This is a genomic window from Streptomyces sp. NPDC055287, from assembly GCF_053646035.1.
In genome coordinates this window covers 111,207-337,927 of sequence record NZ_JBSHNE010000005.1, presented here as the reverse complement: position 1 = coordinate 337,927, position 226,721 = coordinate 111,207, and the positions used below count along the sequence as shown (strand labels likewise).

The window sequence follows — 226,721 nt, the reverse complement described above, 5'->3', positions numbered from 1 at the left end:
GGGTGATCGTCGTGCTGTGCGCGGGACTCTTCGGGCTGGTGACCACCCGGTCGTCGGCCTGGTTCGTCGCGGTGATCTGGGAACTGGACCAGGCCCGCGACGTGGCCGCGCGGCTCGCGGTCGCCGAGGAACGGCTGCGCTTCGGACGGGACATGCACGACGTCATGGGGCGGAATCTCGCCGTCATCGCACTCAAGAGTGAGCTGGCGGTGCAGCTCGCGCGGCGCGGCAGGCCGGAGGCCGCCGACCAGATGGCCGAGGTGCAGCGGATCGCGCAGGAGTCGCAGCGCGAGGTGCGTGAGCTCGTACGGGGCTATCGTGCGGCGGATCTGCCCGCCGAACTGGAAGGGGCACGGGGCGTGTTGAGTGCGGCGGGCATCGACTGTCTGATGGACCGGGGGCCCGGCGACGAGCTGCCGGCCGGCGTGCAGTCGGCGCTCGGGTGGGTCGTCCGGGAGGCGACGACCAATGTGCTGCGGCACGGGGACGCGCGCAGTTGCACGGTGCGGCTGAGGGCGGACGGGGGGCGTGCGGTGCTGGTCGTGGAGAACGACGGCGCGGGCGAGGTGTCCGCCACGGGCAGCCCGGGGTCGGGGCTCGCCGGGCTGCGGGAGCGGCTGAGCGCGGTCGGCGGGACGCTGCGGGCGGGGCCGGCCGGGGACGGGCGGTTCCGGCTCACGGCCGAGGTGCCGCTGGCCCGGGAGGCGCTGCGGTGAGTGATTCCGCCGTACGACCGGTGCGGGTGCTGCTCGCCGACGACGAGCATCTGATCCGGGGCGCGCTCGCCGCGCTGCTCGGTCTGGAGGACGACCTCGTCGTCGTCGCCGAGGCGGCCACGGGCCCCGAGGCGCTGGCGATGGCGCGGGCGCACCGGCCGGACGTCGCCGTACTGGATCTGCAGATGCCGGGCGCCGACGGTGTGAGTGTGGCCACATCCCTGCGGGCCGAGCTGCCCGGCTGCCGCTGCATGATCGTGACCAGTCACGGACGGCCCGGGCACCTGAAACGGGCGCTCGCGGCGGGGGTGCGGGCGTTCGTGCCGAAGACCGTCAGCGCGCAGCGGCTGGCCGAACTGATCCGGAGCGTACGAGACGGAAACCGCTACGTGGACCCGGAGTTGGCGGCCGACGCGATCTCCGCCGGGGACTCGCCGCTGACCGTGCGCGAGGCGGAAGTGCTGGAGCTCGCGGCGGACGGCGCGCCCGTCGCGGAGATTGCGGAGCGGGCCGCGCTGTCGCCCGGGACGGTGCGCAACTATCTGTCCTCGGCCGCCTCGAAACTGGGTGCGGAAAATCGTCATGCCGCGGTGCGCCTCGCACGCGAGCGAGGTTGGGTATAGTTGGCATCGCACACAGCGACACAGTGCATGCGGACGTAGCTCAGTTGGTAGAGCGCAACCTTGCCAAGGTTGAGGTCGCCAGTTCGAACCTGGTCGTCCGCTCAGAGTCAGAAGGCCCCGGTCACACGACCGGGGCCTTCTGCGTTGCTCTAGGACCAGGGGGTGCCGGTGAGCAGCTCGTACGCCTCCAGGTACTTCGCCCGGGTCGCGTCGACGATCTCCTGCGGGAGCGCGGGCGGCGGGAGCTCCGCCTTGCGGTCCCAGCCGGAGGCGGGCGAGGTCAGCCAGTCGCGGACGTACTGCTTGTCGTACGACGGCTGGGCGTGGCCCGGCTCCCAGGTGGCGGCGGGCCAGAAGCGCGAGGAGTCGGGGGTCAGTACCTCGTCGGCGAGGACCAGCTGGTCGCCGTCGAAGCCGAACTCGAACTTGGTGTCGGCGAGGATGATGCCCCGGTCGCGGGCGATGTCGCGGGCCCGGTTGTAGATGGCGAGAGTCATCTGGCGCAGCTGGGCGGCCGTCTCGGCGCCGACCTGGCGGGCGACTTCCTCGTAGCTGACGTTCTCGTCGTGCTCGCCCACGGCCGCCTTCGTGGCGGGCGTGAAGATCGGGGCCGGCAGCTCGGAGCCGTCGGTCAGGCCCTCGGGGAGGGCGAGTCCGCAGACGGTGCGCGATTCCCGGTACTCCGTGAGGCCCGATCCCGTGAGGTAGCCGCGGGCCACGCACTCGACCGGAACCATGTTCAGGGACTTGCAGACGAGGGTGCGGCCCGCCCAGTCGGCCGGCGCTCCGGCGGGGAGCTCGGTGGAGATGACGTGGTGCGGGGCGAGATCGGCGAGCTGGTCGAACCACCAGAGCGAGAGCTGGGTCAGGACCCGGCCCTTGTCGGGGATCTCTGTGGGCAACACCCAGTCGTACGCGGACATGCGGTCGCTGGCGACCATCACGAGGTCGCCGGCCTCGTTCTGGTAGAGGTCACGCACCTTGCCCGTGTGGAGGTGGGTCAGGCCCGGCAGCTGCAGCGGCTCGGGCTTTTCTACGAATCCGGACACGGTTCCTCCGCGTAGGTTGATCCAGGAGCACTTCTGATTCTCCCGTATGCGGAGCGCGGGGGTGGGGCCGGGGCGGTGCGTCGGTCAGTCGCGTTTGCAGATGCGGTCCAGGAGGTTCGCCGTCGCGCGCTGGATGCGAGGGTCGACGTGGCCCGGGCGGTCCAGGGCCGGGGACCAGGCGAAGGTGCCCGAGGCAAAGACCAGCGCGCCGCTGGGGGCCCGGTAGAGGGACGTCTCCTGGTGGCGGCGGTGGCCCTCACTGTCCTCGTACGGGGAATGGGCGAGCAGGATCCGGTCCTGGTGTTCGGGGAGCTGTGTGCGGGGGAAGTAGCGGTCCGCCTCGCCCGCCACCAGGCCCTCGATCTCGTCGTTCTCGTGGGCGCCCGTCGAGTCCCAGAGCCAGTGGTCCGCGTTGCGTACGACCAAGGGGCTCGGTTCCGGGACCCTTCCGGCGTACTGGATGCCCAGGAGCTGCTGCTCCGGACGGTCGATCTCGCGCCAGAGGGCGGCCTTGCCGGGGGCCCGGCGCTTGCGGCAGGTGAGGAGGCGGTCGGCGGTCCCGGAGGGGGACGGCGCCAGCTCCACCTGCCAGTACATCGTGTTGGCGGACAGGAAGACGAGGGAGGTGCCCGCCTCGCGCGCCAGCTCTGTGGTGCGGCGCATGGGGGCCGACCAGTACTCGTCGTGGCCCGGGAACACCAGGCCCCGGTAGCGGGTGGGGTCGATGCGGCCCGCGTGCAGGTCGCGGGCGTCGGCGTAGGCCAGGTCGTAGCCGTAGCGCTCGGCCCAGCGGATGAAGTCGTACGCGTGGCCGACGTGCAGGGGCAGACCCGCGCCGGCGTAGGGGCGGTCGAAGGAGACCGTCGTCGCCGCTTCCTCCTCGCCCAGCAGGCGCCCCATGCTGTCCCACGCGTGGTACAGGCTCGCGCCCGTGCGGCCGTTCTCCGGGTAGAGGTTGTACGCCTGCCAAGTGATGTCCGGCAGCAGGAGGAGCAGGTCGGCCGGGTGGCTGTCGCGGACCGTGAACGGGATGTGGGAGCGGTAGCCGTCGGCGGTGGTGAGCACGGCGACGTACGCCCCGATGCTCCAGAAGTCCGGGATCTGGAGGCGCCAGGACAGCCACCAGTGGTGGCACGAGACGGTGCGGTCGGCCGTGAGCGGGGCCGGCTGGACGATGCCGGACAGGCGGGGACTGGTGGTGATCTTGGCCGCGCCGTCGCCGCCGTAGTGGCCGATCCGGTAGATGTCCACGGAGAACTGCTGGGGCGGGTCCACGGTGATGTGGAAGTCGATCGCCTCGCCGGGGGCGGCGGCGCCCGGGGACGCGAAGCCCTTGATCTGCTGGCGTACGTCGTCGGCGGTGCGCGGGCCGCCGGTCGAGGCGGAGCGGGGCTGCGGAAGCCGGGCTCCGGTGACGGGGTCGCGGTGGTCCGCGCCCTCGGTGGGTTCGGCGTACCAGGGGATGACCTGGCCGCTGTCGCCGAAGTAGTGCTCGCTGCCGCGCAGCCAGGGCAGTGGGCCCTGGCCGAACGGGTCCGAGACGGCATGCGCGAGCGCGCCCGATTCCCAGCGCCGGATGAACTCGTCCCCCATGCCGCTTCCCTCCCTCTAGCCCCCGAGACAACTGTGATGCGCCACTTGTCAGCTACTGACCCCCAGCACATCACATAACGCACGCACTCCGTCACCGTTCGTCGCGAATTGACGTTAACGGAACGAGAGTCTCCGGTAAGCGGCGGGTCGTGATAGGGGGCGCGGAGCCGCGTACCGACGGGGCAGGGGCGCGGGGTGGGGGTTTCGGGGTGCCGGGGCGGCGAACACGGGGTCGGTGCCGCCCGTTGACAGCTCCTGCCGGGACCCCAGGCGCGGCCCTTCCCGGCAGCTTGGGTCCTTGGAGCGGGAGTGGGGTGGGGTGGGATGGGCCCTCGGCGTTCAGACCAGGCGGACGGTCTTTTCCGCGCGTACTCCTACCGAGGTCAGCCAGGAGCGGAGTGGGGCGGCGTCGCCGTCTTCGACGAGGGTCAGGACCCGGGCGCCCAGGTCCGCCCGGCGTTCGCCGTCCACCAGGAGGGCCGGGCCGTCCAGCCAGTCCAGGCCGGGGGCGGCGCCGGCCGTGTCCACCGCGGCGCAGCACACCATCGCGGTCACGTGGTCGGCGAGCAGGTCGCGGCCCGTCCTCGGCGGCTGGAGGGGGAAGAGCGGGCCGGTGTCCCAGGGGTCGTCGGTGTCGCCCAGGTCGAGGGGCGCGGGCGGCGGAGCGGCCGCCTCTTCCCGGGCCACCTCCGCGCCGATGGCAGCGGCGAGCGTCTCGGATGCCGGGTTGAGGGCGTCGGCTGTGGGCGCGGCGGCCGACAGGTGGTCCAGAACGCGCGTCAGCGTGGGGGCGGTGGCGCGGCGGGCTCCCAGGGTGTCCAGGACGCGGTGGAGGCGGGCGGCGTCCGCGCGCCACTTCCGGTCGACGACCTCCTCCGGGTACTGCTGCCAGTCCACCGGCGACCAGTCCGGACCCGGCTCGGCGGGGCCGCCGTGGAAAAGCCGGGCGGCGAGGAGCGAGGCGGCCTCGTCGACGGTGCCGGGCTCCTCCAGGAGGTCGCACGCCGGGCGCTCGCCCAGGCGGGAGGTGAAACCTTCGGCCAGGCGGTCGCGGCGCGAGAGTTCGGTCAGCGCGGAGACGACGCCGGCGTCCAGACGCGACGGCCAGCGGCCCATGCGCCAGGCGGGCAACGCGACGCGGGTCAGGAGGCGGTCCCAGCCCGCGTAGGCCAGGCCCACTTGCTCCTGGGCGACGATCCGCAGGCCGTAGTCGACGGTCTGGGCGCGCTCCGAAGCGGCTGTGGCGACGCCACGCTCCATCTCGGCGGCGTGCACCCGGCAGCTGCGCAGGAGGAGCCTGGAGACCCAGCCGACGAAGCGGAGGGGGATCCGGCGCAGTGGTCCCTGGTTCGGATCCGCCGCCACAGCCACCGCCGCGTCCAGACCGCGTACGAAGCGGCGGGCGGCGGCTATGTCGGGGTGCGCGGAGGGTCCCGTACCGGCGACGACCGGGGCGAGCACCGCGCGCAGCTCGGCCACCCGCATCCACCACAGGAACGGGGACCCGATGACCAGCACGGGCGCCGCCGCGGTCCTGCGGCGTCGAGAGCCGGCGCCCGGTATGGAGGCCGGGTGCGTGCGGTCCTCCAGCCAGCTGTCGCAGTCCGGCGTGAGCGCTATCGCGGACGGCGCCGGCACTTCCAGGCGGTCCGCCAGGTCACGCACGAGCCGGTAGAGATCCGGCGCGGAGCGCTCGGCGATCTCGACCGTCGGCGTCGTCGCGGGTCTCGCCCGTACGATCACCGCCCCTACGGCCGCTGCCGCCAGCAGGGCCACGACCGCTGTAGCGGTCATCACCCAGCGCGCGGCGTCCCAGCCCCCGCCGCCCGCGTGACCCGTCGTGCCGCCCACCAGCAGGACGACGGCGACGGCCGCGGGCAGCAGGGCGACGGCCAGCGCCGTGCTGCGGACGCGCAGCACGGCGAGAGCCCTGGAACGCGCGGACTGCGCGCCCTTCTCCACACCCATACCGGTACCGGACACGGCCGGACGTCACCCCCTTCGCCCTGCGACGGCTTTGCTCACTCCCCCACTGTGGCACCCGCCACTGACATCGCAATGTCGGTGGGCCAAGTGCCGGAACGCTTGCGCCGCACCCTAGTTGGGGGTTCGGCGACCGTCAGCCGGATGGCCGAGTGGTCACTCGATGGAATGGCTTTGGGGAAAGCTGCTGACGTCGTCGGGGCGGCAGGGCGGGGCGGGTCAGGCTTCGGACGCTGCCTTTTTCGCGATGTCCGTACGGTGCTGCGAGCCGTCGAGACGGATCCGGGAGACGGCCACGTATGCCCGCTCACGCGCCTCGGTGAGGTTCCGACCGGTTGCCGTCACCGACAGCACGCGGCCGCCCGCGCTCACGACGGCGTCGCCTTCGCTCCTGGTCCCGGCGTGCAGAACGTACGCGTGCGGCTCATCCCGGGCCGCGACCTCGTCGAGGCCCTCGATCGGGTCGCCCGTACGCGGGGTCTCGGGATAGTTGTGCGAGGCGATGACGACCGTCACGGCCGCGTCGTCGCGCCAGGTCAGGGGCGGTTCGACGTCGAGAGTTCCGTTGGCGGAGTTGAGGAGCACGCTCGCCAGCGGGGTCTTGAGGCGCGCCAGGACCACCTGGGTCTCCGGGTCTCCGAAACGGGCGTTGAACTCGATGACCCGTACGCCGCGCGAGGTGATCGCCAGACCCGCGTACAGCAGCCCGGAGAAGGGCGTGCCACGGCGGCGCAGCTCGTCGACGGTCGGCTGGAGCACGGTCGCCATGACCTCGTCGACCAGCTTGGGGTCGGCCCACGGCAGCGGGGAGTACGCGCCCATGCCGCCGGTGTTCGGGCCCTCGTCGCCGTCGAGCGCGCGCTTGAAGTCCTGCGCGGGCTGGAGCGGGAGTACGGTCACGCCGTCGGTGATCGCGAAGAGCGAGACCTCGGGGCCGTCGAGGAACTCCTCGATGACCACGCGGTCGCAGGCCAGCGCGTGCTCACGGGCCGCCTGGAGGTCGTCGGTGACGACGACGCCCTTGCCGGCGGCGAGGCCGTCGTCCTTTACGACGTACGGAGCGCCGAAGGCGTCCAGCGCCGTGTCGATCTCTTCGGGGGTGGTGCAGACATAGCTGCGGGCGGTCGGGACGTTCGCAGCGGCCATCACGTCCTTGGCGAAGGCCTTGGAGCCCTCCAGCTGGGCGGCCTCCCTGGACGGGCCGAAGCAGGGGATACCGGCCGCGCGCACGGCGTCGGCGACGCCCGCGACGAGCGGCGCCTCCGGGCCGACGACGACGAGGCCGGCACCGAGCTCGCCGGCGAGGCGCGCCACGGCGGCGCCGTCGAGGGCGTCGACCGGGTGCAGCTCGGCCACCTCGGCGATCCCGGCGTTGCCGGGGGCGCAGTACAGCGCGGTGACGTCGGGATCGAGGGACAGAGAGCGGCACAGGGCGTGTTCGCGGGCGCCGCCGCCGATGACGAGGACCTTCACGGTGTGCAGCCTAGCCCGCGCGCCGCGCTCCCCCCGCCGGGCTACTCGTTCGTGAACTCCTCGACGACCGTCGCGCCCAGTTCCCGCACGATCAGGTCGTGGCCCGAGAGTGCCGAGTCGACGAGGTCCGGGTCGTCCTCCTGCGGTACGTCGTCCTCGATCGCCATCGGCGGGGGCGGCGGCGCGGGCGGGGGCGTCGGGTCCGTGCCGTAGGACGTGCCGCCCGGGGACGACTCGGGGGCCGGGCGCTGCTGGCCCGACGCCTGGGGCACGGCGGGTGCCGGGGTCGGCTGGGCCTGGGGGGCGGGACGCGGAGCCGCGGCGGGGGGGCGTCCGCCGAAGCCGCCACCGCCCGCGCCGCCGCCACCGCCGAAGCCGCCTCCGCCGCCGGGAGGCTGGGCGCCACCACCACCGCCGCCTGACGGGTCGACGACCGACTCGATCTTCCACTGCACGTTGAAGGACTCGGCCAGCGCCTGCTTCAGCACGTCCTCGCTGCCGCTGCTCGCGAAGTTGTCCCGGGCACCGGCGTTGATGAAGGCGATCTGGAGCGTGGTCCCGTCGAAGCCGCTGACCTGCGCGTTCTGGCTGAGCAGGATCCAGGTGAAGCGCCGCCGGTTCTTGACGGCCTCCAGGATGCCCGGCCACATGTTCTGCACCTGCAGGGCGCCCTGCCCGGCCGGCTGCGGGACGGCGGCCGGAGCCGCCGCCGGCGCGGGGGCCGGAGCCGCGGCGGGCGCGGGCTGCGGCTCCGGCCGGCCCTGACCCGGCGCGGAGGCGGTGGGCCACCCGCCCGGTCGGCGCCCCCCGGCGTCCTGTCCGGCGGCGCCGCCGCCGGCGCCGGGCCACGCACCGGGGCGCTGGGCGCCCTCGGCGGCGGCCGGAACGGTGTCGGGCGCCGCGGCCGGCGCCGGGGCAGGCGGGACAGCCGCGGGCGGCATCACGGGAGCAGGCGCGGGCGCCGCTGCGGGCACGTTCGCAGCCGGCCCTGGAGCCCCATGGGCCTCGGGCCCCGGTACGTACCCCATGGCGGGACCCGGAGCGGCGGCCGCGGCCACGAACGCGCCGCCACCCCCGCTGCGCTCCAGCCGGTCCAGCCGCGCCTGGAAGGAACGCTCGTCGTCGAAGGCGGCGGGCAGCAGTACGCGGGCACAGATCAGCTCGAGCTGGAGGCGCGGCGACGTGGCGCCCCGCATCTCGGTGAGACCGGTGTTGACCAGGTCGGCGGCGCGGCTCAGCTCCGCCGCGCCGAACACCGAGGCCTGGGCCTGCATCCGCTCCACGACGTCCGCGGGCGCGTCGATCAGGCCCTTCTCGCGGGCGTCCGGCACGGCGGCCAGGATCACGAGGTCCCGCAGCCGCTCCAGCAGATCGGCCACGAACCGGCGGGGATCGTTTCCGCCCTCGATGACCTGGTCCACCACCTCGAAAGCGGCCGCGCCGTCACCCGCCGCGAAGGCGTCCACGACCGAGTCGAGCAGCGAGCTCTCGGTGTACCCGAGAAGCGCGGTCGCCATGGCATATGTCACACCGTCGTCGGCCGCGCCGGCGAGCAGCTGGTCCATGACGGACATCGAGTCACGCACGGAGCCGGCCCCGGACCGTACGACGAGAGGCAGCACCCCGTCCTCGACCGGGATGCCCTCCTTGCCGCACACCTCGCCGAGGTAGTCGCGCAGGGTGCCCGGCGGCACCAGCCGGAAGGGGTAGTGGTGCGTACGCGAACGGATCGTGCCGATGACCTTCTCGGGCTCCGTCGTCGCGAAGATGAACTTGAGGTGCTCCGGGGGCTCCTCGACCACCTTCAGCAGGGCGTTGAAGCCCGCCGGGGTGACCATGTGCGCCTCGTCGATGATGTAGATCTTGTAGCGGCTGCTCGCCGGCCCGAAGAACGCCTTTTCCCGCAGGTCACGGGCGTCGTCCACACCACCGTGCGAAGCGGCGTCGATCTCGATGACATCGATCGATCCCCGGCCGTTCCTGGCGAGGTCGACGCAGGACTGGCACTCGCCGCACGGATTGGGGGTGGGGCCCTGCTCGCAGTTCAGACAGCGGGCGAGGATGCGGGCGCTGGTCGTCTTTCCACAGCCCCGCGGCCCGCTGAACAGGTACGCGTGGTTGACCCGGTTGTTACGCAGGGCCTGCTGCAACGGGGCAGTGACATGCTCCTGCCCGATGACCTCGGCGAACGACTCGGGACGGTAGCGGCGGTAGAGCGCAAGGGACGACACGTATACGAGGTTATCGGGACCCACTGACAACCGGCCCCGCCCAACGCAAGCGCCCCCCACGCACCCGCCAGAGCTCACTTACCCTTGCTGCCTTCCGGCCCTGGGGGAGTTCGGTGAGATAGCGCCACGTGAGGGGCTGGACCCCACCCTAGCGGATCGCCCCCCGGGAAAACGAGCCGGACCCCGACCACGCGGAACGCGTTCGCGAGCACTCCTCAACGTCTTGTATTGTTTGCGGCGGAGGATTCGCCTAGTGGCCTAGGGCGCACGCTTGGAAAGCGTGTTGGGGGCAACCCCTCACGAGTTCGAATCTCGTATCCTCCGCACTCGCCCACCAGGGCAGATGAAGGCCCCGACCGGTTCACCGGTCGGGGCCTTCATCGTTCCTGGTCTCATCCCCCGGTCTCGGCAGGGCCCTTCGTCGGCCCTGGCTCCTCCTCGTCCGTGTCTCTTCGGCGGTGTGACGGGCGTCGTGCAACCGTGAGTTCCCTCAGCGGGAACTCACCTTGAGTGTCGATCATGTCGGCTGGGGCGTCGCCGCAAAGTGATGAGGCAGGCGAGCATGCCGAGGCCCCAGGCGATCAGCAGGGCGCCCCACAGCGGCATGGTCACCACGGGGATGAGAAGGCGGATCTCGACGCTCGCGCGGTTTTCGAAGATGAAGACCAGAGCGACAGCGGTGATCAGAACGAACGGTGCGAGGCGGCGGACGCCGGGGCGGGAGAGGAACGACGTGTGTTCCTTGGGGTGGTCTGTGCTGGTCCGAGCCATGGGTGCCTCTCCATCACGTTGCCCCTCATCCATCGTCCCCTTCCAGCACGTGGCGCGCGACCGAAGAGACAGCCGTGCGCGTCGTGGCCTCACGAGTTCGAATCTCGTATCTCCGCAGCCGGAAGGCCCGGACCGCGTAGCGGTCCGGGCCTTCCTTTTTCGGTCTCATCGGCGTGGACGAACCAGGTCCACCGGCCGGGAGTGGCCGTCGCGTCAGCAGTTGGACGGAGCCGGCCGGCCCGCGAAGCGCTCCGCGATCCAGCGCAGGTACTGCTTTTCGGCGACGACGGGGATGGTCTGGTGCGTGGCGCCCTGGTACTTCGTGTACTGGACCGGCTGGCTGAAGTGGCAGGCCCGCCGTACGTACTGGGTGGTCGAGTTCGGGTTGATGACGGTGTCCGCCGTGCCCTGCATCACCAGCACCGGAGCCACCGTCGTGGCATGGCCCGGAGTGTTCTCGCGGAACCGCTTGTGCCAGGCGCGCGGCACGTCCCGCAGCGGCTTGAACAGCGTGTCGAGCCTCCCGTTGTTCCCGACGTTGTTCTGGATCACGTCGGAGAAGTGCTCGATGCACGCAACCCCGTCACCCTTGAGGGCCTTCAGCCCGGCCGGCTTCAGTACGTCCGTGGCCCTCAGCTCGGGGTAGGCCGCCAGGAAGCCCCGGTAGACATTGATCCGCAGCGCCGCGTTGTGGGAGGCCGAGGTGGCGCTGGTCGGCCCGGGCGGGACCAGGCCGGCGAAGTCCGGACCCAGGTTGGCGGCGGGCGCCAGTCCCGCCACGCCGACCAGCTTGGTCTCGGGGGTGTACCTGCGGACGTTCTGGCCGATGAACATCGCCGCGCCGCCGCCCTGCGACCAGCCCAGTACCGCGGTCTTGTTGTTGGCGTGGGTGTCGGTGATCTGCCGGGCCGCCCGGACGGAGTCGAGGACGTTGTTCGCCTCCGTCTCGCCGACGACGTACTGGTGCACGCCGGGCGTGCCCAGCCCCTGGTAGTCGGTGCCGACCACGACGTCACCGGAGCCGAGGAACTGCGTCAGTGCAGGGACGCCGACGTCGATCCCCCAAGGGCTGTCGTACGTGAAGTAGTCCACCAGGTCGACGGCCGGGTCCGGCACGGCGGAGGGCGCGCACATGCGCGGGCCGCCCACTGTTCCGTGCGCCCAGGCCACGACATTGCGGCCGTCGCGCGGGGCGGGCTTGTCCGGCCAGGCCACGATGCCCGAGACGGCGACCGGGGCGCCGCTGTGGAGGGTCGAGAGGTAGAGGATCCGGCAGGCCCTCGCCCCGTGGGGGGCGTTCACCTCACGGGCCCAGATCAGGTCACCGTGCTCGCCCCCGGGCAGCGGCGACGGAGGGTCGTAGAAGTCCTTGCCCTCCGGACCTACCGGGACGCCCGGTGCGCATTGCCCGTTGCCCCTGCCGTCGTCCGGGGTCGCCGACTGCGCGACTGCGGTGCCGCATCCCAGCGCGAGGATCGCGGCCACACCGGCCGCGATGATCGCCGAAAACCTTCGTCTCATCTGATGGTCCATTCACTCGGTGCCGGACCAGAGACTAAGGAGGAGAGTATGAATTGTCACTGATTGTAATGTTATGTCTATTCTGTGTCGCAGTGAGGCGAGACGGCGGGGCGCCCGGCGGCATGCCGGGGATGCGGGGGATCAGGCCTGCGCCGTCGGACGGGGATGCCGGGCGGTGGTCGCCGCTGGATCCGGTGCCAGGCGCTTGAAGTAGAAGCTGCAGTCCTTGGGGGTGCCGGCCGGATCGTCCGCGTAGTCGGGAACGACGCCGTAGCGGGTCCAGCCCGCCGCGCGGTAGAGGTGCTCGGCGGGGCTGCCGGTCTCGGTGTCCAGGAGCAGGAGCGTGGCGCCGGCGCGGGTGGCCGCCTCTTCGGCGGCGGCGAGGAGTGCGCGGCCGAGGCCCTGGCCCCGGGCGGTCCGGTGGACCATCAGCTTGACCAGCTCGGCGCGGTGCCGGCTGTTGGGCTTGGGGCTGCGGGCGAGGCTGAACGTACCGACGACGCCGCCGGGACCGCGGGCGACCCACACGGCGAGGCTTCCGTCGTCGACCGCCGGCTGCTGGGCGGCCCACCAGGCCGCGGCGTCGTCGTGGCCGAAGGGGGCGAGGAAGCCGACGGAGGCGTTGCCGTCGACCGCGTCCGCGAGGAGGCCAGCCAGGTAACCCGCTCCGTCACGGAATTCGTCGGCCGACAGGCGGGCGATGACGTGAGAAGTGGCGGAGTGGTGGGGCGCAACCGTCACGGGAGGCGTGGCTGCGGCGGAGGGCGTGGTGACCGCGGGAGGCGTGGTGGTCACGGCAGGACCACCATCACCGCGTACCGGACCGGACCGGGGCCCGGGCAGTGGAACCGCGAAGGGCCCCAGAGGCGGAAGCGCAGGCAGTCCCCGGCGTGGATCTCGTGGGCGACGCCGCCCACCGTGACTTCCAGTGCGCCTTCCAGGACCCAGATGTGCTGCTCGATCCCCGGCACCGGGGGCCCTTCGTACGCGATGTCCGCGTCCGGCCGCAGGACGCCCTCGACGAGCTCTCCCCGCAGTCCGGGGTGCGGCGGGGACACCGACCGCCGGGTGAAGCCCGATTCGTGGTCCCGCCACACCAACTGGCGGTCGACGCGGACCAGTTGCGGCGGCTCGGACTCCACCTCGGCGAGCAGTCGCGACATCGTCCGCCCGTACACCGCGCACAAGTTGCCCAGCAGCGACGCCGTCGGGCTGATCTCGCCGCGCTCCAGCCGCGAGAGGGTCGACCGGCTGACGTCCGTACGCCGCGCCAGCTCCTCCAGCGACCAGCCTTGCTCGGTGCGCAGCTCGCAGAGCCGGGCCGCGAGCCGGCCCTCAAGGGTTTTCATATTCGGGAAGTTATCCCATTTCTGAGAAATCTCGCAGCGTTTTTGGCTGCCTGAGCGACAGAATGTGCGACTTCCCCGCGAATCCAAGGAGAGCCGTCATGCCCGACGATCCGTCCCGCCATCAGCCGACCGCCGCCGACCACCACAACGTGATCCAGGTCCGCGGCGCCCGCGAGAACAACCTGACCGATGTGTCGGTCGACCTGCCCAAGCGCCGGCTCACCGTCTTCACCGGCGTCTCCGGATCGGGCAAGTCCTCACTCGTCTTCGGCACCATCGCGGCCGAGTCCCAGCGGCTCATCAACGAGACGTACACCGCCTTCATCCAGTCGTTCATGCCGAGCATGGGCCGTCCCGACGTCGACGCCCTGCACAATCTGAGCGCGGCGATCGTCGTCGACCAGGAGCGGATGGGCGCCAACTCCCGATCCACCGTGGGCACGGCGACAGACGCGTACACGATGCTGCGGATCATCTTCAGCCGCCTCGGCACACCCCACATCGGGACGTCGAGCGCCTTCAGCTTCAACAGCGCGGAGGGCATGTGCCCCGACTGCGAGGGCATCGGCCAGGTGTCGAAGATCGACGTCGACCAGCTGGTGGACCGCGAACTGTCCCTGAAGGAGGGCGCGATCACCGTCCCCGGCTTCGCGGTCGACTCCTGGTACTGGCAGGTCATGGCCGCCTCCGGCCTCTACGACCCGGACAAGAAACTGAAGGACTTCACGCCCGCCGAGTGGGAGGACTTCCTCCACAAGCCGTCCACCAAGATCAAGGCCGGCAGCAACAACCTGACGTACGAGGGCCTCGTGGTGAAGGTCCAGCGCGTCTACCTCACCAAGGACCGCGACTCCATGCAGTCCCACATCAGGGCCTTCGTGGACCGGGCCGTCGTCTTCGCCGACTGCCCCGCCTGCGGCGGCACACGGCTCAGCGCCGCCGCGCTGTCCTCGGTCATCGACGGCGTCAACATCGCCCAGTGCTCGGCGATGCAGATCAGCGACCTGGCGGCCTTCATACGGAAAATCACCGACCCGTCGGTCGCTCCGCTCCTCGCAGGCCTGCGCCACACCCTGGACTCGCTGGTCGAGATCGGCCTCGGCTATCTGAGCCTGGACCGTACGTCGTCCACGCTCTCCGGCGGCGAGGCGCAGCGCGTCAAGATGGTCCGCCACCTCGGCTCCAGCCTCACCGACGTCACGTACGTCTTCGACGAGCCCACCATCGGCCTGCACCCGCACGACATCAGCCGCATGAACGACCTCCTCCTGCGCCTGCGCGACAAGGGCAACACGGTCCTGGTCGTCGAGCACAAGCCGGAGGTCATCGCGATCGCGGACCATGTGGTGGATCTCGGTCCGGGGGCCGGTTCGGCGGGCGGGCAGGTCTGTTACAGCGGCGACGTGGCCGGCCTGCGCGCCTCGGGGACGCTCACCGGGCGCCACCTGGAGCACCGGGCGCGGCTGCGCGGGACCGTGCGCGAGCCGCGCGGGAAGATCGCGATCGAGGGTGCCGGTCTGCACAACCTGCGGGACGTATCCGTCGACATCCCGACCGGTGTACTGACCGTGGTGACCGGCGTCGCCGGCTCCGGCAAGAGCTCGCTGATCCACGGCTACCTGTCCACGCGGGACGGCGTGGCGGTCGCGGACCAGTCCCCGATCCGGGGCTCGCGCCGGTCGAATCCGGCGACGTACACCGGCCTGCTGAACCCGATCCGTACCGCCTTCGCCAAGGAGAACGGGGTCAAGGCGGCCCTCTTCAGCGCGAATTCGGAAGGCGCCTGCCCGGGCTGCAACGGCCTCGGCCTCGTCTACACCGACCTCGCCATGATGGCCGGGGTGGCGTCGGTCTGCGAGAAGTGCGAGGGAAGGCGCTTCACGCCGGAGGTACTGACGTACACCCTGCGCGGCAGGAACATCAGCGAGGTCCTGGGCATGTCGATGGCGGAGGCGTACGACTTCTTCCCTTCCGGGCAGGCCCGCGCGATCCTGGGCCGGCTGATCGACGTCGGGCTGAGTTATCTGCGGCTCGGGCAGCCGCTCAACACCCTGTCGGGCGGCGAGCGGCAACGGCTGAAGCTCGCCATTCACATGGCGGAGAAGTCGACGACGTACGTCCTGGACGAGCCGACCACCGGGCTGCACATGGCGGACGTCGACAAGCTCCTGGAGCTCCTCGACCGGCTGGTCGACGCGGGAAACACAGTCGTCGTCATCGAGCACCACCAGGCGGTGATGGCGCGCGCGGACTGGATCGTCGACCTGGGACCGGGCGGCGGCCACGACGGCGGCCGCGTGGTCTTCACCGGGACCCCGGCCCGGCTGATCGCCGACGGTGACACGCTGACGGCGGAGCACCTGCGGCAGTACGTCGGCGGATAGCCGACCGGCGGGCGAAGCCGTCCGGGGCTCAGAAGTCGTCGCACGTCGCGGTCGCGAACCGGCCGGTGGCCGTGGCGGTCCGCGGCGTGTTCTCGTCCACCGTCACGGAGCAGGTGGCGGTGCCGCCGGAGGCGCCGGTGCTGACGATCAGCGAGCCGCCCTTCAACAGGCCGGTGGTGTCGACCTCCTCGCGCCACGGGAGACGGGCGTCGGTCACGGCGTTCGAGGAGGCGTCCCCGTCCCTCCAGGTCGTGTACCTGATCGTGACGTCCCTGGCGTCGCCGGTCACGGCATACTTCACCGTCACCGTCCGGGTCGACTCGTCGTCGACCACCGTGGCGACCGTGGCGATGACGGCGATGCAGCCGCCGGCGAAGAGGAGCACCAGGCCGAGGAGGACCCAGGGCCAGATCCGGCGCCTCTTGGTAGGCGGCGGGTAGCCGGCCCACCCGGGCGGGGGCAGGCCGCCGTCCGGGGGGCGGGGGCCCCATCGCGGGTCGCCGGGGGGCGGGGGTGGCGCATCGGACATGGAGCTGGTCCTTCCGGATACCGGACATCGCCCTTCGATGATTCACCGGGTCGCGCCCGCCCGCCCGCCGGACGGTGACCGGGCGGGCGGCGAGGTGTGCGAAGCCGGCGTCTGTGCGTGATCATCGAGGGATGAGCCCTGAGATCCGCCTCGCCCAGCAACCGGAGGCCGACGAACTGCTCGGCCGCAGCCCGCTCGCCGACCTGATCGGCATGCTGCTCGACCAGCAGATCCCCATGGAGTGGGCTTTCGCGGGTCCGTACACGATCGCCCAGCGGCTGGGCGGGGACGATCTCGACGCGCACGAGATCGCCGCGTACGACCCCGACGCCTTCACGGAGCTCCTGTCGGCCAAGCCCGCCGTGCACCGCTACCCCGGTTCGATGGCCAAGCGGGTGCAGCAGCTCTGCCAGTACCTGGTCGCCGAGTACGACGGTGACGCGACCGCGATCTGGCGCGACGTCGCCACCGGCAAGGAGCTGCTGGCACGTCTGAACGCGCTGCCCGGCTTCGGGAAGCAGAAGTCGCAGATCTTCCTGGCGCTGCTGGGCAAGCAGCTCGGCGTGCGTCCGGAGGGCTGGCGGGAGGCGGCGGGCGCGTACGGCGACGAGGGCTCGTACCGCTCCGCGGCGGACATCACGGGCCCGGAGTCCCTGGTGAAGGTCCGCGCGTTCAAGCAGCGGGCGAAGGCCGAGGCGAAGAAGAAGGCGGCGAAGTAGCCGGCGGAGCGGCCGCCCGGACCGCGACGGCCGTGGGGCCCCCGGAACGGTGATTCCGGGGGTCCCACGGCTCCGGCGGGCGGCGGCCGGAAGCCGGCGGTAGCGGCCAGCCGCTAGCGGGTGAAGGTGAAGTACTTCCAGGCGCCGTGGGTGGTCGAGTTGACCGTGTCCCCCGACGAGCTGTTGATGTACGACGACCGCATGCGCAGGCGGTAGCCCGTATCGTGCGGCCCGGTCAGCCGCACCCGGGACTTGCCGGCGGAGTCGAGCGTGAAGTACTGCGTGCCCGCGGACTGCCACCGGCCCTCGTAGTAGACCTCCAGGGTGAACCTCTGGGAGCGGCCCGGGAACGCCGTCATCGTGGTCGAGAACAGCGGGTCGGTGCTCTTGCGGAAGTAGGAGTACGACGTGGAACCGATCTTCCCCGTCTTGTAGTGGCCGGTGACCGCGGTGGAGATCTTCACCCGGGTGTACGCCGTGGACTTCGCCGTCTTCGGGGCATAGCGCGAGTCGCCCGCGAACACGGCGGTGACCGTGGTGTCGCGGGTCAGGTCCAGGGTGACCGACAGGTTGCCGCTGGAGTTCACCGTTCCCTTCTTCACGAGCTTCTTCGGCTTGTCGGCGCCGTAGGGGTCGGCCCAGATCTCGGCCGTCCGGCTCTTGTACGTGGTGCCGAGGTGCGCGGTGAAGGACACGTCGGCGCCGTAGCCGTACGTGCTGCCGTCGCGGTTCAGGGTGAGGGTGGGCGTGGCCCGGGAGACCTGGACCGAGGCCCAGGCGGAGGCGGCGGTGTGGGTGGCGTCACCGGCGTACGACACCTTGTAGGTGACCTTGCCGCCCGAGGGCGGGGTGTCGGTGAACGAGAACGCGCCGCCGGTGCCGAGCTTCTTCGTCCCGAGGGCCTTTCCGCCCGGCGACTCCATGTCGGTGCGCGTGACGGTCAGCGGGGTCCCGGCCGGGAGCGGCAGGGAACCGGTGAGCTTGCCCTTGACGGTGAGCAACTTGGCGCGCGCCGCGGTGGCGGGGGCCGTGAGCGTCAGCGTCGGTACGGACTTCGCCGGGTCGGTGAGGACGCGGAGCGAGAACACACTCTCGCTGTTGCCGGTCACCGCGAACAGGCGGCCGCCGCCCGGCTCCCAGGCCAGAGCCCCGTCGGCCAGCGTGTCCGCGCCGCTGTGCTGCCCCGTGTTCGGGAAGTCGTACCGCCGGACGGCGGTCGTCGAGCCCGGTGTGAACACGTGGACGTCCGGGTCGTACCAGGAGGAGGAGCCCGCGGCGACGGTTCCGTCCGGTGCGACGGCGACGGCGTTCGCGTAGTGCTCGGTGACGTAGGACCCCGCCGCCGCGAGGTCGGAGGTCCGCCAGACCCACTGCCGGTCGCTCGCGCTCGCCGTGATCAGCCGACTGCCGTCCGGAGTGAGCGCGAGGTCTTCGGTCTGGCTGCCCGAGGCGTTGTCGATGAGGGCGGTACGGGCCGCCGTGCCGGTGGCTACGTCGTACACGCCGAGCAGGTTGGAGGATGTGGTCGGGTCGCCCGCGGCCAGCATGTCCGGGGCGCCCGGCGCCGCGGCGAGCTTCGGGGCGTCCCGCCAGGCGGTGGCGTCGTCCTGGCCGAGGGTCACCACGGGCTCGTCGCCCGACAGGTCCAGCGAGCCGATGTTGCCCCGGTCCTGGGCGCCGTATCCGAACCAGACCTTGCCACCGGCGAGAGCGAGGTGTTCCGGGTCGGTGCCGTCGCCGGTCGCGTACCGGGCGGTCCGCGTGAGCGTCTGCGTCTCGAAGGAGACGATGGAGTCGTCGCCGGGTACGGCGGCGTACAGCTGTCCCGAGTCGGCGGACAGGGCGAGCCCGTCCACGCCGGGCAGGCCGGTCAGGGTCGCCAGCACCGTACCCGCGTAGTCGGTGGCGACGATCTTCCCGCTGTACGGGTCGCTGACGAAGACCTTCTTGTGAACGCCGTCCACCACGATGTCGCCGGCGGACGACACGGGCAGAACCCTGCTGGAGTCGGCGGAGGCCGCTCCCGCTGAACCGGCGACCAGAACGGCGGAGCTGAAGAGGACCGCGAGCGCTGTCGCGGCCGGAAGAGTGCGCGTACGCACGATGAGTTGTCCCCCCACGATGAGACCCGGCCCGTGAACCCGGGCCGGAGTGATCGCAGAGTAAGTCATGCCTCCGTCAAGACGACGCCGGGGAGCGCGTTCCGGGGCGCTGCCCGAAGCGCCGGCCCCTGAGGGTGTCGTCCGCGCCGCGCACGGCGTACCCCGAATGAGGGAAAGTCGCCCCCGTCGCCCCGGGCGCCCGGGCGTCGTCCTCGCCGGAGGCGGAGACGCCCGGACGGTCGCCGTGTCCCGCCGGGGTCACCGCGGCATGGTCACGGGACCGCGCAGATCACCGGAAGGGGTACTTCCGCTCATGAGTTGCTCCCGTTCTGGCGCTGAATACGACCTTTGCACCGCGCCCTCATGGCTGCGCCCGGAGCCGCTTGACCGGTAGGCTTTCCGTGTGATCTTCAAGCGCATCGGAAACGGCCGGCCGTATCCCGACCACGGCCGGGAAAGCACCCGGCAGTGGGCGGATGTCGCGCCGCGCCCGGTCCGCCTCGATCAGCTGGTGACCACCAAGGGCCAGCTGGATCTCGAGACCCTGCTGGCAGAGGACTCGACGTTCTACGGCGACCTCTTCGCCCACGTCGTGAAGTGGCAGGGCGACCTGTACCTCGAGGACGGACTGCACCGCGCGGTCCGCGCCGCGCTCCAGCAGCGCCAGGTGCTGCACGCGCGCGTCCTCGAACTCGACAGCATGTGAGCCACCCGGGCAGCCGTTGCCGCTCGAACGTGCGGCCGAACAGTCGTCCTCGTTGGGCCTTACGGGTTGGCCTGACCCGATGTCATTGATCATTTAGTAGGCATCGTCATCTTGGCGCACTACGCTGCGCCCATGAGCATGCTGACACCCCCCGGCATGGGCGGAAAGTACCGCATCACGGGCGACAAGTTCCCGCGCATGCGACGCCCCCGGAACCGGCGCAGGACCATCCTCGCGGTGGTGGCCTCCCTCGCGGCCCTCGGTCTGGCCGGCTGGGGGACGCTGCAGCTCATCGACGTCTTCTCCGGTGGCGCCAAGAAGACCTCGGCGGCCGGACTCAAACGGGACTGCCCGAAGGCCGCCGCGCCGTCCGCGCCCGCACGGCAGGCCGCCCTGCCCAAGCCGGCCAAGATCAAGGTCAACGTCTACAACGCGACCAAGCGCGGCGGTCTCGCCAAGCAGACCGCCGACGAGCTGAAGAAGCGCGGCTTCACCATCGGCAAGGTCGGCAACGCGCCGCCGGAGTACGACAAGAAGGTCAAGGGCGCCGGGATACTGCTGGGCGCCCCCAATACGGTCTCCGGCGTCCTGCCCGTGCTCGGTACGCAGCTCAAGGGCGCCGTGCAGAAGGCCGACGCCCGCAAGGGCACCGACGTCGACCTGATCATCGGCGGGGCCTTCAAGACCCTGACCACGAAGAAGGACGCGGACAAGGCCCTGGCCGCCCTGGCCAGGCCCGCGCCCGCGCCCTCCGCGAAGTGCTGAGAACGGTGCGTACGGTCCCCGCGAGTCGGGCGGACCGTACGGCAGGCCGCTAGACGGCGGTCCCGTACATCCGGTCGCCCGCGTCGCCGAGCCCCGGCACGATGTAGCCGTGTTCGTTGAGCCGCTCGTCGACCGAGGCGGTGACGACGGTGACCGGCGTGCCGGCCAGCTCGCGCTCCATGACCTCGACGCCCTCGGGCGCCGCGAGCAGCACGACCGCCGTGACATCGTCCGCGCCGCGCTTGATCAGCTCGCGGATCGCCGCGACCAGCGTGCCGCCGGTGGCCAGCATCGGGTCGAGCACGTACACCTGACGGCCGGAGAGGTCCTCCGGCATCCGGGTGGCGTACGTCTCCGCCTGGAGCGTCTCCTCGTTGCGGATCATGCCGAGGAAGCCCACCTCGGCGGTCGGCAGCAGGCGCACCATGCCGTCGAGCATGCCCAGACCGGCCCGCAGGATCGGCACGACAAGAGGGCGCGGGTGGGACAGCTTCACGCCCGTCGTCGCCGTCACCGGGGTCTGGATGTCGACCTGTTCGGTGCGCACGTCCCGGGTGGCCTCGTACGCGAGCAGGGTGACCAGCTCGTCGGCGAGGCGCCGGAAGGTCGGGGAGTCGGTGCGCTTGTCGCGCAGGGTGGTGAGTTTGTGCGCCACCAACGGGTGGTCGACGACGTGGATCCGCATGCCGTCAACAGTAACCGGGCACACGAGCCGCTCGCGCTGGCATCAACACGCCGGCCGGAGGGAAGGTGGGGTGAGGGACAGACGCGGGCTTGGGGTGGTGTGGCCGATGCCGGACGGGGAGCAGGAACAGGAACAGGAACAACAACCGCAGGAAAGCACGGGGGAGACCGACCGCAGGCGGCGGCGCGCCCAGTTCCTCCGCGAGCTCCACGAGGCGAAGGCGCTGCGTGAGCGGGTGCAGCCGCGCCGGGCCCGGGCGGCCCGGATGCGGCAGCAAATGCGGATGCGTACCTTCCGCTGGTAGGGGCTTTCTCGCAGGACTGGTACACGACGCAAGAGCGGAAGACCTCTCGCGGAACGCTTTCTTCTGCCACGATTCCGAGTGGGCGGGGCTCGGAGCTGCGAATCGGTTTCTCCCCCACCTCAGCCACACCCTCCGGCCGGGAACTCCAACCGGCACTTCTCAAGACCAGTGGGAGAGTCACGGTGTACTTCGCCGCACTGCTCGCGCGCACCGAAGACGGGTGGAAAGCGAGCGACACGGAGCTCGACGACGTGGAAACCCTGTCCGACCTGACCGATCTGGCCCGCGAGGCCACGGTCGACGACGACACGGTGATCGTCTTCATCGAGCAGGAAGACGCATGGTTCGGCCTCGTCCGCGTGGACGGCGAGGAGGACCCGCGCATCTATGTCTCCGACGCGGCCGCGGCCGCCCGTTCCTCGTACGGGGAGATCCTGCTCACCGACGAACTGCTCGGCCGGGACCCCGAGGACCCCGACGCCCTGGAGGAACTCGTCGACCTCGACGGCACCGAGGACGGGGAACCGGACGACGAGGACAGCGACGAAAACGAGGAGGAGATCGCGGCGGCCGACGGCAGCGTCGTACCGGCGGGCCCGCTCGGGGAAGCGGGGGTCCTCGCGGACCTCGGCGTCTCCGAGAAGGAACTGCTGGCGCTCGGCACGGACGCGCTCGCGGAGATCGCCGACGCGCTGGGCGCCGCCGACGTACTGGAGACCGTCCAGTAGTGAGCCCTGCGGTGACAGACGAACAAGGACCCGGACCCGGATCCGGGCCGGACCCGGTGCGGGACCGATGGCGGGCGCCCATGCGCCTGGCCCTGGACGAGGCGGCCCGGGCGGCGGAGGCCGGCGATGTGCCGGTCGGCGCCGTCCTGCTCGCTCCCGACGGCTCGCTGCTCGCGGCGGGCCACAACGAGCGTGAGGCGACGGGAGACCCGACGGCGCACGCCGAGGTGCTGGCCATCCGCAGGGCGGCGCGGGAGCTCGGCGAGTGGCGGCTGACGGGCTGCACGCTCGTCGTCACCCTGGAGCCGTGCACGATGTGCGCGGGAGCGATCGTGCAGTCCCGGGTGGAACGGGTGGTCTACGGCGCGCTCGACGAGAAGGCGGGTGCCGCCGGTTCGCTCTGGGACGTCGTACGGGACCGGAGGCTGAACCACCGGCCCGAGGTCATCCAGGGAGTGCTCGAAGGAGAGTGCTCGGCCCAGCTGACGGCCTTCTTCAGGGATCGCTGAAGCGGGCTCCGCACCGGCGCCGGAGAACCGATTTCGGAGCACGGCCCGGTGTGGGCTAAGCTCTCTCTCGGTAGCGTGTCCGAGTGGCCTAAGGAGCACGCCTCGAAAGCGTGTGATGGTGCAAGCTATCCGTGGGTTCAAATCCCACCGCTACCGCTCGGAACGAAAGCCCCGACTCCCTGAGTCGGGGCTTTCGTGTTGTGCGGTTAGACTCACGCGACTCAGGGGACCGGCAGGGGAGGCCGCACAGATGGTGCAAACGAAGAAGATCGCGCTGTACATGGTCGTGGTCTTCGTGCTGTACACGATCATCACTTCCCCTTCCCGGGCGGCCGATCTCGTCCAGGTAGGGTTCGAAGGCGTGTCCAGTGCCGCCCAGGGCGTCGGCGAGTTCATGTCCCAGCTGATCCAGTAGGAGTGCCCCTTGATCCGCCATCTGGTCCTCTTCAAGCTCAACGAGGGTGTCGAGCGGGACGAGCCGCGCGTCCTCGCCGGCGTGAAGGCGTTCGAAGAACTCGACGGGGTCGTTCCCGAGCTGGAGTTCTGGGAGTGCGCCTGGAACATCACCGACCGGCCCATCGCGTACGACTTCGCCATCAACTCGGCGGTCCAGGACCGCGATGCGCTGAAGCGGTACATCGAGCACCCCGCCCACCAGGCGGCCGCCGGACAATGGCGTGAATTCGCCACGTGGGTGATCGCCGACTACGCGTTCTGATTTCCCCGCCACAGCAGGCCCCGCACCGGTCCGGTGCGGGGTTTTCGCATGTTTACAACCCAATTTGGCGTCAACACGGAGTTATGCGGTGCTTGCACACAGTGCACATGTCTTGTGATGCTATGACCGCTTTTGACGGATGAGTTGAACGTGGTTGACCGAGAAAAGGGGTGGCGTGACCGTGCCGGCCAGTACAGCACCTCAAGCTCCGCCCCAGCAGCTCCAGCCGCTCCCGCCCGAGACCGCCCCCGACCCCCCGGCGGGCGGCACCCCCAAAAGCCGTGGCGCGGACACCAGGGCCCTCACGCAGGTGCTGTTCGCGGAGCTGAAGGGGCTGGACCCGGGAACGCCCGAGCACAACCGTGTGCGAGGCGCGCTCATCGAGGCGAACCTGCCGCTGGTGCGGTACGCCGCCGCCCGGTTCCGCAGCCGCAACGAGCCGATGGAGGACGTCGTACAGGTCGGCACGATCGGGCTCATCAACGCGATCGACCGGTTCGACCCGGACCGCGGTGTCCAGTTCCCGACCTTCGCGATGCCGACCGTCGTGGGCGAGATCAAGCGGTACTTCCGCGACAACGTCAGGACCGTGCACGTGCCCCGGCGGCTGCACGAGCTGTGGGTCCAGGTCAGCGGGGCCACCGAGGACCTCACGACGGCCCACGGGCGCTCCCCCACGACCGCCGAGATCGCCGAGCGTCTGCGCATCTCCGAGGACGAGGTACTGGCCTGCATCGAGGCGGGACGGTCGTACCACGCGACCTCCCTGGAGGCGGCCCAGGAGGGTGACGGGCTGCCGGGGCTGCTCGACCGGCTCGGTTACGAGGACCCGGCGCTGGCCGGCGTCGAACACCGCGACCTCGTGCGGCACCTGCTCGTACAACTGCCCGAGCGGGAGCAGCGGATCCTGCTGCTCCGGTACTACAACAACCTGACACAGTCCCAGATCAGTGCCGAGCTCGGCGTCTCGCAGATGCATGTGTCAAGACTTCTGGCGCGAAGCTTCGCCCGCCTCAGATCCGCAAATCGAATCGAGGCGTAACCGGATCGGGTAGCACCCTTCCATGGCCGAAAAGCCGCACACCCCCCTTTTCCTGCGCAGATTTGTCGACTTGGCGCTACAGCGTGTTGCCGACATGTGACATTCTGCTGGAACCGCGTTTGCCGCAGCTCCGCCGCCGGTATTCAGGTGGAGGCTGCTTCCTCCGACGGGAGCGCCCGCCGCTACCGTCAGCGACCTCAAGGGGGTGGCATGTCCGCAGAACAGGGCAGCTCGAAGGTGCTCACGAAAGAAGTGCCCGCCGTGCTCGACCAGGTGACGGCTCCTCCGCCGGCGCTGGTGTCGCAGCCGGAAGCCATCGACACCCGCACTCTGTCCCGCTCGCTCTTCCTGCGGCTTGCCGCCCTCGACAAGGACAGCCCGGACCGTACGTACGTACGCGACACGCTGATCGAGCTGAATCTCCCTCTGGTGCGTTACGCCGCGGCCCGGTTCCGCAGCCGCAACGAACCGATGGAGGACATCGTCCAGGTCGGCACGATCGGCCTGATCAAGGCGATCGACCGGTTCGACTGCGAACGGGGCGTGGAATTCCCGACGTTCGCCATGCCGACCGTGGTCGGGGAGATCAAGCGCTTCTTCCGTGACACCAGTTGGTCGGTACGGGTCCCGCGCCGCCTCCAGGAGCTGCGGCTCGCGCTGACGAAGGCGAGCGACGACCTCGCGCAGAAGCTCGACCGGTCGCCGACCGTCCCCGAACTCGCCGCCGTGCTGGGCGTGTCGGAGGAGGACGTCGTCGACGGACTGGCGGTGGGCAACGCCTACACCGCGAGCTCGCTGGACTCGCCCTCCCCCGAGGACGACGGCGGCGAGGGTTCGCTGGCGGACCGGCTCGGATACGAGGACACGGCGCTGGAAGGCGTCGAGTACCGCGAGTCGCTGAAGCCGCTGCTGGCCAAACTGCCGCCCCGCGAGCGCCAGATCATCATGCTGCGGTTCTTCGCGAACATGACGCAGTCGCAGATCGGTGAAGAGGTCGGCATCTCCCAGATGCACGTCTCACGTCTGCTGACGCGGACGCTCTCGCAGCTGCGGGAGGGCCTCATCGCGGACTGAACCTCGCCAGTGAGGTGTATGGGGTTTTTAATTGACGGTGCGTCAGGCACACTGGCGCGATGCGACGTCATGGTCTGACACACGGCCGCCGAGGTGCCGCTACGGGCGCCGCGGCGGTTGTGCTGTGTCTGGGCGGGGTGCTGGCCGCGTGCGGCGGCGGGAGCGACGACGGCGGCTATGTGGCGGTCGGCGCGGCGGGCCCTGGTCCGGAGCGCGCGCCGGGACGGGCCGTACCCCCGGAGGGCGAGGTCGAGCTGGTGCCGCTCGACGGGGACAGGTCGCGTGGCGGCAGCGGTCGTGACGGCCCCGGCGACGGGCGCCGGTCCGCCGGCGACGGGGGATCCGACGCGGGTGTCTCGGGCGACACCGGTGGTGCGAGCGGTACGGGTGCGCCGGGAGCCGACGCCAGTGGCAGTGGCAGTGGCAGTGGCAGTGACTCCGCGGCCGGGGGGCCGGGCGGCGGGGGCAGCGGCTCGGGCTCCGGCGGCGCGGATGCCCCGGAGGCGCCGGGCACGTCCGGCGGCGGTGGGGACGGCAGTGGCGGCGGTACGTCGGCGAAGCCGCCGGTGACCGGATCGCCCGGGGCGCCGGGGAACGGGACCGGAACAGGGACCGGCTCCGGGGGCGGCTCCCCCGCGCCGCCCGCGGGTCCCGCGGTACTCAAGCTGGGTGACCCGCTGCTCGCACCCGGGGAGAAGCGGTGGTGCGAGCAGGTGACCGTGCCGTTTCGCAACACCGGCGCATCAGCGGTCCGTTCGGGCACCGTGACCTTCGCGACGCACATCATCGGCGCGCTGGGGGTGGACTGGGACACCAGGATGTCGACCCAGCCGCTGCCCGGGCCGATCGCCGCGGGCGCGGCCGTGACGAAGACGTACACCGTGTGTGTGGACGCCTGGCGGGTGCCGCTGGGCATGCGTGTCGAGACCCAGGACGTCACCGCCGACTGGAAATGACCGGTCAGGTGAAGTGATCAGCCGAGCGCGAGCCAGGCGACCGCCGCGAGGACCGCGACGACGGCTACGACGCCGACGATCAGGCCGGTCCTGGGACCACCCGACGCGGCGGCCGCGGCCGGCTGCTGCCGCTGCGGTTCGCCCTCGTCTACGAAGGCGCGGAACATCTGGGTGCTGCCCGCCGGGTCGTGTTGACCCTCGGGGCCCTGAGGGGCGTGGGGGTTGTGTGCCATGGGGCACGACCCTAGCGAAGTGGGCCTGCTCAGCACACCCCCGGACCCTCCCAGCGGCGTGATCTGCTGCTTTACCGGCCACACGCTCGCCCTTGACCCGCCGCGCACGCAGCCTTTTGGGTTCCTTTACTCCAGGAGGCCCGAATTAGTTTGCCTGAAGCAACCAACTACTTCTATGGTTGCCCTAAGCAACAAGATGTTCGGAGGTGCCCATGGCCGCACAGAGTCAGTTCGCGGAACTGGCCCGGCAGCTCAGTGCCATCGGTGCCGTGAAGCGCGATCTCGCACGCGTCCTCCCCGCCCACTGCCCGGCCGGATCGGCCGCCGTGCTCAACCTCCTCGACCGGCACGGCGAGATGCGGATGAGCCGGCTCGCCGAGCTGCTCGCGGTCGACATGTCGGTAACCAGCCGGCACGTGGCACATGTGGCGGAGCGCGGCTGGATCGACCGGGCCCCCGACCCGTGCGACAAGCGTTCACGCATCCTGCGGCTCAACCCGGCGGGCCGGGCGCTCCTGGAGGAACTCTCCGAGCGCTACATCCAGATGCTCGCCGGTGCCCTCGACGACTGGTCCGACGACGAGGTCGGACAGCTCAACAGCATGCTGGCCCGCCTGCGCAGCAGTTTCGACTGCCGGGCCAGGGCCCCGCACCACGTCGAGCACGACACGGCGGTACCAGCGGTACCAGCAATGCCCGTAATACCCGCAGCACCCGCGTAAGCAAAGGAATTCAATGGCTACGACCACACCGGCCGGTGTGCGGGGCGGCCACGCCAAGCAGGGGTCCCACCACCACTCCTCCGACGGCGCGCCGATGACTCACCGGCAGATCATGGAGGCCCTCACCGGCCTTCTGCTCGGCATGTTCGTCGCGATGCTGTCGTCGACGATCGTGTCCAACGCCCTCCCCGAGATCATCAGGGATCTCGACGGCACCCAGAGCGCGTACACCTGGGTCGTCACCGCCGCCCTCCTGTCCATGACCGTGACCACGCCCCTGTGGGGCAAGCTGGCGGACCTCTTCAGCAAGAAGCTGCTGGTCCAGATAGCGCTGGTCATCTTCGTGATCGGCTCGGCGCTCGCCGGCGTCTCGCAGAACACCGGGACGCTCATCGCCTTCCGCGTGCTCCAGGGCATCGGCACCGGCGGCCTGGTGGCGCTCTCGCAGATCGTGATCGCCGCGATGATCCCGCCGCGTGAGCGCGGGCGGTACGCCGGTTACATCGGTGCGACCTTCGCCGTCGCCACGGTCGGCGGTCCGTTGCTCGGCGGTGTCATCACCGACACCGACTGGCTGGGCTGGCGCTGGTGCTTCTACGTCGGTGTGCCGTTCGCGGCCATCGCGCTGGTCCTCCTCCAGAAGACCCTCAAGCTCCCGGTCGTCCGCCGCAAGGTGAAGATCGACTGGCTCGGCGCGTTCTTCCTGGCCGCGTCCGTGTCGTTGCTGATGATCTGGGTGACCCTGGCGGGCGACAACTACGACTGGATCTCGTGGCAGACGTACGCCATGGTCGGCGGCTCGATCGTGCTCGGCCTGATCTTCATCCTGGTCGAGACGAAGGCCGCGGAGCCGCTGATCCCGCTGCGCTTCTTCCGTAACCGCACGATCGCGCTCACGTCCTTCGCGAGCCTCTTCGTCGGCGTCGCGATGTTCGGATCGACCGTCTTCCTCAGCCAGTACTTCCAGCTCGCCCGGGACAAGTCGCCGACGATGTCCGGCGTCATGACGATCCCGATGATCGCGGGCCTGTTCGTCTCGTCCACGGTCTCCGGCCAGATCATCACCAAGACCGGGCGCTGGAAGGGCTTCCTGGTCGGCGGCGGCGTCGGCCTGGTCGCGGGCCTCGGCCTGCTCAGCACCATCACGTACGACACCGAGTACTGGCAGGTCGCCCTCTACATGGCGGTCCTCGGCCTCGGCCTCGGCATGATGATGCAGAACCTCGTCCTGGCCTCCCAGAACCAGGTCGAGCCGCACGAACTCGGCGCGGCCAGCTCCCTGGTCACCTTCACCCGCTCCCTCGGTGGCGCGGTCGGCGTCTCCGCGCTCGGCGCGGTGCTCTCCAGCCGCATCACGCACTACGTCGAGGACGGCCTGGCCGCCCTCCACATCAAGCCGGGCGCAGCCGGTGGCGGGAACACCATCCCGGACATGGACGCGCTGCCCGCGCCGATCAGGACCGTCATGGAGAGCGCGTACGGAAACGGGGTCGCCGACCTCTTCCTGTACGCCGCCCCCATCGCGCTGGTCGGTCTGGTCCTGGTGCTGTTCGTGAAGGAGGTCGCCTTGAAGTCGTCCAACGACGTGCCGCAGGCCCAGCCGGTGGAGTCCGAGCCGGAGGCGGAGCCCAGCGCGGCCGTCACCGAGGCGCTCGCCGCCCCCGCGGTGACGGGCAAGACCCTGCACGGCACGGTCCGTACCGCCGAGGGAGCGGCTGTGCCTCATGCCGCGGTCACGCTGATCTCCCTGGCCGGACGGCAGCTCGGCCGCGCGGTCGCCCAGGACGGCCGTTACGCGCTGGACGCCCCGGCAGCCGGTTCGTACGTCCTGATCGCCTCCGCCGACGGCTTCCAGCCACAGGCGTCCACGGTGGTCGTGGGTGACGAGCCCGTCGCGTACGACATCCTCCTGTCCGGTACGAGCGGCCTCACCGGCACCGTGCGCGCCGCCGACGGCGGCCTGCCGGTCGAGGACGCCATGGTCGTCGTGACCGACGTCCGCGGCGATGTGCTGGCGACGGGCAAGTCCGCCGCGCAGGGCGAGTTCGTCTTCGGCGAGCTGATCCCGGGCACGGTGACCGTGGCGGTGAACGCGGCCGGCTTCCGGCCGATGGCCCTGCCGGTGGACATCGGCGTCCAGGGCGTCACCCGCATCGAGGTCGCGCTCCAGTCCGGTGCCCTGGTCCAGGGAACGGTACGCGGCGGCGCCGACCGGCGTCCGCTGTCCGACGCCCGGGTGACGCTGATGGACGCGGCCGGGAACGTGGTCGCCACCTCCACCACCGGGGACGACGGGGCGTACGCCTTCGCCGACCTCGACGCGGGCGAGTACACGGTCGTCGCGGCCGGCTACCCGCCGGTGGCCGGAGCTCTCACCGTCGCGGGCCGCGGCGTCGACGGCCACGACATCGAACTCGCCCACCCGGGCGAGTAGTCCAAGACCCCCGGCGGCCCGGGGCGCGTCCGTAGCGGAGGCGCGCCCGCAGAGGGCGGCCGGTGTGGAAGCGGGCCCCGGCGTGGGTCCGACAGGCAGGGGACGGCCTGTCGGACCGGCCGGGGCCCTCGTCATTCGTTCAAGGAGAGAAAACGGGATGGGACTTCGCGCACAGGTACGGACCCGGGACGGCTGGGCCGTGCAGCACGCGGTGGTGACCGTGACCGACATGACCGGCACGCAGGTGGTCCGGGCTGCGGCCGACGAGGACGGGGCGGTAGGGACCGATACCCCTCTGCCGGCCGGTCCTTGCACGGTGATCGTGACGGCGGCCGGATACGCCCCCGCCGCGTCCACCGCGTTCGTCACGGCGAGCGGACGGGCGGAGGCCGGAACGGTCGTACTGGCCCGCCAGGGCGGCGTGGAACTGCCGCCGCCCGGCATCTGGACCCTGGACCCGGCGCACTCCTCGGTCGCGGCGGTCGCCCAGCACCTGGGGCTCTCCAGCGTGCACGGCCGGTTCCTCGAATTCGGCGGGCGCATCGAGATCGCCGAGGACCTCGGAAAGTCGCGCGTGGAGGCGGTGATCGCGGCGGCGAGCATCGACACCGGCAACGGGATGCGGGACGGGCACCTCAAGTCGCCCGACTTCCTGGACGTGGAGCGGTACCCGGAGATCACGTACAGCGGTACGGGACTGACTCCGGCGGGGCCCGACCGGTGGACGGTGCACGGCGAGCTGTCGCTGCACGGGGTCGCCCGCGCGGTCGACCTGGACCTCGGCTACCTGGGCACGGGCCCGGACCCGTGGGGCGGCGTACGGGCGGCCTTCCGGGCGACGGCGGAGCTGCGGCGGGACGACTTCGCCATGAACTACAACCAGGTCGTCCAGGCGGGCATCTCGGCGATCGGCGCGACGCTGCGGGTGGAGCTCGACGTACAGGCGGTGCAGGGGGAGCGGCTGCCGCAGGTGTAGCCGCGGATCGCGCCGGCCCCGGTCGCCGCATCAGTCGCGTCAGTCGCGTCTGGTGAAGGAGCCGGCCGGGGGCGGGCCGCCGCCCGCCTCCGACACCAGTTCGTGGCAGAGCTCCCGCAGCTTGATGTTGCGCACCTGCGAGGCGCGGCGCAGCACACCCAGCGCCACCTCGGCGGTGCACCGCCTGCGGGCCATGACGATGCCGATCGCCTGGTCGATGACCGAGCGCGACAGCATGGCGGTCCGCAGATCGTTCACCGCCTCCGTCTCCCGCTCCAGGCGTTCCGCGACAGCGACCGCTCCCGCCGCCTGCGCGGCCAGCCGCCGTGCGGTCTCCAGCTGGGAGTCGAAGGCACCGGGGCGCTCGGAGTAGAGGTTCAGCGCCCCGAGCGAGTGGGAGTTGACGGTGAGGGGCGAGGCGAAGACCGACCGTACGCCGTGGGCGGCGGCCGCGGCCGGGTACGGGTCCCACCGTCGCTCCAGGAGCAGGTCGGGCACGTAGTTCTCCTCGCCGTTCTCCATGCTGCACACGCACGGCCCGGCGTCGGCCTCGTACTGCAGAATGTCCAGCTTGAACGCGCCGGCGCCGCCGGCGGCGGTGACCAGCCGCCCGTCGCGCCGCAGGGTGACGCTGCACGAATCCGCGTCGCGCACGGCCCGCAGAGCACGCTCCGTGACGTCCTGGAGGAAGGCGTCCAGACCGCGCCAGTCGGTGAGCGCCTCGTGGAGCGACCCGAGGTAGAGGTCGTCGCCCCCGGTGCTCCCCCTGCTCTCTGCCGTATCCGTCATATATGTCCCCTTCCCGCAATCGGGGAAGTCACCCGGGTCCTACTCGGCCGCCTTCGCGTCCACGATGCGTGACGCGATGTCGCGGAGCTTCACGTTGCCCTTCTGCGACGCCCGCACCAGACGGTCGAAGGCCTCCATGGCGTCGATGTTCAGCCGCCCCATGAGGATGCCGGTGGCCTGGCCGATCACGTCCCGGGTCTCCATGGCTTCGGCGAGCTGTTCCTGTACGTCGACGTTCTGCAGGGCGATGCCGATGTGGGCGGAGAGAAGGCGTCCGGCGCGTACGGACGCGTCGTCGAAGGCGCGCGGCCGCCCGGAGTAGAGCGTCAGGACACTGAATCTTCGCTGGTGGCCGCGCAGCCGCAGGAACAGTACGGAGCGCAGGCCGCTCCCGGCGAGCGCCGGTCCGTGGCCGGCGCAGGCGGCGGTGTCCTCGACGCGCGTGACGGGGGTGGTCCACAGATCGTTCCAGCCCATGGCGCAGTCGGCTTCACAGCTGGTCACGGCATCGACGGCGCGTACGACCTCGTCGGTGCAGGCGACCGTACGGACACGGCCGGTCCGCTCGACGACGGAGATCCCCGCGTGATCGGCGGCGGGAACGATCTGCGTGGCCAGCCGCACCGCGGTCAGCGCGGTCTCCGCGCGCCCCTCTGCTTCGTGCAGGGCGGTCGCGGCGGCGGCCAGCGACTCGGCGAGCGAGTCAGTTGACCCCAAAAAGGCAGAGTCGTGCAAAATTTCCGGAATGTCGGACGCAGTCACTACGAACCTCTTCGGCGAGCATGGCTGAGCGTGCGGCCATGCGCAGGAGAGCTCCGCAGCACATTCCCGACTGCGAGCAAAGGACGAACAGACTCTATCCGCTTCCGTCCTGCGACGAAGCATTGCTATCGCCGTCTCGACCTCCCGGCCGGGTCTGTGCTGGAATAAACGCCTAGGTCAGGAAGCGGCCTTCCGTCGATTCGCATGCTCTGCGGTCAGGTGACGCCCGTGCCCGTCCTCCTCCAGCCCCTCGATATTCCGCCGTGCACCGTCGTGGTGATGCCGGAAGAGATCGATATCAGCAATTCCTCTCAGCTGTTCGCCGACGCCCGGCAGATCGTCGGTGAGCGGGCCGGGCGGATCGACGCCCTCGTCATGGATTTCACCCCGACGTCGTTCATCGACAGCCAGGCGGCCCGGCTCGTCTCGGCGACCCGGGAGTGCGCGGCGAAGTCGGGGGCCGACCTGCGACTCGCCGTCGACGACGCGTTCGTCGACCGTGTCCTCGCGATGACCAATACGCGGCGGGACGTGCCCGTGTTCGCGAGCCTGGCCGAGGCCCTCATGGGACGGCCGTGGGAAGCGGCCTGCTAGCCGACGGGGTCCTGGCCTGCCCCTGCCGGCGCACACGGGCTAGCGGGAGGCCATCGCCTCGATGCCGGCGATCAGCGTCTCCAGGGCGAAGTCGAAGTCCCGTTCACGCATGTCCGCCACGGTCTCCCCGCCGCGCGCGTCCATCAGGTCCTTCGCACCGCGGAACGCCTCCCGGAGCTCCGGCGCCGTGCTGATCGTCCCCATCGCCTCGGTGAAGTACTCGTCCTGGCTCATGCCCGCCGACGCGCACCGCTGGACGAAGTGGCCCTCGATCGTCCCGAAGCCGTAGACGAACTGGAACACCGCGGCCATGGCGCCCATCTGCCCGTGCGGCGGCAGCCCGGTCGCGCGCATCACGTTCTGCACGGCGCCCGAGAACGCCAGCGAGTGCGGCCCGATGTTCAGGAACGTACCGATCAGCGGCGACACCCACGCATGCCGCACCAGCAACTCCCGGTAGCTGGTCGCCAGTCCGCGCAGCCGGTCGCGCCAGTCGTCCGTCTCGGTCGGCGGCGTGATCTCGCTGAAGACGGAGTCGAGGGCGAGTTCCAGAAGGTCGTCCTTGGTGTCGACGTACCAGTAGACCGACATCGCGGTCACGTTCAGCTCGGCGGCGAGCCGGCGCATGGAAAACTTCGCGAGGCCCTCGGCGTCGAGCAGCCGGACCGACACCGCGGTGATCCGGTCCCGGTCGAGACCGGCCGGCTGTTCGGCCTTGCGGGTGCGTGATGTCTTTTCCTCCAGCCAGACGCTGTTACGGGCTGGATTCTTGACGCGGTCGGCCGCGGACACCATGGCGCACACTCCTCGTTCTCCCGGCGGGGCGGGGGCGGGCCACGGACCGGAATGATCCGGTCCGCTCCCCCGCTCCCGATGCTATGCCGCTGCTGCTGCTCGGGAGGAGTCTGCCCGCTCAGCCCGCCGCAGCAGCACGGCGGCGAGAAGTCCGCCCGCGAGCACCGCGACCGCGCCGACCAGTTGGCTGGTCTCGACCCCGGAGGCGAAGGCGTCCGCGATACGGGCCCGCTCCCCCGCGTCACCGGCCGCCGCCAGGGCCGCCGGCAGCGAGGCCGCGCCGACCGCGGCCGGTACGAGCGCGGCGAAGCGGGAGTTCAGTACCGCGCCCAGGACGGCGACGCCGAGGCCGTTGCCGAACTCGGCCAGCGTGCCGTTCACGCCCGCGCCCACCCCGGCCTTCTCCGGCGGGATGGCGCTCATGATGGCGTTGGCCATGGCGGGCATGGCGAGCGAGATGCCCGCGCCCATGACCACCAGGCCCAGCAGCATTCCGCCGTAGCCGGAGCCGCCGAGGAGCGCGATCGCGGCGAGGCCCGCCGACAGCAGCGCCATGCCGGAGGCGATGGTCCCGGGCGTACCGAACCGGGGGAGCAGGCGCGCGCCGATACCGGTCAGGTTGAGCGCCACGACGGTGAGCGCGAGGGGGGCGGTGCGCAGCCCGGCCTCCAGGGGCCCGTACCCGAGCACGAACTGAAGGTGCTGCGTGAGGAGGAACAGCGACCCGCCCATCCCGAACGCGACGAGGATCGCGCCCGCGACCGCGCCGATGAAGCGCTGGTTGCGGAAGAAGTGCATGTCCAGCATCGGGTACGGGATGCGCAGCTCCCAGACCGCGAACGCGCCGAGCACGACGACGCCGGCCACAGCCGAGAGCAGCACGTGGGTGGAGGTCCAGCCGTGCTCGGGGCCGGAGATGATCGCGTACACGACGGCGGTCATGCCGATGGTCGAGAGCAGCGCTCCGAGGAGGTCGGGGCGGTCGCCCTGCTTGCTCTTGGACTCCGGTACGAGCGAGACGACCGCGACCAGGCCGATCAGCGCGACCGGGATGTTGATCAGGAAGATCGCGCCCCACCAGAAGTGGTCGAGCATCACGCCGCCGATCAGCGGGCCGACCGCGAAGCCGAGCGAGTTGACCGTCGACCAGAGGCCGATGGCCTTCACACGCTCGGTGTCGTCGAAGATCTGCACGACGACGGCGAGGGTGGTCGTGATCAGGAGCGCGCCGCCGACACCCATGCCCGCGCGGGCGGCGATCAACTGCGCGCTGGACTCGGCGAGTCCCGCGACGAGCGAGCCGATGCCGAAGAGCGCGAGGCCCGCGACGAGCATCTTCTTGCGGCCGTAGCGGTCGGCCGCGCTGCCGGCGGTGAGGAGGAGGCCCGACTGGACCAGGGAGTACGCGTTGATCATCCACTGGATGTCGGCAGTGGACGCGTCCAGTTCCGTGGTGAGGGAGGGGATCGCGACGTTGAGGACGGTGTTGTCCAGCAGCACGGTGAGCTGGGCGAGGCAGATGACACCGAGGATCAGCCAGCGCTGCGGGTGACCTTGCGCGGTGGGGCGGTTCTCGGCGGTCGTCGCCGTCATGCGGAATCTCCTTGTACGGGTACGGGGGCAGGCACGCCTGCGCGTGCGGATCGAGTGCGTCCCGTACACCGTACAAGGAAGTCCTGTACGCCGTATAATTATTTCTGGGCGGTCAGGTCGTAGAGGGTCGTCCCGCCGACCGTGACCTTGGTGAAGCTGGCCTCTACCCAGGCCGTGACCGCCGAGTTACCGCCGCCGGGGCCCCCGCCCTCACCGCCACCACCGCCGGTCGCGATGAAGTAGTGGATCTCGCCCTTCTGTACGTACGCCTTGAACTCGGCCAGGGTCGGGGACGGGTCGCTGCCGTTGAACCCGCCGATCGCCATCACCGGCTTCTCGGTGGCGAGTTGGTAGCCGGCGGCGTTCTGGGAGCCGATCGCCGCCGCGGCCCAGGTGTACTTCTCGGCGCGGGCACTGATCCTGGCCCCGGCCTCGGAGCCGACGCTCTGGCCGTTGAGGAGCCCGCCCATGCCGCCCGCGCCGCCCATGCCGCCTTCGCGGGCCGCGGCGCCGGGGGCACCGCCGGGGACCGTACCGCCGGCCGCCGCGCCGCCCGTCATGCCGCCGGGGCCGGCCTGCCGACCGCCGGGCTGGCCGCCGGGCTGGCCGCCCCGGGGCCCCGCACCCGCCTGCCCGCCCGCGCCCCCCGGGGGCTGCCCCATGGCGCCCGCCGGGCGCTCACCCGCGCCGGGACCTCCTCCGGGGCCACCCCCGCCGGGGCCGCCCCGCAGCGAGGCCGGGCCCGCTGTCACGATCGACCCGGTGTGCGCACTGGCGACCGTGGACGCGGCGTAGGCGGCCGGCCCCGCCAGCGCCGCCGCGAGCCCGAGCCCGGCCGCTCCCAGAACGATCCGCCGGTCCACCCGCCCCGCGAGCACCAGTCCGAGCGCGGCCACCAGACCGCAGACGAGCACGGCCCAGCGCAGCCAGGGCAGGTAGTCGGGGGTGCGCCCCAGCAGCACGTACGCCCAGACGGACGTCACCGCGGCCGTCGCGCCCAGCGTCCCCGCCGCGAGCAGCGAGCGCCGCTCCTCCCACAGCACGGTCGTACCCATGCCGATGAGCGCGGCGATGTACGGGGCCAGGGCCACCGTGTAGTACTCGTGGAAGATCCCGGCCATGAAGCTGAAGACGGCCGCCGTCATCAGCAGCGATCCGCCCCACGCGACGAACGCCGCCCGGGCACTGCTCTCAACGGACACGGTCGCCCGCTTCGCCTTCCACGTGACGACCAGACCAGCGACGAGCAGGATCAGCGCGGCGGGCAGCAGCCAGGAGATCTGGCCGCCGATGTTCGTGCTGAACATCCGCCCGATGCCGCTCTCGCCCCAGCCGCCGCCCCCTCGGCCTCCGCCGCCGCCTCCGACGCTTCCGGTCTCCTCGCCGTTGATCCGGCCCAGGCCGTTGTAGCCGAAAGTCAGCTCCAGGAAGCTGTTGGTCTGCGAGCCTCCGACGTACGGGCGGGAAGCCGCCGGCCACAGCTCGACGATCGCGACCCACCAGCCACCCGCGACCACGACCGCGAGCCCGGCGAGGGCGAGCTGGCCGAGGCGGCGGCGTACGGACGTGGGGGCGCACACCGCGTACAGCACGGCGAGCGGCGGCAGGATCAGGAACGCCTGCAGGGTCTTCGTCAGGAACGCGAAGCCGACGGCGACGCCCGCCCAGACCAGCCACTTGGTCCGCGCGTCCTCGAGGGCGCGGAGCACGCAGTACACGGTGACCGTCATCAGCAGCGCGAGCAGCGCGTCCGGGTTGTTGAACCGGAACATCAGCGCGGCGACCGGAGTCAGCGCGAGCACCGCGCCCGCGATCAGACCGGCGGCGGGGGAGAAGCGGCGGCGTACTGCGGCGTACAGGACCGCGACCGTCCCCACTCCCATCAGCACCTCGGGGACGAGGATCTGCCAGCTGCCGAGGCCGAAGAGGCGTACGGACAGGGCCATCGGCCACAGGGCGGCCGGGGGCTTGTCGACGGTGATGGAGCTCGCGGCGTCGGACGAGCCGAAGAAGAAGGCCTTCCAGCTCTCGCTGCCCGCCTGGACGGCGGCGGAGTAGAAGGAGTTGGCGTAACCGGAGGAACTGAGGTTCCAGAGATAGAGCAGTGCGGTGGCGAGCAGCAGCCCGGCCAGTGCGGGACGGACCCAGCGGGGGTCGCCGCTTCGGTGTGCGGTCATCGTGCGGCCTTCTTCGGTTGAGGGAGGTCCGGGTGAGGGGTGTCGGTGCGCCGGTCCGGGAAGACCCAGGCGCGGAAGAGCAGGAAGCGGAGCACGGTCGCGGCGAGGTTGGCCGCGACGAGCACGGCGAGTTCCGTGCCGTGGGAGGGCGCGCCGACGGCCGCGTCGAGGGCGGCGAGCGAGCCGCTGGTGAGGGCGAGCCCGATCGCGAAGACCACGAGTCCCTGGGCCTGGTGGCGTACGGCGCGGTCGCGGCCCCGTACCCCGAAGGTGAGCCTCCGGTTGGCCGCCGTGTTGGCCACCGCCGAGAGGAGCAGGGCCAGCGCGTTGGCGGTCTGGGAGCCCGCTCCGGCCCGGAACACGGAGTAGAGGGCCAGGTAGGCGAGGGTGCTCAGCGCGCCCACGACGCAGAACCCGACGAGCTGGCGGGCCAGGCCGCCGGGGACGCCGCCGATCGCCCGGTCGCGCGGATCGTCCCCGAACGGCCGCGCGAGCCGGTCCAGCGGCAGCGCGCCTACGGCGAGCGCCCGCCCGACGCGCCAGACACCCTTGAGGTCGTCGACGGCCGTGCGCACGATGTGGACCGTGCTGTCGGGGTCGTCGACCCAGTCCACCGGCACCTCGTGGATGCGCAGTCCGGCGCGTTCGGCGAGCACCAGCATCTCGGTGTCGAAGAACCAGCCGGTGTCCTCGACCATCGGCAGCAGCCGCTCGGCCACGTCGGCGCGTATCGCCTTGAACCCGCACTGCGCGTCGGAGAAGCGCGCGGCCAGCGAGGAGCGGAGGATGAGGTTGTACGTACGCGAGATGAACTCGCGCTTCGGTCCGCGCACGACCCTCGAACCGCCCGCCAGCCGGGAGCCGATCGCCAGGTCGGAGTGGCCCGAGATCAGGGGGGCGACCAGAGGCAGCAGCGCCTTGAGGTCGGTGGACAGATCGACGTCCATGTAGGCGAGGACAGGCGCGTCGGATCGCTCCCAGACGGCACGCAGGGCCCGCCCGCGCCCCTTCTGCTCCAGCCGTACGGACGTCACCTCGGGCATCACGTGCCCGAGCCGGGCCGCGATGCCGGGCGTGCGGTCGGTGCTCGCGTTGTCCGCGACGGTGATCCGGAAGGGGTACGGGAAGGTGCGGGCCAGGTGCTCGCGGAGGCGGAGCACGCACGCTTCGAGGTCCTTCTCCTCGTTGTGCACGGGGATGACCACGTCGAGCACGGGTACGGGGGCGCGGCTGCCGGGCGTGCCCGGCTCCCCGGCCGGAAGGTGCGCCCTGGCCGGAAGGGCGCCCGCTGAAGTGTCGGTTCGCATGGTCCGACACTCGCGAACCCCCCTGTCAGGGCGGTGTGATCACCCTGTGCCCCACCTGTGAGCTAGGCCGGCTTTCGGGACGCCCGCGCGCCGCCCCCGGTGGACGCCGGCGCGGCGTCCCGTGCCGCGACCGGGAGGCGTACGGCGAACACCGTGCGACCGGGTGCGCTCTGCACGCCGACCTCGCCGCCGTGCGCGCCCACCACGGCGTGCACAATCGCGAGCCCCAGGCCGGTCGAAGCCGTCTCTCCGGCCGTCCCCGCGCGGCGCGTGCGGGACGCGTCCCCGCGGGCGAACCGCTCGAAGACGTAGGGGAGAAGGGCAGGGGCGATACCGGGGCCGTCGTCCCTGATCTCCGTCAGGACGCGGTCGCCCTCCCGCCGCACGGCCGCCGTGACGGTGGTCCCCGGCGGGGTGTGCGTTCGTGCGTTGGCCAGCAGGTTCACCAGGACCTGCTGGAGGCGGGCCGGATCGCCGTGTACGACGGCGGGGTCGTCCGGGAGCTCCAGCCGCCAGAGGTGCTCCCGCCCGGCCACCCGGGCATCGCTCACCGCGTCCACGACCAGCGGTGAGAGGTCGGTGGCCTCGTACGACTGCGACAGGGGGCGCCCCGCGTCCAGCCGCGCCAGCAGCAGCAGGTCCTCCACCAGGCCCGTCATCCGCGCCGCCTCCGACTCGATCCGCCCGAGTGCGTGCCGGGTGTCGGGCCCGGTCGCCTCGCGCCCGCGCCGGGTGAGCTCGGCGTATCCGCGGATGGAGGCGAGCGGCGTGCGCAGTTCATGGCTCGCGTCGGCGACGAACTGCCGTACCCGCGTCTCGCTCTCCTGCCGCGCCGCGAGCGCCGAACCGACGTGCCCGAGCATCCGGTTCAGGGCGGCGCCGACCTGCCCCACCTCGGTCCGCGGGTCGGCCTCCTGGCCGCGTACCCGCTCGTGGAGTGCCACCTCGCCGCTGTGCAGCGGCAGTTCGGACACCCGCGTCGCGGTCGCGGCGACCCGCCGCAGCGGGCGCAGCGCGACGCCCACGATCGCCGTCCCCGCGAGCCCCGCGGCCACCAGCCCGGCGGCCGTGACGCACACCTCGACGACGATCAGCGTGCTGACCGTGTCCTGCACGCCGCCGAGCGGGAACCCGAGGACCACCGAGCCGTCGGACGTCGAGGTGATCCGGTAGTCACCGAGCCCCGGAACCGCCACGGTGTGCGGCTCCCCGTCCCGCTCGACCGAGCCCAGCGCCCGCGCCTGCGCGCCGGACAGGGCGGCCAGGTGCCCTTCGGGCCGGGCGCCCGGCGCTTCGACGCTCTTCGCGCCCGCCGGCACGGTCCCGTCCGCCGCGACGCGCCCGCCGACGGTGCCCAGCGGCTGGCCGGGCGCCGCCACGAACCTCAGCTCCTGGCCGGTCACCTCGGTGGGGTCGCGCTCGGCCCGCCGTACGGACGACATCAGCTGGCCGTCGAGCTGGTGCTCCAGGTACGAGTGCAGCGCGATCGCCGTGACCGCCCCGATCACCGCCGCGACCACCGCGATCAGCGCGAGGGCCGACACCACCAGGCGGGTGCGCAGGGACACCGCGCGCTCACCCACCCGGCTTGATCAGGTAGCCCGCCCCGCGCCGGGTGTGGATCATCGGCGGGCGGCCGGCGTCGATCTTCCTGCGCAGGTACGAGATGTAGAGCTCGACGACGTTCGCCTGTCCGCCGAAGTCGTAGCTCCACACCCGGTCCAGGATCTGCGCCTTGCTGAGCACGCGGCGCGGGTTGCGCATCAGGAAGCGCAGCAGCTCGAACTCGGTCGCCGTGAGGTGGATCCCCTCGCCCGCCCGCACGACCTCGTGGCTGTCCTCGTCCAGCGTCAGGTCCCCGACCACCAGCAGCGAATCGCCGCGTACGGCCGCGGCCGCCGTCCCCGAGCGCCTGATCAGTCCGCGGAGCCGGGCCACGACCTCCTCCAGGCTGAACGGCTTGGTGACGTAGTCGTCGCCGCCCGCCGTGAGCCCCGCGATCCGGTCCTCGACCGAGTCCTTGGCCGTCAGGAACAGCACCGGGACGTCGGGCAGTTCGCAGCGCAGCCGTCCGAGCACGGCGAGGCCGTCCATGTCCGGCAGCATCACGTCCAGTACGACCGCGTCGGGCCGGAAGTCGCGCGCGGAGCGGACCGCTCCCGCGCCGTCACCGGCGCTGCGGACCTCCCACCCCTCGTAGCGCAGCGCCATCGACAGCAGCTCGGCGAGCGGGGCTTCGTCGTCCACGACAAGCACCCGCACGGGCCCGCCGCCGGGTCTGAGCATTTCGGTACGCATGGGACCAGGCTGGGCGACGCCCCTGAGAGCACTCTTTCCCGTTCCTGTGAATCCCCTGAGAAACCACCGGGGCGCCGCAGAGAACCACCGCCGCGCCGTCCGCACCCGCCCTGCGGACCTACCCGCCCGTCAACGCCCGAACAGCCGCTCCGCGTTCCCGTGACAGACGGCACGCAGCCAGTCGTCCCCCAGCCCGAGCCGCTCCAGGGCCTCCAGCTGGTGGGCGTAGCCGTACGGAATGTTCGGGAAGTCGGTCCCCAGCAGGATCCGGCCGCCCAGGTCCGCCAGCCTCCCGAGCTCGCCCGCCGGGAACGGCGCGAGACGCTCGGAGAAGTCGGTGAAGGCCATGGTCGTGTCCAGCCTGACCTCCGCGTACCGCTCGGCCAGGCCGAGGAAGTCGCTGTACTCGGGCATGCCCATGTGCGCCACCACGAGCCTCAGCCGGGGATGGCGCGCCAGCAGCCGGCCGACCGGCTCGGGACCGGTGTGCTTGCCGGGCGCGGGCCCCGAACCGCAGTGCATCACCACCGGAATCCCGGCCTCGGCCAGCAGCCCCCACACGGGGTCGAGCAGCGCGTCGTTCGCGTCGTACGCCCCGACCTGGAGGTGCGACTTGAAGACCCGCGCCCCGCTCTCCACGGCCTGCCGCACATACGTGGCCACGCCGTCCTCGGGAAAGAGCGTCGCCGTGTGCAGGCACTCGGGCGTGCGGGCCGCGAAACCGGCCGCCCAGCCGTTGAGCCAGGCCGCCATCCCCGCCTTGTGCGGATAGAGCATCGAGGTGAAGCGCAGCACCCCGAACTCCCGCAGCAGGGCGACCCTTTCCTCCTCCTCGTGCCGGTAGGTGATGGGCCACTCCATGCCGGTCAGCGGCCCGGCGGCGTCGAAGTACGCCCACACCTTCCTGAGCACCCGATCCGGCATGAAGTGCGTGTGTACGTCGATGATCCCCGGCAGCCCGAGCCGCTCCCAGAACCGCCGTACGTCCTCAGCCTCGCTCAAAGCCGTAACTCCGCTCCACCTTGCCGACGTGCACCGAGTAACTCGCGTACCACTGGGCCCTGCCCTGCTGCTGCACCGCCCGGTGTTCCTCGTTCCGCTGCCAGACGCCGATCGCCTCCTCGTCCCGGAAGTAGCCCACGGTGATCCCCGGCCCACCGGGCGTCCGGGCGGACTCGTATCCCAGGAAGCCGGGTACCTCCTTCACGAGCTCGGCCATCCGTACGGCCGCCTCGCCGTACTCGTCGGCCCCCTCGTCCGTTCTCACCGACGTGAAAACCACCGCGTAGTAGGGCGGTTCGTGCGCCCCGACAGGCTTGATGTCCATGACGATCACCCTCCGCCGCGGACGTCCCCCCGGTCCAGACTCATTGCCGTACGGGATCCAAAGGGGGATCAGAGCTTTGCCCGGCTTGACCTTCCGGTCAGAAGAGCCCGCCCTGCACGCCCCGCTCCACGGCCTTCACGGGTACGCTCACGCCCGCCGCCCCGCGCTCCGCGCCGGCCAGCTCCCACCCGCGCATCAGCCGGGTGTCGAGGACCACCACGCCGCCGTCCGCCGTCCCCAGATGCAGATCGGGCCCGGCGGCGGCCAGCAGCCGCCCCACGACCGCCCCGCCGGGCGTCAGCCCGGTCACCGCGCCGGTCATCGGCCGCAGCCCGTCGAGCCCGAACGCCCCGGCGTGGTCCACCGCCTCGAACGGAGCCCGCTCCAGCGACTCCGGCCACCCCGTCAGCGCCACGGCCCGCCGGTGCGACTCCTCGATCTCCCGGGCCCGCTCCGCCCGCGCGGGCAACGAGGTCCGCACGGCTCTCTTCTCCTTGTACGCGATCCGGTCCGGCACGCCGAGCGCCGCCCGCAGCAGCTCCTCGGTCCGCCGCGCCGCCATCAGCGGACCGCGCCCCAGCAAGGTGAACGCGACGGCCCCCTGCTCCAGCAGTCGCGCGGACCCGCGCTCCTCCGCCGTGATCCCGACCTTGATCATCCCGGGGCCGAACCAGGCCAGGTAGACGGCGTACGGCCGGGGATCGTCGGCCATCGTGTCCGCCGCCACCGACCGCGACCGGTCCAGCCGCGCGCACTCGGGGCACTGCCCGCCGGTGCTCCGCCGCGCCACCACGGAGCGCAGCGGACACCCGCTCCGGCGCGCCCCGACGCACAGCCGCTCCTCGCCCGACACCCGGAACGCGACGTCGCCCCCGTACGTCAGCCCGCTGACGCGTTCGACGTGCTCCAGGCGTCCCCCGCCCCCGTACCAGGCGAGCGCCGGCCGCCCCGCCGTCCACCGCAGCCCACCGCACAGCCAGCTCATACCCGGAGGCTAACGGCCGGCTCTGACAGCGAGCCGGTCAGCCGCCGTCGGTCCGCGCCTGTTCGGCGATGCGGCGCTTGGCGTCGTCCCAGCCGATCGGCAGCCGGTCGGCGGGGACTTCCCAGAACGTGAACGTCGAGCCCCGCATGGTCGCGCGCAGCCCGGTCATGATGCCGCGGTGCGGTTCGGTCCTCGCGTACGTGTAGAGCGCGTCCCGGCTCTCCCACGCGGACAGCGTGTAGAAGACGCGCTTCGTCGGCTGGGCGATGAGTGAGGCGCCGTACGCTCCGGGCGCGGACCGCACCTGCCGCCACGCGGCGAGCGACTTCCAGAAGAACCGGGGTACGTCCCGCAGGGAACGCACTTCGAAGCGCGAGGCCATGACGAAGGCCTGAGCGTGGGGCGGAGCGGCGTTGGGCGTGACCCAGGGCAGTGTCGGCATCGCACTTCTCACCTTCATGGATAGGCAGTGGCACTATCCATATTAGAGAGTCACACTCTCCAATAGCCAGACGAAAGAGGGAACAGGTGCGAATTTCCGAGCTGAGCCGTCGTAGCGGCGTACCCGTCACGACTGTCAAGCACTACCTCCGGGAGGGGCTGCTGCCCCCCGGACGGCCCACATCTGCCACCCAGGCGGAGTACGGAGAGGCACACGTACGCCGTCTCCGGCTGATCCGCGCCCTCATCGCCGTGCGCGGACTGTCGGTCGGCGCGACGCGGGACGTGCTGAAGGCCGTGTCCGAGCACGCGGGGGACGCGCACCAGGTGCTCGGCCTCGTGCTCGGGGCCAGGCCGGCCGGGGAGGCGGGGAAGTCCGGGGCGGCCGAGAAGGGCGGCGACAGGGGCCCGTCGGCGGGCACGGCGGACGCGGACGCGCTGCTGGCGGAAATGGGCTGGGACGTCTCGGAGCACGCCCCGGCCAAGACCGTCGTCACCGAGACCCTGGAGACCCTGCGCTCACTCGGAGTGGACTACGACTGGCGGTCCCTCGTCCCGTACGCCGCCCTCGCCGAGCGCACCGCCACCCTCGATCTCGACCAACTGGCCGACACTTGCGACCCTCTGGAGCAGGCCGAACGAGCGGTCCTGCTGACCGTGTTGCTGGAACCCGCCCTGCTGGCCCTGCGACGCCTCGCACAGGAGGCGGAGTCGGCCAGGCGCTACGGCGATTGACGGGCAACGGCCAAAAACCGGAGGCCCTGACGATTTCTCGTCAGGGCCTCCGGCCTGCTGTGCACTCGGCAGGATTCGAACCTGCAACCTTCTGATCCGTAGTCAGATGCTCTATCCGTTAAGCTACGAGTGCTTGGCGTCCTGGGCTTTTTTCTGCCCCGTCGGCGTTGCGAGAACAACATTACATGACCTGTGCCGTCACGCGAAATCCATTAGCCGGACCCGTGCTGAGCTGCGAAAACGCCCCTGCGGGCGCCTCTGGGCGCGCCCTTGGGACGGCCACGGAACGACCTGTGGAACGACCTCGTGAACCAAATGACCGAAGCCCCGGTCAGTGGACCGGGGCTTCGGTGATCACGCGCGGAGGCGGAGGGATTTGAACCCTCGATGGGCTTTAAGACCCAAACCGCATTAGCAGTGCGGCGCCATAGACCGGACTAGGCGACGCCTCCAGCACACTCTCTCGCCTGCGCGAGTGGGTGCGTGCAGATGATGACACAGCCTTGCGGGGTGCCACCAATCGCAGCCCACGGTACTAGGCAGGCGGGGGCCAGGGCAAAGTCTTAGCGGTTGCGCAACGGCCGGGGCTGCGGAGCGTTAGAGAGTGCGGGGCGCCCCTGCCCCCTCTTGAACCTCAGGAGCCTCCATGCTGCGCCGTCTCACCCTCACCGCCGCCGCGTCCTTCGCCGTACTGTCCGCAGCCGCCCCCGGCGCGGCCGCAGCGGCCTCGCCGATCCCGCTTCCGCTGCTCCAGGACGTACTCCAGCAGGCCGTGCTCCCCAGCGCGGAGGACAAGCGGGACACACAGGACCGGCTCACCGTGACGACGGCCGAGGCCGGCAACCGGGCCGCCAATGGGACGTACGAACTGAAATGCGGACCCGCCGGCGGCACGCACCGGGAGCCGCAGGCCGCCTGCGACCGGCTGGAGGAGCTGGCCGGGAAGGACGGCGACCCCTTCGCGCCGGTGCCGCAGGACCGGATGTGCACCCACCAGCACGGCGGGCCGGCCACCGCGCGGATCACGGGTACCTGGAACGGGCGAAGCGTCGACGCGAAGTTCAATCAGGGCAATGGCTGCGAAATCTCCCGCTGGCGCGAGATGGAGCCGGTGCTTCCCAGCGTGCGTTGACCGCCCGCCCGCCGTCCGCCCCCGGTCGCGCTGCGGGGCACTCGTTCCAGGTCAGGGCATGCGCCGAGCCGTCCGATGTGCCCCCAAGCGCACACAACCTTGGTGAGAGCTCCCCCTCATCCGCCGTCGCGCGCCCACCGCCTGCCTTTAGACTCCCTCCAGTGACAGCTTGCGGCCCGAGGGGCAAAATGAGGCCGGCTGTCGGCAAGGTGCAGTAGTTCAGGGAGGAACCGTCGTCGTGAGCAGCAGGCCATCCCGAGGCGCTGCTCGCCTCGCAGCGATACTCGACGCACTTCCTGACGGGCTGTTGCTCGTCAACTGCAACGGCACCGTCGTCAATGCCAACACGATCGCCCTGGAGACGTTCGAGTCGCCGGGCACCGGACTCGTCGGGCGCGGACTGCTCGACCTCCTCCCGATGTTCGACTCCAAGCTGATCCCCGGATCGATGCGACGGGCCGACGGCGAGGACGATCAGGGGCGTACGAAGCCGACCCGGATGATCGCGCGGCGCACGGACGGGACCGAGTTCCCGGTCGAGGTGACCAGCGCGAACCTGGAGGACGGCCGGGACGCCTACGCGTCGCACACGGAGCGCCCCAGCTTCACCGGCGACGAGCTGCTGATGCTCGTCGTCCGCGATCTCTCCGGGACCGTCGACACCGAGGCCGAACTGGCCCGGTCCCAGCGCCAGACCGAGATGATCCTGCGGGCCGCGTCCGAGGGCGTCGTCGGGACCGACACCGACGGACGCGTGGTGCTGGTCAACCCGGCCGCCGCGCAGATACTGGGCTACCGCGCGAGCGACCTCGGCGGCAAGGAGCTGCACCCCCTCGCGATCCACTCGAAGGCCGACGGCACAGCGTTCCCGTACGAGGATTCGCCCCTCGCCGACACCCTCAAGTCCGGGCGCAAGCACCGGGTGCGCGGGCAGGTCCTGTGGGCCAAGAACGGCAAGCCGGTCGCCGTCGACCTCACGACCGCTCCGGTACGGGACGGCGACCAGCTGGTCGGCGCCGTGATGACCTTCACCGACCGTCGGCCGTACGACGAACTGGTCGAAAAGCAGGCAGAGGTGCTCGACCGCGAGACCAAGCGGTACGAGGAGATGCTCGACCGCGAAACCAAGCGGTACGAGGAGATGACCGCCCGCGAGACCAAGCGCTACGAGGAGATGGCCGGGCGGCACGCCCAGCTGGCCGCCGTACTGGGCGACTCGCTGCGCGGGCCGCTGGAAGAACTGCGGGCCGAGCTGGGGACGCTGGCCTCCGACCCCGCCGGACAGCTGTGGCCCGAGGCGAACCAGATCCTGCATCACCTGGCGGCCGGGTACGCCCGGATGACCACTCTTGTCGACAATGTCCTGGGCTTCCAGCAGCTGGCGGCGGGCACGGAGCAGCTGGCCAAGCGGAAGGTGCTGCTCGACGGCGTCGTGGCGGCCGGTGTCGAGGGCGCGATCGAGCTGATCGGCCCCGGACGGGCGCAGTTCGCGGTCCACGCGCCGCCCATAGAGGCCGAGGTGGACGCGGGGCGGCTGGCGACGGCGCTGGCGCATCTCGTCGCCGACGTGGCCGGGATCGACTCGACGGGCAAGGCCCCGGCGGCGGCGCCCGGCGGCGGCTACACGGACTCGACGATCGTGGTCGCGGCGGCGCAGCGCGGTGAGGTCGTACGCATCGAGGTGCGCGGCCCGTACGCCGGGGGAGACCCGGTCCACGAGCCGATCGTGCGCGGCATCGTGTCGGCGCACGGCGGTGTACTGCAGACGCATGAAGTACCCGGCATGGGCGGGAACGCCTACGTGCTGGAGGTTCCGCTCGGCGCGGGCGCCGGGGCGGTCGCTCCGGCGCAGGGCAAGGCGGCCGCGCCGGATCCGGCGCCGGTTCCGGCGCAGCAGTCGGCGCCCGCGGACGGGGGCGGCCGGCGGGCACGGCGGTCGTCCACGGACGCCTTCCTGGACCCGGTCGCCGAGCGCCCCACGCAGGGCGAACAGGCCGGGGCCGGCACCCCGGACTCCGACGGCGCGGCGGTGGCGCCCACCGGACGGCGCAGGGCGCGCCGCGCCGGGCCGGGCGAAGCGGAGGCCGCGGGTCTGCAGGAGCGGATTCCGGCGCAGGTGACGGGGGACGGCGCGGGCCCGGCGGGCGGGGCCGCTGCCGGCTCCGGCGGTACGGGGCGCAGGCGCGGGCGGCCCAGTCCCGTCGAGGGCGGCGGCGACGGGCGTACGGGGGGCGGTGGCGGCGTAGAGCTGCGCGCCGCGCTGCCGGCCGCCGCCGCGCCCACCGGGTCTTCGGGCGCCGTCTCGGAAGGCTCCGTGGTGACGGCTTCCGAGGGAGCGCACGGCACCGGGCGCGCGGCGCTCGGGGAGACGGTGCCGCCCCAGGGCGTGCCCGTCGACGTACCGGGTTCCACGGGGCGCCGTGCGCGGCGCGGTGAGCAGGGAGGGCACGAGAACGTACTCGCGCTTCCCGCCCTGCCTTCCGCTCCGTCTGCGGGGAACGAGGCCCAGCAGCGACAGCAGACTTCCGGGCGGCGTGCGCGCCGGGCGCTCGCGCCCGCGCAGGAGCGGTCCGAGGCGCCCCGCAGCCCGTTCGCGCTGCCGCCGGCCGACGCCGACCGGGTACCGCCGGTGCCGCCGGCCGCTGGTGCGGCGGACGCCTCGCTCCCGGGGCGCCACGACGCCGTACGCACCCCACCGGACACGGACCACACTCCGCCGCAGCCGCATCCGGTCCCCGCACCGACGGGGCGGCGCCGGGCGCGCGGCGACGCCCAGCCGGCGCAGCCCGACTGGGCGGCCAACGGCACTTCGGGACACGGCCCGGACGCGCCCGCTCCGGCGGCGACGGGGCCGCAGGCCGCCGCTTCCGTTCCGGACGCCGCCGCCGCGCACGACAGTGGCGCCGTCTCCGTGCCCGCGAACTGGTCGGCAGCCCCCGGTGGGGCGACTGCCACGACGACCGGTACGACGCAGACCTGGCCCGCTCCGGGCTTCGCGGGCCCCGCGGCGAGCGAGGACGAGGCCGAACAGCACGGGGAGGCGGTGGCCGCAGCGGCAGCTCAGGCCGGCGCGAACGGCGTCGCGCCCGCGCCCGCGCCGGTACCCGAGCCCGCCGCCGCACCGCAGCAGCCGCGCGCCGCGCAGCCGTTGCCGCCCGCCCAGCCCCTCCCCGCCGAAGCGCCCGTGGCACCCGCGGCAGCGGCGGCGGCCCAGGCCGCCCCGATGCCCGGTCAGGTGCCGGGTCAGACCCCGCCCCCCGCCTCCGCTCCCCTGCCCGCCGACTCCGCTCCCCTGCCCGCCGACTCCACGCAGGGCCGCGCCTTCAGCGTGCGCACCCTCGGCCAGGGCATGCCTTTCGCCCAGCAGATCGCCCAGCAGCAGAACCAGACGCTGGGTTCCGGACGGCGCCGCAAGCTCGCCGCCGCGCGGCCCGGGTCGGAGCAGTCCACGCCTGCCGAAGGCACCGAGACCCCGGACGGTGCCGAGCCCGGCGCCCGCCCGCAAACCCAGACCCAGGGCCCGCTCCAGCAGCGGCTGCCGGCGCAGGCCGAGGGGCGCGCGTACGCCATAGGGGCGCCCGACGAGGGCTCCGAGGGCCCCGAGCCGCTGGACGGCCCCAACGGCGCCGTGGAGGTGGCCAACCGGCCCCAGCCGCAGCCCGTCGACGACGAGCTGCCCCCCGAGCCGCTCGACAACCCGCGCCGCCTGCTGGTGTGGCCGGCCCCGGACGTCTCGACGCAGCAGGCGCTGAGCGACCGCGGCTACCGCCCGGTGATCGTGCACTCCCGCGAAGAGGTCGACGCGCAGATCGCGGCGTTCCCCGCCGCGCTGTTCGTCGACCCGCTGACCGGGCCCATCACCCGTACGGCGCTCCAGTCCCTGCGCCAGGCCGCCGTGGCCGCCGAGGTCCCCGTCCTGGTGACGGCCGGGCTCGGGCAGGCGACGCGTGAGGCGGCGTACGGCGCGGATCCCGCCGTACTGCTGAAGGCGCTCGCCCCGCGCGACAGCGAGCAGCACCCGTCGCGCGTCCTGCTGATCGAGGAGCACGAGGAGATCGCGCTCGCGCTCACCGCGACGCTGGAGCGGCGCGGCATGCAGGTCGCCCGCGCGGGCACCGACACCGAGGCGGTCACGCTGGCGACGCAGATGCGGCCGAACCTGGTGGTGATGGACCTGATGCAGGTACGCCGCCGTCGCGCCGGAATCGTCGACTGGCTGCGTGCGAACGGACAGTTGAACCGCACACCGCTGGTCGTCTACACCTCGGCCGGACTCGACGAGGGCGAACTGCACCGGCTCGCCTCGGGAGAGACAGTGCTCTTCCTCGCGGAGCGCTCGACGAGCGGTGAGGTGCAGGGCCGGATCGTGGACCTGCTCGCGAAGATCGGCACCAACTGAGCTGTGAGCGCCGCCCGCCGAGGGCCGCCACGCACTGGCGGCGCGCACTGAAGGGGCCCCGCGCCGTTGCGGGGCCCCTTCAGCAGTTCATGGGTGCGTCGGTTTCGTTGCGTACGTCCGTCAGAAGGTCGTGACGTCCAGCTCGCCGTCCGCGTACTGCTTGCGGATCACCTTCTTGTCGAACTTGCCCACGCTCGTCTTGGGCACGGCCGGGATCGTCGCCCACCGCTCCGGCAGCTGCCACTTCGCGATCTTGCCGGCGAGGAACGCCCGCAGCTCGTCGTAGTCCGCGGTCGCGCCCTCCTTCAGCACCACCGTGGCCAGCGGGCGCTCGCTCCACTTGTCGTCCGGTACGGCGACGACGGCCGCCTCCGCGACGTCGGGGTGAGCCATCAGCGCGTTCTCCAGCTCGACGCTCGAAATCCACTCGCCGCCGGACTTGATGACGTCCTTCGCGCGGTCGGTGAGGGTGAGGAAGCCCTCGGGGCTGATGGAGCCGATGTCGCCGGTCTTGAGCCAGCCGTCCTCGCTGAACTTGTCGGCGGGCCTGAAGTTCTCACCGGCCGCGCCCCCGTAGTAGGCCCCGGCGATCCACGTGCCACGCACCTCCAGCTCACCGGCCGACTCGCCGTCCCAGGCCAGGACTTCGCCGCCGGGCCCGATCAGCCGCCCCTCGACACCGGCCGGGAAGCGGCCCTGCGTGATGCGGTACGGCCACTCCTCCTCCGGGGTGAGCCCGGCGGGCGGGTGGGCCATGGTGCCGAGCGGGGAGGTCTCCGTCATGCCCCAGGCGTGGCACAGGCGCACACCGAGCTTGTCGTACGCCTCCATGAGGGCGGGCGGGCACGCCGCGCCGCCGATGGTGACGCTCGCCATGGAGGAGAGGTCGCGCGGGTTGGCGGTGACCTCGGCGAGCAGGCCCTGCCAGATGGTGGGGACGGCGGCGGCGTGCGTCGGCTTCTCCCGCTCTATCATCTCGGCGAGCGGGGCCGGCTGGAGGAAGCGGTCCGGCATGAGCATGTTGATGCCGGTCATGAAGGTGGCGTGCGGCAGGCCCCAGGCCATGACGTGGAACTGGGGGACGACCACCAGGGTGGTGTCCTTGTCGGAAAGCCCCATCGACTCGGCCATGTTGACCTGCATGGAGTGCAGGTAGATGGAGCGGTGCGAGTAGACGACGCCCTTGGGGTCGCCGGTGGTGCCGGAGGTGTAACACATGGCCGCGGCGGCGCGTTCGTCCAGCTCGGGCCAGTCGTACGTGGTGGGGCGGTCCGCGATCAGGTCCTCGTACTCGTGCACCTGCGGCGCGCAGCCGTCGAGGAGCGAGCGGTCGCCCGGCCCCGAGACGACGACGTGCTCGACGGTCTTCAGGTGCGCGAGGAGCGGCGCGAGCAGCGGCAGCAGCGAACCGTTGGCGATCACGACGCGGTCGGCCGCGTGGTTGACGATCCAGATCAGCTGCTCGGGGGGCAGGCGCAGGTTGAGCGGGTGGAGTACGGCGCCCATGGAGGGGATCGCGAGGTACGCCTCCACGTGCTCGGCGTTGTTCCACATGAGGGTGGCGACCCGCTGGTCGCCGTCGACCCCGAGTTCGTCGCGCAGAGCGTTCGCGAGCCGCGTCGCGCGCTCGCCGGTCTCGGCGAAGGTGCGGCGCTGCGGCTCGTCCTCACCGGTCCATGTGGTGACCTGTGAGCGACCGTGGATCGTCATCCCGTGCTTCAGGATGCGGGTCACGGTCAGTGGTACGTCCTGCATGGTGCTCAGCACGGCGTCCTCCCGGTGGGCGCTACGCGGCAGTAATAAGGGTGGGCTGATTCTGCGCACGTACCGAGCGGTATGTCACTACTTCCGGGAATACGAATCGGTAGCGCCGCAGAGAGTGATCAGCGCACCGGCGCCAGTTCCGGGTCCTCGCGGAGCTTGCCGAGGGCGCGCGAGACGGCGCTCTTGACGGTACCGACGGAGACGCCGAGGACCTCGGCCGTCTGGACCTCGCTGAGGTCTTCGTAGTAGCGCAGGACGACCATCGCGCGCTGCCGGTCCGGCAGCTTCATGATCGCGCGCCACATCGCGTCGCGCAGCACCTGCTGCTCGGCGGGGTCGGTCGCCGCGCCGGTGGCGACGGCGGCGGCGGGCTCGGGCAGCTCGTCGGTGGCGTACTCGTCGACCTTGCGCTTGCGCCACTGGGAGGTGCGGGTGTTGAGCAGGGCGCGGCGTACGTAGCCGTCGAGCGCGCGGTGGTCCTCGATGCGGTCCCAGGCGACGTACGTCTTCGTGAGCGCCGTCTGCAGCAGGTCTTCCGCGTCGCACGGATTCGCGGTGAGCGAGCGCGCGGTGCGCAGCAGTACGGGTCCCCGGGCGCGTACGTACGTGGAGAACGACGGGTAGGGCGTCGGCGTCGCCGCCCTTGTCGCCGCCCTGGATGCGCTGGTGCAGACAGGCGTGGTCATGACTCCCACGCTAGGAGCGGGTCGTGCGCCGCGGATCGGCCCCAGGTCCCGAAACCGGGTCCGCCTCAGGTTGTAGGGGTGAGGCCGGCCCCACCTCCTGAGGGTGGAGGAGGCACGGCCCCGCGTAGGGGTCGCGTCTCAGGGGCGGGGTCGGCCCGTCGGGCGTGCGCGGGAACGTACGGGCAGGTCAGCGGCCGATCCGGGCGACCGGGGCGTCGGCCGAGTTGCGGTCGATGGTCAGGCGCCTGCCGCCGTGCCTCTCGGTGACGTTGCCCGCGTACTGGTGGATGCGGCGGTGCGGGGTCCAGGCCCGCTTGGCCAGGACACGCTCCCCGTACAGCGACGGCTTGCCGTCCCAGCGGGCGAACCACATGGCCGACGGGAGGTCCGCGACCCCAGCCCGGCGCGAGCTCTCCATGTGCCGTACGCCGGACTCCGCGCTGCTGTAGAAGCCGGGGAGGTAGGCGTACTTGCGCACTTCACGGCTCCAGCCGCGGACGAAGTCGAGGGTCGTGCGGGCGCAGCTGCGGTTTCCCCTGTTGTACGCCTCCATGTCGAGGTAGAGCGCGCTTCCCGTGAGCATGCCGAGGGCCTTCGCCGCGCGCACCGCCTGCCTCGCCTCCCGCTTGCCCTGGCGCCACGGCGCACGGCCGATCCTGACGTGCCGCTTGTTCCTGGCCTGCACGCACGGGGACTGCGAACCGACGAAGATCGGCAGCACGCGCCAGCCCAGCCGGTCCGCGCCCGCCACCCACTGCCTGCTGAGGTAGGGCTGATGGGGGCATGCCCTGCCCCGGCCGCCGAAGTAGACGCCGACGGCCCGGTACGGGGAGGAGCGCCAGGCCCGCAGCGTGGACACGGGCGGGGCCTTGCAGGTGTCGAACGCCCGGCCGCGGAATCTCACCGTCCGGGGAGCGGCCAACTCGGTCTCGGACAGCTCGGTCGCGGACAGCTCCATTGCGGACAGCTGCGTCGCGGAGAGCGCCGTACGCGCGGCCGGCGCTCTGGACTGCGCCCTCGTCCCGTCCCGTGCCTCCGTCTGCTGCGGCAGGGCCAGCACACCGAGGGTGGCGGCCAGTGCGAGTCCATGTCCGATGATCCTCTTCAGGTACATGAGGGAGAGTGAACGTGCCCTGCGGCGCACCGAGGCTCTTCACACTCCGCAGTCAGCCATCCGCGCCGAGGATCAACCCGGACGTGGGAACACCGGTGCCCGCCGTCACCAGCGACCGTGCCGCGCCGGGTATCTGGTTCACCGAGGTGCCGCGCAGCTGTCTGACCGCCTCCGCGATGCCGTTCATGCCGTGCAGGTACGCCTCGCCGAGCTGACCGCCGTGCGTGTTCAGCGGCAGCGCGTCCTCGGCGACGAAACCGGCGCCCTCGCCGGGCCCGCAGAACCCGAACTCCTCCAGCTGCATCAGCACGAACGGGGTGAAGTGGTCGTAGAGGATGCCCACGTCGATGTCGGCCGGCCGGAGCCCCGAGCTCCGCCACAACTGCCGGGCGACCACGTTCATCTCGGGCAGCCCGGTCAGGCCGTCCCGGTAGAAGCTGGTCATCTGTTCCTGGCCGCGCCCGGCCCCCTGCGCCGCCGCTACGACCACCGCGGGCGGGTGCGGCAGGTCCCTGGCCCGCTCTGCCGTGGTGACGACGACCGCCTGGCCGCCGTCGGTCTCCTGACAGCAGTCGAGGAGCCGCAGCGGCTCGACGATCCAGCGCGAGGCGGCGTGGTCGGCGAGGGTGATGGGCTTGCCGTAGAAGTACGCGGCGGGGTTGCGGGCGGCGTAGCGGCGGTCGGTGACGGCGACGTGGCCGAAGACGTCGGGCGTCAGGCCGTACGTATGGAGGTAGCGCTGGGCGGCCATGGCGACCCAGGAGGCGGGGGTGAGCAGCCCGAACGGCAGGTTCCAGCCGAGGGCCGCACCCTCGGCCGACGGCTCGCGGTGCTGCACGCCCGACCCGAAGCGGCGGCCGGAGCGTTCGTTGAACGCCCGGTAGCAGACGACGACTTCGGCCACCCCGCTCGCGACGGCGAGGGCGGCCTGCTGGACGGTGGCACAGGCCGCGCCGCCGCCGTAGTGCACACGGGAGAAGAACGACAGCTCGCCGAACCCGGCCGCCTGGGCGACCGTGATCTCGGGGCTGGTGTCCATCGTGAAGGTGACCATGCCGTCGACGTCGGCGGGGGTGAGTCCCGCGTCCGCGACGGCCGCCCGTACGGCCTCGACGGCGAGCTTGAGCTCACTGCGCCCGGAGTCCTTGGAGAACTCGGTCGCCCCGATGCCGGCGATCGCGGCCTTCCCGCCGAGCGTGTCGGCGCCACGGACGCTCACGATTCCAGCTCCGGGACCCGGACGGTCACCTTGCCGGTGACGTGGTGACCGAGCCCGTTGGCGCCGACGACCCGCACCTCGGCCGTGCCGTCCGGACCGAGGGCGGTGACGGTGCCGGTCAGCACCATGGTGTCGCCGGGGTAGTTGGGCGCACCCAGGCGGATCTTCACCGCGCGCAGCCTGGCGCGGGGGCCGAAGTGGTCGGTGATGTACCGGCCGACCAGCCCGTTGGTCGTGAGGATGTTCATGAAGATGTCGGGCGAGCCCTTCTCCCGCGCGGCCTCGGCATCGTGGTGGACGTCCTGGTAGTCGCGCGACGCCACGGCGCCCGCGACGATCAGCGTGCGGGTGATCGGAATCTCCAGTGCGGGCAGCTCGTCCCCGACTCTCATACCGCCGCCACCTCCTCTCCTGGCTCTCCGCGAGTCAACAACTGCCCCAGTTGCTCGAGTACTTCGCTGCCGCCGCCCAGATGGGCGTCGAGCTGCCGCCCCCACAGGAAGTGCCGGTGGACGGGGTGGTCGAGGTCGGCGCCCGTACCGCCGTGCAGGTGCTGCCCGGCGTGCACCACGCGCTGGCCGGCCTCGGACGCCCACCACGCGGCGGTGAGGGCGTGGGTGGCGAAGGGCAGGCCTTCGTCGTGGCGCCAGGCGGCCTCGTACGCCGTGACCCGTATCGCCTCGGTGTCCATGTGGGCGTCGGCGGCCCGCAGCAGCACGCCCTGGTTGGCGGAGAGAGGGCGACCGAACTGCTCCCGCTGCGAGGTGTGCGCCACAGCACGGGCCACCGACCCGGCACACACCCCTGCCTGCAGCCCGGCAAAGGCGATACGGCTGACAGCCAGCACGCGGTCGTACGGCGCACACGGCGCGTCGGGCGCATCCGGCGTCCTGGAGCCGGGGTCCGCAGCGGATCCCCCGCCGACCCTCTCCCCGCGTGCCTCCCGCAACGTGAGCCGCCCCGCGGACCAGGGCGCGGTGGTTTCGACCGCCTCGACCGTCACCGCCGCGTCCACGTCCACGTCCGCATCCGCATCCGCCACCGCCACGAGCCACAGCTCCCGGTCCGCGTCCGGAACCAGTACGTGCGTGGCATCGCGCAGCCACGGCACGACCGCCGCCACACCGCTCAACGCCCCGGACGCGTCCGCCCGTACCGTCCCGGTGGCGGGAAACGCTCCGGTCACCACCATCGTGCCGTCACCGACCGCCGGGAGCAGCCGCGCACGCTGCTCCCGCGTACCGTGCGCGGCGAGCGCCAGCATCCCGTACACGCACGTCGCGGCGAACGGCACCTGCGCCGTGGTGCGCCCCTGCTCCTCCAGCAGCAGCACCAGCCCCAGCAGGCCGGTTTCCTCGACCGAGGCGACGAGCCCGGCGCCGCACAGCGCCTTCCACAGCTCACCGTCCGAACCCGTCCTCGCGGCGGCCGGCCGGTCGTGGGCCGACAGGTCACCGAAGATCCGCGCGGCCAGGTCCCGCGCCGCCCGCTGCTCGTCCGTAGGCGTGAAATCCATCAGCCCTCGCCCCCTCCGCCGCCCTCGGCCGGCCGGAAGACCGGCAGCTCCAACTCCCGCTCCACGCTTCGGAACTCCACCTGAACGGGCATCCCGATCCGCACCTTGTCGTACGGCACCCCCACCACGTTGCTGACCATCCGCACGCCTTCCGCCAGCTCGATCAGCCCCACGGCGTACGGAGGGTCGAAGGCGGGGAACGCCGGATGATGCATGACGACGTACGAGAAGACCGTGCCCGCCCCACTCGCCTCGACCGTGTCCCACTCCGGCGACCCGCACCCGCCGCACCCCGGCAGCCAGGGAAACCGCAGCGCCCCGCACTCCCCGCACCGCTGGATCAGCAGCTTGTGACGGGCCACCCCGTCCCAGAACCCCGCGTTGTCCCGGTTGACGACGGGCCGGGGCCGCTCGCTCCGGCCTTCGCGCCTGCGCGCGGCCGGCGCGTACTTGAGGACGCGGAAGCGATGCGTCCCCGCCGGTTCCCCCTCCGCGCGGACGTCCATCCGCGTGGTGACGAAGTACCCCGTGCCGAGCTTGGTGGTCTTGCGCTCCGACACGGACTCGATCACCGCGTCGAAGGTGATCCAGTCCCCGGGACGCAGATCGCGCGCGTACTCCTGCTCGCAGTCGGTGGCGACCACCGAGGTGTACCCCGCACCGTCCAGCAGCGCGAGCAGTCCGTCGTACGCCGCCGACCGGCCCCCGTGGCCGGAGAGCCCGCCCATCGTCCAGGCCTGGAGCATGGTCGGCGGGGCGATCGCGCCGGGGCCGGAGTACGCCGGCCCGGTGTCCCCCATCGCCTCGCACCAGTGCCTGATCATCGGCTCGTTGACGGCGTCCTTGCCGACGCCCGCGACGGCGGCCGCCCGCCCCTCGAACGCTTTCAGCAGCCCGTACAGCTCAGGGCCGGGGCCCCCTCCCGCGTCCGGCTCCGCACTCCGATCCGCGCCCGGATCCTCGCCCGCTCCCGTGCTCCCGCCCGTACTCATCGCCGCCCCCTCGGCATGCCGAGCCGCATCGTCGCCACGATCTCCCGCTGCACCTCGCTCACCCCGCCCCCGAAGGTATTGATCTGCGCCGCCCTGTTCATGCGCTCCAGCTCCCCGTCCCCCCAGACCCCCACGGAGCCGGAGCGCACCATTCCTGCCTCGCCCGCGACTTCCTGACATATCCGGTACACCGCGACGGCCGATTCGGTTCCCACGAATTTCACGCCGCTCGCGTCACCGGGTGCGAGCGCCCCCGTCCCCACGTCGCCCACCAGCCGCCAGTTCAGCAGCCGCACGGCCGCCAGCCGGGCGTGCGCCTCGGCCAGCCGGGCCCGTACCCACGGGCGGTCCGCGGGCCGCTCGCCCGTCGCCGGGGCGGGGATCGCGGCGTACGCGAGGACCTGTTCGTAGCAGTCCTCGGCCTGCATGCCGATCGCGGCGAGCGCCACCCGTTCGTGGTTGAGCTGGTTGGTGACCAGCCCCCAGCCGGCGTTCTCCTCGCCGACCAGGTTCGCGGCGGGCACGCGGACGCCGTCGTAGTAGGTGGCGGTGGTGGTGAGCCCGCCGACCGTCTCGATCGGCGTCCACGAGAAGCCCGGCGCGTCCGTCGGGACCAGCACGATCGAGATGCCCTTGTGCTTGGGGGCGTCCGGGTCCGTACGGCAGGCGAGCCAGATCCAGTCGGCGTTCTGGGCGTTACTGGTGAAGATCTTCTGGCCGTCGACGAGCCACTCGTCGCCCTCGCGCACCGCGCGCGTGCGGAGCGAGGCGAGGTCGGTGCCGGCCGACGGCTCGGTGTAACCGATGGCGAAGACGAGCTCGCCGCGCAGGATGCGGGGGAGGAAGAAGTCCTTCTGTGCGGGCGTCCCGTACTTCATCAGGGTCGGCCCGACCGTATTGAGCGTGACCATGGAGACGGGCGCGCCCGCCCGGTACGCCTCGTCGAAGAAGACGAACTGTTCGTCGGCGCCGCGCCCCTGGCCGCCGTACTCGACGGGCCAGCCGATGCCGAGCATCCCGTCGCCTCCGATACGCCGCAGCAGCGCGCGCTGCCCGGCGGCGTCGTGCGGGTCGGCGCCCTGCACCGTTTCCCGGAAGTACGCGCGGAGTTCGGAGCGCAGCTGCCGCTGGCGCACGGTGGGGGCAAGGTGCACGGCAGCGTCCTCCGACGGCAGGCGGCATCACGTTCCAGTGATTTCTGACTGTCCGTCAGTTACGCCGTCACTGTCAAGGCGACAGCACACCCGGAAACGGGAACGGCCTGCGCAACGGCGACAAGCGCCGTCGCGCAGGCAGTCATTCACCCCGCAACACAGACCCCGGTCCCGCCACGGCTCACCAGAGCTGCGCGAAGTTGACCGCGACGGTCTCGTTGGACTGGTCGATCGCCGTGAAGCCCGAGCCGTTGACGCTCGCCGTGTTGTTCTGGTTGGACGCACCGGAACCCGTCGCCACCTGCTGCGTGGTGGTCGAGTTGCCGCCGTTGTATCCACCGACACCGCTGCCGCCGACCGTGGCCACGGTCGCGTTCGATCCGTCATTCGCGAAGGAACCGTTGTTCGCGACGGCGACACCCGAGAGGAGAGCGGCCGCGAGAGGCAGGGCGGCAACGGCTGCGATGACACGGGCGGTACGGATGCTTGCCATGTGAAGTCCTCCAGGAACTCAAATACGGCTTTTTCCAGGGCAGTTGGCCGACTGCCTCAGCGATGGTCACGACGTCGCGGGATCAGAATTGCCCACCGAATCCCCGGCGAACCAGCCCGGAGCCACTTATTCCCCCTCAAGCGTGAGGACATGTCGATAAACACCCTTCACGCCCCCAAAACCCCGGGCCACCCTCCCGCACCAGCAGACCCGCCCCCCGCAAGGGTCGAAGCGGTCCGGCGCATACTCGGCCAATCCGCCCCCCTTCCCTTCTTCGAACGTACGTACGAAAATAAGTGCATGGCCACCTCCGACCGGCGCGCCGCCACCCTGGCCCTCGCCCACGCTCTCTCCGCCGCCGAGCGCGGGCTCCCCGTCCTCCCCCTGTCCCGCACCAAGCTCCCCGCCGTGCGCTCACCGCACCACGACGCCCCCGAGCCGTTCCTGTGCCGGGGCGAGTGCGGGCGCCCGGGGCACGGCGTCCACGACGCCACCACCGACCCCGCCGCCGTGCGGGCCCTCTTCGCCGCCGCCCCCTGGGCGACCGGCTACGGCATCGCCTGCGGCCGTCCCCCGTACCACCTCATCGGCATCGACCTGGACACGAAGACGGACGCCGCCCCGGAGACCGACTCCACCACGGCCCTCAGGCACCTGGCGCTGCGGCACCTCTTCACGATCCCGGAGACGGTCGTGGTGCTCACCCCCAGCGGCGGCCGCCACATCTGGCTGACCGGCCCGCCCGACGCCGTCGTCCCGAACTCCGCGGGCCGACTGGCCCCCGGCATCGACATCCGCGGCGCCGGCGGCTACCTGGTGGGCCCCGGCTCCCTCGCCGCCCACGGCATCTACCGCACCGCGCCCGGCACCGGCCACCTCGCGCCGGCCCCCTGCCCCAGCGCACTGCTCCGCCTCCTCATGCCCCCCACGCGGCCCACCCGCCCCCATGCCCCCACCGGCCGCCGGACGGACGGGCACGGACGCGGCCACGGCCTGGTCCAGTTCGTACGGGCGGCCCACGAGGGCCAGCGCAACACCCGCCTCTTCTGGGCCGCTTGCCGCGCGTACGAGAACGGCATCGGCGAAGGCCTCGCGAACGCGCTGACCCGAGCGGCGGTGCACGCGGGCCTCCCCGAACGCGAGGCCCGCGCCACCATCGCCTCCGCCGCCCGCCTCTCGGGGCAGAGGGCGGGGTTGCAAAGCGTCGCATTTCAACCAAATAGTGAGAAACTGGACCAATAAGCCACTTCCCGCGACGGCGGAATCGCCGACGCGGGACACCTGCCCAGAAGCGGGACACCTGCCCAGAAGGTGATGGACATGGGCGCAGGCAAGAAGATCAAGCACACGACTGAGACGGCCCGAGGTAAGGCGAAGGAAGCCACCGGCAGGGCGGTCGGCAACGAATCCCTCGAAGCGAAGGGAAGGGGAAAGCAGGCCAAGGGCGACGCGAAGCAGGCAGTGGAAAAGGGCAAGGACGCTCTCAAGCACTGACCTCCGGCGTCGGCGGTCGACCGACAGGCAGCATGCCGGAAGGGGGTGCCTCCGAGCCGGAGACACCCCCTTCCTAAGGCCCGTGGTTTCAGGCCGCCATGCACAAGCATGCGAAGCCGTCCCCATGCGGCGCGATCAACGTTTTCCAGTCACACCTCTGTTGTGATGGCTGGTTCTGATGCAATGTGGTGATCGGAGACGCCCTCGACCTTCCCCCAGGCGGAGGTGCCGCCCGCCGGCCCCGCCTGCTGCTGCGGGCGGGGCCGCGCCGTCCCTCCCGACCTCCCTGCGGGAGGGCCGACGGCTGCCCGCATGCCCCTCCGTCCACGCGTCCACGTGAGCCGACTTCCGAACCCGAACCCGGCCATGAGATGTCCGATCCGGTGCGTGGCATCAGAATGGGCGCTATCTACTGTTTCTGCCGGATCGGAGACAGCCCATGAAGGACCTCAAGTTTGAGCAGAAGCGCTCGCTGTCACGCCTTGATGCGGCTGATCAGCTCATGGCGTTCGCGACCGCGCTGAGGGAAGGCGGGGATGCCGAACTGGAACTCGGCCCGGGGACGCTGAGCCTGCGGATACCCGACGAGCTTCGCAGCGAGATAGAGGTCGAGGTCGGCGACGGAGAGATCGAGCTGGAAATCGAGTTCAAGTGGCCGACCGCACTCAACCGCGCAGCTCCGTCGCAGGCGGTGGCAGGGACAGGAGAGGCCCCGAAGAAGCGGAAGAGCGCGCCCGCCAAGCCCCGGCGGAGCGGCACCGGCAGGAGCACAAGCACAAAGCGGTCCACCACAAAGACGCCCTGAGCCGCGTCAGGACCCTGGGCCGGCGACCACGGCCGCATGCCGCGGGGACGGACCGCCGCGAACAAGCCCGGCCGGAAGCCGCGCGGCGCTCAGCCGCCGGGTCGGCCGCTGAACGCAGAAGGGGCGTCTCCGCGCCGAAGACACCCCTTCTGACCTGTAACTACGTTGAGCTGTGCGGTGGGTGTGGGATTTGAACCCACGGTGACATCGCTGCCACGACGGTTTTCAAGACCGTTCCCTTAGGCCGCTCGGGCAACCCACCCTCGCGCCACCGGAATGCCGTGACGCGACGAACAGCCTAGCCGGTCACCCGTCGTCGCCCTCTCGCTGGCCCAGGGTGACTTCGGCCGTCGCCGTCTTGCCCTCGCGCTCGTACGTGAGGGTGACCTTGTCGCCCGGCTTGTGGGTCCAGATCTCGCTGATCAGGGTCGGGCCGCTGTCGATCACGCGGTCGTCGAGCTTCGTAATGACGTCGCCCGCCTTCAGGCCGGCCTTGCCCGCCGGGCTGTCCGCCGGGACCGCCGGGGTGCCGCCCGTGCCGCGGTCCGCGACGACCGCGCCGCCGTCGCTCTTCGGGTCCATGGAGACCGTGGCGCCGATCACCGGGTAGACCGGCTTGCCGGTCTTGATCAGCTGCTGGGCCACGATCTTCGCCTGGTTGACCGGGATCGCGAAGCCCAGGCCGATGGAGCCCGCCTGGGACTGGCCGAAGCCGCCCGTGCCGGCCGACTGGATGGCCGAGTTGATCCCGATCACGGCGCCGCTCGCATCGAGCAGCGGGCCGCCGGAGTTGCCCGGGTTGATCGACGCGTCGGTCTGCAGGGCGCTCATGTACGAGGCCTTGCTGTTCTGGCCGTCGCCCGAGGCCACCGGACGGTTCTTGGCGCTGATGATGCCGGTGGTGACCGTGTTCGACAGGCCGAAGGGCGCGCCGATGGCGATCGTCGAGTCTCCGACGGCGACCTTGTCGGAGTTGCCCAGGGGCAGCGGCGCAAGGCCGGACGGGGCGCTCTTCAGCTTCAGTACGGCCACGTCGTAGCCCTGCGCGCGGCCGACCACCTCGGCGGCGTACTTCTTGCCGTTGGAGAAGGTGACGGACAGTTCGCCGCCGTCCGCCGCGGACGCCACCACGTGATTGTTCGTGACGATGTGGCCCTGTACGTCGTAGACGAAGCCCGTTCCCGTGCCGCCCTCGCCGTCGCCGCCCTGCGCGTCGATGGTGACGACGCTCGGCAGCGCCTTGCCCGCGACCGCCGCGACGGTGCCGGGGTCGCGCTTGAAGTCCTTGGTGGTGCCGGACGCGGAGACCGTGGTCGAGTCGGTCGGGCTGTCGTTGCGCTCGGCCGCCCAGTACCCGATGCCGCCGCCGACACCGCCCGCGACCAGCGCGGCCGCGAGCACTCCGGCGACCATGCCGCCGGTGCGCTTGCGGCGGGGGGAGGGCGGGACGGGCGCCGGGGGCGCGCCCCACGCGGGGCCGCCGCTGTCGCCGCTGCCAGCGCCGCCGTAGGGGTGCGCGGGGGGAGGCGGCGGCCAGCCGGCACCGGCTCCGGGCGCCGTGGGGCCGGCCGTGGTCCCCGCCGGCTGAGGCTGCGGGACGGGCATGTACCCGGGCTGCGCCTCGGGCGTGGGCGCCTGCCCGCCCTGAGTGGTGGGGTTGTGCACGGGCTGGGCGGGGGTCGGGTTCGCAGCGGGGGGCGTCGGCTCGTGCCCCTGGCCCGGGTTCGTACCGGTGGAGTCGGAGGCGGGCCCGGGAGCGGCCACCGGCACGGGAGGTGCTGAAGGGGCGGCCGGGACCGCAGTGCCCTCGTTCTCGGTGCTCACAGCTCTCTTCTCCTCGGTCCCACGTCAGTCTCGGTCAACGTCACCACGGTGCAAGTGTCCGCTGTCAGCTTTTCCCACCGCACGTCAGAGGACCGTAAGCGGTTCCTGTGCATCTGCGGAACATCCTTTACACCGGACAAAACGGACGCATCCCCGGGAGGGCCGGCCGGCCGCTCCCAGGACGCGTTTTCCCGCCTACCCATCCACGGTGACACCATGACGCGGTGACTCACGCACGGCAGCACACCATTCAGGTCGTCGCTCACCGCGGCGCCTCCGAGGACGCCCCCGAGCACACCCTGGCGGCGTACATAAAAGCCATCGAGGACGGCGCTGACGCCCTCGAGTGCGACGTACGCCTCACCGCCGACGGGCACCTCGTCTGTGTCCACGACCGCCGGGTGAACCGCACCTCCAACGGCCGCGGCGCCGTCTCCGCCCTCGAACTGGCCGACCTCGCCGCCCTCGACTTCGGCTCCTGGCGGGACAGCGCGGAGTCCCCCGACTGGGACCCGGCCCGCGGCCAGGCCCCCGGCGAGTTCACCTCCGTACTCACCCTGGAGCGCCTTCTGGAACTGGTCTCGGACGCCGGGCGCCGCGTCGAGCTGGCCATCGAGACCAAGCACCCCACGCGCTGGGCCGGACAGGTCGAGGAGCGGCTGATCCACCTGCTGAAGCGGTTCGGTCTGGACGCGCCCGCCGCCGACGAGCCCTCGCCCGTACGCATCATGAGTTTCTCGGCGCGCTCGCTGCACCGGGTGGCGGCCGCCGCGCCCACCGTCCCGACCGTGTACCTGATGCAGTTCGTCTCACCGCGCCTGCGCGACGGGCGGCTCCCGGCCGGCGCGCACATCGCGGGCCCCGGCATCCGGATCGTCCGCAACCACCCGGGCTACATCGCGCGGCTGCACCGCGCGGGCCACCGGGTGCACGTCTGGACGGTCAACGAGCCGGAGGACGTCGATCTCTGCGTGCGCCTCGGGGTGGAGGCGATCATCACGAACCGCCCGAAGCAGGTCCTGTCTCAATTGGGACGCCTCTGACAGCCGCCTGACAGCCGTCACAGGGAGTGCTCCGGCGCGTTCGTTGTGTATTCGATCGTTACGAGTGCGTCATTGACCCGCGCTTGGCCGGTTTCCGGTCCAGGCCATTGGGGCATTCACTCCGTGGCGTGGGGCGAAGGAGGTCTCGGGGGTGGCGTTGGTGGTGGCACAGGAAGTGCCCACGTCGTCGAGCATGGCCGTGCCCCATGGCCCTGCGGGCGTGGGGAAAGCAAGACGCCGTATGCGCGATGAACTGCGCGTCAACGGGGTGTCCGATTCGGTCATCGACGATGCCGTACTGATCCTTTCCGAACTGCTCAGCAATTCCTGCCGGCACGGCAGGCCACTGGGCCAGGCGGAAGTGGGTGACGGCGACATCCGCGCCGCGTGGCGCGTCGACTCGACCGGCAGGCTGACCGTCGAAGTGACGGACGGAGGCGGTCCGACCCGACCGGTTCCGGCCACACCTTCGGTCACCGCGCGCGGTGGCCGCGGGCTCAACATCATCACCGCGCTGGCGCAGGACTGGGGCGTACGGGACAGCGCCGCCGGCGAGGTGACGGTGTGGGCCGACGTCACCGGCGGGCACCGGCGCGAGGACTTCGCCACGCGCGTCGCGGTCCCCGGACTGGACTTCGCCGACCCTTTCGACGACCTCGACTGAGCGCGGCCGGTCCTCGCCGGGACCGGTCCAGCGGCTAGGCTCGCGCCCGACACAGCACTGCCGTGAACGGGAGAAGCCAAGCCATGGCCAAGAAGCGCCCCCAGCCCGCAAGGGGAACCAAGCCGCAGGCCCAGGTCGCCGGCGGGGAGGTGCCGGTCGTCGGGGCCCGCGAGCCCTGTCCGTGCGGTTCCGGCCGTCGCTACAAGGCCTGCCACGGCCGCGCGGCCGCGCACGCCGTCACCGAACTGGTCCAGCGCCCCTTCGAGGGCCTGGCCGGCGAGAGCGACTGGGTCGCCCTGCGCGAGCTGGTGCCCGCCGCGACGGCGCCGCTCACACTGAAGGACGGGCTGCCCGACGGCGTCCCCTCGGTCACGCTGGCGACCGTACTTCCGATGGCCTGGCCCGCCCTGCGCCGCGACGACGGTTCCGTCCTGCTCGGCCTGCAGAACGACACCCCCTCCGGTGACCTCAGCCGCGACCTCGCGGACACCCTGCGGCGCGCCCTGACCGCGGAGCCCGGAACGCCGGTCGCGGCCGAGCGCGCCCCGGCGGACGGTCCGCGCCTCCAGGACCTGCTCGACGCGAACGCGCCGTTCGAGCCGCAGGTGCACTCCGGCTTCGAGTTCTGGGTCCCCGACGCCGAGAACGCGACCCCCGAGGTGAGCGCCTCCCTGGAGCGCGCCAACGCCGCCGCGATCCCCACCGTCAGGCTGACCGGCGTCGACGCCGCGTACTGGTGCGAGACTCCCGACAAGAACCACCTGCGCTGGGTCATGCCGTACGCCGAGGACCAGCTCCTCGACGCGCTCGCCCGGCTGCACGCCGCCGGTACGTCGTCGCTCGGCGAAGGCACCCGTCTGGTCGGCTCCTTCCGCGCGCACGGGCTGATGGTTCCGGTCTGGGACCTGCCGAGCGAGACGACGGCCGAGGACGTCGAGAAGCCGGCGGCGGAGCTCGCCGAGCGGCTCGCCGTGGCCCTCGCTTCGGACGCGCCGCTCACCTCGGAGGAGCGCCGCGCGCGGGGCGGTCTCACCAACCGCCAGGTGACGCTCAGCTGAGAGTGACAGTTTCTGTCGGGCGATCGGTGACTCCGGTCACAACCTCCCTATCAACAGGTAAATCCCTGTCTGAATAGGGGAGATCAAATTTGCCAACCGCAGATCTCTTGTTACCGTTCTAAGTGCCCGGTCGCTGGTGCATCCCCCGTCGCCAGCGGCCGGGTCTTTCTGTATCCCCGTTCCGTCACGTGTCGCATCGACCGGTCAACGGGGCGCAGGCGCCGCCGAGTTGCTACCGGAGCGCAGCAGCAGTGGCCCGTCTCCGGCCGCGGCGAACTCCGAGACGGCGGAATATTCAACGGCTTTTCCGCGCGAAGGCTCACGCGGTGTTTCACACACCCCGGGTTCGTCCTCGGCACTCACCGCGCAATGCATCTGAACAGTGCGGCCGACGGGGCCCATGAGGGTGAGTACGGATCGCAGTTCCGCGCCCGTCGCATTGCGGTAGTACGTACGCGCCCACGTACTGCCGCCCTCGGTCAGCACACAGGTCTGGCCTTCGATGCCTTCCGGAGAGCTGAGCTCGGGACCGCACTGCACGGACGTGCCACCCGGGGAGAGCGGCGAAGGGGCGGACGCGTTCCCGTGGACGGCCGCGCGACCGGTCCCGGGACCGGTCCCCCGGCTGCCCGCGGGAGCCGCCTTGGCGTCGTCGGGTTCGTTCACGGGCTCGGGCTCCGCGGACGCGCCGGCCAGCGGCAGCAGCACGGTGAACACCACGACGGCCACGAGCCCGGTCATGCGGAGATTCAAGGCGGGTCCCACCTGTCGACTGCCCGGAAATTCTTGACGGTGCGCCGAAGATATCGACGGATGACCCGTGCCACGGGAGCCGCGCGCGCGGACGCCCGGAACACTGTCCCGCTCACACCCGTACGAGTGAGCCGGCGGAGGCGCATCGTGAAACCGCCGCCGCCGGCCGACCCGTCACAGGTACGCCGCTCCGGGCCCGCGCCCGATACGCGCTCCGAGGTACGCGCTCCGAGTACGCGCTCCGGGCCCGCGCTCAGTACGCGAGCCGGCTCCCGCCGTCCGGTGCGCCGTTGCTCGCCGCGACCAGCGCGTCCACGACCGCCTCGACGTCCGGCAGCCAGGGCGCGGCCGATCCGGCAATGGGCTCTCCCCTGCTCGAGCGAAGCCGAGAGCTTGGGGCAGGTTCCCGCTCCCACCGCACCTGCCCGGTCCCCGTCTCGGAGGGCGGCAGCACCAGATAGCCGCCCTCCCCGTGGAACCGCAGCGAACTGGGGACCCAGTCCTTGGCGTACAGCAGCTCACCGAGCCGCTCCAGGGAGTACGGGGCCACCAGCAGCGACCAGCGGGTCGGAGTCGCGACGACGGGGCCCAGGCGCATGCCCATGCCGTCGAGCGCCTTCAGCGCGACCGCGCCGGCGACCGCCGGCAGACTGATCGCGCACGGAGCGGCCCCACCGGTGGCCAGCATGACCGGCGCCGCCGGACGGTTGGTCCACCACCAGCGGATCATGCGTTCGTCCGTGGTGGCCGCCAGGAGGCCCGGGTCGAAGGGATGCGCGCCGGGAACCACGCATTCCGGGTCGGGACAGGCACAGGCCCGCCCGGGGCCTCCGCCGCCGGCCCGGCCGCCCGGTGGGCTCAGGCCCACGCCGGGAAGCACGGGCCACTGCCAAGCGGTGGCGCAGGTCAGCGCCGCGCCGAGTTGGGCAGTCCCCTCACTTCGCCGGAACCGGAGCCTGCGTCGCCTTCCGAGGATCTCGCGCATGAGCGCTCGTTCCTTTCCGTTGAACGCCGAGGTCCATATCACACCATGTGTGCATATCTTCACTGAGCGTGCACGTCACGTACTGGCTGCGTACTGGTGGTGCATCGCCGCGTTATTCAGCCTGCGGCACAGGCAGCCCGTCGGGGCCGGGCGTGAAACGTAGCGGAGGGTGGCGCACACATGGCGCTGAACTGATCCGTAGTAGATCCAGCAGACATCCGTTGTTGCTGTCCCGCTACTCGGGGATGGGACGCGGCCCACGGCGGTTGAGACGCCCAGGCCCGCCGCCAGGTTCCAGGGCGGTCCCAACTGCCCCTGGCCATCACCGATTAGGTACCCATCACGGTCGATATGACGCGCTGTCGAACACCCTCAGTCGACCGCAAATTATTGCCGTGTGTGGCATTTTTAGGCCAAGTTGGCTATCCCACAGACACCAAGAGTCCCACGTTGACAATGCTGGACATCCCCTTACTTGTGCGTGTACATGTGGATGCATTGATAGCGGCGCAGAATGACATGGGGGTTTGCGATGCTATTGAGCAAAACGCACCAGCAGGAAAGCCCGCGATCATGAGCGCCCCGCACGTGCCGAAAGTGGCTGGAATCGATCCAGTGGTTCCGCCCCCCGCGCACACTGTCGCGCCTCATCCGTCGACCCCTGCCCCACCCGCCGCCGCCGGCGCGGTGCTGCAGGACCGGCTCGCGGGCTGGGTATCCGACCTCACCACCCTCCACGAACTCACCGAACGCCTGGTCCGCACCCGTACGCTCGACAGCGCCCTGCACGAACTGCTGCGCGCCGGAGCCGCACTCGTGGGCGCCCGCCGCGGCCTCGTCGTCCTGGAACCGGCCGACGGCCTCGGCCCGTCCACCACCGTCGGCCTCGGCCTCGCCCACGCCGACCTCGGCCACATCGAGACCGTGCCGCGCAGTGCCACGTCGTACGGACGGCTCCTCGACGGACTCCCCGGCAGCCCCCGCCCCGACGAGATCGCCCACCCCGACCTCCTCGGCGAGAGCGAACTCGACCCGCGCCACCGCGAAGTCGCCGCCCGCCTCGGGTACGCCGCCAGCTACGCCCTGCCCCTGGCCACCGAAGCCGCCGGACGGCTCGGCGCCGCCGTGTGGCTCTACGACGAACCGGCCGAACCCGGCGAGCGGCAACGGCACCTCGCGGGCCTCTACACGCGCTATGCCGCCGAACACCTCGCCCGTCTCCTGGAACTGGAGCAGGCCCGCCAACAGGTGGCCACCGTCGCCGAAGAGCTGCTGCCCAGCAGACTGCCCCGCGTCGCCGGAGTACGGCTCGCCGCCCGGCACCGCACAGGACCGCACGGCGGCGGCGACTGGTACGACGCCCTGCCCCTGCCCGAGGGGGCCCTGGGCCTGGCCGTCGGCTCCGTCTCCGGATCAGGGCCGAGCGCCGTCGCCGCCATGGGCCGCCTGCGGGCCAGCCTCCGCGCGTACGCCGTCATGGAGGGCGAGGACCCCGTCGCCGTCCTGTCCGACCTCGAGCTGCTGCTGCGCCTCACCGAACCGGCCAGATCGGCCACCGCCCTCTTCGCCTACTGCGAGCCGGCCGAGCGCAAGATCGTGCTGTCCGGCGCCGGACACAGCCCCCCGCTGATCGTCGGCGACCGCCGCACCGAGTACGTCGAGACCTCGCTCTCCGCGCCACTGGGCATGCTCTCCTGCTGGGAGGCGCCCAGCGTCGAACTCTCACCCGCACCCGGCGAAACGGTGCTCCTCTACACGGACGGACTGCTCCAGCGCACCGGCGACCCCATGGACCGCGCCTTCGCACGGCTGCACGCCGCCGCCGCGAGTGTCCCCAGGGCGCTCAGGAACGACCCGGAAGCGATCGCCGACCACGTACTGCGCACCATGCTTCCGAACGGCGCCGACACGGCCGACTCGCCGGACGACATCGTGCTGCTCGCCGCGCGTTTCGACTGATTCCTCACAGTTGTCCACAAGGCCCCGGGCCGTCTTCCCGTCGCACATACGATGGAGGGCGGTCCAGTGTCGTATCGAGGAGACAGTCGTGTCCGAAGAGCTCATGCCGGAGACCCCGGAAGAGACCGAAGAGCCGATCAAGCAGCGGAAGAACGGCCTGTACCCGGGCGTTTCCGACGAGCTCGCCGAGAACATGAAGTCCGGCTGGGCCGACACCGAGCTGCGCGGACTCGAGCCCATCGCGCAGGCCGGGCACACCGCCGACCGCCGCGCCGCCCTCTCCGCGCGCTTCCCCGGCGAGCGTCTGGTGATCCCCGCGGGCAACCTCAAGACCCGCTCCAACGACACCGAGTACGCCTTCCGCGCCTCCACCGAATACGCGTACCTCACCGGCGACCAGACGCAGGACGGCGTCCTCGTCCTCGAGCCGAAGGACGGCGGCCACGACGCCACCGTCTACCTCCTGCCCCGCTCCGACCGCGAGAACGGCGAGTTCTGGCTCGACGGCCAGGGCGAACTGTGGGTCGGCCGCCGCCACTCCCTCACCGAGGCCGAGCGGCTCCTCGGCATCCCCGCGAAGGACGTCCGCGAACTGACCGCCGCGCTGGCCGAGGCCACCGGCCCCGTCCGCAACGTCCGCGGCCACGACGCCGGTATCGAGGCCGCGCTGAAGGACAAGGTCACCGCCGAACGCGACGAGGAACTGCGCGTCTACCTCTCCGAGGCCCGCGCCGTGAAGGACGACTTCGAGATCGGCGAGCTCCAGAAGGCCGTCGACTCGACCGTCCGCGGCTTCGAGGACGTCGTCAAGATCCTCGACAAGGCCGAGGCCACCAGCGAGCGCTACATCGAAGGCACCTTCTTCCTGCGCGCCCGCGTCGAGGGCAACGACATCGGTTACGGCTCCATCTGCGCGGCGGGACCGCACGCCACCACCCTCCACTGGGTGCGCAACGACGGCGACGTACGCTCCGGCGACCTGCTGCTGCTCGACGCCGGCGTCGAGACCCACACCCTCTACACCGCCGACATCACGCGCACGCTGCCGGTCAACGGCGCCTTCAGCGATCTCCAGCGCACGATCTACGACGCGGTGTACGAAGCCCAGGAAGCCGGAATCGCCGCCGTGAAGCCCGGCGCGAAGTACCGCGACTTCCACGACGCCTCACAGCGCGTGCTCGCCGAGAAGCTCGTCGAGTGGGGCCTCGTCGAAGGCCCCGTCGAGAAGGTCCTCGAACTCGGCCTCCAGCGCCGCTGGACGCTGCACGGCACCGGCCACATGCTCGGCATGGACGTCCACGACTGCGCCGCCGCCCGGCGGGAGGCGTACGCCGACGGAACGCTCGAGCCCGGCATGTGCCTGACCGTCGAACCCGGCCTGTACTTCCAGGCCGACGACCTGACCGTGCCCGAGGAATACCGCGGCATCGGCGTCCGGATCGAGGACGACATCCTCGTCACCGAGGACGGCAACCGGAACCTGTCGGCAGCGCTGCCGCGCCGCTCCGACGAGGTCGAGGCCTGGATGGCGCAGGTCAAGCAGGGCTGACGCCACGACGACCGACAACAGCCCACGCGAGGGCGCGCCGCTCAGGAAACCTTGAGCAGCGCGCCCTCGCGCCATTTCAGGATCTTGTCGAAACTGACCACGGCCCCGTGCCCCGGCCTGTTCCTGAAATGCACGTGATCGGCAAGCTGCTCGATCAGGCACAGGCCTCTGCCGTTCTCCGCCGAAGAGTGCGCGGGACGCACCGCCGCGCGGTGCCCCCGGCGTGAAGGGGGAAAACCCGGCCCGGAGTCGGCGACCTCAATACGGCATTTCTCGCCGTCCAGATAAGCGGTCACCCGATATTCCGCGGAAGGCGATCCGGAACGCTCGTCACCGCCGTGCTCGACCGCGTTCGCACAGGCCTCGCTGAGCGCGACCGACAGGTCGTAGGAGATGTCCGGATCCACCCCCGCCGTCTCCATGGTGCCGAGCAGAAGGCGGCGGGCGAGCGGGACGCTCGCGGCTTCGCGCCGCAAGTGGAGAGACCACCAGATGCTCATGCTCCAGCCTCCTGGCTGCGGCTCGACATACGGTTACGTATTGCCGCAAGCAACACCTCATAAGCGTGGAGTCAACGTGATTGCGCTCATTCGGCCGACGCGCGCACTCCTTACGCCGGTGTATATGCTCCAGGACCTGCCGTAGGAATGCCGTGGACGCAGTGCGATGATGTCGAGGCCATGTCTACGTCCGTCGCACGCGCCGCAGCCCGTCTGCGGCTGGTGAGGACCGCGGTGTTCACCGCGGTCTGTGTCGTGCTGTCCGCGACCGGACACGTCATGGCGTCCTGCACGACCGTCCCCTGGTGGACGCTGGCACTCGGCTGCACCGCCGTATTCGGCCTGGTCGCCCCCTTCGCCGGGCCCGCCCGCTCGTTGCCCGCCATCACCGCCGCGCTCACCTGCGGACAGCTCGCCCTGCACACCCTCTTCGGCCTCGGCCAGCACAGCCCGGCTCTCGAAAGCGCGGCCACCGACACCTCGCTGCGGGCCTTCGCCGCGAAGCTCGTGTGCGGCGCCGGCGCACTGCCGCTCAGCACCGCCGAGGCGCGCCGCATCGTCACCGAAGCCGGCATCGACCCGGCGTCCCTGCACACGGCGCGGCAGCACCTCGCGCACACCGCGCACCACACGGGCGCCGGCGAACCGGCCACCGGACTGCTGCCCGGCCTCCCCATGCTGCTCGGTCACCTGCTGGCCGCCGTCGCGACCGGATGGCTCCTGCGGCGCGGAGAAATGGCACTGTCCCGGCTGGTCCTGCTGTCGGCCCACGGCGTCGCGGAAGGCGCGCTCCTGCGGTCGCTGCGCGCCGCCCTGGCCCTCGTACGGTCGCTCAGCGTCGGCCCGCTCCCGGGAACGCCCGTCCGCGGCACGCGTACGCCGCACACCCCGTTCCTCACGGCCCTGCGGCCGGCCGGAGAAGCCCTCCAGCACACGGTGGTCCGGCGCGGACCGCCCACCGCGGCGCTCGTACTCGCAGCCTGACGCGGCGCACTCCCCGGCGTAACCCTCGCACACCCACGGGAGCGGCGCCGTGATGCCGGTGCGCATCCGTGCACCGGAGCGTCATTCACCTCTGCTCCGTGGAGTGTTCCAGCATGAACGTCACCCGTATGTCCGTTGTCTCCGTCGCCGGTGCCGCCGCCGCTTCCACTGTCCTGCTGTTCGCGGGAACGGCCTTCGCGCACGTCGGCGTACAGCCCGTCGGGCCCGCCGAGAAGGGCGGCTACGCCACCGTCAACGTCAAGGTGCCCAACGAGCGCGACAACGCCTCGACCGTCAAGCTCGAGGTCTCCTTCCCGACCGGCCACCCGCTGTCGTCCGTCATGCCGCAGCCCGTACCCGGCTGGAAGACCGAGGTCACCAAGACGAAGCTCGACAAGCCGCTGAAGGTCCACGGCAAGGAGATCGACGAAGCCGTCTCCAAGGTCACCTGGACCGGCGGCAAGATCGGGCCCGGCCAGTTCCAGCAGTTCCCGCTCTCCCTCGGCCAGCTGCCCGAGGACGCCGACCAGCTCGTCCTCAAGGCCGTCCAGACCTACGACAACGAGGAAGTCGTCCGCTGGATCGAGGAGCCCAAGGAGGGCGAGGAGGAGCCCCAGTCGCCCGCGCCCGTGCTCAAGTTGACCGAGCCCACCGGTGACGACCACCACGGCGCCTCCGGCGGCGAGGCGAAGAGCGACGAGAAGGAAACCGGCAAGGCCCACAACGCCGGTCACAAGAGCGAGACCGCGGACGCCGGCGACACCGCCGCCAGCGACACGACCGCCCGCGTCCTCGGCATCGTCGGCATCCTCGTGGGTGTCGCGGGAGTGGCCTTCGGTGTCCTCGCCGGCCGCCGCCGCACGTCCTGACGCCTCAATCCCCCACCGAAACACGGGAACCCTCTCCATGCGCAACAAGCACGCGCTGGCCGTGGCGGCCCTCGCCGCCGCAGCCGCACTCACCCTGTCCGCGTGCGGCGGCGACAAGGCTGACAGCGGCACCAAGCCCGTCACCGACGTCTCCGCCGACATGAACGACAAGGCCGCGACCGTACTCGACCGGCCCTTCAAGAAGCCGGACCTCGTCCTCACGGACACCCACGGCAAGAAGTACGACCTGCGAGAGCGGACCAAGGGCAAGCCGACACTCATCTACTTCGGCTACACCAACTGCCCCGACGTCTGCCCCCTGACGATGAGCAACATCGCCATCGCGTACAAGAAGCTCCCCCAGGCCGACCGCGACAAGCTCCAGGTCGTCTTCGTCACCACCGACCCCGAACGCGACACCCCCGAGGCCCTCGGCAAGTGGCTCAGGGGCGCGGGCGACCCGTCCTTCACCGGCCTCACCGGCGACTTCCCGACCATCCAGGCCGGGGCCCGCCAGATGGGAATCGGCATCGACCCGCCCAAGAAGGAGAAGGACGGCACCGTCGTCTCCATGCACGGCGCGCAGGTCATCGCCTTCTCCCCGAAGACCGACGCCGGATACGTCCTCTACAGCGAGGACACCACCGCCGACGACTACACCAAGGACCTCCCCGAGCTCATCAAGGGGGAGAACCCGTGATCCGCCGGCGCAACACCCTCACGACGGCCGCGGCGCTCGCCGCCGGCCTCGTACTGGCCGGCTGCTCCTCCTCCGGGGGCGACGACAAGCCGCGGCTGAAGGTCACCGGGGCATTCATGCCGGAGCCCGTCATGGACGACATGGCCGCGGGCTTCCTCACCGTCACGAACGACAGCGGCACCGCGGACCGGCTCACCTCCGTCACCAGCGACATCGCGGGCGAGGTCCAGATCCACGAGACCAAGAACCAGAAGATGCGCGAGGTCACGTCCTTCGACATCCCCGCGGACGGCGAGCTCGACCTGGAGCGCGGTGGGAACCACATGATGTTCCTCGAGCTCAAGAAGAAGCCCAAGCAGGGCGAGAACGTGTCCGTGGAGCTGCACTTCGAGAAGGCCGGCCCGATCAAGGCCGAACTTCCCGTGAAGGAGTCCACCCACAACCCCAAGAAGCAGTGAGGGACTGACCCACCATGCCGGCAACCGCCCCGCGCTTCGGAGCAGCCGCAGTGATCAGACTGCTGCTCGTCACCACCGCACTCCTCGGCACCCTGCTCGCAGGGGCCGCCCCCGCGTCCGCGCACGCCGCGCTCACGGAAAGCGACCCGAAGGACGGGGCGGTCGTCGCCACCGCGCCCAAGAACATCACTCTCACGTTCTCCGAGAAGATCGCTCTCGGGAACGACTCGATCCGCGTACTGGAACCGAGCGGGAAGCGCTCCGACGCCGGTGAAGTACGCGACATGAGCAGCGGCAGCGTCGTCAAGTACGGCGTCGCCCTGAACCCCGGGCTGCCCGACGGCACGTACACCGTCGCCTGGCAGGCCGTCTCCGCCGACAGCCACCCCATCTCCGGGGCCTTCACCTTCTCCATCGGCGCCCCCTCCAAGACCACCGTCGCCCTGCCCGAACAGACCGCCGGCGGCGGTCTCGTCGGCGCCCTCTACGGCATCGCCCGCTACACCGCGTACGCCGGCTTCATCCTGCTCGTCGGCGGCGGCGCTTTCGTCCTGGCCTGCTGGCAGCGCGGCGCGGGTGAACGGCCCGTGCAGCGCCTCGTCGTACAGGGCTGGATCACCCTGACCGCCTCGACGCTCGCGATGCTGCTGCTGCGCGCCCCCTACACGGGCTCCGGGAAGCTCGCGGACGCCTTCGACCTGAGCGGGCTCAAGGCCGTACTGGAGACCAAGACCGGCGCCTCGCTCGTCTCGCGGCTGCTGCTGCTCGGCGCCGCCGCACTCTTCGTCGCCGTGCTGTTCGGCGCGTACGCCAAGAACGACGCGCCCGGGGACGAGAAGCAGCTCAGCGAGAAGAAGGACCTCACCTTCGGGCTCGCTCTGGGCGGTGGCGTCCTGGCCGCCGGGATCGCGGCCACCTGGGCGCTCTCCGAACACGCGTCGACCGGACTCCAGCCCGGCATCGCGATGCCCGTCGACGTCCTGCACATGCTGGCCGCCTCCACCTGGATCGGCGGCCTCGCCGCGCTGCTCGTCGCGCTCTACAGGGTGCCGGGCATCGAACGCGGCGCCGTACGCAACTTCTCCCGCCTGGCCTTCGCGAGCGTCGCCGTCGTGGCCGCGACCGGGACCTACCAGTCCTGGCGGCAGGTCGGCACCTGGTCGGCTCTGACCGGAACGGCGTACGGGCAGCTCCTGCTCGTCAAGATCGGTCTGGTGGCCGTCCTCGTCGGCATGGCCTGGATCTCGCGGCGCTGGACGGGGCAACTGGCCGGGGCGGCCGCTCCGCAGGCTGAGGAATCCGACGCCGAAGAGCCCGCCGACCCTGCCGACGACGGTGCCGACGACTCTGCCGACGAACCCGAGCGCGAGCCCGTCACCGTGCCCGAGGACCCCGCGCGCGCCGCCCAGCTCGCCCGCCAGAGAGCCGCCGTGGCAACGGCGCGTCAGAAGCGGGTACGGGACGCCGACCCCCAGCGGCTGGGGCTGCGGCGCTCCGTGCTCGCGGAGGCGGCGGTCGCCGTGGTCCTGCTGGCCGTGACGACCCTGCTGACGAGCACCGAGCCCGGCCGCACCGAGGAGAAGGAAGCGGGCCGCAGCGAAACCGCCGCCCCCGCAGGGCCCATCAATGTCCGCATCCCCTTCGACACCGGCGGCGAGGACGGCAAGGGCACCGCGAAGGTCGAACTCGACCCCGCGCGCTCCGGCGCCAACTCCCTGCACGTATGGCTCGAGCGGCCCAACGGGCGCGCCATGGACGCACCCGAGGTGAAGGTCGCCTTCACCAACAACGACAAGGAGATCGGTCCGCTGCCGGCCGCCCCCGACCGCATCGCCACCGGACACTGGAGTGCCAACGGCGTGCAGATACCCATGCCGGGGACCTGGGAGGTCGAAGTGACCGTACGCACCTCCGACATCGACCAAGTGACCGTCAAGAAGAACGTGAAGATCGGCTGACCGGCGTGAACGACAACGACGTGAGCGAGAACGGCATCTCGAGGAGGCGGCTGCTCGGCACCGCGGGCGCGGCCGGCGCCGCAGGCCTCGCCCTCGGCGCCACCGGCGGCGCCACCGTGTACGCCGCGGCCGGCGGCTCCGAGGCCTCCTCCGGCACCACGGCACTGACCTCCGTCGGCTCGACCGCCGTCCCCTTCCACGGCAGGCACCAGGCGGGCATCACCACCCCCCTCCAGGCCCGGGGCCACCTTGTCGCCTTCGACCTCGCCCCCGGCGCCGGACGCAAGGAGGCGGCGGCGCTGCTGCGGCGCTGGTCGGCGGCGGCGCACAGGATGACGGCCGGCGACCCGTTCGGCGACGCCGACACCGGGGTGGCACTGGACGCCGGACCGTCCTCGCTCACCGTCACCTTCGGCTTCGGCCGCACGTTCTTCAGCCGTACGGGACTGAACCGGCGGCGCCCGGCCGCGCTCGACCCGCTGCCCGACTTCTCCTCCGACCACCTCGACGCACGGCGCAGCAACGGCGACCTGTGGGTCCAGATCGGCGCAGACGACGCACTGGTCGCCTTCCACGCCTTGCGCACCATCCAGAAGGAGGCGGGCGAGGCCGCCCGGGTGCGGTGGCAGATGAACGGCTTCAACCGTTCCCCGGGCGCCACCGCGCAGCCCATGACGGCCCGCAACCTGATGGGCCAGATCGACGGCACCGGCAACCCGAAGCCCTCCGAGACCGACTTCGACCGGCGGATCTTCGTCCCGACGGACGGCGGCGCCGAGGGACCCGAGTGGATGGCGGGCGGCTCCTACGCCGTCGTACGCCGCATCCGTATGCTCCTCGACGACTGGGAGAAGCTGCCGCGCGGCGACCAGGAGAAGGTCATCGGGCGGAAGAAGAGCGACGGGGCGCCGCTGACGGGCGGCACCGAGACCACCGAGCTCGACCTCGACCGGACCGGTCCGGACGGCAAGCTCGTCATCCCGTCCAACGCCCACGCCCGTATCTCCGCACCCGAACAGAACGGCGGCGCGGCGATGCTGCGCCGGCCGTTCTCGTACCACGACGGGATCGGCGCGGACGGCACGCCGGACGCCGGACTGCTCTTCGTCTGCTGGCAGGCGGACCCGCTGCGCGGCTTCGTGCCGGTGCAGCGCAAGCTCGACCGGGGGGACGCCCTGTCGCCGTTCATCCGGCACGAGGCGAGCGGGCTGTTCGCCGTGCCGGGCGGGGCGCGGGACGGGGAGTACGTGGGACAGCGGCTCCTGGAGTCCTGAGTCCCGGCCTGCGTTCCGGCCTCTGTGCCGTTCCCCGTCCCGTCGCTCGTTCCGTACAGCCCTCCCGTACGGCGCATTAAGGTGACCGTATGTCGGCAACGCGCTATGCCTATCTCGGCCCCGAAGGCACCTTCACCGAGGTCGCCCTCCGCACGCTCCCTGAAGCCGCCACCCGGGAACTCGCCCCGATGGTGTCCGTACCCGCCGCGCTCGACGCGGTACGCAGCGGTGAGGCGGCGGCGGCGCTCGTACCGATCGAGAACTCCGTCGAGGGCGGCATCACCGCCACGCTCGACGAGCTGGCGTCCGGCGAACCGCTGATGATCTACCGCGAGGTGCTGCTCTCCATCAGCTTCGCGCTGCTGGTGCGCCCCGGCACGAAGCTCTCCGACATCAAGACGGTCACCGCGCACCCCGCCGCCCAGCCGCAGGTACGCAACTGGATGGCGGCCCACCTGCCCGACGCGCTGTGGGAGTCGGCGGCGTCGAACGCGGACGGCGCGCGGCTCGTCCAGGAGGGCCGGTACGACGCGGCCTTCGCGGGTGAGTTCGCCGCGGCGAAATACGGTCTCGAACCGCTGGTCACCGAGATCCACGACGCGGTGAACGCGCAGACGCGCTTCGTGCTGGTGGGGCGGCCCGCGCGGCCCGCGGCACCGACCGGTGCGGACAAGACATCGGTGGTTCTCTGGCTGGGCGACGACCACCCGGGCGCACTGCTGGAACTGCTCCAGGAATTCGCGGTGCGCGGCGTCAACCTGATGCTGATCCAGTCGCGGCCGACGGGCGCGGGCATCGGAAATTACTGCTTCGCCGTGGACGCCGAGGGCCATATCTCGGACCGGCGGGTGGGCGAGGCCCTGATGGGGCTGAAGCGGATCTGCCCGAAGGTGCGGTTCCTCGGGTCGTACCCGCGCGCCGGTGTGGCGGCCGAGGACGTGCGGGCGCTGCGGCCGGGGACCTCGGACGCGGAATTCGTGGCGGCCGCGGACTGGCTGGCGCGGAGCCAGGACGGCCGGGCCTGACCCGTCCGGGCGGCGGCTCCTGCTGCTAGTCCTACCTGCAGATTTGCGTTGTCCACAGAAGTTGTCCACAGGCGCGGTTCTCGACCTGGGGACAAGTCGACAACACATCCCGACATCGTCGACAAATCTGCTCAGAGAGCTCCCTTCCGTCCACAGGGCGCCAGGTCATCACCTGTCACCCCAATTCTATTGATCAACTCTTTAGGGCGAGCAATTCCCACCCGAATGAGTGTGTGAAGGGGGTTTGGGCCGGGAATCCTTGGCCCTTCATGCACCTTTCGGAACGCCCCCTTCCGGCATCCACAGATCTTTCGCACAGCCTGTGGATAAGTCCTGGAGGCCGTCCATTCCTGTGGACAACCGAGACGCCAACTCCCGCTCCGCGCAAGGGAAAAGCGTCAAGGAGTCGAACCGGAAGTGCCCTGTTTCGGGGAATAGTGCCTGTTTTATTGACGCCTGCCACAGGCTCCGGGACGACCGCTGCCCACGATTCCCAATTTGGGCATTACGGGCAAAGTGCCACGCAATGCGATATCAAGTCGAAGGGCGGAAGCGGTCGCAGGTAGCCTGGTGGGGTGATTGACCTTCGCCTGCTCCGTGAGGACCCCGACCGTGTTCGCGCCTCCCAGCGCGCCCGTGGAGAGGACGTCGCCCTTGTCGACGCCCTCCTCTCCGCCGACGAGCGGCGCAGGTCGTCCGGCGTCCGCTTCGACGAACTCCGCTCCGAGCAGAAGTCGCTCGGCAAACTCATCCCCAAGGCCTCCGGCGACGAGAAGGCCGAGCTGCTGAAGAAGGCCGGCGACCTCTCCGCCGCCGTCAAGGCCGCCGACGCCGAGCAGGACGAGGCGGCCGAGGAGTCCAAGCGGCTGCTGCTGCAGCTCGGCAACATCGTGCACCCCGACGTGCCCGTGGGCGGCGAGGAAGACTTCGTCGTACGGGACACGATCGGCACCCCGCGCGACTTCGCGGCCGAGGGCTTCGAGCCCAAGGACCACCTCGAGCTCGGCGAGGCGCTCGGCGCGATCGACGTCGAGCGCGGCGCCAAGGTGTCCGGCTCGCGCTTCTACTACCTGACCGGCATCGGCGCGCTCCTCGAGCTCGCCCTCGTCAACGCGGCGATCGCGCAGGCCACCGAGGCCGGCCTGATCCCGATGCTGACCCCCGCGCTGGTCCGCCCGCGCGCCATGGAGGGCACGGGCTTCCTCGGCCAGGCCGCCGAGAACGTGTACCACCTGGAGAAGGACGACTACTACCTGGTCGGCACCTCCGAGGTCCCCCTCGCGGCGTACCACATGGACGAGATCATCGACGCGGACAAGCTGCCGCTGCGGTACGCCGGCTTCTCGCCCTGCTTCCGCCGTGAGGCCGGTACGTACGGGAAGGACACCCGGGGCATCTTCCGGGTGCACCAGTTCGACAAAGTCGAGATGTTCTCGTACGTCGACCCGGCGGACGCCGAGGCGGAGCTGGACCGGCTGCTGGCGTGGGAGAAGCAGTGGCTGTCGTCGCTGGAGCTGCCGTTCCAGGTGATCGACGTGGCCAGTGGTGACCTGGGTGCCTCGGCCTCGCGGAAGTACGACTGCGAGGCGTGGATTCCGACGCAGGGCAAGTACCGCGAGCTGACGTCCGCGTCGAACTGCCTGGAGTTCCAGTCGCGCCGGCTGTCGATCCGCATGCGCGAGGGCAAGAAGGTGCAGCCGCTCGCGACGCTGAACGGCACGCTGTGCGCCGTCCCGCGCACGATCGTGGCGATCCTGGAGAACCACCAGCAGGCCGACGGTTCGGTGCGCGTGCCCGAGGTGCTGCGTCCGTACCTCGGAGGACGAGCCACTCTTGAGCCCAAGTAGATGCCGTCCGGAGCCCCTCTCCAAGTGAGCACCACCTCCCGGCCGTTCCCGTACAAACTGGTCGCGACCGACCTCGACGGGACGCTGCTGCGCTCCGACGACACGGTCTCGGTCCGTACGCGCGAAGCGCTCGCCGCCGCCACGGCGGCGGGCGCGGCCCACATCGTCGTCACCGGCCGCTCGGTTCCGTGGACGCGGCACATCCTGGACGATCTCGGCTACCAGGGCCTCGCGGTCTGCGGCCAGGGCGCACAGGTCTACCACGCGGGTGAACACCGGCTGCTGACATCGGTGACGCTGGACCGGCAGCTGGCCGGGCTGGCGCTGTCGAAGATCGAGGCGGAGACCGGCCCGCTGGCGCTCGCCGCGAGTCGTGACGGCCTGCAGGGTGAGGTGCTGGTCGGGGCGGGCTACCGGGTGCAGGAAGGTCCGCTTCCGTACGTGGACCTCAAGGACCCGTCCGAGCTGTGGTCGGCGCCGCTGAACAAGGTCTACATCCAGCACCCGGACCTGGACGACGACGAGCTGGCGCGGGTCGCGCGCCAGACTGTCGGCAGCCTGGTCGACGTGGTCATGGCGGGTCCGGGCGTGGTGGAGCTTCTCCCGCTGGGCCTCAGCAAGGCGACGGGCCTGTCGCTGGCGGCGCGGCGGCTGAAACTCAAGGCCGCGGACACGATCGCCTTCGGCGACATGCCGAACGACATCCCGATGTTCGGCTGGGCGGCGCACGGCGTGGCGATGGCCAACGCGCACGACGAACTGAAGGCCGTGGCGCACGAGATCACGGCGTCCAACGACCACGACGGCATCGCGGTCGTCCTGGAACAGCTGCTGAGCGGCTGAGTCCCCTCGTCGGTGGCGAGTGTTGGCCGGGTGCGCATGTCACCGGCCAACACCCCTCCCCCGTGAGTGGTGCGTGACCCAGTGTGCCCGGTCCTGCGGGGCGGCGTCATCCTATTTTCCCAGTTGTAGGATGACTGGGCAACCGGATGGATCAGCCCCGGCTGCAAGGCACCGGAGAGGTTCACGGCGCCGGACATCACAGTCGAGGCAAGGCGGAGGCGGACATGGCGCTGCGGGCGGCGGGACGGCAGTCCCTGGTCGACACCGTCGTCGATCAGCTGCGGGCGCAGCTTGCCGAGGGCGAGTGGGCCGTCGGCGACCGCATCCCGACCGAGCACGAACTGGCCGAGCAGCTCGGCGTCGGCCGCAACACGGTGCGCGAGGCGGTGCGCGTGCTCGTGCACGGCGGGCTCCTCGAATCGCGCCAGGGCAACGGCACGTTCGTACGCTCGGCCGCCGACCCGGCGGCGGTGCTGCGCGGAATGCGGCACGCGAACGTACTGGACGTCCTGGAGCTGCGGGTCGCGCTGGAGGCCGAGGCGGCGCGACTGGCCGCCGTACGGCGCGACGAGGCGGACCTGCGCGCGCTGCGCCACGTCCTCGCCGAGCTGCACGAACAGGGCGACCGGGCCGCCGACGCCGACCTCGCGTTCCACCTCGGCGTCGTCGAGGCGACGCACAACGCCGCGTTCACCGAGGTGTACCGCTTCTTCTCCACCCAGGTGCACGAAACGCTGGTCACCGCGCTCGGCGACCACGACATGCCGCCGATCGACCTGGCCGCGCACGCGGCGCTGATCGACGCGATCGAGGCCGGCGACCCGGCGGCGGCCGAGCTGGCCGCGCGGGCTGTGCTCCAGGTGCCGATCGATGTGGTGACGGCCCTGATCACCCGCTGATCGGCCGCTGATCACCCTGATCATTCACTGATCACCCACTGATCGCGCCCCCAACCCCCTCCCTCGAAAGGCGCATGCCTTGTCACGCCCGGACTCTGATCAACTCTTCCTGGACACCGAGGCCGGCGTACGGCTGTCGCCTCAACGAGCCGCCGCGCGACGCGCGTTGCTCGCCCGTCCGGCGGTGCTGCTGATCGGGATCGTGCTGGCGTCCGTCAACATGCGGGCGGCGCTGGCGAGTGCGTCGCCGCTGGTGAGCGAGATCAGCGGGACCTACGGGCTGTCGTCGACGGCGACGAGCCTGGTGACGTCTGTGCCGGTGCTCTTCCTCGGCGTGGGCGCGATGGTGGCGCCTTGGCTGGGGCGGCGGTTCGGCACCGAAGTGGTGCTGTTCTGCGCCCTGTTGCTGCTCGGCTTGGGGATTGTGGTGCGGGTCGCGCCCGCCGCGCCGGCGCTGTACGGCGGCAGCCTGCTGATCGGGCTGGCGATCGCTCTGCTCAACGTCCTGATGCCGGGCCTGATCAAGCGCGACTTCCCGGGCCGGGCCGCCTCGATGACATCGGTCTACACCGGCGCGATGATCGCGGGCGCGACGGTCGCCGCGGCCGCTTCGGTGCCGCTGGAGAAGGCGTTCGGCGGCAGCTGGGAGGCATCGCTGGCGTTCTGGTCACTGCTGGCCGTGGTCGCCGCCGTGGCGTGGCTGCCGCAGGTGCTGATCGCCCGGAACCGTACGGGCCACGAGGTACGGGTCGGCGCGGTGCGCGGCGACCCGACCCGCAATGTGTGGCGGTCGGCGCTGGCGTGGCAGGTGACGCTCTTCATGGGGCTGCAGTCGCTCTGGTCGTACGTACTGATCGCGTGGATGCCCACGATCTTCACGGACCACGGAATGAGCCGCTCCACCGCGGGTGTGGTCTTCGCCTTCAACAACCTCATCCAGATCGCGGGCGCGTTCGGCGTCCCGCTGCTGGCCGGTCGTATGCGCAGTCAGCGCCCGCTGATCGTGCTGGTCACGACCATGGTGGGGGCCGGTTACGCCGGCCTGATGACCGCCCCGGTCGCCGGCGCCTGGCTGTGGTCCGCGGTGCTCGGCGTCGGCCAGGGCGGCGCCGTCGGCCTCGCACTGACGCTGATCGTGCTGCGCTCGGGTGACGCGGTGACGGCGGCCCGGCTGTCCGGGATGGCGCAGACGGTGGGCTACCTGCTGGCCGCGGCGGGTCCGCTGGCCGCGGGCGCGGTGTACGAGGCGACCGGGAGCTGGACGGTGCCGATCGCGCTGATGCTTGGGGTGTGCGCGGCGGCCCTGGTGGTGGGTCTGTTCGCGGCGCGCGACCGGAAGGTGTAGCAGGCTGGTCCTCGTGACCGAACCCGATGTGAGAGTGCGCAGAGTGTACGAGCCGCCGTCCGCCGACGACGGGACGCGCGTCCTGGTCGACCGGCTGTGGCCGCGCGGCCTGAGCAAGGAGACGGCGGAGGTCGACGAGTGGCCCAAGGCCCTCACCCCGTCGACGGAACTGCGCCGCTGGTACCACGGCGCTTCCGGCGAGTTCGAGGAGTTCGCCCGCCGTTACGAGTCCGAGCTCGCGGCGCCGGAAGCGGCAGCGGCCCTGGGCGACGTGCGTGAGCTCGCGGCGGGCGGCGGCCGGATTACGCTGCTCACCGCCGCCAAGGACCCGGACCGCAGCCACACCGCCGTACTGCGGCGCCTGCTGCTGGCCTGAGGTCCTCGACGGCGGTGAGCCGGGGGGCCGTCTGTGGACAACCTGTCCACCGGGCGGGGATTGACCGATGACAGCGTTCCGCTTACGCCCCTTACTCCTCGCCCGCGAGCTTGAGCGTGCGGAGCTTCTGGCCCGCGTACCAGGTCGCCGCCACCGTCACCGACGCCAGCAGGACCACCGCCGTCGGCAGGGCGACGTCCGAGGTGATCGTGCCGTTCGCGCCGATCCGTTCCGCCAGGGACAGCGCCCACTGCTGCACGCTGAGCGTGCGCGCGCCCGGGACGAGGCTGCCGAAGAGCGTCTCCCAGACGAGGGCGTAGACGAGGCCGAAGACCACCGCGTGGCGGGTGACCGTACCGAGCAGCAGGAAGATCGCGCTGTACGCGACCGACGCGACCAGCGCCGCGACCGTGTAGGCGATCGCGATCTGTCCGCCGTTGCCGTTGAGGATCAGGCCCGCGATGAACGTGGGGATCGCCGAGAACGCCATCGTCACGGCGATCGCGACGATGAGCTTGGTGAAGATGATCGTGGGCCGCTTCACCGGCTTGGCGAGCAGATAGACGATCGAGCCGTCGTCGATCTCCGGGCCGATCGCGCCGGTGCCCGCGATCACGCCGATCAGCGGGATCATCGTGGCGATCGCGAAGCCGCCGAGGACGTCCGACGCGATCTGGTCGTCGGCGCCCGTCAGCAGCCGTACCGCGACCGCGATCGCGATCAGCAGGGCCGGCAGGACGAAGAGGACGGCGGCCCTGCGGCGGCCGAGGAGGGCCCGGTAGGTGAGCCGGGCGACTGTGGGTTCGTAGATCATCGCTGCAAGCTCCTTTCAGGCCGCTACGAGGTAGGAGAAGACCGATTCGAGCGACTCGTCGGAGGGCGAGACCGTCAGCAGCCGGATGCCGTGCGCGCGGGCGACCTGCGGAAGCAGCGCCGTGAACCGGCCGAAGTCGACGGCCTGGATGCGCAGCGCCCCTTCCGCCAGGTCTACTTCGATGCCTGCCGTGGACGGGTCGGCGATCAGTGCCGCGGCGAGCGCGCGGTCGTCGCTGGACCGTACGAGATAGCGGTGCGGGCGGTCCGTCATCAGGCGGCGGATCTTGCGGAAGTCGCCGGATGCGGCGTGCCGTCCGGCCACGATCACCTCGATGTGCGAGGCGAGCTGTTCTACCTCCTCCAGGATGTGGGAAGAGAAGAGGACCGTACGGCCCTCCGCGCCCATCCGCCGCAGCAGTTCCATCAGCTGCATGCGCTGGCGCGGGTCCATGCCGTTGAACGGTTCGTCCAGGAGCAGCACCGACGGGTTGTGGACGAGAGCGGACGCCATCTTCACGCGCTGGCGCATGCCCTTGCTGTACGTCGCGATCCTGCGGTCCTGCGCGTACTCCATCTCGACGGTCGCGAGCGCCTGCTGCGCCGCCCCGGCGGTCAGGCCGTGCAGCTCGGCGTTGGCGACGACGAATTCGCGGCCCGTGAGGAAGTCGTACATCGCCTCCCGCTCGGGCACGATGCCGATCTGCTGGTAGACCGACTCGTTGCGCCAGATCGGCTTCCCGTCGAGGGTGACGGTGCCGGTCGAGGGGGCGAGGAAGCCGCCCATCATGTTGATCAGGGTGGACTTGCCCGCGCCGTTGGGGCCGAGCAGTCCGGTCACGCCGGGGCCGACGCGCATGGTGATGTCGTTGACGGCCACCACGTTGCCGAACCAGCGCGAGGTGTGGTCGATGTCGATGGTGGTCACAGCCCGACCTTTCGGTAGCGGCGCATCAGCACGGCGTACGAGCCGAAGATGAGCGCGAGGACGGCGAGCAGGTAGACCACACCGCTGCCGGCCGAGGGGCCTTCCCCTCCGGGGAAGGCTGAAGTGGCGCCGAGGAAGGCGGTCTGTACGCCGTCGATGAGCGTCAGGGGCGAGAACAGGCCGAGCCACTCGACCGCCCCGGTCGCACCCTGGTCCCAGGCGATCACCTGGACCGTGGACACCGCGCCGTACGAGATGGTCAGCACGGCGATGACGGCCGCCACGCCGAAGCCGCGGCGCGGGGTGAGCGCGGCCATGACCAGGCCGAGCCCGGCAAAGAGAACGGACAGCAGTGCCACTGACACCAGCCCCTGTGCGAACGCCTTGGTCTGGTCCGCGAAGTCGAATTCGGCGAGCAGCGCACCGGCGTACAGGATCACCAGCGGGGTCGCCGTGAGGATGAAGAGGGCCGACGCCATCGCCGCGAACTTGGCGAGGACGTAGTCGACGTATTCGATCGGGCGGGAGAAGTACAGCGGCACGGTCTTGAAGCGCAGGTCACGCGATACGGACTGCGGTGCTTGGGAGGCCAGGTAGAGGCCGATGACCGCCTGCATGACGATCGCGAACCGCGTGTACTTCAGCGGCAGGTCCGTCATGCCGGGCGTGGCCACGGCGACCGCGACGATGATGGACGCGACGAGGCACATCACCGCGAAGAGGATCATCGGCAGCACCTTGGACTTGGCACTGCGGCCCAGTCCGTACGCGCCGCGCAGGGACTGTGAGAAGAGCGAGCGGCGTGCGTACGCCCGGCCGAGGCGCGGGCCGTCGTACGACCGGTAGCCGATGTTGTGAATACGGGTCGGGTCGGTGCCCGGCGGTGTCGTGAGGTCAGCTGCCATCGCGGCCGTCTCCCTTCTGCTGTACGGCGGCGACGGGCTCACGGGCGGCCTCGGCGTCTGCTGCCGCGTGATCGTTCGTGCGGAAGACCTCCGCGATGTGGTGCCGGCGCTGTTCCATCCGTACGAGCCCCACGCCCAGGTCGGCGACGGCGTCACGCACCAGGTCGTACGTCTCCTCGCCGGTCGCTTCGACGAGCAGGATGTGGCCCGCGCCGGGCAGACCGTCCTCCACGCGCGCGTGGAGCGTCAGTCCGGCCGCGGTCAGTGCCTCGCGCAGGGCGCGCGTACCGTCCGGGTGGGTGTCGGTGTCGGTCACCTCGACGGCGAGGGTGGCCGTGGTCTGGGTGAAGTCGCTGGTGGAGCTGGAGCGGAGCAGTTTGCCGCCGTCGATGACGACGACGTGGTCGCAGGTGCGCTCGAGCTCACCGAGGAGGTGCGAGGTGACCAGGACCGAGATGCCGAAGTCGGTGTGGATGCGGCGGATGAGGCCGAGCATCTCGTCGCGGCCGACCGGGTCGAGGCCGTTGGTCGGCTCGTCGAGCAGGACCAGCCTCGGGTCGTGGACGAGGGCCTGCGCCAGCTTCACGCGCTGCTTCATGCCGGTCGAGTAGCCGCCGATGGGGCGGTAGCGCTCCTCGTACAGGCCGACGTGGCGCAGCGTGTCGGCGGTGCGCTCGCGGGCGGCGGTCGGCGGGAGCCCCGACATGCGCGCCATGTGGACGACGAACTCGGTGGCCGAGACGTCGGGTGGCAGCGCGTCGTGCTCGGGCATGTAGCCGACCTGCTCGCGGATGGCCCCGCCGCTGGTGGCGACGTCGAGGCCGAGCACGGCAGCCGTGCCCTCCGTGGCGGGGGACAGACCCAGCAGGATCTTGATCAAGGTGGACTTGCCGGCTCCGTTGGCGCCCACCAGGCCGGTCACACCGGGTCCGATGTCCAACGAGAGCCGGTCAAGAGCGGTCACCCTCGGGAACCGCTTGCTCAGGCTTTCGGTCGCGATCACAGTCACGTTCTCGAAGGTAGTGGCGCAGACCACAGCGGGCGTCAGACCAGACGGCTGGATCGGTGTCCGACTCAAGGCGTACGGGCCCGTAGGGGCCGGCGGTTCCGGCGTCGAGTTTCCACAGGTAACACCGGAACCCTTGACGTCGCCGCCGGGCATTGTCACATTCATCAGTGTCAAGTTACGAACGCGTACCGCAACACGGGACGGACAGGTGGCATGGCCTCAGCAGCAGTCTCAGCAGTCTCTGCGTCGCAGCGCGAACTCACCGCCGAATTGCGGGGGTTCAGGGAGGTGCAGCGCCTCGCCTACGCCTGCGCGGAAGCCGTCGCGGCCCAGCTCAAGCCGGGGGTGACGGAGCGCGAGGCGGCGCGGATGCAGCGCGACTGGCTGCGCGAGCGCGGGGTGAACGACTGGTTCCATCTGCCGTTCGCCTGGTTCGGTGACCGTACGGCCTTCGTGAACTTCCGGGTGCCGCTGCAGTTCTTCCCGACGAACCGGCGGCTGGAGCCGGGGATGCCCTTCATCCTCGACATGGCCCCGGTCCACAAGGGCTTCACGTCCGACATCGGCTACTCGGGATGCCTGGGCCTCCATCCCGTGCACGACAAGCTCCTCGCCGATCTGGAACCGCACCGTGAGCTGATCCTGCGCGAGGTGCGCGAGCGACGGCCGCTGCGGGAGATCTACGAGGACGTCGAGCGGCTCATGACCCGCCAGGGATACGCCAACCGGCACCGCGCGTACCCCTTCGGCGTCATCGCCCACAAGGTCGACCGGGTCAAGGAGCGCCGCTGGTCGCCGCATCTCTTCGGGTTCGGCACCCAGTCGCTGAAAGGGCTGGCGAGCGACGCGCTGCACGGCCACCGCGACGGCTGGTCGCCGCTGTGGAGCCCGTACACCTTCTCCGACCACCCGCCCCAGCCGGGCCTGTGGGCGGTCGAACCGCACCTCGGATTCCGGGGGACGGGCGCCAAGTTCGAGGAGATTCTGGTCGTGACGGACTCCAAGGACGCCGAAGAGAGCGCGTTCTGGCTCGACGACGATCTGCCGCACGTGCGGCGCTGGGCAGAGGAGAAGTCGGCGTGAGTATCGAGCAGGCCACCGAGCGGTGGGTGCGTACGGGCGGAGTGGAGCTGTGCGTCGCCGAACTGGGCGACAGGGCGCGGCCGACCGTGCTGCTGGTGCACGGCTACCCGGACAGCAAGGAGGTGTGGGCCGAGGTCGCGTCCCGGCTCGCCGGGCAGTTCCACGTCGTGCTCTACGACGTACGCGGGCACGGCAGGTCGACCGCCCCCAAGCCGCTGCGCGGCGGCTTCACGCTGGAGAAGCTGACGGACGACTTCCTCGCCGTCGCGGACGCCGTCAGCCCGGACGAGCCGGTGCACCTGGTCGGGCACGACTGGGGGTCCGTCCAGGCCTGGGAGTTCGCCACGGTCAAGCGCACCGAGGGCAGGATCGCCTCCTTCACGTCGATGTCCGGACCCTCCCTGGACCACTTCGGGCACTGGATCAAGAAGCGCATGGCCCGGCCGACCCCCCGTAGGGCCGCCCAGCTGCTCGGCCAGGGCGCCAAGTCCTGGTACGTGTACATGCTGCACACCCCCGTGCTGCCGGAGCTGGCCTGGCGCGGACCACTCGGCAAGCAGTGGCCAAGGATCCTCCAGCGGGTGGAGAAGGTACCGGCCGGCGACTACCCGACGGCGTCACTCCCCCAGGACGCGGCCCACGGCGCCTGGCTCTACCGCGACAACGTCCGCGCCCGGCTGCGCAGGCCGCGCGCCGACGCGTACGCCCACGCACCCGTGCAGCTGATCACGCCCACCGGCGACATCTTCCTCTCGGAGCGGCTCTACGACGACCTGGAGCAGTGGGCGCCTCAGCTGGTGCGGCGCTCGCTGCCCGCCAAGCACTGGGTGCCGCGCACCAGGCCCGACCAGTTGGCGGCGTGGATCGGCGAGTTCGTCACGGCGAACGAGGACACTGCGGCCGGGGTGGCGCCCCGCGAGGCGGTGGCGAGCGGCCCGTACGCCGACCGGTTCGGCGGCCAGCTCGTCCTGGTGACGGGCGCGGCCAGCGGCATCGGCCGCGCCACGGCCTACGCGTTCGCCGAGGCCGGGGCGCGGATCGTGGCCGTGGACCGGGACGCGGAGGGGGCGGCCCGTACGGCGGAGATGGCGCGGCTGATCGGGGCTCCGAAGGCCTGGGCCGAGGTGGTCGACGTCGGGGACGAGCAGGCGATGGAGAAGCTCGCCGAGAAGGTCGCCGCCGAGTACGGAATCGTCGACGTCCTGGTGAACAACGCCGGGATCGGTCTGTCCGGCTCCTTCCTGGACACCACGTCCGAGGACTGGAAGAAGGTCCTCGACGTGAACCTGTGGGGCGTCATCCACGGCTGCCGCCTCTTCGGCAGGCAGATGGCCGACCGCGGCCAGGGCGGCCACATCGTCAACACCGCGTCGGCGGCGGCGTACCAGCCGTCGAAGGCATTGCCCGCCTACAGCACCTCGAAGGCGGCGGTGCTGATGCTGAGCGAGTGCCTGCGCGCGGAATTCGCCGGCCAGGGCATCGGGGTCAGCGCGATCTGCCCGGGACTCGTGAACACGAACATCACCTCGACCGCACGGTTCGCCGGGGTCCCGGCGGACGAGGAGAAGCGCAGGCAGCAGAAGTCCTCGCGCCTGTACGGGCTGCGCAACTACCCGCCGGAGAAGGTCGCCGACGCGGTCCTGAAGGCCGTCGTACGCAACCAGGCCCTCGTGCCGGTCACACCCGAGGCGCGCGGCGCCCACTTCCTGTCGCGCTTCGCGCCGAGGACCCTGCGCGCGATCGCCCGCCTGGATCCGCCGCTGTGAGCACCGACGAGCAGTACGCCATCGTCCCCCGCCGGGTCTCGTTCGACTGGCGCGATACGCCGCTGCACTGGATACCGGACGAGCCCACCGCCACGCACGTGATCAACGTCCTGCACCTGCTGCTGCCGGCGGGGGAGCGGTGGTTCGTCAGGGTCTTCAAGGAGGCGCTGCCGCTGGTCGGCGACCCCGAACTGCTCAAGGACGTCAAGGGCTTCATGGGGCAGGAGGCCACGCACAGCGTGCAGCACGCGTACGTGCTGAACCACCTGGCCGAGCAGAACCTGGACACCGGCCCGTACACCAAGCACGTGGACTTCCTCTTCGAGAAGCTCCTCGGTGAGGTTCCTCCCTTCGGGGCGCCGATACCGGCCCAGGAGTGGCTGCGCTTCCGGCTGTCGCTCATCGCCGCGATCGAGCAGTTCACCGCCGTCCTGGGCAACTGGGTGCTGCACGCGGAGGGCCTCGACCACGCCGACCCGGACGCGGTGATGCTCGACCTGCTGCGCTGGCACGGCGCCGAGGAGGTCGAGCACCGGGCCGTCGCCTTCGACATGTACCAGCACTGCGGGGGCACGGGGCTGCCCCGGTACGCCCGCCGCGTCGAGGGCATGGTGGTCGTCGCCCCGGTGCTGCTGTGGCTGTGGGCCTGGGGTGCGGCGTACCTGATACGCCACGACCCGCAGCTCGCCGGCCGGCTGCGGTACTCGCTGCGCGAGCACAACAGGGCGGTCGCCCAGGGGCTGCTTCCGACCTGGCGCGAGCTGGGCTCCGCGATACCGCGCTACTTCCGGCGGTCGTACCATCCCTCGCAGGAAGGCTCGCTGCGCAAGGCCGTCGAGTACCTCGCGACCTCGCCCGCGGCCCGCGCCGCGGCGGGGGCGGTGGGGCGGGCGGCGCTGTCATAGGTGAGACGGGCGAGGCGTGAGGGAGTGAGGGCGTGAGTGTGTCCGGGCAGCGGGCATCCGAGTACCGGATCGAGGACCTCGCGCACCTGAGCGGCGCCACGGTCCGTACGATCCGCGCCTACCAGGACCGCGGGCTGCTGCCCCGGCCGGAGCGGCGCGGGCGGTCCAATGTGTACGGGGACACGCACCTGGCCCGTCTCCACCAGATCGCCGGTCTCCTCGACCGCGGCTACACGCTGGCCAGCATCAAGGAACTTCTGGAGGCGTGGGACGCGGGGAAGGGGCTCGGAGGGGTGCTCGGGCTCGTCACCGAGGTCAGCGGTCCGTGGACCGACGAGGAGGCGGCCCGGATCTCACGGGCCGAGCTGGACGAGCGGTTCGGCGGACAGCCCGACGACGCGGCCGTCGACGAGGCGGTGGAGCTCGGGGTACTGGAGCGCGTTCGGGGCCGGGAGGACCAATTCCTGGTGCCCTCGCCGCAAGAACTGGCGGTGGCGGCCGAGTTGCACGCGGCGGGTGTGCCGCTGTCCGCAATCTCCGGTCATCTGCGGGAACTTCGGGGACATGTGGAGCACATTGCCGCGCGTTTCCTGGAGTTCACCACCGAGCACGTGTTCGCCCGCTACCTCGGCCACCGGCCGCCCACGGACGCGGACGCGGCGGAGGCGGCCACGCTGGTACGGCGCCTGCGGCCGCTCGCCCAGCAGACGGTCGACGCCGAACTGGCCCGCGCCATGCGGCTGTTCGCCACCCGCCACCTCCAGCAGCACCTCGGTGCGGCCACGCCGCCCGTAACACAGCCCGAGCAGACGACGGTGACGATCCCGGCGGAGACAATGCGCGCTGTTCACGCGCTGGTTGGACCGTCCAATGCGGCGGCGTTCATCGCCGCGGCGGCCGAACGAGAGGTGCACGCAAGAGCATTGGACAATCTTGCCGCAAATTATCAGATTTCAGGAGAGGTTGGTTAATCAGGCCGAATTCTCATGGAGGTTGTCCACAGAGCCGCCAAATCCCTTGTGGAAAAGTCGAGTTGGCTGTGGATCAAACCTGGTCGCCCAAATGAGTGGCGTGACGCTCGTCTCGCCGGGCACTCTGACGCGATGGACGAAAGACGCACCACAAAGGTGTCGAAGTACCTCGCGAAGCATCTGCGTCATCAGCCCGAGCGCATCGGGATCACGCTCGACGAGAACGGCTGGGTGGAGATCGACACCCTCCTGCGCGCCGCGGCCGCGCACGGCTTCCCGATCACCCGCGCCGAACTCGACCACGTCGTCGCCGCCAACGACAAACAGCGGTTCGCGGTCGACGGCCCCCTGATCCGCGCCAGCCAGGGGCACACCGTCCAGGTCGACCTCGGTCTCCCGGAGGCCGAGCCGCCGGCGTACCTCTACCACGGCACCGTCGCCCGCAGCCTCGACGCGATCCGGGCCGGAGGTCTGCGCGCCATGGCCCGCCACGACGTCCACCTGTCACCCGACCGCGAGACCGCCACCCGCGTCGGCGCCCGGCGCGGCCGACCTGTCGTCATCGCCGTGGATGCCGGGGCCATGCGTCGCGCGGGCCATGTGTTCCGGGTCAGCGCGAACGGCGTCTGGCTCACCGATTCCGTACCGCCTGCGTTCCTGCGCTTCCCCGAGTAAAGCGCCCGCCGGGTCCCGCGCCGATCGGCCCAGCCTCCCGCCGGCCGGCTCAGCACCTCGCCGAACGGCTCAGCCCAGCGTGAGCCGGCGCAGCCCGTGGCGCTCCGCCGCAGTGCGTTCGATCTCGGTCATCGGCAGCCGGCCGGTCGCCTTGCGCAGGAACGTCGTACGGTCCCAGCCCGCGCCCGACACCGTGACCGGCTTGTCGTACGGCCGCCCGTCGAGCAGCAGCCGCGCCACCACGTCCGCCGCCTCGCCGGTCGGCCACGGCGGGTGGCCGAGACCGGCGGCCACGTCGAAGCCGTGCACGCACACCTCGACGACGCGGGTGACGAGGAAGTCGGACAGCAGCATCGGATCACCGTGCCGGGTGCGGATCTGGCGCTCCACCGGCTCCTCGGCGCAGGCGGCGGCCACAGCCCGCCAGACGGCGTCGAAGTCCTCGGCGAGGGCCCGGCCGTCGTCGTACGCGGCCGCGGAGTCCTGAGCGGCCGCGACCCGCACGTCGTTGGTGCCCGGCGAGAAGCGGGCGTCCGGCGCGTAGTAACCGGCGGCCGTCACCAGCACACCCGAGGGCTCCGGCTCGGGTTGCGCCAGCATGTCGACCACCCGCCGGACGGCGGTCGTCAGGTGGGCGAACACCTCGCGCACGGTCCAGGGGTCGCACGGGCTCGGCCGGTCCCATTCCGCTTCCGGGATCGCGCCGGCCTTCTCGTACAGGCGCTGCGACTCGGCCCTGAAGGCCGCCAAGACCGTTTCCCCGTCCATACCGGCCAGCCTAGGCATGACGGATGATCTCCGGCCCGCAGAACCCGCGCTCCCGGCCGCGATCGTGGAACCGGGACGTCGGAGATCCATACCGCGCGGAACGAGAGCCGCCGCACCGAGGCTCAGGAATTGAGCTGAGCCAGCCCCTCCGTCGCGATCTGCTCGAAGACCTTCTCGTCAGCCGCGAAGTCCGAGTCGGCGATCGGCGCGTGCAGCACGATCTCGGTGAAACCGAGGGCGAAGTGCCGGCCGGCGAAGTCGACGAAGGCGTCGAGGGACTCCAGCGGGCCGCTCCGCTCCGGGGTGAAGCCGGTGAGCAGGATCTTGTCGAGCTCGCCGACATCTCTGCCGATCTCGGCGCAGGCGGCGCCCAGCTTGGCGATCTGGCCGCGGATGGCCTCCAGCGACTCATCGGGCGTACCCGACTCGAAGAGCTTCGGGTCGCCCGTGGTCACCCAGGCCTGGCCGTACCGGGCGGCGAGCTTCAGCCCGCGCGGGCCGGTCGCTGCGACGGCGAAGGGCAGCCGGGGCCCCTGGACGCAGCCGGGGATGTTGCGGGCCTCGTCGGCGGAGTAGTGGGTGCCCGTGTGGGTCACGGCGGGCTCGGTGAGCAGCCGGTCGAGGAGCGGCACGAACTCGCCGAACCGGTCGGCGCGCTCGCGCGGGGGCCAGGGCTCCTGGCCGAGCGCGGTGGCGTCCCACCCGTTGCCGCCGGCGCCGATGCCGAGCGTGACGCGCCCGCCGGACACGTCGTCCAGGGTGATGAGGTCCTTGGCGAGGGTCACGGGGTGCCGGAAGTTCGGCGAGGTGACGAGGGTGCCCAGCCGCATGCGCGAGGTCGCGCCGGCAGCGGCGGTCAGGGTCGGCACGGCGCCGAACCACGGGCCGTCGCGGAAGGTCCGCCAGGACAGGTGGTCGTAGGTGTACGCGGTGTGGAAGCCGAGCTGCTCGGCCCGCTGCCAGGCGTCACGGCCGCCCTGCGACCAACGGCGGATGGGAAGTATCACGGTACTCAAGCGCATCCCACGACCCTACGCCGGACGCGGCCGGGACCGGCGGGGACCCGGGGCGGCCGGAGCGGGCACCGGAGCGCGTACCGCAACGGGTATCTGAGCACGGACCGGGAGTACGCTCCGGGCCCCGCTGCGTGCGGATCTCAGATGTGCGCCCCTTCGCACGCCCGTGCATTCCATACGGGAAGATGGATCCGTGACCTCAGCGACCGACCCTCAGCAGGCTCGGCCGGCCCCGGCCGGCACCATCACCCCGCGGCTGATCGCGACCGACCTGGACGGCACGCTGTTGCGTGACGACAAGTCCGTGTCGGACCGTACGATCGCCGCGCTCGCCGCCGCCGAACGGGCCGGCATCGAGGTCTTCTTCGTCACCGGCCGCCCGGCCCGCTGGATGGACGTCGTCAGCGACCACGTCCACGGCCACGGCCTGGCGATCTGCGCCAACGGCGCCGCCGTGGTCGACCTGCACGCGGGCGGCAAGCTGATCCAGGTCCGCCCCCTGGCCCGCGAGGACGCCCTCGCCGTCGTCCTGGCGCTGCGCGCCGCCGCGCCCGGCACGTCCTTCGCGGTCGAGCTCGCCACCGGCATCCACTACGAGCCGGACTACCCGCCCTTCCACCTCGACCCGGGCGCGACCGTGGCCACGGCCGAGAAGCTCCTGTCGGAGCCGACCCCCGGCTCGGGGGCCCCGGTCGTCAAACTGCTCGCCCACCACGCCGAGCTGATGCCCGACGACTTCCTCACCCTGGCCCGCGCGACCACGGGCGACCGCGCGTCCGTCACCCGGTCCAGCCCGACCGCCCTGCTGGAGATCAGCGGCTACGGCGTGTCCAAGGCCAGCACGCTGGCGCAGTGCTGTGCGGAGCGCGGCATCGCACCCGCCGAGGTCGTGGCCTTCGGGGACATGCCGAACGACGTGGAGATGCTGGCCTGGGCGGGCACCTCGTACGCGATGGGCAACGCGCACCCGGACGTGGTGGCCGCGGCGTCCGGCCGTACGGTCGCGAACAACGACGACGGCGTCGCAGTGGTCATCGAGCGAATCCTGGCCGCCCTGTAGCCGACACCGGGGGCGGGACCTGCCTCGGGGCGGGACGGGCTTCGAGCGGCGGGACCGGCCTCCGGAGGGCGGGACCGGCCCCGGAGCCCTCAGAAACCCGCCCCCCGCTCGCGCATCCAGGGCGCCGGATCGATCCCCGACCCCAGGTGGGGAGTGAGCCGTACCTCGAAGTGCAGATGCGGCCCCGAGGAGTTGCCGGTGGTGCCGGCCTGCCCGATCCACTGGCCGGTACGCACCCGCTCCCCCTGGTCGACCATGACACCGGCCAGGTGGGCGTACTGCGAGTAGTAGCCGTCCGGGTGCCCGACGACCACCTCGATGCCGAAACCGCCGCCGCAGGACACCGAGACGACACGCCCCTCACCGATGGCCCGTACCGGTGCGCCGATGTCCACGGCGAAGTCCTGGCCGGTGTGCCGGCTCGTCCAGCGCGTGCCCTCACCGCCGAAGCCCGCGGACAGCTCGTACTCCTCGACAGGCGTCACCCACGGGCGCGTCGTGGGCGGTGTCTCCTCTTCCAGGCGTACGGCGCCCGCGCAGCGCCCCGCCGCGACGCTGCGGTCGGCCTCGCCCTGGAGTTTCCACCGGGCGTCCTCGAGCTTTGCCGTGATGGCCTGCTTGATCGACGCGAGCTGCTCCGTGCGGGCGTCGAGGTCGAGCCAGGCAGCGCTCGCCAGCCGTCCGTCCTGGGCGAGCCTGCGCTCGGCGCGCTCCGCCCGGTCCAGCATCCGGGACACGGCCAGCTCGGCCTGCCAGGCGAGGCGGTGTCCGTCCAGCAGCTCCTGCGGGTCGTCCGCGAGCAGCAGCTTCGCGGTGTACGCGATCCCTCCGCCGCCGGCCCGGTACTGGGCGCGCGCCACCCGGCCCACGTCCCCGCGCAGCGTCTCGATCTCGTTCCGCTCCTGCGTGAGCAGCCGCTCCAGGCGCAGAGCCTTCGCCAGCTGCTTCTGCGCCTCGCGCCTGCCCTGCTCGTACGTCTCGGACGCCTCGGCGGCCTCTTCGTGCAGCCGCGCCACCTCGCCGCCGATGGCGGGCCCGTCGGGCGAGACGTCACCGGCGGGAACGGCCGACGCGGTGAACGGTGCGGGAGCTGCGGCGGAGACGGAGGCGGGAGCGGCGAGTACGGCTGCGGCGGAAGCTGCTGCGGCAGGCGCGGGGAGGCACAGCAGCACGCACAGAACCGGCACGAGGAGCCGCGGGCAGGGTCCGAGGTGCATCCACGGATCGTGTCCCGCTCACCCCCCGATCGCGTGCACCCAGGTCGCACCACCGGGGTGTCGACCCGCCATCCGGCCTACCCGGGCGCCCGCGGAGGTGCTTCGGCCACGCCCCCGGTGCTTCCTACAGCGGTGCCTCCCACACCACCGTCGTGCCCCCGCCGTCGTCACCGAGCCCCGGCCCGCAACGGCTCGTACCGCCCAGCGACTCGGCCCGCCGCTTGAGGTTGCGCAGCCCGCTGCGCCGGCCGCCCGCCGGAATGCCCGTCCCGTCGTCGGCGACCGAGAGCCGCACCCCACGGCTCCCGTCGGGCATCTCGGCGGTGGCGTCGACGACGACTTCGATACGGGAGGCCCGCGCGTGCCGGAAGGCGTTGGACAGCGCCTCGCGCAGCGCGGCGATCAGGTTCTTGCCGGTGAGCTCGCCGACGAGTGAGTCCACCGGGCCGACGAATTGGTGCCCGGGCTTGAATCCCAGGGGCACGGCCGCCATGTTGATCTCCCGCAGTACGCGCGTACGCAGCCCCGAAGGCGCCTCGGCCGGGCCCTGCTGGAGCGCGAAGATGGCCGTACGGATCTCCTGGATCGTCACGTCCAGCTCGTCGACCGCCCTGCCCACCCCCGTCCGCACCTCGGGGACGACGGTCCTGCGCCGGGCGCTCTCCAGCATCAGACCGGTGGCGAACAGCCGCTGGATGACGAGGTCGTGGAGGTCGCGGGCGATACGGTCGCGGTCCTCGTACACCGCGAGCCGCTCCCGGTCGCGCTGGGTCTCCGCCATGATCAGCGCCAGCGCGGCCTGCGAGGCGAACTGCGTGGCCAGCGTCCGTTCCGTCTCGGTGAACGGTTTCGCGTCCCGAGCGCGGGGAGTGGCGAGGGCGCCCAGCACCCGGCCACCGCTGCGCAGCGGCAGCAGCATCATCGGCCCGTACAGCCGCGCCAGCCGTGTGACCATGCGCGGGTCGCTCGCCGAGTCGCCGATGAACACCGCTTCGCCGGCGAGGAGCCGGGCGGCCACCGGGCTGTCCGGCGGGATGACCACGCCGAGCGAATCGGACGGGTCGTCGGCCGAGACGGCGACGATCTCCAGGCCGCCTTCCTCGGCGGGCAGGAGCACTATCCCGGCGGCCGATCCGGCGAGGCGGCGGGCCTGTTCCGCGACGACGGTGAGCGCCTCGTCCGCGTCGCCGCCCGACAGGAGCGCGGTGGTGACGGCGACGGACCCGTCGATCCACCGCTCGCGCTGCCGCGCCGCCTCGTACAGCCGGGCGTTGCCGATGGCGATCCCGGCCTCGGTGGCGAGCACCCGGACCATGTGCAGGTCGTAGGTGTTGAACGAGCCCCCTCCGTGCTTCTCCGCGAGGTAGAGGTTGCCGAAGATCTCGCCCTGGACGCGGATGGGGACACCCAGGAAAGACCGCATCGTGGGGTGGTGGTCGGGAAATCCGGCGAAGCGCGGATCGGCGGTCAGATCGCCGAGCCGCACAGGCCCGGGGTCCGTGACGAGTGCGCCCAGCAGCCCGTGGTGGCCGTCGGGCACCCGCCCGATCCGCGCGGTCTGCTCCTCGGTCATGCCGTACGTCACGAAGTCGGAGAGGCCGTCGCGCTCTTCGTCGACGACGCCGATCGCCGCGTACCTGGCGTCGGCGAGCTCCGCGGCGGTTTCGCAGATCCGGTCCAGGGTGGAGTGCAGCTCGAGACCGGTCCCGACGGACCGCATGGCCTCCAGCAGCTGGGGTACGCGCGCCGTGAGTTCGGTGGACAGGCCCCGCAGGCTGCGGGCGGCCTGCGTGGCGGCTTCGAGGTGGTCACTCGGGTCCGGCACGTCCTGCACTGGCATGCCCCGAGCCTAATAAGCCCCATTTCAAGGCGAAAGTCGGGCATCGGATCTTTCGGCCCCTCGGGGCATTGCGCTTCGGCCCTTCAGGGCGGCGCGCGTTTCGGCCCTTCAGGGCGTTGCGAGCGGTTCGGCCTCCAGCTCCCGCTCCCGCATCCGCCGCAGCGGGCCCTCGGCCACCACGAGCTCCGCGTACGGGCCACGCTGTACGGCGCGCCCGTCGTCCAGCACGATCACCTCGTCCACGGCGTCCAGGCCCTGGAGCCGGTGTGTGATGATCAGCGTCGTACGGCCCTCCGTAGCCTTCAGCAGGTCGGCCGTCAGAGCGTCCGCCGTGGCGAGGTCGAGGTGCTCGGCCGGCTCGTCGAGTACGAGCACGGGGAAGTCCGCCAGGAGGGCGCGGGCCAGCGCGAGGCGCTGGCGCTGGCCTCCGGAGAGGCGGGCGCCGTGTTCGCCGACCATCGTGTCGAGCCCGTTGGGCAGCGCGTCGACCCAGGTCAGCAGCCGGGCGGCGGCAAGGGCCTCCCTCAGCTCCGCCTCGGTCGCGGCGGTCCTGGCCAGCCTCAGGTTCTCCCGTACGGAGCTGTCGAAGATGTGCGCGTCCTGCGCGCACAGGCCGACAAGGCTTCGTACGTCGTCGCCGTCGAGTTCGGCGGCGGCCGTACCGCCGAGCGTGTACGTCCCCGCTCGCGCGTCCAGGAAGCGCAGCAGCACCTGGGCGAGCGTTGTCTTCCCGGCGCCGGACGAGCCCACGACGGCGACGCGCCGCCCGGCCTCCAGGGTCAGGTCGAAGCCGGCCACGGCGTCCCTCACCTGCCCCGCGTACCGGGCGCTCAGCCCGCGTACCTCCAGCGGGAACGGCGACGCCGGGCGGGCGGCGGGCGTCCTCGGCTCACGCACCGGTACCGGCGCGTCCAGCACCTCGTACACGCGCTCCGCGCTGCGCTTGACGCGCTGGCGGTACTGCACGGCGAGCGGAAGTCCGGTGACGGCTTCGAAGGCGGCCAGCGGGGTCAGTACGACCACGGCCAGCGTCACCCCCGACAGCCGCCCCTCGTGCGCGGCCTGCACCCCGGCGAGCGCGGCGAGGACGACGGTCAGCCCGCAGGCCAGGGAGGAGAGCCCGCCGCCGAGGGCGGTGGCGGTCGCGCCCCGCGAGGCGATCCGCGTCAGCACCCCGTCGGCCTCCCGGACGCCTTCCGTACGACGCTTCAGCGCGCCGGTGACGGTGAGTTCGGCCGTACCGCCGAGCAGGTCGGCGATCCGCGTGGCCAGCACCCCGCGCGCGGGCGCCAGCTGCCGTTCGGCCCGCCGGGCACACGCCCCGCTCAGCCACGGCACGCCGATGCCGGCGACGAGCAGGCCGGCGGCCAGTACGGCCCCGGCCTCGGGCAGCAGCCAAGCGGTGAACCCGACGGAGCCGGCGCCCACGAGTACGGCGCTGCCGACGGGCAGCAGCCACCGCAGCCAGTAGTCCTGCAACGCGTCCACATCGGCGACGAGCCGGGACAGCAGATCCCCGCGCCGGGCCTCGCGCAGCCCGGCGGGCGTGATCCGCTCCAGCCGCCGGTACACGGCGACGCGCATCTCGGCGAGCATCCGCAGCACGGCGTCGTGCGCCACGAGCCGCTCGGCGTACCGGAAGACGGCGCGCCCGATGCCGAACGCACGGGTCGCGGTGACGGCGACCATCAGATAGAGCACCGGAGGCTGCTCCGAGGCACGCGAGATCAGCCATCCGGACACGGCCATGAGCCCCACGGCCGAACCGAGCGCGAGGCTCCCGAGCACCCACGCAAGCCCCAGCCGCCCCCGCAGCTCTCCGGCGGCTTCCCGGACCCGGCCCAGCACCCCACGCCCACCGTGACCGCTCGCGCCCCCGGCCGCCCCCACCGGCCCGGCCGGGGCAGCGGAGTCCACAGCCGTCGCCGCGCCGCCCCGGACCACAGAGTCCGCACGCGCCACCAGACCGGCGCCGGCCACCGAGTCAACGGGGGTCCCCGCGGCGCCGGCCGGCCCGCCTCCCACGGGCGCGTCGGTGGGAGACGCAGTCGCCCCGAAGGGCCGCACGTCCTCCACGCCACTGTCCGCACCGGTCACGCGCCCCGCAGCGGCCACAGGACGCCCGTCGACCAGCGCCGGAGCAACGAGCGAGCGGGCGGGTGCCCCTGCCGCCCCTGACGGACGCACCGCCCCCGCAATCGCTCCGCCCGGCCGGCGCACCAGCTCCACCACCCGGTCCGCCACGGCCAGCAGCGCCGGCCGGTGCACGACCAGGACCACCGTGCGCCCCGCCGCCAGCCTCCGAACCGCGTCGACGATCCCCGCTTCCGTCTCGCCGTCCAGGTTCGCCGTCGGCTCGTCCAGCAGCAGCAGCGGCCGGTCGGCGAGGAACGCCCGGGCCAGGGCGAGCCGTTGCCGCTGCCCGGCCGACAGCCCCGCGCCGTCCTCACCCAGCCGTGTCTCGGCCCCCTGGGGGAGCGCGGCGACGAAGTCGTGCGCCCCGGCGTCCCGCAAAGCCGCCGCCACCGCCGCCGCGTCCGCGTCCGGCCGCGCCAGCCGTACGTTCTCCGCGACCGTCCCCGCGAACAGATACGGCCGCTGCGGGACCCACGCGATCCGCTCCCGCCACCGCTCCATCGACACGGTCGCGAGGTCCACCGCGCCCGGCCCGTCGCCGACGAGCACGCGCCCCTCGTCCACCGGGGCGAACCCGAGCAGGACGTTCAGCAGCGTGCTCTTCCCGACCCCGCTCGGCCCGACGACAGCGACCGTCTCGCCTTCGCCGACGACCAGCGACGCCGAGTCCAGCGACGCCTCGGTCCGCCCCGCGTGGCGGACCGTCACCTCCTCGACCCGCAGCGGCCCTGCGGGCGCGTCCGCGCGACCCGCGGGCCTCAGCGGCTCCGTCTCCAGTACGTCGAAGATCTCCTGCGCGGCGGCCAGCCCCTCCGCCGCCGCGTGGTACTGCGCCCCGACCTGCCGCAGCGGCAGATACGCCTCGGGCGCCAGTACGAGAATCACCAGCCCCGTGTACAGATCCAGGTCACCGTGCACGAGCCGCATGCCAATGCCCACCGCGACCAGCGCCACCGACAGCGTCGCCAGCAGCTCCAGCGCGAACGACGACAGGAACGCGATGCGCAGCGTGCGCAGGGTGGCCTGCCGGTACTCGGCCGTGATCGACCGGATGGACTCGGCCTGCGCCTTGGCCCGCCCGAACACCTTGAGGGTCGGCAGTCCGGCTACGACGTCCAGGAAGTGCCCGGACAGCCGCGACAGCAACTTCCACTGCCGGTCCATCCGCGCCTGGGTGGCCCACCCGATCAGGATCATGAAGAGCGGAATGAGCGGCAGCGTCCCCACGATGACCGCCGCCGAGACCCAGTCCTCGGTCACGATCCGCGCGAGCACGGCCACCGGCACGACGATCGCGAGGCCCAGCTGCGGCAAGTACCGCGAGAAGTAGTCGTCCAGTGCGTCGACGCCCCGCGTCGCCAGCGCCACCAGCGAGCCCGCCCGCTGCCCGGTCAGCCACCCGGGCCCGAGCGCGACGGCCCGCTCGAGCAGCCGCCCCCGCAGCTCCGACTTCACCGCCGCGCTCGCGCGGTGCGCGGCGAGCTCGGTGAGCCAGGCCACCAGCGCGCGGCCCAGCGCGACCGCGGCCAGAAGCGCCAGCGGGGTACGCAACTCCGAGCCGTCCAGCCCCCGCTGGAACGCCCCCACCACCACCTCGGCGATGAGCATGGCCTGGGCGACGACCAGGCCCGCCCCGGCCAGCCCGAGGAGCACCACCGCCCCCAGGAAGAGGCGGGTGGCGCGGGCGTACCGGAGCAGGCGCGGGTCGATCGGTTTCACGTGAAACATCCCCCACTAGTGCGCATCGGCGATGTGCTGCGTGCCGATCCGCTTACGGAACACCCAGTACGTCCAGCCCTGGTACAGCAGCACCACCGGCATCGCGATCCCCGCGCACCAGGTCATGATCTTCAAGGTGTACGGCGTGGACGAAGCGTTGGTGACCGTGAGGCTCCACGCGTCGTTCAGCGAGGACGGCATGACGTTCGGGAACAGCGTCAGGAAGAGCATCGCAACCGCCGCCACGATGGTCACCCCCGAAAGCCCGAACGCCCACCCTTCGCGCCCGGCCACCGTGAACCCGATCGCGGCGACCAGCGCGGCCACGGCCACGGCCATCGCGACGAGGCTCGCCGTGTCGCCGTTCTCTGCCTGGGTCCAGCCCAGGAAGGCAACGGCCAGCACCCCGGTGACGACCCCGAGCTTGAGCGCCAGCTTCCGCGCCCGCTCCCGGATGTCGCCGAGCGTCTTCAGCCCCGCGAACACGGCGCCGTGGAAGGTGAAGAGCGTCAGGGTGACGAGTCCGCCCAGCAGCGCGTATGGGTTGAGCAGGTCGCCCAGCGTGCCGACGTACTCCATCCCCGCGTCGATCTTCACGCCGCGCACGATGTTGCCGAAGGCGACGCCCCACAGGAACGCGGGCAGCAGCGAGGTCCAGAAGATCGCGTGCTCCCAGTTGGTCTGCCAGCGCTCCCCGGTCCGCTTGACCCGGTACTCGAACGCGACTCCGCGCACGATCAGGCAGAGCAGGATCAGCAGCAGCGGCAGGTAGAACCCGGAGAAGAGCGTGGCGTACCACTCGGGGAAGGCGGCGAAGGTCGCGCCGCCGGCGCTCAGCAGCCACACCTCGTTCCCGTCCCAGACGGGTCCGATGGTGTTGATGAGGACCCGCTTCTCCTTGCGGTCACGGGCCAGCACCTTCGTCAGGACACCGATTCCGAAGTCGAAGCCCTCCAGGAAGAAGTAGCCGGTCCACAGAACGGCGATGAGTACGAACCAGACGTCGTGGAGTTCCATACCTCAGCTCCTCAGTCCTCAGTACGAGAAGGCCATCGGCCGGTCGGCGTCCGTGTGGTCGCCGCCGATCTTGGTGGGCGGGTTGAGGTCGGCCTCCGTGAGTTCGGGCGGTCCGGCCTTGACGTACTTCACGAGGAGCTTGACCTCGATGACGGCGAGGATCGCGTAGAGCAGCGTGAAGGCGGTCATCGAGGCGATGACCTCGCCCTGCGAGACGCCGGGGGAGACCGCGTCGCTGGTGCGCAGCACGCCGTACACGACCCAGGGCTGGCGGCCCATCTCGGTGAAGATCCAGCCCCACGAGCTGGCGATCAGCGGGAAGCCCATGGTCCAGAGCGAGACGATCCAATACCACTTGGTGAACTTCGCGCTGAGCGGCTTGCTCTTGAAGAGCACCAGATTCGGCACTTCGTCGTCGCCGGTCCGCAGCGCCGCAGGCAGCATGAACTTCTTGCGCGTCAGCCACAGGCCGAGCATGCCGAGCGAGAAGGACGCCATGCCGAAGCCGATCATCCAGCGGAAGCCCCAGTACGCGACGGGGATGTTCGGCCGGTAGTCGCCGGGCCCGAACTTCTCCTGCTCGGACTTGTTGACGTCGTTGATGCCGGGGACGTACGAGGAGAAGTCGTCGTTGGCGAGGAAGGACAGCAGGCCCGGGATCTCGACGGCGACCGTGTTGTGCCCCTTGTCGACGTCTCCGTACGCGAAGATCGAGAACGGCGCCGGCGCCTCGCCGTCCCACAGCGCCTCGGCGGCGGCCATCTTCATCGGCTGCTGCTTGAACATGACCTTGCCGAGCAGGTCACCGCTCACGGCGGTGAGCATGCCGGCGATCACGACGGTGATCAGCCCGAGCCGCAGCGACGTGCGCATCACCGGGACATGCTTCTTGCGCGCCAGGTGGAAGGCGGCGATGCCGACCATGAAGGCGCCGCCGACGAGGAACGCGGCCGTGATGGTGTGGAAGAACTGGGTGAGCGCGGTGTCCTGAGTGAGGACGCGCCAGAAGTCGGTGAGCTCGGCCCGGCCGCGCTCCTCGTTGATGCGGTAGCCGACCGGGTGCTGCATCCAGGAGTTGGCCGCCAGGATGAAGTACGCGGACAGGACCGTGCCGATCGAGACCATCCACATGCAGGCCAGGTGGATCTTCTTCGGCAGCTTGTCCCAGCCGAAGATCCACAGCCCGATGAAGGTGGACTCGAAGAAGAAGGCGATCAGCGCCTCGAAGGCCAGCGGCGCCCCGAAAACGTCCCCCACGAAGCGCGAGTAGTCGGACCAGTTCATGCCGAACTGGAACTCCTGGACGATGCCGGTGACGACACCCATCGCGATGTTGATCAAGAACAGCTTGCCCCAGAACTTCGTGGCCCTGAGGTAGTTCTCCTTCTGCGTTCGCACCCAGGCGGTCTCCAGCCCCGCGGTGAGCGCGGCCAGCGAGATCGTCAGGGGGACGAAAAGGAAGTGATAGACGGTGGTGATGCCGAACTGCCATCGCGCGAGAGTCTCCGGCGCCAGCGCTAGGTCCACGTCGCCTTCTCCTTCGTATCGCATCGGAGCTTGGTGAGCTTGTGAACGCGTTCACATTCACAAGCACCAGTATGGCGCACACGGTTTTCGCGACATCCAGCCGGGGGGTACAACTGCGCCCTCGGACACCTCCGTAAAGGCGCACGAGGGCACAGGAAAGCAAGGAAGAGCGGCGACGCGGCCACCACAACCAAGGCGGAGCGCGCAGGCCGGGCAGAGGCGTGTGACTTACAGCTCCTTGAAGAACGCCGCCGCGGTGTGCAGGAAGATGTCGTTGGCCTCGTCCTCACCGATCGTGACGCGCAGCCCCTCACCCGCGAAGGGCCGCACGACGACGCCGGCCTTCTCGCAGGCCGCCGCGAAGTCGGCCGTACGCTCCCCGAGCCGCATCCAGACGAAGTTCGCCTGCGTGTCCGGCACGTTCCAGCCCTGCTCGACCAGCGCGTCGTACACCCGCTTGCGCTCACAGACCAGCGAGCCGACCCGGCCGAGCAGCTCGTCCTCGGCCCGCAGCGAGGCGACCGCCGCGTCCTGCGCCAGCTGGCTCACGCCGAACGGCACCGCCGTCTTGCGCAGCGCCGCCGCCACCGGCTCGTGCGCCACGGCGAACCCGACCCGCAGCCCGGCCAGCCCGTACGCCTTGGAGAAGGTACGCAGCACCGCCACGTTCGGGCGGCTGCGGTAGAGCTCGATGCCGTCCGGCACGTCCTCATCGCGCACGAACTCCCGGTACGCCTCGTCCAGCACCACCAGAACGTCGGCGGGCACCCGGTCCAGGAAGCGCTCAAGCTCGGCCCTGCGCACCGCCGTGCCGGTCGGGTTGTTCGGGTTGCAGACGAAGATCAGCCGGGTCCGCTCGGTGATCGCGTCGGCCATCGCGTCCAGATCGTGCACGTCCCCGTCGGTCAGCGGAACCTCCACCGCCGTGGCGCCACTGATCCGCGTGATGATCGGGTACGCCTCGAAGGACCGCCAGGCGTAGATCACCTCGTCGCCTGGCCCCGAGGTCGCCTGGAGCAGCGACTGCGCCACTCCGACGGATCCCGTACCGGTCGCGATGTGCGACACGGGCACCCCGAACCGGTTCGCGAGCTCGTTCATCAGCCCGGTGCAGGCCATGTCCGGGTAACGGTTGAAGTTCCCGGCCGCGGAGATCACGCCCTCCAGCACACCGGGCAGCGGCGGATAGGGGTTCTCGTTGGAGGACAGCTTGTACGCCACCGGTCCCCCGGCGGCGGCGGGCTTCCCCGGCTTGTAAGTGGGAATGCCTTCCAGCACCGCGCGCAGTTTGGGGCTCGTCTCGCTCACTTCGGGTCCTCCTCGACCGTACGTACCGCCAATGCTGCTCACCTTATGAGGATTGCGCACCCGTGCGAATGGCGGGCGCACGGAATGGGGGGAGCGCTCCCCGGCCGGGCGCGCGCCGGTGGCTCACTCCGTGGCGCGCGTCCCTCGTGAAGGTGAGTTGAGACCTCTTCGAGACATAGACCACTGGGCAGGACTGTGCCGGTCGACAAGCGTGACTGACCGACCGAATTCCCCAACTGCCTTATATTCCAAGGCCATTGGGGTGATTTAGCCTTGCAGAAACGTGCCTGTCAACGAGTGCATATGCATCCGCCCTAACCACCCGCCCGAGCCCTACTATCGGCTCGCCATGACAGCAGCAGGGAAGCATCAGGTGAGCCGGACGGAAACCCCCCGGCGGAGCACCCGGCCAGGACGAGCGGGCATTCGGGACGTCGCCGCCGCAGCCGGTGTCTCCATCACGACGGTCTCGGACGCGCTCAACGGCAAGGGCCGGCTCCCGGACGCCACCCGAAGCCACGTTCGCGAGGTCGCCGAGAGACTGGGTTACCGCCCGTCCGCGGCCGCCAGAACCCTCCGTACCGGCAAGTCGGGCCTCATCGGCCTGACCGTGACCACGTACGGGGATGAACCTTTCACCTTCACCGAATTCGCGTACTTCGCCGAGATGGCGAGAGCGGCGACCTCCGCAGCCCTCGCCCGGGGGTACGCCCTAGTCATCCTTCCCGCCACCTCCCGGCACGACGTCTGGTCGAACGTCGCCCTCGACGGCACCGTCGTCATCGACCCGTCCGACCAGGACGCGGTCGTCACCGAGCTCGTACGCCAGGGCCTTCCCGTCGTCTCCGACGGCCGGCCTGCCGGCACCCTGCCCGTGACCGCCTGGGTCGACAACGACCACGAAGCCGCGGTCCTCGACCTGCTCGACCACCTCGCCGACGCCGGAGCCCGCCGCATCGGGCTGCTCACCGGCAACACCACCGACACGTACACCCGCCTGTCCACCGACGCGTACCTGCGCTGGTGCGAGCGCGTCGGCCAGGACCCGGTCTACGAGTCCTATCCCGCGCACGACCCGTGCGCCGGCGCCGTCGCAGCCGACCGGCTGCTCGCCCGCCCCGACCGGCCCGACGCCGTGTACGGACTCTTCGACCCCAACGGCACCGACCTGCTCGCCGCCGCCCGCCGCTACGGCCTGCGCGTACCCGAGGACCTGCTGCTCGTCTGCTGCAGCGAATCGACCGTGTACGCCGCCACCGAACCGCCCATCACCACGCTCTCGCTGAAGCCGCGCCGCATCGGCACAGCCGTGGTCCAGCTCCTCATCGACGCCATCGAGGGCATCAATACCGACAGTCCCGTCGAACAGGTGATACCGACCGAACTCATCGTCCGGACGTCTTCCCAGCGCCGGCCGCCACGCACCACGGTGAGCCCGCCGCGCTCACCTGCCGGGGACTGACCTCCCCAATTGGGACGAAACAACCGGCGAACCTCCAGCGCACACGGATTCACCACCCCTGGTGCGTCACAGAGCACGAGCCTCATTCCTATGATGGGCGCACGACACCGCGGACCAACCACGACCAGGTGGGACCCAAAGGTGTACGGCGGCGCGCGACGGTGGTGGAGGGGTCGATGACTCAGGGGGCCGGTCAGGGACCCGCGGTGCGGACGGCGACATTGCGGGACTTCCGCGTACCTCCGTACGCCCAGGCCCCCGATCCCGCACACACGAACGCCTTCGGCAACGAGTACGGGAGCACCTACGGGAGCGCCTACGCCGTGGACGAGCAGCCCGAGGGGTACACCCCCACCCAGCGGGACCTCCCGGTGATCACCCGTGGCGGTCCCGGCGACACGCTCCAGGTGAGCGTGCAGCCGGGCACCGAGCCGCGGCCCGCCGTCGGCGAGGGCCTCGGCCCGCTCTTCGTCGTCGGTGATGTCCACGGCTACCTCGACGAGTTGCACGCCGCCCTCGCCGAGCAGGGGCTCATCGACTCCGAGGGCCATTGGGCGGCGGGCAACGCCCGGCTGTGGTTCCTCGGCGACTTCACCGACCGCGGGCCCGACGGCATCGGCGTGATTGACCTCGTGATGCGGCTGTCCGCCGAGGCAGCCGCCGCCGGCGGCTACTGCAAAGCCCTCATGGGCAACCACGAGCTGCTGCTCATCGGCGCCAAACGGTTCGGCGACACGCCGGTCAACTCCGGTGCGGGCACGGCCACTTTCCAGGCCGCCTGGCTGCTCAACGGCGGCCAGAAGGCCGACATGGACCGGCTCCAGGACGTACACCTCCAGTGGATGTCCCGCCTCGACGCGGTCGCGCTGGAAGACGGGCATCTGCTGACGCACTCCGACACGACGGCCTACCTGGACTACGGCAGCACCATCGAGGACGTGAACGACACAGTCCACGCCATTCTCACGCGCAACGACGCCGACGAATGCTGGGACGTCTTCCGCAAACTCACCAAGCGCTTCGCCTTCCGCGACGAGGGTGGCGCCCAGGCGGTGCGCGAACTCCTCGACGCGTACGGCGGCGAGCGCATCGTCCATGGTCACAGCCCCATTCCCTACCTGCTGGGCGAAGTGGGCAATGAGAGCGCGGACGGCGACGACGAGAATTCCGGGCCGGTCGTGGAGGGTCCTCATGTGTACGCCGACGGGCTCGCCATCGCCATGGACGGCGGCGTGACCATGGCCGGAAAGCTGCTGGTGGTCCAACTCCCCCTGCATGGTTGAACTCCGCGGGGGAAGGCGCGGCCATATACATACCGCACTTACCACTGGGCCTATTTCCGGAAACCCCCTGTCACCCCGTGCCGTAGGCGCTCTACCATCGGCTTATCCGTAGCAGGCTCTCCTCCGTTTCCGCCCAATTACCCGCTCGTCGCGGGTTGTCCGGCCCTACGGAGCATCGGGGGATGCACATGAACAGCAGCGCTCCGCACCTGCTGGCCGAGGACCGCCCGGAATTCGAACGCGTCCTCGACGAGGCATTGCGCACCGCTCACGACCGCCCTGAACTGGCCTCCGTCGGACTGCGGCTCAACACGGCACAACTGCGCACCGCGGCCATGAACGCCAGTGCGCTGATCGCGACGGCCGCCGCCGCCGAGTACGACCACTACGTGAAGGTCCGCGAGGACGTACGCACGCCTCCCGCGACAGCCGCCCGCACCGGCTCGGTCCTCAGCATGGGCGAGGCCACCGAGACGGTGGGCGCGGGCGTCGTCGCCGTCGTCGCCGTTCTGACACCCGTACTGGCAGGCACCGCCGCCGCGATCTTCCTGGTCATCGGGTACCTGCTGACCATGCTCACGCCCGAACCCGCCTTCGCCCGGACCCTGATGACCGCCGGCTGGCTCTTCGCCGCGCTCGCGGCGGCCGGCATCCTGGTCGCCGCCGTCGGCCTGCTGCTGACGGCTCTGCGCAACGGTTCGTCCGGATTCCCCGACGGACGGGGCGGTGAGCGGACGCAAGAAGTGGAGAGGGCCGCGGAGGCCTGGCGTCACGCCCTGCTGGAGCGGGGCGTCGTACCGTTCCTGCGGGACGCCCTGGCCGAACCGGATCCGGGCCCGGCCGCCCCGGCGCCGCGCCGGCCCTCCGGACGCATCCCCGACCTGGGGTACTCACGCCCGGACTACAGCAGCCCGGGCCCGGACGGCGGCACCACACCGGGTCCCCGCCCCAGCTTCTCCAGCCCGGACTTCTCCAGCCCCGACTTCGGCGGCCCCGACCACAAACCCGAGTAGTCCCCGGCACACCGGGCGACTACAGCCGCCGCACCACCTGCGCCTCCGCGCGTTCCACCGAGGCGCGGCCGTGGACGTGCACCAGCGCCAGGTGGAACAGTGCGGGGGCCAGCGGCGCCCACCGGTGGATCCGGTCCGCACGCAGCAGGTACCTGGCCACGTCCGCCGGGCGGAACGGCACGAACTCCGTCGTCTGGTGCTCCCACCGGTCGGCGACGCCTCTGCTCATCCGTGCCTCGACACCCTCACGGGTCATGGTCTTGAGCCTGGCGTAGAAGTGGGCGCTCCAGTGGCGCTTGTCGACGTCCAGCACGAAGGCCAGGAGAGCGAGGGAGTACTCGGGCGGCTCCAGGGAGAGTTCCTCCCGCATCCCGCGCCGGGCGACGGCGTACAGGTCGGGGGCGTTGCGGCCGGACGAGTCGATGTGCCGGGACAGCCCCTCGTTGACCGAGGAGTTCCACACGCCGGGCGCCATCCGTACCCGTTCACTGCGCCTGCTGACCACCAGCATGTCGTCGGCGGTCACCACGGCGACATTGACGGCGAAACTGCACTGGAGGAAGGCCGGCGCCTGCAGCGGGTCGTCCGGGTCGAGGTAACGGGAGCGCGGGGTGCCTCCGCTGGGCAGCCGGCGGTCGAGCTGCTGGGCCGCCAGAAACGTGTAGTAGTCGGTGGGTCGCAGCCGCAGGTGGACCTCCGGCCGCTCGTCGAGAGCGGTCCGGGAGATGTCGAACGCCTCGACCGCGTAGCGCGGTCCGTTCCACACCGGTGTACGGCCCTCGGCCCCCAGCTGAGCGCTCTCGGCGTCGATCTCCGCGCGCCAGCCCGCCATGTCTGCGGGGAGGGATATCTCCTCGTCCAGGACCTGGATGTGAACGGCCTCGTTGGTGATCACCGCATCGCCGTCGCCCTCCACGATCAGGGCGGAGGTGTGCAGCGGTCCAAGGGCGAACGTCGTCCAGGCGCGGCTCGGCTCCCCGTGGACGCGCATGCTGCGCAGCGCGCTCGCCGAGCGTCTGCGGACCCTGAACCAGGCATCCTGCAAGGGCTGCTGAAACAGCGTGGCGAACACCATGCCCAGTAAGGCGCCCACCACTCCATTGGCCACGTCGATTCCGCCCATGGTGGGGAGCGTAGACGCCAACGATCAAGGAGCGGGCGGCTCTTGGCTCTTCCGTTACCGCCCTGCGAGGGGCCCCCGCCCCGGGAGGCAGGGGCCCTCCGGCGCTCAGTCGGCGATCGGCAGGTACACCCGGTTGCCGGCGGCGGCGAACTCCTTGGACTTCTCAGCCATGCCCGCCTCGATCTCGTCCTGCGTACCGCCGTGCTCACGACGGATGTCCTGGCTGATCTTCATCGAGCAGAACTTCGGCCCGCACATGGAGCAGAAGTGCGCGGTCTTCGCCGGCTCCGCGGGCAGCGTCTCGTCGTGGAACGACCGCGCCGTGTCCGGGTCCAGGGCCAGGTTGAACTGGTCCTCCCAGCGGAACTCGAAGCGGGCGTCCGACAGCGCGTCGTCCCACTCCTGCGCCCCCGGGTGCCCCTTGGCGAGATCCGCGGCATGGGCCGCGATCTTGTAGGTGATGACGCCGGTCTTCACGTCGTCACGGTTGGGCAGACCCAGGTGCTCCTTGGGCGTCACGTAGCAGAGCATCGCCGTGCCCCACCACGCGATCATCGCCGCCCCGATGCCGGAGGTGATGTGGTCGTACGCCGGGGCCACGTCCGTGGTGAGCGGGCCGAGCGTGTAGAAGGGGGCCTCCTCGCAGATTTCCTGCTGGAGGTCGATGTTCTCCTTGATCTTGTGCATCGGGACGTGACCCGGACCCTCGATCATCGTCTGTACGTTGTGACGCTTGGCGATCGTGTTGAGTTCCCCGAGCGTCCTCAGCTCGGCGAACTGCGCCTCGTCGTTGGCGTCCGCGATCGAACCCGGCCGCAGGCCGTCGCCGAGCGAGTACGTCACGTCGTACGCCGCGAGGATGTCGCAGAGCTCCTCGAAGTTCTCGTACAGGAACGACTCCTTGTGGTGCGCCAGGCACCACGCGGCCATGATCGAGCCGCCGCGCGAGACGATGCCGGTCTTGCGGCGGGCGGTGAGCGGGACGTACGGCAGGCGTACACCGGCGTGGACCGTCATGTAGTCGACGCCCTGCTCGGCCTGCTCGATGACCGTGTCCTTGTAGATCTCCCAGGTCAGCTCCTCCGCCCGGCCGTCGACCTTCTCGAGGGCCTGGTAGAGCGGGACGGTGCCGATCGGGACGGGGGAGTTGCGCAGCACCCACTCGCGCGTGGTGTGGATGTTGCGGCCGGTCGACAGGTCCATGACCGTGTCGGCGCCCCACTTGGTGGCCCACGTCATCTTGTCCACCTCCTCCTCGATGGAGGAGGTGACAGCGGAGTTGCCGATGTTGGCGTTGACCTTCACCAGGAACCGCTTGCCGATGATCATCGGCTCGATCTCCGGGTGGTTGACGTTCGCGGGCAGGACCGCGCGGCCCGCCGCGATCTCCTCCCGTACGACCTCGGGCGCCACGTTCTCGCGGATCGCCACGTATTCCATCTCGGGCGTGATGTCGCCGCGACGGGCGTACGCGAGCTGCGTGACCGCCTGGCCGTCACGGCCACGGCGGGGCTGGCGCGGACGGCCGGGGAACACCGCGTCGAGGTTGCGCAGGCCCCCGCGCGGCGACGTGTGCTTGATCCCGTCGTCCTCGGGGCGGACCGGACGGCCCGCGTACTCCTCGGTGTCACCGCGGCCGATGATCCAGTTCTCGCGCAGCGGCGCGAGTCCCCGGCGTACGTCCGTCTCGATGGTCGGGTCGGTGTACGGGCCGGACGTGTCGTACAGCGTCACGTCCTTCCCGTTGGTGAGGTGCACCTGACGGACCGGCACGCGGAGATCCGAACGCGAGCCCTCGGGCCCCGTGGCGTATCCCTTGTGCCAGCCCGGCTTGCGGCCGTCCTGGCTGGTGGCAGGCGTGTGTGCATCCGCTGTGGTCATGAGACCTACTCCCTACGCCGGCATTACCCGGTAACAGGTTCGGCGGTCGACGCAGCGGCTTCCGTACGGATTCACGTACGAAGGTCAGCGCCCTCTCAGCCCGGTGCTCCGAGCTCCCGCGTGTGCAAAGGTGCCCCCACGCTAGCGTCATGTCTGGCGCGCTGAACAGAGGGCCCCCTCCGTTCTTGCGATGATCGGTCGGTGACGTCCCCACAGCCAACGCCCGAAACCCACGGCCACACCCACAGCCACGGGCCCGCCGCGCCCGTCTCCAAGCACCTGCGCAAGGTCATCGCGGCGGTGCTGATCCCGTTCGCCACGGCGGTCCTTGTCGGTCTCGTCGTACTGTGGCCGGGCGGCGCGCCCGGCCACGAGCGCACCGGCGTCGGCTTCGACCGGCAGACGGTGGACGGCAAGGTCACGTCGGTGCAGCAGGTCGACTGCAAGGACGTGAACGCCGCCCAGGTGCCCCCGACCGGCGACACGTCCACACCGTCCGGCCGAGAGGCTCAGCAGGCCCAGCAGGGCACCTGCGAGAAGGCGACGGTCGAGGTCACCTCCGGCAAGGACAAGGGCCGCACCTTCACCGAGATCGTCCAGCCCGACGCGCCGCGACAGCTCGACGAGGGACAGGGCGTGGTGGTGGCGTACGCCCCCGACGCGCCCCGCGATCTCCAGTACTCGGTGACAGACGTGGACCGCGGCGTCCCGATGGCGCTGCTGGCCGGGCTCTTCGCGCTCGCCGTGGTCGGCGTCGGCCGGATGAAGGGAGTAATGGCGCTGGTCGCGCTCGCCGTGTCGTTCGCGATCCTGACCCTGTTCATCCTTCCCGCGATCCTCCAGGGCTCGAATCCGCTGCTGGTCGCGGTGGTCGGGTCCAGTGCCATCATGCTGATCGCGCTCTACGCCTGCCACGGCCTGTCGGCCCGTACGTCCGTCGCCGTCGTCGGCACGCTCATCTCACTGCTGCTGATCGGGCTGCTCGGCTCGCTCTTCATCGACTGGGCGTTCCTGAGCGGCAACACGGACGACAACACCGGGCTCATCCACGGCCTTTACCCGGACATCGACATGAGCGGCCTGCTGCTCGCGGGCATCATCATCGGCTCGCTCGGTGTGCTCGACGACGTGACGGTCACCCAGACGTCGGCGGTCTGGGAACTCCACCAGGCGGACCCGTCGATGGGCCCGCGCGCCCTCTACCGGGCCGGTATCCGCATCGGGCGCGACCACATCGCGTCCGTCGTCAACACGCTCGTCCTGGCGTACGCGGGCGCCGCCCTTCCCCTGCTGCTGCTCTTCTCGATCGCGCAGAGCAGTGTCGGTACCGTCGCCAACAGCGAGCTGGTCGCGGAGGAGATCGTACGCACGCTGGTCGGCTCGATCGGTCTGGTCGCCTCCGTGCCGGTGACGACCGCGCTCGCGGCGCTGGTCGTCTCGGCCGACCGGCCGGCCTCGGACGGGCCCGCTGCGGCTTCCTCCGCACGCGGCGGCGGTGTCGGTGGCGCCGTTGGTGGCGGCTTCGGTGGCGGCTTCGGTGGCGGCGGCAAGGGCCGGCGCCGCAAGCGCTGAACTGCCACCCCCCATGGGCTCAGCCGGCGTTCTGCTCCTCGGCGAGGATCCGGCCGAGCGCTTCCTCCAAGTCCCCCTCGAAGTCCCCGAGAGCGCACTCCTGTCCCAGCGGCACCAGCCTGTCCGTACGGTCGAGGAACGCCACCAGCGGAGCCGCGCTCGCCCGGAACAGCGCACGGTCCCCGGCGACCTGAAGGCGGATGTGGACGTCCACGAGCTCGTTGGGATCGGTCGGCCCGATGCGCACATCACCCTCGCCGCACGGCTCGCTGAGACCGTCGAGCAGCAACTCCCGCCCGAACGCCCAGGTGACAGGTTCGTCGCCGGGGAGGTGGAACGTCATCCGGACCGCGTACGGATCCCTGGTCGTGTACCGGAGTTCCACCGGAATCCGGAAAGACAGCTCCTCCGAGACCAGGAAGTTCATCATTACTTCTGCCTGAACCGACTCGCGCATCGCTTACCCCGCAAATAGTGAAACTGGCGGCAATAGTGAAACTGGCCAGGAATCGTCCCCCTTGGCCCTCTTGCGCCATCGTGATGGAAGCGCTACCGGATCACAAGGAGTGATTTTTCAGATACTGATAGAGAACGCGAACGAGCCGAGCAATCCTCCCACTGCGCTGTGTAGTTGATTCACCGCGGGCAGCAACCGCTGTTCCTGTTCGGCGGGGAGGGAAATGGCCATCGTCGCGGCGGTCGTTCCGATCCTCAGGGGAATGGCCGCACAGACCGATCCGACCGCGTATTCCTGGCGTTCGACGACCGGCCGCATCCGCTCCACGGCCGCCAGGCGCTCCAGCAGGACCCGCCGGTCACGGACCGAATACGGGGTGAGCGGCTCCACCGGATGACGGTCCAGATGGTCCCGGCGGGACTCCTCGTCGAGCTGGCTCAGCAGGCACTGGCCCACGGCGTGGGCATGACCGGTGTCGCGGAAGTCGGCCCACTCCTCCACAGCGGGGGACGACGGACCCTCCGCGACCGCGACCAGCTCGATCTCGCCCTCGCGATAGAGCGCGAAGTAGACGGGCACGCCGATCGCGTCCCGCCAGTACTCCAGTGAATCGGTGATCATGCCGCGGCGATTCTGCCGCTCGCCCGCGGCGGCCAGCCGCACGGCGGCCTCACCGAGTACGAACACACCGTGCTCGCGCCGCAGATAGCCCTCGTGCGCCAGCGTGCGCAGCAGGTGGTAGGCGGTGGGGAGGGGGAGGCCGGCCTCCCTCGCGAGCTGCTTGGCCGGGGCCCCGTCGGCATGGGCTCCCACCGCCTCCAGCAGGCGCAGGGCGCGCTGCACCGAACCGATCAGGGTCGGAGCACTCGCACTCGGACCCGGGATCGCACGCGGGATCGGGATCGGGCTCGGGATCGGGCTCGCACTCGGGATCGGGCTCGGAGTTGGAGCGGCGGCCGTTTGTGCCATGGCCACGGGACGCACCCCCAGGCGTACTGACGGGCCGCATGCCCGCCTGAGGCATCAGAGAGCCGTCACTCTAACCGCCGCGTCCCGACACGCAGTGTGCTTCCCGGGCCCGGATCCCCCGGGTGGGCTAACGGCCGTACGGGCTACCAGTCGCTGCCCGAAGACGAGGACGATGCCATGAACTTCCGTACGACGTAGATCAGTCCGCCGACCAGGGCGACGAAGAGCAGCACCTTGAAGAGGAGGCCGATCAGCAGGCCGATGGCGCTCAGGATGGCGCCGCCGAACACCACCAGCGCGATGACGGGCACCGCGACCCACTTCACCCACCACGGCATCCCCGCGAATATCTCCCGCACAGCCATCGCTTGCCTCTTCTCCCTCGCAGCTGTTCTTCCTGACCTCGATGCTAGGGGCGAAGGGGTGGCGCACGGGGGTCCGGAGCCCTTGAAGACCCCTGATCGGCCCCCTAGGGAACCCCGAGTTCCGGCCCGGGGACGGCTGGGCGCCCGGCCCGGTGGGGGCGTGCGTGCGGCGGGCTCTCGGGCGTGAGCTCTCCCGCGTCAGCTCACGGGCGTCAGCTCTCGGGCGGCGAGAAGACGACCATCACCCGCAGGTCCTCGGTGATGTGGTGGAACTTGTGCGGCACCCCGGCCTGTACGTACACCACACTGCCCCGCCCGACCTGCGTCGTCTCCATGCCGACGGTGATCGACGCGCGCCCGCTGACGACGAAGTACACCTCGTCCTCTCGGTGCGGCTGCTGCGAGTCGGTCTCGCCCGCGTTCAGCGCGTACAGGCCGACCGACATGTTCCTTTCCCTCAGGAACTGCAGATACGCGCCGTCGTTGGCCGCACGCTCCGCCTCCAGCTCGTCCAGTCGGAATGCCTTCATCGTCCGTCCGCCCCTCGGCCTGCCGCGCACCGGTGTCCAGCGCGGATCGTGTCTGCCACGATCAGACACATGATGAATTTCCTAGTCAAGACGCTCGCCAACGCCGGGGCCCTGCTGGTGGCCATCTGGCTCGTCCACGACATCACGCTGACCGGCGACAGCACCGGCAACAAGGCACTGACACTGGTCGTCGTCGCGCTCCTCTTCGGCCTGGTGAACGTCTTCGTCAAGCCCGTAGTGAAGCTGCTGACGCTGCCGCTCTTCATCCTGACGCTCGGCCTTATAACCTTGGTGATCAACGCACTGATGCTGCTGCTGACCTCCTGGCTGGCCGACGTGATCGACCTCAGCTTCCACGTCGACGGGTTCTGGACAGCCGTGCTCGGCGGCCTGATCATCAGCGTCGTCTCGTGGGCGCTCAACGTCATCCTGCCGGAAAAGGACTGACGCATGGACCCCGAGAATCCCACCACCGTCGGAGACGGCACCCGGGCCGTGCGCGCGGGCCTTCCCGAGCCCGTCGCGTACGAACCGACGCTCCCGGGACCGGTCTTCGCCGCGCACTACCACCTGCCCGGCGACCCGACCGGCCCGTACACCTACGGCCGCGACGAGAACCCCACCTGGACCCACCTGGAGCGGGCCATCGGCGAGCTGGAGGCGCCGGGGCAGGACGGCGTCGAGACCGTCGTCTTCGCCTCCGGCATGGCCGCCGTCTCCGCCGTACTGCTCTCGCAGACGCAGGCCGGCGACACGGTCGCGCTGCCCGACGACGGCTACCAGGCCCTCGCCCTCGTCCGCGAACAGCTGGCGGCGTACGACGTGAAGGTGCGCACCGCGCCGACCGGCGGCGACGCCCAGCTCGGCACAGTCGACGGCGCGCGTCTGCTGTGGATCGAGACGCCGTCCAACCCGGGCCTCGACGTCTGCGACATCCGCCGGCTCGCGGACGCCGCCCATGCCGCCGGAGCGTTGGTCGCGGTCGACAACACGCTCGCCACCCCGCTCGGGCAGCGCCCCCTGGAACTCGGCGCGGACTTCTCCGTGGCCAGCGGCACCAAGGGCCTCACCGGTCACGGCGATGTCCTGCTCGGCTACGTGGCGTGCCGCGACGCCCGGCTGGCCGCGCGCGTACGGCGCTGGCGCAAGGTCGTCGGGGCCATCCCCGGCCCGATGGAGGCCTGGCTGGCGCACCGCTCGCTGGCCACCCTCCAGCTGCGCGCCGACAAGCAGGGCGCGAACGCCCTGGCCCTCGCCGGGGCACTGCGCGGGCACCCGGCCGTGAGCGGGCTGCGCCACCCCGGGCTGCCCGGCGATCCGTCGCACGCCGTCGCGTCGCGCCAGATGCGCCGCTTCGGCTGCGTCGTCTCGTTCACGCTGCCCGACCGCGGGTACGCCGAGCGGTTCCTGGCGGGGCTGCGGCTGGCCGACGACGCGACCAGCTTCGGCGGCGTACGGTCCACCGCCGAGCGGCGCGGGCGCTGGGGCGGCGACGCCGTACCGGAGGGTTTCGTCCGCTTCTCCGTCGGGGCCGAGGACCCCGAGGACCTGGTGGCCGACGTGCTGCGCGCGCTCGACGAGGCGGCGCCGACGGCCTAGCGCTGGCCTGCGCCCACGTACGACGGACGGTCCGAGCCTCCCCCCTCATGGCTCGGACCGTCCCGGTTCCACGCGCGAAGAACCGCGCAACAAAGGCTAGTTGACTCTGCGTCAGTGTCCAATCACGGTAGCGACAGAGACCTATCGACATATTTATAGTTGTGACCGTCGGCGACCCCGCCGGGACGGGAGACCGCGCCATGGACCTGGCTCTGCTCCGCACGTTCGTCACGGTGCACCGGGCCGGCTCCTTCACCCGCGCCGCCGCCCTCCTCGGCCTGTCGCAGCCCGCTGTGACCAGCCAGATACGCACCCTGGAACGGCAACTGGGCCGCCCACTGTTCCTGCGCCAGGCCCGCGGCGTAACCCCCACCACCGTCGGCGACGAACTCGCGCACCGCGCGGCGCCGCACCTCGACGCGCTCGTCGAGATCACCGAGACGGGCCTCGACGAGGAATCCGGCGTACGGACCCTGCACCTCGCGGGGCCGCCGGAGTTCACGTCCGTACGCGTCCTGCCCACGCTGTCCCCGCTCATCGCCGAGGGCCTGGCGCTGCGCACCTCCTTCGGCAACGCCCAGGAGACCCTGGAAGGCCTCGCCGCAGGACACCACGACCTGGCCATCTCCACCGACCGGCCACGCGGCGCCATGCTCATCGGGGCCGCCCTGTGCGACGAGGAGCACGTCCTGGTCGCCGCACCGCGCTGGGCCGCGAGAATCGGCCCCGGGCTGTTGCGCCGCAAGGGACCGCAGGTACTGGAGCACCTGCCGGTGGTGGAGGTGCACGAGTCGCTGCCCCTGGTCACCCGCTACTGGACCACCGTCTTCGACACCCGCCCGGTCGCGGCGGGCACCGTCGTCGCACCGGACCTGCGGGCAGTACTGCACGCCACGGCCGCGGGGGCGGGACTCGCCGTACTGCCCCGATATCTGTGCGAAGAGGCACTGGAGCGAGGAGAGGTCGTCGCGCTCCTCGACCCTCCCGTGCCGCCCCTGCGGACCTATTTCCTCGCCGTACGCACGGGCACACTGGCCCTCCCGCACATCGCCCGGGCCCACGAGTGGCTGCTGCGTGCGGCGACCGACTGGTCCTGAACCGGCGCACAACAGCGGTGCGGGAGTTTCAGACCGGGTGAGGCGGGCCACTGTATTGCCATGACCGGCACCTCATTTCCCGAGGGGACCACCCCCGCACCTCAGAGGCCCGTGGTCAAGCGCACCGCCCGCGCCATCCTGCTCGACGGTGACGACCTGATCCTCATCAAGCGCACCAAGCCGGGCGTCGATCCGTACTGGCTCACGCCCGGCGGCGGCGTCGAACCCACGGACGCCACCGTCGTCGACGCCCTGCACCGCGAGGTCGACGAGGAACTCGGCGCGAAGATCACCGATGTGGTGCCCTGCTTCGTCGACACCGTCGAGCACATCGCGGGCGGCGGAGTGACAGGCGTCAAAGTGCAGCACTTCTTCGTCTGCCGGCTGGAGTCGATGGACCCCGCCCTGCGGCACGGCCCCGAAATCGACGAGCCGTGCGGGGAATACGAGATCGTACGGGTGCCCTTCAGCCGGATCGGGATCGCGGCGGTGCACCTCGTACCGCTGTCACTGCGGCACTACCTGGACGGCAACATCGAGGGCGTCCGGGCCATGCACGCCCACGACCTGGGCTGACGGCCGGCCGGTGGCTACTCGCCCGCCGCCACCAGCTCTTCGATGGAGTCGTGGCGGATGCGCTCGCCCGGTATGCCCAGATTCCTGAGGGCGTCGACGCCGCTGCGGATCATCCCGGGCGGGCCGGAGAGATAGGCGTCGTGGGAGTTCCACGGGCCGTACTCCAGCACGGCGTCCGGGAACTGCGTCCTGCCGTCGACCAACGGGTGCACCGACAGCCAGGAGTGGGACTGCTGGAGGCGCAGCATGGTGTCGATGTCGTACAGGTCGTAGTCGGTGCGGGCGCCGTAGAAGACGTCGACTGGGCGGCGCTCACCGTGCTTGGCCACGTCCTCGACGAGCGCCTTGATGGGCGCGATGCCGGTACCGCCGCCGAGACAGAGCAGCCCGTTGTCGGTGGTGTGGTCCACGGTCATCGAACCGGCGGGCGGCCCCAGACGCACGGTGTCGCCGGGGCGGGCCCGGTGGACCAGAGCGTTGGAGACCCACCCGGCCGGGACCGCCTTGACGTGGAAGGACAGCAGGCCGTCGGGGCGGGGGGCCGCGGCGAAGGAGTAGTGCCGCCAGACCCGCGGCCACCAGGGCGTTTCCAGGCTCGTGTACTGGCCGGCCAGGAACGGGTACGGCTGGTCGGGGCGCAGCGTGACAACCGCTATGTCGGGGGTGCGCAGGTCGTGCGAGACGACCTCGGCCTGCCACCAGGCGGGCGCGCGCAGCTCGTTCTCGGCGGCCGCGTCGATCATGATCTGGGAGATCGCGGTGTACGTACGGATCCAGGCGGCCTCGGCCTCGTCGTCCCAGGTGGCCGTGGCATAACGGGCCAGGGCCCCGAGCAGCGCCTCGCCGACGGCCGGGTAGTGCGAGGCCTGGGTGCCGTACTTGCGATGTCCGCGCCCCAGATTGCGGAGGTACTCGGTGAGCACCGGCTTGTTGTCGATGTGCTCGGCGGCGGTCAGCAGCGCCTTGAGAAGCCGGTCGCGCTGGGTGTCCATGGCGGCGGGGAAGAGCGCGCGCAGCTCGGGGTGGCGGGTGAAGAGCAGCGCGTAGAAGTACGACGTGACCTTGCCGGCGTCGTCGCCGACATCGGCAAGGGTGCGGCGAATGAGGGCCGCGTCGGGAGACTCGGGAGCGGCGGGCGCGGCGGGGGTGACCTCGGGCGTGGGGGCGGCCGGAGCCGAGGGCGCGGCGGAGGTGAGCGGGGGCGCCGGCGCGGCGGGCGCTTCGGCCACGGGAGGCGTGTGGGGGGCTCTCGGCGCATCGGAAGCCGTCGGCGCATCGGGGGCCGTGGGCGCATCGGGCCGGGCTTCAGCGGCCGGGCGGGGCCAGGGGGCGGCCGGGGGCTGTGCCGTCGGCTGTGGCCGCGCCGTCGGCTGCGACTGGGACTGGGGCTGTGACTGGGGCCGGGCGGTGGGCTGGGGGCGCGAGGCGCCGGTGCCCACCGGGCGTATCGCGGACACGGGGCGGCTGGGACGGCCCGTACCCGGACCGGGTATCCATTCCTGACCCGGTTCCGCATCCTGGCCGGGCGGCTGCTGGGGCCCCGTGCCCGACTTTCTGCGCGGCTTGAACCAGCCGCCGCCGCTCTCGTCGGAAGTGCCGTTGTCGGCCGACGTGGTGGTCGGAGCGTCCATTGATGTGCCTCGCCTCGAACAGCTTTCGGTCGGTCTGTGCACTTCCGGGACCGGAACGTGCTCGCAAATTCCCCGTTCTGCTTCAGGTCTGTGCTGGCTGTGCGGCTGTGATGCCTGCGCTAGCCGTCGTTCAGGTCTGTCAACGGCCCACACTAGGCACGCCACTACCCCCAATTGGGGTGAGGCGGACAGAAGTGTGACATTGCCCGCAGTTCCCGTCGTCGCAGCATGCCAGGCCCCGCTTCCGCATCGGACAAAGACCAGGAAGTCCGGGCATCCGAACCCGTTTTCTGGTTAGGCTGCTTTGCCCCATGCCCTATGCGGTAAGGACACCGGGAGCAAACCGGAGTCGACCCTACCGGCGGTAGCGCGGCGCACAAGCCCCCTGCCGAGGCCGTCCCCTCCCACGGGCCCGCGCCCGCTCTGCGGCTAATTCAGAATTACCGGCGGGACTGCACCAGTTCGTACGCCTCACACAGATCACCACCCCGATAAGCAAGCACGGCAAGGTCCGACACGTGGTGATCCGCATTGACGGCCACCGAAAGCGGCACCGCCGCAAAGATCTCCGCGTCCGACATCGAATCCCCGTAAGCCACGCAGTCACTCCGAAGCAGCCCGAATTCTTCACAGAGCCGATCTGCGATCTTCACTTTCGCGGCCGCATTCAGGATTCCCGCCCGCTCCACCGGCTCCAGAAAAGGCACCGCCGGCCAGCGCGAACCATGCGCGGCATGCGCGCCCCACGCCAGCAGCCGCTGCACGAAAAAGTCCGGAGACAGGGAGATGACGGCGCAGTACTCCCCGCGCGAGCGGATGTCCGCCCATACCTCCTCGATACCCGACAGCCAGGGCGCCCCCTCGAAGGCCGCCGCCACCTGGGCCTCGGTGAGGTCGGCCCACAGCTCCCTGGCCCGCACGGCGAACTCGTCGGGCGCCATGCCTCGCAGAAGGAAATCCCGCTCCAGCTCGGCGATCTCGGCGCTCACTCCCAGCTGACGGGAGATCTCCACCGCCGCCGCCGAGCCGCGCATCAGCGTGCCGTCGAGATCGAAGAGATGAAGTCGCGTCATGTACGCCGAGGCTAGTACGCGCGGTTACTCCCCCCGTCAGACGCCGGAACCACCTGTCGCCAGGCAGCGTGTTTCATGTGAAACCACTCCCTCGCCCCGCACGCCGGGCGCTCCTCGTCACCCATGTCGCCGCCTCCGTGGGCTGGCTCGGCCTCACCATCGGGCTCCTCGCCCTCGGCATCACCGCCTACACCACCGGCTCCCCGACCACGACCCGGGCCGCCTACACCTCCATGAAGGTCTTCGGCGACTGGCTGGTCGCGCCCGTCGCGCTGCTGTCGCTGGCCACCGGGCTGGTCCTGTCCCTCGGAACACCATGGGGCCTGGCCAGGCACCGCTGGGTCTGGGTGAAGTTCTGGCTGACACTCATCACCGGCGCGGCGACCGTCTTCGCCCTGCGGCCCGCGATCAGCGCGGCCGCGGCCCTGGGGACCCCCGACAGCAGCCTGGTCGCCGCACCGGTCGTCGCCTCCAGCGCCTACTTCTTCATGACCGCGATCTCGGTCCTCAAGCCCTGGGGACTCACCCGGCGAGGCCGGCGTTTCCGAGCCGTCGCCTCCTCTTCACGTAAAGCGGTGGACGGGCGATCCGTCCGTCCGTCAGCCTGATCCAATGCCGACTCCGCACGCCGATCTGCCCATCCGCCGCCTGACCCTGGCTGACCTCACCGCCTGCGCCGACCTGTCCGAAGACAGGGGCTGGCCCCGCGAAGAGCACAAATGGAGCCTGCTGCTGGCAGCCGGCACCGGTTACGGCATCGACGCACCGGAAGGAAAGGGCCTCGCCGCGGCGAGCGTTGTCACGTCGTACGGACCCCAGAACGCCTACGAAGCCGGAAGCTCGAACGCACCCGGACTCGCCGCCATCGGCATGGTGCTCGTCGCCGGACGCCACGCACGGCAGGGCATCGGACGCCGCCTGATGCGGCACGTCATCGGGGAAGCCGGGGACACCCCGCTCACCCTGCACGCCACCCCCAACGGCCGCCCGCTCTACGAGGAGCTCGGCTTCGCGGTGACCGGCAGGGCCGAGATGGTCAGCGGTCGCTTCCGCCCGACCGGCCCCCCGGCCGGACTGCCGACCCGTCCCGCCACCGCAGAGGACCTGCCCGCGATCCTGCGTCTGGACGCCGAGGTCTTCGGCCAGGACCGCACCCACATGCTCACGCGGCTTCCCGCCTTCGCCGACCAGATCCGGATCGCCGAGGACCCGAGCGGCATCACGGGATACGCCGCCGCCTGGCCCAACATGCAGACCCATGTCGTGGGCCCGCTGATCGCCAAGGACACCGAGACCGCCAAGGCACTGATCGCCTCGCTGGCCGCCGGCACGGACCGCCCGCTGCGCACCGACATCGACGTACGCCACGAGGAGCTCCTGGAATGGGTGAAGGCGCACGGCCTGGAGCCGGTCGCCTTCAACGCCGTGATGACCTACGGGATCCCCGCCCTGCCCGGAGACTGGAGCCGCCGCTTCGCCCCCCTGACGGTCGCGGCGGGCTGACAGCAGCCGGCAGGGCCGTCCTCCGGGGCCGGGCCAACCTCCGGCCTATCGGCCGAGGGCGTCGACCGCGGCGGTCGCGAACCCGTGGTCCTGGTCGGGCGCTCCGCCGCCCACACCGATCGCCCCGATCAGACGGCCGTCACGCTGCACCGGTACGCCGCCCGCGATGAACAGCAGCGGTCGGTCGAGGGCAGTAGGCAGGGTGTGGAAGAGCCCGCCGGGCTGAACCAGATCCACCAGGTCGACGGTCGGGGCGTTCAGCTGGAGCGCGGTGTACGCCTTGCGGGTGCTCGTCTCGCCGGCGATCAGTACGGCCCGGTCGTCGCGCCGGAACGCGAGCAGGTGCCCGCCCGCGTCGAGCACGGTGACAGCGACCGTGACTCCGGCCTCCTCGGCCGCGCGGCGGGCCGCGTCGACGAGCGCTTCGGCGTCCTGGATGGTCAGCGGGACGACGGCAGTGGTGACGGTGGTGCTCATGAGGTAACTCCTTGGATCTTCAGGGGTGTTTCAGCAGAGCTGTTCAGCTGGGTCGGTCCGGGGCTGTTCAGCGATGTGCGGCAGCAGCGGAGACGGCGGCCGGCTCGGGGACCGACCCCGCGACGACCCGGCCGCGTGCGTCCGAGCGGCGCTCCAGGGCGCTGGACAGGAACGCGAGGCCGAGGGCCGACGCGGCGAGTGCCGCACCGACCCAGTTGGGCGCGGTGTAGCCGAGGCCCGCCGCGATGACGAGGCCACCGAGCCAGGCAGCGAGCGCGTTGCCGAGGTTGAAAGCGCCGATGTTGACCGCGGAGGCCAGAGTGGGGGCGCCCGCTGCCTGGTCCAGTACGCGCTTCTGGAGCGGCGGTACGGTCGCGAAGCCCAGCCCGCCGATCAGCACGATCGTGACGGCCGCGGCGATCTGGTGGTGGGCGGTGACCGTGAAGAGGGCCAGGACCACGGCGAGGGCGCCCAGGGACACGTACAGCAGCGGCATCAGCGCACAGTCCGCCAACCTGCCGCCGATCAGGTTGCCGCCGACCATGCCGAGACCGAAGAGGACCAGCAGCCACGTGACGGACCCGGCGGAGTAGCCGGCAACGCCGGTCATCATCGGCGCGAGGTAGGTGATCGCGGCGAACACACCGCCGAAGCCGAGCACGGTCATCGCCATGGCGAGCAGCACCTGCACATTGCGGAAGGCGGCGAACTCGTGGCGCAGCCGTACGCCCTCGGGCTTGGGCATCTCCGGTACGAGCCGGGCGACACCCACGAGACCGAGCACCCCGAGCACAGCCACCGCGGCGAAGGTCACGCGCCAGCCGTAGCTCTGGCCGATGAACGTGCCGAGCGGGACGCCGACGACATTGGCGACGGTCAGACCGGTGAACATCATGGCGATGGCTCCGGCCTTCTTCTGGGGGGCGACCAGATCGGCCGCGACGATCGACCCGATGCCGAAGAACGCGCCATGCGCGAGGGAGGCGACCACGCGGCCCGTGAGCATCACCCCGAACGAGGGGGCGAGCGCCGAGAGCACATTGCCCGCGATGAACAGCCCCATCAGCAGCATCAGCATGCGCTTGCGGGAGATCCGGGTGCCGAGGACCGACATCAGCGGAGCACCCAGCACGACACCGAGGGCGTAGCCGCTGACCAGATAGCCGGCGGTGGGGATCGAGACACCGAAGTCGGCGGCGACCTCGGGCAGCAGGCCCATGATCACGAACTCCGTGGTGCCGATACCGAACGCCCCGATGGCCAGGGCGAGGAGGGCGAGTGGCATGGCCAGACCTTCCGAAATAGATTGCACATGCGCCTTACGAGCGTTCACATTAATTGCAGACGCGGGTTAATTGCAAGCGCGGGCTATTGCGGTGGTCGTCTATCCTGAGTTCAAGCCGCTCCGGACAAGGAGAGATCCATGACAGCGACAGACCCCGCACTGACCGCCCTCTCCCAGGGCTGGTGCGCCCTCTCCCTGCTCCACGGCAGGATCGACACCCACATCGAGAAGGCCCTCCAGAGCCGGCACGGCCTGAGCGTCCGCGAGTACTCACTCCTCGACGTCCTCAGCCGCCAGCACAGCGGCCCCGGCGGACACCTGCGCATGCAGCAGGTCGCCGACGCCGTCGTACTGAGCCAGAGCGCCACCACCCGCCTGGTCACCCGCCTCGAGGACCGCGGCCTGCTCACCCGCTACCTCTGCGACACCGACCGGCGCGGCATCTACACCGACGTCACCGAGACCGGCCAGGCCCTGCTCGCCGAAGCCCGTCCCACCAACGACGCCGCACTGCGCGAGGCGCTCGACGAAGCCGCCAAGAACACCGAACTCGCACCCCTGGTCAGGGCAGTGGAGGAGCTACGGGTCCCCGCGTAACCTGCGCCCCATGAACGATCTTGAGATACGCCCCGCCACCCTCCGCGACCTCCCGGCCATCGTCGCCATGCTCGCCGACGACCCCCTGGGCGCCCAGCGCGAGTCCCCCGACGACCTCACCCCGTACACCGCCGCGCTCGCCCGCCTCATCGCCGACCCGAACCAGCACGTCGTCGTCGCCGCACGCGACGACCGGGTCGTCGGCACCCTCCAGCTCACAGTGATCCCCGGGCTGTCCCGCAGGGGCTCCACCCGCTCGGTCATCGAAGGCGTACGCATCCACGCCGACGAACGCGGCAGCGGCCTCGGAACCCAGCTGATCGAGTGGGCGATCGACGAATCCCGCCGCCAGAACTGCCAGTTGGTCCAACTGACCTCCGACGCCACCCGCACCGACGCCCACCGCTTCTACGAGCGACTCGGCTTCGAGGCCTCCCATGTCGGATTCAAGCTGAGTATCTGACAACCGTTTCTTTATCCGATTTGGCTCGTTGCCCCAGGCAAGTGGGGCGCCTGTATGTCCGGATCTCGTCCCCACACTCGAACTGGCCCCAACACCCCAGGAGGAGCGAGCCGGATGGTCAACGAAGTGACCCTGCTGGAATCCAGGTCGCTGCGCGACAGCGTCGCGGAACGCACGGAAACGCTCGACAAAGCCAAAGCGCTCTCACTGCTCCCGGACGGGACGCATGTGACGACACAGATGGTCGCCACCTACTTCGAGGTGCTCGAGGGTGCCGTGTACAGGTGACCGACCACCGTGAGGAGCTTGAGTCGAACGGCTACGCCCTGGCGACCAGCGAGGAGGTTACTGCCTTCAAGGCAGGAGCCTCCGTGGACCGCTATACAAGCAAGGTCGGGTTGTTCACAAGAACAACCGTGCTCAACGTCGCCATGCTGCTCCGTGACAGCGTCGTCGCACGTCAGGTGCGTACTCACCTTGCTCGACATCGAGGAAATCCAGCGCCCGCAGCCTGTGGATAACTTTGTCCACAGGCTCGCCGCACTGATCGACGAGCACATCACCGAATTCCTCGACCAACGCCCGGTCACGTGCACCGGCGCGAAGGTCGCCGAGATCGCGGAGGACGTCTGCCGCACCACTATCGGCCGCGCCGTCGTCCCCCTGCTCAACGCCGCAGTCCACAGCAACGGCGAACACCGGGGTCGCATCCAGGCACTCGAGGACGAAGTGACCCACCTCCGGCGCGTACTGCGCGAGCGCGAGGCAGCCGGCTCGATGGGCGCACTCGACGCCATGAACCCCCGCCAGTTCGAGCAGCACATCGCCTGGCTCTGCCGACGCGACGGCTGCGACCGCGTGACGGTCACCGGAGGCCACGGCGACACAGGCGCGGACATCGTCGCCTACACCCCCGACGGCCGCCGCATCGTCGTCCAGTGCAAGTCCCGCAACCGCGGATCGACCATCGCAAGCGGTGACGTCCAGCAATTCATCGGCATGGCCAAGCTCGGGTACAACGCCGACATCGCACTACTCGTCGCCACCTGCCCGTTCACCCGGGACGCCCTGCTGCTGGCCGCGCGCCACGACGTGACAGCGGTCCACCGGGCCTGCTGGAGGCGTGGAACAACGGAGCCCAGCTGCAGGTCCTCAACCTCGTGCCGTACAGGCACAAGGGCGCAATCGGTCCACAGAAAGGGCCCGAAGTCGCAATCGGAACGTGCGGCTTCGGGCCCGCCCGCACTCTACCGGCATCCCGCCCGGATGCCCGGTTCCACGTGAAACGTCACAGCCCCCGCCAACCGCCCTCGTCCACGCCTCCAGGAATCGCGTCCGCCGGCTCGTACGGCTCGCGCGTGAAGACGAACGAGCCCAGGTCCAGGTGGCTCACCGAGCCGTCCCCCCGCCGCACCACCCGGAGCGTCTCCCCCAGGTAGTAACCGTCGAGGCCGACCCAGGTGCCGTCCGGCCACGCCGCGAAGCGCGAGCCCCGACCGCTGCCCCGCAGCGGCTGAAGCTCCACACCACGGTCCACACCGAGAGTCAGGGCGTACGACGACGTGCCCCAGAACCAGGGCCCCGTCAGCGCCAGCAGCTCTTGGTCCACCTCCGGCAACGGCCGCCAGGGCACCGGAATACGGGGCTCAGACTCCACGACGATACGGATCAGATCCGCGGCCACCGCAGGAGCGGACAGTCCCGACGTGGCGTTGACCAGCGCCACCGCGGCCACACCGTCCTCCACACTCACCCACAGCCCGGCCACAAAACCCGGCAGCGACCCGGTGTGCCCCACCAGCGTCCGTGTACCGTTCCGCACGATCTGCAACCCCAGCCCGTACCCACCGAACGGGTCCCCGGGGTCCGCCGGAGCAGCGGGCGTACGCATTTCCCGTACGGACTCCGGACGCAGCACCTTCTCGTCCCCCGCCGCGAGGAACGCCGCGAAGCGACACAGATCAGCAGTCGTCGACCAGAGCTGGCCGGCCGGAGCCATCAGACCGAGGTCCACGGACGGTTCCGGCAGCATCACATCCGCCCACGGATGCACCGCCCAGCCGCCCGCATGCGGGGCCACGGCCTGCGGGCCCGTACGCCGCATCCCCAACGGCTCAAGAACCTCGCGACGCAGCACCTCCGCCCAGGACTCCCCCCGCACCGCCTCAACGAGCTGACCGAGCAGCGTGTAACCGGGGTTGGAGTAATGGTGCGTACGCCCGGCCGGATGCATCCGAACCCCGTCACCCAGCACATCGGCGAGTTCAGGACGCACACTGCCCGGCGTCCGCTCCCACCACGGCGCGGGCGTCTCTGCCGACAACCCCGCAGTGTGGCTCAGAAGTTGACCGACAGTCACCTCGCCCACCCCTGTACCCGGCAAATGCTTCTCCAACGGATCACCCAGGCCGAGCAGGCCCTCGTCACGCAGCCTCAGCACCAGCACAGCGGTGAACGTCTTGGTGATCGAACCGATCCGGTACTGCGTGTCCGCATCCGGCCCATGCCCGTCGACACAGGTACGGGACCCGGTCCACACCGTCCGCCCATCACGCTGCACCGCCGCGACGAACGAGGGCGCCCTGCCCTCGGCCTGTGCGGTGGCAATGCGATGCAGGAGGGCGCGTTGCGTACTCGGAAGCAAATCTTCGAACGGTGAAGTCATGGTCAACACCTACCGGCACCGACCCGCCCCGTCGACCTCATTTCTGTAGGTTCTCAGCTTCGCTGTCAGGCGGCAGCTCTGTGACCTGCGATTCGGCGGGGATACTGCGGCGGGCGAGGTCGATGGCGAGGGCCGCGGCCTGCTCGCGGGTGAGCGGGGTGGTGTCACCGGTGAGGAGTTCGCCGGGTTGGGCGGTGCCAGGGCCGACGACTCAGACGTGCTGGAGGACGTTCTCCAGATCGGCCCTGGTCAGACGGACGTAGTGCTCGGCCGTCCCGTCCGAGGCCGGAATCAGAGAACCTACAATTTCAGCTGCAGCGGGCATCTCAGTGCCCGCCTACCGACCAGCGGTTTACTCCGACTTCAGCACGGCTCAGTACCGCCGCCCGCGGGATGGTCCAGCGCTCCTGAGCAGCCGAGACTGAAAGCACCGTAGCTGCAGGGGCACAACTCACTCCGGCGTGACGCTCATCCCGCTCGCCGGCCTCGCCTGGCGCCGAGGACCGGTTCATAGACGATGTGCTGACCGTCGAGTTCGTCGGCATGACCAGCTGGCCAGTCGCTGTGAGAGCGCCGACAAGCCCGCTGCCGGACGAGATCAAGCCAGGCCGCGGAGTCGGGTGACGCGGCCGGGCCCAGGACTCCGGTGTGCCCAGCGGCTCAACAAGCCACCGCTCCCAGTGAGCCGGCGTATTCGGGAACAGGGGGCGTGACGAGCTTCCGTTCCAGGCCGGCCAGGATCTGGAGCGTGGACCGGACCGCGCCGAACCGCGCGAGCAGGGTCGAGGCGTAGGGGCATCGGGCCGTTGCAGCTGGTGGAGGGCGATGAAGTCGGCAAGCGCGCTCTCCCAGCGGCGGGTGAAGACCACTTCGTAGCCGATCCAGACCTCCGGTGCGTTGTCCATGAGCCGGTAGCCGCGTCGGCGGTCCCAGACCAGCGGCGGCAGGGAGCGGGCCGCCACCTTGCCCAGGAGCGAAGGCCTCTCGCGCCGGACAGCGAACTCCGGAAGGCCGCACGTAATCCTCTTGCTGAATGGTCAAGACTCATTGACCATTCAGCACATGTCCTCCGATGATCTTCCCCAGACACTTCATGTCACCACTGACGCGCAGCTACGCGCCGTCTCCAGTCTCACGCGTCACCGGATCATGGCCGTGCTCCGCTTCGAGCCGGCGACGATTACGCAGATCGCCGAGCGGGTGGGCCTCGCGAAGGGAAGTTCCAGCTATCACGTGCGGCTGCTCGAGCGGGCCGGCCTCGTGAAGGTGGTGCGGACACGGAAGGTGCGGGGGGTCACCGAGCGGTACTACGCGATGGCCGCGCGGGCGATCGTGCTGCCGGATCCGGGGGCGGGGCAGCCGGATGCGCTGATGCGGCATGCGGTGGCGGACTTGGAGGCGGCGCCTGTGGATGGCGAGCGGCATGTGCGAATGGCGCATCTGCGACTCACCGAGGAGCAGTTCGCGGAGCTGGGGGCGCGGCTGCAGGCACTGGCGGACGAGTACCGGGAACTGTCCGATCCGTCGCTGCCGGACGCGTCGCTCGCCTTCGCGCTGTTTCGGCCGGCGCCACGCGAGCAGGCCGAGGGTGATGCCAAGTGATCTCAGATGTAAGAGAGTTGCCAGCCGGGTTCGGACGGCTGTGGACCGCGCAGACGGTGTCCTCACTCGGTGACGGGGTGACGCATGCCGCGCTGCCGCTGCTCGCGTTGACGTTGACGCGGAATCCCCTGGCCCTCGCCGCCGTCACGGCCGCCGGGACGCTGCCGTGGCTGCTCTTCGGGGTGCTCGGCGGTGCGCTGGTGGACCGCTGGGACCGCCGGCGCACGATGTGGGTCGCCGACGCGGCGCGTGCGGTGTTGCTCGCGATACCGGCGGCGGCTGCCGCGCTCGACGTGCTGAGCATTCCGCTGCTCGCGGCCGTCGCCTTCCTGCTCGGCCTCGGCGGACTCTTCTTCGACACGGCCGCCACGGCCTATCTGCCGCATCTGCTCGGCCGCGACCCCGCACTCCTGGAGCGCGCCAACTCCCGACTGCGCGGCACCCAGACCGCCCCGTCCGGTTTCGCGGGGCCGCCTGCGGGCAGTGCGCTGCTCGCGCTCGGGCGGGCGGTTCCGCTGCTCGCCGACGCGGTGTCGTTCGCCCTCTCCGCACTGCTCGTACGGTCGCTGCCTGCCGCACCCCGGCCCGTACCGCAGGCGCGTGAGTCGCTGTTTCGACAGGCGCGGGCCGGCGCCTCGTACGTATTCCGGGATCAGTTGCTGCTCGGGCTCGCGCTCCGTCCGGCGGTCGGGAACATCGCCTTCCTCGCCGTGGGGACCGTACTCGCCCTCTTCGCGCACGACCGTCTCGGCATCGACACCTTCGGCTTCGGCCTGCTCCTCACGGCGGAGGCCACCGGCGGCCTGCTCGGCGCGGGCATCGCCTCCTTCCTCGGCCGACGACTCGGCACCGGCACCGCGCTGACCTGCACCGCCGCAGCCGAGGGACTCGCCATCCTGGGCCTTGCCGCCGCCCCGAACCCGTACATCGCCGGCCTCGCGCTCGCCGTCTGCGGAGCGGGCATGGGCGCCACGATGGTGCTCGGCCCCTCCCTCCGACAGGCGATCGTCCCCGCCCACCTGCTGGGCCGGGTCGCCTCCACCTCCCGCATGCTCGCCATGTGCGCCGCCCCGTTCGGCGCCTTCCTCGGCGGCTGGCTGGCCACCACCTACGACATACGCGCCCCGCTCTACGCCGCCGCCGGCCTCCTCCTCACCATGACCGCCGTCACAGCGACCATGACCGGCAACCGCCGGGTCGAGGCGGCACTGCGTGGCGCCGCCCCGGTCGACGGTCCAGGTCACCCGGAATCCGCGGATCCCATTCGGGAGAGCACGCCCGAACAGTTGTGACGCTTTCGCGGAAAGTGTCACGAAAGTTTCGGGGTGGGGCTCGACCGGCGGGTCGTCGTCAGTGCCAGCGCCACTGCTCCGGCCGCTGCCGGGAGGCCCGCGGGGGCGACGCACAGATGGTTGGTCAGCCCTACTCGACAGGGGGCTCGGTCACGCGGGCGACTTTGGCGGGGGCCTGCCACCGGCACTGGTGGGCTTTCCAGGAGGGCAAGCGCATCGAGAGCCTCCCCAAGGAACTTGCGCCCGTCTTCTGTGAGTTGGAGGACCCTGCGTCCATGTTCACGTTGAAGGAGCTGCTTGCCGGTCGCTTCCTCAACGCCCGCAGCGATACCAGCGCACCCCCAGCACCATGTGAAACAGCCGCTGTGCGAGTCGGAGCGCAGCCCAACTCCGCCACGTTCATGCGACGGTTGATCTCGGTCCATCAGGTCGGGTGACAACAGCCCGCCGAGGTTTCGGAGTGCTGAACTATCCAACGTTGCTGATGTACAGCTGAGAAACGAGCTCGATTGCTGAACTAAACCGGCCCCCTACATCAGCGATCAGATCTGCGCCATGTCCACGAAGCGCGAGTAGTGACCCTGGAACGCCACCGTGATCGTCGCCGTGGGGCCGTTACGGTGCTTGGCCACCATCAGGTCCGCCTCACCCGCACGCGGCGACTCCTTCTCGTACGCGTCCTCACGGTGCAGCAGGATGACCATGTCCGCGTCCTGCTCGATGGAACCCGATTCACGAAGGTCGGAGACCATCGGCTTCTTGTCCGTACGCTGCTCCGGACCACGGTTCAGCTGCGACAGCGCGATCACCGGAAGCTCCAGCTCCTTCGCCAGCAGCTTCAGGTTTCGGGACATGTCCGAGACCTCCTGCTGACGGCTCTCCGCCCGCTTCGAACCACCGGACTGCATCAGCTGCAGATAGTCGATGATCACCAGCTTCAGATCATTGCGCTGTTTCAGCCGACGACACTTCGCACGGATCTCCATCATCGACAGGTTCGGCGAATCGTCGATGTACAGCGGCGCCTGCGAGACGTCCGGCATCCGGCGCGCCAGCCGCGTCCAGTCCTCGTCCGTCAGCGTGCCCGAACGCATGTGGTGCAGCGCCACCCTGGCCTCCGCCGAAAGCAGACGCATCGCGATCTCATTGCGCCCCATTTCCAGGGAGAAGATCACGCTCGGCAGGTTGTTCTTGATCGAGCAGGCCCGCGCGAAGTCCAGCGCGAGCGTCGACTTACCCATGGCGGGACGAGCCGCGATGACGATCATCTGGCCGGGGTGCAGGCCATTGGTCAGCGAGTCGAAGTCCGTGAAACCGGTGGGAACACCGGTCATCTCGCCCGTACGGGACCCGATCGCCTCGATCTCGTCGAGCGCGCCCTCCATGATGTCGCCGAGCGGCAGGTAGTCCTCGCTGGTCCGCTGTTCGGTGACCGCGTAGATCTCGGCCTGAGCGGCGTTGACGATGTCGTCGACGTCGCCGTCGGCCGCGTATCCCATCTGCGTGATCTTCGTGCCCGCCTCGACCAGCCGGCGCAACACCGCGCGCTCATGGACGATCTCGGCGTAGTACTCCGCGTTGGCCGCCGTCGGCACCGTCTGCACCAGGGTGTGCAGATACGACGCTCCGCCGACCTTCGTGATCTCCCCGCGCTTGGTCAGCTCGGCGCCCACGGTGATGGGGTCCGCCGGCTCGCCCTTGGCGTAGAGGTCGAGAATCGCCGTGTAGACGGTCTCGTGGGCCGGGCGGTAGAAGTCGTGCCCCTTGAGGATCTCCACCACGTCGGCGATGGCGTCCTTCGAGAGCAGCATGCCGCCGAGAACGGACTGCTCGGCGTCGAGGTCCTGCGGGGGCACCCGCTCGAAAGCGGGAGAACCGCCCTCCCAGCCGCCGCCCTCGCCGCCGCGGTCGTGCTGCTCCTCGCGGCCCCGACCTTCGCCACGACGCCGGCGGGAGGGCAGACGGTCACCCGGACCGCTGTCGGCCCAGGGGTCGTCCAATGGCTCGGAAATGCTCACCCGGGCCACCTCCTCCCGTCCGCTGCGCGGACCTCGCTGTGCCACTCTTTCTTACGGCACGGCTCTGACAAATGAGACGCCCGACTCCGGTTCCGGCGCATCGAGTTCGACGAGCTTCCGGGGCCGGAACGGAAGGCGGGCGCCGCACCACGGTAGGCCCGCGGGCACCGTCAGCCAATCTGGTTATCCACAGGCCATGTGGACGAAAGACGAGTTGCTGTGGAGAACCCCACAGAACCTGTGCATGGACCGGGGGACAGCACTGTGGACAAACTCATAGCGCCCTCACCATCAAGCCGCTGACCTGCACTTTTTCCGTCCACCGGCTGTGGGGAAGAAAAACTTTGCCCACCGGTTCAAGATCAGAAAAAACGGCGCACAGCCGAACCCCGAAAGCACCCACCCGTAAGGATCGCAAGGCCATTGCATCTCTTACCTGTGGAAGATTAGATTGACCTCATGACTCAGGCCCCCACGGCAGCGAAGACCAGCCGACGCCGGCACGACCGCGAGATCGTCGCGCTCGCCCTTCCGGCCTTCGGCGCCCTGGTCGCGGAGCCCCTTTTCGTGATGGTCGACAGCGCGGTCATCGGCCACCTCGGTACCCCGCAGCTCGCGGGTCTCGGCATCGCAGCCACGCTCCTGATGACGGCGGTGAGCGTCTTCGTCTTCCTCGCCTACGCCACCACCGCCGCGGTCGCCCGCCGCGTCGGCGCCGGCGACCTCCCGTCCGCCATCCGGCAGGGCATGGACGGCATCTGGCTCGCGCTGCTCCTCGGCGCCGCGGTGATCGTGTTCGTCCTGCCCGGTGCGCCCTGGCTGGTCGATCTCTTCGGCGCGTCCGACACGGCGGCTCCGCACGCCGTCACGTATCTGCGGATCTCCAGCCTGGGCATCCCCGCCATGCTCGTCGTACTCGCGGCCACGGGTGTCCTGCGGGGCCTCCAGGACACGAAGACCCCGCTGTATGTCGCCGTCGGCGGGTTCACCGCCAACGCGGCTCTGAACGTAGGGCTCGTGTACGGCGCCGGGCTGGGCATCGCCGGTTCCGCGTGGGGGACCGTGATCGCCCAATGCGGGATGGCCGCCGCCTATCTCGTGGTGGTGGTCCGGGGCGCCAGGAAGTACGGCGCGTCTCTGCGCCCGGATGCAGCGGGGATACGTGCCTGCGCGCAGGCAGGCGCACCGCTGCTGGTCCGCACGTTGTCGCTACGCGCCGTGCTGATGATCGCGACGGCGGTGGCGGCCCGGCTCGGTGACGCGGATGTCGCGGCGCACCAGATCATTTTGTCGCTGTGGAGTCTGCTGGCGTTCGCCCTGGACGCAATCGCCATCGCGGGTCAGGCGATCATCGGGCGCTATCTGGGCGCCGAGGACGCCAAGGGTGCGCAGGAGGCGTGCCGGCGGATGGTGCAGTGGGGCATTGTGTCGGGAGTGGTGCTCGGTGTGCTGGTCGCGGTGTCGCGGCCGTTGTTCATTCCGCTGTTCACGAGCGACGACGTCGTGCGGGACGCGCTGCTGCCGGCCTTGCTGGTGGTGGCTGTGTCCCAGCCGATTTCGGGGGTCGTGTTCGTGCTGGACGGTGTGCTGATGGGCGCGGGGGACGGGCCTTATCTGGCCTGGGCCATGCTGGCGACGCTCGCGGTCTTCACGCCGGTAGCTCTGCTGGTGCCGGTGCTGGGCGGCGGGCTGACCGCTTTGTGGTGGGCGATGACGTTGATGATGGTGGTGCGGATGCTGACGCTGTGGCTGCGTGCGCGTTCGGGCCGTTGGATCGTCACGGGCGCCACGCGCTGAGGCCACATGCCATGTGCAGAGGCCAGGCGCTGCGCGTAAGGGTTGGGCCCGCTGCGCGGCGTCGGCCGCGCGGCACACACGGGCTCGGACGGTGTTTCACGTGAAACGACGAAGGGCCGCACCCCGTGGGGTGCGGCCCTTCTGGCTGTTCTGCGGTGCGCAGCGCTTAGGCGGCGACGACCTCGACGCCCAGCTTCGCGGCGACCTCGGCGTGCAGACGCACGGAGACCTGGTGCGAACCAAGGGTCTTGATCGGGGCGCCCAGCTCGACGCGACGCTTGTCGACCTCGGGGCCACCGGCAGCCTTGATCGCCGAAGCGACGTCGGCCGGGGTGACGGAGCCGAAGAGACGGCCGGCGTCGCCGGAGCGAACGGCCAGACGCACGTTCACGCCTTCGAGCTTGGCCTTGATCTCGTTGGCCTGCTCGATGGTCGCGATCTCGTGGATCTTGCGGGCGCGGCGGATCTGCGCCACGTCCTTCTCGCCACCCTTGGTCCAGCGGATCGCGAAACCACGCGGGACCAGGTAGTTGCGAGCGTAGCCGTCCTTGACGTCAACGACGTCGCCGGCAGTGCCGAGGCCAGAGACCTCGTGGGTGAGGATGATCTTCATTTTTCGGTCACCCTTCCCTTATCGCGCGGTGGACGTGTAGGGCAGCAGCGCCATCTCACGGCTGTTCTTGACTGCCGTGGCGACGTCACGCTGGTGCTGCGTGCAGTTGCCGGTCACGCGGCGGGCACGGATCTTGCCGCGGTCGGAAATGAACTTCCGCAGCATGTTCGTGTCCTTGTAGTCCACGTACGTGACCTTGTCCTTGCAGAATGCGCAGACCTTCTTCTTAGGCTTGCGCACAGGCGGCTTCGCCATGGTGTTTCTCCTGTGTGATCAAGAAGTGGTGTACGGGCCCGCCCTAGAAGGGGGGCTCGTCCGAGTAGCCGCCGCCGGAGGACCCGCCGGAGCTTCCGCCCCAGCTGCCGCCGCCCTGCTGCTGGCCGCCGCCGGCCGGTGCACTGCTGGCCCAGGGGTCGTCGGCGGGAGCGCCGCCGCCCTGCTGGCCGCCGCCGCCGGGGGCTCCGCCCCAGTTGCCGCCGCCCTGCTGACCGCCCTGCTGACCGCCGCCGTACCCGCCCTGACCACCTCGGCCGGTGGTCTTGGTGACCTTGGCCGTGGCCGTCTTGAGGCTGGGGCCGACTTCTTCGACGTCCAGCTCGTAGACCGTGCGCTTGACGCCCTCGCGGTCTTCGTAGGACCGCTGCTTGAGCCGGCCCTGAACGACGACGCGCATGCCTCGCGTAAGCGACTCTGCGACGTTCTCCGCCGCCTGACGCCAGACCGAGCAGGTGAGGAACAGGCCTTCGCCGTCCTTCCACTCATTGGTCTGCTTGTCGAAGATGCGGGGAGTGGACGCGACACGGAACTTCGCGACCGCCGCACCGGACGGGGTGAAGCGCAGCTCGGGGTCGTCGACGAGATTGCCGACGACCGTGATGACGGTCTCGCCTGCCATGGGTGAACCTCTCGGCGGGGATTGCTGCTGGCTGCTTGTTGCTACTCGGACCCGATTACCGCTGAGCTACTGAGCTCAGTGGGTTTCGGGGCGGAGGACCTTGGTCCGGAGGACCGACTCGTTCAGGTTCATCTGTCGGTCGAGCTCCTTGACGACCGCAGGCTCGGCCTGCAGGTCGATGACCGAGTAGATGCCCTCAGGCTTCTTCTTGATCTCGTAGGACAGACGACGACGGCCCCAGGTGTCGACCTTCTCGACCTTTCCGTTGCCCTCACGGACGACGGAGAGGAAGTTCTCGATCAACGGGGAGACAGCGCGCTCCTCGAGATCGGGGTCGAGGATGACCATCACTTCGTAGTGACGCATGTGGAACCCACCTCCTTTGGACTCAGCGGCCACGGTCGTTCCGTGGCAGGAGGGTCGTGATGCGTACGCAACGGTATCGGCCGCCACTGACAAGCCGCCTCCTTCGTGGGAAGAGGCCTGTTTTCTGGCGTGGGCAGACACCGGTGCAGACCGTACAGACTACCTGCTCACCGCCTTCCGGTTGAAATCCGGCCAGGAAGGGTCACAATCTGTACACATCGGGCATGTGCGGCGACGGTTCGCCGCTTCCAGCAGGAGGTGCCTCATGGCGCAGGCAATGCGACGACACTCCTCGAGCTCTCTCTTCGAGACCGACGGCAAGCCTCATCCGCTTCAGGACACGCTGCTGGCGGTGACGCTCGCGCTGGGCGCGATCGCCTTTGTCTCGGCGATGTTCCACAACCTGCATCTGCTCAGCTCGTGGACCGGGCTGATGGGCATCATCACGGGTGCTTACGGCCAGTTCATCTCGGCCACGACGCGCGAGCGGTTCCCGATGATCGTCGGTCTGGGAGCGTCCGCGGTGGGCTTCTTCCTCGGCATGGCCCACGGCGGGCTGTTCGGCGGGGTGCTGGGATAGGCCCGGCTGGGCCAGAGGGCCAGTCGGGGCGCTCCCCGGGCGCAGTAGGCTTCGGCGCGAGAGCCGGAGCCCCTGATCCCATGGGGACAGACCTGCCGAGGAGCGCCCCGCATGAGCCTGACCCTGAGGACCATCAGCCGAGAGCAGCATCTGGCATACATCCAGAGCCTGCCCGCGGCGAGCCACTGCCAGGTTCCCGCATGGGCTGATGTGAAGACGGAGTGGCGTTCGGAGAGCCTGGGCTGGTTCGACAAGGGCGGTGTGCTGGTCGGCGCCGGTCTGGTGCTGTACCGGCAGCTGCCGAAGATCAAGCGGTATCTCGCGTATCTGCCCGAGGGCCCGGTCATCAACTGGTACGCGCCGAATCTGGACGACTGGCTGCAGCCGATGCTGGCGCATTTGAAGCAGCAGGGTGCCTTCTCCGTGAAGATGGGTCCGCCGGTGGTCATCCGCCGCTGGGACGCGCCCGCCATCAAGGCCGGTATCCAGGATCCGGATGTGAAGCGTCTGCGGGACATCGAGGCGACGCACATCGAGCCGCGTGCCTTCGAAGTGGCGGACCGTCTGCGGAAGATGGGCTGGCAGCAGGGCGAGGACGGCGGCGCCGGTTTCGGTGACGTGCAGCCGCGTTACGTCTACCAGGTGCCGTTGGCCAACCGGTCGCTCGACGATGTCCTCAAGGGCTTCAACCAGCTGTGGCGGCGCAACATCAAGAAGGCCGAGAAGGCCGGCGTCGAGGTCGTCCAGGGCGGATACGAGGACCTCGCCGAGTGGCAGCGGCTGTACGAGATCACCGCTGTGCGCGACAAGTTCCGGCCGCGCCCGCTGTCGTACTTCCAGCGCATGTGGTCCGTCCTGAACGCCGAGGACCCCAACCGCATGCGGCTGTACTTCGCGCGGCACAACGGCGTGAACCTGTCCGCCGCGACGATGCTGGTCGTCGGTGGGCACGTCTGGTACTCGTACGGCGCCTCCGACAACATCGGCCGCGAGGTCCGGCCCTCGAACGCGATGCAGTGGCGGATGCTGCGTGACGCGTACGCGATGGGCGCGACCGTCTACGACCTGCGAGGCATTTCCGACTCTCTCGACGAGACCGACCACCTGTTCGGCCTGATCCAGTTCAAGGTGGGTACGGGTGGGGAGGCTGTGGAGTACGTCGGCGAGTGGGACTTCCCGCTCAACAAGATGCTGCACAAGGCACTCGACATGTACATGTCGCGCCGCTGATCCCTGCTCGAATCTGAATTCGCTCCCCTTCATACCTCTGATACACCGCAGCCACGAGAAAGGTTCCGGACCGGCCATGGCGCTCACCCTCTACGTCGACACCGCGCGCTGGCGGGCGCACCAGAAGTCCGTGCTCGATCAGTTCCCGGGAATCGTGCCGGTCTGCAAGGGCAACGGCTACGGCTTCGGCCATGAGCGGCTCGCGGACGAAGCGACCCGCTTCGGCTCGGACATCCTCGCCGTCGGCACCACCTACGAAGCGGCCCGCATCAAGGACTGGTTCGGCGGTGACCTGCTCGTCCTGACGCCGTTCCGGCGCGGTGAGGAACCGGTTCCGCTGCCGGACCGGGTGGTGCGCTCGGTGTCGTCGGTGGACGGGGTGCACGCGCTGGTCGGCGCCCGTGTCGTCATCGAGTGCATGAGTTCGATGAAGCGTCACGGCGTGAAGGAGGAGGAGCTCGGGCAGCTCCACGCGGCCATCGAGGACGTACGCCTGGAGGGCTTCGCCCTGCACCTCCCGCTGGACCGTACGGACGGTTCCGACGCGGTCGAGGAAGTCATCGGGTGGATGGACCGGCTGCGGGCGGCCCGGCTGCCGCTGCACACGATGTTCGTCAGCCACCTGAAGGCCGACGAACTGGCGCGGCTGCAGCAGCAGTTCCCCCAGACCCGCTTCCGTGCGCGGATCGGCACGCGGCTGTGGCTGGGCGACCACGAGGCGACGGAGTACCGCGGCTCGGTGCTGGACGTGACCCCGGTGGCCAAGGGCGACCGGTTCGGTTACCGCCAGCAGAAGGCGGCGTCGGACGGCTGGCTCGTGGTGGTGGCGGGCGGCACGTCGCACGGCGTCGGCCTGGAGGCGCCCAAGGCGCTGCACGGTGTGATGCCGCGCGCGAAGGGCGTGGCGCGGGCCGGTCTCGCCACGGTGAACCGCAATCTCGCGCCGTTCGTGTGGGCGGGCAAGCAGCGCTGGTTCGCTGAGCCTCCGCACATGCAGGTGTCGATCCTGTTCGTCCCCTCGGACGCGCAGGAGCCGAAGGTGGGCGAGGAGCTCGTGGCCCATCTGCGCCACACGACGACGCAGTTCGACCGCATCGTCGACCGCTGAGCCCGCGCCGGCGTCAGCCGGCAGCAGGGTCAGCCGGCAACGGAACCGACCGACCGCGGCGTCAGCCGCCCGACGTGGGTGCGCCCCATTCCACCCGTGGCCCCTCGAAGTGGTGCGCCGCATGCCGCGGCGGGTGGGCGGCCTTCCCCAGGACGAAGGTGTCCTCCGCTCCGTCGAGGACACCCCCCGAGGGGTCGTCCGAGCCGTCGCGCCGTACGGCGTCCCGCTCCGGCATCAGGATGTCGCGTACGACGACGGCGCACAGGTAGAGCGTGGCCAGCAGATGCAGCGCGATGGCGAGCTGATAGCCCTCGGGGGGCAGACCCCGCTGTTTGTCGCCGCTGGTGGTGTACGCGAGGTACATCCAGATCCCGAGGTAGTACATGACCTCGCAGCCCTGCCAGATCAGGAAGTCGCGCCAGCGCGGCCGGGCCAGGGCGGCGAGGGGGATGAGCCACAGGACGTACTGCGGTGAGTAGACCTTGTTGGTGAGGACGAACGCGGCGACGACCAGGAATGCGAGCTGGGCGAAGCGCGGCCGGCGGGGGGCCGTCAGCGTCAGCGCGGCGATACCGGCGCACAGCACGATCATCAGCAGCGTGGCGTAGGTGTTGACGGCTTCGACGTCGAGCGGCTTTCCGGTGCGCTGCGTGATGATCAGCCAGAAGGAGCCGAAGTCGACGGACCGCTCCTGGCTGAAGGTGTAGAACTTCTTCCACCCCTCGGGGGCGAAGATCATGACTGGCAGGTTCACCAGCAGCCAGGCCCCGGCGGCACCGAGCAGCGCGGCGCCGTACTCCCGGTACTTGCCCGCTCTCCAGCACAGCACGAGGAGCGGTCCCAGAAGGAGTACGGGGTAGAGCTTCGCGGCGGTGGCGAGCCCGATGAGGATGCCGAAGGCCAGCGAGCGTCCCCGGGACCACATGAGCATCGCGGCGGCCGTCAGGGCGACGGCCAGCAGGTCCCAGTTGATGGTGGCGGTGAGGGCCAGGGCCGGCGCGAGGGCGACGAGCAGGGCGTCCCAGGGGCGCCGCCGGTGCGTACGGGCGACACAGACGGCGGTGACGGCGGCGCAGATCATCAACATGAGCGCGTTGACCATCCAGTAGGCCTGTTCGCGCTCTTGTACGGAGCCGTCGAAAGGCGTGGTCAACCAGGCCGCGACCTGCATGAAGAGCCCTGTCAGGACGGGGTACTCGAGGAACTCCATGTCGCCGGCCAGGCGGTCGAAGTACGGCACGAGGCCGTCGGCGAAGCCGCGCCCCAGGTACAGGTGCGGGATGTCGGAGTAGCAGGCATGCGTGTACTGCGAACTGGTGCCGCGGAACCAGGCCCACTCGTAGCACGGGATCTTCTGCACCATGCCGAGCGCGAACATGCCGATCGCTACCAGGGCGACGACGCGGACCGGTGAGAGCCGGCCCTCGCCCAGCGCGGCCCACCGGCCGACGGGTCCGCCGATCAGCTCGCTGCCTGCCGCGGCGACCTCGTCCTGATGCGTGGGCCGTACTACGGGCCGGTCCTCGTGCACGCTCGTCATGGGGTCATCCTGCCGTACGGGTCTGTGCATGCGGCGAGGGCCGCCGCACCGGGGTGCGACGGCCCTCGTCAGGGGTGGGGTGGGGCGTGGCGTCAGCCACCGCCTCCGAAGAGGCCACCGCTGCTGCCGTTGCCGGGCTTGCCGTCGGTCCCGCCGTCGGTGGTGGTGCCGTCGGTCGTGCCGCCGTCGGTGGTGGTGCCGTCGGTGGTCCCGCCGGTGTCGGTGCCGCCGGTGTCCGTACCACCGGTGTCGGTTCCGCCGGCGTCCGTGCCGGCGTTGTCTCCGCCGCCGCTGTTCTTGCCGTCGTCACAGCGCCAGTCGAGCGGGTTGCAGGTCTCGGTCGGGCTCGGGGTCTCGGACGGTGACGGGGTTTCCGAGGGGCTCTCGGACGGGCTGGCGGACGGCGTCTCGGACGGCTCCTCGGACGGCGACGGGGTCGGCGTCGGTGACGGCGCCCCGACTCCATCGGCCTTCTCGCCGATCGGGGTGGCCTCGGGGAAGTCCTCTACGTCCTCGCCCTTGAGCGCGTCGCGCATGTAGTTCGTCCACACCTCGGCCGGAATGTCACCACCGTGGATGGAGGGGACGCCGCCGGTGCCGTTCATGGAGAGCAGCTTGCGGGACTCGGGGTCCGTACGGAACAGGGTGACCGCGGTCGACAGCTGCGGGGTGTAGCCGACGAACCAGGCCGACTTGTTCTTGTCGGTGGTACCGGTCTTGCCCGCGGCCGGGCGCCCCAGCTTCTGCGCCTTGGTGCCGGTGCCCTCGGGGCTCTCGACCACGTTCTTGAGGACGTCGGTGACGTTGTCCGCGACTTCCGGGTCCATGGCCCGCTGGGACTTGGGCTTCTCGAAGCCGGACTTCTCCACGCCGTCCAGGAGCACCTTCTTCACCGAGTACGGCTCGTGGTGCTCGCCGGACGCGGCGAATGTCGCATACGAGTCCGCCATGCGGATGGCGCTCGGAGTGGAGGTACCCAGGAAGAAGGACGCGTTGAAACTGTCCATGGTGTCCCTGAGGATTCCGGTGTCCGCTGCCATGTCGGCGACACGCTTGTGGCCGACATCGAAGCCGAGCTGCACGAAGGGGGTGTTGATGGACTTCTCCATCGCTTCCCTGAGTGTGACGTAGCCGTAGGCCTTGTCACTCTCGTTCTTCTGCCGGAACGGCTGACCGTTCTTGCCCGGAACAGGGGTGCCGTTCGGGTACTTGATCTCGATCAGGTCATTGGCGTTGTACTTGCTCATCGGCGAAAGGCCAGTAGGGGTGGTCTGCTGGGTGCCGTGTTCCATGGCCGCTGCGAGGACGTACGGCTTCCAGGTCGAGCCGACGGGGACACCCGACGTGTCGGCGTTGTTGGTGAAGTGCTTCTTGTCCCAGCCATCGCCGCCGTACAGGGCGACGATCGCGCCGGTTTTCACGTCTACCGAAGCCGAGCCGAACTGGACGAGCTTGTCCGTGTCAGGGCGTTCCTTGGCGTTGAGGAACTCCTTCTTGGTCTTGTTGACCGCCTTCTCCATCGCCTTGACCTTCTCCTTGTTGAAGGTCGTGTAGACGCGATAGCCGCCCCGCTCGAGCTTCTCCGGCGTGATGTTGGTCTGCTTCATCACGTACTTCTTGGCGGTCTCGACCAGGTAGCCCTTCTGGCCCTTGAGGCCACTGGCCTGCCCGGAGTCCTTGAGCTTCGGGAACGTCGTGTACTTGGCCCGATCCTGCTGCGTCATGCGGTTCACCTCGACCTGGCGGTCCAGAATCCACTTCCAGCGCTCCTCTGCACGCGCCCTGTTCTTATCAGAGGTAGCGGCAGTACCGATGCCACCGTCAGGGTTGTAGAGGTTCGGTCCCTTCAGGAGGCTTGCCAGGAACGCACTCTGGTCCGGATTGAGCTCGTCACTGTTCTTATCGAAGTACGCCTGGGACGCAGCCTGGATTCCGTACGCGTCACGGCCGAAGTAGGCGGTATTGAGATAACCGGCCATGATGGTCGACTTCTTGTCCGTGGCACCGACCTTGATCGAAATGATCAGCTCGGTGAACTTGCGCTTCAGCGTCTGGTCCTGGTCCAGGAAGTTGTTCTTGACGTACTGCTGGGTGATGGTCGAGCCACCCTGGGTCTCGCCGCCCAAGGCCATGTTGAAAACAGCCCGGCCGATGCCCATGGGGTCGACACCCCAGTCGTCCTCGAACGACTCGTTCTCGGCGGCGATCACCGCGTCCTGCATGTGCTGCGGGATCTTGTCGATGGTGACGATCTGACGGTTGCGCTGGCCGCCGGTCGCCGCCAGCTGGGTGCCGTCGTCCCAATAGAAGACGTTGTTCTCTGCCTCAGCCATCAGCTGAGGGTCGGGCTTGTCCACCCACGCGAACGCCACCCCCATGCCCGCGACCATGATCGCGAAGAAGCCCAGGCAGGTGCCGCTGACCAACTTCCAGGACGGCACGAACCGTCGCCATCCGTATCTGTCCGAGCGCGGGTAGTTGATGAACCGGTCATCGTCCTGCCGGCCCCCGCGTCCCCGGCCGGCGCCGCGGCCCGCGGGCTCGGCGGCGCGGCGGCGTGAGCCGCCGGACGCGCCGCGCTGGGCGGCGCGGCGGGCTTCCGCTCTGCCGCCGGGGGGGCGTTCCTCTCCGTACGAGCCGGAGAGCATCTCAGTGGTGCTGCTGGTGTCCCGCGTGGGGGCCGCGCGGCGGCCTGATGGCTGCTGGGCGGCTCGCCGGGCCGCGGCACGTCCTCCGTCCTGCGGCTGCGACGGTTTGCGACGGTGCTCGCTCATCGAACGACTACTCCTCGGGCAGGCGAGATCGCCTGGAAGCGGCAGGTGAGTTCCGGTCCCCCCGAAGTACGGACCAGCCCGGGGCCGGGCTCGTCCGTACGGCCTCATGTGCATCCAGGACGAGGACGCTCCCTGGCGTCACTTGGTTCCCGGTGGTCTGCATGCCGCACAGACTACGCACCGTCAAAACCCACCCAGTGCCGATGTTCACCCCAAATCAGGCAAGTCGCATGCACCGAATCGGTGATGTGACGCCGTTCACGATGGCCCCCCTTGTCCCATCGGCACTCCCGTTCTATCGTCTGGATGTATCGAGTCGATACATCAGCTCGGCATAAGGACCGTCGGCGACTGAGGAGGCGAAGGATGAGCAGGCGCTCAGGCATCCTCGAATTCGCCGTGCTCGGCCTGCTGCGCGAGTCCCCGATGCACGGTTACGAGCTGCGCAAGCGGCTCAACACCTCGCTGGGGGTCTTCCGCGCCTTCAGCTACGGGACGCTCTACCCCTGCCTCAAGACGCTCGTCGCGAACGGTTGGTTGATCGAAGAGCCCGGCAGCGCTCCCGAGGACGCGCTCGCCGCTTCGCTCGCGGGTCGCCGGGCGAAGATCGTCTACCGGCTGACGGCCGAGGGCAAGGAGCACTTCGAGGAGCTGCTCTCCCACACCGGCCCCGATTCGTGGGAGGACGAGCACTTCGCTGCTCGTTTCGCCTTCTTCGGACAGACGGAGCGCGAGGTGCGGATGCGGGTGCTCGAGGGCCGCAGGAGCCGGCTGGAGGAGCGTCTCGAGAAGATGCGCGCCTCCCTGGCCCGTACCCGCGAGCGCCTGGACGACTACACGCTTGAGCTGCAGCGGCACGGCATGGAGTCCGTGGAGCGCGAAGTGCGCTGGCTGAACGAGCTCATCGAGAGCGAGCGGGCGGGGAGGGATCAGCGACGATCCGACCCCGAGAACCCGGCTCGCCACGACAGCACATCTGCAGAGACGGACGGCCTGCCCCGGCACCGGGACGACACCGGTCCGGATCCGTCCGACGACACCGTCAAGTGAGGCCCTGCACTTCCGCAGGCCTCGTCGAGAACACAGGGAGCAACCGCCAATGGGTTCGGTTCGCGTAGCCATCGTCGGCGTGGGCAACTGCGCCGCCTCGCTGGTGCAGGGCGTCGAGTACTACAAGGACGCCGACCCGGCGGGCAAGGTGCCGGGTCTCATGCACGTGCAGTTCGGCGACTACCACGTGAGTGACATCGAGTTTGTCGCCGCGTTCGACGTCGACGCCAAGAAGGTCGGCCTCGACCTCGCGGACGCCATCGGCGCCAGCGAGAACAACACCATCAAGATCTGCGACGTACCGAACTCCGGCATCACGGTGCAGCGCGGTCACACCCTGGACGGCCTGGGCAAGTACTACCGCCAGACCATCGAGGAGTCCGACGAGGCCCCGGTCGACGTCGTCCAGGTCCTCAAGGACACGCAGGCCGACGTCCTCGTCTGCTACCTGCCCGTCGGTTCCGAGGCCGCTGCGAAGTTCTACGCGCAGTGCGCCATCGACGCCAAGGTCGCCTTCGTCAACGCTCTTCCGGTCTTCATCGCCGGTACCAAGGAGTGGGCGGACAAGTTCACCGAGGCCGGTGTCCCGATCGTCGGCGACGACATCAAGTCGCAGGTCGGCGCGACCATCACGCACCGCGTCATGGCGAAGCTGTTCGAGGACCGGGGTGTCATCCTGGACCGCACGATGCAGCTGAACGTCGGCGGCAACATGGACTTCAAGAACATGCTCGAGCGTGAGCGCCTGGAGTCCAAGAAGATCTCGAAGACGCAGGCCGTCACCTCGCAGATCCCCGACCGCGACATGGGCGCCGACAACGTCCACATCGGCCCGTCGGACTACGTCGCGTGGCTCGACGACCGCAAGTGGGCGTACGTACGCCTCGAGGGCCGTGCCTTCGGTGACGTTCCGCTGAACCTGGAGTACAAGCTCGAGGTGTGGGACTCCCCGAACTCCGCGGGTGTCATCATCGACGCCGTGCGCGCCGCGAAGATCGCCAAGGACCGCGGTATCGGTGGCCCGATCCTCTCCGCGTCCTCGTACTTCATGAAGTCCCCGCCGGTGCAGTACTTCGACGACGCGGCCCACCGCGCCGTCGAGAGCTTCATCAAGGGCGAGGTCGAGCGCTAAAGCTCATCCTGCTGCGCCAGCTCCGCCTGCTTCGATTGAAGCTCCACGCAGGCAGATCGTCGAGGGTCCCCGGGCTAATCCGCCCGGGGACCCTCGACGTGTGTGACGCTTGCTCGCATGCCCGTCGTACGTGATCTGCGCGTACTCCTGCGCCTGACCGACTTCCGCCGCCTGCTGACGGTCCGGCTGCTCTCGCAGTCCGCGGACGGCGTCTACCAGGTCGCGCTCGCCGCGTACGTCGTCTTCTCCCCCGAGAAGCAGACGTCGCCCGGCGCGATCGCCTCGGCGATGGCCGTACTGCTGCTCCCCTATTCGGTGGTCGGTCCCTTCGCGGGCGTACTGCTCGACCGCTGGCAGCGCCGGCAGGTCTTCCTGTACGGGAACCTGCTGCGGGCGGTCCTCGCCTGCGGCACCGCGCTTTTGATCCTCGCGTCGGTGCCCGACTGGCTCTTCTACGCCTCGGCCCTCTCCGTCACCGCCGTCAACCGCTTCGTCCTGGCCGGGCTTTCGGCCGCGTTGCCGCGCGTGGTCGACGCCGACCGGCTCGTCATGGCCAACTCGCTGTCCCCGACCGCCGGTACGCTCGCTGCCACCGCGGGCGGCGGCCTCGCCTTCGCCGTACGGCTGGTGGCATCGGACTCCGACGCCGTGGTCGTGCTGCTGGGGGCGGCGCTCTATCTCTGCGCCGCGCTGTCGTCGCTGCGCATGAGCCGTGAGCTGCTCGGCCCCAGCCCTGATCAGGTACAGCCCCGGCTGGGGGCCGCTCTGGCCTCCACGGCGCGGGGCCTCACCGACGGCATGCGGCACCTGGCCCAGCGCCCGGCCACGGCACGCGCGTTGACCGCTATGACGTTGATGCGCTTTTGCTACGGCGCCCTGACGGTCATGGTGCTGATGCTCGTCCGGTACGCGTGGTCCGAAGGGCAGGGGGACGGGTCCGAGGGACTGGCGCTGCTCGGGGTCGCCGCCGCATTTTCGGGGGCGGGATTCTTCGCGGCCGCGGTACTGACGCCGTGGGCGGTGGGGCGGCTCGGACCGTACGGGTGGATGGTCACGTGCGCGGGGTCGGCCGCCGTGCTCGAACCGGCTCTGGCGCTGCCCTTCGAGCCCGTGCCGATGATGGTCGCCGCCTTCGTGCTCGGGCTGACGACGCAAGCGGCGAAGATCACCACGGACACGGTGGTGCAGTCGTCGGTCGACGACGCGTATCGCGGGCGAATCTTCTCGATCTACGACGTGCTGTTCAACGTCGCCTTCGTGGGCGCTGCGGCGACGGCGGCGGTGATGCTGCCCGACGACGGCCGCTCGGCTGCCCTGGTAGTCACGGTCGCGATGATCTACGCGGCGGTCGCCGCAACCTTGTTCCACTGGAACCGAGTTGGCAGCGCATAGCCGCGTCAAACGACCATGCCCTGATGCGGTGAGGGGCGGTGTTTCACGTGAAACACCGCCCCTCACCGCATACGCCCGTCGTCATGTTTCACGTGAAACGTGACTTCAGCCCTGCGTCGCCCACCACTCCTTGAGCGCCGCGACCGCCGCGTCATGCTCCATCGGACCGTTCTCCAGGCGCAGCTCCAGCAAGAACTTGTACGCCTTGCCGATCTCCGGGCCGGGCCTGATGCCGAGGATCTCCATGATCTGGTTTCCGTCCAGATCCGGCCGGATGGCGTCCAGCTCCTCCTGCTCCTGGAGCTGCGCGATGCGCTCCTCCAGCCCGTCGTACGCCCGCGAGAGCGCGCCGGCCTTGCGCTTGTTGCGCGTCGTGCAGTCCGAGCGGGTCAGCTTGTGCAGCCGCTCCAGTTGCGGGCCCGCGTCACGGACGTACCGCCGTACGGCAGAGTCGGTCCACTCACCGGTCCCGTAGCCGTGGAAGCGCAGGTGCAGCTCCACCAGCAGCGACACGTCCTTGATCATGTCGTTCGAGTACTTGAGGGCGGTCATGCGCTTCTTCGTCATCTTCGCGCCGACCACCTCGTGGTGGTGGAAGGAGACCCGGCCGTCCTCCTCGAAGCGCCGCGTCCTCGGTTTCCCGATGTCGTGCAGCAGCGCCGCGAGCCGCAGCACCAGGTCCGGCCCAGCCTCTTCCAGGTCCATGGCCTGCTCCAGGACCGTCAGCGAGTGCTCGTAGACGTCCTTGTGCTTGTGATGCTCATCACTTTCCAGGCGCAGTGCCGGCAGTTCGGGGAGCACGGATCCGGCGATCCCACTGTCGACAAGCAGCCGCAGACCCTTGCGGGGGTTGGCGGAGAGAATCAGCTTGTTGAACTCGTCACGCACCCGCTCGGCCGAGACGATCTCAATGCGTTCCGCCATGGCCGTCATCGCCTGGACGACCTCGGGCGCCACTTCGAAGCCCAGCTGTGCGGCGAACCGCGCGGCGCGCATCATCCGCAGCGGGTCGTCGGAGAACGACTCCTCGGGGGTGCCGGGCGTACGCAGGACCCGGGCCGCGAGGTCTTCGAGACCCCCGTGCGGATCGACGAATTCCTTCTCCGGGAGGGCGACGGCCATCGCGTTCACGGTGAAGTCGCGGCGTACGAGGTCTTGCTCGATGGAGTCGCCGTAGGACACCTCAGGCTTGCGCGAGGTCCTGTCGTACGCCTCGGAGCGGTACGTCGTGACCTCGATCTGGTAGCCGGCCTTCTGGCACCCCACCGTGCCGAAGGCGATCCCGACCTCCCACACCGAGTCCGCCCATGGACGGACGATCTTCAGTACGTCGTCGGGCCGGGCGTCGGTCGTGAAGTCCAGGTCGTTGCCGAGGCGGCCGAGCAACGCGTCCCTGACCGATCCGCCGACGAGCGCGAGACTGAAGCCCGCCTCCTGGAAACGGCGCGCGAGATCGTCGGCGACAGGGGAGACCCGCAGCAGTTCACTGACCGCGCGGCGCTGCACCTGATTCAGGGCACTGGGATTGTCTTCGTTGGCGTTCGGCACAACAGAAAAGGGTACGTGCCCCGGCCGTCCTGAGCTTCACCGTTTATTGCCGCCCGACAAGACTCTTCCGATCATGTGGAGCAGTGGGCAGCACTTCGCCACAGCGCACCTCGTTACCATGCGTGGACGCAAGAACCGACAACCAACACCAGCAGCAGACGAAGACTAGGGACGGGCGTGGGCGTGGCCGAGGCGGCAGACTTTCAGGGGATGGTTCCCTCACCTGCCCGCCGGTGGCTGCGGCGCACGGCGGGGCTGCTCGCGGGCGCCCCCCTGGTGGCGGGCCTCCTGTGCCTCCCGGCGGCCGCGCCGGCGCACGCCGCCGACGACGCCACGGGCTCGCGCACGGTTGATGTGTCCCTGGACGCACTGACCCCAGGAGCCCCGGTGGAGGGTGACAAGGTCACCGTCTCCGGCACGGTCACCAACAGGGGCAAGGAAGCCGTCACCGACGCGCACGTCGGGCTCAGCGTGGGACCGCGTCTGGCCGGCAGAACGGCGATCGACGCGGCGGACGAGCGCAGCCAGGACACGGACGGGCTGGATCCCGCGGAGCTCGGCGGAAAGTTCACGAAGAAGTTCGCGAAGCTCCCGTCCGGCATCAGCGAGGACTTCAGCATCACGGTGCCCGTCGACAGGCTGGACCTCGAGGACCAGGGCGTCTACCAGCTCGGAGTATCCCTTTCGGGCCAGACCCCGAGCCATCCGTACGAGCAGACACTGGGCATCCAGAAGACGTTCCTGCCCTGGCAGCCCGACGCCACGGAGAAGAAGACCCAGCTCACCTACCTCTGGCCGCTGATCTCCTCGACGCATCTGACCGCGGAAACGGGTTCGGACGAGCAGCAGACCCCGGTCTTCGAGAACGACAACCTGGGCGCGGAGCTGGCCCCGGGCGGGCGCCTCAATCAGCTGGTGTCGCTCGGCAATGAGCTGCCGGTGACATGGGTCGTCGACCCGGACCTGCTGGCCACCGTCAACGCCATGACGCAGAGCTATCGGATCAGGTCCGAAGACGGCGAATCGACCGTCGCGGGCAAGTACCAGGCCGTGGCCAACCAGTGGCTGAGCGATCTCGAGAAAGCGGTGGAGGGCCGGAAGGTCGTGGCGCTGCCGTTCGCCGACCCCGACCTTGCCTCCCTGGCACACCGCGGCAAGGAGATTCCGGGCTCCCTCAGTCACCTGCGGCGCGCGACCGACGTCGCCGCGACGGCCGTGAAGTCGATCCTCCAGACGGAACCCTCCACCGACTTCGCCTGGCCGGTGAACGGAGCCGTCGACCCGTCGGTCGTCGATGTCGCCACCTCGGCCGGCGCCCACAACGTGATCGCCCGCAGCGACAGCCTCACCGAGACGCGCGGCCTGCCGTACACGCCCACCGCGACCCGGCCGATCGGCGGCGGCACCAATGCGGTGGTCGCCGATTCCCGGCTCTCCACCGCCTTCGAGGGCGACATGTCCAAGGCCGGGAACTCCACCCTGGCCGTGCAGAAATTCCTCGCCCAGACCCTGGCCGTAACCCTTCAGGACGAGGAGAAGCAGCGCAGCGTCGTCGTCGCCCCGCAGCGCCTGCCGTCCGCCAGCCAGGCGCAGTCGATGGCGAGCGCCCTGCACAGCCTCGACGCGCAGCGCTGGTCGCAGCCGCTGGACCTGGTGGCCGCCGCGAAGGCCAAGCCCGATGCCAGTGCCACGACCGACGTGCCGGGCCAGGCCTCGTACCCCCGGTCGCTGAGCAAGCACGAGCTTCCGGTCAGGGCGTTCCGGAACATCAAGACCACGCAGGACAAGCTCGACAACTTCAAGGTGATCCTCACCTCCCCCGACCGGGTGATCACTCCCTTCGGCAACGCGATCAACCGCGCCATGTCGACGTCGTGGCGCGGCAGTGAGCCGAAGGCCCAGAAGTACCGCGACGGGGTGCAGAGCTATCTGGTGAGCCTCACCGACGAGGTGCAGCTCATCCAGAAGTCCGACGCGACCCTGTCGGGGCGCAGCGCGACGGTGCCCGTGACCGTGCAGAACCAGTTGGTGCAGGGCGTCGAGAACCTGGTGCTGCGGCTCAGGTCCACCAAGCCCACCCGTCTCAAGCTGGACGGGGACCAGAGCGTCGCCGAGCAACGGGTGAAGGTGGCGGGCGGCCACAGCCAGTCGGTGAAGTTCACGGCCACCGCCAACGCCAACGGCCCGGTCCCCGTGATCGCGCAGCTCTACACCGAGGACGGCACGCCGTACGGCCGCCAGATGGAGTTCACGGTCGACGTGAACGAATTCACTCCGACCGTGATGCTCGTCATCGCCGGCGGTGTGCTGCTGCTCGTCCTCGCCGGCGTCCGGATGTACACCCAGCGCAAGCGCGCGGCGGCCCGCGAGGCCGCCGACGGGGACGACAACGGCGGCGGCAGCGAGGGTGACGACTCCGAGCAGCCGAGTGACCCGGCGCCGGACACCGGTCCCGAAAGCGGCAACCCGTCGGGCACGGGTGAGAAAGTGGACCGTTGAGCTACGCCGTGGCCGGTCGGCCGGGGACGATGAGGTGGGGTTGCAATGCAGCGTCTTCCCGGGAGAGAGTCCCCGGATCCCCGGCCGTACACCCAGCGGGGCACAGCTCGCCGGAACAGGAAGCTCGAGGGGAGCACCAGTGAACGCGCCGTACGACGGTGACCGTGGACAGGGCGCGAGTGGCACCGCGCCTTTCCGGGGCGTGCCCCCGGAGCCCCCGGAGGCAGGCCATGTGCCGGCGCCGCAGCATCCCGAGTCCGCCGAGGAGCCGAACGCCGCTCCGGACCCGTATGTCCAGGACGCCTACAGTCACGATCCGTACCGCTCCCAGGACCCCTCCGCGCAGGATCCGGTGACGGAGGCGCTCTACGACCGCGCCTCGCACCCTCCGCCGCCGCCCGGCACCTATCAGGAGCCGCAGCCGCTGTACCAGCAGCCGGCCGCGCCGCAGTATGGCCCGGACCCGCATGTATGGGCGCAGACCCCGCCGCCCGAACCGGACGGACCTTCGCGCCGTCTGCCGTACGGCGACAACGCGGTGACCACCGAGTTCGTGGGCGTGGACGACCTGGTCTCCAAGGCGGGCGAGGAGATCCCGGAGCAGGCGGACGCGTTCGCCCATCTCTACCGCGACCAGCAGGCACCCGGGCAGCCCGCCCCCACGGCTGCTCCCGAGCCGGTCCCGGCCCCCGTGCCGCCCAAAAAGCCGGCGGGGCGCGCGGCCAGTGTGCTGAAGTCGAGCGCGCTGATGGCCGCGGGCACGCTGGTCTCCCGCCTCACCGGTTTCGTGCGCAGCCTCGTGATCACCGCGGCGCTGGGCGCGGCCCTGCTCGGTGACACCTTCACCGTGGCGTACACCCTGCCGACGATGATCTACATCCTCACCGTAGGCGGCGGTCTCAACTCGGTGTTCGTGCCCCAGCTTGTGCGGGCGATGAAAAACGACGAGGACGGCGGCGAGGCCTTCGCCAACCGCCTGCTGACCCTCGTCATGGTGGCGCTGGGTGCGATCGTGGCCCTCGCGGTGTTCGCGGCCCCGCTGCTGGTCCGCCTGATGTCCGTGTCGATCGCGGACAACGAAGCGGCCAACAGCGTCGCCGTCACGTTCGCCCGCTACTGCCTGCCCACGATCTTCTTCATGGGTGTGCACGTCGTCATGGGACAGATCCTCAACGCCCGCGGCAAGTTCGGCGCGATGATGTGGACCCCGGTCCTCAACAACATCGTCATGATCGCCACGTTCGGCTTGTTCATCTGGGTGTACGGAGCCTCCTCCGAATCGCAGATGGGCGTGCGGACCATCCCGGACGAGGGCATCAGGCTCCTGGGGATCGGCACCCTGCTCGGCCTCGCCGTCCAGGCCCTCGCGATGATCCCGTACCTGCGCGAAACCGGGTTCCGCTACCGCCCCCGCTTCGACTGGAAGGGCCACGGGCTCGGCAAGACAGTCAAGCTCGCCAAGTGGACCGTCCTGTTCGTTCTCGCCAACCAGGCCGGCGTCCTCGTCGTCACCCAGCTCGCCACCGCGGCGGGCAAGGCGTCGGGCAAGGACGGCGCGGGCATCCTCGCCTACTCGAACGCCCAGCTGATCTGGGGCATGCCGCAGGCCATCATCACGGTCTCCGTCATGGCCGCCCTGCTGCCCCGCATCTCCCGCGCCGCACATGACAACGACCCGGGCGCCGTCCGTGACGACATCTCGCAGGGACTGCGCAACTCGGCCGTCGCCATCGTCCCGGTCGCCTTCGCCTTCCTGGCGCTCGGCGTTCCCATGTGCACCCTGCTGTTCGCGTCCACCGGCCACCAGGGCGCCCAGGCCATGGGCTTCACCCTGATGGCCTTCGGCCTCGGCCTCATCCCGTACTCCGTGCAGTACGTCGTTCTGCGCGGCTTCTACGCGTACGAGGACACCCGCACCCCCTTCTACAACACCGTCATCGTCGCCGCGGTCAACGCCGCTGCCTCGGCCGTCTGCTACGTCGTCCTGCCCGCTCAGTGGGCCGTGGTCGGCATGGCGGGCTCGTACGGCCTGGCCTACGCCATCGGCGTCGGCGTGGCCTGGCGGCGCCTGCGCAACCGGCTGGGCGGCGACCTGGACGGCACTCACGTCCTGCGTACGTACGCCAGGCTCTCCGGCGCCTCCGTACCGGCGGCGATCCTCGGCGGCGGCGCCGCCTACGGCATCATGCGCGTCCTGGGCAGTGACGCCCTCGGATCGCTCGCCGCACTGGTCGCGGGCGGCATCGTCCTGCTGGGGGTGTTCTTCCTCGCCGCGAAGAGGATGCGGATCGTGGAGCTCAACGCCATGGTCGGCATGGTGCGCGGACGCCTCGGGCGCTAAACGGCCGGGCGGCCCCGCACAACCATCACCGGCCGCCGCGTGTCGTGCATAGCGCCGGACTGTGGGCACAATTGGCATGGCTGTTCAACAGCGCGCAACGGATGGGGAGGCAGGAACGACGGTGGCGGAACGTAGCACGGCTGCCGTCGACGTGGCAGACAACAGCGGTGATGAACCGCTGGCCGCCAAGGCGGACAAGGCCACGGCCGACGGGGTGGAAGAAGCCCAGGAGCCAGCGGACGAGAGCAAGAGCGACGCGGACGGCGAGCGCCAAGGCGCCGAACCCCCCATCGCGACACCTGAGCTCCACAGCGGGCACAAGCTCGCGAGACGCTACCGGCTCGAAGAATGCGTCACCCGTCTGGACGGATTCAGCAGCTGGCGGGCGGTCGACGAGAAACTGCGCCGCGCCGTCGGCGTACACCTGCTGCCCGCGGACCACCCGCGGGCCAGGTCTGTGCTCGCCGCGGCCCGCTCGTCGGCCCTGCTCGGCGATCCCAGGTTCGTGCAGGTCCTGGACGCGGTGGAAGAGAACGATCTTGTCTACGTCGTCCACGAGTGGCTGCCCGACGCCACCGAACTGACGGCGCTCCTCGCCTCCGGACCGCTGGAGGCCCACGAGGCGTACCAGCTCGTCAGCCAGATCTCCCAGGCCATGGCCGCCGCACACCGCGAGGGCCTCGCCCACCTCAGGCTCACGCCGGGCGCCATCCTGCGGACCTCCTCCGGCCAGTACCGCATCCGCGGTCTCGCGGTGAACGCCGCCCTGCGCGGAATCTCCTCCGACCGCCCGCAGCGCAGCGACACCGAGGCCATCGGCGCGCTGCTGTACGCCGCCCTGACCCAGCGCTGGCCGTACGAGAGGGACGCATACGGACTCTCAGGGCTGCCCAAGGGCGTCGGGCTGATCGCCCCCGACCAGGTACGGGCCGGCATCCACCGGGGCCTCTCGGAGCTCGCCATGCGAGCCCTGGTCAACGACGGCGCTACCGCCTCGCGCCAGGAACCGCCCTGCACGACCCCCGACGAGCTGGCGAAGGCCGTTGCCGCGATGCCCCGCATCCGCCCGCCGGAGCCCACCTTCACCGCCCCGCCGGAGTACCAGCGCACCACCTACCAGCAGGGCACCTACGGAAGGCCGGGGCCACACCCCGGCATGCCCGTCACCCAGGCCGTCACGGCCGTGCCCCCGGGCCCTCTCCAGAGCCGCACCGGGAAAGTCCTCAAGTGGGGCGTGGCCGCACTGCTCATCGCCGCGCTCGGCCTCGGCAGCTGGCAGCTCGCGGACACGCTCCTGGACCGCGACAACGACTCCGGTGAGACGAAGACCTCGCAGCCGAGCGACGACGAGGCGCCCAAGAGGCCTGACCCGAAGCCGCTGCGCATCGCCGACGCGTCGGTGTTCGCCCCGAACGGCTCGGGGATAGAGCCGGAAGAGGTAGCGAACAGCATCGACGGTGACACCGGCACCGCCTGGGTCACCGGGCAGTACCGCGGATTCGCGAACTTCGGCAATCTCCCGCACCGCAAGGACGGCAGCGGGATCATCGTCGATCTCGGAAGCGTCAAGGACGTGTCCGGCATCGATATCGACATGTACCGGAGCGGGCAGACCGTAGAAGTACTCGCCGCCGCAGAAGACGCCTCGAATCCGGCCGCCGTTTCCGATTTCTCGCAGCAGATGACCGAACGCGGGCCGGTAGAAGGCAAGCTCCAAGCCACTCTCGACAAGCCGGTCCGCACCCGGTACATCCTGATCCACATCACGTCTCTGCCGACCGACGGCTCCGCCGACCGCTTCCGTGGCGGAATCTCGGAGATCAGGGTCACGGGCTGACCGGTACACAGGGGGAGGGGGCTCACCGTTGGACGACGCCGCGCTCAACGCCACAAGCGACCAGGACCTCCTGGCCGCCCACGTCAAAGGCGACCCCGACGCGTTCGGCGAACTCGTACGGCGCCACCGCGACCGGCTGTGGGCCGTGGCCCTGCGCACGCTCGGCGACCGCGAGGAGGCCGCTGACGCGGTCCAGGACGCCCTGGTGTCCGCCTACCGCGCCGCCCACACCTTCCGCGGCCAGTCCGCCGTCACCACCTGGCTGCACCGCATCACCGTCAATGCCTGCCTCGACCGGGCACGCAAGGCGGCGTCCCGCAAGACCGCTCCCGTCGACGACGCCGACCGCCTGGACCAGCTCCTGGAACCACACGAGTCCGCCGAGGCGCCGGCGGAGCGCCAGGACCTCCACAGAGAGCTCATCGCGGCCCTGGCCACCCTGCCCCCCGAGCAACGGGCCGCACTGGTTCTCGTGGACATGCAGGGTTACCCGGTGGCGGAGGCCGCCCGCGTCCTCGATGTGCCGACAGGAACGGTGAAAAGCCGCTGTGCGCGCGGCCGCGCCCGGCTGCTGCCACTCCTCACCCATCTGCGCGCCGATGCCAGGGGTAGCGAGGGCCACGCCGGGGGAAGGAACCGGACGCCCGGGGCATCCGTCCCACCGGCGTCGGGACCAAAGGATGCAGGACCAAAGGATGCGGGACCAAGCGATCCTGCTGCGGTGAAGGGCGGAGGTGGGCGCGCATGACATCGACGGCCGGCACGACTCAGCACCCGGACGTCTCAGAGATCTCCGACCTCGCCGAGGGCCTCCTCATGCCCTCCCGCACGGCGGACGTACGCCGGCATCTCGAGGGGTGCGCGCTGTGCGCCGACGTGCAGTCCTCCCTGGAAGAGATCCGCGGACTGCTCGGCACCCTGCCCGGCACGCACCGGATGCCCGCCGACGTCGCAGGCCGCATCGACGCGGCGCTGGCCGCCGAAGCGCTCCTGGACTCCACGTCGCCCGCCGAGACCGCGCGTGTTTCACGTGAAACAGCGCCCGCCCCGCATCTTGCCGAACCCGCCCCCTCAGACCGCCCCGCCGGACGCCCGCGCGCGACCACCGGCCCCGGCCGGGACAGCAGGGCAAAGCGCCGTAGGCGCAGTGCCGTGATCGGCGCCGTGTTCGGAACGGCTGCCCTCGGCATGGGCGTGCTCCTGCTGCAGTCTTTCCAGTCACCGGACGGCAAGGACGCATCCGCCGACAGGAGCGCCACAGCCAAGCGGTCGTCCGGGCCCACGTTCTCCGCCACTGTCCTGGAGAACCGGGTGCAGGGCCTGATCTCCCAGCAGCCCATGTCGAAAGAGAAGACCGAGAACGCCCCCTCTACGGACGTCGAGTCCCACACCCCTCTTCGGGGAACCGACGTGCTGGTGCCCCCCTGCGTCCAGGAAGGAACCGGCCGCAACACCGCGCCGCTAGCCGCGGAGGAAGGGACGTACGACGGCAAGAAGGCCTTCCTCCTCGTACTTCCGCATCCCACCGACGCGACGCGGGTGCAGGCCTACGTCGTCGATGCCGCGTGTGACGGTGCTGCTCCACCCGTCAAGGGTGAGATTCTGCTGACACAGGCCTACCCCCGCCGTTGACATCGGGCCCGAATGGGCCCGGACACCTCGGGAATGCATGCCCCGTAGGATCCGTTGGGTGGGGTGAGAGTCCTAGACAGGCCCCCGTAGGCAGCAGGCAGTCCGCAGAGACGAGGAAAAAACCCGTGAGCGACGTCCGAAACGTGATCATCATTGGCTCCGGGCCCGCCGGCTACACCGCCGCGCTGTACACCGCGCGTGCGTCGTTGAAGCCGCTGGTGTTCGAGGGCGCGGTGACCGCAGGCGGTGCTCTGATGAACACCACCGACGTGGAGAACTTCCCCGGGTTCCGCGACGGCATCATGGGCCCCGACCTGATGGACAACATGCGCGCTCAGGCCGAGCGCTTCGGCGCCGAGCTCGTTCCGGACGACATCGTCTCCGTCGACCTCAGCGGTGACATCAAGACCGTCACCGACACCTCCGGTACGGTCCACCGCGCCAAGGCAGTCATCGTCTCGACAGGCTCCCAGCACCGCAAGCTCGGCCTGCCCAAGGAGGACGCGCTTTCCGGCCGCGGTGTCTCCTGGTGCGCCACCTGCGACGGATTCTTCTTCAAGGACCAGGACATCGCCGTCGTCGGGGGCGGCGACACCGCGATGGAGGAGGCGACCTTCCTCTCGCGCTTCGCCAAGTCCGTCACCATCGTCCACCGCCGGGACACCCTGCGCGCCTCCAAGGCCATGCAGGACCGCGCCTTCGCCGACCCGAAGATCAAGTTCGCCTGGGACAGCTCGGTCGCCGAGCTCGAGGGCGACCAGAAGCTCTCGGGCCTGACCCTGCGGGACACCAAGACCGGCGAGATCACCCCGCTGCCCGTCACCGGACTGTTCATCGCCGTGGGCCACGACCCGCGCACTGAGCTGTTCAAGGGCCAGCTGGAGCTCGATGAAGAGGGCTACGTGAAGGTCGACGCACCGTCGACGCGCACCAACCTCACCGGTGTCTTCGCCGCCGGTGACGTCGTCGACCACACCTACCGGCAGGCCATCACGGCCGCCGGCACCGGCTGCTCTGCCGCACTCGACGCCGAGCGCTTCCTGGCCGCTCTGGCCGACACCGACAAGGTGGCCGAGCCCGAGAAGACCGCCGCCGCCTGACCTTCCCGCCCCACCCCACACCCCACCCGAAGTTAAGGAGGCTGCCGTGGCCGGCACCTTGAAGAACGTGACCGACGCATCCTTTGAGCAGGACGTCCTCAAGAGCGACAAGCCCGTACTGGTGGACTTCTGGGCCGCCTGGTGCGGTCCCTGCCGCCAGATCGCCCCGTCGCTCGAAGCGATCGCGGCTGAGCACGGCGACCAGATCGAGATCGTCAAGCTCAACATCGACGAGAACCCGGCCACCGCAGCCAAGTACGGCGTCATGTCCATCCCGACGCTGAACGTCTACCAGGGCGGCGAGGTCGCCAAGACCATCGTCGGCGCCAAGCCGAAGGCAGCCCTCCTGCGCGACCTCGACGAGTTCATCGGCGAAGAGGTCACCAAGGCCTGACCGCCGAACCTTGTTTCACGTGAAACGGGTGGGGGCTCATCCCTGTCAGGGATGAGCCCCCACCCGTTTTCAGGACCTCACAGCGGACGGAGCACCGGCTCCTTCTGGACCGCCCCCAGCAGCCTGTCGAGAGCGAGCTCGACGTCTTCCCTCCAGGAAAGCGTGGTTCGCAGCTCCAGCCTCAGCCGCGGATGCAGCGGATGCGGCCGTACGGTCTTGAAACCGACCGACAGTAGATGCTCCGCCGGCAGCAGACACGCGGGCTCCGTCCAGCGGGCGTTACCGAAGGCCTCGATGGCCTTGAATCCCCGCCGCAGCAAATCCTTTGCGACGGTCTGCACCATCACGCGCCCCAGCCCCTGACCCTGATAGCTGGGCATGATCCAGGCTGTCATCAGCTGCACAGCGTCCGGCGACACCGGACTCGTCGGGAAAGCCGTCGACCGCGGTACGTAGGCCGGCGGGGCGTACAGCACGAAGCCCGCCGGGACCTCGTCGACGTAGACGACCCGCCCGCACGACCCCCACTCCAGCAGGACAGCCGAGATCCAGGCTTCCTTCTCCAGTTCCGGAGTGCCCGCCTTTACCGCTGCTTCTCCACTGACCGGATCAAGTTCCCAGAAGACGCAGGACCGGCAGCGCTTCGGGAGGTCCGGAAGATTGTCCAGCGTGAGCGGTACGAGCCGACGTCCCATGAAGGATGATCCTCGCTTCCTTCCCCTGCCGCGTCACGGGCGGCTGCGAGCACGCCCCGTTCCCGGAGCAGACTGCCGACGAACCCTCCGACGGCGCCGACACTCAGGCCCGCTGTCACCAGTTGGCTGCGACTCACCGATCGCATGGCCCCCGCCCTCCCTCTCAAAGTGAACCAAGGTGGATGCGCCATACCAGAACGCATCGTATCCACCCCGCGTTCGGACGGATACCGAGGGAGAGCAAAGGGCGGGTCGTGTTCCAGATTGCTCCGGACACGGCCCGCCCTGCAACAACGCTCGGTCGGCGGCTCAGCTCTCGCCGTCCTCCGCCTTCTCCTCGGACAGCCCCTGCTCCAGGACCCGTCCCTCTCCGGGGGCCATCGTCCCGAGAATCCGCTCCAGGTCGTCCATCGACGCGAACTCGACGACGATCTTTCCCTTCTTCTGCCCCAGGTCGACCTTCACTCGGGTCTCGAACCGGTCGGAGAGCCGGGAAGCGAGACCAGTCAGCGCGGGCGACAACCTGGCACCCGCACGCGGCCCCTTCGCCTTCGGAGAGCCCTGCGGGCGCGAGCCCATCAGGGTCACGATCTCCTCGACCGCACGCACCGACAGCCCCTCGGCCACAATGCGGTGCGCCAGACGGTCCTGCTCCTCGGAGTCCTCCACAGCGAGCAGCGCCCGCGCATGCCCGGCAGACAGAACGCCCGCCGCGACCCTGCGCTGCACCGAAGGCGACAGCCGCAGCAGACGCAGCGTGTTGGAGACCTGCGGGCGCGAGCGCCCGATCCGGTCCGCCAGCTGGTCGTGCGTGCAGTTGAAGTCCTTCAGCAGCTGGTCGTACGCCGCAGCCTCTTCCAGCGGGTTCAGCTGCGCCCTGTGCAGGTTCTCCAGCAGTGCGTCGAGGAGAAGCTTCTCGTCCTCCGTGGCCCTGACGATCGCCGGGATCCGCTCCAGACCGGCCTCCCGGCAGGCGCGCCAGCGGCGCTCGCCCATGATGAGCTCATAGCGCTCAGGGCCCAGCTGCCGCACGACGACGGGCTGGAGGAGCCCCACCTCCTTGATCGAGGTGACCAACTCCATGAGCGCGTCCTCGTCGAACACCTCACGCGGCTGGCGCGAATTCGGCTTGATGGAGTCCAGCGGAAGCTCGGCGAAGTGAACTCCGGCGACCTCCCCCGGCCCCGCCGGCTCCCCCTGAGGAGCAATTGCGGAAGCTTCCGTTTCACGTGGAACAGCGCTCGCGGGAAGCGAAGTCACCTTGGCGGCCGCCACCCCCCGCTCGGCGGTCAGCACCGGCACGGCTCCGGGGGACGTCGAGGCCGCCCCCACGGGCGGACTCGTCTGCTCCTGGGAAGCGGCTGGGATCAGCGCACCGAGCCCACGCCCCAATCCTCTACGTCGCTCACTCACTGGATCCCCTCCGACATGCTCTGCTGGCTGTTCTGGTTGCCCAGGTGGGCATGCTGCGGGTCATAGTGCACCCCGACGCCCCGCAGCGCGATCTCACGGGCCGCTTCCAGGTACGAAAGCGATCCACTGGATCCCGGGTCATAGGTGAGCACCGTCTGCCCATAGCTCGGTGCTTCCGAGATACGTACGGACCGCGGGATGCTCGTCCTGAGCACCTCCTTGGCGAAGTGGGTACGCACCTCGTCGGCCACCTGAGAGGCAAGCCGGGTCCTTCCGTCGTACATGGTCAGGAGGATCGTCGACACATGCAGGTCCGGGTTGAGGTGTCCCCGCACCAGATCGACGTTCCGAAGAAGCTGCCCCAGCCCTTCGAGCGCGTAGTACTCGCACTGAATGGGGATCAGCACCTCCGCGCCGGCGACCATCGCATTGACGGTCAGCAGGCCCAGTGAGGGCGGGCAGTCGATGAGGATGTAGTCCAGCGGCTGCTCGTACGCCTGGATCGCCCGCTGCAAACGGCTCTCCCGAGCCACCAGCGACACCAGCTCGATCTCCGCACCGGCGAGATCAATGGTCGCCGGGGCACAGAAGAGGCCTTCGACGTCCGGGACCGGCTGGACCACTTCGGAGAGCGGCCTGCTGTCGACCAGGACGTCATAGATCGAGGGAACTTCGGCGTGATGATCGATGCCCAGTGCCGTGGAAGCGTTGCCCTGCGGGTCAAGGTCGACCACCAGGACGCGGGCGCCGTGCAGCGCGAGCGAAGCGGCAAGGTTGACCGTCGACGTGGTCTTCCCGACGCCGCCCTTCTGGTTGGCCACCACCATGACGCGGGTCTGCTCAGGGCGGGGCAGACCCTCGCCGGCCCGGCCGAGAGCTTCTACCGCCAGCTGGGCAGCACGACCAATAGGGGTGTCGTCCATCGGGGGCGGTGTTTCACGTGAAACATCCTCCCCCAAGGTTTCGGTTCGGGGACCGGGGACCGGGTCGGTCATCGGTCCCGCGATGTTGGCGTCGGACCGCAAGGATTCACTCTCCTCGACATCAGGCTCGCAATGCACAGAGCGTGCCATGCTTTCGGGGTCATGAACCAGCGAGGCCCGTTCTTCTGTGGAGAAATCCACCTCTGTGGACAACTCTGTGCCTCTTCCGGGCCTGCGGTCGCGCGGTGCGGCAGCCGCACGACCGCGGCTGATGATTCCTTGCAGCAGAGAGCGACGTTTCACGTGAAACACGATGCACCGGCGGTGCATCTACACCCTCACGACACTCCGCAATGCGTAGGTATGGCAGCTTGTATGGAGCATCGTTGATAAACAGGGCAGATCAACGCCGCCGACGTGTACGCGACGGCCGCGCAGCCTTCGCCCGCTTGGCCGCGAAGCGAACTCCTCCGGGGCTCTCCCCGACCTCCACGCGCACGACCGTGGACAGCGGGTTCACCACACCCTCACCCACCTGAAGTACTTCCGTCTTCACCACACCGAGCTTGCTCAGCGCGGAACGGGTGCTCTTCAGCTCCTCCTCGGCGGTGTCTCCCTTGAGGGCGAGCATCTCCCCGTACGGCCGGAGCAGGGGAACCCCCCACCCGGCCAGCCGGTCAAGCGGAGCGACAGCCCGTGCCGTCACCACATGAACCGGCGGCAGCTTCCCGAGGACTTCCTCCGCACGGCCACGCACCACCGTCACGTGCTCCAGACCCAGCAGCTCGACGACCTCCTGAAGGAAGTTCGTACGCCGCAACAGCGGCTCCAGCAGCGTGATCTTCAGGTCCGGGCGCACCAGAGCCAGCGGAATGCCCGGAAGCCCGGCCCCCGAACCCACGTCGCAGACCGTGACCCCTTCCGGGACCACCTCGGAGAGCACCGCACAGTTCAGCAAGTGGCGCTCCCACAGCCGCGGCACCTCACGAGGGCCGATCAGCCCTCGCTTGACACCTGCGTCCGCAAGGAGCTCCGCGTACCGGACGGCCGCTGGAAAGAACTCACCGAATACCGCCCGTGCCTCTTCAGGCGCCTGGGGAAGCTCTGCTTCCTCCGTCACGGGGACCGTCCTTCCGTACCGCGCTACCGAAACTGATGGCTGACTAACAGGCTGACAAAGATCGGCCCCGCCTGCGAACAGACGGGGCCGACAGACAAACAGGCCGATCAGGCCGGGAGCACGACGACGAAGCGCTCCGGCTCTTCGCCCTCGGACTCACTGCGCAGCCCCGCGGCCGCGATCGCGTCGTGCACGACCTTGCGCTCGAACGGCGTCATCGGGTCCAGCTTCACCGGCGCACCGGAGCCCTTCACCTCGTCCGCGGCCTTGGCGCCGAGCTCCGCGAGCTCCTCACGCCGCTTGGCCCGGAAGCCCGCGATGTCCAGCATCAGCCGACTGCGGTCCCCGGTCTCGCGGTGCACAGCTAGACGCGTCAGCTCCTGAAGCGCCTCCAGCACCTCACCGTCGCGGCCCACGAGCTTCTGCAGATCACGGCTGCCCGCGTCGCTGATGATCGAAACCGCGGCTCGGTCGGCCTCGACATCCATGTCGATGTCGCCGTCGAGGTCGGTGATGTCGAGCAGGCCCTCGAGGTAATCGGCCGCGATTTCCCCTTCCTGCTCGAGGCGGGTCAGGGTGTCGCCAGCCTCGGCGGGCGCGGAGGTGGTGCCTTCCGTCACGGGATGGACTCCTTATTACTTCTTGGACGGGTGCTTGGGCCGCTGCTGGCCCTTGCGCTGCCCGGACTTGGCTTGGCGTGCTGAACCGGAAGAAGGCTTGCCGGCTGTCTTGGGCTTGTCGTCCTGCGGCTCTTCCTTCTGCAGCGAGGTCTTCGCCACAGGCTCCGCGCCGGCCTGACGCTGCGACTTGGTCAGACGCTTGGGCTGCTGCCGCTTCGGGCCGGAGTCCGGCGTCGCGCCGCCCTCGGCCTCGACCTCGGGCTCGCCCTTCGCCACCGTGCCATCAGGCTGCACGGCCAGCCGCGCCAGACCAAGACCCTTCACGAACTTGCGCTCGGCCTCGTTGCGCTCACGGCCCTTGGCGGCGATCTGCTTGATCACGTTGCGCTCGCGTCGGCCACGCACCTTGCCGTGCTTGACGATCGACTTCTGCATCCGCTCCAGCAGCTGAGCCTGCGCCTTGCTGCCCGGAGTCGGGTTCCCGTGGATCACGTACATCTGCTGGCCCATGGTCCACACGTTGGTGGTCAGCCAGTAGACGAGGACACCGACGGGGAAGTTGATGCCCATGACGGCGAACATGACCGGGAAGATGTACATCAGCATCTTCTGCTGCTGCATGAACGGCGTCTTCACCGACAGGTCGACGTTCTTCGTCATCAGCTGGCGCTGCGTGTAGAACTGCGACGCGGACATCAGGATGATCATGATTGCGGTGACGACGCGGACGTCGACCAGAGAGGCGTCGAACTTCACCATGTCCGCCGCACTGTCCGTGAACTTCGCGGCCAGCGGAGCGCCGAAGATGTGCGCCTCACGCGCGCTCGCCAGCAGCGAGTCGTTGATAACACCGACGGTCTTGCCCGAGGCGATGCTGGAGAGCACGTGGTACAGGGCGAAGAAGAACGGCGACTGCGCCAGGATGGGAAGGCACGAGGACAACGGGTTGGTACCCGTCTCCTTGTACAGCTTCATCATCTCTTCGGACTGACGCTGCTTGTCGTTCTTGTAGCGCTCCTGGATCTTCTTCATCTCAGGCTGGAGCGCCTGCATGCCACGCGTCGACTTGATCTGCTTGACGAACAGCGGGATAAGACAGATCCGGATCAGCACGACCAGGGACACGATGGACAGACCCCAGGCCCAGCCCGTGTCAGGTCCGAAGACCGCCCCGTACATCGTGTGGAACTGGACGATGACCCAGGAAACTGGGGTGGTGATAAAGCTGAACAGACTGGCAATCGTGTCCACTAATCAGGCTCCTTGAGCATTGGGCGAGGTCTCTGCGGCCGGGTTGATCTCAGCGGCGGAGTGCTGCCCGCCCTTGCTGCCGCGGTCGCCGCTCCACGCATTGCGCAGCGCTTCGTGCCAACGCGGACGTCTGCGCGGCGGGACGTGGTCCACACCACCCGGCGACCACGGATTGCACCGCAGAATGCGCCAGGCGGTCAGGGCCGTGCCCTTGACCGCACCGTGCCGGTCGATGGCCGTAAACCCGTAGTGGGAACACGACGGGTAGTACCGGCAGACCGGCCCGAGCAACGGACTGATCGTCCACTGGTACAGCTTGATCAGAGCCAGCAGCGGGTACTTCATCGCGCGCCCCCTCCCAGCAGCCGCTCAAGCGCGGCATCCAGGTCTCGGGCCAGCTGTGCATGGTCGGCATCGCCTGATCCGGGCAATGCCCGTACGACAACCAGGCTACCGGGGGGCAGCTCCGCCAGACGGGCGCGGACCAGGTGGCGAAGCCTGCGCTTCACCACGTTCCGTACGACAGCATTGCCAACGGCTTTGCTGACGACGAAACCCGCACGCGGCTGGGGAACGCTCTCCCCAGGCGCGTGCGGGTCCGTTGCACCGCTACTTCGCAGGTGTACGACGAGGAGCGGGCGTCCGGCCCGGCGTCCTCGGCGTACCGCGGTCGCGAAGTCCTCGCGCCGCCTCAGCCGATTCTCGGTAGGCAGCACGTCATGACCTGTAGGTGATCAGGCGGAAAGGCGCGTGCGGCCCTTGGCACGGCGAGTCGCCAGGATGGCGCGACCGGCACGCGTCCGCATACGGAGACGGAAACCGTGGGTCTTGGCGCGACGACGGTTGTTCGGCTGGAAGGTGCGCTTGCTCACTCGGGGGCTCCAGAAGTGGTGTGGTGGCGGGGCATCGCCTGGCTGTCACCGTGCGCCCACGAGGAAGCTCGCAACGCCCGTGTGCACCGCTTCACGATCACAGACCGTGATCATTGCCCATCGGAGGCAGGCGGCAGCAGCCATCGACAACTCGACCTGGTCACGGTACGCGCGGCTACGCCATCCGGTCAAACCGACCCGTCACCAGGGTCCACTATGCACAGGCTGTGGACAACAACTTGATGCACGTGAGGACCCGCGACTACCGTGCATGAACTTGGATTCTTATCCGTTGTGTCCTTGCCTGTCCTTCCCATCCCGTCCCAAGAACCACACATTCGTGGGACCTGTGAGAGAGCGTGCCCTGTGGCTGACGTACCTGCCGATCTTGCCGCAGTGTGGCCACGAGTGCTGGAGCATCTCCTCGGAGAGGGCCAGCAGGGCATCGAACCCAAGGACAAGCAGTGGATCGAACGCTGCCAGCCGCTCGCCCTGGTCGCCGACACGGCGCTGCTCGCCGTACCCAATGAATGGGGCAAGCGCGTCCTCGAGGGCCGGCTCGCGCCGCTCATCAGCGAGACGCTGAGCCGCGAGTGCGGTCGCCCGATCCGGATCGCGATCACCGTCGACGACTCCGCCGCCGAGCCCGCCCCCCAGCAGCAGCCCCAGCACGAGCCGTACGACACGTACGGACACCGCCCGCCGGCCGACGACCTGCCGACGGCCAGGCCCACCTACCCCGACTACCGCCAGCCCCGCCACGACCAGGGTTCCTGGCCGCGCCCGCAGGAGGACCACGGCTGGCAGCAGCCCCGGCTCGGCGGCTTCCAGGAACGCGACCCGTACGCCGGCCGCCCGCAGCAGCACGACTACCGGCAGCAGGCACCCGAGCACCAGCAGTACGAGCAGCCGCACTACGACCAGCCGCCGCGTCACGAGCGCCCCGAGCGCCGCGACCACCAGGACCAGTCCGGACCGCACCGCGGCGGCCCCGGCTCCTCGATGCAGTCCGGCGGCGCGCCCGGGCCCCTGGCCGCGCAGGCATCCACCCCGGGCCCGGGCGAGCCGCACGCCCGCCTCAACCCGAAGTACCTCTTCGACACCTTCGTGATCGGATCGTCCAACCGCTTCGCCCACGCGGCCGCCGTCGCCGTGGCCGAGGCGCCGGCCAAGGCGTACAACCCGCTCTTCATCTACGGGGAGTCGGGCCTCGGCAAGACGCACCTGCTGCACGCGATCGGGCACTACGCGCGGAGCCTCTACCCCGGCACGCGCGTGCGCTACGTGAGCTCCGAGGAGTTCACCAACGAGTTCATCAACTCGATCCGCGACGGCAAGGGCGACGCCTTCCGCAAGCGCTACCGCGACGTGGACATCCTGCTCGTCGACGACATCCAGTTCCTGGCGAGCAAGGAATCGACGCAGGAGGAGTTCTTCCACACCTTCAATACGCTCCACAACGCCAACAAGCAGATCGTGCTGTCCTCCGACCGGCCGCCCAAGCAGCTGGTCACCCTGGAGGACCGGCTGCGCAACCGCTTCGAGTGGGGTCTGACGACCGACGTACAGCCGCCGGAGCTGGAGACGCGCATCGCGATCCTCCGCAAGAAGGCGGTGCAGGAGCAGCTGAACGCCCCGCCGGAGGTACTGGAGTTCATCGCGTCCCGCATCTCGCGCAACATCCGCGAGCTGGAGGGCGCGCTCATCCGGGTGACGGCGTTCGCGTCGCTCAACCGGCAGCCGGTGGATCTCGGCCTCACCGAGATCGTCCTCAAGGACCTGATCCCCGGCGGTGAGGACGCGTCTCCGGAGATCACGGCAGGCGCCATCATGGCGGCCACCGCGGACTACTTCGGGCTCACGGTGGAGGACCTCTGCGGATCGTCCCGCAGCCGCGTGCTGGTGACGGCCCGGCAGATCGCGATGTACCTGTGCCGGGAGCTCACGGACCTCTCGCTGCCCAAGATCGGCGCGCAGTTCGGCGGCCGTGACCACACGACGGTCATGCACGCCGACCGCAAGATCCGCGCGCTGATGGCGGAACGACGCTCCATCTACAACCAGGTCACCGAGCTCACGAACCGCATCAAGAACGGCTGATACGGCGCCGGAAACACGGCCGAAGGGCGCCCGGGGGATGAACTCCCCGGGCGCCCTTCGTCGTTCCGCCCGTCCGCGGTGTTCGAATACGTGCCCGCGGGACCCCGTTCTCCACAGAAGAGGGCAGGATGTTCCGTCCACACCCTGGGGACCCAGAAGTTGTCCAGAATGGGTCCACAGGTGCGGTTCCTGAGACTTGATCACCCCAGGTCAGATGGTTGTGGATTTGTGGTCAACCTTCATCCACAGGGTGTGGACAGAAAAACTGTCCACAGGGGGAGATCTTGGTTGTCCACCGGCCGCCCACAGGCTGGGCCGTCTTGTGCACAGCTAATCCACACCTCTGTCCACTGTTCGGCAACGAAACACGCGCCCTCACCGGCCCGAGTGAAAGCGGTCACACCAAGGAGGTCGGTTGGGCTGTGGGGAACATGGGTAAAGCTGGGGACAGCGCTGGGGAGAAGTCACCCCTGCCTGTGCACCGCGTGTGTGTAACTTTTGCGCGTCCACAGAAACACCGAGTTGTCCACCGGCTCCGCCCACAGGCGCGGTGGACAAAAAAGTGCGGCTGACCTGCGCAAACGGGGTTATCCACCGTTTCCACAGGCCCTACTACTACTCCCACTTAGAGTTAGCTCGGAATTCGCTTGGAAGAGGGGCCTGTGCACAACTTGGTCCCGGAGCCGGCGACGCCTCTCGCCACGACTTGACCCCGAGCCGCACCGACTGTCGGTGCCGTGCGTCAGACTGGTCCCCGGCAACACAGCCAGACGACCCCAGACCACGACGGCCAGCAGGGCGAGCCAGCAACAAGCAGGAGGCGGTTCCGGTGAAGATCCGGGTTGAGCGCGATGTACTCGCGGAGGCGGTGGCCTGGACGGCTCGCAGCCTTCCGGCCCGTCCGCCGGTGCCTGTCCTTGCGGGCCTTCTTCTCAAGGCCGAGGAGGGCGCACTGAGCCTCTCCGGCTTCGACTACGAGGTGTCGGCGCGGGTCTCGGTCGAGGCGGACGTGGAGGAGGACGGCACCGTTCTCGTCTCCGGCCGGCTCCTCGCCGACATCTGCCGCGCCCTTCCGAACAGGCCGGTGGAGATTTCCACAGACGGTGTACGGGCCACCGTGGTCTGCGGCTCTTCGCGATTCACACTCCACACGCTTCCTGTGGAGGAGTACCCGGCGCTGCCGCAGATGCCGACGGCGACGGGCACCGTTCCCGGTGAGGTCTTCGCCTCCGCCGCCGCCCAGGTGGCCATCGCCGCCGGCCGTGACGACACGCTGCCCGTGCTCACCGGCGTACGCATCGAGATCGAGGGCGACCGGGTCACGCTGGCCTCCACCGACCGCTACCGCTTCGCGGTCCGCGAGTTCATGTGGAAGCCGGAGGACCCGGAGGCATCGGCCGTCGCCCTGGTGCCCGCCAAGACGTTGCTTGACACCGCCAAGTCACTGACCAGCGGTGACACGGTCACCATCGCACTGTCCAGCTCCGGTGCGGGCGAGGGCCTGATCGGTTTCGAGGGCGCGGGCCGGCGTACGACCACGCGGCTGCTCGAGGGTGACCTGCCGAAGTACCGGACGCTGTTCCCGACCGAGTTCAACTCGATCGCCGTCATCGAGACCGCGCCGTTCGTCGAGGCCGTCAAGCGTGTGGCTCTGGTCGCCGAGCGGAACACGCCGGTGCGCCTCAGCTTCGAGCAGGGTGTGCTCATCCTCGAAGCGGGTTCCAGTGACGACGCACAGGCTGTGGAGCGGGTCGACGCGAACCTCGAGGGTGACGACATTTCGATCGCCTTCAACCCGACCTTCCTGCTGGACGGTCTGAGCGCGATCGACTCGCCGGTCGCCCAGCTGTCCTTCACGACGTCGACGAAGCCGGCGCTGCTGAGCGGCAGGCCCGCGGTGGATGCCGAGGCGGACGAGGCGTACAAGTACCTGATCATGCCGGTGCGGCTCTCGGGCTGAGGCCTCCGGGGGCCGGGCGTAGGCTCGGCTCCGGGTACGAATCGCCACAACGCTTAAGGAATCTCTGATGGAGCTCGGTCTCGTCGGCCTCGGCAAAATGGGCGGCAACATGCGTGAGCGCATCCGCCGCGCAGGCCACACCGTCATCGGTTACGACCGCAACCCGGACGTCGCCGATGTCCACAGCCTCGAGGAGCTTGTGGCCAAGCTCAAGGGCCCGAGGGTCGTGTGGGTGATGGTCCCGGCCGGTGCCGCGACCCAGTCCACGGTGGACGAGCTGGCCGAGCTGCTGGAGCCGGGCGATGTGGTCGTGGACGGCGGGAACTCCCGTTGGACGGACGACGAGAAGCACGCGGTGGAGCTGGGCCTCAAGGGCATCGGTTTCGTCGACTGCGGTGTCTCCGGTGGTGTCTGGGGCCTGGAGAACGGCTACGCGCTGATGTACGGCGGCGACGCCGAGAACGTGGCGAAGGTCCAGCCGGTCTTCGATGCCCTGAAGCCCGAGGGTGATTTCGGTTCGGTGCACGCGGGCAGGGTCGGTGCCGGCCACTTCGCGAAGATGGTTCACAACGGCATCGAGTACGCCATGATGCAGGCGTACGCCGAGGGCTGGGAGCTGCTGGAGAAGGTCGACTCGGTCACGGACGTGCGTGAGGTCTTCCGGTCGTGGCAGGAGGGGACGGTCATCCGTTCCTGGCTGCTGGACCTGGCGGTCAACGCGCTGGACGACGACGAGCACCTGGAGAACCTGCGCGGGTTCGCCGCGGACTCCGGTGAGGGCCGCTGGACGGTCGAGGCGGCGATCGACAACGCGGTGCCGCTGCCCGCGATCACGGCGTCGCTGTTCGCGCGTTTCGCGTCGCGGCAGGACGACTCCCCGCAGATGAAGATGATCGCCGCTCTGCGCAACCAGTTCGGTGGTCACGCGGTCGAGTCGAAGAAGTAAGCAGTTCAGAGCTGGGAGAAGGTCGGCGCACGTCATGCACGTCACGCATCTGTCGTTGGCCGACTTCCGCTCGTACGCCCGGGTCGAGGTCCCTCTCGATCCGGGCGTTTCCGTTTTCGTGGGGCAGAACGGGCAGGGCAAGACGAATCTTGTCGAGGCGGTCGGGTATCTGGCGACGCTCGGCAGTCACCGGGTGGCTTCGGACGCGCCGCTGGTGCGGATGGGTGCGGAGCGGGCGGTGATCCGGGCCGCTGTGACGCAGGGCGAGCGGCAGCAGCTGGTGGAGCTGGAGCTGAATCCGGGCCGGGCGAATCGGGCTCGTATCAACAGGTCGTCGCAGGTCAGGCCCCGGGATGTGCTGGGGATCGTACGGACGGTGCTGTTCGCGCCGGAGGATCTGGCTCTGGTGAAGGGTGATCCGGGTGAGCGGCGGCGTTTTCTTGACGAGCTGATCACGGCGCGGTCGCCGCGGATGGCGGGGGTGCGGTCGGACTACGAGCGGGTGCTGAAGCAGCGGAACACGTTGTTGAAGTCGGCGGCGATGGCGCGTCGGCACGGTGGCCGGTCGATGGACATGTCGACGCTGGATGTGTGGGATCAGCATCTGGCTCAGGTGGGCGCGGAGCTGTTGGCGCAGCGGTTGGATCTGATCGCGACGTTGCAGCCGTTGACGGACAAGGCGTACGAGCAGCTGGCGCCGGGCGGGGGTCCGGTGTTGTTGGAGTACCGGAGTTCGGTCGGTGAAGGTGCGGGGGCGGTGCGGTCGCGTGAGGAGTTGTACGGGCTGCTGGTGGCGGCGTTGTCGGAAGCGCGGAAGCAGGAGATCGAGCGGGGCGTGACGCTGGTCGGTCCGCATCGGGATGATCTTGTGCTGAAGCTGGGGCAGCTGCCGGCGAAGGGCTACGCCAGTCATGGCGAGTCGTGGTCGTACGCGTTGTCGTTGCGGCTGGCTTCGTACGATTTGCTGCGCGCCGAGGGCAATGAGCCGGTGCTGGTGCTCGATGACGTTTTCGCGGAGCTGGACGCGCGGCGGCGGGAGCGGCTGGCGGAGTTGGTGGCGCCGGGTGAGCAGGTGCTGGTGACGGCCGCGGTGGATGACGATGTACCGGGGGTGTTGTCGGGGGCGCGGTATGTGGTGTCCGGCGGCGAGGTGGCGCGGGTATGAGTGGTGTGAGCGGGGCGGGCGGGGAGTTGCCGCAGGAGCCGCCGAGGGTGCCGGAGCCGTTGAGGGCGCCGGAGTCGTCGGGGGTCGACCTGGCGCGGGTGGCGTTGCGTGCGGCGAAGGAGCAGGCGCGGGCGCGGGGTGCGGCGGCGCAGCAGAAGAGGCAGGCCGGGCGTGGTGGGGGTTTGCGGTCGGGTTCGGGGGCGGACGGGCGTGATCCGCTGGCGTTGGGTGCGGCGCTGGACCGGTTGAAGACGGAGCGCGGCTGGGAGATGCCGATGGCGGTCGGCGGTGTGATGGGCCGGTGGCCGGAGATCGTGGGCGGGGATCTGGCGAAGCACTGTGTGCCGCAGCGTTATGACGAGGACGAGCGGGTTCTCACGGTGCAGTGTGATTCGACGGCGTGGGCGACGCAGTTGCGGCTGATGCAGCGGGAGCTGCTGACGCGGCTGAACGGTGATCTGGGCCGGGACACGGTGCGGATGATCAAGATCTGGGGGCCGGGTGGTCCGCCGCGTCGTTTCGGTGCGCTGCGGGCTCCGGGGAGTACGGGTCCTGGGGATACGTACGGCTGAGAAGCGGGTGCGGCGCGGGTGTGGGCGTGAGGTGTCGCTCACGGTGGCGGGTGCTTGACAGCCGGAAGCGCTGGATGCCCGCGTGAGCCTCTTGGAGCCCCTTCCCGGATATGGGGAGTCGGACGGCGCCGGTTCAGGACGGCACATGGGTACTCAGGTACCGGCAAACCCCCATGAGTGTCCGCGCTACCGGTAGACTGGTGCACAATCCCGCCCGCTTGCGGGACACGTCGACTTATACAGAACGACGCGGCCGGTCCCGTTTGTCGGGGTTTCGGTTCGTGCTGTGCCAGAAAGGGCGCTTCGTGGCCGATTCCGGCGACCCCAACGAGAACATTCCTTCCACTGTCGTCGCGGGCGGCGAGGGTGCCGTCTCGGCGGCCTACGACGCCAGCGCGATCACCGTGCTCGAGGGCCTGGACGCGGTCCGCAAGCGGCCCGGCATGTACATCGGCTCGACCGGTGAGCGTGGTCTTCATCACCTTGTCCAAGAGGTCGTGGACAACTCCGTCGACGAGGCCATGGCTGGTCACGCGGACACGATCGACGTGACGATCCTGGCTGACGGCGGCGTGCGCGTCGTCGACAACGGCCGTGGTATCCCGGTCGACATCGTCCCGTCGGAGGGGAAGCCGGCCGTCGAGGTCGTGCTGACCGTTCTGCACGCGGGCGGCAAGTTCGGCGGCGGCGGCTACTCCGTCTCCGGCGGTCTGCACGGCGTGGGTGTGTCCGTGGTCAACGCCCTGTCGTCGAGGGTGGCTGTCGAGGTCAGGCGCGACGGCCACCGCTGGACGCAGGACTACAAGCTCGGTGTGCCGACGGCGCCGCTCACCCGTAACGAGGCCACGGACGAGTCCGGTACTTCTGTCACCTTCTGGGCCGACCCGGACGTCTTCGAGACGACCGACTACTCCTTCGAGACGCTGTCGCGGCGTTTCCAGGAGATGGCGTTCCTCAACAAGGGTCTGACGCTCAAGCTGACGGACGAGCGGGACTCCGCGAAGGCCGTGGCGGGTGCGGACACGGCGGACGGTACGGAGGACGACCAGGTCCGTACGGTCACGTACCACTACGAGGGCGGCATCGTCGACTTCGTGAAGTACCTGAACTCGCGCAAGGGTGAGCTGATCCACCCGACCGTCATCGACGTCGAGGCCGAGGACAAGGAGCGCATGCTCTCGGTCGAGATCGCGATGCAGTGGAATTCGCAGTACACGGAGGGTGTGTACTCCTTCGCGAACACGATCCACACGCATGAGGGCGGTACGCACGAGGAGGGCTTCCGTGCGGCGATGACGGGTCTGGTGAACCGTTACGCGCGCGAGAAGAAGTTCCTGCGCGAGAAGGACGACAACCTCGCGGGTGAGGACATCCGCGAGGGTCTGACGGCGATCATCTCGGTGAAGCTGGGCGAGCCGCAGTTCGAGGGCCAGACGAAGACCAAGCTGGGCAACACGGAGGCGAAGACCTTCGTGCAGAAGGTCGTGCACGAGCACCTCAACGACTGGTTCGACCGTAATCCGAACGAGGCCGCGGACATCATCCGCAAGGCGATCCAGGCGGCCACGGCGCGCGTCGCGGCCCGTAAGGCGCGTGATCTGACGCGTCGTAAGGGCCTGCTGGAGTCGGCGTCGCTGCCGGGCAAGCTGAGCGACTGCCAGTCGAACGACCCGACGAAGTGCGAGATCTTCATCGTCGAGGGTGACTCCGCCGGTGGTTCGGCGAAGTCGGGCCGTAACCCGATGTACCAGGCCATCCTGCCGATCCGCGGCAAGATCCTGAACGTCGAGAAGGCGCGGATCGACAAGATCCTCCAGAACACCGAGGTGCAGGCGCTGATCTCGGCGTTCGGTACGGGTGTGCACGAGGACTTCGACATCGAGAAGCTCCGCTATCACAAGATCATTCTGATGGCGGACGCCGACGTCGACGGTCAGCACATCAACACGCTGCTGCTGACGTTCCTGTTCCGCTTCATGCGGCCGCTGGTCGAGGCGGGGCACGTGTACCTGTCGCGCCCGCCGCTCTTCAAGATCAAGTGGGGCCGGGACGACTTCGAGTACGCCTACTCGGACCGTGAGCGCGACGCGCTCGTCGAGCTCGGCAAGCAGGCCGGCAAGCGGGTACGGGACGACTCGATCCAGCGCTTCAAGGGTCTCGGTGAGATGAACGCCGAGGAGCTGCGCATCACCACGATGGACGTGGACCACCGTGTCCTCGGCCAGGTGACCCTGGACGACGCGGCGCAGGCCGACGACCTGTTCTCGGTGCTGATGGGTGAGGACGTCGAGGCGCGGCGCTCGTTCATCCAGCGCAACGCCAAGGACGTCCGCTTCCTCGACATCTGAGTCGGCCGTGCAAGCCACCAGCCGCAGCTCGAAAGGACTTTGACCAGCAATGGCCGACGAGAACACCCCTGTCCCCGTGACGCCCGAAGAGGTGCCGCCCGTCGAGGGTGTGGGCATGCGTGTCGAGCCCGTGGGGCTCGAGACGGAGATGCAGCGCTCGTATCTCGACTACGCGATGTCCGTCATCGTGTCGCGTGCGCTGCCCGACGTGCGGGACGGTCTGAAGCCCGTGCACCGCCGTGTGCTGTACGCGATGTACGACGGCGGGTACCGGCCCGAGAAGGGCTTCTACAAGTGCGCCCGTGTCGTCGGTGACGTCATGGGTACCTACCACCCGCACGGCGACTCCTCGATCTACGACGCCCTGGTGCGTCTGGCGCAGCACTGGTCGATGCGTATGCCGCTGGTGGACTCCAACGGCAACTTCGGTTCTCCGGGCAACGACCCGGCCGCGGCGATGCGGTACACCGAGTGCAAGATGATGCCGCTGGCCATGGAGATGGTCCGGGACATCGACGAGGGGACCGTCGATTTCCAGGACAACTACGACGGCCGCAACCAGGAGCCGACGGTTCTGCCGGCGCGCTTCCCGAACCTGCTGATCAACGGTTCGGCGGGTATCGCGGTCGGTATGGCCACCAACATCCCGCCGCACAACCTGCGGGAGGTGGCGGCCGGCGCGCAGTGGTTCCTGGAGAACCCGGAGGCGGGTCACGAGGAGCTCCTGGACGCGCTGATGGAGCGCATCAAGGGCCCCGACTTCCCGACCGGCGCGCTGGTGGTGGGCCGTAAGGGCATCGAGGAGGCGTACCGGACGGGCCGCGGCTCGATCACGATGCGCGCGGTGGTGGCGGTCGAGGAGATCCAGAACCGTCAGTGCCTGGTGGTCACGGAGCTTCCGTACCAGACCAACCCGGACAACCTGGCGCAGAAGATCGCCGACCTGGTGAAGGACGGCAAGGTCGGCGGCATCGCGGACGTCCGTGACGAGACGTCCTCGCGGACGGGCCAGCGCCTGGTCATCGTGCTGAAGCGGGACGCGGTCGCGAAGGTCGTCCTGAACAACCTGTACAAGCACACCGACCTGCAGACGAACTTCGGCGCGAACATGCTGGCGCTGGTGGACGGTGTGCCGCGCACGCTGTCGCTGGACGCGTTCATCCGGCACTGGGTGACGCACCAGATCGAGGTCATCGTCCGGCGTACGCGCTTCCGACTGCGCAAGGCGGAGGAGCGGGCGCACATTCTGCGCGGTCTGCTCAAGGCGCTGGACGCGATCGACGAGGTCATCGCGCTGATCCGGCGCAGCCAGACGGTCGATGTGGCGCGTGAGGGCCTGATGGGCCTGCTGGAGATCGACGAGATCCAGGCGAACGCGATCCTGGAGATGCAGCTGCGCCGGCTGGCGGCTCTGGAGCGGCAGAAGATCGTCGCCGAGCACGACGAGCTCCAGGCGAAGATCAACGAGTACAACGCGATCCTCGCCTCGCCCGAGCGTCAGCGGCAGATCATCAGCGAGGAACTGGCCGCGATCGTCGACAAGTTCGGTGACGACCGCCGGTCCAAGCTGGTGCCCTTCGACGGTGACATGTCCATCGAGGACCTGATCGCCGAGGAGGACATCGTCGTCACGATCACGCGTGGCGGCTATGTGAAGCGTACGAAGACGGACGACTACCGGTCGCAGAAGCGCGGCGGCAAGGGCGTGCGCGGTACGAAGCTGAAGGAAGACGACATCGTCGACCACTTCTTCGTGTCGACGACGCATCACTGGCTGCTGTTCTTCACGAACAAGGGCCGGGTCTACCGGGTCAAGGCGTACGAGCTGCCGGACGCCGGCCGGGACGCGCGCGGGCAGCACGTCGCGAACCTGCTCGCTTTCCAGCCGGACGAGCAGATCGCGCAGATCCTGGCGATCCGTGACTACGACGCGGCGCCGTACCTGATCCTGGCCACCAAGGGCGGCCTGGTGAAGAAGACGTCGCTGAAGGACTACGACTCGCCGCGTTCGGGTGGTGTCATCGCGATCAATCTGCGGGAGACCGCGGACGGCAGCGACGACGAGCTGATCGGCGCGGAGCTGGTGTCGGCGGAGGACGATCTTCTGCTGGTCAGCAAGAAGGCGCAGTCGATCCGCTTCACGGCGACGGACGATGCGCTGCGGCCGATGGGCCGTGCGACTTCGGGTGTGAAGGGCATGAGTTTCCGTGAGGGAGACGAGCTGCTCTCGATGAATGTCGTCCGGGCCGGTACGTTCGTGTTCACCGCCACCGATGGCGGGTACGCGAAGCGGACCCCCGTCGACGAGTACCGGGTCCAGGGTCGCGGTGGTCTGGGTATCAAGGCCGCCAAGATCGTGGAGGACCGTGGCTCGCTGGTGGGCGCGCTGGTGGTGGAGGAGACGGACGAGATCCTCGCCATCACGCTCGGCGGTGGTGTGATTCGTACGCGAGTCAACGAAGTCAGGGAGACGGGCCGTGACACCATGGGCGTCCAACTGATCAACCTGGGCAAGCGCGATGCCGTCGTCGGTATCGCTCGTAATGCCGAGGCCGGTCGTGAGGCCGAAGAGGTGGAAGGTTCCGAAGGGGCCGACACCGAGCCGGTCGAGGGCGACGTGGTCGAGGTTGCCGAATCCGTCGAGGGCGCAGCGCCTTCGGCCGGGGAGCACGAGGAGTAAAGCGTGAGTGGAGCCACGGGCGCCGGAGCGGCCGCTTCCGAATCTGGAGCACCCGGTGCCCGTGGCTCTGCCGCGGACTCCCAGGGGGGAACTGTGACCGATACGCGGGGGTCTCAGCCGCAGAGTTACGACGGGTACGCGAACGGGCCGCTGCCCGGTGAGCGGGATCCGCAGGGGCAGGGCCAGTCGGCGCAGCCTTATCACCCGCCGCAGGCGTATCCCTCGCCCCAGGGCGGTGCGTCGGGCACGCAGAGCGGGCAGCAACGGGCCGGGCAGCAGCCGGGTGTCGCCGCGGTGCGTCTGCCGCGGACCGGGGCGCGTACGACGCCGCGCACGCGCAAGGCGCGGCTGCGGGTGGCCAAGGCCGACCCGTGGTCGGTGATGAAGGTGAGCTTCCTGCTCTCCATCGCGCTGGGCATCTGCACGATCGTGGCGGCGGCCGTCCTGTGGATGGTCATGGACGCGATGGGCGTCTTCTCCACGGTGGGCGGGACGATCAGCGAGGCGACGGGCTCCAACGAGAGCAACGGCTTCGACCTGCAGTCCTTCCTCTCGCTGCCGCGGGTGCTGATCTTCACGTCGGTCATCGCGATGATCGACGTGGTGCTCGCCACGGCGCTCGCGACGCTGGGCGCTTTCATCTACAACCTGTCGGCAGGCTTCGTCGGCGGCGTCGAGCTGACGCTCGCCGAGGACGAGTAGGAAGCCGGCGGAACCGATTTTGGTACTGCCCCCGAGGTGCGCTAATCTTCAGGGGCAGCGCGGGGCTATAGCTCAGTTGGTTAGAGCGCATCCCTGATAAGGATGAGGCCACAGGTTCAAATCCTGTTAGCCCCACCGCGGACCTGAAAAGGTCGAAGGCCCGGCAGATCGTAAAGATCTGCCGGGCCTTCTGCTGTGCGGAGCGCGTCAGTTGGGTGGCTGTCTAGGTCACCGATCGGTATCGGTCGGTGTGTATAGTCGGGCGCCAGAAGTCTCCTACGTCAAGGAAAGACGAGGTCGCGCGGTGAAGAAGCTTCTCCTGGTCGCACTGGCCGCCATCGGCGGGCTCCTCGTGTACCGCCAGATCCAGGCGGATCGCGCCGAGCAGGATCTGTGGACGGAGGCGACTGACTCCGTGCCCGCAGGTTCGGGTGTGTGAGACCCAGTAGTCCGAAACACTGGCCCCGGTCGCTCAGCGGCCGGGGCTTTGTGCTGTCCGGGGGACGGCCGGACGGGTCGCGGTCCGTTGTTGCGGGACTGTGACGGCATCCTGCTTGAATTCACCGAAGCAAATCACTAGCTTGCATAAGCAAAGCAGGGTTGGCGCGTGCGGGGAGCGCGACGCGTCCGTCCTCGTGAAGCCGGACAACAAGGGTGATACGGCGGCCCGCGCAGACAGCGCCGGGGCAGGCGGGGCAGGATGGACCGGCACCGCGCCCGCCGCCGCCGCGGCGGCGGGCGGCGCTGTCGTCCTGGCCGCTCCGGGCTCGTGCTCGTGGCGATGCGGCGCAGGGCGGCCAAGAAGACGACGAGGGGTGGCGCGTGATGAGGCAGCGCAGCAGGGGCAGGGTGGTGCCGGCCGTGGTGGCGGCGCTGTGCGCGGTGGCGGCGCTGCCGGCGCAGGCACGGGCGGCGGGCGGGCCCAGCCCGTACACCTTCGATCCGCAGGCGAAGCCGGTCAGGGGCGCGGTGACCAACACCGACTCCGAGCAGCTGACGCCGGGCAGGACGTACCGGGACTCGATCAAGCCGGGCGGCAAGCTTTTCTACCGCCTGGAGCTCGACGACAAGTCCAACGCCTATGTGTCGGCGACCGCCGTGCCCAAGCCGGGCACGAAGGTGTCGTACGCCGACGAGCTCAAGGTGACGCTCCAGGACCGCGGCGGGAACTCGTGCAGCTACAACACAGCGCAGTTCAGCTCCGCGGAGTTCGCACGGCCGATCGGGACCTATGCGCACCGGACCATCGAGGAGGACGCCTCCTGCCAGCAGCAGGACACGTACTACGTTCTGATCGAGCGGACCAGTGAGGCCACCTCGTCGCGCGAGCCGTGGGACCTGGAGATCCGGCATGCGACGGAGCCCGGGGTGAAGGCGGGCGGGGCGACCGCGGCGCCTGAGAGCTGGCCCAGCGTCTCACCGGCGCCTCCGGGTGGCGGGGCTCAGGACCGCAGGGGCGGCACGAGCTTCTACGGTGCGACCGGGCTGAAGCAGGGCGAGTGGCGCGACAGGATCAAGCCCGGCGAGACGCTGTTCTACAAGGTGCCGGTCGACTGGGGCCAGCAACTGTTCGCCAGCGCCGACCTCGGCAGCGCTGCGGGCGACGGCTATGTGTCCAACGCGCTGACCATGGCGCTCTACAACCCGGCGCGGGGGCTCGTCGACAGCGCGACCGACGTGGCGTACGACGGCAAGCAGAAGTCGTCGGCGTTCGACCCGCTGCCGCCCGTCGCGTACGAGAACCGCTTCGACTCGTCCGAGGCGGTCAACGGGATGCGGTTCGCGGGCTGGTACTACCTGAGGGTCAGTCTGAGCCCGGAGGTGGAGAAGGAGTTCGGGTCCAAGCCCTTCGGGCTTTCGCTGCGGCTGAACGTCAGGGGCGATGCGAAGAACGCGCCCGCGTACACCGGGACCGCCGGTGACTTCCAGGTCACCGACAAGGACCGGAACGCGGCGGAGGACGGGCTGAGCACGTCCGCGGCGGCGAAGAGCGACACGATGCGGCTCGTCGCGGCGGCCGGGATCGGTGCCGGGAGTGTGCTGGTGCTCGGGCTCGGGGCGTGGACGCTCGTCGCCAGGCGGCGCGCGGCGGCGGGTCCGCCGCCCGCCGGGCCGGGAGCCGCGACCGGCGCCGGGCCCGGCCATGACAGCGGGGCGCCCACACAGTACGGGCCGCCGGCGGCCTGGTAGGCCGGCCGCCGGTCCCCCTCCGGGGGCGAACGGCCGGGGGCGACCGGGACTCAGCTCTGGGTCAGTGCCCAGATGCCCACCGCGAAAAAGACCAGGGCCAGCAGCAGCACCGGGACCGCCACCTTCGGGGGCGGTCCCGGCCGCTTGTGCGGGGCCTGTACGGGGGCGTGCGCGCCCCGCGGGACCGGCGCCTCCCGCGGAGTGGGAACCTCCGGGCCCTGACCGGTGTATGGACGAGTGAGGGCTTGTTCGTAGTGCGCCGCGGCCCGGGGGCCCTGGGAGGGATGCGGCGCCGCGCCGGAATGGGGGGAGGCCGCGTGGGCGGGCAGGGGTGCGGTGCCGGGTATGGACGGGTTGCCCGGGTTCGAGGGGTGCGCCGGGTTCGATGGGTGCGGCAGTGGGGGCTGCTGCGGGGGCGGGGCCAGGTGGAAGCTGCCCGTCTCCGACATGGACGACGGCTGCTCGGCGGACTGCGCCTGCCGGCCGCCGCTGGGTACGTCGCCCTGTACGTGGCCCTGTACGCGGCCCTGGCCTTGACTCTCTGCGTGTCCCTGTACGTGGCCCTGTACGTGGCTCTGGGGGCCGGGTGGGGGCGGTGTGGCGGGCCCGTCCGGGCCGAAGCCGGGCGGAAGCGGACCGATCTGGTCGAAGATCTCCACCGGCTCCTCACCGGGGCCGGGCTCGGGCAGCATCTCGACGGCGGCGGTCAGCGCCTTGCGGGCGCCCGTGGCCGTTCGGAACCTGGCCTGCGGGTCGGGCTGCAGCATCCCGGCGATGACCTGCCACAGCGGCTCCGGGATGCCCTGCGGGGCGCTCGGAGTGCCGTACGTCGCGAAGTGCTCCACCAGGGCCTGGGAGTCGGGCTTCTGACCCTGGACCAGGTAGAGGGCGACCAGGCCGACCGCGAACAGGTCGGCCGGGAAGTCCGGCTCGGCGCCCATCAGCTGCTCGGGTGCGAAATAACCGGGCGTGCCCACCACATAGTTGGTCTCGGTGAGACGGGGTTCGCCCTTGCGCATCGAGATGCCGAAGTCGGACAGCCGCAGATGCGGGCGCCCGGTACCGGTCGCTTCCAGCAGGATGTTGGCCGGCTTGATGTCGCGGTGCACGACACCTTCCGCGTGGACCGCCGTGAGCCCGGCGAGGAGCTGGTCGAGAAGGGTGCAGACGAAGCGGGGCGGCAGCGGGCCGTAATCGCCTATCACGTGCGCCAGCGAGCCGCCGCTCACCAGATCCATGGTGAACAGCACCTTGTCGTCGTCCGCGGCCCAGCTGGCCGGGGCGAGCACGTGTGGGTGGTCGATCCGCAGCGCCTGCTCGCGTACGAAGCGCAGCAACGTGTGCGCGTCGCTCTGCTGGAGCACCTTGGCCGCCACGTACCGGCGGCGCCGGTGGTCCCACGACCGCCAGACCGCGCCCACTCCACCGCGTCCGATCGGGTCGATCAGCTCGTACCGACCAGCGAAGATCTCACCCATTGCGCTGTGCCCGCTCCCCGGTCCGCCTGCCTCAGCTCTGGTGCGCCTCGTAGTGGGCGACCGCCTCCGCGGTGCGCCCTGCGCCGTACACCCTGAGGAACTCTGCCAGTTCGGGGTGGGACGCGGCGAGCGTGTCCGCCGCATCTATGATGTCGCCGGCCGCCGCCACGGAGCGCAGCAGTGACTGGATCTCGCGCACCACGCGCCGCACGGTCGGCGCACCGGAACTGGCTGTCGTCTGGCTGGTGTTGCTGAGCACGGAGCCACCCTGGGACTTCTTGATCTCTTCCATCCGGTCCGTCGCCTCAGCGGCGCTGACGCTGCCGTCGGCGACCTGGCCGGCCAGGTCCTGCAGAGCCTGCACGCGCTGCACCACGGCCGGATTTCCGATCTTGGCGCGCTGGCCGCTCATCAGCTGGGACAGCATGGGCGCGGACAGGCCCAGCACGGCGGCGAGTCTGGCCTGATTCAGGCCCAGATCGTCGATCAGCCGACGGAAGAGCGCCCCCAGAGGCTCCCCGTACCAACTGCGCTGAAGCTCTCTGGCTCTGGCCGTCGACTCTTGCTGCGCTGCGTCCATTGCGTCTCCCCTTCGCTGCTGCGAACCTCGCCGAGCATCTTACGGAGCGTGGTCGCCGACCGGGAGTCCCAATCTTTTTGCAGGATCGGGGGGGACACCCGGTACTCTGTTCTGCGGCGGTGGCCACGGTGCGGTTGTGACCGGTCGCCTCCACCCGTTCCCGGGGCCTTAGCTCAGTTGGTAGAGCGCTGCCTTTGCAAGGCAGATGTCAGGAGTTCGAATCTCCTAGGCTCCACAGAGAAGCTGCCCCTCTGGCCTGTTTCACCAGGTCAGAGGGGCATTTTTCTGTCTCAGAGCGCGGCGTCCCGGGCGAGCAGCGCGGCCTGTACGCGGTTCTCGCAGCCCAGCTTCGCCAAAATCCGGCTGACGTACGTCTTCACCGTGGCCTCGCTCATGTGCAGGCGCTTGCCCGCGTCCGCGTTGGACAGGCCCTCGCCGAGCAGCGCGAGGACGTCGCGTTCCCGCCCGCTCAGTGACGTGACCAGCCGCCGTGCTTCCTCGGTACGGGCCGGCGCCCGCCCGGAAGCGAGCTGCTCCACGACGTGCCGCGTCGCCCCCGGCGAGAGATAGGCGTCCCCGGCCGCGGCCGCCCGTACCGCCCGGATCAGCTCGGCCGGCGCCGAGTCCTTCAGCAGGAAACCGGCGCCGCCGCTCTCCAGGGCCCGCAGGACGTTCTCCCGCTCGCCGAACGTCGTCAGCACGATCACCCGCGCCGCGGGTACCGCCCTGCCCAGTTCGGCGAGTGCGGTGAGCCCGTCCATCACCGGCATCTGCAGGTCGAGCAGCACCACGTCCGGGGCGTGGACGCGCGCCAGCTCGACGGCCTCGCGGCCGTTCGCCGCCTCCGCCACGACCTCGATGGCCCGGTCCGAGGTGAGGATCATCCGGATCCCCGCCCGGATGAGGGGCTCGTCGTCCGCGATCACAACCCTGATGTGCGGAACCGTCACGCTTACTCCTACAGCTGCCGCTCATCTACTGCACGACGTCGTACGACTTCTTCTCGATCAGCTTGCCGTCCCGGAAGCAGAAGCGGAACACCGGCTCCGCCGCCAGACTGTCGCCGATCTCCGACGACGCGAGGACCAGGCACTCCGATCCCTCGGGCTTCGCGGGCCCCTTGCCGTCGAGGCCGGAGGTCATGAAGGAATCACCGTCGGGCAGGCTGTCGCGGACTTCGCTCTCCGACGTGCCGACCTTCACCGCCTCGTACTCGTTCGGCTCGATCATGCCCCGGTCCATCGATCCCGCGAGAAAGAAGAGACCGAACCCTCCCGCCACCACCAGCAGCAACAGTGCCCCCGCCGCGATCCCGCAGCCCAGTGCGACCCCGCCGGCCCTGCTCCCACGCCTGCCACTCATCGCCAGCTCCCTCTGCACAGCGGTCCAGTCCATGACAGGACCACCGTTGCCGAGAGGGACCGCAGACGACTGCTGCCGGAAGTCGTCCTCCGCATCGACCAAAGGCGCTGCGAACGGCGCCGGAACCTTGGCGGGCGGGAGGCCGTCGGCGCCGTACGGCAGGACGCCGGCGACACGGAAGCCGCCGCCGTCGGTACGCCCCGCGTGGACCATGCCACCGACCAGCCGGGCCCGCTCCCGCAGCCCGGTGAGGCCCTGCCCGCCGCTGACCACGTCACCCGGGTCGGCCGGAGCGGGGCCGTTCGCGATCTCGACGACCAGTGAGTCCGGTTCGTAGCGCAGCTCGACGGTGATCGCGGCGCCCGGCGCGTGCTTGTACGCGTTGGTCAGCGCCTCCTGCACGATCCTGTACGCCGCGTGATCGGCGGCCGCGGCCAGCGGCCGCCGACTGCCCGCGCACCGCAGCTCGACACCGTTGCCGGCCGCCCGCGCCGCCGCCACCAGGGCCTCGATGCCCGCGGCGCCCCGGGCCGCCGGGTGCGGGTCCTCGGCGGGCGGCGGGCCCGGGGCGGCGGCCGCGTCGTCGCGCTCCACCCCGTCCCGCAGGATGCCGACGACCTCGCGCAGCTCGTGCATGGCGGCGACCGAGGCGTTGCGCAGTACGCCGACACCTTCGCGCTGGCGGTCCGTCAGGGCGGGGTCGACCTCCAGGGCGCCCGTGTGCACGGAGATCAGCGCGAGCTGGTGGCCCAGGCTGTCGTGCATGTCCTGGGCGATCCGCTGCCGCTCACGCAGCCGCGCCTGCCCTGCCACCATGGCGCGCTCGCGCAGCAGTTGGGCGTTGTGCTCCTGGAGGGCGTGCAGCAGGGTGCGGCGCTGGGTCCAGTAACGGCTGGCCAGGCCGGGCACGACCGTCGTCGCGAGGAAGTACAGGGTGCTGAACAAGATCAGCGCCAGCGGGGAGAACCGCGGCAGCTCGGCGGCGACCCCGATGCCGACGGTCAGGACGTACGAGGTGGTGAAAGCCGCCAGCGCTCGCCCGGCACCCGGAATCCGGCGCCCCGCCGACCACCCCGCCACGATCAGCAGCGGCCCGAAGCCGGGCAGCACGCCCGACGCCCCGCCCGAGAGCACCAGCACACTCGCAGGCAGCCGGCTGCGCAGCAGCGACAGCACGGCGACGCCGAGGGCGGTACCGAGCTGCACGAGCCCCGTGCTGCCCATCAGCTCCTGGGTCCCGGCCGCCAGCAGCGCCAGCACCACGGCGAGGACCGTCTCGCCCGCGATCCGGCGCCCGGACCAGGGCTCGGGCCCCGCCAGCCACAGCCGTCCGGCCCTGATCTTCGATGACACGTCCACGGCCGCACTCTAAGCAGCGGGCCAGGGCGGCCGCCGCACACTTTCGTCGCCCCCCGCCCCTACGAAAGAGAACACGCGGGACAAGCGGAACGAGTGGACCAACGGGGGGACACCGCACGGTCCTGCGCACACAGCACGGGTGCCGGGAGACCCGGAGGTCTCCCGGCACCCGTCCGTGCCGTCGTACCGCGACGCCGGTTGTCAGCTGTTCTCAGTCGTCCTTCTTGTCGCGCTCCGCCGCCTCGGCCTCTGCCTCGGCCTGCTTGGCCTGGACCTCCGGGTCCAGCACCTGACCGCTGCCGTCGACCGACGTCAGTGGCGCACGGTCGGAGACCTCCGTCGCGGCGGGGGGCTCGACCAGCCAGTCCGGGTTGGCCTGCTTGTCCCACCACTTCCAGGCCGCGAAGGCACCCGCCGCCAGCACACCGGCGACCGCGAAGCCCTTGGCCACCCGGCCGGCCTTGGCCCTCCGCTCGTGTTTCTTGACGAGCTTGCGGATCTCCTTCGCCGTGACCTGTCCGCGCAGGGCTGCCACGGCTGCCGCGCTGCGCGCGGCGGCCTGCTCACGTACGGGCGCCGCGACCGCAATCGCGTGCTCCACGCGCGGGACGGTGTAGTCGGCGGCCTGCCGGGCCGCGTGCCGGGTCCGTACCGCGGCTCGCTGGGCGGCCACGTCGACCTTCGGGGGCACGTGGGTACGGGCCTGCTCTATGCGCGGCGCCACATGCGCCCCGTACTGGACACGCGCCTGCTGAGCGGCCTTGGACACCTTCGGCGCAAGCCGTACGCGGGCGTCGTGCGCGTACTGCGTGGCGTGGTCCTTGGCCGTACCGGCGTAGGGCGCCACCACTTCCGCGGCGTGCAGCACGCTCTCCTTCGCCGATTCGGATGCGGCGCGCACGCTGTCGATGCGGGTCACTGGATCCTCCTCCTTGGTGGCGGTTCGTTGTATCGCCTGTCCACCCATTTCGAAATCATGCCCGCCGAAGGCCATCACGGCACGTGCGAGCGGGCATCCGGGTCATGGGCGGCGACTCGGGGCAATCCCAGGGCCCTGCGGGCATTGCGGTGCAAGGAGCCCAGCGCACGACAATGCCACCTTTCGCCGACGCCCGCGGCGGTTCGGCGGGTACTCGTCGTAAACCGTCCGTGCGAGGATCGGCGGACGCGTCAGTGAAGACTTATGGAAGGCAGAACGTGGCCGAGCAGCTTTACGCCACCCTCAAGACCAGCCTGGGCGCCATCCAGATGCGGCTCCTGCCGAATCACGCGCCGAAGACGGTCAAGAATTTTGTGGAACTCGCACAGGGTGAGCGGGAGTGGACGAACCCCGAAACGGGGCAGAAGACCACGGACCGGCTGTACGACGGCACTGTTTTCCACCGCGTGATGCGCGACTTCATGATCCAGGGCGGCGATCCCCTGGGCAACGGCACCGGCGGCCCCGGCTACGAGTTCAAGGACGAGTTCCACCCCGACCTCGCCTTCGACCGGCCCTACCTGCTGGCGATGGCCAACGCGGGCCCGGGCACGAACGGCTCGCAGTTCTTCATCACCGTGTCGCCGACGATGTGGCTGACGGGCAAGCACACCATCTTCGGCGAGGTCACGGACGCCAGGAGCCAGAAGGTCGTGGACGCCATCGCGGCCACACAGACCAATCCGCGCACCGCCCGCCCGCTCACCGACGTCATCATCGAGTCGGTCGTCGTCGAGACCCGCTGAGACCGTCGCGTACGGTGCGCCGCCCGCCGGGGAACCAAACCGCACCGCCCGTCCGTACTGGAGAGGCGGGGCGGTGTGGTGAGCCGTACCGCCAAGAGGCACACCAGGGACCTAGGGGACGGACCGATGGACCACTGCTACCGGCATCCGGGCCGTGAGACGGGCATCCGCTGTACGCGCTGCGAACGCCCGATCTGCCCGGAGTGCATGATCAGCGCGTCCGTCGGCTTCCAGTGCCCGGACTGTGTCCGCGAGGGCTCGGGCACGGGCCACGCCCCGGACGCCGCCCGGCCGCGCACGCTCGCGGGCGGCACGATCGCGGGCGACCCGCGGCTGGTCACCAAGATCCTGCTGGCGATCAATGTGGCGCTGTTCGTCGCGGTGCTGGCACGCGAGTCCCTGGTCAACGACCTCGCGCTGGTCGGTGAGTGGCAGCCCGGCCCGTTCGGGCCCGTCGAAGGCGTCGCGACCGGCGAGTACTACCGGCTCGTCTCATCGATGTTCCTGCACCAGGAGGTCTGGCACATCGCCTTCAACATGCTGGGCCTGTGGTGGCTCGGTGCGCCGCTGGAGACGGCGCTCGGGCGGGTCCGGTACCTGGCGCTCTACTTGGTCTCCGGCCTGGCGGGCAGCGCGCTCACCTATCTCCTCGACGATCCCGCGCAGGGGTCGCTCGGCGCCTCCGGCGCCATCTTCGGGCTGCTCGGCGCCACCGTCGTCCTCATGCGCCGCATGAACTACGACCTGAGGCCGGTCCTGCTGCTCCTCGCGCTGAATCTGCTCTTCACGTTCACCTGGAGCGGCATCGCCTGGGAGGCCCATGTCGGCGGTCTCGTGGCCGGCACCCTCGTCGCGATCGCCCTCGTGCACGCCCCGCGCCGCCGTCGGGCACTGGTGCAGTTCGGCGCCTGCGGGCTGGTCCTGCTCGCGACCGCCGGGATGGTCGCGGCGCGGACAGCGATGCTCACCTGAGCGTCCGGGGCGTCGATTGCGCGCCCAGTTGTCCACAGCGGGCGACGGACCTTGTGCATTCAGGTGGAACGGATGGGTACAGCTGTGCCCCTCGTCGCTGAACTGGCTTTTTCCAGTCCGGACAAGGGGCACGCTGTACGTCTCAGAAGTCCCCGGCAGTCACACCGGCGTCAACACGCTGTGAGTTATCCACAGATCGTCTGACCTTTCCCCACCGTGTGGACAACGCTGTGGATAACCTCTGGTCAGAGCTTGCGCGGCCCAGGCGGGGCAGGGCCTACTTGGCCTCTGCTCCGTCTACTTCCACTGCGTGGAGACGCCGAAGCCGGCGGCGATGAAGCCGAATCCGACCACGATGTTCCAGTTGTCGAAGCTCTGGATCGGCAGATCGCCCTCGGTGACGTAGAAGACCACGATCCAGGCGAGCCCGATGAGGAAGAGTGCCAGCATCACCGGAGCCACCCAGCTCCGGTTCGTCAGCCTGATGGCCGTCGCCTGCTTCGAAGGCGCCGGCGGCGGCGTGAAGTCTGACTTCTTGCGGATACGTGACTTCGGCACGAGGGACTCTCCTGTCGATGCGCTGCGTTACCGCGCAGGGAACTGTGACTGGCGCCCGGTGCGGGAGCAACGGGGAACACTGCCTCCCCCGGGCGTCCGTTAGCGTAGTGCTTCCGCGGCGTCGAAGGAGATAAGGGTACGTTGAGCAATTCTGCCGACTCTCCCAGCGAACCCGCCCGGCGCCCCGCCCTGCGGCCGGTCAGACTACTGACGGCCGGGGTCTTCGCGCTCGCCGGGCTGATCTTCGTCACGAGTTTCAATACGGCCAAGGGCACCAATATCCGTACCGATGCCTCCCTGCTGAAGCTCTCCGACCTCATCGATCAGCGCAGCCACAAGAACAAGGAGCTGGGCGAGTCGACGGCGGCCGTGCGCGACGACGTCGACGCGCTCGCGGAGCGCGGCGACAGCAGTACGCGGGCCGAGGACGCGAAGCTCAAGGCGCTGGAGGCGTCCGCCGGGACCAAGAAGCTCACCGGCGCCGGCCTCACCGTCACCCTCGACGACGCCCCGCCGAACGCCACGGCCAACCCCGGCTACCCCGAGCCGCAGCCCAACGACCTGGTCATCCACCAGCAGGACCTCCAGGCGGTCGTCAACGCCCTGTGGCAGGGCGGCGCCAAGGGCATCAGGGTCATGGACCAGCGGCTGATCTCCACCAGCGCGGTGCGCTGCGTCGGCAACACCCTGATCCTTCAGGGCCGCGTCTACTCGCCGCCGTACAAGGTCACGGCGGTCGGCGACCGGGACCGGCTCCAGAGCGCGCTCACCGCCTCCACGGCGCTCCAGAACTACCAGCTGTACGTGAAGGCGTACGGGCTCGGCTGGAAAGTCGACGAACTCGAGGCGGTGACTCTTCCCGGCTACTCGGGCACAGTGGATCTCCACTACGCGAAGCCCGTCGAGCAGGCCGGTCAGGCCGAGTAGGCGGCTGAACGGGGGAGCCCATGCGGGGGCGCGTCTCGGTGCGGCTGGTCGTCAGGTCCTTCAGTGAACTGTGCGTCACCGTCGGCGCCTTGATCGTGCTGTTCGTCGTGTACGTGATGTTCTGGACCGGCGTCAGGGCCGCCGAATCGAGCGACGGGCAGATCGACAGGCTCCAGGACACCTGGGCGCGCAGCCCGCTCCCGGGGCCCGCCCCGGCCCCGTCCGCCGGGGTCGCGCCGCCCGCCCCCGAGGCGTACGAGCCGGGCAGACCCTTCGCCGTGATGTACGTGCCGCGCCTGGGCAGCGACTGGGACTGGCCGGTGCTCGAGGGCACCCGGACCAGGACGCTCCAGAAGGGCCTCGGCCACTACACGGGCACCGCGCGGCTCGGTGAGACGGGCAACTTCTCCGTCGCGGGCCACCGCCGTACGTACGGCGATCCCTTCAAGGACTTCCCGAAGCTGCGGCCCGGCGACGCGGTGGTGCTGACGGACGGCACGACCTGGTTCACGTACCGCGTCGGCAACAAGCCGTACCGGACCGTTCCCGACGACATCGGTGTCATCGCCGACGTTCCCCGGAAGGCCCCTTTCGAGGGGCCCGGGCGCTATCTGACGCTGACGACGTGCGATCCGGAGTGGGGCAGCAGCCACCGGCTGATCGTGTGGGCGCACCTCGACGCCACCCAGCCCGTGGAGGACGGCGAGCCGCCCGCTTTGCGCGGCTGACCCACAAGCCTTCGCCGTCGCCCTTTACTCTGGGTTTCGACCGAACGGAAGGGACAGCATGTACGGCTGGATCTGGCGGCATCTGCCGGGCAACGCATGGGTGCGGGCGTTCATCTCGCTCGTACTGATCCTGGCGGTCGTCTACGCACTGTTCCAGTACGTCTTCCCGTGGGCGGAGCCCCTGCTTCCGTTCAACGATGTGACGGTGGACGGGGGGTCGGGCCAGTGAGCGCGCGGATCCTGGTGGTCGACAACTACGACAGCTTCGTCTTCAACCTCGTCCAGTACCTCTATCAGCTCGGCGCCGAGTGCGAGGTGCTGCGCAACGACGAGGTGGAGCTGAGCCACGCCCAGGACGGCTTCGACGGCGTGCTGCTATCGCCGGGCCCCGGCGCCCCCGAACAGGCGGGCGTGTGCGTCGACATGGTGCGTCACTGCGCCGAGACGGGTGTGCCGGTCTTCGGTGTCTGCCTGGGCATGCAGTCGATGGCGGTGGCGTACGGCGGTGTGGTGGGCCGGGCCCCCGAGCTGCTGCACGGCAAGACCTCCCCGGTGACACACACGGGCGTCGGCGTCTTCGCGGGACTGCCTTCGCCCTTCACGGCGACGCGCTACCACTCGCTGGCGGCCGAACCCGAGGCGCTGCCCGCCGAGCTGGAGGTCACGGCGCGGACGGCCGACGGGATCATCATGGGGCTGCGCCACCGGGATCTGCCGGTCGAGGGTGTGCAGTTCCACCCCGAGTCGGTACTGACCGAATACGGGCACCTGATGCTGGCCAACTGGCTTGCCCGGTGCGGCTTTCCGGGAGCGGTGGAGCGGGCGGCCGGGCTCGCGCCGGTGGTGGGCAAGGCCGCCGCGTGACGGCGCTCCGCCCCGAACACGACGCCGGCCGGGAAGCCTCGTACGAGCAGGGTGCGTACGAGGCGGCAGGCGCGTTCGAGGCGGCGGTGGACCAGCTGGCGGATCCGCTGAACGATCCGTTGCCGGGGCAGGAGCGGCGGCCGGCGGACCAGGGACCGGTTCCAGGCCCTGTCCCTGACCCCGGGCCGGCTCCGGGAGAGACCTCGCCGTGGTTCCGGTCGGCGACCGTGCCGCAGGCGCAGGCGCAGGCGCAGGCGCAGGGGCACACCCAGGCCCCGGATGCGGGGTACGGGGAGCCTCAGTATCCGCAGCAGCAGTACGAGCCGTACCGGCCGCCCGTACAAGAACCCGCACAACAGGCCGCGCAAGAGCCTCAGCGGCCCCTCCAGCGGCCTCAGGAGCCGTACGACTCCCCGGAGTACTCCCAGGGCTGGTACGGCGGTCAGGAGCCCGCACCGGCCTCCGCACCGGCCCCCGCACCGGTTCCCTCCCCCACGGCCGTGTTCGACGACGAGACGGTGGCCCTGCGGACCGACGACACCCGGCGAAGAGCCGGGGCCGAACCGGAATCTGTCACCCGTCCCGGCCCGCCGCCGGTCACCGGTGGCCGCGCGGAGCGCCGCAGGGCCGCCAAGGGCAAGGGAAGCCGCGCCAGGGTTCCCGAGGAGAAGGCCGGCACGAGCACCGAGCCGCCGCGCTCCCGGCTGGAGGCCAGGCGCGCCGCCCGCGCGGCGAAGGACAGCCCGGCAGTCGTCGCCAGCCGGTTCTTCGGGGAGATGTTCATCTCGCTCGGCGTGCTGATGCTGCTGTTCGTCACGTACCAGCTGTGGTGGACCAATGTCCGGGCCGATCTGTTCGCCGGAAACGAGACGGACAAGATCCAGGAGGGCTGGGCGAAGGGGCGCAAACCCGGGGCGTTCGAGCCCGGCCAGGGCTTCGCCATCATGCACATCCCCAAGCTGGACGTCGTGGTCCCGATCGCCGAGGGCATCAACAAGGGGCGGGTCCTCGACAACGGCATGGTGGGGCATTACGCGGAGGGCAAGCTGAAGACGGCGATGCCGTCGGACAAGCGGGGCAACTTCGCGGTCGCGGGGCACCGCAACACGCACGGCGAGCCCTTCCGGTACATCAACCACCTGAAGCCGGGCGACCCGATCGTCGTCGAGACGCAGGACACGTACTACACGTACGAGATGGCGAGCATCCTGCCGCAGACTTCTCCTTCGAACGTGAGCGTGATCGGGCCGGTGCCGCCGGGTTCCGGTTTCACCAGGCCCGGCAGGTACATCACGCTGACGACCTGCACGCCGGAATTCACGAGTACGTACCGAATGATCGTGTGGGGCAAGATGGTCGACGAACGGCCGCGCAGTAAGGGGCAACCCGACGCGCTCGTCGGCTGAGACCGGGCCGGCCGGACGCGACGTAAGAGACTCAGGACGGGGACGGGTGCGGTGGCAGCCAGGACGACCGAGCAGGACGAGCAGACCGGCACGCCCGTGCCCGCGTCGGCACCCGCGGCGGCGCGGAGGAAGCGTGGACGTGTCGCGGGCACGGTGAGCTTCTTCGGCGAGCTGCTGATCACGGCGGGCCTGATCCTCGGCCTTTTCGTCGTCTACTCGCTGTGGTGGACGAACGTGCTCGCCGACCGCGACGCGGACAAGCAGGGCAATGAGGTGCGCGACCGGTGGGCGGGCGGCCCCGGGGCGCTCGACACCAAGGACGGCATCGGCTTCCTGCACGTGCCGGCGATGAAGAACGGCGAGGTGCTGGTCAGGAAGGGCACCGACGCCAAGGGCCTCAACCGCGGTGTCGCCGGTTACTACACGGACCCGGTCGAGTCGGCCCTTCCGGCGGACAAGCAGGGCAACTTCTCGCTGGCGGCGCACCGCGACGGGCACGGCGCGAAGTTCCACAACATCGACAAGCTCAAGGACGGCGACGCGATCGTCTTCGAGACGAAGGACACCTGGTACGTCTACAAGGTGTACGCGCAGCTTCCCGAGACCTCGAAATTCAACGTGGACGTGCTGAAGCCGGTTCCGAAGGAGTCGGGCAAGAAGAAGCCGGGCCGCTACATCACGCTGACGACGTGCACGCCGGTCTACACGTCGAAGCACCGGTACGTGGTGTGGGGCGAGCTGGAGCGTACGGAAAAGGTCGACAGACACCGCACGCCGCCGGCGGAGCTGAGCTAGCGGCTGCCGCACACGAGACGGGCCCGAAGCCGCAACTTGGACTTGCGACTTCGGGCCCTTTCGCGGAACTCCCGCCGGTTCATGCCGTCGGGGGAAGCCGTCACCCTGGGTTCGGGGCACGCAAGAAAGCCCGTGGACTGCACGCAAGAGGGCCGTGGACCTGCACGCCAGAAGGCCCGTGGACTGTACGCAAGAAGGGCCGTGGACTCCGGTTGAAGTCCACGGCCCTTCCGGGTACTGCGCGGGGCTAGTCGCTCTCGGCGTTGCGGCCGAACGCGCCGCCGAAGAGGCCGCCGGCGTCGTTGCCGCCGTTGTTGCCCCCGTTGTCGCCTCCGCCGTCACCGCCGCCGGCCGCGGTGGTCAGGTTGACCGCCGTGCCCTTGGGGACCTGCTGGCCCACCGCGGGCTGGGGGAGGATGACGATGGCTTCGTCGTCCTGCGAGCCGTTGATCGTGCCGACGGTGAGCTCGGCGTCCTCGATCGCCTTGCGGGCGTCCTTGAGCTTCTGGCCGGTCACGGGCGGTACCGCGACCTGTTCCGGGGCGGCGGCCTTGGCGACGGTCAGGGTGATGGTGCCGCCCTCGTCCGTCTGGCTGTTGCCCACGGGGTCCTGCTTGATGACCGAGTTCGGAGTCTCGGTCGACTCCTCGTCGATGCGTGCGACCTGGAAGCCGAGGTCGGTGAGCTGCTTCTTGGCCGCTTCGAAGTCCTGGCCGACGACGGGTGGGACATCGGCCTTGGTGGACTTGGCGATGGAGAGGGTGACCGTCTCGCCCTTCTCCGCCTTCGTGCCGCCCTCGGGGTCCTGGTCGACGACCGTGCCGACCGTCTTCTCGGACTCGACCGACTTGGTCTCGACCTCGAAGCCCTTGGCCTCAAGATTCTTCGTCGCCCTGCGCTCGGACTGTTCACTGACGTCCGGGACCTCGATCTTCGGAGCGCCGGTGGAGACGACGACCGTGATCGTCGAGCCCTTTTCGACCTCCTGGCCGCTCTCCGGGGACTGGCTGCAGACCTTGCCCCTGGGCTGGCTCTCGCACTCCTTGCGTTCCCCGACCTCGACCGTGAGGTCGGAGTTCGTGCCGAGATCCTTCGCCTTGGCGAGGCTCTCGCCGACGAGGACCGGCACGTCACGTTTGTCCTTGTCGCCGCCGCCGGGGAAGATCGACTTGCCGATCAGGATCGCGCCGACGAGGACGAGGACGCCCGCGAGGACGAGCAGGATCGTCGAGGTGTTGCTCTTCTTCTGCTGCCTGCGGCGGTCCGGGCGGTCGTCGTAGCCGTAGCCGCCGTCGTCCGGGTTGACCGGCGGGAGCATCGACGTCGGGGCGCCGCCCCCGTCGGCCGGGCGCAGCGCCGTGGTGGGCTGGTCGTCGCCGTGGCCGCCGTAGCCGCCGTAGCCGACCGAGCCGAGGGCCGAGGTGGCCGCGACCGGCTGGCCGTCGAGGCAGGCCTCGATGTCGGCGCGCATCTCGTCGGCGGACTGGTAGCGGTAGTCGGGGTCCTTGACCAGCGCCTTCAGGACAATGGCGTCCATCTCGGGCGTGATCTCGGGGTCGAAGTTGCTGGGCGGCTGGGGCTCTTCCCGTACGTGCTGATAGGCGACCGCGACCGGGGAGTCCCCGATGAAGGGCGGTCGTACGGTCAGCAGCTCGTAGAGCAGGCAGCCGGTGGAGTAGAGGTCGGAGCGCGCGTCGACCTGCTCGCCCTTGGCCTGCTCCGGGGAGAGGTACTGGGCGGTGCCGATGACCGCGGCGGTCTGCGTCATGGTCATGCCGGAGTCGCCCATGGCGCGGGCGATGCCGAAGTCCATGACCTTGACCTGGCCGGTGCGCGTCAGCATGACGTTCGCCGGCTTGATGTCGCGGTGGACGATCTGGGCGCGGTGCGAGTACTCGAGCGCCTGGAGGATGCCCACGGTCATTTCCAGGGTGCGCTCGGGCAGCAGCTTGCGGCCGGAGTGCAGCAGCTCACGCAGGGTCGACCCGTCGACGTACTCCATCACGATGTACGGGATGGAGACGTTGTCGACGTAGTCCTCGCCGGTGTCGTAGACCGCGACGATCGCCGGGTGGTTCAGCGAGGCCGCCGACTGGGCCTCGCGGCGGAACCGGGCCTGGAAGGACGGGTCGCGGGCGAGATCCACCCGCAGCGTCTTCACGGCGACGGTGCGGCCGAGCCGGGTGTCGTGCGCGATGTAGACCTCGGCCATGCCACCACGGCCGAGCACCGAGCCCAGCTCGTACCGGCCGCCGAGGCGACGCGGCTCTTCCATAGCTAATCCAGCCCTCTCCGTCTGTCCCGACCGCACCTGTGTGTGGTCCGGCGGTGTGCTGTCCGCGCATACGGTACCGGGCGGGCCGTATCTGGTCCGCCCGCGACTGCCGGCCGAGACTCGGCCGGCAGTCGCGACATGGGCGTACGCGGCCTTGGCGTGACCGGCGTCACTTCCTGCCGTCGATGACCGCCTGCATCACGTCCTTCGCGATGGGGGCCGCGAGACCGCCGCCGGAGATGTCCTCGCGGTTCGCGTTGTCGTCCTCGACGACGACGGCGACCGCGACCGGGGAGCCCTGGTCTGTCTTGGCGTACGAGATGAACCAGGCGTAGGGCTTCTCGCTGTTGTCGACGCCGTGCTGGGCGGTGCCGGTCTTGCCGCCGACGGTGGCGTTGGGGAGCTGGGCCTTGGTGCCGGTGCCCTCCTTGACGACCGTCTCCATCATTTCCTGGAGCTTCTGGGCGTTCTCCGGGGAGAGCGGGGTGCTCATCTCCTCGGGGCTCGTCTTCTCGAGGACGTCCAGGTTCGGGTCGGTGAGCCGGTCGATCATGTAGGGCTTCATCAGCCGGCCGTCATTGGCGATGGCGGCGGTCACCATGGCCATCTGGAGCGGGGTGGCGGCGGTGTTGAACTGGCCGATGGACGAGAGGGCCGTCTGGGCCTTGTCCATGTCCTTGGAGAAGACGCTCGCGTTGGACCGGACGGGCACGAACTGCTGCTCGTTGAAGCCGAACTTCTCCGCGGTCTCCAGCATCTTGTCGTTGCCGATGTCGGCGCCGACCTTGCCGAAGACGGTGTTGCAGGACCACTGGAGAGCGACGCGGAGCGTGGCGTTCTCGCAGGGGTGGTCGCCGTCGTTGTCCAGGTTCTTGGTGGAGAGCGGCAGCCTCCACGGCAGCGGCGACTTCGTCTTCGCGTCGACGTCGTCGTACAGGCCGTGCTCCAGGGCGGCGGCCGCCGTCACGACCTTGAAGGTGGAGCCGGGCGGGTACGTCTCGCGCAGGGCGCGGTTCGTCGTCGGCTTGTCCGGGTCCTTCTCGTACTTCTGCCAGTTCTTCACGTCCTCGTCGGTGTTGCCGGCGACGCGTGAGGGGTCGTACGAGGGGGTGCTGGCGAGGGCGAGGATCGCGCCCGTCTTCGGGTCGATCGCCGCGACGGCGCCCTTGCGGCTGCCCAGGCCGTTGTAGGCGGCTCGCTGGGCGGCGCCGTTGAGGGTGGTGACGACGTGGCCGCCCTGCTTCTTGTCGCCGGTGAACATCGACAGGGTGCGGTCGAAGAACAGGCGGTCGTCGGTGCCGGTGAGGATGTCGTCCTCGATGGACTCGATCTGGTTGGAGCCCATCCGCTGCGACGTGAAGCCGGTCACGGGCGCCCACATCGGGCCGTCCTTGTACGTCCGCTGGAACTTGAAGTCGCCGCTCTTGGACTCCTTGGACCCCGTGATCGCCTTGCCCTCGACGATGATGTCGCCGCGCTTGTGGGCGTAGCGGTCGATCAGGACGCGACGGTTGTGCGGGTCCTTGGAGAGCTCGTCGGCTTTGACGTACTGGACCCAGTTGACGCGTACGAGCAGGGCGAGGACGAGCAGGCCGCAGAAGATCGCGACCCGGCGCAGGGGCTTGTTCACGGGCGGACCACCTGGGTCATCTCGGCGTCGGAGGTAGGTGCGGGGGCGGGCGCGGGCCTGCGGGCGGTGTCGCTGATGCGCAGCAGGATGGCGATGAGCGCCCAGTTGGCGATGACGGAGGAGCCGCCCTGCGCGAGGAACGGCATCGTCATGCCGGTCAGCGGGATGACGCCGGTCACGCCGCCCGCGACGACGAAGACCTGGAGCGCGAAGGCGCCGGAGAGGCCGATCGCGAGGAGCTTGCCGAAGGGGTCGCGGGCGGCGAGTGCGGTGCGTACGCCGCGCTCGATGAGGAGGCCGTACACGAGGATGATCGCCATGAGGCCGGTGAGGCCCATTTCCTCGCCGACGGTGGCGAGGATGTAGTCGCTCTTGGGGGCGATGCCGCCGATGAGGCGGGAGTAGCCCTGGCCGAGTCCGGAGCCGAAGAGGCCGCCGGAGCCGAAGGCGTACACGGCCTGGGCGGTCTCGGTGACGCCGCCGTCCTGGAGGGCGAGCGGGTTGAGCCAGTTGTCGACGCGGGTCTGTACGTGGCTGGCGAAGGAGGCGACGCCGACCGCTCCGGCGGCGCTCAGGGTGAGGCCGAAGACGACCCAGCTGGTGCGCTCGGTGGCGACGTACAGCATGATCACGAAGAGGCCGAAGAAGAGCAGCGAGGTGCCCAGGTCGGTCTCGAAGATCAGGATCATCAGGCTGATCGCCCAGATCGCGAGGATCGGTCCCAGGTCGCGGCCTCGGGGCAGGTACATGCCCATGAAGCGGCGGCTGGCCAGGGCGAGCGCGTCGCGCTTCACCATGAGGTAGCCGGCGAAGAAGACCGCGATGATGATCTTCGCGAACTCTCCGGGCTGGAGCGATCCGAGGCCGGGGATGGTGATCCAGATCTTCGCGCCGTTCACGCCGGGGAAGAACATGGGCAGGATCAGCAGCACCAGGGCCACGACCATCGAGATGTACGTGTAGCGCTGGAGTACGCGGTGGTCCTTGAGGAACAGCAGGACGGCGAGGAACAGCGCCACGCCGACCGCGGACCACATCATCTGCTTGGGCGCCATCGCGCCGCCGACCGCGGCCGTGGTGATGGACGGTTCCATGTCGAGCCGCCAGATCAGCACCAGCCCCAGCCCGTTGAGCAGGGTGGCCAGGGGCAGCATCAACGGGTCGGCGTACGGCGCGAACTTGCGCACCATCAGGTGCGCGACGCCCGCCAAAAGGCTGAGCCCCAGGCCGTAACCGAGCATGCCGGCGGGCAGGCTGCCGTCCTTGGCGAGGCCGACATTGGCGTACGCGAAGACCGGGATGATGACGGCGAACGCGAGCATGGCGAGCTCGGTGTTGCGCCTGCTCGGCGCTTCGATCGCGCCGATGGTGGTCGTGTTGGTGACAACGCTCATGGTGGTAAGGCCCCCTACGGCTTTACGGCTTACCGCACTGCGAGACCAGCTTCTGCTCGTCCTCGGAGAGGCTGGGGCCAGGAGTGGGCGAAGCTGTAGCCGTCGGAATCTTCTCGGTCTTGGTGGTCTGGGTCGTGGCGCCGGAACCGGTCGTGCCGCCCGCCTCGCCCTCGCCCGTACGCGCTGCGTCCTCGCGTGCTTCGCGCTCTGCCTTCCGGCGCTCCTCGTCCTTCTTGCAGGCGGAGGCCTGGGTGCCGAGTTCGGCGACCTTCTCGCGTGCGTCGGCGAGGCTGCCCTCGGTGATGGTCGCCTCTACCTGCTTCTGCTGGTAGGGCGGGAGGTACTTGAGTTCGATCTCGGGGTGGTCCTTCTCGACCTTCGAGAGCGAGACCCAGGCGAGGTCCTGGCTGATGCCCCGGTAGAGCGCGACGTGCTCGTCGTTGGCGCCGACGTAGTACTGGGTCTGCGTCCAGCGGTAGCCGCCGTACAGACCGCCGCCGACGACGGCGAGCGCGAGCACCAGGTAGAAGGATCTCTTGAGCCACTTGCGGCCGGCCCGCGGCTTGACGAAGTCCTCGTCGCTGTACGCGCCGAAGGCGCCGTCGGGGGCATTTCCGTAACCGCCGTTGTCACCACTGCCGGGAGGGCCGAACGCGCCGCCCGGTGCGGACTGCGGGGGGACGGGCCGGCCGAGGCCCGCCGCGCGGCCCGCGGGGGTCTGCATGGCGCCGCCGTCGTTCGCCTGGAGCTGGTTCTCGGCGACCGCGCCGACGACGACCGGGGTGTCGTTGAGCTGCCCGGCCAGGGTGTCGTTGCCGTCGACGTCGAGGACGTCGGCGACGATGCAGGTGATGTTGTCGGGGCCACCGCCGCGCAGGGCGAGCTGGATGAGCTCCTGCACGGTCTCCTGCGGGCCGTGGTAGCTGGCGAGCGTCTCCTCCATCGTCTGGTGGGAGACGACGCCGGACAGGCCGTCGGAGCAGATCAGGTAGCGGTCGCCGGCCCGGACCTCACGGATGGAGAGGTCGGGTTCGACGTGGTCGCCACTGCCCAGCGCGCGCATCAGCAGGGAGCGCTGCGGGTGGGTGGTGGCCTCCTCCTCGGTGATCCGGCCCTCGTCGACGAGGCGCTGCACCCAGGTGTGGTCCTGCGTGATCTGCGTCAGTACGCCGTCACGCAGGAGGTACGCCCGCGAGTCGCCGACGTGCACGAGGCCGAGGCGCTGACCGGTCCACAGGAGGGCGGTGAGCGTGGTGCCCATGCCCTCGAGCTGGGGGTCCTCCTCGACCATCATGCGCAGCTGGTCGTTGGCCCGCTGCACGGCGGTGCCGAGCGAGGTGAGGATGTCCGAGCCGGGTACGTCGTCGTCGAGGGTGACCAGGGTCGAGATGACCTCGGAGCTCGCCACCTCACCGGCGGCCTGTCCCCCCATGCCGTCGGCGATGGCGAGAAGGCGGGGGCCGGCGTAACCGGAGTCCTCGTTGCCTTCCCGGATCATGCCTTTGTGCGATCCGGCGGCGAAGCGCAGAGACAGACTCATGCGCACCTCGCCCGTCGGCTCCGGGTACATCCGCACGGTGCCCACCCTCCGGTCGGGAGCCTGCGGAGATCCGTTGTGGGGACCGCCGCGGCTCGCTCGCTCCGCTCGCTCATTGTCGTACTACTTCCGCAGCTCGATGACGGTCTTGCCGATGCGGATCGGCGCGCCCAGCGGAATGGGGGTCGGGGTGGTGAGTCGGGTCCGGTCGAGATACGTGCCGTTGGTGGACCCGAGATCCTCGACGATCCACTGGCCGTCACGGTCCGGGTAGATCCTGGCATGACGGCTGGACGCGTAGTCGTCGTCCAGCACGATCGTCGAATCGTGCGCCCGCCCCAGCGTGACGGTCTGCCCCTGGAGGGCCACCGTCGTGCCGGTGAGTGTGCCTTCGGACACCACCAGCTTTGTGGGGGCGCCTCGGCGCTGGCGCTGCTGCGGCGGCGCCGCAGCCTGTTGCTGGCGTCCGGTCTGCTGCGGCCTGGCGTCGGCGGACGCGGAGCGGCGTGAGCCGCGCTGCGTGACCCGCGTACCGAACAGATCGCTGCGGATGACCTGGACGGCCACAATCACAAACAGCCACAGAACAGCCAGGAAACCTAGCCGCATGACCGTCAGGGTCAGCTCTGACATTGCCCCCGCTTCACCCTTCGGCTTGCCGATAAACGATGGTCGTGCTGCCCACGACGATCCGCGAGCCGTCGCGGAGCGTAGCGCGGGTGGTGTGCTGTCCGTCTACCACGATGCCGTTGGTAGACCCGAGATCCTGGATCGTCGGGGGCGTTCCGGTCCGGATCTCACAGTGCCGGCGCGATACGCCGGGGTCGTCGATCCGCACGTCTGCTTCGGTGCTGCGGCCCAGCACCAGCGTCGGGCGGGACATCTGATGGCGTGTGCCATTGATCTCGATCCAGCGCCGCGTCTGCGCGCCCGGCATCGGGCCGGGGCCCGCGCCGGCCGGTCGGCCGGATACGGCTGCCGGTCCTCCCTGCCGCGCTCCGTGCGGCGACGGCGGCGGGGCGGCAGGCATGGGGGGCGCTCCCGGGGCGGCCGACGGCGGGTAGCCGTAGCCGCCGCCGCGGGGCGCGGCGGGTGCGGGACTGTGCCGACCGGGGCCCGGGCTCTGCGGCGCGGAGGCCTGCGACGTACTCGACGCGAGGGTGCGGCTGCGTACGCGGTAGAGACCGGTGTCCAGGTCTTCGGCCTTCTCCAGGTGGACCTTGATGGGGCCCATGAAGGTGTAGCGCTGCTGCTTCGCGTAGTCGCGGACCAGGCCGGAGAGCTCGTCGCCGAGCTGGCCGGAGTACGGGCTGAGGCGCTCGTAGTCCGGCGTGGAAAGCTCCACGATGAAGTCGTTGGGTACGACGGTCCGCTCGCGGTTCCAGATCGTGGCGTTGTTGTCGCACTCGCGCTGGAGGGCGCCGGCGATCTCGACGGGCTGGACCTCGGACTTGAAGACCTTGGCGAAGGTGCCGTTGACCAGACCTTCGAGACGCTGCTCGAAACGCTTCATGACTCCCATGGGGCACCTCCTCCGTCGTTGCCGTCCTGGTACTGCTTACTGATCGTATCCACGCGTCGGGAAATCGGCTGGTTCCCCTTGTCTGCACTGTGGATGAGTGTCACCTCTCACAGGGATCGTAGAGGTGGCCTGATGACAGTGTCCCGCACCCGGTGAGCACTCTGGAGGAGTGGGTGACGGGGGGCGGGGTTCCCACCGCCGCCGCCCTCCTCGTCGGCCGCTCGTTCCCCACCGTGTTCCCCGTCCTGCTCCCGACCTGGGCGCCGCTCTGTTTCCCACCGGTGAGCCGTCCTGTTCCCCACCTGTGACCCGGCCTGTTCCCCACCTCGTTCCCCTCCTCGGGTCCCCTCGAACAACGGGTGTGAATCCACCCTGGCCACCGTGCTAATCTTCTGCATGTCGTCAGGCGCTCGCACAAACCAGTGAGAGATTCGAACGGCACCACTCATGCGCGAGTGGCGGAACGGCAGACGCGCTGGCTTCAGGTGCCAGTGTCCTTAGGGACGTGGGGGTTCAAATCCCCCCTCGCGCACTCAGTTTGACCCATGTTGCGGGCCCCATCGTTGACCACGGTGGGGTCCGTTTCTGTTTTTCGGTCTGATTTTGCGGGGCTGTGGGGGCGGGGGATTCGTGGTGGCCCGAATAAGGGCCGCGGCCGGCGTGGCCGTGGTGTTCACAGTGCTGGCCGGTGCGCAGCAGGTGCTGCTGGTGGCCGGGTTCGGGGAGTGGTTGCCGGGGTGGCAGCCGTGGCCGTATCTCCTCGTCGCCGGGCCCGCCTGGCTGCTCTCGCGGCCCGGGTGGGGCGAGCGGGTGCCCGCGTGGTGGCCGCGGGGGGCGGACGCGCTGCGGCGGGTGCCTTCCTGGGCGTACCTCGTGGGGGTGCTGGCGGTGGCCGCCGGGGTGTGGGCGGTGCTGCAGGACTTCGAGCCGTACCTCGGTCATGAGGAAGCGGTGTACGCGAACAAGGCGCGCTCCTGGGTGGAGGGGACACCGGACGCGGGGTGGGGCGTCTACCGGCCTGTGGGGCTTCCGGCGCTGGGGGCGCTCGCCCTGTGGCTGTGCGGCGACGCTTTCGCTGCGGGCGCGCTGCGGGCGGTGGCGCTGCTGCTGGCGCTGGGGACGCTGACGGTGACGTATCTCGTCGCGGCAGCCTGGACCTCGCGGCGGCGTGCTGTGGTGGTCGTGCTGGTGCTGCTGAGCGGGCTGGGGTTTCTGCGCAGGGTGCCGGAGTACCTCAATGACATAGGGGCGACCGGGCTGCTGCTGGTCGTTGTCCTCCTGCTGGTGCGGGCGCAGGAGAAGGAGGGGTCGCGGGCGCTGTGGGGGGTGCCGTTCGTGGTGCTGGCCGCCTTCTATCTGCGGTACGGCGTGCTGGGGAACCTGCTGGCTGTGGGCCTCGCGGCGGTCCTGGCGTACGGCCCGCGCGCGTGGGCGGCCCAGGGACGGCGGCTCGTGGGAGCGGCCGTGGTGCTGGCGCTCGGGCTCGTACCGCACCTGGTGCATGCCGTACGCGAGACGGGGTCGCCGCTCGGGATGGTGCTGTCGGCGACCTCGCAGGCCAATCGGGAGTACGTGGGCGACGGGCTCGTCTACTACCTGGCGATCTTTCCCTACCGGCTGGCCGGGGATCTCGGTGCGGTGGTGATGGTCGCGGGGCTGTGGGCGGCCGGGGCGGCGCTGAGGCGGGTCCTGCGGGTGAGGGCGGACGGTTGTGCCGGGGGGCGTGCGGACGGTCGGTCCGGGGTGAGGGCGGACGGTTGTGCCGGGGGGCGTGCGGATGGTCGGTCCGGGGTGCGGGGGGACGGTTGTGCCGGGGCGCCTGTGGGTGACGGTTCCTCGGTGCGGGTGGACGACCGGCGGCGGGTGTTCCTGGGGACGGCCGCTGTACTCGTCTTCGTGATTCTCGGGGTGGCGACGGACGGGGAGCCGCGGTTCGTCTACCTCGCTGTTGTTCTTCTCACGGTGCTCGGTGTGGAGGCGGTGGCCGAACTGGCGGGGGCGCGCTGGACCGCGCCGGTGCTGGCCGCCGTGGCCGCGCTGGCGGGTCTGACGGTGCTCGGCACGACGCAGGTCGTGGCGCACGGCGCGATGCCGGGGCCGACTCTGCTGGCCCGGTCGACGGTGCCGGTGGCGCGGGAGATCGGGGCGGCGGCCCAGGGGCGGCCGTGCCTGGTGGTCACGGGGTACGAGCCGGAGTTCGGCTGGTACTCCGGGTGCGACGCGGTGACGTACGCCCAGTACCGGGGGATGCGGGTGCCCGAGGAGACGCTGGTGACCCTGGTGGTCTTCGAGCGCGGACGGCTCCAGCCCTCCGAGGCGGGGCTGGGGCGGCTGACCGGGGGGCGGGAGGCCGACGTACGCACGATCGGGACGGACGGGCCCGTGGGGACGGCGACGCTCGTGACGCTGCGGTAGGGGGAAGGCCGCGGCCGTGATGCCGCAGTGGTCGGGGCCACCTCGGTCGACTCGATTGCCTCGGCTGCCTCGGCTGCCTCGGTCGACTCGGCTACCTCGGGTACCTCGGGCGCCTCCACCTTGGCCGGCTCTGTTGCCACGGCCGTCTCGGTTGTCCACAGGGGGAGACGGGTGTCGGCGGGCGGGGGTACGGTCGTGAGCAGTTGATGTTGGCGGCTGATAGCCGCCGGCCGGTGCTGTGCGAGGGCGGGGAGGCGGCGCACATGGCCAGGAACGAGACGGCGCGGTCCGGGGAGCGTATTCCGGTGGTGCCCGGCTTCGCGCGGTGCGAGGTGGAGGGTGCGCCCAGGAAATCACCCAAGGAAGAAGGCAAGGCGCTGCGGTCGCGGGTGCCCAGGGCGTCGCACGATTCGCTCGTGCTCCATGTGCAGCGGCCCGACGCGGTGCGGGCGGTCGAGGAGTCGAGTCGAGGCCGGGTGCCGGAGCTGGCCCCGATACGGGTCGGACGTATGGCCGCCTCCCCCTTCGCCTTCCTGCGCGGCGCGGCGGGACTGATGGCGCACGACCTGGTCGGTACGCCGGTCACCGGGGCCCGCGCGCAGATCTGCGGCGACGCGCACGCCGCGAACTTCGGGCTGTACGGCGACGCGCGCGGTCGTCTGGTCATCGATCTGAACGACTTCGACGAGACCGTCACCGGCCCGTGGGAGTGGGACGTCAAGCGGCTGGCCGCGTCGCTGGTGCTGGCCGGGCGCCAGACGGGGGCCGACGAGGACATCTGCCGACAGGCGGCTTTCGACACGGTCGGGGCCTACCGGCGGACCATGCGGCTGCTGGCCAGAATGCCGGTGCTGGACGCGTGGAACGCGATCGCCGACGAGGAGCTCGTCTCGCACGCCGACGCCCGTGATCTGCTCGGCACACTGGAGCGGGTCGCTGAGAAGGCCCGTAACAACACCAGCGCGAAGTTCGCCGCCAGGGCGACGGCCGAGGGGCCGGGCGGGGTACGGCGCTTCGTGGACGCGCCGCCGGTGCTGCGGCGGGTGCCGGACGGGGAGGCTGCCGCGGTCGCCTCGGCGCTGGGCGGGTACCTCAAGACGCTTCCCGAGGACCGGCTGCCGCTGCTCGCGCGCTACGCGATCCACGATGTGGCGTTCCGGGTGGTCGGCACCGGCAGCGTCGGTACACGGTCGTACGTGGTGCTGCTGCTCGACCACCGGGGCGAGCCGCTGGTGCTCCAGGTGAAGGAGGCCAGGGCCTCCGCGCTGACGCCCTACCTGCCTCTCGCCGGGTTCGATGTGCCGCCGGCCGGGCACGAGGGGCGCCGTGTGGTGCTCGGGCAGAAGCGGATGCAGGTGGTCAGCGACAACCTGCTGGGCTGGACCGAGGTGGACGGGCGGCCGTTCCAGGTGCGCCAGTTCAGGAACCGCAAGGGCAGCGTGGACCCGGCGGCGCTCGAACCCGCCCAGCTGGACGACTACGGGCGGATGACCGGGGCGCTCCTGGCGCGGGCCCACGCACACAGCGTCGACCCGCGGCTGGTCGCCGGTTACTGCGGGAAGAACGAGGAGTTCGACGAGGCGGTGGCACGTTTCGCCGTGGCGTACGCGGACCGTACGGAGGCGGATCACGCCGATCTGCTGACAGCGGTCAAGGACGGGCGAATAGCCGCGGAGCCCGGGGTGTGACCAGGGGGTGGCCGGGGGTGTGAGCGCGGGCACCCCGGGCGCCCGTACGCTGGTCGGGTGACTCAGGAAGCTCCCGGGGAGCCGACGACCCGGAACGACGACGCGCAGGACCCGCACGCGGCCGGGCACGAGGCTGCCGGCCGGCCTACCGCCGGTGGTGATCAGGGCGCCGGTCAGAGCGCGGATCACGGCCGGGACCAGGCTGCGGACGACGGCCCGGTCCGGGCTGCGTCCGAAGCCCCGGACGAGGCCCCGGACGCGACTCAGGGGCGGGCGGCGGGCCACGCCCAGGCTCCGGCTCCTGAGGCGGCTCCGGCTCCCGAGCGGCCGGAGGCGCGGCTGGAGAGGGCTGTGCGCGCCGCCGAGCAGGCGCTGATCGAGTTCGAGATCGCGGTGGAGACCTTCCGGGTCGAGGTGGAGAACTTCTCCCGGCTCCACCACCAGAAACTCGGCCCGATGTATGCGCGACTCGACGAGCTGGACGCCCAGATCGCGGAGGCCAAGGCCGCCCGTAGCGGCGATCCGGAGGACCTCCGCAAGGCGGACGAGGCACGGGCGAACGTCATGCCCATGCCCGGCGTCGAGGAGTTGTTCCACGACTGGATGGACTCGGACGGCCTTTCGCCCGAGGCGTCGGCCATGCTCACCGAGCAGAGCGTGCAGCCGCCGAAGCGGGTCAGGCCGACCGAGGAGGCGCGCAAGCTCTACCGCGAGCTGGCCCGCAAGGCGCACCCGGACCTGGCGCAGGACGAGACCGAACGGAGCCGCCGGGACGAGTTCATCACGCGGGTCAACGCCGCGTACGGACGTGGTGACGTGGATCAGCTGCGCGCGCTCGCGGAGGAGTGGGCCGCGGGGCCGGCGCCCAAGGAGCAGCAGCCCGAGCGTGACGAGCTGTACGCCCGGCTGGAGTGGCTCTCGCAGCGCAAGGAACTCCTGGCCGTGATCGCGCAGGAGCTGGAGGACAGTGCCATCGGCTCGATGCTGCGGATGGCACCCGAGGACCCGGACCGGCTGCTGGAGGAGATCGCCGAGCAGCTGCTCGCGCAGGTCTCCGAGCGTGAGACGGATCTGGCGAAACTGGTGCAGTAGGTTGCGGGATCAGCCACGCTGCGACGAGACCCGCTGCGACGTGAACCGCTGCCGCATGACCCGTTGTGACGCGCACACTGTGTATGTACGAGAGAAGGCATGACCCATGAACTTCGCCCCGCTCCCTTCCGTCGACGCCGCCGCGGTCCCGGCCGACGGCTTCGTGCTGGATGTACGGGAGAACGACGAGTGGGCAGCCGGTCACGTAGAGGGCGCGCTGCACATCCCGATGAGCGACTTCGTCGGCCGCTTCGGTGAACTCACCGAAGCGGCGGAGGACGGCCGGCGCGTACACGTGATGTGCCGGGTCGGCGGCCGTTCCGCGCAGGTCACGCAGTACCTGGTGCAGCAGGGTGTGGACGCCGTGAACGTCGACGGCGGGATGCTCGCCTGGGACGGCGCCGGACGCCCGATGATCACCGACAGCGGAAAGCCCGCCTTCGTCCTCTGAGGCCCGTCGGCCGGACCCGGCCGGTTCAGCCGAGGAGGTGGGCGGCCAGCAGGTCGCCCAGCGCCTCCTCATGGGCGGCGGCCGGGCCGAGCGACAGCTCGATCTGCTTGGCCCATGCGTGGTAGCGGTGCAGGGGGTAGTCGGTGTCCGCGCCGAAGCCGCCGTGCAGGTGCTGCGCGGTCTGGACGACGCGGCGTACCCCCTCGGACGCCCAGATCTTCGCCACCGCCACATCGCCGGCCACGGGAAGTGCGCCGTGCGATCCCGTGGCCAGTCGCCAGGCGGCCTGCCAGAGAGTGACTTCCATCGCGCGCAGATCGATGTAGCGGTCGGCCGCCTGGACGGCCACGGCCTGGAAGGTGGCGACGGGGAAGCCGAACTGCTCGCGCTTGCCCGTGTATTCGCTCGTCATGGCCAGCACACGCTCACCGAGCCCCAGCGCGAGGGCGCAGGTGCCGGTCGTGAGGAGATCGCGCAGCCACTCCCACACCCCCTCGGCATCGATCACGTCGTGGGCGGTGAGCCGTACGGCGTCGAGGTGGACCTCGGCGAAACGTTCGCCGCTGGTGGATACCTGGTCGGCGAGGGTGACGCCCGCCCGGTCGCGGGGGACCAGGGCCAGCACGGCGCGGCCCGTTCCGGTGTGCGCGGGTACGGCGATACGGTCCGCGTTCTGCGCCCAGGGCACGCCCGTCTGGACCCCGTCGAGCACCCAGTGCTCGCCGTCCCGCTGTGCGGTTACGGCGAGCTCCGCCGGGTCGTGACCGGTACGGCCGTTGGCGCCGGCCGTCAGCACCAGCTCGCCGCGGCCGACGCGGGGAAGGATCTCAGCGGCCAACTCCGGGCTGCCGTAGGTCTGTACGGCCATCGCGACCGCGCTGGTCTCCAGCAGCGGTACGCGGGCGAGCACCTTCGCCGATTCGCGCAGCACGAGGCAGAGCGCGACGGGGCCGAGGCCCGCCCCGCCGTGTTCGGCGGCCAGGACCAGGCTCAGCAGGTCGGATCCGGCGAGCCTGGCCCACAGCGGCCGGTCGAAGTCCTCGGCCACCGCGCCCGGGGTGAGCGCGGGGCTCTGCACCTGGTCGGGCGCGACGCCCGAGAAGACGGCCTTGGCCGCCTCGACGGCCGCCTGCTGCTCCTCGGTGAAGGTGAAGTCCACGTCTTTGCCCTCCCGTGCCCGGATGCGTGCCCGCATCTGACGTCTGACGGAGCGTCAAGATAGAACACGTTCCTGAAAATGAACACAGGCGGGAAGGACACGGCCGGGGCGGGGACTCAGCCGGGGCAGGGACTCAGCGGTCGAAGTCCAGCTCCACTTCCGTCGTCGCCGGATGCGACTGGCAGGCCAAGACGTAACCCGCTTCGGTCTCCTCCGGCTCCAGCGCGTAGTTGCGGTCCATCCGCACCTCACCGGAGACCAGGAAGGCCCGGCATGTCCCGCAGACCCCGCCCTTGCAGGCGTACGGAGCGTCGGCGCGGCTGCGCAGCACCGTCTCCAGTAGCGATTCACCGTCCAGCACAGGCCAGTTGCCCGACCGGCCGTCGAGCGTGGCCGTGAGCGTGCTGCTCGTCGGCGCGGTCAGCGGACTGCTCGTGACCGTTCCCGTTCCGTCGTCGACGTGGAAGATCTCCTCGTGGATACGGTTCCTGGCCACCCCGAGGCCGCGCAGGGCCCGCTCGGCGCCCTGGACGAGACCGAAGGGCCCGCACAGGAACCAGCCGTCCACATCCGCCACCGGCAGCAGCGCGGGGAGCAGCCCGGTCAGCCGCTCCTCGTCGAGCCGGCCCGACGGCAGACCGGCCTGCTGCTCTTCGCGGGACAGTGCGGTGACCAGCTGGAATCGGTCCGGGTAGCGGTCCTTGAGGTCGGCCACCTCCTCCAGGAACATCGTGGAAGCCGCGGTGCGGTCGCTGCGTACGAGACAGAAGTTGGCGTCCGGCTCCCGTGCCAGAAGTGTCGCCGCCATCGACAGCACCGGCGTGACGCCGCTGCCGCCCACGATCGCCGCGAAGCGGCCCGGGCGCGGCTCCAGCACGAAGCGGCCCGTGGGCGCCATCGCCTCGACCGTGTCACCGACGGCCAGTTCTTTGAGGGCGTACGTCGAGAAGTCGCCGCCGTCGACCAGCCGGATGCCCACCTGCAGCACCGGCTCCTGCGGTGCTTCGGTGGCCGCGGCGCAGATCGAGTACGTACGGCGGATTTCCACGCCGGCCACGACGCGGCGCAGCGCGATGTGCTGGCCGGGGGTGTGCCGGAAGATCTCGCGGAGCTCGGGCGGCACGGCGAGGGTGACGGCCACGGAGTCGTCGGTGAGCCGCTCGACCTCGCGGACATGGAGCGGATGGAACATCTACAACTCCTTGAAGTGGTCGAACGGTTCGCGGCAGGAGACGCAACGGCGCAGCGCCTTGCACGCGGTGGAGGAGAACCGGCTGAGCAGCTCGGTGTCCGTGGAGCCGCAGTGCGGGCAGCGCACCGACAGCGTCAGGGGCACGGGCCCGCCGTCGGCGGGCTGCGGGCGCGGCGGGGCTATACCGAACTCCGCGAGCTTGCGGCGGCCCTCCGCGCTGATGTCGTCCGTCGACCACGCGGGGGACAGGACCGTGCGGACCGAGACCTCCGGTATGCCGTGGTCGTGCAGGACCCGCTCGATGTCCGCGGACATCGCCTCGATCGCCGGGCAGCCGGTGTACGTAGGCGTCAGCTCGACCTCGACCCTGCCGGGTCCGAAGACGTTGACGGCCCGCAGGACGCCGAGCTCCTCCAGGGTGAGCACCGGCAGCTCGGGGTCGGGGACCGAGCCCGCGACCTTGCGCAGCTCGGCCTCCAGGAGCGTCTCGGTCACCATGTCGCCCCCGGGTGGCTGCGGTGCAGGTGCTGCATCTCGGCGATCATCCGGCCGAACGGCTCGGTGTGCAGGCCCTCGCGGCCGGCTCCGGCCGCCCAGGCGCCGCTCTGCGGCCCCTCAGGCACGGTCAGCGTCGCCCGCTCCAGCACGGCGCCGACGGACTCCCGCCAGCCGGCCTCCAGCTGCTGCCAGTCGACGTCGAGGCCCTCGACGGGCCGGAACATCTCGCCGGTGAACCGCCACAGCGCGTCGCATCCGCGCTGCATGCGCTCGTGGCTCTCCTCGGTGCCGTCGCCCAGACGCAGCGTCCAGTGCTCGGCGTGGTCCTGGTGGTAGGCGACCTCCTTGACCGCCTTCGCCGCCAGCGGCGCGAACTCGCCGCCCCCGGCCGCGAGCTGCGCGTACAGGAGCCATTGGTAGGTGGAGAAGTACAGCTGGCGGGCGATGGTCTGCGCGAAGTCGCCGTTCGGCTGCTCGACGAGCTGGAGGTTGCGGAAGGCACGCTCCTCGCGGAGGTACGCCAGCTCGTCCTCGTCACCGACGAGGGAGAGCAGGATGCGTGCCTGCCCCAGCAGGTCCAGCGCGATGTTCGCGAGTGCCACTTCCTCCTCGAGCACGGGCGCGTGTCCCGCCCACTCCCCCAGCCGGTGCGAGAGCACCAGTGCGTCGTCGCCCAGGGCGAGAGCCGCGGGGGCGAGTACGGCGGTCTCAGGTACTCGGTTCACAGATGCCGCACTCCCTCGGGGATCTCGTAGAACGTGGGGTGCCGGTAGGGCTTGTCGGCGGCCGGTTCGAAGAACGGGTCCTTCTCGTCGGGCGAGGAAGCGGTGATCGCCGACGACGGCACCACCCACAGCGAGACGCCCTCGGACCTGCGGGTGTAGAGATCGCGGGCATTGCGCAGGGCCATTTCCGCGTCCGGTGCGTGCAGGCTGCCGGCGTGGGTGTGGGACAGTCCGCGGCGCGAGCGCACGAACACTTCCCACAGCGGCCAGTCGGGGTTCGTCATGCTGCTGCCTTCCCATGCTTCGCGGCGTAGGCGCTCGCCGCGTCCCGGACCCAGGCGCCCTCTTCGTGCGCCGTGCGCCGCTGTGAGATCCGCTGCTCGTTGCAGGGACCGTTGCCCTTCAGGACGTTCCAGAACTCGACCCAGTCGATCGCCCCGAAGTCGTGCTGCCCGCGCTCCTCGTTCCACCGCAGGTCCGGGTCGGGCAGGGTGAGCCCGAGGGCCTCGGCCTGCGGGACGGCGATGTCGACGAACCGCTGGCGCAGCTCGTCGTTGGAGTGCCGCTTGATCTTCCACGTCATGGACTGCGCCGAATGGGCCGACTCGTCGTCGGGCGGGCCGAACATCATCAGCGACGGCCACCACCAGCGGTCCACGGCGTCCTGCGCCATCGCGTGCTGCTCCGGGGTCCCCTTGCTGAGGTGGAGGAGCAGCTCGTACCCCTGGCGCTGGTGGAAGGACTCCTCCTTGCAGATGCGGACCATCGCGCGGGCGTACGGGCCGTAGGAGCAGCGGCACAGCGGCACCTGGTTGGTGATCGCGGCGCCGTCCACCAGCCAGCCGATCGCGCCGACGTCGGCCCAGGTCAGCGTGGGGTAGTTGAAGATCGACGAGTACTTCTGGCGGCCGGAGTGGAGCTTGTCGAGGAGCTCCTCGCGGCCGGTGCCCAGCGTCTCGGCGGCGCTGTAGAGGTAGAGCCCGTGGCCCGCCTCGTCCTGCACCTTGGCCATCAGGATCGCCTTGCGGCGCAGCGAGGGCGCGCGCGTGATCCAGTTGGCCTCCGGCTGCATGCCGATGATTTCCGAGTGGGCGTGCTGAGCCATCTGGCGGACGAGCGAGGCCCGGTAGGCGTCGGGCATCCAGTCCCGGGGCTCGATGCGCTCGTCCGCCGCCACGGCGGCGTCGAACGCCGCCTCGTACGCGGCCGCCCGCTCCGCCTGTCCGGCCTGCGCCTCAGCCGTCGTACGGTGCGCAGCTGCTGTAGCCATCCGAGCCCCCTGCCGTCCCTGCCGGCTGCTTCCCTGCCGACGTCCCGACCGACCGATCGTTCGGTTCGATGACTTCAATGGTGAGTCGGCGGCCCGTAGGGTGTCAACCCTGTGGATAACTGTGGGGGCCGACGGTGATCGGGGCGGGATGGATTCGTACGACGACAGGGGCGTGAGCGCCGGGCGGGACGCGAGTTCCGTCCCGGGCGCCACGGACGCCCCGGAGGCTCCTCGGGGCCCCGGTGCCCCGGGTATACCGGGCGGCGGCATCGCGGCCCTGTCCCTCCCGTACCAGGCGGTGGCAGCGCTCGCGCTGGCCGTCGTCGGGGTCATCGCCTGCGTGCATCTCGGGATGGTCTTCCTGCACGTCGCACCGTCCAACACCCTCACCAAGCAGCACGGTGAGGCCGTCGACGACTGGGTCTACCCCGAATTCGAGCAGAACTGGAAGCTCTTCGCCCCCAATCCGCTCCAGCAGAACATCGCCGTACAGGTGCGCGCGCAGGTCCGTACGGCGGACGGGCAGTGGAAGACCACCGACTGGATCGACCTCTCCGCCCAGGACGGTGAAGCGATCCGCGGCAATCTCCTGCCGAGCCACACCGTGCAGAACGCCCTGCGGCGCGCCTGGGACTTCTACACCGCCTCCCACGACAACGCGAACAAGCCGAACGGCATGCGCGGCGCGCTCTCCGAGCGTTACGTCCGCCGCACCGTGATGCTGCGCCTCGCCCAGCAGGACCTCGGCGGCACGGTCGAGCGGATACAGGTCAGGTCGGAGACGAGGTGGGTGAAGGCGCCGTCGTGGAGCGAGGAGAAGACCGACGACAAGCCGGCCCATCGGGTGCTTCCCTGGTGGCAGGTGACCGACGCGGACCTGCCGGAGGGGGCGCGGCGCGCATCGGGGGCGGCCCGGTGAACCCGTCCGTCCGTCCTGCCGCTACGAAGGCGGCTCCCGCCCGCAAACTCGCGGGAGCCGTTCAGTGCGTCACCGCCACCGCCCTGGGGCCGTACCAGAGCGCCGTCGTCCGCATCGGGTTCTCGCTGACCTGGCTGCTCTTCCTGCTCTGCGAGTACCCGCACCGCCGTGAGCTGTACGGGCCGGGCGGGCCGTGGGGCTGGGACATGGCCCAGCAGCTGATAGCGAACAATCACGCCTTCACCGCGCTGATGTGGTCGGAGAGCCCGGTCTGGTTCGAGATCGTCTACGGGCTGGCGGTCGTGTCGGCGGCCCTGCTCGTGCTGGGCTGGCGTACGCGGACCATGTCGGTCCTCTTCATGATCGGCGTGCTGTCGCTGCAGAACCGCAGCATCTTCATGGGCGACGGCGGCGACAACGTCATCCATCTCATGGCGATCTACCTGGTTCTGACTCGGTGCGGGCAGGTGTGGTCGCTGGACGCGCGGCGCGACCACGGCCGCGCCGACCGGGTGGGGCCGGTCCTGTGGGTCGCGCTCGGCGCCTGCCTCGCCGCGCTCACGTTCACCGGCGAGCTCGGCGGGGGCTGGCTGATGATCTTCTGGGGCCTGCTGGCCGTACACGCACTGTGGTGGGCCGCCGGGCGCTACGCACCCGGGAATCCGCGCGTGCTGCTGGACGTCATCGCGAACCTCGTGCACAACGCCGGACTCGTCGTGATCATGGCGGAGGTCTGCCTCGTCTACGCCACCGCCGGCTGGTACAAGATCCAGGGATCGCGCTGGCAGGACGGCACCGCGCTCTACTACCCGCTGCACCTGGACTACTTCTCGCCCTGGCCCGGGCTTTCCGGCCTCCTGGCCTCCAGCGGCGTGATCGTGATGCTGCTGACGTACGGGACGGTGGCCGTGCAGGTCGCCTTCCCCTTCACGCTCTTCAACCGCCGGGTCAAGAACATCCTGCTCGCGGTCATGATCACCGAGCACGCGGCGATCGCCGTACTGCTCGGGCTGCCCTTCTTCTCGCTCGCGATGATCGCCGCCGACGCGGTCTTCCTGCCGACCGGTTTCCTGCGGCGCGTCGGCTGCTGGGCGGCGCGGGGGCGGGCCCGGGTGCTCAGGCGCCCGCAGGCGCCGGTGGCGTCCGGGGAGCGGCAGCGGGACGAGGAGCCGGAGCAGGTCCGTACGCTCGTCGAGTGACGGGCCCGCCGCGGGCCACCCGTAGGCTGAGGCCATGACTGAGGACGTGGCCGAGGCCGTGATGCGGCAGTGGCGTGAGGCCGCGCCGAACGCCGTTCTGCTCGACGGGTTCCACGCCCTGAAGCACGCGCTTCGCTTCGGCGCGGACGTGCGGCTGACAGTCGCCGGGGACCGGCAGGCCGTGCTGGCGCTCGCGCGGGAGCTGGCCGACGACCTGACGGACGTGCTCGCCGGGTCTGTCGTCGAAATCCCGGCAGCCGCCCTGCGCGAGCTGGTGCCCAGGGTTCACACGACGGCGGTGGCCGCCCTGGCCGTCCGGCGGGACGCTCGCGCGAATGCAGAGACGCTGTCCCGGCTGCCCCGGCTGTCTCCCATCGTCGTACTGGACAACCCCCGCAATCTCGGCAACGTCGGAGCGGTCGTCCGGCTGGCTGCCGGATTCGGCGCCACGGGCGTCGTCACTACCGGCGACATGGACCCCTGGCACCCCAACGTCGTGCGGGCCGGCGCGGGGCTCCACTACGCCACCGCCGTCGAGCACAGGAGCCTCGACGAGCTGCCTCCGGGCCCGCTGTACGTACTGGACCCAGAGGGCGAGGACATCAGGTCGGTCAAGGTCCCCGACGACGCGCTCCTGGCGTTCGGCTCGGAGCGGCACGGGATCTCACCGGAGCTGCGCGGCCGGGCGACCAGGCTGGTGGCCCTTCCCATGAGGCCGCAGGTGTCCAGCTACAACCTGGCGACCAGTGTGGCCATGACGCTGTTCCACTGGGGCGGCCCGCCCGCCACCACCCCGGCGTAAGCGGGGCGATGGCGGGTCGGGGGCCGGCCGGGGGCCGTGGTCGAGGGACTACGCCTGGCGGCGCACCTCGACCACCCGGAAGCGGTTGGCCACGAAGGCCGCGTCGCACAGGGCGGCGTTCGCCGCCGGGTTTCCGCCCGAGCCGTGGAAGTCGGAGAACGCCGCGGTCTGGTTGACGTAGACCCCGCCCGTCAGGTTCAGCGAGAGCTGCGCCGACTCCTCCAGGCAGACCTCCTCGATGGCGGCCTCCGTGATCTGCGAGGTCGTGTAGGCGCCGACCGTCATCGCGCCCTTCTCCCGCACCGTGCGGCGCAGCAGCTCCAGCCCGTCCTGTGTGGAGCCGACGGCGACCGCGAAGGAGACGGGGCCGAAGCACTCCGACATGTAGGCCGCCTCCGCGTCCGGCTTGGCGCCGTCGAGCTTGACCATGACCGGTGTACGGACCACCGCGTCCGGGAAGTCCGGGTTCGTGATCTCCCGTGAGGGCAGGGCCACTTCGCCCAGGCCCGAGGCCGCGTCGAGGCGGGCCTTCACGTCGGGGTTGACCAGGGCGCCCAGCAGCGCGTTCGCGCGGGCGTCGTCGCCCAGCAGGCCGGAAACCGAGGCCGCGAGGTCGGCGACCACCTCTTCGTAGGTCTTCGCGCCCGCGTCCGTCATGATCCCGTCCCTCGGAATCAGGAGGTTCTGCGGAGTGGTGCACATCTGACCGCTGTAGAGCGACAGGGAGAACGCCAGGTTGGACAGCATCCCCTTGTAGTCGTCCGTGGAGTCGATGACGACCGTGTTGACGCCGGCCTTCTCCGTGTAGACCTGCGCCTGGCGGGCGTTGGCCTCCAGCCAGTCCCCGAAGGAGGTCGACCCGGTGTAGTCGATGATCCGGATCTCCGGGCGGGTCGCGAGGGTCTTCGCGATGCCCTCGCCGGGCTGCTCGGCGGCCAGCGCCACCAGGTTCGGGTCGAAGCCGGCCTCGCCGAGGACCTCACGGGCGACCCGGACCGTGAGCGCGAGCGGCAGGACCGCGCGGGGGTGCGGCTTGACCAGGACCGGGTTGCCGGTGGCCAGGGAGGCGAAGAGGCCCGGGTAGCCGTTCCAGGTCGGGAAGGTGTTGCAGCCGATGAGCAGCGCGATGCCGCGCGGGACCGCGGTGAAGGACTTGCTCAGGTTGAGCGGGTCGCGCTTGCCCTGCGGCTTGGACCACTCGGCCACGCCGGGCGTACGGACCTGCTCGGCGTACGCGTACGTCACGGCTTCCAGGCCGCGGTCCTGCGCGTGCGGGCCGCCCGCCTGGAACGCCATCATGAAGGCCTGGCCGCTGGTGTGCATGACCGCGTGCGCGAATTCGTGCGTACGGGCGCTGATGCGCGACAGAATCTCGAGGCAGACCAGGGCGCGGGCCTCGGGGCCCGCCTCCCGCCAGGCGCCCATGCCCGCGCGCATCGCGGGCAGCAGCACGTCGATGTCGGCGTGCGGGTATTCGATGCCCAGCTCCGGGCCGTACGGCGAGACCTCTCCGCCCGTCCAGCCGTCGGTGCCCGGCTGGTCGAGTTCGAAGCGGCTGCCCTGCAGGGCCTGGAAGGCCGCGAGGCCGTCGGCGGCGCTGAGGCTGCCGTTCTCGCCGTAGGCCTTGGGGTGCTCGGGGTGCGGGGACCAGTACGCCCGCGTGCGGATCACGTCGAGCGCCTGATCGAGCGTGGTCCGGTGCTTCTCGGACAGCTGGGAAGTGGTGAGTTCGGCGGCCACGGCGGACCAACTCCTCGTCGAGCTGGGCAGGGACAGGCGGACACGAGATACAGTAACCGAACGATCGGTCGGGACAAGAGGGCCCGGTAAAACCTGTGGACAACTCGTACGGGAGGATCGGGGTCATGACAGCTATCGATCGAGCCCGCACTGTCGCCGTCGTCGGCACCGGCACCATGGGGCAGGGCATCGCCCAGGTCGCCCTCCTGGCCGGTCACCCGGTGCGCTTGTACGACGCGGGGCCCGGACGTGCCCGGGAGGCCGCCGAGGCCGTCGGCGCCCGCCTGGACCGGCTCGTCGAGAAGGGCAGGCTCGGCCGCGGGGCCGCGGACGGCGCCCGCGCCCGGCTGCACACCGCCGACGATCTGGCCGACCTCGCCGACGCCGCGATGGTCGTCGAGGCGATCGTCGAGCACCTGCCGGTCAAGCAGCAGCTCTTCACTGCGCTCGAAGCGATCGTCGCCGACGACTGTCTGCTCGCCACCAACACCTCCTCCCTCTCCGTCACGGCCATCGCGGGTCCCCTGAAGAACCCCGGCCGCTTCGTCGGGCTGCACTTCTTCAACCCCGCGCCGCTGCTGCCCCTCGTCGAGGTCGTCAGCGGATTCGCGACCGACGAAGCGAGCGCCACGCGCGCGTGGGCGACGGCGGCCGCCTGGGGCAAGACGCCGGTCCGCTGCGCGGACACCCCCGGGTTCATCGTCAACCGCATCGCCCGGCCCTTCTACGCCGAGGCCTTCGCGGTGTACGAGGAGCAGGGCGCGGACCCGGCCACCATCGACGCCGTCCTGCGCGAGTCCGGCGGCTTCAGGATGGGCCCCTTCGAGCTGACCGACCTGATCGGACAGGACGTCAACGAAGCCGTCAGCCGGTCCGTCTGGGACTCGTTCTTCCAGAGCCCGAAATTCGTTCCCTCACTCGCCCAGCGCCGTCTCGTGGAGTCGGGCCGCCTCGGCCGCAAGTCGGGCCAGGGCTGGTTCCCGTACGGGGACGAAGGGGCGTCGAAGCCGGCTCCCCGGACCGCCGGTCCCGAGGAGGCCCCCGCAGCCGTCACCGTCGTCGGGGACCTCGGCCACGCCGGTGCCCTCGTCGCGATGATGGAGGAGGCGGGCATCGCCGTGGAGCGGGTCGAGGCGGGCGGCCCGTACATCGAGCTGCCGGGCGAAGGGCAGCTCGTACCGGCCGACGGACGGACCTCCGTCGAGTACGCGGACGTCGTCTATTTCGACCTCGCCGCCGACTACCGCGGCGCCACCCGCATCGCCCTGTCCGCCTCCGAGGACACGTCCGCGCGGGCGGTCGCCGAAGCCACCGGGCTCTTCCAGAAGCTCGGCAAGGACGTCAGCGTCATCGGCGACGTCCCCGGCATGATCGTCGCCCGTACGGTCGCCATGCTGATCGACCTGGCCGCGGACGCGGTCGCGCGGGGCGTCGCCTCGCGCGAGGACATCGACACGGCGATGCGCCTCGGCGTGAACTATCCGCTGGGGCCCGGCGAATGGAGCGGCGCGCTCGGCCAGGACTGGGCGTACGACCTGCTGAAGAACCTGCACGAGTGCTGCCCGACCGGGCGCTACGCCCCGTCCCTGGCGCTCCACAGGCAGGCGTTCGCCGCCAAGGAGGAGGGCGCCTGATGACCACCGCCAAGCGCGACACGTACACCCCCGAGACGCTCCTGACAGTGGCCGTCCGGGTCTTCAACGAGCGCGGCTACGACGGCACGTCCATGGAGCACCTCTCCAGGGCCGCCGGCATCTCGAAGTCCTCGATCTACCACCACGTGGCGGGCAAGGAGGAGCTGCTGCGCCGCGCCGTCAGCCGCGCCCTCGACGGGCTGTTCGGGATCCTCGACGAGCCGGGGGCGTCGCGCGGGCGGGCGATCGAGCGGGTCGAGTACGTCACGCGCCGCACCGTGGAGGTGCTGATGGCCGAGCTGCCGTACGTCACGCTGCTCCTTCGCGTACGCGGCAACACGAAGGCCGAGCGATGGGCCCTGGAGCGGCGCCGCGAGTTCGACCAGCGGGTGGCCGATCTGATGAAGGCGGCGGCCGCCGACGGTGATCTGCGCGCCGATGTGGACATACGCATGGCGACGCGGCTGCTCTTCGGAATGATCAATTCGCTGGTGGAGTGGTACCGGCCGCAGACGGCCGAAGGCGGTGGCGGCGTGGACGGGGAGCAGCTCGCCGAGACCGTCGTCAGGCTGGCGTTCGACGGGCTGCGGACCAGCCGCTGAGCCGCTCAGCCGCTCACAGCTCCCCGGGGGACTGGGGTGACTGGGGTGGCTGAAGGGCCTGTGGGGAGCCTGCCGAGTCGAGGTCGGTCTCCTCGAAGACCAGCAGGGTGCGCGTGCTGAGCACCTCGGGGATCGACTGGATCTTCGTCAGGACAAGCTCGCGCAGCGCCCTGTTGTCCGCCGTGTGCACGAGCAGCAGTACATCGAAATCCCCGCTGACCAGCGCGATGTGCGCGGCGCCGGGAAGCTCCTGAAGCCGTTCGCGGACCGTGCGCCAGGAGTTCTGCACGATCTTGAGCGTGATGTACGCCGATGCTCCCTGCCCCGCGCGTTCGTGGTCCACGCGTGCGCTGAAGCCGCGGATCACGCCGTCGTCGATGAGGCGGTTGATGCGCGCGTAGGCGTTGGCGCGCGACACGTGCACCCGCTCGGCCACGGACCGTATCGACGCGCGGCCGTCCGTTTGGAGCATCCGGAGGATGTCGCGGTCGATGGCGTCCAGCGGGCGCGCCGGAGGGCCCGCTCCCGCGTCGGCCATTTGTTCAGCTGCCATGTCCCCCCGCCTCCCTCTCATGGACGACCTGCCTCTATCCCAGGCTGTGGAGAACCGTTTGTCCACAGGCTGGAGGCGCCTGTAGCCAAATTGCGTCCACGACCGAACAATCGGTAGGTGAGGCACACCACATTGCTGTGCCCTCCCACCGCTCCCACGAGGAGGTGCACGCGATGAAGAAGAGCACCATGACGGTCCGGCCGGTCCAGGACCTGCCCGGTACCGACGCCTACAGGCCCACTCCTCCCCCGGCCTGGAAGCCCCGCACGGACCCCGCACCGCTGCTCCCGGACAACGAGCCGTACCGCGTGCTCGGCACCGACGCCGCCGGCCGGCTGAATGCCGGGCTGATGCGGCGGCTGTACGCGGAGCTGGTCCGCGGCCGCAGGTACAACGCGCAGGCCACCGCCCTCACCAAGCAGGGCCGCCTCGCCGTCTACCCGTCCAGCACCGGCCAGGAGGCCTGCGAGGTCGCGGCCGCGCTCGTCCTGGAGGAGCGGGACTGGCTCTTCCCGAGCTACCGGGACACCCTCGCCGCCGTGGCGCGCGGGCTGGACCCGGTTCAGGCGCTGACGCTGCTGCGGGGCGACTGGCACACCGGTTACGACCCGCGCGAGCACCGCATCGCGCCGCTGTGCACCCCGCTGGCGACCCAGCTGCCGCACGCGGTGGGCCTGGCGCACGCCGCGCGCCTCAAGGGCGACGACGTGGTCGCGCTCGCCATGGTCGGCGACGGCGGCACCAGCGAGGGCGACTTCCACGAGGCGCTGAACTTCGCCGCCGTCTGGCAGGCGCCGGTCGTCTTCCTCGTGCAGAACAACGGCTTCGCGATCTCCGTGCCGCTCGCCAAGCAGACCGCCGCCCCGTCCCTGGCCCACAAGGCCGTCGGGTACGGGATGCCGGGCCGGCTCGTCGACGGCAATGACGCCGCCGCCATGCACGAGGTGCTCACCGAGGCGGTGGAGCGTGCCCGGCGGGGCGGCGGTCCGACGCTGGTCGAGGCGGTCACGTACCGCATCGAGGCCCACACGAACGCCGACGACGCGACCCGCTACCGGGGCGACGCCGAGGTCGAGACCTGGCGCGCCCACGACCCCATCCAGCTCCTCGAGCGGGAACTCACGGAGCGCGGAATGCTGGACGAGGACGCCATACAAGAGGCACGTGAGGCCGCCGAGACGATGGCCGCGCGACTGCGCGAGCGGATGAACGCGGACCCGGTGCTCGACCCCATGGACCTCTTCGCGCACGTCTACGCCGAGAAGACGGCGCAACTGCGGGAGCAGGAAGCCCTGCTGCGGGCCGAGCTCGATGCGGAGGACGCACGATGACGACGGCAGCGACGGCAGCGGCCGACGCGAAGCCCGCCAAGCCCGCGACGATGGCGCAAGCCCTCGGACGGGCCCTGCGCGACGCGATGGCCGAGGACCCGACCGTCCATGTGATGGGCGAGGACGTCGGCGCGCTCGGCGGGGTCTTCCGGGTCACCGACGGGCTCGTGAAGGAGTTCGGCGAGGACCGGGTCACGGACACGCCGCTCGCCGAGGCGGGGATCCTGGGAACGGCCGTGGGCATGGCGATGTACGGGCTGCGGCCCGTCGTCGAGATGCAGTTCGACGCGTTCGCCTATCCGGCGTTCGAGCAGCTCATCAGCCATGTGGCACGGATGCGCAACCGCACGCGCGGCGCGATGCCGATGCCGATGGTGATCCGGGTGCCGTACGGCGGCGGGATCGGCGGGGTCGAGCACCACAGCGACTCGTCCGAGGCGTACTACATGGCGACTCCGGGGCTCCATGTCGTCACGCCGGCGACGGTCGAGGACGCGTACGGGCTGATGCGGGCCGCGATCGCGTCTGACGACCCCGTGGTCTTCCTCGAGCCCAAGCGGCTCTACTGGTCGAAGGCGGCGTGGTCGCCGGACGCGCCCACGGCCGTCGAGCCGATCGGGCGTGCGGTCGTACGGCGCTCCGGGCGCAGCGCGACTCTCATCACGTACGGACCGTCTCTGCCGGTGTGCATGGAGGCGGCGGAGGCGGCCGAGGCGGAGGGCTGGGACCTCGAAGTCGTCGACCTGCGCTCGCTCGTGCCCTTCGACGACGAGACGGTGGCGGCTTCGGTACGGCGTACCGGCCGTGCGGTCGTCGTCCATGAGTCGACGGGATTCGGCGGGCCCGGTGGCGAGATCGCCGCCCGCGTGACGGAGCGGTGCTTCCACCACCTGGAGGCGCCGGTGCTTCGGGTCGCCGGATTCGACATCCCGTATCCGCCGCCGATGCTGGAGCGGCACCATCTGCCGGGCGTGGACCGGGTGCTCGACGCGGTCGCGCGGCTCCAGTGGGAGGCGGGCATCTGATGCCGCACGCTTTTGAGATGGCGAGCCTGGAATTCAAGCTGCCCGACCTCGGTGAGGGGCTCACCGAGGCGGAAATCGTGCGCTGGCTGGTGGAGGTGGGCGACGTGGTCGCCGTCGACCAGCCGGTGGTCGAGGTCGAGACGGCCAAGGCGATGGTCGAGGTGCCGTGCCCGTACGGGGGCGTGGTGACCGCCCGCTTCGGCGAGGAGGGGACCGAACTGCCCGTCGGCTCGCCGCTGCTGACGGTCGCGGTGGGGGCGGCGGAGCCCGCTGCGCCTCCGGCTCAGGCGTCGGTTTCGGCGTCCGGCTCGGCTCCTGCTGCCGCCTCTGGTGAAGCGGAGTCGTCGGGGAACGTGCTGGTGGGATACGGCACGGGCGCGGCGGTGGCGCGGCGGCGGCGCATCAGGCCGGTGTCGGCCGGTGGGCCGGTGGCGGCGCAGGTGCGGGCGCCGGTGGCTGAGGCGACAGGGGTGGCGGAGGCCGGGCCCGTGCCGGTGATCTCGCCGCTGGTACGGCGGCTGGCGCGCGAGAACGGGCTGGATCTGCGGGCGCTGAAGGGCTCCGGGCCCGACGGCCTGATCCTGCGGTGCGACGTGGAGGGCGCGATCCGTGGGGCGGAACAGGTGCCCGCGGCCGCACCCGCACCGGCGCCGGTGTCCGCGGCTTCCGCTGCCGTCGGTGAACGTGTTCCGCTGCGCGGGATGCGCGGCGCTGTCGCCGACAAGCTGTCGCGCAGCCGACGTGAGATCCCGGACGCCACGTGCTGGGTGGACGCGGACGCGACCGAGCTCATGGCGGCCCGTACGTCGATGAACCAGGCGGGCGGGCCACCGGTCTCGGTGATCGCGCTCCTCGCCCGGATCTGTACGGCTGCCCTGGCCCGCTACCCGGAGCTCAACTCCACGGTGGACATGGCCTCCCGCGAGATCGTGCGCCTCCCCGGCGTGCACCTCGGGTTCGCGGCGCAGACGGAGCGCGGGCTCGTCGTCCCCGTCGTACGGGACGCCCATGCCCGTAACGTGGACGAACTGAGCGCGGAGTTCGCCCGCTTGACGGAGTCGGCCAGGAAGGGGTCGCTGACACCGGCGGAGCTGACCGGCGGCACGTTCACGCTGAACAACTACGGGGTGTTCGGGGTCGACGGATCGACGCCGATCATCAACCACCCGGAGGCGGCGATGCTCGGGGTCGGGCGGATCGTCCCCAAGCCGTGGGTGCACGAGGGCGAGCTGGCGGTGCGCAAGGTGGTGCAGTTGTCGCTGACGTTCGACCACCGCGTCTGTGACGGAGGGACGGCGGGCGGCTTCCTGCGGTACGTGGCGGACTGCGTGGAGCGGCCGACACTGCTGTTGCGCACGCTCTGACCGGATGTGCGGGGCCTCCGTTCCGGGCCCCGCTCCGCAGACGCCGGAGGGGCTGGACTTTCCAGCCCCTCCGGCGTTCAGCGGAACACCGCCCCGCATACTCGGGGCATGACCGCGACCGCGTACGACGCCATCGTGTTGGCCGGAGGGGCCGCCAAGCGGCTGGGTGGGGTGGACAAACCCGGTGTGCGCGTGGGCGGGCGGACCCTGCTCGACCGGGTGCTGGGCGTGTGCCGCGGGGCCGGCACGACCGTTGTCGTCGGCGGGCGGCGGGCCACCGTGCGGGCCGTCGAATGGGCCCGGGAGGAACCGGCCGGGGGCGGGCCGCTGGCCGCGCTCGACGCCGGAGTGCGGCGTACCGCAGCCGGGAGCCTGCTCGTACTCTCCGCCGACCTGCCCTTCATCCACCCGGGCACCGTCCAGCGGCTGCTGGACGCCCTGGACAGCCCTGGGGCCGAGGCGGCTCTGCTCGTGGACCCGGGCGGACGCGACCAGCCGCTCGTCGCCGCCTACCGCGCCGAACCACTGCGCCGCGAACTGGCCCTTCTCGCCACCGAGCACGGTGGCCTCGCCGGACTGCCGCTCCGGCTTCTCACGCACGAACTCGCCCTGACGCGCGTCGCCGCCGGGCCGCTCGACTCCTTCGACTGCGACACCTGGGAAGACATTGCCGCAGCCCGGTCCAGGATCAGGGAGCATGGTCACGTGCTGGATGAATGGATGACCGCAGTCAAGGACGAACTCGGCATCGAGCTGGATGTCGACGTCAACGTCCTGCTCGACCTCGCCCGCGACGCCGCGCACGGCGTCGCCAGGCCCGCCGCCCCGCTCACCACCTTCCTGGTGGGCTACGCGGCGGCGAAGGCGGGCGGGAACGGGCCGGACGCCGTCGCCGAAGCGGCTCGCAAGGCCGCCGCGCTCGCCGCCCGTTGGGCTGCCGAGGCAGAGGAAGAGGCCAAGGGCGAGGCCTCGGGCCACGGCACGGAAGAC

Annotated in this window: 207 protein-coding genes, 9 tRNA genes and 1 other RNA gene (2 of these 217 cut by a window edge); 115 read left to right on the top strand and 102 right to left on the bottom strand. The window is 70.3% G+C overall.

The genetic code is table 11. The features are described from left to right. From ACWIHY_RS11555 to ACWIHY_RS11545, 3 genes are all read left to right on the top strand, one after another. Positions 1-716: the 3' portion of a sensor histidine kinase gene (locus ACWIHY_RS11555; RefSeq protein ID WP_454375422.1), read on the top strand. It extends 508 nt beyond the left edge of the window; 716 of the gene's 1,224 nt are visible here — the last part of the coding sequence; the start codon falls outside the window, past its left edge; its stop codon occupies positions 714-716. Further along, a complete protein-coding gene (locus ACWIHY_RS11550; protein ID WP_454375421.1) occupies positions 713-1,339 on the top strand; it encodes a response regulator in 627 nt (208 codons plus the stop codon). The genes ACWIHY_RS11555 and ACWIHY_RS11550 overlap by 4 nt, the downstream gene beginning before the upstream one ends. 29 nt (positions 1,340-1,368) lie before the next feature. Continuing rightward, positions 1,369-1,441: transfer RNA gene (locus ACWIHY_RS11545), tRNA-Gly, on the top strand. Positions 1,442-1,488: 47 nt separating this feature from the next. On the opposite strand, the gene ACWIHY_RS11540 is transcribed toward ACWIHY_RS11545, so the two are convergent. The 6 genes from ACWIHY_RS11540 to ffs form a co-directional block, all read right to left on the bottom strand. Next, a complete protein-coding gene (locus ACWIHY_RS11540) occupies positions 1,489-2,388 on the bottom strand; it encodes a phosphoribosylaminoimidazolesuccinocarboxamide synthase (RefSeq protein WP_454375420.1) in 900 nt (299 codons plus the stop codon). A gap of 84 nt (positions 2,389-2,472) precedes the next feature. Then, positions 2,473-3,981: a N,N-dimethylformamidase beta subunit family domain-containing protein gene (locus ACWIHY_RS11535; RefSeq protein WP_454375419.1), complete on the bottom strand. Its 1,509-nt coding sequence runs from the start codon at positions 3,979-3,981 to the stop codon at positions 2,473-2,475. Positions 3,982-4,320: 339 nt separating this feature from the next. Beyond that, entirely contained in the window at positions 4,321-5,949 is a 1,629-nt protein-coding gene (locus ACWIHY_RS11530) for a hypothetical protein (RefSeq protein ID WP_454375483.1), read from the bottom strand. A 234-nt stretch (positions 5,950-6,183) separates the two neighbouring features. Beyond that, the gene (gene purD / locus ACWIHY_RS11525; protein WP_454375418.1) at positions 6,184-7,437 is read right to left on the bottom strand and encodes a phosphoribosylamine--glycine ligase; all 1,254 of its coding nucleotides are present in this window, start codon (positions 7,435-7,437) and stop codon (positions 6,184-6,186) included. Between the two features lie 41 nt (positions 7,438-7,478). Then, positions 7,479-9,668: a DNA polymerase III subunit gamma and tau gene (locus ACWIHY_RS11520; protein ID WP_454375417.1), complete on the bottom strand. Its 2,190-nt coding sequence runs from the start codon at positions 9,666-9,668 to the stop codon at positions 7,479-7,481. A gap of 42 nt (positions 9,669-9,710) precedes the next feature. Further along, positions 9,711-9,809: signal recognition particle sRNA small type (gene ffs, locus ACWIHY_RS11515), an RNA gene on the bottom strand. A gap of 98 nt (positions 9,810-9,907) precedes the next feature. Here ffs and ACWIHY_RS11510 point away from each other — a divergent pair. Continuing rightward, a tRNA-Ser gene (locus tag ACWIHY_RS11510) sits at positions 9,908-9,992 on the top strand. Between the two features lie 177 nt (positions 9,993-10,169). On the opposite strand, the gene ACWIHY_RS11505 is transcribed toward ACWIHY_RS11510, so the two are convergent. From ACWIHY_RS11505 to ACWIHY_RS11490, 4 genes are all read right to left on the bottom strand, one after another. Beyond that, positions 10,170-10,439: a hypothetical protein gene (locus tag ACWIHY_RS11505; RefSeq protein ID WP_454375416.1), complete on the bottom strand. Its 270-nt coding sequence runs from the start codon at positions 10,437-10,439 to the stop codon at positions 10,170-10,172. Positions 10,440-10,652: 213 nt separating this feature from the next. Then, positions 10,653-11,960 carry a lipase family protein gene (locus ACWIHY_RS11500; RefSeq protein WP_454375415.1) on the bottom strand — a complete coding sequence of 436 codons (1,308 nt, stop codon included), beginning with the start codon at positions 11,958-11,960 and terminating at the stop codon, positions 10,653-10,655. Positions 11,961-12,101: 141 nt separating this feature from the next. Beyond that, positions 12,102-12,662: a GNAT family N-acetyltransferase gene (locus ACWIHY_RS11495; protein WP_454375482.1), complete on the bottom strand. Its 561-nt coding sequence runs from the start codon at positions 12,660-12,662 to the stop codon at positions 12,102-12,104. An 89-nt stretch (positions 12,663-12,751) separates the two neighbouring features. After that, positions 12,752-13,309, bottom strand: coding sequence for a helix-turn-helix domain-containing protein (locus ACWIHY_RS11490; protein WP_454375414.1), 558 nt, complete (start codon positions 13,307-13,309; stop codon positions 12,752-12,754). A 98-nt stretch (positions 13,310-13,407) separates the two neighbouring features. On the opposite strand from ACWIHY_RS11490, the gene ACWIHY_RS11485 reads away from it, so the two are divergent. After that, on the top strand, positions 13,408-15,693 hold the full coding sequence (locus ACWIHY_RS11485; protein WP_454375413.1) for an ATP-binding cassette domain-containing protein: 2,286 nt from the start codon (positions 13,408-13,410) through the stop codon (positions 15,691-15,693). Between the two features lie 28 nt (positions 15,694-15,721). Here ACWIHY_RS11485 and ACWIHY_RS11480 read toward each other — a convergent pair whose 3' ends face one another. Then, positions 15,722-16,222 carry an MmpS family transport accessory protein gene (locus ACWIHY_RS11480; RefSeq protein ID WP_454375412.1) on the bottom strand — a complete coding sequence of 167 codons (501 nt, stop codon included), beginning with the start codon at positions 16,220-16,222 and terminating at the stop codon, positions 15,722-15,724. A 131-nt stretch (positions 16,223-16,353) separates the two neighbouring features. Here ACWIHY_RS11480 and ACWIHY_RS11475 point away from each other — a divergent pair, with 131 nt between their 5' ends. Beyond that, the gene (locus ACWIHY_RS11475; protein ID WP_454375411.1) at positions 16,354-16,941 is read left to right on the top strand and encodes an HhH-GPD-type base excision DNA repair protein; all 588 of its coding nucleotides are present in this window, start codon (positions 16,354-16,356) and stop codon (positions 16,939-16,941) included. A gap of 113 nt (positions 16,942-17,054) precedes the next feature. Here ACWIHY_RS11475 and ACWIHY_RS11470 read toward each other — a convergent pair whose 3' ends face one another. Next, on the bottom strand, positions 17,055-19,043 hold the full coding sequence (locus ACWIHY_RS11470) for an Ig-like domain repeat protein (protein ID WP_454375481.1): 1,989 nt from the start codon (positions 19,041-19,043) through the stop codon (positions 17,055-17,057). Positions 19,044-19,446: 403 nt separating this feature from the next. Here ACWIHY_RS11470 and ACWIHY_RS11465 point away from each other — a divergent pair, with 403 nt between their 5' ends. Further along, complete coding sequence (locus tag ACWIHY_RS11465; protein WP_138895407.1) at positions 19,447-19,749, top strand: type II toxin-antitoxin system VapB family antitoxin; 303 nt, start codon at positions 19,447-19,449, stop codon at positions 19,747-19,749. A 132-nt stretch (positions 19,750-19,881) separates the two neighbouring features. Next, positions 19,882-20,514, top strand: a complete 633-nt coding sequence (locus ACWIHY_RS11460) for a LytR C-terminal domain-containing protein (RefSeq protein ID WP_454375410.1) — start codon at positions 19,882-19,884, stop codon at positions 20,512-20,514. Between the two features lie 49 nt (positions 20,515-20,563). Here ACWIHY_RS11460 and upp read toward each other — a convergent pair whose 3' ends face one another. Beyond that, on the bottom strand, positions 20,564-21,199 hold the full coding sequence (upp, locus tag ACWIHY_RS11455) for a uracil phosphoribosyltransferase (RefSeq protein ID WP_454375409.1): 636 nt from the start codon (positions 21,197-21,199) through the stop codon (positions 20,564-20,566). A gap of 106 nt (positions 21,200-21,305) precedes the next feature. On the opposite strand from upp, the gene ACWIHY_RS11450 reads away from it, so the two are divergent. From ACWIHY_RS11450 to ACWIHY_RS11410, 9 genes are all read left to right on the top strand, one after another. Continuing rightward, a complete protein-coding gene (locus tag ACWIHY_RS11450) occupies positions 21,306-21,503 on the top strand; it encodes a hypothetical protein (protein WP_454375408.1) in 198 nt (65 codons plus the stop codon). A 182-nt stretch (positions 21,504-21,685) separates the two neighbouring features. After that, on the top strand, positions 21,686-22,231 hold the full coding sequence (locus tag ACWIHY_RS11445) for a tRNA adenosine deaminase-associated protein (protein WP_454375407.1): 546 nt from the start codon (positions 21,686-21,688) through the stop codon (positions 22,229-22,231). Positions 22,232-22,311: 80 nt separating this feature from the next. Then, positions 22,312-22,740, top strand: a complete 429-nt coding sequence (gene tadA / locus ACWIHY_RS11440) for a tRNA adenosine(34) deaminase TadA (protein ID WP_454375406.1) — start codon at positions 22,312-22,314, stop codon at positions 22,738-22,740. A gap of 69 nt (positions 22,741-22,809) precedes the next feature. After that, positions 22,810-22,896, top strand: a tRNA-Ser gene (locus tag ACWIHY_RS11435). A gap of 94 nt (positions 22,897-22,990) precedes the next feature. Beyond that, the gene (locus tag ACWIHY_RS11430; RefSeq protein ID WP_454375405.1) at positions 22,991-23,155 is read left to right on the top strand and encodes a hypothetical protein; all 165 of its coding nucleotides are present in this window, start codon (positions 22,991-22,993) and stop codon (positions 23,153-23,155) included. A 9-nt stretch (positions 23,156-23,164) separates the two neighbouring features. Continuing rightward, entirely contained in the window at positions 23,165-23,458 is a 294-nt protein-coding gene (locus tag ACWIHY_RS11425) for a Dabb family protein (RefSeq protein WP_454375404.1), read from the top strand. 181 nt (positions 23,459-23,639) lie between these two features. Beyond that, on the top strand, positions 23,640-24,500 hold the full coding sequence (locus ACWIHY_RS11420) for an RNA polymerase sigma factor SigF (RefSeq protein ID WP_454375403.1): 861 nt from the start codon (positions 23,640-23,642) through the stop codon (positions 24,498-24,500). 210 nt (positions 24,501-24,710) lie between these two features. Next, positions 24,711-25,574: an RNA polymerase sigma factor SigF gene (locus ACWIHY_RS11415; protein ID WP_454375402.1), complete on the top strand. Its 864-nt coding sequence runs from the start codon at positions 24,711-24,713 to the stop codon at positions 25,572-25,574. 59 nt (positions 25,575-25,633) lie between these two features. After that, entirely contained in the window at positions 25,634-26,530 is an 897-nt protein-coding gene (locus ACWIHY_RS11410) for a hypothetical protein (protein WP_454375401.1), read from the top strand. 17 nt (positions 26,531-26,547) lie between these two features. Here the strand turns inward: ACWIHY_RS11410 and ACWIHY_RS11405 are convergent, their stop codons facing one another. Beyond that, positions 26,548-26,763 carry a hypothetical protein gene (locus tag ACWIHY_RS11405; protein WP_454375400.1) on the bottom strand — a complete coding sequence of 72 codons (216 nt, stop codon included), beginning with the start codon at positions 26,761-26,763 and terminating at the stop codon, positions 26,548-26,550. Positions 26,764-26,975: 212 nt separating this feature from the next. Here ACWIHY_RS11405 and ACWIHY_RS11400 point away from each other — a divergent pair, with 212 nt between their 5' ends. The 3 genes from ACWIHY_RS11400 to ACWIHY_RS11390 all read left to right on the top strand — a co-directional run bounded on the left by ACWIHY_RS11400 (position 26,976) and on the right by ACWIHY_RS11390 (position 30,895). Then, the gene (locus ACWIHY_RS11400) at positions 26,976-27,485 is read left to right on the top strand and encodes a MarR family winged helix-turn-helix transcriptional regulator (protein ID WP_454375399.1); all 510 of its coding nucleotides are present in this window, start codon (positions 26,976-26,978) and stop codon (positions 27,483-27,485) included. Between the two features lie 13 nt (positions 27,486-27,498). Then, positions 27,499-29,919, top strand: coding sequence for an MFS transporter (locus ACWIHY_RS11395; RefSeq protein ID WP_454375398.1), 2,421 nt, complete (start codon positions 27,499-27,501; stop codon positions 29,917-29,919). Between the two features lie 157 nt (positions 29,920-30,076). Beyond that, on the top strand, positions 30,077-30,895 hold the full coding sequence (locus ACWIHY_RS11390) for a YceI family protein (RefSeq protein WP_454375397.1): 819 nt from the start codon (positions 30,077-30,079) through the stop codon (positions 30,893-30,895). A gap of 39 nt (positions 30,896-30,934) precedes the next feature. Here ACWIHY_RS11390 and ACWIHY_RS11385 read toward each other — a convergent pair whose 3' ends face one another. Next, positions 30,935-31,684: a GAF and ANTAR domain-containing protein gene (locus ACWIHY_RS11385; protein WP_454375396.1), complete on the bottom strand. Its 750-nt coding sequence runs from the start codon at positions 31,682-31,684 to the stop codon at positions 30,935-30,937. Between the two features lie 39 nt (positions 31,685-31,723). After that, the gene (locus tag ACWIHY_RS11380) at positions 31,724-32,401 is read right to left on the bottom strand and encodes a GAF and ANTAR domain-containing protein (RefSeq protein WP_454375395.1); all 678 of its coding nucleotides are present in this window, start codon (positions 32,399-32,401) and stop codon (positions 31,724-31,726) included. A gap of 273 nt (positions 32,402-32,674) precedes the next feature. On the opposite strand from ACWIHY_RS11380, the gene ACWIHY_RS11375 reads away from it, so the two are divergent. Further along, entirely contained in the window at positions 32,675-33,040 is a 366-nt protein-coding gene (locus tag ACWIHY_RS11375; protein WP_454375394.1) for an STAS domain-containing protein, read from the top strand. Positions 33,041-33,079: 39 nt separating this feature from the next. On the opposite strand, the gene ACWIHY_RS11370 is transcribed toward ACWIHY_RS11375, so the two are convergent. The 10 genes from ACWIHY_RS11370 to ACWIHY_RS11325 all read right to left on the bottom strand — a co-directional run bounded on the left by ACWIHY_RS11370 (position 33,080) and on the right by ACWIHY_RS11325 (position 43,964). Beyond that, complete coding sequence (locus ACWIHY_RS11370; protein ID WP_454375393.1) at positions 33,080-33,835, bottom strand: TetR/AcrR family transcriptional regulator; 756 nt, start codon at positions 33,833-33,835, stop codon at positions 33,080-33,082. 81 nt (positions 33,836-33,916) lie between these two features. Then, on the bottom strand, positions 33,917-35,428 hold the full coding sequence (locus ACWIHY_RS11365) for an MFS transporter (protein ID WP_454375392.1): 1,512 nt from the start codon (positions 35,426-35,428) through the stop codon (positions 33,917-33,919). Between the two features lie 98 nt (positions 35,429-35,526). Continuing rightward, positions 35,527-37,605, bottom strand: a complete 2,079-nt coding sequence (locus tag ACWIHY_RS11360) for an ArnT family glycosyltransferase (RefSeq protein ID WP_454375391.1) — start codon at positions 37,603-37,605, stop codon at positions 35,527-35,529. Beyond that, positions 37,602-38,912 (bottom strand): glycosyltransferase, encoded by a 1,311-nt coding sequence (locus ACWIHY_RS11355; RefSeq protein ID WP_454375390.1) that lies wholly within the window; start codon positions 38,910-38,912, stop codon positions 37,602-37,604. Before ACWIHY_RS11355 ends, ACWIHY_RS11360 begins: the two co-directional genes overlap by 4 nt. 62 nt (positions 38,913-38,974) lie before the next feature. After that, positions 38,975-40,480, bottom strand: a complete 1,506-nt coding sequence (locus ACWIHY_RS11350) for a sensor histidine kinase (RefSeq protein ID WP_454375389.1) — start codon at positions 40,478-40,480, stop codon at positions 38,975-38,977. Positions 40,481-40,487: 7 nt separating this feature from the next. Next, on the bottom strand, positions 40,488-41,210 hold the full coding sequence (locus tag ACWIHY_RS11345) for a response regulator transcription factor (protein ID WP_454375388.1): 723 nt from the start codon (positions 41,208-41,210) through the stop codon (positions 40,488-40,490). 129 nt (positions 41,211-41,339) lie between these two features. Next, positions 41,340-42,212: an amidohydrolase family protein gene (locus tag ACWIHY_RS11340; RefSeq protein WP_454375387.1), complete on the bottom strand. Its 873-nt coding sequence runs from the start codon at positions 42,210-42,212 to the stop codon at positions 41,340-41,342. Continuing rightward, complete coding sequence (locus ACWIHY_RS11335) at positions 42,199-42,537, bottom strand: antibiotic biosynthesis monooxygenase family protein (protein WP_454375386.1); 339 nt, start codon at positions 42,535-42,537, stop codon at positions 42,199-42,201. Before ACWIHY_RS11335 ends, ACWIHY_RS11340 begins: the two co-directional genes overlap by 14 nt. 97 nt (positions 42,538-42,634) lie before the next feature. Next, positions 42,635-43,522, bottom strand: coding sequence for a DUF2797 domain-containing protein (locus tag ACWIHY_RS11330; protein WP_454375385.1), 888 nt, complete (start codon positions 43,520-43,522; stop codon positions 42,635-42,637). 37 nt (positions 43,523-43,559) lie between these two features. After that, positions 43,560-43,964: a DUF3291 domain-containing protein gene (locus ACWIHY_RS11325; protein WP_454375384.1), complete on the bottom strand. Its 405-nt coding sequence runs from the start codon at positions 43,962-43,964 to the stop codon at positions 43,560-43,562. 86 nt (positions 43,965-44,050) lie between these two features. Between ACWIHY_RS11325 and ACWIHY_RS11320 the strand changes: the two genes are divergently transcribed. Next, the gene (locus tag ACWIHY_RS11320; RefSeq protein WP_454375383.1) at positions 44,051-44,698 is read left to right on the top strand and encodes a MerR family transcriptional regulator; all 648 of its coding nucleotides are present in this window, start codon (positions 44,051-44,053) and stop codon (positions 44,696-44,698) included. Positions 44,699-44,758: 60 nt separating this feature from the next. Here the strand turns inward: ACWIHY_RS11320 and ACWIHY_RS11315 are convergent. Both ACWIHY_RS11315 and ACWIHY_RS11310 read right to left on the bottom strand, forming a co-directional pair. Next, a tRNA-Arg gene (locus tag ACWIHY_RS11315) sits at positions 44,759-44,831 on the bottom strand. A gap of 228 nt (positions 44,832-45,059) precedes the next feature. Further along, positions 45,060-45,150, bottom strand: a tRNA-Ser gene (locus tag ACWIHY_RS11310). Between the two features lie 194 nt (positions 45,151-45,344). On the opposite strand from ACWIHY_RS11310, the gene ACWIHY_RS11305 reads away from it, so the two are divergent. Both ACWIHY_RS11305 and ACWIHY_RS11300 read left to right on the top strand, forming a co-directional pair. Continuing rightward, positions 45,345-45,830 carry an SSI family serine proteinase inhibitor gene (locus tag ACWIHY_RS11305; protein WP_454375382.1) on the top strand — a complete coding sequence of 162 codons (486 nt, stop codon included), beginning with the start codon at positions 45,345-45,347 and terminating at the stop codon, positions 45,828-45,830. A gap of 238 nt (positions 45,831-46,068) precedes the next feature. Then, complete coding sequence (locus ACWIHY_RS11300; RefSeq protein WP_454375381.1) at positions 46,069-50,229, top strand: PAS domain-containing protein; 4,161 nt, start codon at positions 46,069-46,071, stop codon at positions 50,227-50,229. Between the two features lie 120 nt (positions 50,230-50,349). Here the strand turns inward: ACWIHY_RS11300 and ACWIHY_RS11295 are convergent, their stop codons facing one another. The 9 genes from ACWIHY_RS11295 to ACWIHY_RS11255 all read right to left on the bottom strand — a co-directional run bounded on the left by ACWIHY_RS11295 (position 50,350) and on the right by ACWIHY_RS11255 (position 59,167). After that, a complete protein-coding gene (locus tag ACWIHY_RS11295; RefSeq protein WP_454375380.1) occupies positions 50,350-51,996 on the bottom strand; it encodes a long-chain fatty acid--CoA ligase in 1,647 nt (548 codons plus the stop codon). 116 nt (positions 51,997-52,112) lie between these two features. Continuing rightward, complete coding sequence (locus tag ACWIHY_RS11290; protein WP_454375379.1) at positions 52,113-52,679, bottom strand: SigE family RNA polymerase sigma factor; 567 nt, start codon at positions 52,677-52,679, stop codon at positions 52,113-52,115. Between the two features lie 187 nt (positions 52,680-52,866). Then, positions 52,867-53,793, bottom strand: coding sequence for a DUF1906 domain-containing protein (locus tag ACWIHY_RS11285; protein ID WP_454375378.1), 927 nt, complete (start codon positions 53,791-53,793; stop codon positions 52,867-52,869). Between the two features lie 52 nt (positions 53,794-53,845). After that, entirely contained in the window at positions 53,846-55,012 is a 1,167-nt protein-coding gene (locus ACWIHY_RS11280; RefSeq protein WP_454375377.1) for a lipid-transfer protein, read from the bottom strand. After that, positions 55,009-55,404: a MaoC family dehydratase gene (locus ACWIHY_RS11275; RefSeq protein ID WP_454375376.1), complete on the bottom strand. Its 396-nt coding sequence runs from the start codon at positions 55,402-55,404 to the stop codon at positions 55,009-55,011. The genes ACWIHY_RS11280 and ACWIHY_RS11275 overlap by 4 nt, the downstream gene beginning before the upstream one ends. Continuing rightward, on the bottom strand, positions 55,401-56,528 hold the full coding sequence (locus ACWIHY_RS11270; protein WP_454375375.1) for an acyl-CoA dehydrogenase family protein: 1,128 nt from the start codon (positions 56,526-56,528) through the stop codon (positions 55,401-55,403). The genes ACWIHY_RS11275 and ACWIHY_RS11270 overlap by 4 nt, the downstream gene beginning before the upstream one ends. Further along, positions 56,528-57,520 carry a bifunctional MaoC family dehydratase N-terminal/OB-fold nucleic acid binding domain-containing protein gene (locus ACWIHY_RS11265; protein WP_454375374.1) on the bottom strand — a complete coding sequence of 331 codons (993 nt, stop codon included), beginning with the start codon at positions 57,518-57,520 and terminating at the stop codon, positions 56,528-56,530. Before ACWIHY_RS11265 ends, ACWIHY_RS11270 begins: the two co-directional genes overlap by 1 nt. Next, positions 57,517-58,674 carry an acyl-CoA dehydrogenase family protein gene (locus tag ACWIHY_RS11260; RefSeq protein WP_454375373.1) on the bottom strand — a complete coding sequence of 386 codons (1,158 nt, stop codon included), beginning with the start codon at positions 58,672-58,674 and terminating at the stop codon, positions 57,517-57,519. The genes ACWIHY_RS11265 and ACWIHY_RS11260 overlap by 4 nt, the downstream gene beginning before the upstream one ends. Before the next feature lie 181 nt (positions 58,675-58,855). After that, positions 58,856-59,167, bottom strand: coding sequence for a hypothetical protein (locus ACWIHY_RS11255; RefSeq protein ID WP_454375372.1), 312 nt, complete (start codon positions 59,165-59,167; stop codon positions 58,856-58,858). Between the two features lie 300 nt (positions 59,168-59,467). Between ACWIHY_RS11255 and ACWIHY_RS11250 the strand changes: the two genes are divergently transcribed. The 3 genes from ACWIHY_RS11250 (at position 59,468) to ACWIHY_RS11240 (ending at position 61,466) form a co-directional block, all read left to right on the top strand. Then, positions 59,468-60,409, top strand: a complete 942-nt coding sequence (locus ACWIHY_RS11250; protein ID WP_454375371.1) for a bifunctional DNA primase/polymerase — start codon at positions 59,468-59,470, stop codon at positions 60,407-60,409. A gap of 78 nt (positions 60,410-60,487) precedes the next feature. Then, positions 60,488-60,661: a CsbD family protein gene (locus ACWIHY_RS11245; RefSeq protein ID WP_454375370.1), complete on the top strand. Its 174-nt coding sequence runs from the start codon at positions 60,488-60,490 to the stop codon at positions 60,659-60,661. A 439-nt stretch (positions 60,662-61,100) separates the two neighbouring features. Next, positions 61,101-61,466 carry an amphi-Trp domain-containing protein gene (locus ACWIHY_RS11240; protein WP_454375369.1) on the top strand — a complete coding sequence of 122 codons (366 nt, stop codon included), beginning with the start codon at positions 61,101-61,103 and terminating at the stop codon, positions 61,464-61,466. A 175-nt stretch (positions 61,467-61,641) separates the two neighbouring features. Here the strand turns inward: ACWIHY_RS11240 and ACWIHY_RS11235 are convergent. Both ACWIHY_RS11235 and ACWIHY_RS11230 read right to left on the bottom strand, forming a co-directional pair. Further along, positions 61,642-61,728 (bottom strand) — tRNA-Ser (locus ACWIHY_RS11235). 44 nt (positions 61,729-61,772) lie between these two features. Continuing rightward, a complete protein-coding gene (locus ACWIHY_RS11230; RefSeq protein ID WP_454375368.1) occupies positions 61,773-63,290 on the bottom strand; it encodes a S1C family serine protease in 1,518 nt (505 codons plus the stop codon). A 224-nt stretch (positions 63,291-63,514) separates the two neighbouring features. Here ACWIHY_RS11230 and ACWIHY_RS11225 point away from each other — a divergent pair, with 224 nt between their 5' ends. The 3 genes from ACWIHY_RS11225 to ACWIHY_RS11215 all read left to right on the top strand — a co-directional run bounded on the left by ACWIHY_RS11225 (position 63,515) and on the right by ACWIHY_RS11215 (position 66,055). Beyond that, complete coding sequence (locus ACWIHY_RS11225) at positions 63,515-64,333, top strand: glycerophosphodiester phosphodiesterase (protein WP_454375367.1); 819 nt, start codon at positions 63,515-63,517, stop codon at positions 64,331-64,333. Between the two features lie 106 nt (positions 64,334-64,439). Then, entirely contained in the window at positions 64,440-64,997 is a 558-nt protein-coding gene (locus tag ACWIHY_RS11220) for an ATP-binding protein (protein ID WP_454375480.1), read from the top strand. A gap of 83 nt (positions 64,998-65,080) precedes the next feature. Continuing rightward, complete coding sequence (locus tag ACWIHY_RS11215) at positions 65,081-66,055, top strand: DUF5926 family protein (protein WP_454375366.1); 975 nt, start codon at positions 65,081-65,083, stop codon at positions 66,053-66,055. A gap of 204 nt (positions 66,056-66,259) precedes the next feature. Here ACWIHY_RS11215 and ACWIHY_RS11210 read toward each other — a convergent pair whose 3' ends face one another. After that, positions 66,260-66,796, bottom strand: coding sequence for a hypothetical protein (locus tag ACWIHY_RS11210; RefSeq protein ID WP_454375364.1), 537 nt, complete (start codon positions 66,794-66,796; stop codon positions 66,260-66,262). A gap of 265 nt (positions 66,797-67,061) precedes the next feature. Then, positions 67,062-67,793: a bifunctional DNA primase/polymerase gene (locus ACWIHY_RS11205; protein WP_454375363.1), complete on the bottom strand. Its 732-nt coding sequence runs from the start codon at positions 67,791-67,793 to the stop codon at positions 67,062-67,064. 456 nt (positions 67,794-68,249) lie between these two features. On the opposite strand from ACWIHY_RS11205, the gene ACWIHY_RS11200 reads away from it, so the two are divergent. After that, on the top strand, positions 68,250-69,752 hold the full coding sequence (locus ACWIHY_RS11200; protein WP_454375479.1) for a PP2C family protein-serine/threonine phosphatase: 1,503 nt from the start codon (positions 68,250-68,252) through the stop codon (positions 69,750-69,752). Positions 69,753-69,855: 103 nt separating this feature from the next. Next, a complete protein-coding gene (locus ACWIHY_RS11195) occupies positions 69,856-71,301 on the top strand; it encodes an aminopeptidase P family protein (RefSeq protein ID WP_454375478.1) in 1,446 nt (481 codons plus the stop codon). Between the two features lie 41 nt (positions 71,302-71,342). Here the strand turns inward: ACWIHY_RS11195 and ACWIHY_RS11190 are convergent, their stop codons facing one another. Then, positions 71,343-71,801: an ATP-binding protein gene (locus tag ACWIHY_RS11190; protein ID WP_454375362.1), complete on the bottom strand. Its 459-nt coding sequence runs from the start codon at positions 71,799-71,801 to the stop codon at positions 71,343-71,345. 180 nt (positions 71,802-71,981) lie between these two features. Here ACWIHY_RS11190 and ACWIHY_RS11185 point away from each other — a divergent pair, with 180 nt between their 5' ends. The 12 genes from ACWIHY_RS11185 to ACWIHY_RS11130 all read left to right on the top strand — a co-directional run bounded on the left by ACWIHY_RS11185 (position 71,982) and on the right by ACWIHY_RS11130 (position 84,379). Continuing rightward, positions 71,982-72,785, top strand: a complete 804-nt coding sequence (locus tag ACWIHY_RS11185; protein WP_454375361.1) for a hypothetical protein — start codon at positions 71,982-71,984, stop codon at positions 72,783-72,785. A gap of 113 nt (positions 72,786-72,898) precedes the next feature. Next, positions 72,899-73,654, top strand: coding sequence for a YcnI family copper-binding membrane protein (locus ACWIHY_RS11180; protein WP_454375360.1), 756 nt, complete (start codon positions 72,899-72,901; stop codon positions 73,652-73,654). 37 nt (positions 73,655-73,691) lie between these two features. Next, positions 73,692-74,354 (top strand): SCO family protein, encoded by a 663-nt coding sequence (locus ACWIHY_RS11175; RefSeq protein WP_454375359.1) that lies wholly within the window; start codon positions 73,692-73,694, stop codon positions 74,352-74,354. After that, entirely contained in the window at positions 74,354-74,812 is a 459-nt protein-coding gene (locus ACWIHY_RS11170; protein ID WP_454375477.1) for a copper chaperone PCu(A)C, read from the top strand. The genes ACWIHY_RS11175 and ACWIHY_RS11170 overlap by 1 nt, the downstream gene beginning before the upstream one ends. 14 nt (positions 74,813-74,826) lie before the next feature. Beyond that, the gene (locus ACWIHY_RS11165; protein WP_454375358.1) at positions 74,827-76,770 is read left to right on the top strand and encodes a copper resistance CopC/CopD family protein; all 1,944 of its coding nucleotides are present in this window, start codon (positions 74,827-74,829) and stop codon (positions 76,768-76,770) included. Between the two features lie 5 nt (positions 76,771-76,775). After that, a complete protein-coding gene (gene efeB, locus ACWIHY_RS11160; protein WP_454375357.1) occupies positions 76,776-78,044 on the top strand; it encodes an iron uptake transporter deferrochelatase/peroxidase subunit in 1,269 nt (422 codons plus the stop codon). A gap of 89 nt (positions 78,045-78,133) precedes the next feature. Beyond that, on the top strand, positions 78,134-79,069 hold the full coding sequence (pheA, locus tag ACWIHY_RS11155) for a prephenate dehydratase (RefSeq protein ID WP_454375356.1): 936 nt from the start codon (positions 78,134-78,136) through the stop codon (positions 79,067-79,069). Positions 79,070-79,644: 575 nt separating this feature from the next. Beyond that, the gene (serS, locus tag ACWIHY_RS11150; protein WP_454375355.1) at positions 79,645-80,916 is read left to right on the top strand and encodes a serine--tRNA ligase; all 1,272 of its coding nucleotides are present in this window, start codon (positions 79,645-79,647) and stop codon (positions 80,914-80,916) included. Between the two features lie 24 nt (positions 80,917-80,940). Further along, a complete protein-coding gene (locus ACWIHY_RS11145) occupies positions 80,941-81,759 on the top strand; it encodes an HAD family hydrolase (protein ID WP_454375354.1) in 819 nt (272 codons plus the stop codon). Between the two features lie 224 nt (positions 81,760-81,983). Then, positions 81,984-82,658: a FadR/GntR family transcriptional regulator gene (locus ACWIHY_RS11140; protein ID WP_454375353.1), complete on the top strand. Its 675-nt coding sequence runs from the start codon at positions 81,984-81,986 to the stop codon at positions 82,656-82,658. 79 nt (positions 82,659-82,737) lie between these two features. Further along, the gene (locus ACWIHY_RS11135) at positions 82,738-84,003 is read left to right on the top strand and encodes a CynX/NimT family MFS transporter (RefSeq protein WP_454375352.1); all 1,266 of its coding nucleotides are present in this window, start codon (positions 82,738-82,740) and stop codon (positions 84,001-84,003) included. A 13-nt stretch (positions 84,004-84,016) separates the two neighbouring features. Then, positions 84,017-84,379, top strand: coding sequence for a DUF488 domain-containing protein (locus ACWIHY_RS11130; protein ID WP_454375351.1), 363 nt, complete (start codon positions 84,017-84,019; stop codon positions 84,377-84,379). A gap of 91 nt (positions 84,380-84,470) precedes the next feature. On the opposite strand, the gene ACWIHY_RS11125 is transcribed toward ACWIHY_RS11130, so the two are convergent. The 4 genes from ACWIHY_RS11125 to ACWIHY_RS11110 are packed head-to-tail and all read right to left on the bottom strand — an operon-like array spanning position 84,471 to position 88,034. Beyond that, on the bottom strand, positions 84,471-85,190 hold the full coding sequence (locus ACWIHY_RS11125) for an ABC transporter permease (RefSeq protein WP_454375476.1): 720 nt from the start codon (positions 85,188-85,190) through the stop codon (positions 84,471-84,473). An 18-nt stretch (positions 85,191-85,208) separates the two neighbouring features. Further along, positions 85,209-86,120 carry an ABC transporter ATP-binding protein gene (locus tag ACWIHY_RS11120; RefSeq protein WP_454375350.1) on the bottom strand — a complete coding sequence of 304 codons (912 nt, stop codon included), beginning with the start codon at positions 86,118-86,120 and terminating at the stop codon, positions 85,209-85,211. Next, positions 86,117-87,025, bottom strand: a complete 909-nt coding sequence (locus ACWIHY_RS11115) for an ABC transporter permease (protein WP_454375349.1) — start codon at positions 87,023-87,025, stop codon at positions 86,117-86,119. Before ACWIHY_RS11115 ends, ACWIHY_RS11120 begins: the two co-directional genes overlap by 4 nt. Beyond that, positions 87,015-88,034, bottom strand: coding sequence for an ABC transporter ATP-binding protein (locus tag ACWIHY_RS11110; protein ID WP_454375348.1), 1,020 nt, complete (start codon positions 88,032-88,034; stop codon positions 87,015-87,017). Before ACWIHY_RS11110 ends, ACWIHY_RS11115 begins: the two co-directional genes overlap by 11 nt. Before the next feature lie 213 nt (positions 88,035-88,247). Between ACWIHY_RS11110 and ACWIHY_RS11105 the strand changes: the two genes are divergently transcribed. The 5 genes from ACWIHY_RS11105 (at position 88,248) to ACWIHY_RS11085 (ending at position 93,434) form a co-directional block, all read left to right on the top strand. After that, positions 88,248-89,117, top strand: coding sequence for a M24 family metallopeptidase (locus ACWIHY_RS11105; RefSeq protein ID WP_454375347.1), 870 nt, complete (start codon positions 88,248-88,250; stop codon positions 89,115-89,117). Continuing rightward, positions 89,114-90,883: an SDR family oxidoreductase gene (locus tag ACWIHY_RS11100; RefSeq protein WP_454375346.1), complete on the top strand. Its 1,770-nt coding sequence runs from the start codon at positions 89,114-89,116 to the stop codon at positions 90,881-90,883. The genes ACWIHY_RS11105 and ACWIHY_RS11100 overlap by 4 nt, the downstream gene beginning before the upstream one ends. Then, a complete protein-coding gene (locus tag ACWIHY_RS11095) occupies positions 90,880-91,788 on the top strand; it encodes a metal-dependent hydrolase (RefSeq protein ID WP_454375345.1) in 909 nt (302 codons plus the stop codon). Before ACWIHY_RS11100 ends, ACWIHY_RS11095 begins: the two co-directional genes overlap by 4 nt. Before the next feature lie 38 nt (positions 91,789-91,826). Next, positions 91,827-92,759, top strand: coding sequence for a MerR family transcriptional regulator (locus ACWIHY_RS11090; protein WP_454375475.1), 933 nt, complete (start codon positions 91,827-91,829; stop codon positions 92,757-92,759). A 132-nt stretch (positions 92,760-92,891) separates the two neighbouring features. Continuing rightward, a complete protein-coding gene (locus ACWIHY_RS11085; protein ID WP_454375344.1) occupies positions 92,892-93,434 on the top strand; it encodes an RNA 2'-phosphotransferase in 543 nt (180 codons plus the stop codon). Between the two features lie 69 nt (positions 93,435-93,503). Here ACWIHY_RS11085 and ACWIHY_RS11080 read toward each other — a convergent pair whose 3' ends face one another. Together ACWIHY_RS11080 and ACWIHY_RS11075 are read right to left on the bottom strand one after the other, a co-directional pair. Further along, positions 93,504-94,202, bottom strand: a complete 699-nt coding sequence (locus ACWIHY_RS11080; RefSeq protein WP_454375343.1) for a maleylpyruvate isomerase N-terminal domain-containing protein — start codon at positions 94,200-94,202, stop codon at positions 93,504-93,506. A gap of 122 nt (positions 94,203-94,324) precedes the next feature. After that, entirely contained in the window at positions 94,325-95,224 is a 900-nt protein-coding gene (locus tag ACWIHY_RS11075) for an LLM class flavin-dependent oxidoreductase (RefSeq protein ID WP_454375342.1), read from the bottom strand. 187 nt (positions 95,225-95,411) lie between these two features. Here ACWIHY_RS11075 and ACWIHY_RS11070 point away from each other — a divergent pair, with 187 nt between their 5' ends. Further along, positions 95,412-96,278: an HAD family hydrolase gene (locus ACWIHY_RS11070; RefSeq protein WP_454375341.1), complete on the top strand. Its 867-nt coding sequence runs from the start codon at positions 95,412-95,414 to the stop codon at positions 96,276-96,278. A gap of 89 nt (positions 96,279-96,367) precedes the next feature. Here the strand turns inward: ACWIHY_RS11070 and ACWIHY_RS11065 are convergent, their stop codons facing one another. The 6 genes from ACWIHY_RS11065 to hisC form a co-directional block, all read right to left on the bottom strand. After that, positions 96,368-97,495: a peptidoglycan DD-metalloendopeptidase family protein gene (locus ACWIHY_RS11065; RefSeq protein ID WP_454375340.1), complete on the bottom strand. Its 1,128-nt coding sequence runs from the start codon at positions 97,493-97,495 to the stop codon at positions 96,368-96,370. Between the two features lie 124 nt (positions 97,496-97,619). Next, on the bottom strand, positions 97,620-99,335 hold the full coding sequence (locus ACWIHY_RS11060; RefSeq protein WP_454375339.1) for a sensor histidine kinase: 1,716 nt from the start codon (positions 99,333-99,335) through the stop codon (positions 97,620-97,622). Positions 99,336-99,443: 108 nt separating this feature from the next. Then, positions 99,444-103,190 (bottom strand): thiol reductant ABC exporter subunit CydD, encoded by a 3,747-nt coding sequence (cydD, locus tag ACWIHY_RS11055; RefSeq protein WP_454375338.1) that lies wholly within the window; start codon positions 103,188-103,190, stop codon positions 99,444-99,446. Between the two features lie 15 nt (positions 103,191-103,205). Next, positions 103,206-104,207: a cytochrome d ubiquinol oxidase subunit II gene (gene cydB / locus ACWIHY_RS11050; protein ID WP_454375337.1), complete on the bottom strand. Its 1,002-nt coding sequence runs from the start codon at positions 104,205-104,207 to the stop codon at positions 103,206-103,208. 18 nt (positions 104,208-104,225) lie between these two features. Continuing rightward, complete coding sequence (locus ACWIHY_RS11045; RefSeq protein WP_454375336.1) at positions 104,226-105,734, bottom strand: cytochrome ubiquinol oxidase subunit I; 1,509 nt, start codon at positions 105,732-105,734, stop codon at positions 104,226-104,228. A gap of 228 nt (positions 105,735-105,962) precedes the next feature. After that, complete coding sequence (hisC, locus tag ACWIHY_RS11040; protein ID WP_454375335.1) at positions 105,963-107,042, bottom strand: histidinol-phosphate transaminase; 1,080 nt, start codon at positions 107,040-107,042, stop codon at positions 105,963-105,965. A gap of 349 nt (positions 107,043-107,391) precedes the next feature. On the opposite strand from hisC, the gene ACWIHY_RS11035 reads away from it, so the two are divergent. From ACWIHY_RS11035 to ACWIHY_RS11025, 3 genes are all read left to right on the top strand, one after another. Next, positions 107,392-108,504 carry a LacI family DNA-binding transcriptional regulator gene (locus tag ACWIHY_RS11035; protein WP_214974229.1) on the top strand — a complete coding sequence of 371 codons (1,113 nt, stop codon included), beginning with the start codon at positions 107,392-107,394 and terminating at the stop codon, positions 108,502-108,504. 161 nt (positions 108,505-108,665) lie between these two features. Further along, positions 108,666-109,787 carry a metallophosphoesterase gene (locus ACWIHY_RS11030; protein WP_454375474.1) on the top strand — a complete coding sequence of 374 codons (1,122 nt, stop codon included), beginning with the start codon at positions 108,666-108,668 and terminating at the stop codon, positions 109,785-109,787. A 182-nt stretch (positions 109,788-109,969) separates the two neighbouring features. Then, positions 109,970-110,800 carry a hypothetical protein gene (locus ACWIHY_RS11025; protein WP_454375334.1) on the top strand — a complete coding sequence of 277 codons (831 nt, stop codon included), beginning with the start codon at positions 109,970-109,972 and terminating at the stop codon, positions 110,798-110,800. Positions 110,801-110,819: 19 nt separating this feature from the next. Here ACWIHY_RS11025 and ACWIHY_RS11020 read toward each other — a convergent pair whose 3' ends face one another. Both ACWIHY_RS11020 and thiC read right to left on the bottom strand, forming a co-directional pair. After that, positions 110,820-111,923 (bottom strand): hypothetical protein, encoded by a 1,104-nt coding sequence (locus tag ACWIHY_RS11020; RefSeq protein WP_454375333.1) that lies wholly within the window; start codon positions 111,921-111,923, stop codon positions 110,820-110,822. 105 nt (positions 111,924-112,028) lie between these two features. Beyond that, entirely contained in the window at positions 112,029-113,804 is a 1,776-nt protein-coding gene (thiC, locus tag ACWIHY_RS11015) for a phosphomethylpyrimidine synthase ThiC (RefSeq protein ID WP_454375332.1), read from the bottom strand. 201 nt (positions 113,805-114,005) lie between these two features. Between thiC and ACWIHY_RS11010 the strand changes: the two genes are divergently transcribed. Next, the gene (locus tag ACWIHY_RS11010; protein ID WP_454375331.1) at positions 114,006-115,376 is read left to right on the top strand and encodes a YibE/F family protein; all 1,371 of its coding nucleotides are present in this window, start codon (positions 114,006-114,008) and stop codon (positions 115,374-115,376) included. A 19-nt stretch (positions 115,377-115,395) separates the two neighbouring features. Here ACWIHY_RS11010 and ACWIHY_RS11005 read toward each other — a convergent pair whose 3' ends face one another. The 4 genes from ACWIHY_RS11005 to ACWIHY_RS10990 form a co-directional block, all read right to left on the bottom strand. Beyond that, positions 115,396-115,833, bottom strand: a complete 438-nt coding sequence (locus tag ACWIHY_RS11005) for an SsgA family sporulation/cell division regulator (protein WP_454375330.1) — start codon at positions 115,831-115,833, stop codon at positions 115,396-115,398. Between the two features lie 117 nt (positions 115,834-115,950). After that, entirely contained in the window at positions 115,951-116,688 is a 738-nt protein-coding gene (locus tag ACWIHY_RS11000; RefSeq protein WP_454375473.1) for an IclR family transcriptional regulator, read from the bottom strand. A 257-nt stretch (positions 116,689-116,945) separates the two neighbouring features. Beyond that, on the bottom strand, positions 116,946-117,161 hold the full coding sequence (locus ACWIHY_RS10995) for a DUF5326 family protein (RefSeq protein WP_454375472.1): 216 nt from the start codon (positions 117,159-117,161) through the stop codon (positions 116,946-116,948). Between the two features lie 218 nt (positions 117,162-117,379). Next, positions 117,380-117,697 carry a cupin domain-containing protein gene (locus tag ACWIHY_RS10990; RefSeq protein WP_454375329.1) on the bottom strand — a complete coding sequence of 106 codons (318 nt, stop codon included), beginning with the start codon at positions 117,695-117,697 and terminating at the stop codon, positions 117,380-117,382. Between the two features lie 69 nt (positions 117,698-117,766). On the opposite strand from ACWIHY_RS10990, the gene ACWIHY_RS10985 reads away from it, so the two are divergent. From ACWIHY_RS10985 to ACWIHY_RS10970, 4 genes are all read left to right on the top strand, one after another. Beyond that, the gene (locus ACWIHY_RS10985; protein ID WP_454375328.1) at positions 117,767-118,144 is read left to right on the top strand and encodes a phage holin family protein; all 378 of its coding nucleotides are present in this window, start codon (positions 117,767-117,769) and stop codon (positions 118,142-118,144) included. A gap of 3 nt (positions 118,145-118,147) precedes the next feature. Then, positions 118,148-119,296, top strand: coding sequence for a cystathionine gamma-lyase (locus ACWIHY_RS10980; protein WP_454375327.1), 1,149 nt, complete (start codon positions 118,148-118,150; stop codon positions 119,294-119,296). 200 nt (positions 119,297-119,496) lie between these two features. Then, on the top strand, positions 119,497-120,393 hold the full coding sequence (locus tag ACWIHY_RS10975; RefSeq protein ID WP_454375471.1) for a LysR family transcriptional regulator: 897 nt from the start codon (positions 119,497-119,499) through the stop codon (positions 120,391-120,393). 60 nt (positions 120,394-120,453) lie between these two features. Further along, entirely contained in the window at positions 120,454-120,969 is a 516-nt protein-coding gene (locus ACWIHY_RS10970) for an NUDIX domain-containing protein (RefSeq protein WP_454375326.1), read from the top strand. Between the two features lie 14 nt (positions 120,970-120,983). On the opposite strand, the gene ACWIHY_RS10965 is transcribed toward ACWIHY_RS10970, so the two are convergent. Both ACWIHY_RS10965 and ACWIHY_RS10960 read right to left on the bottom strand, forming a co-directional pair. Continuing rightward, on the bottom strand, positions 120,984-122,600 hold the full coding sequence (locus ACWIHY_RS10965; protein WP_454375325.1) for a globin domain-containing protein: 1,617 nt from the start codon (positions 122,598-122,600) through the stop codon (positions 120,984-120,986). 440 nt (positions 122,601-123,040) lie between these two features. Then, a complete protein-coding gene (locus tag ACWIHY_RS10960) occupies positions 123,041-123,673 on the bottom strand; it encodes an HAD family hydrolase (protein ID WP_454375324.1) in 633 nt (210 codons plus the stop codon). Positions 123,674-123,750: 77 nt separating this feature from the next. On the opposite strand from ACWIHY_RS10960, the gene ACWIHY_RS10955 reads away from it, so the two are divergent. Next, a complete protein-coding gene (locus tag ACWIHY_RS10955; protein WP_454375323.1) occupies positions 123,751-124,281 on the top strand; it encodes a DUF2269 domain-containing protein in 531 nt (176 codons plus the stop codon). 4 nt (positions 124,282-124,285) lie between these two features. Continuing rightward, the gene (locus tag ACWIHY_RS10950) at positions 124,286-125,176 is read left to right on the top strand and encodes a GNAT family N-acetyltransferase (protein WP_454375322.1); all 891 of its coding nucleotides are present in this window, start codon (positions 124,286-124,288) and stop codon (positions 125,174-125,176) included. Positions 125,177-125,221: 45 nt separating this feature from the next. Here ACWIHY_RS10950 and ACWIHY_RS10945 read toward each other — a convergent pair whose 3' ends face one another. Continuing rightward, complete coding sequence (locus tag ACWIHY_RS10945) at positions 125,222-125,653, bottom strand: GlcG/HbpS family heme-binding protein (RefSeq protein ID WP_454375321.1); 432 nt, start codon at positions 125,651-125,653, stop codon at positions 125,222-125,224. 67 nt (positions 125,654-125,720) lie between these two features. Next, entirely contained in the window at positions 125,721-126,938 is a 1,218-nt protein-coding gene (locus tag ACWIHY_RS10940; RefSeq protein WP_454375320.1) for an MFS transporter, read from the bottom strand. Positions 126,939-127,076: 138 nt separating this feature from the next. On the opposite strand from ACWIHY_RS10940, the gene ACWIHY_RS10935 reads away from it, so the two are divergent. The 4 genes from ACWIHY_RS10935 (at position 127,077) to ACWIHY_RS10920 (ending at position 129,282) form a co-directional block, all read left to right on the top strand. Continuing rightward, positions 127,077-127,535 (top strand): MarR family winged helix-turn-helix transcriptional regulator, encoded by a 459-nt coding sequence (locus ACWIHY_RS10935; protein ID WP_454375319.1) that lies wholly within the window; start codon positions 127,077-127,079, stop codon positions 127,533-127,535. Between the two features lie 10 nt (positions 127,536-127,545). Continuing rightward, a complete protein-coding gene (locus ACWIHY_RS10930; protein ID WP_454375318.1) occupies positions 127,546-127,998 on the top strand; it encodes an N-acetyltransferase family protein in 453 nt (150 codons plus the stop codon). A gap of 114 nt (positions 127,999-128,112) precedes the next feature. Further along, positions 128,113-128,286 (top strand): hypothetical protein, encoded by a 174-nt coding sequence (locus tag ACWIHY_RS10925; protein WP_454375317.1) that lies wholly within the window; start codon positions 128,113-128,115, stop codon positions 128,284-128,286. Between the two features lie 189 nt (positions 128,287-128,475). Then, the gene (locus tag ACWIHY_RS10920) at positions 128,476-129,282 is read left to right on the top strand and encodes a restriction endonuclease (protein ID WP_454375316.1); all 807 of its coding nucleotides are present in this window, start codon (positions 128,476-128,478) and stop codon (positions 129,280-129,282) included. Positions 129,283-129,286: 4 nt separating this feature from the next. Here ACWIHY_RS10920 and ACWIHY_RS10915 read toward each other — a convergent pair whose 3' ends face one another. Further along, complete coding sequence (locus tag ACWIHY_RS10915) at positions 129,287-130,663, bottom strand: serine hydrolase domain-containing protein (RefSeq protein WP_454375315.1); 1,377 nt, start codon at positions 130,661-130,663, stop codon at positions 129,287-129,289. Positions 130,664-131,725: 1,062 nt separating this feature from the next. Between ACWIHY_RS10915 and ACWIHY_RS10910 the strand changes: the two genes are divergently transcribed. Then, the gene (locus ACWIHY_RS10910) at positions 131,726-132,265 is read left to right on the top strand and encodes an ArsR/SmtB family transcription factor (protein WP_454375314.1); all 540 of its coding nucleotides are present in this window, start codon (positions 131,726-131,728) and stop codon (positions 132,263-132,265) included. 17 nt (positions 132,266-132,282) lie between these two features. Next, positions 132,283-133,557 carry an MFS transporter gene (locus tag ACWIHY_RS10905; protein ID WP_454375470.1) on the top strand — a complete coding sequence of 425 codons (1,275 nt, stop codon included), beginning with the start codon at positions 132,283-132,285 and terminating at the stop codon, positions 133,555-133,557. Positions 133,558-134,099: 542 nt separating this feature from the next. On the opposite strand, the gene dnaB is transcribed toward ACWIHY_RS10905, so the two are convergent. Further along, positions 134,100-135,557 (bottom strand): replicative DNA helicase, encoded by a 1,458-nt coding sequence (gene dnaB / locus ACWIHY_RS10900; protein WP_454375469.1) that lies wholly within the window; start codon positions 135,555-135,557, stop codon positions 134,100-134,102. Positions 135,558-136,034: 477 nt separating this feature from the next. Here dnaB and ACWIHY_RS10895 point away from each other — a divergent pair, with 477 nt between their 5' ends. Next, the gene (locus ACWIHY_RS10895; RefSeq protein ID WP_454375313.1) at positions 136,035-137,372 is read left to right on the top strand and encodes an MATE family efflux transporter; all 1,338 of its coding nucleotides are present in this window, start codon (positions 136,035-136,037) and stop codon (positions 137,370-137,372) included. Positions 137,373-137,538: 166 nt separating this feature from the next. Here the strand turns inward: ACWIHY_RS10895 and rplI are convergent, their stop codons facing one another. The 4 genes from rplI to rpsF all read right to left on the bottom strand — a co-directional run bounded on the left by rplI (position 137,539) and on the right by rpsF (position 139,246). Next, complete coding sequence (rplI, locus tag ACWIHY_RS10890) at positions 137,539-137,985, bottom strand: 50S ribosomal protein L9 (protein ID WP_028810714.1); 447 nt, start codon at positions 137,983-137,985, stop codon at positions 137,539-137,541. Between the two features lie 18 nt (positions 137,986-138,003). Continuing rightward, positions 138,004-138,240, bottom strand: coding sequence for a 30S ribosomal protein S18 (gene rpsR / locus ACWIHY_RS10885; RefSeq protein WP_003949403.1), 237 nt, complete (start codon positions 138,238-138,240; stop codon positions 138,004-138,006). Positions 138,241-138,283: 43 nt separating this feature from the next. Next, positions 138,284-138,880, bottom strand: coding sequence for a single-stranded DNA-binding protein (locus tag ACWIHY_RS10880; protein ID WP_454375312.1), 597 nt, complete (start codon positions 138,878-138,880; stop codon positions 138,284-138,286). Positions 138,881-138,955: 75 nt separating this feature from the next. Beyond that, positions 138,956-139,246, bottom strand: coding sequence for a 30S ribosomal protein S6 (gene rpsF / locus ACWIHY_RS10875; protein ID WP_006604399.1), 291 nt, complete (start codon positions 139,244-139,246; stop codon positions 138,956-138,958). Positions 139,247-139,511: 265 nt separating this feature from the next. On the opposite strand from rpsF, the gene ACWIHY_RS10870 reads away from it, so the two are divergent. The 3 genes from ACWIHY_RS10870 to ACWIHY_RS10860 all read left to right on the top strand — a co-directional run bounded on the left by ACWIHY_RS10870 (position 139,512) and on the right by ACWIHY_RS10860 (position 142,164). Next, positions 139,512-139,826: a hypothetical protein gene (locus ACWIHY_RS10870; protein ID WP_454375311.1), complete on the top strand. Its 315-nt coding sequence runs from the start codon at positions 139,512-139,514 to the stop codon at positions 139,824-139,826. Positions 139,827-139,937: 111 nt separating this feature from the next. After that, entirely contained in the window at positions 139,938-141,056 is a 1,119-nt protein-coding gene (locus tag ACWIHY_RS10865; RefSeq protein ID WP_454375310.1) for a lipid II:glycine glycyltransferase FemX, read from the top strand. A 76-nt stretch (positions 141,057-141,132) separates the two neighbouring features. After that, on the top strand, positions 141,133-142,164 hold the full coding sequence (locus tag ACWIHY_RS10860) for an alanine racemase (protein ID WP_454375309.1): 1,032 nt from the start codon (positions 141,133-141,135) through the stop codon (positions 142,162-142,164). 61 nt (positions 142,165-142,225) lie between these two features. Here ACWIHY_RS10860 and ACWIHY_RS10855 read toward each other — a convergent pair whose 3' ends face one another. Together ACWIHY_RS10855 and ACWIHY_RS10850 are read right to left on the bottom strand one after the other, a co-directional pair. Then, positions 142,226-143,734, bottom strand: coding sequence for a glycosyltransferase family 87 protein (locus tag ACWIHY_RS10855; RefSeq protein WP_454375308.1), 1,509 nt, complete (start codon positions 143,732-143,734; stop codon positions 142,226-142,228). 62 nt (positions 143,735-143,796) lie between these two features. Beyond that, positions 143,797-146,478: a transglycosylase domain-containing protein gene (locus ACWIHY_RS10850; RefSeq protein ID WP_454375307.1), complete on the bottom strand. Its 2,682-nt coding sequence runs from the start codon at positions 146,476-146,478 to the stop codon at positions 143,797-143,799. 366 nt (positions 146,479-146,844) lie between these two features. On the opposite strand from ACWIHY_RS10850, the gene ACWIHY_RS10845 reads away from it, so the two are divergent. The 3 genes from ACWIHY_RS10845 (at position 146,845) to ACWIHY_RS10835 (ending at position 150,052) form a co-directional block, all read left to right on the top strand. After that, positions 146,845-147,528 carry a helix-turn-helix transcriptional regulator gene (locus tag ACWIHY_RS10845; protein ID WP_454375306.1) on the top strand — a complete coding sequence of 228 codons (684 nt, stop codon included), beginning with the start codon at positions 146,845-146,847 and terminating at the stop codon, positions 147,526-147,528. A gap of 49 nt (positions 147,529-147,577) precedes the next feature. Next, positions 147,578-148,660 (top strand): inositol-3-phosphate synthase, encoded by a 1,083-nt coding sequence (locus ACWIHY_RS10840; RefSeq protein ID WP_454375305.1) that lies wholly within the window; start codon positions 147,578-147,580, stop codon positions 148,658-148,660. A gap of 117 nt (positions 148,661-148,777) precedes the next feature. Next, positions 148,778-150,052, top strand: a complete 1,275-nt coding sequence (locus tag ACWIHY_RS10835; RefSeq protein WP_454375304.1) for an MFS transporter — start codon at positions 148,778-148,780, stop codon at positions 150,050-150,052. Between the two features lie 105 nt (positions 150,053-150,157). On the opposite strand, the gene ACWIHY_RS10830 is transcribed toward ACWIHY_RS10835, so the two are convergent. Then, the gene (locus tag ACWIHY_RS10830) at positions 150,158-151,600 is read right to left on the bottom strand and encodes a CCA tRNA nucleotidyltransferase (RefSeq protein ID WP_454375303.1); all 1,443 of its coding nucleotides are present in this window, start codon (positions 151,598-151,600) and stop codon (positions 150,158-150,160) included. Between the two features lie 183 nt (positions 151,601-151,783). Between ACWIHY_RS10830 and ACWIHY_RS10825 the strand changes: the two genes are divergently transcribed. The 7 genes from ACWIHY_RS10825 (at position 151,784) to trxA (ending at position 161,403) form a co-directional block, all read left to right on the top strand. After that, entirely contained in the window at positions 151,784-154,099 is a 2,316-nt protein-coding gene (locus ACWIHY_RS10825) for a DUF6049 family protein (protein WP_454375302.1), read from the top strand. Between the two features lie 139 nt (positions 154,100-154,238). Next, complete coding sequence (murJ, locus tag ACWIHY_RS10820; protein ID WP_454375301.1) at positions 154,239-156,440, top strand: murein biosynthesis integral membrane protein MurJ; 2,202 nt, start codon at positions 154,239-154,241, stop codon at positions 156,438-156,440. A 121-nt stretch (positions 156,441-156,561) separates the two neighbouring features. After that, positions 156,562-158,277: a protein kinase family protein gene (locus tag ACWIHY_RS10815; RefSeq protein ID WP_454375300.1), complete on the top strand. Its 1,716-nt coding sequence runs from the start codon at positions 156,562-156,564 to the stop codon at positions 158,275-158,277. A 28-nt stretch (positions 158,278-158,305) separates the two neighbouring features. Beyond that, positions 158,306-159,025, top strand: a complete 720-nt coding sequence (gene sigM / locus ACWIHY_RS10810) for an RNA polymerase sigma factor SigM (protein ID WP_454375299.1) — start codon at positions 158,306-158,308, stop codon at positions 159,023-159,025. Beyond that, entirely contained in the window at positions 159,022-159,909 is an 888-nt protein-coding gene (locus ACWIHY_RS10805; RefSeq protein ID WP_454375298.1) for a hypothetical protein, read from the top strand. The genes sigM and ACWIHY_RS10805 overlap by 4 nt, the downstream gene beginning before the upstream one ends. A gap of 125 nt (positions 159,910-160,034) precedes the next feature. Beyond that, the gene (gene trxB / locus ACWIHY_RS10800) at positions 160,035-161,009 is read left to right on the top strand and encodes a thioredoxin-disulfide reductase (protein WP_454375297.1); all 975 of its coding nucleotides are present in this window, start codon (positions 160,035-160,037) and stop codon (positions 161,007-161,009) included. 46 nt (positions 161,010-161,055) lie between these two features. Continuing rightward, positions 161,056-161,403: a thioredoxin gene (gene trxA, locus ACWIHY_RS10795; protein WP_454375296.1), complete on the top strand. Its 348-nt coding sequence runs from the start codon at positions 161,056-161,058 to the stop codon at positions 161,401-161,403. A gap of 77 nt (positions 161,404-161,480) precedes the next feature. Here the strand turns inward: trxA and ACWIHY_RS10790 are convergent, their stop codons facing one another. The 9 genes from ACWIHY_RS10790 to rpmH all read right to left on the bottom strand — a co-directional run bounded on the left by ACWIHY_RS10790 (position 161,481) and on the right by rpmH (position 168,297). Next, positions 161,481-162,098, bottom strand: a complete 618-nt coding sequence (locus tag ACWIHY_RS10790; protein ID WP_454375295.1) for a GNAT family N-acetyltransferase — start codon at positions 162,096-162,098, stop codon at positions 161,481-161,483. A gap of 309 nt (positions 162,099-162,407) precedes the next feature. Next, positions 162,408-163,511, bottom strand: coding sequence for a ParB/RepB/Spo0J family partition protein (locus ACWIHY_RS10785; RefSeq protein WP_454375294.1), 1,104 nt, complete (start codon positions 163,509-163,511; stop codon positions 162,408-162,410). Next, positions 163,508-164,584 carry a ParA family protein gene (locus ACWIHY_RS10780; RefSeq protein WP_454375468.1) on the bottom strand — a complete coding sequence of 359 codons (1,077 nt, stop codon included), beginning with the start codon at positions 164,582-164,584 and terminating at the stop codon, positions 163,508-163,510. The genes ACWIHY_RS10785 and ACWIHY_RS10780 overlap by 4 nt, the downstream gene beginning before the upstream one ends. A gap of 253 nt (positions 164,585-164,837) precedes the next feature. Continuing rightward, complete coding sequence (rsmG, locus tag ACWIHY_RS10775) at positions 164,838-165,554, bottom strand: 16S rRNA (guanine(527)-N(7))-methyltransferase RsmG (RefSeq protein ID WP_454375293.1); 717 nt, start codon at positions 165,552-165,554, stop codon at positions 164,838-164,840. Positions 165,555-165,661: 107 nt separating this feature from the next. Beyond that, positions 165,662-166,174, bottom strand: a complete 513-nt coding sequence (locus tag ACWIHY_RS10770; RefSeq protein ID WP_454375292.1) for a Jag family protein — start codon at positions 166,172-166,174, stop codon at positions 165,662-165,664. Between the two features lie 15 nt (positions 166,175-166,189). Beyond that, a complete protein-coding gene (gene yidC, locus ACWIHY_RS10765; protein WP_454375291.1) occupies positions 166,190-167,425 on the bottom strand; it encodes a membrane protein insertase YidC in 1,236 nt (411 codons plus the stop codon). A 3-nt stretch (positions 167,426-167,428) separates the two neighbouring features. Next, positions 167,429-167,770 (bottom strand): membrane protein insertion efficiency factor YidD, encoded by a 342-nt coding sequence (gene yidD / locus ACWIHY_RS10760; RefSeq protein WP_454375290.1) that lies wholly within the window; start codon positions 167,768-167,770, stop codon positions 167,429-167,431. After that, on the bottom strand, positions 167,767-168,141 hold the full coding sequence (rnpA, locus tag ACWIHY_RS10755) for a ribonuclease P protein component (RefSeq protein ID WP_454375289.1): 375 nt from the start codon (positions 168,139-168,141) through the stop codon (positions 167,767-167,769). Before rnpA ends, yidD begins: the two co-directional genes overlap by 4 nt. Before the next feature lie 18 nt (positions 168,142-168,159). Then, on the bottom strand, positions 168,160-168,297 hold the full coding sequence (gene rpmH / locus ACWIHY_RS10750; protein ID WP_019707372.1) for a 50S ribosomal protein L34: 138 nt from the start codon (positions 168,295-168,297) through the stop codon (positions 168,160-168,162). Positions 168,298-168,663: 366 nt separating this feature from the next. Between rpmH and dnaA the strand changes: the two genes are divergently transcribed. From dnaA to ACWIHY_RS10695, 11 genes are all read left to right on the top strand, one after another. After that, positions 168,664-170,397: a chromosomal replication initiator protein DnaA gene (gene dnaA / locus ACWIHY_RS10745; RefSeq protein WP_454375288.1), complete on the top strand. Its 1,734-nt coding sequence runs from the start codon at positions 168,664-168,666 to the stop codon at positions 170,395-170,397. A gap of 829 nt (positions 170,398-171,226) precedes the next feature. Beyond that, positions 171,227-172,357 (top strand): DNA polymerase III subunit beta, encoded by a 1,131-nt coding sequence (gene dnaN / locus ACWIHY_RS10740; RefSeq protein WP_454375287.1) that lies wholly within the window; start codon positions 171,227-171,229, stop codon positions 172,355-172,357. A 67-nt stretch (positions 172,358-172,424) separates the two neighbouring features. Further along, positions 172,425-173,303, top strand: a complete 879-nt coding sequence (gnd, locus tag ACWIHY_RS10735) for a phosphogluconate dehydrogenase (NAD(+)-dependent, decarboxylating) (protein ID WP_454375286.1) — start codon at positions 172,425-172,427, stop codon at positions 173,301-173,303. 34 nt (positions 173,304-173,337) lie between these two features. Next, positions 173,338-174,468: a DNA replication/repair protein RecF gene (gene recF / locus ACWIHY_RS10730; protein WP_454375285.1), complete on the top strand. Its 1,131-nt coding sequence runs from the start codon at positions 173,338-173,340 to the stop codon at positions 174,466-174,468. Beyond that, the gene (locus ACWIHY_RS10725) at positions 174,465-175,040 is read left to right on the top strand and encodes a DUF721 domain-containing protein (RefSeq protein WP_454375284.1); all 576 of its coding nucleotides are present in this window, start codon (positions 174,465-174,467) and stop codon (positions 175,038-175,040) included. The genes recF and ACWIHY_RS10725 overlap by 4 nt, the downstream gene beginning before the upstream one ends. Before the next feature lie 281 nt (positions 175,041-175,321). After that, positions 175,322-177,388 (top strand): DNA topoisomerase (ATP-hydrolyzing) subunit B, encoded by a 2,067-nt coding sequence (gene gyrB, locus ACWIHY_RS10720; protein WP_454375283.1) that lies wholly within the window; start codon positions 175,322-175,324, stop codon positions 177,386-177,388. 49 nt (positions 177,389-177,437) lie between these two features. Further along, positions 177,438-180,068: a DNA gyrase subunit A gene (gene gyrA / locus ACWIHY_RS10715; RefSeq protein WP_454375282.1), complete on the top strand. Its 2,631-nt coding sequence runs from the start codon at positions 177,438-177,440 to the stop codon at positions 180,066-180,068. A 93-nt stretch (positions 180,069-180,161) separates the two neighbouring features. Then, complete coding sequence (locus ACWIHY_RS10710; RefSeq protein ID WP_454375281.1) at positions 180,162-180,770, top strand: DUF3566 domain-containing protein; 609 nt, start codon at positions 180,162-180,164, stop codon at positions 180,768-180,770. Positions 180,771-180,831: 61 nt separating this feature from the next. Then, positions 180,832-180,905 (top strand) — tRNA-Ile (locus tag ACWIHY_RS10705). A gap of 169 nt (positions 180,906-181,074) precedes the next feature. Then, complete coding sequence (locus tag ACWIHY_RS10700) at positions 181,075-181,209, top strand: DLW-39 family protein (protein ID WP_003958712.1); 135 nt, start codon at positions 181,075-181,077, stop codon at positions 181,207-181,209. A gap of 386 nt (positions 181,210-181,595) precedes the next feature. Further along, positions 181,596-182,960 (top strand): hypothetical protein, encoded by a 1,365-nt coding sequence (locus ACWIHY_RS10695; protein ID WP_454375280.1) that lies wholly within the window; start codon positions 181,596-181,598, stop codon positions 182,958-182,960. A 50-nt stretch (positions 182,961-183,010) separates the two neighbouring features. On the opposite strand, the gene ACWIHY_RS10690 is transcribed toward ACWIHY_RS10695, so the two are convergent. Then, positions 183,011-184,438: a serine/threonine protein kinase gene (locus tag ACWIHY_RS10690; protein ID WP_454375279.1), complete on the bottom strand. Its 1,428-nt coding sequence runs from the start codon at positions 184,436-184,438 to the stop codon at positions 183,011-183,013. A gap of 31 nt (positions 184,439-184,469) precedes the next feature. Next, positions 184,470-185,018 carry a helix-turn-helix domain-containing protein gene (locus ACWIHY_RS10685; protein ID WP_454375278.1) on the bottom strand — a complete coding sequence of 183 codons (549 nt, stop codon included), beginning with the start codon at positions 185,016-185,018 and terminating at the stop codon, positions 184,470-184,472. 162 nt (positions 185,019-185,180) lie between these two features. On the opposite strand from ACWIHY_RS10685, the gene ACWIHY_RS10680 reads away from it, so the two are divergent. Then, a tRNA-Ala gene (locus ACWIHY_RS10680) sits at positions 185,181-185,253 on the top strand. 55 nt (positions 185,254-185,308) lie between these two features. Here ACWIHY_RS10680 and ACWIHY_RS10675 read toward each other — a convergent pair. The 3 genes from ACWIHY_RS10675 to ACWIHY_RS10665 all read right to left on the bottom strand — a co-directional run bounded on the left by ACWIHY_RS10675 (position 185,309) and on the right by ACWIHY_RS10665 (position 188,658). After that, on the bottom strand, positions 185,309-185,968 hold the full coding sequence (locus ACWIHY_RS10675; protein ID WP_454375277.1) for a response regulator transcription factor: 660 nt from the start codon (positions 185,966-185,968) through the stop codon (positions 185,309-185,311). Between the two features lie 25 nt (positions 185,969-185,993). Then, positions 185,994-187,739, bottom strand: coding sequence for a sensor histidine kinase (locus ACWIHY_RS10670; protein ID WP_454375276.1), 1,746 nt, complete (start codon positions 187,737-187,739; stop codon positions 185,994-185,996). Positions 187,740-187,950: 211 nt separating this feature from the next. Further along, entirely contained in the window at positions 187,951-188,658 is a 708-nt protein-coding gene (locus ACWIHY_RS10665) for a DUF5324 family protein (RefSeq protein ID WP_454375275.1), read from the bottom strand. 278 nt (positions 188,659-188,936) lie between these two features. Between ACWIHY_RS10665 and ACWIHY_RS10660 the strand changes: the two genes are divergently transcribed. Both ACWIHY_RS10660 and ACWIHY_RS10655 read left to right on the top strand, forming a co-directional pair. Then, on the top strand, positions 188,937-189,464 hold the full coding sequence (locus tag ACWIHY_RS10660; RefSeq protein ID WP_454375274.1) for a peptidylprolyl isomerase: 528 nt from the start codon (positions 188,937-188,939) through the stop codon (positions 189,462-189,464). Positions 189,465-189,590: 126 nt separating this feature from the next. Then, positions 189,591-190,436: a rhomboid family intramembrane serine protease gene (locus ACWIHY_RS10655; protein WP_454375467.1), complete on the top strand. Its 846-nt coding sequence runs from the start codon at positions 189,591-189,593 to the stop codon at positions 190,434-190,436. Between the two features lie 297 nt (positions 190,437-190,733). On the opposite strand, the gene crgA is transcribed toward ACWIHY_RS10655, so the two are convergent. Continuing rightward, entirely contained in the window at positions 190,734-190,994 is a 261-nt protein-coding gene (gene crgA / locus ACWIHY_RS10650; RefSeq protein ID WP_069927918.1) for a cell division protein CrgA, read from the bottom strand. Between the two features lie 141 nt (positions 190,995-191,135). Here crgA and ACWIHY_RS10645 point away from each other — a divergent pair, with 141 nt between their 5' ends. Genes ACWIHY_RS10645 through ACWIHY_RS10620 form a run of 6 tightly spaced genes read left to right on the top strand, consistent with a single transcriptional unit; the run spans position 191,136 to position 195,714 of the window. Continuing rightward, on the top strand, positions 191,136-191,921 hold the full coding sequence (locus ACWIHY_RS10645; RefSeq protein ID WP_454375273.1) for a DUF881 domain-containing protein: 786 nt from the start codon (positions 191,136-191,138) through the stop codon (positions 191,919-191,921). A 20-nt stretch (positions 191,922-191,941) separates the two neighbouring features. Continuing rightward, a complete protein-coding gene (locus ACWIHY_RS10640) occupies positions 191,942-192,649 on the top strand; it encodes a class E sortase (RefSeq protein WP_454375272.1) in 708 nt (235 codons plus the stop codon). A gap of 58 nt (positions 192,650-192,707) precedes the next feature. Then, on the top strand, positions 192,708-192,878 hold the full coding sequence (locus ACWIHY_RS10635; RefSeq protein WP_454375271.1) for a hypothetical protein: 171 nt from the start codon (positions 192,708-192,710) through the stop codon (positions 192,876-192,878). Further along, positions 192,875-193,513: an aminodeoxychorismate/anthranilate synthase component II gene (locus ACWIHY_RS10630; protein WP_454375270.1), complete on the top strand. Its 639-nt coding sequence runs from the start codon at positions 192,875-192,877 to the stop codon at positions 193,511-193,513. The genes ACWIHY_RS10635 and ACWIHY_RS10630 overlap by 4 nt, the downstream gene beginning before the upstream one ends. After that, positions 193,510-194,919, top strand: a complete 1,410-nt coding sequence (locus ACWIHY_RS10625; RefSeq protein ID WP_454375269.1) for a class E sortase — start codon at positions 193,510-193,512, stop codon at positions 194,917-194,919. The genes ACWIHY_RS10630 and ACWIHY_RS10625 overlap by 4 nt, the downstream gene beginning before the upstream one ends. Positions 194,920-194,970: 51 nt before the next feature. Continuing rightward, complete coding sequence (locus ACWIHY_RS10620; RefSeq protein WP_454375268.1) at positions 194,971-195,714, top strand: class E sortase; 744 nt, start codon at positions 194,971-194,973, stop codon at positions 195,712-195,714. Between the two features lie 247 nt (positions 195,715-195,961). Here ACWIHY_RS10620 and pknB read toward each other — a convergent pair whose 3' ends face one another. From pknB to ACWIHY_RS10590, 6 genes are all read right to left on the bottom strand, one after another. Further along, a complete protein-coding gene (gene pknB, locus ACWIHY_RS10615; protein ID WP_454375267.1) occupies positions 195,962-197,989 on the bottom strand; it encodes a Stk1 family PASTA domain-containing Ser/Thr kinase in 2,028 nt (675 codons plus the stop codon). Between the two features lie 169 nt (positions 197,990-198,158). Further along, a complete protein-coding gene (locus tag ACWIHY_RS10610) occupies positions 198,159-199,619 on the bottom strand; it encodes a peptidoglycan D,D-transpeptidase FtsI family protein (protein ID WP_454375266.1) in 1,461 nt (486 codons plus the stop codon). After that, positions 199,616-201,013, bottom strand: a complete 1,398-nt coding sequence (locus ACWIHY_RS10605) for an FtsW/RodA/SpoVE family cell cycle protein (protein ID WP_454375265.1) — start codon at positions 201,011-201,013, stop codon at positions 199,616-199,618. Before ACWIHY_RS10605 ends, ACWIHY_RS10610 begins: the two co-directional genes overlap by 4 nt. Positions 201,014-201,035: 22 nt before the next feature. Then, entirely contained in the window at positions 201,036-202,553 is a 1,518-nt protein-coding gene (locus ACWIHY_RS10600; RefSeq protein WP_454375264.1) for a Stp1/IreP family PP2C-type Ser/Thr phosphatase, read from the bottom strand. Positions 202,554-202,673: 120 nt separating this feature from the next. Beyond that, on the bottom strand, positions 202,674-203,183 hold the full coding sequence (locus tag ACWIHY_RS10595) for an FHA domain-containing protein FhaB/FipA (protein WP_454375263.1): 510 nt from the start codon (positions 203,181-203,183) through the stop codon (positions 202,674-202,676). A gap of 10 nt (positions 203,184-203,193) precedes the next feature. Then, on the bottom strand, positions 203,194-204,072 hold the full coding sequence (locus ACWIHY_RS10590) for an FhaA domain-containing protein (RefSeq protein ID WP_454375262.1): 879 nt from the start codon (positions 204,070-204,072) through the stop codon (positions 203,194-203,196). Between the two features lie 152 nt (positions 204,073-204,224). Here ACWIHY_RS10590 and ACWIHY_RS10585 point away from each other — a divergent pair, with 152 nt between their 5' ends. The 6 genes from ACWIHY_RS10585 to ACWIHY_RS10560 all read left to right on the top strand — a co-directional run bounded on the left by ACWIHY_RS10585 (position 204,225) and on the right by ACWIHY_RS10560 (position 209,718). After that, positions 204,225-204,380 carry a hypothetical protein gene (locus ACWIHY_RS10585; protein WP_454375261.1) on the top strand — a complete coding sequence of 52 codons (156 nt, stop codon included), beginning with the start codon at positions 204,225-204,227 and terminating at the stop codon, positions 204,378-204,380. A gap of 141 nt (positions 204,381-204,521) precedes the next feature. Beyond that, positions 204,522-204,604: transfer RNA gene (locus tag ACWIHY_RS10580), tRNA-Leu, on the top strand. 101 nt (positions 204,605-204,705) lie between these two features. Then, positions 204,706-206,487, top strand: coding sequence for a glycosyltransferase (locus ACWIHY_RS10575; protein ID WP_454375260.1), 1,782 nt, complete (start codon positions 204,706-204,708; stop codon positions 206,485-206,487). Between the two features lie 263 nt (positions 206,488-206,750). Then, a complete protein-coding gene (locus ACWIHY_RS10570; RefSeq protein ID WP_454375259.1) occupies positions 206,751-208,175 on the top strand; it encodes a DUF2252 domain-containing protein in 1,425 nt (474 codons plus the stop codon). Positions 208,176-208,232: 57 nt separating this feature from the next. After that, the gene (locus tag ACWIHY_RS10565; protein ID WP_454375258.1) at positions 208,233-209,267 is read left to right on the top strand and encodes a hypothetical protein; all 1,035 of its coding nucleotides are present in this window, start codon (positions 208,233-208,235) and stop codon (positions 209,265-209,267) included. A gap of 106 nt (positions 209,268-209,373) precedes the next feature. Further along, positions 209,374-209,718 carry a rhodanese-like domain-containing protein gene (locus ACWIHY_RS10560; protein ID WP_454375257.1) on the top strand — a complete coding sequence of 115 codons (345 nt, stop codon included), beginning with the start codon at positions 209,374-209,376 and terminating at the stop codon, positions 209,716-209,718. Between the two features lie 25 nt (positions 209,719-209,743). On the opposite strand, the gene ACWIHY_RS10555 is transcribed toward ACWIHY_RS10560, so the two are convergent. The 6 genes from ACWIHY_RS10555 to paaA all read right to left on the bottom strand — a co-directional run bounded on the left by ACWIHY_RS10555 (position 209,744) and on the right by paaA (position 214,562). After that, complete coding sequence (locus ACWIHY_RS10555; RefSeq protein ID WP_454375256.1) at positions 209,744-210,877, bottom strand: acyl-CoA dehydrogenase family protein; 1,134 nt, start codon at positions 210,875-210,877, stop codon at positions 209,744-209,746. Positions 210,878-211,010: 133 nt separating this feature from the next. Beyond that, a complete protein-coding gene (locus ACWIHY_RS10550) occupies positions 211,011-212,069 on the bottom strand; it encodes a 2Fe-2S iron-sulfur cluster-binding protein (RefSeq protein ID WP_454375255.1) in 1,059 nt (352 codons plus the stop codon). Continuing rightward, complete coding sequence (gene paaD / locus ACWIHY_RS10545) at positions 212,070-212,567, bottom strand: 1,2-phenylacetyl-CoA epoxidase subunit PaaD (protein WP_454375254.1); 498 nt, start codon at positions 212,565-212,567, stop codon at positions 212,070-212,072. Beyond that, positions 212,561-213,292, bottom strand: coding sequence for a 1,2-phenylacetyl-CoA epoxidase subunit PaaC (gene paaC, locus ACWIHY_RS10540; protein WP_454375253.1), 732 nt, complete (start codon positions 213,290-213,292; stop codon positions 212,561-212,563). The genes paaD and paaC overlap by 7 nt, the downstream gene beginning before the upstream one ends. Beyond that, positions 213,289-213,576, bottom strand: coding sequence for a 1,2-phenylacetyl-CoA epoxidase subunit PaaB (gene paaB / locus ACWIHY_RS10535; protein ID WP_454375252.1), 288 nt, complete (start codon positions 213,574-213,576; stop codon positions 213,289-213,291). The genes paaC and paaB overlap by 4 nt, the downstream gene beginning before the upstream one ends. Beyond that, positions 213,573-214,562 carry a 1,2-phenylacetyl-CoA epoxidase subunit PaaA gene (paaA, locus tag ACWIHY_RS10530; protein ID WP_454375251.1) on the bottom strand — a complete coding sequence of 330 codons (990 nt, stop codon included), beginning with the start codon at positions 214,560-214,562 and terminating at the stop codon, positions 213,573-213,575. The genes paaB and paaA overlap by 4 nt, the downstream gene beginning before the upstream one ends. Positions 214,563-214,710: 148 nt before the next feature. Here paaA and ACWIHY_RS10525 point away from each other — a divergent pair, with 148 nt between their 5' ends. The 3 genes from ACWIHY_RS10525 to ACWIHY_RS10515 are packed head-to-tail and all read left to right on the top strand — an operon-like array spanning position 214,711 to position 217,482. Beyond that, positions 214,711-215,481: a DUF5819 family protein gene (locus ACWIHY_RS10525; protein ID WP_454375250.1), complete on the top strand. Its 771-nt coding sequence runs from the start codon at positions 214,711-214,713 to the stop codon at positions 215,479-215,481. Continuing rightward, positions 215,478-216,680, top strand: coding sequence for an HTTM domain-containing protein (locus ACWIHY_RS10520; protein ID WP_454375249.1), 1,203 nt, complete (start codon positions 215,478-215,480; stop codon positions 216,678-216,680). The genes ACWIHY_RS10525 and ACWIHY_RS10520 overlap by 4 nt, the downstream gene beginning before the upstream one ends. 34 nt (positions 216,681-216,714) lie before the next feature. Further along, a complete protein-coding gene (locus ACWIHY_RS10515) occupies positions 216,715-217,482 on the top strand; it encodes a TrmH family RNA methyltransferase (RefSeq protein WP_454375248.1) in 768 nt (255 codons plus the stop codon). Between the two features lie 48 nt (positions 217,483-217,530). On the opposite strand, the gene paaN is transcribed toward ACWIHY_RS10515, so the two are convergent. Then, positions 217,531-219,222, bottom strand: coding sequence for a phenylacetic acid degradation protein PaaN (gene paaN, locus ACWIHY_RS10510; protein WP_454375247.1), 1,692 nt, complete (start codon positions 219,220-219,222; stop codon positions 217,531-217,533). A gap of 125 nt (positions 219,223-219,347) precedes the next feature. Here paaN and ACWIHY_RS10505 point away from each other — a divergent pair, with 125 nt between their 5' ends. Next, positions 219,348-220,856, top strand: coding sequence for a 3-hydroxyacyl-CoA dehydrogenase (locus ACWIHY_RS10505; RefSeq protein WP_454375246.1), 1,509 nt, complete (start codon positions 219,348-219,350; stop codon positions 220,854-220,856). Continuing rightward, on the top strand, positions 220,856-221,458 hold the full coding sequence (locus ACWIHY_RS10500) for a TetR/AcrR family transcriptional regulator (RefSeq protein WP_454375245.1): 603 nt from the start codon (positions 220,856-220,858) through the stop codon (positions 221,456-221,458). Before ACWIHY_RS10505 ends, ACWIHY_RS10500 begins: the two co-directional genes overlap by 1 nt. A 13-nt stretch (positions 221,459-221,471) precedes the next feature. Here ACWIHY_RS10500 and ACWIHY_RS10495 read toward each other — a convergent pair whose 3' ends face one another. After that, positions 221,472-222,011 carry an Lrp/AsnC family transcriptional regulator gene (locus ACWIHY_RS10495; protein WP_454375244.1) on the bottom strand — a complete coding sequence of 180 codons (540 nt, stop codon included), beginning with the start codon at positions 222,009-222,011 and terminating at the stop codon, positions 221,472-221,474. 173 nt (positions 222,012-222,184) lie between these two features. Between ACWIHY_RS10495 and pdhA the strand changes: the two genes are divergently transcribed. The 4 genes from pdhA to ACWIHY_RS10475 all read left to right on the top strand — a co-directional run. Then, a complete protein-coding gene (pdhA, locus tag ACWIHY_RS10490; protein ID WP_454375243.1) occupies positions 222,185-223,342 on the top strand; it encodes a pyruvate dehydrogenase (acetyl-transferring) E1 component subunit alpha in 1,158 nt (385 codons plus the stop codon). Further along, positions 223,339-224,367, top strand: coding sequence for an alpha-ketoacid dehydrogenase subunit beta (locus ACWIHY_RS10485; RefSeq protein WP_454375242.1), 1,029 nt, complete (start codon positions 223,339-223,341; stop codon positions 224,365-224,367). Before pdhA ends, ACWIHY_RS10485 begins: the two co-directional genes overlap by 4 nt. Before the next feature lie 17 nt (positions 224,368-224,384). Then, positions 224,385-225,731 (top strand): dihydrolipoamide acetyltransferase family protein, encoded by a 1,347-nt coding sequence (locus ACWIHY_RS10480; protein WP_454375241.1) that lies wholly within the window; start codon positions 224,385-224,387, stop codon positions 225,729-225,731. A gap of 108 nt (positions 225,732-225,839) precedes the next feature. Further along, positions 225,840-226,721, top strand: partial view of an NTP transferase domain-containing protein gene (locus tag ACWIHY_RS10475; protein WP_454375240.1) — the 5' portion only. It continues 12 nt past the right edge of the window; the window shows 882 of its 894 coding nt (coding positions 1-882); it begins with the start codon at positions 225,840-225,842; its stop codon lies beyond the right edge, outside the window.

Excerpts from the sequence above, each read along its gene's own strand:
- ACWIHY_RS11535 (WP_454375419.1), bottom strand. The coding sequence starts at position 3,981 with ATGGGGGACGAGTTCATCCGGCGCTGGGAATCGGGCGCGCTCGCGCAT.
- ACWIHY_RS11530 (WP_454375483.1), bottom strand. The coding sequence starts at position 5,949 with ATGGGTGTGGAGAAGGGCGCGCAGTCCGCGCGTTCCAGGGCTCTCGCC.
- ACWIHY_RS11505 (WP_454375416.1), bottom strand. The coding sequence starts at position 10,439 with ATGGCTCGGACCAGCACAGACCACCCCAAGGAACACACGTCGTTCCTC.
- ACWIHY_RS11500 (WP_454375415.1), bottom strand. The coding sequence starts at position 11,960 with ATGAGACGAAGGTTTTCGGCGATCATCGCGGCCGGTGTGGCCGCGATC.
- ACWIHY_RS11490 (WP_454375414.1), bottom strand. The coding sequence starts at position 13,309 with ATGAAAACCCTTGAGGGCCGGCTCGCGGCCCGGCTCTGCGAGCTGCGC.
- ACWIHY_RS11485 (WP_454375413.1), top strand. The coding sequence starts at position 13,408 with ATGCCCGACGATCCGTCCCGCCATCAGCCGACCGCCGCCGACCACCAC.
- ACWIHY_RS11480 (WP_454375412.1), bottom strand. The coding sequence starts at position 16,222 with ATGTCCGATGCGCCACCCCCGCCCCCCGGCGACCCGCGATGGGGCCCC.
- ACWIHY_RS11475 (WP_454375411.1), top strand. The coding sequence starts at position 16,354 with ATGAGCCCTGAGATCCGCCTCGCCCAGCAACCGGAGGCCGACGAACTG.
- ACWIHY_RS11460 (WP_454375410.1), top strand. The coding sequence starts at position 19,882 with ATGAGCATGCTGACACCCCCCGGCATGGGCGGAAAGTACCGCATCACG.
- upp (WP_454375409.1), bottom strand. The coding sequence starts at position 21,199 with ATGCGGATCCACGTCGTCGACCACCCGTTGGTGGCGCACAAACTCACC.
- ACWIHY_RS11450 (WP_454375408.1), top strand. The coding sequence starts at position 21,306 with ATGCCGGACGGGGAGCAGGAACAGGAACAGGAACAACAACCGCAGGAA.
- tadA (WP_454375406.1), top strand. The coding sequence starts at position 22,312 with ATGCGCCTGGCCCTGGACGAGGCGGCCCGGGCGGCGGAGGCCGGCGAT.
- ACWIHY_RS11430 (WP_454375405.1), top strand. The coding sequence starts at position 22,991 with ATGGTGCAAACGAAGAAGATCGCGCTGTACATGGTCGTGGTCTTCGTG.
- ACWIHY_RS11415 (WP_454375402.1), top strand. The coding sequence starts at position 24,711 with ATGTCCGCAGAACAGGGCAGCTCGAAGGTGCTCACGAAAGAAGTGCCC.
- ACWIHY_RS11410 (WP_454375401.1), top strand. The coding sequence starts at position 25,634 with ATGCGACGTCATGGTCTGACACACGGCCGCCGAGGTGCCGCTACGGGC.
- ACWIHY_RS11405 (WP_454375400.1), bottom strand. The coding sequence starts at position 26,763 with ATGGCACACAACCCCCACGCCCCTCAGGGCCCCGAGGGTCAACACGAC.
- ACWIHY_RS11400 (WP_454375399.1), top strand. The coding sequence starts at position 26,976 with ATGGCCGCACAGAGTCAGTTCGCGGAACTGGCCCGGCAGCTCAGTGCC.
- ACWIHY_RS11395 (WP_454375398.1), top strand. The coding sequence starts at position 27,499 with ATGGCTACGACCACACCGGCCGGTGTGCGGGGCGGCCACGCCAAGCAG.
- ACWIHY_RS11390 (WP_454375397.1), top strand. The coding sequence starts at position 30,077 with ATGGGACTTCGCGCACAGGTACGGACCCGGGACGGCTGGGCCGTGCAG.
- ACWIHY_RS11385 (WP_454375396.1), bottom strand. The coding sequence starts at position 31,684 with ATGACGGATACGGCAGAGAGCAGGGGGAGCACCGGGGGCGACGACCTC.
- ACWIHY_RS11370 (WP_454375393.1), bottom strand. The coding sequence starts at position 33,835 with ATGGTGTCCGCGGCCGACCGCGTCAAGAATCCAGCCCGTAACAGCGTC.
- ACWIHY_RS11365 (WP_454375392.1), bottom strand. The coding sequence starts at position 35,428 with ATGACGGCGACGACCGCCGAGAACCGCCCCACCGCGCAAGGTCACCCG.
- ACWIHY_RS11360 (WP_454375391.1), bottom strand. The coding sequence starts at position 37,605 with ATGACCGCACACCGAAGCGGCGACCCCCGCTGGGTCCGTCCCGCACTG.
- ACWIHY_RS11355 (WP_454375390.1), bottom strand. The coding sequence starts at position 38,912 with ATGCGAACCGACACTTCAGCGGGCGCCCTTCCGGCCAGGGCGCACCTT.
- ACWIHY_RS11345 (WP_454375388.1), bottom strand. The coding sequence starts at position 41,210 with ATGCGTACCGAAATGCTCAGACCCGGCGGCGGGCCCGTGCGGGTGCTT.
- ACWIHY_RS11335 (WP_454375386.1), bottom strand. The coding sequence starts at position 42,537 with ATGGACATCAAGCCTGTCGGGGCGCACGAACCGCCCTACTACGCGGTG.
- ACWIHY_RS11330 (WP_454375385.1), bottom strand. The coding sequence starts at position 43,522 with ATGAGCTGGCTGTGCGGTGGGCTGCGGTGGACGGCGGGGCGGCCGGCG.
- ACWIHY_RS11325 (WP_454375384.1), bottom strand. The coding sequence starts at position 43,964 with ATGCCGACACTGCCCTGGGTCACGCCCAACGCCGCTCCGCCCCACGCT.
- ACWIHY_RS11305 (WP_454375382.1), top strand. The coding sequence starts at position 45,345 with ATGCTGCGCCGTCTCACCCTCACCGCCGCCGCGTCCTTCGCCGTACTG.
- ACWIHY_RS11290 (WP_454375379.1), bottom strand. The coding sequence starts at position 52,679 with ATGACCACGCCTGTCTGCACCAGCGCATCCAGGGCGGCGACAAGGGCG.
- ACWIHY_RS11285 (WP_454375378.1), bottom strand. The coding sequence starts at position 53,793 with ATGTACCTGAAGAGGATCATCGGACATGGACTCGCACTGGCCGCCACC.
- ACWIHY_RS11275 (WP_454375376.1), bottom strand. The coding sequence starts at position 55,404 with ATGAGAGTCGGGGACGAGCTGCCCGCACTGGAGATTCCGATCACCCGC.
- ACWIHY_RS11270 (WP_454375375.1), bottom strand. The coding sequence starts at position 56,528 with ATGGATTTCACGCCTACGGACGAGCAGCGGGCGGCGCGGGACCTGGCC.
- ACWIHY_RS11265 (WP_454375374.1), bottom strand. The coding sequence starts at position 57,520 with ATGAGTACGGGCGGGAGCACGGGAGCGGGCGAGGATCCGGGCGCGGAT.
- ACWIHY_RS11255 (WP_454375372.1), bottom strand. The coding sequence starts at position 59,167 with ATGGCAAGCATCCGTACCGCCCGTGTCATCGCAGCCGTTGCCGCCCTG.
- ACWIHY_RS11250 (WP_454375371.1), top strand. The coding sequence starts at position 59,468 with ATGGCCACCTCCGACCGGCGCGCCGCCACCCTGGCCCTCGCCCACGCT.
- ACWIHY_RS11245 (WP_454375370.1), top strand. The coding sequence starts at position 60,488 with ATGGGCGCAGGCAAGAAGATCAAGCACACGACTGAGACGGCCCGAGGT.
- ACWIHY_RS11240 (WP_454375369.1), top strand. The coding sequence starts at position 61,101 with ATGAAGGACCTCAAGTTTGAGCAGAAGCGCTCGCTGTCACGCCTTGAT.
- ACWIHY_RS11215 (WP_454375366.1), top strand. The coding sequence starts at position 65,081 with ATGGCCAAGAAGCGCCCCCAGCCCGCAAGGGGAACCAAGCCGCAGGCC.
- ACWIHY_RS11210 (WP_454375364.1), bottom strand. The coding sequence starts at position 66,796 with ATGACCGGGCTCGTGGCCGTCGTGGTGTTCACCGTGCTGCTGCCGCTG.
- ACWIHY_RS11205 (WP_454375363.1), bottom strand. The coding sequence starts at position 67,793 with ATGCGCGAGATCCTCGGAAGGCGACGCAGGCTCCGGTTCCGGCGAAGT.
- ACWIHY_RS11200 (WP_454375479.1), top strand. The coding sequence starts at position 68,250 with ATGCTGGACATCCCCTTACTTGTGCGTGTACATGTGGATGCATTGATA.
- ACWIHY_RS11195 (WP_454375478.1), top strand. The coding sequence starts at position 69,856 with ATGCCGGAGACCCCGGAAGAGACCGAAGAGCCGATCAAGCAGCGGAAG.
- ACWIHY_RS11190 (WP_454375362.1), bottom strand. The coding sequence starts at position 71,801 with ATGAGCATCTGGTGGTCTCTCCACTTGCGGCGCGAAGCCGCGAGCGTC.
- ACWIHY_RS11185 (WP_454375361.1), top strand. The coding sequence starts at position 71,982 with ATGTCTACGTCCGTCGCACGCGCCGCAGCCCGTCTGCGGCTGGTGAGG.
- ACWIHY_RS11180 (WP_454375360.1), top strand. The coding sequence starts at position 72,899 with ATGAACGTCACCCGTATGTCCGTTGTCTCCGTCGCCGGTGCCGCCGCC.
- ACWIHY_RS11175 (WP_454375359.1), top strand. The coding sequence starts at position 73,692 with ATGCGCAACAAGCACGCGCTGGCCGTGGCGGCCCTCGCCGCCGCAGCC.
- ACWIHY_RS11165 (WP_454375358.1), top strand. The coding sequence starts at position 74,827 with ATGCCGGCAACCGCCCCGCGCTTCGGAGCAGCCGCAGTGATCAGACTG.
- pheA (WP_454375356.1), top strand. The coding sequence starts at position 78,134 with ATGTCGGCAACGCGCTATGCCTATCTCGGCCCCGAAGGCACCTTCACC.
- ACWIHY_RS11140 (WP_454375353.1), top strand. The coding sequence starts at position 81,984 with ATGGCGCTGCGGGCGGCGGGACGGCAGTCCCTGGTCGACACCGTCGTC.
- ACWIHY_RS11115 (WP_454375349.1), bottom strand. The coding sequence starts at position 87,025 with ATGGCAGCTGACCTCACGACACCGCCGGGCACCGACCCGACCCGTATT.
- ACWIHY_RS11105 (WP_454375347.1), top strand. The coding sequence starts at position 88,248 with ATGGCCTCAGCAGCAGTCTCAGCAGTCTCTGCGTCGCAGCGCGAACTC.
- ACWIHY_RS11085 (WP_454375344.1), top strand. The coding sequence starts at position 92,892 with ATGGACGAAAGACGCACCACAAAGGTGTCGAAGTACCTCGCGAAGCAT.
- ACWIHY_RS11080 (WP_454375343.1), bottom strand. The coding sequence starts at position 94,202 with ATGGACGGGGAAACGGTCTTGGCGGCCTTCAGGGCCGAGTCGCAGCGC.
- ACWIHY_RS11075 (WP_454375342.1), bottom strand. The coding sequence starts at position 95,224 with ATGCGCTTGAGTACCGTGATACTTCCCATCCGCCGTTGGTCGCAGGGC.
- ACWIHY_RS11065 (WP_454375340.1), bottom strand. The coding sequence starts at position 97,495 with ATGCACCTCGGACCCTGCCCGCGGCTCCTCGTGCCGGTTCTGTGCGTG.
- ACWIHY_RS11060 (WP_454375339.1), bottom strand. The coding sequence starts at position 99,335 with ATGCCAGTGCAGGACGTGCCGGACCCGAGTGACCACCTCGAAGCCGCC.
- cydB (WP_454375337.1), bottom strand. The coding sequence starts at position 104,207 with ATGGAACTCCACGACGTCTGGTTCGTACTCATCGCCGTTCTGTGGACC.
- ACWIHY_RS11035 (WP_214974229.1), top strand. The coding sequence starts at position 107,392 with ATGACAGCAGCAGGGAAGCATCAGGTGAGCCGGACGGAAACCCCCCGG.
- ACWIHY_RS11025 (WP_454375334.1), top strand. The coding sequence starts at position 109,970 with ATGCACATGAACAGCAGCGCTCCGCACCTGCTGGCCGAGGACCGCCCG.
- ACWIHY_RS11020 (WP_454375333.1), bottom strand. The coding sequence starts at position 111,923 with ATGGGCGGAATCGACGTGGCCAATGGAGTGGTGGGCGCCTTACTGGGC.
- thiC (WP_454375332.1), bottom strand. The coding sequence starts at position 113,804 with ATGACCACAGCGGATGCACACACGCCTGCCACCAGCCAGGACGGCCGC.
- ACWIHY_RS11005 (WP_454375330.1), bottom strand. The coding sequence starts at position 115,833 with ATGCGCGAGTCGGTTCAGGCAGAAGTAATGATGAACTTCCTGGTCTCG.
- ACWIHY_RS10990 (WP_454375329.1), bottom strand. The coding sequence starts at position 117,697 with ATGAAGGCATTCCGACTGGACGAGCTGGAGGCGGAGCGTGCGGCCAAC.
- ACWIHY_RS10985 (WP_454375328.1), top strand. The coding sequence starts at position 117,767 with ATGATGAATTTCCTAGTCAAGACGCTCGCCAACGCCGGGGCCCTGCTG.
- ACWIHY_RS10980 (WP_454375327.1), top strand. The coding sequence starts at position 118,148 with ATGGACCCCGAGAATCCCACCACCGTCGGAGACGGCACCCGGGCCGTG.
- ACWIHY_RS10975 (WP_454375471.1), top strand. The coding sequence starts at position 119,497 with ATGGACCTGGCTCTGCTCCGCACGTTCGTCACGGTGCACCGGGCCGGC.
- ACWIHY_RS10970 (WP_454375326.1), top strand. The coding sequence starts at position 120,454 with ATGACCGGCACCTCATTTCCCGAGGGGACCACCCCCGCACCTCAGAGG.
- ACWIHY_RS10965 (WP_454375325.1), bottom strand. The coding sequence starts at position 122,600 with ATGGACGCTCCGACCACCACGTCGGCCGACAACGGCACTTCCGACGAG.
- ACWIHY_RS10960 (WP_454375324.1), bottom strand. The coding sequence starts at position 123,673 with ATGACGCGACTTCATCTCTTCGATCTCGACGGCACGCTGATGCGCGGC.
- ACWIHY_RS10950 (WP_454375322.1), top strand. The coding sequence starts at position 124,286 with ATGCCGACTCCGCACGCCGATCTGCCCATCCGCCGCCTGACCCTGGCT.
- ACWIHY_RS10945 (WP_454375321.1), bottom strand. The coding sequence starts at position 125,653 with ATGAGCACCACCGTCACCACTGCCGTCGTCCCGCTGACCATCCAGGAC.
- ACWIHY_RS10940 (WP_454375320.1), bottom strand. The coding sequence starts at position 126,938 with ATGCCACTCGCCCTCCTCGCCCTGGCCATCGGGGCGTTCGGTATCGGC.
- ACWIHY_RS10935 (WP_454375319.1), top strand. The coding sequence starts at position 127,077 with ATGACAGCGACAGACCCCGCACTGACCGCCCTCTCCCAGGGCTGGTGC.
- ACWIHY_RS10930 (WP_454375318.1), top strand. The coding sequence starts at position 127,546 with ATGAACGATCTTGAGATACGCCCCGCCACCCTCCGCGACCTCCCGGCC.
- ACWIHY_RS10925 (WP_454375317.1), top strand. The coding sequence starts at position 128,113 with ATGGTCAACGAAGTGACCCTGCTGGAATCCAGGTCGCTGCGCGACAGC.
- ACWIHY_RS10915 (WP_454375315.1), bottom strand. The coding sequence starts at position 130,663 with ATGACTTCACCGTTCGAAGATTTGCTTCCGAGTACGCAACGCGCCCTC.
- ACWIHY_RS10910 (WP_454375314.1), top strand. The coding sequence starts at position 131,726 with ATGTCCTCCGATGATCTTCCCCAGACACTTCATGTCACCACTGACGCG.
- ACWIHY_RS10895 (WP_454375313.1), top strand. The coding sequence starts at position 136,035 with ATGACTCAGGCCCCCACGGCAGCGAAGACCAGCCGACGCCGGCACGAC.
- rplI (WP_028810714.1), bottom strand. The coding sequence starts at position 137,985 with ATGAAGATCATCCTCACCCACGAGGTCTCTGGCCTCGGCACTGCCGGC.
- rpsR (WP_003949403.1), bottom strand. The coding sequence starts at position 138,240 with ATGGCGAAGCCGCCTGTGCGCAAGCCTAAGAAGAAGGTCTGCGCATTC.
- ACWIHY_RS10880 (WP_454375312.1), bottom strand. The coding sequence starts at position 138,880 with ATGGCAGGCGAGACCGTCATCACGGTCGTCGGCAATCTCGTCGACGAC.
- rpsF (WP_006604399.1), bottom strand. The coding sequence starts at position 139,246 with ATGCGTCACTACGAAGTGATGGTCATCCTCGACCCCGATCTCGAGGAG.
- ACWIHY_RS10870 (WP_454375311.1), top strand. The coding sequence starts at position 139,512 with ATGGCGCAGGCAATGCGACGACACTCCTCGAGCTCTCTCTTCGAGACC.
- ACWIHY_RS10865 (WP_454375310.1), top strand. The coding sequence starts at position 139,938 with ATGAGCCTGACCCTGAGGACCATCAGCCGAGAGCAGCATCTGGCATAC.
- ACWIHY_RS10860 (WP_454375309.1), top strand. The coding sequence starts at position 141,133 with ATGGCGCTCACCCTCTACGTCGACACCGCGCGCTGGCGGGCGCACCAG.
- ACWIHY_RS10855 (WP_454375308.1), bottom strand. The coding sequence starts at position 143,734 with ATGCACAGACCCGTACGGCAGGATGACCCCATGACGAGCGTGCACGAG.
- ACWIHY_RS10850 (WP_454375307.1), bottom strand. The coding sequence starts at position 146,478 with ATGAGCGAGCACCGTCGCAAACCGTCGCAGCCGCAGGACGGAGGACGT.
- ACWIHY_RS10845 (WP_454375306.1), top strand. The coding sequence starts at position 146,845 with ATGAGCAGGCGCTCAGGCATCCTCGAATTCGCCGTGCTCGGCCTGCTG.
- ACWIHY_RS10840 (WP_454375305.1), top strand. The coding sequence starts at position 147,578 with ATGGGTTCGGTTCGCGTAGCCATCGTCGGCGTGGGCAACTGCGCCGCC.
- ACWIHY_RS10835 (WP_454375304.1), top strand. The coding sequence starts at position 148,778 with ATGCCCGTCGTACGTGATCTGCGCGTACTCCTGCGCCTGACCGACTTC.
- ACWIHY_RS10805 (WP_454375298.1), top strand. The coding sequence starts at position 159,022 with ATGACATCGACGGCCGGCACGACTCAGCACCCGGACGTCTCAGAGATC.
- ACWIHY_RS10790 (WP_454375295.1), bottom strand. The coding sequence starts at position 162,098 with ATGGGACGTCGGCTCGTACCGCTCACGCTGGACAATCTTCCGGACCTC.
- ACWIHY_RS10780 (WP_454375468.1), bottom strand. The coding sequence starts at position 164,584 with ATGGCACGCTCTGTGCATTGCGAGCCTGATGTCGAGGAGAGTGAATCC.
- yidD (WP_454375290.1), bottom strand. The coding sequence starts at position 167,770 with ATGAAGTACCCGCTGCTGGCTCTGATCAAGCTGTACCAGTGGACGATC.
- gnd (WP_454375286.1), top strand. The coding sequence starts at position 172,425 with ATGGAGCTCGGTCTCGTCGGCCTCGGCAAAATGGGCGGCAACATGCGT.
- recF (WP_454375285.1), top strand. The coding sequence starts at position 173,338 with ATGCACGTCACGCATCTGTCGTTGGCCGACTTCCGCTCGTACGCCCGG.
- ACWIHY_RS10725 (WP_454375284.1), top strand. The coding sequence starts at position 174,465 with ATGAGTGGTGTGAGCGGGGCGGGCGGGGAGTTGCCGCAGGAGCCGCCG.
- gyrA (WP_454375282.1), top strand. The coding sequence starts at position 177,438 with ATGGCCGACGAGAACACCCCTGTCCCCGTGACGCCCGAAGAGGTGCCG.
- ACWIHY_RS10695 (WP_454375280.1), top strand. The coding sequence starts at position 181,596 with ATGAGGCAGCGCAGCAGGGGCAGGGTGGTGCCGGCCGTGGTGGCGGCG.
- ACWIHY_RS10690 (WP_454375279.1), bottom strand. The coding sequence starts at position 184,438 with ATGGGTGAGATCTTCGCTGGTCGGTACGAGCTGATCGACCCGATCGGA.
- ACWIHY_RS10685 (WP_454375278.1), bottom strand. The coding sequence starts at position 185,018 with ATGGACGCAGCGCAGCAAGAGTCGACGGCCAGAGCCAGAGAGCTTCAG.
- ACWIHY_RS10655 (WP_454375467.1), top strand. The coding sequence starts at position 189,591 with ATGGACCACTGCTACCGGCATCCGGGCCGTGAGACGGGCATCCGCTGT.
- ACWIHY_RS10640 (WP_454375272.1), top strand. The coding sequence starts at position 191,942 with ATGCGGGGGCGCGTCTCGGTGCGGCTGGTCGTCAGGTCCTTCAGTGAA.
- ACWIHY_RS10635 (WP_454375271.1), top strand. The coding sequence starts at position 192,708 with ATGTACGGCTGGATCTGGCGGCATCTGCCGGGCAACGCATGGGTGCGG.
- pknB (WP_454375267.1), bottom strand. The coding sequence starts at position 197,989 with ATGGAAGAGCCGCGTCGCCTCGGCGGCCGGTACGAGCTGGGCTCGGTG.
- ACWIHY_RS10605 (WP_454375265.1), bottom strand. The coding sequence starts at position 201,013 with ATGAGCGTTGTCACCAACACGACCACCATCGGCGCGATCGAAGCGCCG.
- ACWIHY_RS10600 (WP_454375264.1), bottom strand. The coding sequence starts at position 202,553 with ATGAGTCTGTCTCTGCGCTTCGCCGCCGGATCGCACAAAGGCATGATC.
- ACWIHY_RS10595 (WP_454375263.1), bottom strand. The coding sequence starts at position 203,183 with ATGTCAGAGCTGACCCTGACGGTCATGCGGCTAGGTTTCCTGGCTGTT.
- ACWIHY_RS10590 (WP_454375262.1), bottom strand. The coding sequence starts at position 204,072 with ATGGGAGTCATGAAGCGTTTCGAGCAGCGTCTCGAAGGTCTGGTCAAC.
- ACWIHY_RS10570 (WP_454375259.1), top strand. The coding sequence starts at position 206,751 with ATGGCCAGGAACGAGACGGCGCGGTCCGGGGAGCGTATTCCGGTGGTG.
- ACWIHY_RS10560 (WP_454375257.1), top strand. The coding sequence starts at position 209,374 with ATGAACTTCGCCCCGCTCCCTTCCGTCGACGCCGCCGCGGTCCCGGCC.
- ACWIHY_RS10550 (WP_454375255.1), bottom strand. The coding sequence starts at position 212,069 with ATGTTCCATCCGCTCCATGTCCGCGAGGTCGAGCGGCTCACCGACGAC.
- paaD (WP_454375254.1), bottom strand. The coding sequence starts at position 212,567 with ATGGTGACCGAGACGCTCCTGGAGGCCGAGCTGCGCAAGGTCGCGGGC.
- paaB (WP_454375252.1), bottom strand. The coding sequence starts at position 213,576 with ATGACGAACCCCGACTGGCCGCTGTGGGAAGTGTTCGTGCGCTCGCGC.
- paaA (WP_454375251.1), bottom strand. The coding sequence starts at position 214,562 with ATGGCTACAGCAGCTGCGCACCGTACGACGGCTGAGGCGCAGGCCGGA.
- ACWIHY_RS10525 (WP_454375250.1), top strand. The coding sequence starts at position 214,711 with ATGGATTCGTACGACGACAGGGGCGTGAGCGCCGGGCGGGACGCGAGT.
- ACWIHY_RS10515 (WP_454375248.1), top strand. The coding sequence starts at position 216,715 with ATGACTGAGGACGTGGCCGAGGCCGTGATGCGGCAGTGGCGTGAGGCC.
- ACWIHY_RS10505 (WP_454375246.1), top strand. The coding sequence starts at position 219,348 with ATGACAGCTATCGATCGAGCCCGCACTGTCGCCGTCGTCGGCACCGGC.
- ACWIHY_RS10500 (WP_454375245.1), top strand. The coding sequence starts at position 220,856 with ATGACCACCGCCAAGCGCGACACGTACACCCCCGAGACGCTCCTGACA.
- ACWIHY_RS10495 (WP_454375244.1), bottom strand. The coding sequence starts at position 222,011 with ATGGCAGCTGAACAAATGGCCGACGCGGGAGCGGGCCCTCCGGCGCGC.
- pdhA (WP_454375243.1), top strand. The coding sequence starts at position 222,185 with ATGAAGAAGAGCACCATGACGGTCCGGCCGGTCCAGGACCTGCCCGGT.
- ACWIHY_RS10485 (WP_454375242.1), top strand. The coding sequence starts at position 223,339 with ATGACGACGGCAGCGACGGCAGCGGCCGACGCGAAGCCCGCCAAGCCC.
- ACWIHY_RS10480 (WP_454375241.1), top strand. The coding sequence starts at position 224,385 with ATGGCGAGCCTGGAATTCAAGCTGCCCGACCTCGGTGAGGGGCTCACC.